The 218004-nt window shown below is 59.4% G+C and carries 258 protein-coding genes, 3 tRNA genes, 1 pseudogene and 1 riboswitch (2 of these 263 only partly in view); of the genes and pseudogenes, 145 read left to right on the forward strand and 117 right to left on the reverse strand.

Features of this window, described 5'->3' with window-relative positions; genetic code table 11:
• On the reverse strand, positions 1-221 hold the start of the coding sequence (locus SynA1562_RS05140) for a hypothetical protein (RefSeq protein ID WP_186495016.1). It extends 436 nt beyond the left edge of the window; 221 of the gene's 657 nt are visible here — the first part of the coding sequence; it begins with the start codon at positions 219-221; the stop codon falls past the left edge of the window.
• Between the two features lie 3 nt (positions 222-224).
• Positions 225-413 (reverse strand): hypothetical protein, encoded by a 189-nt coding sequence (locus tag SynA1562_RS12985; RefSeq protein WP_370593277.1) that lies wholly within the window; start codon positions 411-413, stop codon positions 225-227.
• Here SynA1562_RS12985 and SynA1562_RS12990 point away from each other — a divergent pair.
• Positions 352-486 carry a hypothetical protein gene (locus SynA1562_RS12990; RefSeq protein ID WP_255445807.1) on the forward strand — a complete coding sequence of 45 codons (135 nt, stop codon included), beginning with the start codon at positions 352-354 and terminating at the stop codon, positions 484-486. The genes SynA1562_RS12985 and SynA1562_RS12990 overlap by 62 nt on opposite strands.
• Positions 487-608: 122 nt before the next feature.
• Here SynA1562_RS12990 and rpsU read toward each other — a convergent pair whose 3' ends face one another.
• Positions 609-785, reverse strand: coding sequence for a 30S ribosomal protein S21 (rpsU, locus tag SynA1562_RS05150; RefSeq protein ID WP_009790002.1), 177 nt, complete (start codon positions 783-785; stop codon positions 609-611).
• Positions 786-956: 171 nt separating this feature from the next.
• Here rpsU and SynA1562_RS05155 point away from each other — a divergent pair, with 171 nt between their 5' ends.
• Positions 957-1112: a hypothetical protein gene (locus SynA1562_RS05155; protein ID WP_186495018.1), complete on the forward strand. Its 156-nt coding sequence runs from the start codon at positions 957-959 to the stop codon at positions 1110-1112.
• A 12-nt stretch (positions 1113-1124) separates the two neighbouring features.
• Here the strand turns inward: SynA1562_RS05155 and SynA1562_RS05160 are convergent, their stop codons facing one another.
• The 3 genes from SynA1562_RS05160 to SynA1562_RS05170 form a co-directional block, all read right to left on the reverse strand.
• Entirely contained in the window at positions 1125-1451 is a 327-nt protein-coding gene (locus SynA1562_RS05160) for a hypothetical protein (protein ID WP_255445746.1), read from the reverse strand.
• A gap of 304 nt (positions 1452-1755) precedes the next feature.
• On the reverse strand, positions 1756-2253 hold the full coding sequence (locus tag SynA1562_RS05165) for an early protein (E6) (RefSeq protein ID WP_186495019.1): 498 nt from the start codon (positions 2251-2253) through the stop codon (positions 1756-1758).
• A gap of 3 nt (positions 2254-2256) precedes the next feature.
• Positions 2257-3633, reverse strand: coding sequence for a DUF2130 domain-containing protein (locus tag SynA1562_RS05170; protein ID WP_186495020.1), 1377 nt, complete (start codon positions 3631-3633; stop codon positions 2257-2259).
• 86 nt (positions 3634-3719) lie between these two features.
• Here SynA1562_RS05170 and SynA1562_RS05175 point away from each other — a divergent pair, with 86 nt between their 5' ends.
• Positions 3720-3860 (forward strand): hypothetical protein, encoded by a 141-nt coding sequence (locus SynA1562_RS05175; RefSeq protein WP_186495021.1) that lies wholly within the window; start codon positions 3720-3722, stop codon positions 3858-3860.
• 7 nt (positions 3861-3867) lie between these two features.
• Here SynA1562_RS05175 and SynA1562_RS05180 read toward each other — a convergent pair whose 3' ends face one another.
• Positions 3868-4269 carry a DUF1499 domain-containing protein gene (locus tag SynA1562_RS05180; RefSeq protein WP_186495022.1) on the reverse strand — a complete coding sequence of 134 codons (402 nt, stop codon included), beginning with the start codon at positions 4267-4269 and terminating at the stop codon, positions 3868-3870.
• Entirely contained in the window at positions 4266-4442 is a 177-nt protein-coding gene (locus tag SynA1562_RS05185) for a hypothetical protein (protein WP_186495459.1), read from the reverse strand. The genes SynA1562_RS05180 and SynA1562_RS05185 overlap by 4 nt, the downstream gene beginning before the upstream one ends.
• A gap of 24 nt (positions 4443-4466) precedes the next feature.
• Between SynA1562_RS05185 and SynA1562_RS05190 the strand changes: the two genes are divergently transcribed.
• On the forward strand, positions 4467-4643 hold the full coding sequence (locus tag SynA1562_RS05190) for a hypothetical protein (RefSeq protein ID WP_186495023.1): 177 nt from the start codon (positions 4467-4469) through the stop codon (positions 4641-4643).
• 3 nt (positions 4644-4646) lie between these two features.
• On the opposite strand, the gene SynA1562_RS05195 is transcribed toward SynA1562_RS05190, so the two are convergent.
• Positions 4647-4805, reverse strand: coding sequence for a hypothetical protein (locus tag SynA1562_RS05195; protein WP_186495024.1), 159 nt, complete (start codon positions 4803-4805; stop codon positions 4647-4649).
• 437 nt (positions 4806-5242) lie between these two features.
• Here SynA1562_RS05195 and SynA1562_RS05200 point away from each other — a divergent pair, with 437 nt between their 5' ends.
• Positions 5243-5404 carry a hypothetical protein gene (locus tag SynA1562_RS05200; RefSeq protein ID WP_186495025.1) on the forward strand — a complete coding sequence of 54 codons (162 nt, stop codon included), beginning with the start codon at positions 5243-5245 and terminating at the stop codon, positions 5402-5404.
• Between the two features lie 106 nt (positions 5405-5510).
• Here SynA1562_RS05200 and SynA1562_RS12995 read toward each other — a convergent pair whose 3' ends face one another.
• From SynA1562_RS12995 to SynA1562_RS05210, 3 genes are read right to left on the reverse strand one after another with little or no spacing between them, the layout of a single operon-like run.
• Positions 5511-5633, reverse strand: coding sequence for a hypothetical protein (locus tag SynA1562_RS12995; RefSeq protein WP_255441949.1), 123 nt, complete (start codon positions 5631-5633; stop codon positions 5511-5513).
• Positions 5634-5689: 56 nt separating this feature from the next.
• Entirely contained in the window at positions 5690-7150 is a 1461-nt protein-coding gene (locus tag SynA1562_RS05205) for a glycosyl hydrolase family 57 (RefSeq protein WP_186495026.1), read from the reverse strand.
• Between the two features lie 16 nt (positions 7151-7166).
• Positions 7167-7505, reverse strand: a complete 339-nt coding sequence (locus SynA1562_RS05210; RefSeq protein ID WP_186495027.1) for a hypothetical protein — start codon at positions 7503-7505, stop codon at positions 7167-7169.
• A gap of 157 nt (positions 7506-7662) precedes the next feature.
• Here SynA1562_RS05210 and SynA1562_RS05215 point away from each other — a divergent pair, with 157 nt between their 5' ends.
• The 3 genes from SynA1562_RS05215 to SynA1562_RS05225 are packed head-to-tail and all read left to right on the forward strand — an operon-like array spanning position 7663 to position 9081.
• Positions 7663-8001, forward strand: a complete 339-nt coding sequence (locus SynA1562_RS05215; protein ID WP_038555629.1) for a phenylpyruvate tautomerase MIF-related protein — start codon at positions 7663-7665, stop codon at positions 7999-8001.
• Positions 8002-8038: 37 nt separating this feature from the next.
• Positions 8039-8215, forward strand: coding sequence for a hypothetical protein (locus SynA1562_RS05220; protein WP_255445747.1), 177 nt, complete (start codon positions 8039-8041; stop codon positions 8213-8215).
• Positions 8212-9081 carry a sugar phosphate isomerase/epimerase gene (locus tag SynA1562_RS05225; RefSeq protein WP_186495029.1) on the forward strand — a complete coding sequence of 290 codons (870 nt, stop codon included), beginning with the start codon at positions 8212-8214 and terminating at the stop codon, positions 9079-9081. The genes SynA1562_RS05220 and SynA1562_RS05225 overlap by 4 nt, the downstream gene beginning before the upstream one ends.
• Here SynA1562_RS05225 and SynA1562_RS05230 read toward each other — a convergent pair.
• From SynA1562_RS05230 to speB, 7 genes are read right to left on the reverse strand one after another with little or no spacing between them, the layout of a single operon-like run.
• Entirely contained in the window at positions 9003-10073 is a 1071-nt protein-coding gene (locus tag SynA1562_RS05230; RefSeq protein ID WP_186495030.1) for an aromatic ring-hydroxylating dioxygenase subunit alpha, read from the reverse strand. The genes SynA1562_RS05225 and SynA1562_RS05230 overlap by 79 nt on opposite strands.
• A 22-nt stretch (positions 10074-10095) precedes the next feature.
• On the reverse strand, positions 10096-10851 hold the full coding sequence (locus SynA1562_RS05235; RefSeq protein ID WP_186495031.1) for an ABC transporter ATP-binding protein: 756 nt from the start codon (positions 10849-10851) through the stop codon (positions 10096-10098).
• Between the two features lie 3 nt (positions 10852-10854).
• On the reverse strand, positions 10855-11682 hold the full coding sequence (locus tag SynA1562_RS05240; protein WP_186495032.1) for an ABC transporter permease: 828 nt from the start codon (positions 11680-11682) through the stop codon (positions 10855-10857).
• Positions 11682-12683 (reverse strand): ABC transporter substrate-binding protein, encoded by a 1002-nt coding sequence (locus SynA1562_RS05245; protein WP_186495033.1) that lies wholly within the window; start codon positions 12681-12683, stop codon positions 11682-11684. The genes SynA1562_RS05240 and SynA1562_RS05245 overlap by 1 nt, the downstream gene beginning before the upstream one ends.
• Positions 12684-12721: 38 nt before the next feature.
• A complete protein-coding gene (hypB, locus tag SynA1562_RS05250) occupies positions 12722-13426 on the reverse strand; it encodes a hydrogenase nickel incorporation protein HypB (RefSeq protein WP_186495034.1) in 705 nt (234 codons plus the stop codon).
• Positions 13427-13449: 23 nt separating this feature from the next.
• Positions 13450-13848, reverse strand: a complete 399-nt coding sequence (locus SynA1562_RS05255) for a hydrogenase maturation nickel metallochaperone HypA (RefSeq protein ID WP_186495035.1) — start codon at positions 13846-13848, stop codon at positions 13450-13452.
• Positions 13849-13851: 3 nt separating this feature from the next.
• On the reverse strand, positions 13852-15042 hold the full coding sequence (gene speB / locus SynA1562_RS05260; RefSeq protein WP_186495036.1) for an agmatinase: 1191 nt from the start codon (positions 15040-15042) through the stop codon (positions 13852-13854).
• Positions 15043-15068: 26 nt separating this feature from the next.
• A riboswitch (guanidine-I (ykkC/yxkD leader) is annotated at positions 15069-15169 on the reverse strand.
• 175 nt (positions 15170-15344) lie between these two features.
• On the opposite strand from speB, the gene SynA1562_RS05265 reads away from it, so the two are divergent.
• Entirely contained in the window at positions 15345-15509 is a 165-nt protein-coding gene (locus SynA1562_RS05265) for a hypothetical protein (protein ID WP_186495037.1), read from the forward strand.
• Between the two features lie 135 nt (positions 15510-15644).
• Here SynA1562_RS05265 and SynA1562_RS05270 read toward each other — a convergent pair whose 3' ends face one another.
• Both SynA1562_RS05270 and SynA1562_RS05275 read right to left on the reverse strand, forming a co-directional pair.
• Positions 15645-15809, reverse strand: coding sequence for a hypothetical protein (locus tag SynA1562_RS05270; protein ID WP_170951296.1), 165 nt, complete (start codon positions 15807-15809; stop codon positions 15645-15647).
• Positions 15810-16113: 304 nt separating this feature from the next.
• On the reverse strand, positions 16114-16269 hold the full coding sequence (locus SynA1562_RS05275) for a hypothetical protein (RefSeq protein WP_156783014.1): 156 nt from the start codon (positions 16267-16269) through the stop codon (positions 16114-16116).
• A gap of 98 nt (positions 16270-16367) precedes the next feature.
• Between SynA1562_RS05275 and SynA1562_RS05280 the strand changes: the two genes are divergently transcribed.
• From SynA1562_RS05280 to SynA1562_RS05300, 5 genes are all read left to right on the forward strand, one after another.
• Positions 16368-16694, forward strand: a complete 327-nt coding sequence (locus tag SynA1562_RS05280; protein ID WP_255445749.1) for a hypothetical protein — start codon at positions 16368-16370, stop codon at positions 16692-16694.
• A gap of 482 nt (positions 16695-17176) precedes the next feature.
• On the forward strand, positions 17177-17410 hold the full coding sequence (locus tag SynA1562_RS05285; RefSeq protein ID WP_255445750.1) for a hypothetical protein: 234 nt from the start codon (positions 17177-17179) through the stop codon (positions 17408-17410).
• A gap of 56 nt (positions 17411-17466) precedes the next feature.
• Positions 17467-18132 carry an SDR family oxidoreductase gene (locus SynA1562_RS05290; RefSeq protein ID WP_186495038.1) on the forward strand — a complete coding sequence of 222 codons (666 nt, stop codon included), beginning with the start codon at positions 17467-17469 and terminating at the stop codon, positions 18130-18132.
• A gap of 15 nt (positions 18133-18147) precedes the next feature.
• Entirely contained in the window at positions 18148-18921 is a 774-nt protein-coding gene (locus SynA1562_RS05295; protein ID WP_186495039.1) for a J domain-containing protein, read from the forward strand.
• Between the two features lie 45 nt (positions 18922-18966).
• The gene (locus SynA1562_RS05300) at positions 18967-19122 is read left to right on the forward strand and encodes a hypothetical protein (protein WP_156783015.1); all 156 of its coding nucleotides are present in this window, start codon (positions 18967-18969) and stop codon (positions 19120-19122) included.
• Between the two features lie 54 nt (positions 19123-19176).
• Here the strand turns inward: SynA1562_RS05300 and SynA1562_RS05305 are convergent, their stop codons facing one another.
• On the reverse strand, positions 19177-19281 hold the full coding sequence (locus SynA1562_RS05305; protein WP_186495040.1) for a DUF4278 domain-containing protein: 105 nt from the start codon (positions 19279-19281) through the stop codon (positions 19177-19179).
• A 506-nt stretch (positions 19282-19787) separates the two neighbouring features.
• Between SynA1562_RS05305 and SynA1562_RS05310 the strand changes: the two genes are divergently transcribed.
• From SynA1562_RS05310 to SynA1562_RS05335, 6 genes are all read left to right on the forward strand, one after another.
• Positions 19788-19979, forward strand: a complete 192-nt coding sequence (locus SynA1562_RS05310) for a hypothetical protein (protein WP_244272209.1) — start codon at positions 19788-19790, stop codon at positions 19977-19979.
• 9 nt (positions 19980-19988) lie between these two features.
• Positions 19989-20636: a ParA family protein gene (locus tag SynA1562_RS05315; RefSeq protein ID WP_186495041.1), complete on the forward strand. Its 648-nt coding sequence runs from the start codon at positions 19989-19991 to the stop codon at positions 20634-20636.
• 126 nt (positions 20637-20762) lie between these two features.
• Positions 20763-20969: a hypothetical protein gene (locus SynA1562_RS05320; RefSeq protein WP_186495042.1), complete on the forward strand. Its 207-nt coding sequence runs from the start codon at positions 20763-20765 to the stop codon at positions 20967-20969.
• A 21-nt stretch (positions 20970-20990) separates the two neighbouring features.
• Positions 20991-21143: a hypothetical protein gene (locus tag SynA1562_RS05325; RefSeq protein ID WP_186495043.1), complete on the forward strand. Its 153-nt coding sequence runs from the start codon at positions 20991-20993 to the stop codon at positions 21141-21143.
• The gene (locus tag SynA1562_RS05330) at positions 21136-21345 is read left to right on the forward strand and encodes a hypothetical protein (RefSeq protein WP_186495044.1); all 210 of its coding nucleotides are present in this window, start codon (positions 21136-21138) and stop codon (positions 21343-21345) included. The genes SynA1562_RS05325 and SynA1562_RS05330 overlap by 8 nt, the downstream gene beginning before the upstream one ends.
• A gap of 240 nt (positions 21346-21585) precedes the next feature.
• A complete protein-coding gene (locus SynA1562_RS05335; RefSeq protein WP_186495045.1) occupies positions 21586-23220 on the forward strand; it encodes an FAD-dependent oxidoreductase in 1635 nt (544 codons plus the stop codon).
• A gap of 2 nt (positions 23221-23222) precedes the next feature.
• Here the strand turns inward: SynA1562_RS05335 and SynA1562_RS05340 are convergent, their stop codons facing one another.
• Positions 23223-23405, reverse strand: a complete 183-nt coding sequence (locus SynA1562_RS05340) for a hypothetical protein (protein ID WP_186495046.1) — start codon at positions 23403-23405, stop codon at positions 23223-23225.
• Between the two features lie 867 nt (positions 23406-24272).
• Here SynA1562_RS05340 and SynA1562_RS05345 point away from each other — a divergent pair.
• Positions 24273-24446 (forward strand): hypothetical protein, encoded by a 174-nt coding sequence (locus tag SynA1562_RS05345; RefSeq protein WP_186495047.1) that lies wholly within the window; start codon positions 24273-24275, stop codon positions 24444-24446.
• Positions 24447-24746: 300 nt separating this feature from the next.
• A pseudogene (locus tag SynA1562_RS05350) lies at positions 24747-26405 on the forward strand (iron uptake porin).
• 1618 nt (positions 26406-28023) lie between these two features.
• Here the strand turns inward: SynA1562_RS05350 and SynA1562_RS05355 are convergent.
• Together SynA1562_RS05355 and psbA are read right to left on the reverse strand one after the other, a co-directional pair.
• Complete coding sequence (locus SynA1562_RS05355; protein WP_186495326.1) at positions 28024-28308, reverse strand: DUF1651 domain-containing protein; 285 nt, start codon at positions 28306-28308, stop codon at positions 28024-28026.
• A gap of 423 nt (positions 28309-28731) precedes the next feature.
• Entirely contained in the window at positions 28732-29811 is a 1080-nt protein-coding gene (gene psbA / locus SynA1562_RS05360; protein ID WP_186495048.1) for a photosystem II q(b) protein, read from the reverse strand.
• 288 nt (positions 29812-30099) lie between these two features.
• On the opposite strand from psbA, the gene SynA1562_RS05365 reads away from it, so the two are divergent.
• Positions 30100-31293, forward strand: coding sequence for a DUF4336 domain-containing protein (locus SynA1562_RS05365; protein ID WP_186495049.1), 1194 nt, complete (start codon positions 30100-30102; stop codon positions 31291-31293).
• Here SynA1562_RS05365 and SynA1562_RS05370 read toward each other — a convergent pair.
• The gene (locus tag SynA1562_RS05370) at positions 31283-31636 is read right to left on the reverse strand and encodes a DUF760 domain-containing protein (protein WP_115023423.1); all 354 of its coding nucleotides are present in this window, start codon (positions 31634-31636) and stop codon (positions 31283-31285) included. The two genes, SynA1562_RS05365 and SynA1562_RS05370, sit on opposite strands and share 11 nt — an antisense overlap.
• A 49-nt stretch (positions 31637-31685) precedes the next feature.
• Positions 31686-32276, reverse strand: coding sequence for a signal peptidase I (gene lepB / locus SynA1562_RS05375; RefSeq protein ID WP_186495050.1), 591 nt, complete (start codon positions 32274-32276; stop codon positions 31686-31688).
• A gap of 57 nt (positions 32277-32333) precedes the next feature.
• Here lepB and menD point away from each other — a divergent pair, with 57 nt between their 5' ends.
• The 6 genes from menD to murF are packed head-to-tail and all read left to right on the forward strand — an operon-like array spanning position 32334 to position 39161.
• Positions 32334-34019 carry a 2-succinyl-5-enolpyruvyl-6-hydroxy-3-cyclohexene-1-carboxylic-acid synthase gene (gene menD / locus SynA1562_RS05380; RefSeq protein ID WP_186495051.1) on the forward strand — a complete coding sequence of 562 codons (1686 nt, stop codon included), beginning with the start codon at positions 32334-32336 and terminating at the stop codon, positions 34017-34019.
• A gap of 5 nt (positions 34020-34024) precedes the next feature.
• Complete coding sequence (gene menB, locus SynA1562_RS05385; RefSeq protein ID WP_186495052.1) at positions 34025-34894, forward strand: 1,4-dihydroxy-2-naphthoyl-CoA synthase; 870 nt, start codon at positions 34025-34027, stop codon at positions 34892-34894.
• Positions 34895-34899: 5 nt separating this feature from the next.
• The gene (locus SynA1562_RS05390; RefSeq protein ID WP_186495053.1) at positions 34900-35445 is read left to right on the forward strand and encodes a L,D-transpeptidase; all 546 of its coding nucleotides are present in this window, start codon (positions 34900-34902) and stop codon (positions 35443-35445) included.
• Positions 35446-35500: 55 nt separating this feature from the next.
• Positions 35501-37036: a glycogen synthase GlgA gene (gene glgA, locus SynA1562_RS05395; RefSeq protein WP_186495054.1), complete on the forward strand. Its 1536-nt coding sequence runs from the start codon at positions 35501-35503 to the stop codon at positions 37034-37036.
• Positions 37033-37815 (forward strand): hypothetical protein, encoded by a 783-nt coding sequence (locus tag SynA1562_RS05400; protein ID WP_186495055.1) that lies wholly within the window; start codon positions 37033-37035, stop codon positions 37813-37815. The genes glgA and SynA1562_RS05400 overlap by 4 nt, the downstream gene beginning before the upstream one ends.
• On the forward strand, positions 37812-39161 hold the full coding sequence (murF, locus tag SynA1562_RS05405; RefSeq protein WP_186495056.1) for a UDP-N-acetylmuramoyl-tripeptide--D-alanyl-D-alanine ligase: 1350 nt from the start codon (positions 37812-37814) through the stop codon (positions 39159-39161). The genes SynA1562_RS05400 and murF overlap by 4 nt, the downstream gene beginning before the upstream one ends.
• 10 nt (positions 39162-39171) lie before the next feature.
• Here the strand turns inward: murF and glmU are convergent, their stop codons facing one another.
• The 4 genes from glmU to SynA1562_RS05425 are packed head-to-tail and all read right to left on the reverse strand — an operon-like array spanning position 39172 to position 44389.
• The gene (gene glmU / locus SynA1562_RS05410; RefSeq protein WP_186495057.1) at positions 39172-40524 is read right to left on the reverse strand and encodes a bifunctional UDP-N-acetylglucosamine diphosphorylase/glucosamine-1-phosphate N-acetyltransferase GlmU; all 1353 of its coding nucleotides are present in this window, start codon (positions 40522-40524) and stop codon (positions 39172-39174) included.
• Between the two features lie 36 nt (positions 40525-40560).
• Entirely contained in the window at positions 40561-41496 is a 936-nt protein-coding gene (locus tag SynA1562_RS05415) for a tRNA (5-methylaminomethyl-2-thiouridine)(34)-methyltransferase MnmD (protein WP_186495058.1), read from the reverse strand.
• Entirely contained in the window at positions 41477-42802 is a 1326-nt protein-coding gene (gene aroA, locus SynA1562_RS05420) for a 3-phosphoshikimate 1-carboxyvinyltransferase (RefSeq protein WP_186495059.1), read from the reverse strand. The genes SynA1562_RS05415 and aroA overlap by 20 nt, the downstream gene beginning before the upstream one ends.
• Before the next feature lie 24 nt (positions 42803-42826).
• Positions 42827-44389: a UbiD family decarboxylase gene (locus tag SynA1562_RS05425; RefSeq protein WP_186495060.1), complete on the reverse strand. Its 1563-nt coding sequence runs from the start codon at positions 44387-44389 to the stop codon at positions 42827-42829.
• 63 nt (positions 44390-44452) lie between these two features.
• Here SynA1562_RS05425 and SynA1562_RS05430 point away from each other — a divergent pair, with 63 nt between their 5' ends.
• From SynA1562_RS05430 to sds, 5 genes are read left to right on the forward strand one after another with little or no spacing between them, the layout of a single operon-like run.
• Positions 44453-45184 carry a 2-phosphosulfolactate phosphatase family protein gene (locus tag SynA1562_RS05430; RefSeq protein WP_186495061.1) on the forward strand — a complete coding sequence of 244 codons (732 nt, stop codon included), beginning with the start codon at positions 44453-44455 and terminating at the stop codon, positions 45182-45184.
• Between the two features lie 34 nt (positions 45185-45218).
• The gene (locus SynA1562_RS05435) at positions 45219-46040 is read left to right on the forward strand and encodes a carbon-nitrogen hydrolase family protein (RefSeq protein WP_186495062.1); all 822 of its coding nucleotides are present in this window, start codon (positions 45219-45221) and stop codon (positions 46038-46040) included.
• Between the two features lie 5 nt (positions 46041-46045).
• Positions 46046-47140 (forward strand): N-acetylmuramoyl-L-alanine amidase, encoded by a 1095-nt coding sequence (locus tag SynA1562_RS05440; protein ID WP_011364111.1) that lies wholly within the window; start codon positions 46046-46048, stop codon positions 47138-47140.
• Complete coding sequence (murI, locus tag SynA1562_RS05445; RefSeq protein WP_186495063.1) at positions 47137-47934, forward strand: glutamate racemase; 798 nt, start codon at positions 47137-47139, stop codon at positions 47932-47934. The genes SynA1562_RS05440 and murI overlap by 4 nt, the downstream gene beginning before the upstream one ends.
• Before the next feature lie 37 nt (positions 47935-47971).
• The gene (gene sds / locus SynA1562_RS05450; RefSeq protein WP_186495064.1) at positions 47972-48943 is read left to right on the forward strand and encodes a solanesyl diphosphate synthase; all 972 of its coding nucleotides are present in this window, start codon (positions 47972-47974) and stop codon (positions 48941-48943) included.
• Between the two features lie 9 nt (positions 48944-48952).
• Here sds and SynA1562_RS05455 read toward each other — a convergent pair whose 3' ends face one another.
• Complete coding sequence (locus SynA1562_RS05455) at positions 48953-49603, reverse strand: HAD family phosphatase (protein ID WP_186495065.1); 651 nt, start codon at positions 49601-49603, stop codon at positions 48953-48955.
• Between the two features lie 129 nt (positions 49604-49732).
• Here SynA1562_RS05455 and acs point away from each other — a divergent pair, with 129 nt between their 5' ends.
• Complete coding sequence (gene acs / locus SynA1562_RS05460; protein WP_186495066.1) at positions 49733-51706, forward strand: acetate--CoA ligase; 1974 nt, start codon at positions 49733-49735, stop codon at positions 51704-51706.
• On the opposite strand, the gene SynA1562_RS05465 is transcribed toward acs, so the two are convergent.
• Together SynA1562_RS05465 and SynA1562_RS05470 are read right to left on the reverse strand one after the other, a co-directional pair.
• Positions 51696-52424 (reverse strand): DUF1350 family protein, encoded by a 729-nt coding sequence (locus SynA1562_RS05465; RefSeq protein WP_186495067.1) that lies wholly within the window; start codon positions 52422-52424, stop codon positions 51696-51698. The genes acs and SynA1562_RS05465 overlap by 11 nt on opposite strands.
• Positions 52425-52426: 2 nt before the next feature.
• Positions 52427-52882, reverse strand: a complete 456-nt coding sequence (locus SynA1562_RS05470; RefSeq protein ID WP_186495068.1) for a peroxiredoxin — start codon at positions 52880-52882, stop codon at positions 52427-52429.
• An 85-nt stretch (positions 52883-52967) separates the two neighbouring features.
• On the opposite strand from SynA1562_RS05470, the gene SynA1562_RS05475 reads away from it, so the two are divergent.
• The 5 genes from SynA1562_RS05475 to SynA1562_RS05495 all read left to right on the forward strand — a co-directional run bounded on the left by SynA1562_RS05475 (position 52968) and on the right by SynA1562_RS05495 (position 57163).
• Positions 52968-53810, forward strand: coding sequence for a 3'-5' exonuclease (locus SynA1562_RS05475; RefSeq protein WP_186495069.1), 843 nt, complete (start codon positions 52968-52970; stop codon positions 53808-53810).
• A gap of 79 nt (positions 53811-53889) precedes the next feature.
• Positions 53890-54159 (forward strand): hypothetical protein, encoded by a 270-nt coding sequence (locus SynA1562_RS05480; protein ID WP_186495070.1) that lies wholly within the window; start codon positions 53890-53892, stop codon positions 54157-54159.
• Between the two features lie 23 nt (positions 54160-54182).
• On the forward strand, positions 54183-55187 hold the full coding sequence (pstS, locus tag SynA1562_RS05485) for a phosphate ABC transporter substrate-binding protein PstS (protein ID WP_186495071.1): 1005 nt from the start codon (positions 54183-54185) through the stop codon (positions 55185-55187).
• A gap of 183 nt (positions 55188-55370) precedes the next feature.
• Positions 55371-56345 (forward strand): phosphate ABC transporter substrate-binding protein PstS, encoded by a 975-nt coding sequence (gene pstS, locus SynA1562_RS05490; protein ID WP_186495072.1) that lies wholly within the window; start codon positions 55371-55373, stop codon positions 56343-56345.
• 182 nt (positions 56346-56527) lie between these two features.
• On the forward strand, positions 56528-57163 hold the full coding sequence (locus SynA1562_RS05495) for a Crp/Fnr family transcriptional regulator (protein WP_186495073.1): 636 nt from the start codon (positions 56528-56530) through the stop codon (positions 57161-57163).
• 81 nt (positions 57164-57244) lie between these two features.
• On the opposite strand, the gene SynA1562_RS05500 is transcribed toward SynA1562_RS05495, so the two are convergent.
• From SynA1562_RS05500 to SynA1562_RS05525, 6 genes are all read right to left on the reverse strand, one after another.
• Positions 57245-57318 (reverse strand) — tRNA-Pro (locus SynA1562_RS05500).
• 14 nt (positions 57319-57332) lie between these two features.
• Positions 57333-57668: a hypothetical protein gene (locus tag SynA1562_RS05505; RefSeq protein WP_186495074.1), complete on the reverse strand. Its 336-nt coding sequence runs from the start codon at positions 57666-57668 to the stop codon at positions 57333-57335.
• Positions 57669-57735: 67 nt separating this feature from the next.
• Positions 57736-57900 carry a hypothetical protein gene (locus SynA1562_RS05510; protein ID WP_186495075.1) on the reverse strand — a complete coding sequence of 55 codons (165 nt, stop codon included), beginning with the start codon at positions 57898-57900 and terminating at the stop codon, positions 57736-57738.
• 34 nt (positions 57901-57934) lie between these two features.
• Complete coding sequence (msrA, locus tag SynA1562_RS05515) at positions 57935-58648, reverse strand: peptide-methionine (S)-S-oxide reductase MsrA (RefSeq protein WP_186495076.1); 714 nt, start codon at positions 58646-58648, stop codon at positions 57935-57937.
• 533 nt (positions 58649-59181) lie between these two features.
• The gene (locus SynA1562_RS05520) at positions 59182-59445 is read right to left on the reverse strand and encodes a hypothetical protein (RefSeq protein ID WP_011364125.1); all 264 of its coding nucleotides are present in this window, start codon (positions 59443-59445) and stop codon (positions 59182-59184) included.
• A 67-nt stretch (positions 59446-59512) separates the two neighbouring features.
• On the reverse strand, positions 59513-61276 hold the full coding sequence (locus SynA1562_RS05525) for an ABC transporter ATP-binding protein (RefSeq protein WP_186495077.1): 1764 nt from the start codon (positions 61274-61276) through the stop codon (positions 59513-59515).
• 150 nt (positions 61277-61426) lie between these two features.
• On the opposite strand from SynA1562_RS05525, the gene trpD reads away from it, so the two are divergent.
• The 8 genes from trpD to SynA1562_RS05565 all read left to right on the forward strand — a co-directional run bounded on the left by trpD (position 61427) and on the right by SynA1562_RS05565 (position 71521).
• Positions 61427-62473 (forward strand): anthranilate phosphoribosyltransferase, encoded by a 1047-nt coding sequence (gene trpD / locus SynA1562_RS05530; protein ID WP_186495078.1) that lies wholly within the window; start codon positions 61427-61429, stop codon positions 62471-62473.
• A gap of 7 nt (positions 62474-62480) precedes the next feature.
• Positions 62481-63641 carry a glutamine-hydrolyzing carbamoyl-phosphate synthase small subunit gene (carA, locus tag SynA1562_RS05535; protein WP_186495079.1) on the forward strand — a complete coding sequence of 387 codons (1161 nt, stop codon included), beginning with the start codon at positions 62481-62483 and terminating at the stop codon, positions 63639-63641.
• A 42-nt stretch (positions 63642-63683) separates the two neighbouring features.
• Positions 63684-64073: an STAS domain-containing protein gene (locus tag SynA1562_RS05540; RefSeq protein WP_186495327.1), complete on the forward strand. Its 390-nt coding sequence runs from the start codon at positions 63684-63686 to the stop codon at positions 64071-64073.
• On the forward strand, positions 64070-64480 hold the full coding sequence (locus SynA1562_RS05545) for a Mini-ribonuclease 3 (RefSeq protein WP_186495080.1): 411 nt from the start codon (positions 64070-64072) through the stop codon (positions 64478-64480). Before SynA1562_RS05540 ends, SynA1562_RS05545 begins: the two co-directional genes overlap by 4 nt.
• Positions 64481-64496: 16 nt before the next feature.
• A complete protein-coding gene (gene rlmB / locus SynA1562_RS05550) occupies positions 64497-66125 on the forward strand; it encodes a 23S rRNA (guanosine(2251)-2'-O)-methyltransferase RlmB (RefSeq protein WP_255445751.1) in 1629 nt (542 codons plus the stop codon).
• Positions 66126-66182: 57 nt separating this feature from the next.
• Positions 66183-66428 carry a DUF1816 domain-containing protein gene (locus tag SynA1562_RS05555; protein ID WP_038555362.1) on the forward strand — a complete coding sequence of 82 codons (246 nt, stop codon included), beginning with the start codon at positions 66183-66185 and terminating at the stop codon, positions 66426-66428.
• Between the two features lie 28 nt (positions 66429-66456).
• Positions 66457-67932, forward strand: a complete 1476-nt coding sequence (gene gatA, locus SynA1562_RS05560) for an Asp-tRNA(Asn)/Glu-tRNA(Gln) amidotransferase subunit GatA (RefSeq protein WP_186495081.1) — start codon at positions 66457-66459, stop codon at positions 67930-67932.
• A 70-nt stretch (positions 67933-68002) separates the two neighbouring features.
• Positions 68003-71521 (forward strand): DNA polymerase III subunit alpha, encoded by a 3519-nt coding sequence (locus SynA1562_RS05565; protein WP_186495082.1) that lies wholly within the window; start codon positions 68003-68005, stop codon positions 71519-71521.
• Positions 71522-71557: 36 nt separating this feature from the next.
• Here SynA1562_RS05565 and SynA1562_RS05570 read toward each other — a convergent pair whose 3' ends face one another.
• From SynA1562_RS05570 to ruvA, 3 genes are read right to left on the reverse strand one after another with little or no spacing between them, the layout of a single operon-like run.
• Positions 71558-71971 carry a PAM68 family protein gene (locus tag SynA1562_RS05570; protein ID WP_186495083.1) on the reverse strand — a complete coding sequence of 138 codons (414 nt, stop codon included), beginning with the start codon at positions 71969-71971 and terminating at the stop codon, positions 71558-71560.
• A 12-nt stretch (positions 71972-71983) separates the two neighbouring features.
• Complete coding sequence (gene rpsO / locus SynA1562_RS05575; RefSeq protein WP_186495084.1) at positions 71984-72253, reverse strand: 30S ribosomal protein S15; 270 nt, start codon at positions 72251-72253, stop codon at positions 71984-71986.
• A 56-nt stretch (positions 72254-72309) separates the two neighbouring features.
• Positions 72310-72954 carry a Holliday junction branch migration protein RuvA gene (gene ruvA, locus SynA1562_RS05580; RefSeq protein ID WP_186495085.1) on the reverse strand — a complete coding sequence of 215 codons (645 nt, stop codon included), beginning with the start codon at positions 72952-72954 and terminating at the stop codon, positions 72310-72312.
• A gap of 123 nt (positions 72955-73077) precedes the next feature.
• On the opposite strand from ruvA, the gene SynA1562_RS05585 reads away from it, so the two are divergent.
• The 12 genes from SynA1562_RS05585 (at position 73078) to SynA1562_RS05640 (ending at position 81480) form a co-directional block, all read left to right on the forward strand.
• A complete protein-coding gene (locus SynA1562_RS05585) occupies positions 73078-73419 on the forward strand; it encodes a cation:proton antiporter subunit C (protein WP_186495086.1) in 342 nt (113 codons plus the stop codon).
• 35 nt (positions 73420-73454) lie between these two features.
• A complete protein-coding gene (locus SynA1562_RS05590; RefSeq protein WP_186495087.1) occupies positions 73455-74942 on the forward strand; it encodes a proton-conducting transporter membrane subunit in 1488 nt (495 codons plus the stop codon).
• Positions 74943-75001: 59 nt separating this feature from the next.
• Positions 75002-75379, forward strand: a complete 378-nt coding sequence (locus tag SynA1562_RS05595) for a hypothetical protein (protein WP_186495088.1) — start codon at positions 75002-75004, stop codon at positions 75377-75379.
• Complete coding sequence (locus SynA1562_RS05600) at positions 75376-75654, forward strand: hypothetical protein (RefSeq protein WP_186495089.1); 279 nt, start codon at positions 75376-75378, stop codon at positions 75652-75654. The genes SynA1562_RS05595 and SynA1562_RS05600 overlap by 4 nt, the downstream gene beginning before the upstream one ends.
• A gap of 3 nt (positions 75655-75657) precedes the next feature.
• On the forward strand, positions 75658-75933 hold the full coding sequence (locus SynA1562_RS05605; RefSeq protein WP_186495090.1) for a monovalent cation/H(+) antiporter subunit G: 276 nt from the start codon (positions 75658-75660) through the stop codon (positions 75931-75933).
• The gene (locus SynA1562_RS05610; RefSeq protein ID WP_186495091.1) at positions 75930-76475 is read left to right on the forward strand and encodes a hydrogenase subunit MbhD domain-containing protein; all 546 of its coding nucleotides are present in this window, start codon (positions 75930-75932) and stop codon (positions 76473-76475) included. The genes SynA1562_RS05605 and SynA1562_RS05610 overlap by 4 nt, the downstream gene beginning before the upstream one ends.
• A complete protein-coding gene (locus tag SynA1562_RS05615) occupies positions 76472-77194 on the forward strand; it encodes a Na(+)/H(+) antiporter subunit B (protein ID WP_255445752.1) in 723 nt (240 codons plus the stop codon). Before SynA1562_RS05610 ends, SynA1562_RS05615 begins: the two co-directional genes overlap by 4 nt.
• A gap of 6 nt (positions 77195-77200) precedes the next feature.
• Positions 77201-77956, forward strand: a complete 756-nt coding sequence (locus SynA1562_RS05620; protein ID WP_186495093.1) for a potassium channel family protein — start codon at positions 77201-77203, stop codon at positions 77954-77956.
• A gap of 6 nt (positions 77957-77962) precedes the next feature.
• Complete coding sequence (locus SynA1562_RS05625; RefSeq protein WP_186495094.1) at positions 77963-78697, forward strand: phosphosulfolactate synthase; 735 nt, start codon at positions 77963-77965, stop codon at positions 78695-78697.
• Between the two features lie 101 nt (positions 78698-78798).
• Positions 78799-79650, forward strand: a complete 852-nt coding sequence (locus SynA1562_RS05630; protein WP_186495095.1) for an ABC transporter substrate-binding protein — start codon at positions 78799-78801, stop codon at positions 79648-79650.
• A gap of 2 nt (positions 79651-79652) precedes the next feature.
• Positions 79653-80993 (forward strand): dicarboxylate/amino acid:cation symporter, encoded by a 1341-nt coding sequence (locus SynA1562_RS05635; RefSeq protein ID WP_186495096.1) that lies wholly within the window; start codon positions 79653-79655, stop codon positions 80991-80993.
• A 40-nt stretch (positions 80994-81033) separates the two neighbouring features.
• Entirely contained in the window at positions 81034-81480 is a 447-nt protein-coding gene (locus SynA1562_RS05640; RefSeq protein WP_255445753.1) for a hypothetical protein, read from the forward strand.
• Here the strand turns inward: SynA1562_RS05640 and SynA1562_RS05645 are convergent.
• Positions 81466-82374: a DMT family transporter gene (locus SynA1562_RS05645; protein WP_186495098.1), complete on the reverse strand. Its 909-nt coding sequence runs from the start codon at positions 82372-82374 to the stop codon at positions 81466-81468. The two genes, SynA1562_RS05640 and SynA1562_RS05645, sit on opposite strands and share 15 nt — an antisense overlap.
• A 53-nt stretch (positions 82375-82427) precedes the next feature.
• On the opposite strand from SynA1562_RS05645, the gene dnaG reads away from it, so the two are divergent.
• The 3 genes from dnaG to SynA1562_RS05660 are packed head-to-tail and all read left to right on the forward strand — an operon-like array spanning position 82428 to position 85085.
• Positions 82428-84476, forward strand: a complete 2049-nt coding sequence (dnaG, locus tag SynA1562_RS05650) for a DNA primase (protein WP_186495099.1) — start codon at positions 82428-82430, stop codon at positions 84474-84476.
• A 55-nt stretch (positions 84477-84531) separates the two neighbouring features.
• The gene (locus tag SynA1562_RS05655; protein ID WP_115132806.1) at positions 84532-84789 is read left to right on the forward strand and encodes a hypothetical protein; all 258 of its coding nucleotides are present in this window, start codon (positions 84532-84534) and stop codon (positions 84787-84789) included.
• The gene (locus tag SynA1562_RS05660; protein WP_186495100.1) at positions 84789-85085 is read left to right on the forward strand and encodes a hypothetical protein; all 297 of its coding nucleotides are present in this window, start codon (positions 84789-84791) and stop codon (positions 85083-85085) included. The genes SynA1562_RS05655 and SynA1562_RS05660 overlap by 1 nt, the downstream gene beginning before the upstream one ends.
• A 21-nt stretch (positions 85086-85106) precedes the next feature.
• On the opposite strand, the gene SynA1562_RS05665 is transcribed toward SynA1562_RS05660, so the two are convergent.
• Entirely contained in the window at positions 85107-86381 is a 1275-nt protein-coding gene (locus tag SynA1562_RS05665) for a Y-family DNA polymerase (protein ID WP_186495101.1), read from the reverse strand.
• A gap of 12 nt (positions 86382-86393) precedes the next feature.
• Positions 86394-86825: a LexA family transcriptional regulator gene (locus tag SynA1562_RS05670; RefSeq protein ID WP_186495102.1), complete on the reverse strand. Its 432-nt coding sequence runs from the start codon at positions 86823-86825 to the stop codon at positions 86394-86396.
• 88 nt (positions 86826-86913) lie between these two features.
• Here SynA1562_RS05670 and SynA1562_RS05675 point away from each other — a divergent pair, with 88 nt between their 5' ends.
• Positions 86914-87303 (forward strand): hypothetical protein, encoded by a 390-nt coding sequence (locus tag SynA1562_RS05675; RefSeq protein WP_255445754.1) that lies wholly within the window; start codon positions 86914-86916, stop codon positions 87301-87303.
• Here SynA1562_RS05675 and SynA1562_RS05680 read toward each other — a convergent pair.
• The 5 genes from SynA1562_RS05680 to SynA1562_RS05700 all read right to left on the reverse strand — a co-directional run bounded on the left by SynA1562_RS05680 (position 87272) and on the right by SynA1562_RS05700 (position 90092).
• Positions 87272-87871: a 2OG-Fe(II) oxygenase gene (locus tag SynA1562_RS05680; RefSeq protein ID WP_186495104.1), complete on the reverse strand. Its 600-nt coding sequence runs from the start codon at positions 87869-87871 to the stop codon at positions 87272-87274. The genes SynA1562_RS05675 and SynA1562_RS05680 overlap by 32 nt on opposite strands.
• Before the next feature lie 2 nt (positions 87872-87873).
• Positions 87874-88611, reverse strand: a complete 738-nt coding sequence (locus tag SynA1562_RS05685) for a hypothetical protein (protein ID WP_255445755.1) — start codon at positions 88609-88611, stop codon at positions 87874-87876.
• A 132-nt stretch (positions 88612-88743) separates the two neighbouring features.
• Positions 88744-89178 (reverse strand): 23S rRNA (pseudouridine(1915)-N(3))-methyltransferase RlmH, encoded by a 435-nt coding sequence (locus SynA1562_RS05690; RefSeq protein ID WP_011364159.1) that lies wholly within the window; start codon positions 89176-89178, stop codon positions 88744-88746.
• Entirely contained in the window at positions 89175-89603 is a 429-nt protein-coding gene (locus SynA1562_RS05695) for a hypothetical protein (protein WP_186495106.1), read from the reverse strand. The genes SynA1562_RS05690 and SynA1562_RS05695 overlap by 4 nt, the downstream gene beginning before the upstream one ends.
• A gap of 3 nt (positions 89604-89606) precedes the next feature.
• Positions 89607-90092, reverse strand: a complete 486-nt coding sequence (locus tag SynA1562_RS05700) for a pentapeptide repeat-containing protein (protein ID WP_186495107.1) — start codon at positions 90090-90092, stop codon at positions 89607-89609.
• Positions 90093-90212: 120 nt separating this feature from the next.
• On the opposite strand from SynA1562_RS05700, the gene SynA1562_RS05705 reads away from it, so the two are divergent.
• The 8 genes from SynA1562_RS05705 (at position 90213) to SynA1562_RS05740 (ending at position 96479) form a co-directional block, all read left to right on the forward strand.
• Positions 90213-90533, forward strand: a complete 321-nt coding sequence (locus SynA1562_RS05705) for a YraN family protein (RefSeq protein WP_255445757.1) — start codon at positions 90213-90215, stop codon at positions 90531-90533.
• Between the two features lie 14 nt (positions 90534-90547).
• Positions 90548-91372, forward strand: a complete 825-nt coding sequence (gene rsmA / locus SynA1562_RS05710) for a 16S rRNA (adenine(1518)-N(6)/adenine(1519)-N(6))-dimethyltransferase RsmA (protein ID WP_186495109.1) — start codon at positions 90548-90550, stop codon at positions 91370-91372.
• A 9-nt stretch (positions 91373-91381) separates the two neighbouring features.
• Positions 91382-92305, forward strand: a complete 924-nt coding sequence (gene ispE, locus SynA1562_RS05715) for a 4-(cytidine 5'-diphospho)-2-C-methyl-D-erythritol kinase (RefSeq protein WP_186495110.1) — start codon at positions 91382-91384, stop codon at positions 92303-92305.
• Complete coding sequence (locus SynA1562_RS05720; RefSeq protein WP_011364165.1) at positions 92302-92619, forward strand: DUF3082 domain-containing protein; 318 nt, start codon at positions 92302-92304, stop codon at positions 92617-92619. Before ispE ends, SynA1562_RS05720 begins: the two co-directional genes overlap by 4 nt.
• A gap of 182 nt (positions 92620-92801) precedes the next feature.
• Complete coding sequence (locus SynA1562_RS05725) at positions 92802-93785, forward strand: pyruvate dehydrogenase complex E1 component subunit beta (protein ID WP_186495111.1); 984 nt, start codon at positions 92802-92804, stop codon at positions 93783-93785.
• A 5-nt stretch (positions 93786-93790) separates the two neighbouring features.
• Positions 93791-95272, forward strand: a complete 1482-nt coding sequence (gene secD, locus SynA1562_RS05730) for a protein translocase subunit SecD (RefSeq protein WP_186495112.1) — start codon at positions 93791-93793, stop codon at positions 95270-95272.
• Positions 95273-95275: 3 nt separating this feature from the next.
• Positions 95276-96265: a protein translocase subunit SecF gene (gene secF, locus SynA1562_RS05735; RefSeq protein ID WP_186495113.1), complete on the forward strand. Its 990-nt coding sequence runs from the start codon at positions 95276-95278 to the stop codon at positions 96263-96265.
• Between the two features lie 61 nt (positions 96266-96326).
• On the forward strand, positions 96327-96479 hold the full coding sequence (locus SynA1562_RS05740) for a hypothetical protein (protein ID WP_370593265.1): 153 nt from the start codon (positions 96327-96329) through the stop codon (positions 96477-96479).
• Here SynA1562_RS05740 and SynA1562_RS05745 read toward each other — a convergent pair.
• Positions 96476-96697, reverse strand: coding sequence for a hypothetical protein (locus tag SynA1562_RS05745; protein WP_186495115.1), 222 nt, complete (start codon positions 96695-96697; stop codon positions 96476-96478). The two genes, SynA1562_RS05740 and SynA1562_RS05745, sit on opposite strands and share 4 nt — an antisense overlap.
• 47 nt (positions 96698-96744) lie before the next feature.
• Here SynA1562_RS05745 and SynA1562_RS05750 point away from each other — a divergent pair, with 47 nt between their 5' ends.
• Positions 96745-97005: a hypothetical protein gene (locus tag SynA1562_RS05750; protein WP_186495116.1), complete on the forward strand. Its 261-nt coding sequence runs from the start codon at positions 96745-96747 to the stop codon at positions 97003-97005.
• Positions 97006-97154: 149 nt separating this feature from the next.
• Here the strand turns inward: SynA1562_RS05750 and SynA1562_RS05755 are convergent, their stop codons facing one another.
• The 4 genes from SynA1562_RS05755 to mnmH are packed head-to-tail and all read right to left on the reverse strand — an operon-like array spanning position 97155 to position 100674.
• Entirely contained in the window at positions 97155-98144 is a 990-nt protein-coding gene (locus SynA1562_RS05755; RefSeq protein WP_186495117.1) for an AI-2E family transporter, read from the reverse strand.
• Positions 98141-99220 carry an AI-2E family transporter gene (locus tag SynA1562_RS05760; RefSeq protein ID WP_186495118.1) on the reverse strand — a complete coding sequence of 360 codons (1080 nt, stop codon included), beginning with the start codon at positions 99218-99220 and terminating at the stop codon, positions 98141-98143. Before SynA1562_RS05760 ends, SynA1562_RS05755 begins: the two co-directional genes overlap by 4 nt.
• Positions 99217-99600 (reverse strand): photosystem II reaction center protein Psb28, encoded by a 384-nt coding sequence (gene psb28, locus SynA1562_RS05765; protein WP_186495119.1) that lies wholly within the window; start codon positions 99598-99600, stop codon positions 99217-99219. Before psb28 ends, SynA1562_RS05760 begins: the two co-directional genes overlap by 4 nt.
• Before the next feature lie 30 nt (positions 99601-99630).
• On the reverse strand, positions 99631-100674 hold the full coding sequence (gene mnmH / locus SynA1562_RS05770) for a tRNA 2-selenouridine(34) synthase MnmH (RefSeq protein ID WP_186495329.1): 1044 nt from the start codon (positions 100672-100674) through the stop codon (positions 99631-99633).
• 39 nt (positions 100675-100713) lie between these two features.
• On the opposite strand from mnmH, the gene SynA1562_RS05775 reads away from it, so the two are divergent.
• Positions 100714-101433 carry a GUN4 domain-containing protein gene (locus SynA1562_RS05775; RefSeq protein WP_186495120.1) on the forward strand — a complete coding sequence of 240 codons (720 nt, stop codon included), beginning with the start codon at positions 100714-100716 and terminating at the stop codon, positions 101431-101433.
• 53 nt (positions 101434-101486) lie between these two features.
• Positions 101487-101924, forward strand: a complete 438-nt coding sequence (locus SynA1562_RS05780; protein WP_186495121.1) for an ATP-binding protein — start codon at positions 101487-101489, stop codon at positions 101922-101924.
• Here SynA1562_RS05780 and SynA1562_RS05785 read toward each other — a convergent pair.
• On the reverse strand, positions 101884-102138 hold the full coding sequence (locus tag SynA1562_RS05785; protein WP_186495122.1) for a DUF6439 family protein: 255 nt from the start codon (positions 102136-102138) through the stop codon (positions 101884-101886). The two genes, SynA1562_RS05780 and SynA1562_RS05785, sit on opposite strands and share 41 nt — an antisense overlap.
• Positions 102139-102187: 49 nt before the next feature.
• Between SynA1562_RS05785 and SynA1562_RS05790 the strand changes: the two genes are divergently transcribed.
• A complete protein-coding gene (locus tag SynA1562_RS05790) occupies positions 102188-102457 on the forward strand; it encodes a hypothetical protein (RefSeq protein WP_186495123.1) in 270 nt (89 codons plus the stop codon).
• A gap of 37 nt (positions 102458-102494) precedes the next feature.
• Here SynA1562_RS05790 and SynA1562_RS05795 read toward each other — a convergent pair whose 3' ends face one another.
• The 3 genes from SynA1562_RS05795 to glnA all read right to left on the reverse strand — a co-directional run bounded on the left by SynA1562_RS05795 (position 102495) and on the right by glnA (position 105469).
• A complete protein-coding gene (locus tag SynA1562_RS05795) occupies positions 102495-102785 on the reverse strand; it encodes a copper-binding protein (RefSeq protein ID WP_186495124.1) in 291 nt (96 codons plus the stop codon).
• Positions 102786-102859: 74 nt separating this feature from the next.
• Positions 102860-103933: a class I SAM-dependent methyltransferase gene (locus SynA1562_RS05800; RefSeq protein ID WP_186495125.1), complete on the reverse strand. Its 1074-nt coding sequence runs from the start codon at positions 103931-103933 to the stop codon at positions 102860-102862.
• Between the two features lie 114 nt (positions 103934-104047).
• Positions 104048-105469 (reverse strand): type I glutamate--ammonia ligase, encoded by a 1422-nt coding sequence (gene glnA / locus SynA1562_RS05805; RefSeq protein ID WP_186495126.1) that lies wholly within the window; start codon positions 105467-105469, stop codon positions 104048-104050.
• Between the two features lie 206 nt (positions 105470-105675).
• Between glnA and SynA1562_RS05810 the strand changes: the two genes are divergently transcribed.
• Both SynA1562_RS05810 and SynA1562_RS05815 read left to right on the forward strand, forming a co-directional pair.
• Positions 105676-106200, forward strand: a complete 525-nt coding sequence (locus SynA1562_RS05810; protein WP_186495127.1) for an allophycocyanin subunit beta — start codon at positions 105676-105678, stop codon at positions 106198-106200.
• 96 nt (positions 106201-106296) lie between these two features.
• On the forward strand, positions 106297-107493 hold the full coding sequence (locus SynA1562_RS05815; protein ID WP_186495128.1) for an alanine--glyoxylate aminotransferase family protein: 1197 nt from the start codon (positions 106297-106299) through the stop codon (positions 107491-107493).
• Here the strand turns inward: SynA1562_RS05815 and SynA1562_RS05820 are convergent.
• Positions 107465-107968 carry a nucleoside deaminase gene (locus SynA1562_RS05820; RefSeq protein ID WP_186495330.1) on the reverse strand — a complete coding sequence of 168 codons (504 nt, stop codon included), beginning with the start codon at positions 107966-107968 and terminating at the stop codon, positions 107465-107467. The genes SynA1562_RS05815 and SynA1562_RS05820 overlap by 29 nt on opposite strands.
• A gap of 40 nt (positions 107969-108008) precedes the next feature.
• Between SynA1562_RS05820 and SynA1562_RS05825 the strand changes: the two genes are divergently transcribed.
• Positions 108009-109418 carry an aminotransferase class V-fold PLP-dependent enzyme gene (locus SynA1562_RS05825; protein ID WP_186495129.1) on the forward strand — a complete coding sequence of 470 codons (1410 nt, stop codon included), beginning with the start codon at positions 108009-108011 and terminating at the stop codon, positions 109416-109418.
• 121 nt (positions 109419-109539) lie between these two features.
• On the opposite strand, the gene SynA1562_RS05830 is transcribed toward SynA1562_RS05825, so the two are convergent.
• From SynA1562_RS05830 to SynA1562_RS05840, 3 genes are read right to left on the reverse strand one after another with little or no spacing between them, the layout of a single operon-like run.
• A complete protein-coding gene (locus SynA1562_RS05830) occupies positions 109540-111129 on the reverse strand; it encodes a YcjF family protein (protein ID WP_186495130.1) in 1590 nt (529 codons plus the stop codon).
• A 34-nt stretch (positions 111130-111163) separates the two neighbouring features.
• Positions 111164-111655 carry a signal peptidase II gene (gene lspA / locus SynA1562_RS05835; protein WP_186495131.1) on the reverse strand — a complete coding sequence of 164 codons (492 nt, stop codon included), beginning with the start codon at positions 111653-111655 and terminating at the stop codon, positions 111164-111166.
• Entirely contained in the window at positions 111652-112221 is a 570-nt protein-coding gene (locus SynA1562_RS05840) for a biotin transporter BioY (protein ID WP_186495132.1), read from the reverse strand. Before SynA1562_RS05840 ends, lspA begins: the two co-directional genes overlap by 4 nt.
• Positions 112222-112277: 56 nt before the next feature.
• Here SynA1562_RS05840 and SynA1562_RS05845 point away from each other — a divergent pair, with 56 nt between their 5' ends.
• A complete protein-coding gene (locus SynA1562_RS05845) occupies positions 112278-112505 on the forward strand; it encodes a DUF3148 domain-containing protein (protein ID WP_186495133.1) in 228 nt (75 codons plus the stop codon).
• Here the strand turns inward: SynA1562_RS05845 and SynA1562_RS05850 are convergent.
• Positions 112502-113758 carry a pitrilysin family protein gene (locus tag SynA1562_RS05850; protein WP_186495134.1) on the reverse strand — a complete coding sequence of 419 codons (1257 nt, stop codon included), beginning with the start codon at positions 113756-113758 and terminating at the stop codon, positions 112502-112504. The two genes, SynA1562_RS05845 and SynA1562_RS05850, sit on opposite strands and share 4 nt — an antisense overlap.
• The gene (locus SynA1562_RS05855) at positions 113755-115038 is read right to left on the reverse strand and encodes a pitrilysin family protein (protein ID WP_186495135.1); all 1284 of its coding nucleotides are present in this window, start codon (positions 115036-115038) and stop codon (positions 113755-113757) included. The genes SynA1562_RS05850 and SynA1562_RS05855 overlap by 4 nt, the downstream gene beginning before the upstream one ends.
• Positions 115039-115056: 18 nt before the next feature.
• On the opposite strand from SynA1562_RS05855, the gene SynA1562_RS05860 reads away from it, so the two are divergent.
• From SynA1562_RS05860 to SynA1562_RS05910, 11 genes are all read left to right on the forward strand, one after another.
• Entirely contained in the window at positions 115057-115800 is a 744-nt protein-coding gene (locus tag SynA1562_RS05860) for a phycocyanobilin:ferredoxin oxidoreductase (protein WP_186495136.1), read from the forward strand.
• Positions 115800-116696 (forward strand): HlyD family efflux transporter periplasmic adaptor subunit, encoded by an 897-nt coding sequence (locus tag SynA1562_RS05865; RefSeq protein ID WP_186495137.1) that lies wholly within the window; start codon positions 115800-115802, stop codon positions 116694-116696. Before SynA1562_RS05860 ends, SynA1562_RS05865 begins: the two co-directional genes overlap by 1 nt.
• Positions 116693-117862 (forward strand): ABC transporter permease DevC, encoded by a 1170-nt coding sequence (gene devC, locus SynA1562_RS05870; protein WP_186495138.1) that lies wholly within the window; start codon positions 116693-116695, stop codon positions 117860-117862. Before SynA1562_RS05865 ends, devC begins: the two co-directional genes overlap by 4 nt.
• Positions 117862-118539: a DevA family ABC transporter ATP-binding protein gene (locus SynA1562_RS05875; RefSeq protein WP_186495139.1), complete on the forward strand. Its 678-nt coding sequence runs from the start codon at positions 117862-117864 to the stop codon at positions 118537-118539. Before devC ends, SynA1562_RS05875 begins: the two co-directional genes overlap by 1 nt.
• A gap of 36 nt (positions 118540-118575) precedes the next feature.
• The gene (locus SynA1562_RS05880) at positions 118576-118731 is read left to right on the forward strand and encodes a hypothetical protein (protein ID WP_006850288.1); all 156 of its coding nucleotides are present in this window, start codon (positions 118576-118578) and stop codon (positions 118729-118731) included.
• 89 nt (positions 118732-118820) lie between these two features.
• Positions 118821-119753: a glycosyltransferase family 2 protein gene (locus SynA1562_RS05885; protein WP_186495140.1), complete on the forward strand. Its 933-nt coding sequence runs from the start codon at positions 118821-118823 to the stop codon at positions 119751-119753.
• 130 nt (positions 119754-119883) lie between these two features.
• Entirely contained in the window at positions 119884-120600 is a 717-nt protein-coding gene (gene rpsB, locus SynA1562_RS05890; RefSeq protein ID WP_006850376.1) for a 30S ribosomal protein S2, read from the forward strand.
• 84 nt (positions 120601-120684) lie between these two features.
• Entirely contained in the window at positions 120685-121347 is a 663-nt protein-coding gene (gene tsf / locus SynA1562_RS05895) for a translation elongation factor Ts (RefSeq protein WP_011364197.1), read from the forward strand.
• Positions 121348-121352: 5 nt separating this feature from the next.
• Positions 121353-122474, forward strand: coding sequence for a hypothetical protein (locus SynA1562_RS05900; RefSeq protein ID WP_186495141.1), 1122 nt, complete (start codon positions 121353-121355; stop codon positions 122472-122474).
• A 32-nt stretch (positions 122475-122506) separates the two neighbouring features.
• On the forward strand, positions 122507-124945 hold the full coding sequence (gene recG, locus SynA1562_RS05905; protein ID WP_255445775.1) for an ATP-dependent DNA helicase RecG: 2439 nt from the start codon (positions 122507-122509) through the stop codon (positions 124943-124945).
• A 20-nt stretch (positions 124946-124965) separates the two neighbouring features.
• The gene (locus tag SynA1562_RS05910; protein ID WP_186495143.1) at positions 124966-125667 is read left to right on the forward strand and encodes a M15 family metallopeptidase; all 702 of its coding nucleotides are present in this window, start codon (positions 124966-124968) and stop codon (positions 125665-125667) included.
• On the opposite strand, the gene SynA1562_RS05915 is transcribed toward SynA1562_RS05910, so the two are convergent.
• Entirely contained in the window at positions 125631-127373 is a 1743-nt protein-coding gene (locus SynA1562_RS05915) for an NADPH-dependent assimilatory sulfite reductase hemoprotein subunit (protein ID WP_186495331.1), read from the reverse strand. The two genes, SynA1562_RS05910 and SynA1562_RS05915, sit on opposite strands and share 37 nt — an antisense overlap.
• Before the next feature lie 88 nt (positions 127374-127461).
• Between SynA1562_RS05915 and glyS the strand changes: the two genes are divergently transcribed.
• Both glyS and SynA1562_RS05925 read left to right on the forward strand, forming a co-directional pair.
• Positions 127462-129627: a glycine--tRNA ligase subunit beta gene (glyS, locus tag SynA1562_RS05920; RefSeq protein WP_186495144.1), complete on the forward strand. Its 2166-nt coding sequence runs from the start codon at positions 127462-127464 to the stop codon at positions 129625-129627.
• A 50-nt stretch (positions 129628-129677) separates the two neighbouring features.
• Positions 129678-129902: a hypothetical protein gene (locus tag SynA1562_RS05925; protein WP_255445760.1), complete on the forward strand. Its 225-nt coding sequence runs from the start codon at positions 129678-129680 to the stop codon at positions 129900-129902.
• Between the two features lie 49 nt (positions 129903-129951).
• Here SynA1562_RS05925 and chlP read toward each other — a convergent pair whose 3' ends face one another.
• Positions 129952-131319 (reverse strand): geranylgeranyl reductase, encoded by a 1368-nt coding sequence (gene chlP, locus SynA1562_RS05930; protein ID WP_186495145.1) that lies wholly within the window; start codon positions 131317-131319, stop codon positions 129952-129954.
• A gap of 108 nt (positions 131320-131427) precedes the next feature.
• Between chlP and SynA1562_RS05935 the strand changes: the two genes are divergently transcribed.
• The 8 genes from SynA1562_RS05935 to ccsB are packed head-to-tail and all read left to right on the forward strand — an operon-like array spanning position 131428 to position 140256.
• A complete protein-coding gene (locus SynA1562_RS05935; protein ID WP_186495146.1) occupies positions 131428-132180 on the forward strand; it encodes a M15 family metallopeptidase in 753 nt (250 codons plus the stop codon).
• The gene (locus SynA1562_RS05940; protein ID WP_186495147.1) at positions 132177-134708 is read left to right on the forward strand and encodes a U32 family peptidase; all 2532 of its coding nucleotides are present in this window, start codon (positions 132177-132179) and stop codon (positions 134706-134708) included. Before SynA1562_RS05935 ends, SynA1562_RS05940 begins: the two co-directional genes overlap by 4 nt.
• Positions 134709-134765: 57 nt before the next feature.
• Positions 134766-136574, forward strand: coding sequence for a translational GTPase TypA (gene typA / locus SynA1562_RS05945; protein WP_186495148.1), 1809 nt, complete (start codon positions 134766-134768; stop codon positions 136572-136574).
• Positions 136574-136930, forward strand: a complete 357-nt coding sequence (locus tag SynA1562_RS05950; RefSeq protein ID WP_186495149.1) for a DUF309 domain-containing protein — start codon at positions 136574-136576, stop codon at positions 136928-136930. Before typA ends, SynA1562_RS05950 begins: the two co-directional genes overlap by 1 nt.
• Before the next feature lie 50 nt (positions 136931-136980).
• Positions 136981-137418 (forward strand): LptA/OstA family protein, encoded by a 438-nt coding sequence (locus SynA1562_RS05955; protein ID WP_186495150.1) that lies wholly within the window; start codon positions 136981-136983, stop codon positions 137416-137418.
• Positions 137415-138143, forward strand: a complete 729-nt coding sequence (gene lptB, locus SynA1562_RS05960; protein WP_186495151.1) for an LPS export ABC transporter ATP-binding protein — start codon at positions 137415-137417, stop codon at positions 138141-138143. Before SynA1562_RS05955 ends, lptB begins: the two co-directional genes overlap by 4 nt.
• 29 nt (positions 138144-138172) lie before the next feature.
• The gene (locus SynA1562_RS05965) at positions 138173-139303 is read left to right on the forward strand and encodes an LptF/LptG family permease (RefSeq protein ID WP_186495152.1); all 1131 of its coding nucleotides are present in this window, start codon (positions 138173-138175) and stop codon (positions 139301-139303) included.
• A 38-nt stretch (positions 139304-139341) separates the two neighbouring features.
• A complete protein-coding gene (ccsB, locus tag SynA1562_RS05970) occupies positions 139342-140256 on the forward strand; it encodes a c-type cytochrome biogenesis protein CcsB (protein ID WP_186495153.1) in 915 nt (304 codons plus the stop codon).
• Positions 140257-140285: 29 nt separating this feature from the next.
• Here ccsB and SynA1562_RS05975 read toward each other — a convergent pair whose 3' ends face one another.
• Entirely contained in the window at positions 140286-140588 is a 303-nt protein-coding gene (locus SynA1562_RS05975; protein WP_255445761.1) for a glycine zipper 2TM domain-containing protein, read from the reverse strand.
• A gap of 558 nt (positions 140589-141146) precedes the next feature.
• Here SynA1562_RS05975 and SynA1562_RS05980 point away from each other — a divergent pair.
• Positions 141147-141593, forward strand: a complete 447-nt coding sequence (locus tag SynA1562_RS05980; RefSeq protein ID WP_255445762.1) for a septal ring lytic transglycosylase RlpA family protein — start codon at positions 141147-141149, stop codon at positions 141591-141593.
• A 691-nt stretch (positions 141594-142284) separates the two neighbouring features.
• Here the strand turns inward: SynA1562_RS05980 and SynA1562_RS13000 are convergent.
• Both SynA1562_RS13000 and rpe read right to left on the reverse strand, forming a co-directional pair.
• Positions 142285-142413: a hypothetical protein gene (locus tag SynA1562_RS13000; protein WP_255445763.1), complete on the reverse strand. Its 129-nt coding sequence runs from the start codon at positions 142411-142413 to the stop codon at positions 142285-142287.
• Between the two features lie 154 nt (positions 142414-142567).
• Positions 142568-143251 carry a ribulose-phosphate 3-epimerase gene (gene rpe / locus SynA1562_RS05985; RefSeq protein WP_186495155.1) on the reverse strand — a complete coding sequence of 228 codons (684 nt, stop codon included), beginning with the start codon at positions 143249-143251 and terminating at the stop codon, positions 142568-142570.
• Positions 143252-143401: 150 nt separating this feature from the next.
• Here rpe and glpX point away from each other — a divergent pair, with 150 nt between their 5' ends.
• The 7 genes from glpX to SynA1562_RS06020 all read left to right on the forward strand — a co-directional run bounded on the left by glpX (position 143402) and on the right by SynA1562_RS06020 (position 150341).
• Complete coding sequence (glpX, locus tag SynA1562_RS05990; RefSeq protein WP_186495156.1) at positions 143402-144406, forward strand: class II fructose-bisphosphatase; 1005 nt, start codon at positions 143402-143404, stop codon at positions 144404-144406.
• Positions 144407-144437: 31 nt separating this feature from the next.
• Positions 144438-145736: a glutamyl-tRNA reductase gene (locus tag SynA1562_RS05995; protein ID WP_186495157.1), complete on the forward strand. Its 1299-nt coding sequence runs from the start codon at positions 144438-144440 to the stop codon at positions 145734-145736.
• Between the two features lie 121 nt (positions 145737-145857).
• Positions 145858-147153, forward strand: coding sequence for a glucose-1-phosphate adenylyltransferase (locus SynA1562_RS06000; protein ID WP_186495158.1), 1296 nt, complete (start codon positions 145858-145860; stop codon positions 147151-147153).
• Positions 147154-147283: 130 nt separating this feature from the next.
• Entirely contained in the window at positions 147284-148702 is a 1419-nt protein-coding gene (gene gndA / locus SynA1562_RS06005) for an NADP-dependent phosphogluconate dehydrogenase (protein WP_186495159.1), read from the forward strand.
• Between the two features lie 11 nt (positions 148703-148713).
• Positions 148714-149427, forward strand: coding sequence for a 6-phosphogluconolactonase (gene pgl, locus SynA1562_RS06010; RefSeq protein ID WP_186495160.1), 714 nt, complete (start codon positions 148714-148716; stop codon positions 149425-149427).
• Positions 149408-149968 carry a CIA30 family protein gene (locus SynA1562_RS06015; protein ID WP_186495161.1) on the forward strand — a complete coding sequence of 187 codons (561 nt, stop codon included), beginning with the start codon at positions 149408-149410 and terminating at the stop codon, positions 149966-149968. The genes pgl and SynA1562_RS06015 overlap by 20 nt, the downstream gene beginning before the upstream one ends.
• Positions 149969-149972: 4 nt before the next feature.
• Positions 149973-150341, forward strand: coding sequence for a hypothetical protein (locus SynA1562_RS06020; RefSeq protein WP_186495162.1), 369 nt, complete (start codon positions 149973-149975; stop codon positions 150339-150341).
• An 11-nt stretch (positions 150342-150352) separates the two neighbouring features.
• On the opposite strand, the gene ilvD is transcribed toward SynA1562_RS06020, so the two are convergent.
• From ilvD to SynA1562_RS06035, 3 genes are read right to left on the reverse strand one after another with little or no spacing between them, the layout of a single operon-like run.
• The gene (gene ilvD, locus SynA1562_RS06025; RefSeq protein ID WP_186495163.1) at positions 150353-152026 is read right to left on the reverse strand and encodes a dihydroxy-acid dehydratase; all 1674 of its coding nucleotides are present in this window, start codon (positions 152024-152026) and stop codon (positions 150353-150355) included.
• A 44-nt stretch (positions 152027-152070) separates the two neighbouring features.
• Positions 152071-152349, reverse strand: a complete 279-nt coding sequence (locus SynA1562_RS06030; protein WP_011364235.1) for a hypothetical protein — start codon at positions 152347-152349, stop codon at positions 152071-152073.
• Positions 152350-152385: 36 nt separating this feature from the next.
• Complete coding sequence (locus SynA1562_RS06035) at positions 152386-152991, reverse strand: uracil phosphoribosyltransferase (protein ID WP_186495164.1); 606 nt, start codon at positions 152989-152991, stop codon at positions 152386-152388.
• A 73-nt stretch (positions 152992-153064) separates the two neighbouring features.
• On the opposite strand from SynA1562_RS06035, the gene SynA1562_RS06040 reads away from it, so the two are divergent.
• Positions 153065-153556 (forward strand): pentapeptide repeat-containing protein, encoded by a 492-nt coding sequence (locus SynA1562_RS06040; RefSeq protein WP_370593279.1) that lies wholly within the window; start codon positions 153065-153067, stop codon positions 153554-153556.
• Positions 153557-153561: 5 nt separating this feature from the next.
• Positions 153562-154695, forward strand: a complete 1134-nt coding sequence (gene cobW, locus SynA1562_RS06045; RefSeq protein WP_186495166.1) for a cobalamin biosynthesis protein CobW — start codon at positions 153562-153564, stop codon at positions 154693-154695.
• Here the strand turns inward: cobW and SynA1562_RS06050 are convergent.
• Positions 154632-155498 carry an EamA family transporter gene (locus SynA1562_RS06050; protein WP_186495167.1) on the reverse strand — a complete coding sequence of 289 codons (867 nt, stop codon included), beginning with the start codon at positions 155496-155498 and terminating at the stop codon, positions 154632-154634. The two genes, cobW and SynA1562_RS06050, sit on opposite strands and share 64 nt — an antisense overlap.
• 86 nt (positions 155499-155584) lie before the next feature.
• Between SynA1562_RS06050 and SynA1562_RS06055 the strand changes: the two genes are divergently transcribed.
• On the forward strand, positions 155585-156661 hold the full coding sequence (locus tag SynA1562_RS06055; protein WP_255445764.1) for a DUF389 domain-containing protein: 1077 nt from the start codon (positions 155585-155587) through the stop codon (positions 156659-156661).
• A gap of 10 nt (positions 156662-156671) precedes the next feature.
• On the opposite strand, the gene SynA1562_RS06060 is transcribed toward SynA1562_RS06055, so the two are convergent.
• Both SynA1562_RS06060 and SynA1562_RS06065 read right to left on the reverse strand, forming a co-directional pair.
• Complete coding sequence (locus SynA1562_RS06060) at positions 156672-157643, reverse strand: SDR family NAD(P)-dependent oxidoreductase (RefSeq protein ID WP_186495168.1); 972 nt, start codon at positions 157641-157643, stop codon at positions 156672-156674.
• Positions 157630-158436, reverse strand: a complete 807-nt coding sequence (locus tag SynA1562_RS06065) for an SdiA-regulated domain-containing protein (RefSeq protein ID WP_186495169.1) — start codon at positions 158434-158436, stop codon at positions 157630-157632. Before SynA1562_RS06065 ends, SynA1562_RS06060 begins: the two co-directional genes overlap by 14 nt.
• 92 nt (positions 158437-158528) lie before the next feature.
• Between SynA1562_RS06065 and SynA1562_RS06070 the strand changes: the two genes are divergently transcribed.
• From SynA1562_RS06070 to SynA1562_RS06085, 4 genes are all read left to right on the forward strand, one after another.
• Complete coding sequence (locus SynA1562_RS06070) at positions 158529-159071, forward strand: TIGR00730 family Rossman fold protein (RefSeq protein WP_255445765.1); 543 nt, start codon at positions 158529-158531, stop codon at positions 159069-159071.
• Positions 159071-159766 carry an SDR family NAD(P)-dependent oxidoreductase gene (locus SynA1562_RS06075; protein ID WP_186495171.1) on the forward strand — a complete coding sequence of 232 codons (696 nt, stop codon included), beginning with the start codon at positions 159071-159073 and terminating at the stop codon, positions 159764-159766. The genes SynA1562_RS06070 and SynA1562_RS06075 overlap by 1 nt, the downstream gene beginning before the upstream one ends.
• A 69-nt stretch (positions 159767-159835) precedes the next feature.
• Entirely contained in the window at positions 159836-160123 is a 288-nt protein-coding gene (locus SynA1562_RS06080; protein ID WP_186495335.1) for a hypothetical protein, read from the forward strand.
• Positions 160124-160134: 11 nt separating this feature from the next.
• The gene (locus tag SynA1562_RS06085) at positions 160135-160587 is read left to right on the forward strand and encodes an HIT family protein (protein WP_255445766.1); all 453 of its coding nucleotides are present in this window, start codon (positions 160135-160137) and stop codon (positions 160585-160587) included.
• Here SynA1562_RS06085 and SynA1562_RS06090 read toward each other — a convergent pair.
• Entirely contained in the window at positions 160571-160987 is a 417-nt protein-coding gene (locus SynA1562_RS06090; protein ID WP_370593267.1) for a hypothetical protein, read from the reverse strand. The genes SynA1562_RS06085 and SynA1562_RS06090 overlap by 17 nt on opposite strands.
• A 2-nt stretch (positions 160988-160989) precedes the next feature.
• Complete coding sequence (locus SynA1562_RS06095) at positions 160990-161226, reverse strand: hypothetical protein (protein WP_006850194.1); 237 nt, start codon at positions 161224-161226, stop codon at positions 160990-160992.
• A gap of 322 nt (positions 161227-161548) precedes the next feature.
• Here SynA1562_RS06095 and SynA1562_RS06100 point away from each other — a divergent pair, with 322 nt between their 5' ends.
• On the forward strand, positions 161549-161944 hold the full coding sequence (locus SynA1562_RS06100; RefSeq protein ID WP_186495174.1) for a hypothetical protein: 396 nt from the start codon (positions 161549-161551) through the stop codon (positions 161942-161944).
• Between the two features lie 417 nt (positions 161945-162361).
• Here the strand turns inward: SynA1562_RS06100 and SynA1562_RS06105 are convergent.
• Positions 162362-162448: transfer RNA gene (locus SynA1562_RS06105), tRNA-Ser, on the reverse strand.
• Positions 162449-162506: 58 nt separating this feature from the next.
• On the reverse strand, positions 162507-164837 hold the full coding sequence (nrdJ, locus tag SynA1562_RS06110) for a ribonucleoside-triphosphate reductase, adenosylcobalamin-dependent (RefSeq protein ID WP_186495175.1): 2331 nt from the start codon (positions 164835-164837) through the stop codon (positions 162507-162509).
• A gap of 118 nt (positions 164838-164955) precedes the next feature.
• Here nrdJ and SynA1562_RS06115 point away from each other — a divergent pair, with 118 nt between their 5' ends.
• The 4 genes from SynA1562_RS06115 (at position 164956) to SynA1562_RS06130 (ending at position 168317) form a co-directional block, all read left to right on the forward strand.
• Positions 164956-165636: a trans-aconitate 2-methyltransferase gene (locus SynA1562_RS06115; RefSeq protein ID WP_186495176.1), complete on the forward strand. Its 681-nt coding sequence runs from the start codon at positions 164956-164958 to the stop codon at positions 165634-165636.
• Between the two features lie 6 nt (positions 165637-165642).
• Positions 165643-167289, forward strand: coding sequence for a peptide chain release factor 3 (locus SynA1562_RS06120; protein WP_186495177.1), 1647 nt, complete (start codon positions 165643-165645; stop codon positions 167287-167289).
• 69 nt (positions 167290-167358) lie between these two features.
• The gene (locus tag SynA1562_RS06125) at positions 167359-167580 is read left to right on the forward strand and encodes a hypothetical protein (RefSeq protein ID WP_186495178.1); all 222 of its coding nucleotides are present in this window, start codon (positions 167359-167361) and stop codon (positions 167578-167580) included.
• A 41-nt stretch (positions 167581-167621) separates the two neighbouring features.
• Positions 167622-168317, forward strand: a complete 696-nt coding sequence (locus SynA1562_RS06130) for a CPP1-like family protein (RefSeq protein WP_186495179.1) — start codon at positions 167622-167624, stop codon at positions 168315-168317.
• Positions 168318-168320: 3 nt separating this feature from the next.
• Here the strand turns inward: SynA1562_RS06130 and hslO are convergent, their stop codons facing one another.
• A complete protein-coding gene (gene hslO, locus SynA1562_RS06135) occupies positions 168321-169238 on the reverse strand; it encodes an Hsp33 family molecular chaperone HslO (protein ID WP_186495180.1) in 918 nt (305 codons plus the stop codon).
• Positions 169239-169252: 14 nt separating this feature from the next.
• Positions 169253-169891, reverse strand: a complete 639-nt coding sequence (locus SynA1562_RS06140) for an ABC transporter ATP-binding protein (RefSeq protein WP_186495181.1) — start codon at positions 169889-169891, stop codon at positions 169253-169255.
• 41 nt (positions 169892-169932) lie between these two features.
• Between SynA1562_RS06140 and SynA1562_RS06145 the strand changes: the two genes are divergently transcribed.
• Positions 169933-170382, forward strand: coding sequence for a DUF3531 family protein (locus tag SynA1562_RS06145; protein ID WP_115082235.1), 450 nt, complete (start codon positions 169933-169935; stop codon positions 170380-170382).
• Positions 170342-171106 (forward strand): 16S rRNA (uracil(1498)-N(3))-methyltransferase, encoded by a 765-nt coding sequence (locus tag SynA1562_RS06150; RefSeq protein WP_370593269.1) that lies wholly within the window; start codon positions 170342-170344, stop codon positions 171104-171106. The genes SynA1562_RS06145 and SynA1562_RS06150 overlap by 41 nt, the downstream gene beginning before the upstream one ends.
• On the opposite strand, the gene SynA1562_RS06155 is transcribed toward SynA1562_RS06150, so the two are convergent.
• Positions 171096-171527 carry a hypothetical protein gene (locus SynA1562_RS06155; RefSeq protein WP_186495182.1) on the reverse strand — a complete coding sequence of 144 codons (432 nt, stop codon included), beginning with the start codon at positions 171525-171527 and terminating at the stop codon, positions 171096-171098. The genes SynA1562_RS06150 and SynA1562_RS06155 overlap by 11 nt on opposite strands.
• A gap of 86 nt (positions 171528-171613) precedes the next feature.
• Between SynA1562_RS06155 and SynA1562_RS06160 the strand changes: the two genes are divergently transcribed.
• Positions 171614-172333, forward strand: a complete 720-nt coding sequence (locus SynA1562_RS06160) for a TIGR00297 family protein (protein WP_255445767.1) — start codon at positions 171614-171616, stop codon at positions 172331-172333.
• Here SynA1562_RS06160 and SynA1562_RS06165 read toward each other — a convergent pair whose 3' ends face one another.
• Positions 172334-173089, reverse strand: a complete 756-nt coding sequence (locus SynA1562_RS06165) for a sigma-70 family RNA polymerase sigma factor (protein ID WP_186495184.1) — start codon at positions 173087-173089, stop codon at positions 172334-172336.
• 83 nt (positions 173090-173172) lie between these two features.
• Here SynA1562_RS06165 and SynA1562_RS06170 point away from each other — a divergent pair, with 83 nt between their 5' ends.
• Positions 173173-173337, forward strand: a complete 165-nt coding sequence (locus SynA1562_RS06170) for a PCP reductase family protein (RefSeq protein WP_186495185.1) — start codon at positions 173173-173175, stop codon at positions 173335-173337.
• A gap of 3 nt (positions 173338-173340) precedes the next feature.
• On the opposite strand, the gene SynA1562_RS06175 is transcribed toward SynA1562_RS06170, so the two are convergent.
• Genes SynA1562_RS06175 through SynA1562_RS06200 form a run of 6 tightly spaced genes read right to left on the reverse strand, consistent with a single transcriptional unit; the run spans position 173341 to position 178587 of the window.
• Positions 173341-173508: a hypothetical protein gene (locus tag SynA1562_RS06175; protein ID WP_011364263.1), complete on the reverse strand. Its 168-nt coding sequence runs from the start codon at positions 173506-173508 to the stop codon at positions 173341-173343.
• Between the two features lie 54 nt (positions 173509-173562).
• Positions 173563-174249, reverse strand: coding sequence for a GDSL-type esterase/lipase family protein (locus SynA1562_RS06180; RefSeq protein WP_186495186.1), 687 nt, complete (start codon positions 174247-174249; stop codon positions 173563-173565).
• Positions 174246-175778 carry a phosphonate ABC transporter gene (locus tag SynA1562_RS06185; protein WP_186495187.1) on the reverse strand — a complete coding sequence of 511 codons (1533 nt, stop codon included), beginning with the start codon at positions 175776-175778 and terminating at the stop codon, positions 174246-174248. Before SynA1562_RS06185 ends, SynA1562_RS06180 begins: the two co-directional genes overlap by 4 nt.
• Entirely contained in the window at positions 175757-176461 is a 705-nt protein-coding gene (locus tag SynA1562_RS06190; RefSeq protein ID WP_186495188.1) for an ATP-binding cassette domain-containing protein, read from the reverse strand. Before SynA1562_RS06190 ends, SynA1562_RS06185 begins: the two co-directional genes overlap by 22 nt.
• On the reverse strand, positions 176458-177381 hold the full coding sequence (locus SynA1562_RS06195; RefSeq protein WP_186495189.1) for a putative selenate ABC transporter substrate-binding protein: 924 nt from the start codon (positions 177379-177381) through the stop codon (positions 176458-176460). The genes SynA1562_RS06190 and SynA1562_RS06195 overlap by 4 nt, the downstream gene beginning before the upstream one ends.
• 27 nt (positions 177382-177408) lie before the next feature.
• Positions 177409-178587, reverse strand: coding sequence for a pyridoxal phosphate-dependent aminotransferase (locus SynA1562_RS06200; protein ID WP_186495190.1), 1179 nt, complete (start codon positions 178585-178587; stop codon positions 177409-177411).
• 86 nt (positions 178588-178673) lie between these two features.
• Here SynA1562_RS06200 and SynA1562_RS06205 point away from each other — a divergent pair, with 86 nt between their 5' ends.
• Genes SynA1562_RS06205 through SynA1562_RS06220 form a run of 4 tightly spaced genes read left to right on the forward strand, consistent with a single transcriptional unit; the run spans position 178674 to position 182236 of the window.
• Complete coding sequence (locus SynA1562_RS06205) at positions 178674-179075, forward strand: VOC family protein (RefSeq protein WP_186495191.1); 402 nt, start codon at positions 178674-178676, stop codon at positions 179073-179075.
• Complete coding sequence (locus SynA1562_RS06210; protein WP_186495192.1) at positions 179072-179635, forward strand: uracil-DNA glycosylase; 564 nt, start codon at positions 179072-179074, stop codon at positions 179633-179635. The genes SynA1562_RS06205 and SynA1562_RS06210 overlap by 4 nt, the downstream gene beginning before the upstream one ends.
• A 20-nt stretch (positions 179636-179655) precedes the next feature.
• Positions 179656-180852: a (E)-4-hydroxy-3-methylbut-2-enyl-diphosphate synthase gene (ispG, locus tag SynA1562_RS06215; protein WP_186495193.1), complete on the forward strand. Its 1197-nt coding sequence runs from the start codon at positions 179656-179658 to the stop codon at positions 180850-180852.
• 34 nt (positions 180853-180886) lie between these two features.
• Complete coding sequence (locus SynA1562_RS06220; RefSeq protein ID WP_186495194.1) at positions 180887-182236, forward strand: S41 family peptidase; 1350 nt, start codon at positions 180887-180889, stop codon at positions 182234-182236.
• Between the two features lies 1 nt (position 182237).
• Here the strand turns inward: SynA1562_RS06220 and SynA1562_RS06225 are convergent, their stop codons facing one another.
• Both SynA1562_RS06225 and mfd read right to left on the reverse strand, forming a co-directional pair.
• Positions 182238-182405, reverse strand: coding sequence for a hypothetical protein (locus SynA1562_RS06225; protein ID WP_170950601.1), 168 nt, complete (start codon positions 182403-182405; stop codon positions 182238-182240).
• Positions 182406-182484: 79 nt separating this feature from the next.
• Positions 182485-186063, reverse strand: coding sequence for a transcription-repair coupling factor (gene mfd / locus SynA1562_RS06230; protein ID WP_186495195.1), 3579 nt, complete (start codon positions 186061-186063; stop codon positions 182485-182487).
• 64 nt (positions 186064-186127) lie between these two features.
• Between mfd and SynA1562_RS06235 the strand changes: the two genes are divergently transcribed.
• Complete coding sequence (locus SynA1562_RS06235) at positions 186128-186364, forward strand: hypothetical protein (protein ID WP_186495196.1); 237 nt, start codon at positions 186128-186130, stop codon at positions 186362-186364.
• A 4-nt stretch (positions 186365-186368) separates the two neighbouring features.
• Positions 186369-186539, forward strand: a complete 171-nt coding sequence (locus SynA1562_RS06240) for a hypothetical protein (protein WP_186495460.1) — start codon at positions 186369-186371, stop codon at positions 186537-186539.
• Positions 186540-186567: 28 nt separating this feature from the next.
• On the opposite strand, the gene SynA1562_RS06245 is transcribed toward SynA1562_RS06240, so the two are convergent.
• The gene (locus tag SynA1562_RS06245) at positions 186568-186912 is read right to left on the reverse strand and encodes a hypothetical protein (RefSeq protein WP_255445768.1); all 345 of its coding nucleotides are present in this window, start codon (positions 186910-186912) and stop codon (positions 186568-186570) included.
• 373 nt (positions 186913-187285) lie between these two features.
• Between SynA1562_RS06245 and SynA1562_RS06250 the strand changes: the two genes are divergently transcribed.
• Both SynA1562_RS06250 and SynA1562_RS06255 read left to right on the forward strand, forming a co-directional pair.
• Complete coding sequence (locus tag SynA1562_RS06250; RefSeq protein WP_186495198.1) at positions 187286-187537, forward strand: hypothetical protein; 252 nt, start codon at positions 187286-187288, stop codon at positions 187535-187537.
• Between the two features lie 156 nt (positions 187538-187693).
• Positions 187694-187849 (forward strand): hypothetical protein, encoded by a 156-nt coding sequence (locus tag SynA1562_RS06255; RefSeq protein WP_186495461.1) that lies wholly within the window; start codon positions 187694-187696, stop codon positions 187847-187849.
• Between the two features lie 216 nt (positions 187850-188065).
• On the opposite strand, the gene SynA1562_RS06260 is transcribed toward SynA1562_RS06255, so the two are convergent.
• Complete coding sequence (locus tag SynA1562_RS06260) at positions 188066-188818, reverse strand: hypothetical protein (protein ID WP_186495199.1); 753 nt, start codon at positions 188816-188818, stop codon at positions 188066-188068.
• Positions 188819-188856: 38 nt separating this feature from the next.
• Here SynA1562_RS06260 and SynA1562_RS06265 point away from each other — a divergent pair, with 38 nt between their 5' ends.
• From SynA1562_RS06265 to SynA1562_RS06275, 3 genes are read left to right on the forward strand one after another with little or no spacing between them, the layout of a single operon-like run.
• Positions 188857-189594 (forward strand): DUF475 domain-containing protein, encoded by a 738-nt coding sequence (locus SynA1562_RS06265; RefSeq protein WP_186495200.1) that lies wholly within the window; start codon positions 188857-188859, stop codon positions 189592-189594.
• On the forward strand, positions 189584-189922 hold the full coding sequence (locus SynA1562_RS06270; protein ID WP_186495201.1) for a DUF6464 family protein: 339 nt from the start codon (positions 189584-189586) through the stop codon (positions 189920-189922). Before SynA1562_RS06265 ends, SynA1562_RS06270 begins: the two co-directional genes overlap by 11 nt.
• A gap of 3 nt (positions 189923-189925) precedes the next feature.
• The gene (locus SynA1562_RS06275; protein WP_186495202.1) at positions 189926-190576 is read left to right on the forward strand and encodes a hypothetical protein; all 651 of its coding nucleotides are present in this window, start codon (positions 189926-189928) and stop codon (positions 190574-190576) included.
• A 1-nt stretch (position 190577) separates the two neighbouring features.
• Here the strand turns inward: SynA1562_RS06275 and fmt are convergent, their stop codons facing one another.
• The 11 genes from fmt to SynA1562_RS06330 form a co-directional block, all read right to left on the reverse strand.
• Complete coding sequence (fmt, locus tag SynA1562_RS06280) at positions 190578-191594, reverse strand: methionyl-tRNA formyltransferase (RefSeq protein ID WP_186495203.1); 1017 nt, start codon at positions 191592-191594, stop codon at positions 190578-190580.
• Positions 191595-191596: 2 nt separating this feature from the next.
• On the reverse strand, positions 191597-192967 hold the full coding sequence (locus tag SynA1562_RS06285; protein WP_186495204.1) for a TldD/PmbA family protein: 1371 nt from the start codon (positions 192965-192967) through the stop codon (positions 191597-191599).
• Positions 192967-194376: a TldD/PmbA family protein gene (locus tag SynA1562_RS06290; protein ID WP_186495205.1), complete on the reverse strand. Its 1410-nt coding sequence runs from the start codon at positions 194374-194376 to the stop codon at positions 192967-192969. Before SynA1562_RS06290 ends, SynA1562_RS06285 begins: the two co-directional genes overlap by 1 nt.
• A 32-nt stretch (positions 194377-194408) precedes the next feature.
• Entirely contained in the window at positions 194409-195479 is a 1071-nt protein-coding gene (acsF, locus tag SynA1562_RS06295; RefSeq protein WP_186495206.1) for a magnesium-protoporphyrin IX monomethyl ester (oxidative) cyclase, read from the reverse strand.
• A 66-nt stretch (positions 195480-195545) separates the two neighbouring features.
• Positions 195546-195983, reverse strand: coding sequence for a DUF2996 domain-containing protein (locus tag SynA1562_RS06300; protein ID WP_186495207.1), 438 nt, complete (start codon positions 195981-195983; stop codon positions 195546-195548).
• Between the two features lie 45 nt (positions 195984-196028).
• On the reverse strand, positions 196029-196514 hold the full coding sequence (locus SynA1562_RS06305) for a hypothetical protein (protein WP_186495208.1): 486 nt from the start codon (positions 196512-196514) through the stop codon (positions 196029-196031).
• Positions 196511-197119, reverse strand: coding sequence for a flavin prenyltransferase UbiX (locus SynA1562_RS06310; protein WP_186495209.1), 609 nt, complete (start codon positions 197117-197119; stop codon positions 196511-196513). Before SynA1562_RS06310 ends, SynA1562_RS06305 begins: the two co-directional genes overlap by 4 nt.
• A 3-nt stretch (positions 197120-197122) precedes the next feature.
• The gene (locus SynA1562_RS06315; protein WP_186495210.1) at positions 197123-199444 is read right to left on the reverse strand and encodes an RNB domain-containing ribonuclease; all 2322 of its coding nucleotides are present in this window, start codon (positions 199442-199444) and stop codon (positions 197123-197125) included.
• Between the two features lie 100 nt (positions 199445-199544).
• Positions 199545-199862 (reverse strand): TMEM165/GDT1 family protein, encoded by a 318-nt coding sequence (locus SynA1562_RS06320; protein ID WP_186495211.1) that lies wholly within the window; start codon positions 199860-199862, stop codon positions 199545-199547.
• Positions 199863-199864: 2 nt separating this feature from the next.
• Positions 199865-200197, reverse strand: coding sequence for a TMEM165/GDT1 family protein (locus SynA1562_RS06325; RefSeq protein WP_186495212.1), 333 nt, complete (start codon positions 200195-200197; stop codon positions 199865-199867).
• A complete protein-coding gene (locus tag SynA1562_RS06330) occupies positions 200187-200561 on the reverse strand; it encodes a YkgJ family cysteine cluster protein (RefSeq protein ID WP_186495213.1) in 375 nt (124 codons plus the stop codon). Before SynA1562_RS06330 ends, SynA1562_RS06325 begins: the two co-directional genes overlap by 11 nt.
• 108 nt (positions 200562-200669) lie before the next feature.
• Between SynA1562_RS06330 and psb30 the strand changes: the two genes are divergently transcribed.
• The gene (psb30, locus tag SynA1562_RS06335) at positions 200670-200777 is read left to right on the forward strand and encodes a photosystem II reaction center protein Ycf12/Psb30 (RefSeq protein ID WP_025362280.1); all 108 of its coding nucleotides are present in this window, start codon (positions 200670-200672) and stop codon (positions 200775-200777) included.
• Between the two features lie 10 nt (positions 200778-200787).
• Here psb30 and recJ read toward each other — a convergent pair whose 3' ends face one another.
• Positions 200788-202686: a single-stranded-DNA-specific exonuclease RecJ gene (gene recJ / locus SynA1562_RS06340; protein ID WP_186495214.1), complete on the reverse strand. Its 1899-nt coding sequence runs from the start codon at positions 202684-202686 to the stop codon at positions 200788-200790.
• Between the two features lie 52 nt (positions 202687-202738).
• Between recJ and SynA1562_RS06345 the strand changes: the two genes are divergently transcribed.
• The 3 genes from SynA1562_RS06345 to SynA1562_RS06355 are packed head-to-tail and all read left to right on the forward strand — an operon-like array spanning position 202739 to position 204772.
• Positions 202739-203497 carry an HAD-IA family hydrolase gene (locus tag SynA1562_RS06345; RefSeq protein WP_370593271.1) on the forward strand — a complete coding sequence of 253 codons (759 nt, stop codon included), beginning with the start codon at positions 202739-202741 and terminating at the stop codon, positions 203495-203497.
• Positions 203494-203805, forward strand: a complete 312-nt coding sequence (locus tag SynA1562_RS06350; protein ID WP_186495216.1) for a DUF565 domain-containing protein — start codon at positions 203494-203496, stop codon at positions 203803-203805. Before SynA1562_RS06345 ends, SynA1562_RS06350 begins: the two co-directional genes overlap by 4 nt.
• A complete protein-coding gene (locus SynA1562_RS06355; protein WP_186495217.1) occupies positions 203795-204772 on the forward strand; it encodes a phosphoribulokinase in 978 nt (325 codons plus the stop codon). The genes SynA1562_RS06350 and SynA1562_RS06355 overlap by 11 nt, the downstream gene beginning before the upstream one ends.
• Here the strand turns inward: SynA1562_RS06355 and rpmF are convergent.
• Positions 204736-204912 (reverse strand): 50S ribosomal protein L32, encoded by a 177-nt coding sequence (gene rpmF / locus SynA1562_RS06360; protein ID WP_006851068.1) that lies wholly within the window; start codon positions 204910-204912, stop codon positions 204736-204738. The genes SynA1562_RS06355 and rpmF overlap by 37 nt on opposite strands.
• Before the next feature lie 87 nt (positions 204913-204999).
• Between rpmF and ftsH the strand changes: the two genes are divergently transcribed.
• Both ftsH and SynA1562_RS06370 read left to right on the forward strand, forming a co-directional pair.
• Complete coding sequence (gene ftsH / locus SynA1562_RS06365) at positions 205000-206799, forward strand: ATP-dependent zinc metalloprotease FtsH (RefSeq protein ID WP_186495218.1); 1800 nt, start codon at positions 205000-205002, stop codon at positions 206797-206799.
• A 44-nt stretch (positions 206800-206843) separates the two neighbouring features.
• Entirely contained in the window at positions 206844-209540 is a 2697-nt protein-coding gene (locus tag SynA1562_RS06370) for a UPF0182 family protein (RefSeq protein ID WP_255445776.1), read from the forward strand.
• A 36-nt stretch (positions 209541-209576) separates the two neighbouring features.
• On the opposite strand, the gene SynA1562_RS06375 is transcribed toward SynA1562_RS06370, so the two are convergent.
• The gene (locus tag SynA1562_RS06375; protein WP_038554956.1) at positions 209577-210179 is read right to left on the reverse strand and encodes a peroxiredoxin; all 603 of its coding nucleotides are present in this window, start codon (positions 210177-210179) and stop codon (positions 209577-209579) included.
• A 118-nt stretch (positions 210180-210297) separates the two neighbouring features.
• Between SynA1562_RS06375 and SynA1562_RS06380 the strand changes: the two genes are divergently transcribed.
• Positions 210298-210606, forward strand: a complete 309-nt coding sequence (locus tag SynA1562_RS06380) for a hypothetical protein (protein WP_186495220.1) — start codon at positions 210298-210300, stop codon at positions 210604-210606.
• Between the two features lie 47 nt (positions 210607-210653).
• A tRNA-Met gene (locus SynA1562_RS06385) sits at positions 210654-210727 on the forward strand.
• Between the two features lie 63 nt (positions 210728-210790).
• Here SynA1562_RS06385 and SynA1562_RS06390 read toward each other — a convergent pair.
• The 6 genes from SynA1562_RS06390 to SynA1562_RS06415 all read right to left on the reverse strand — a co-directional run bounded on the left by SynA1562_RS06390 (position 210791) and on the right by SynA1562_RS06415 (position 215246).
• On the reverse strand, positions 210791-211840 hold the full coding sequence (locus SynA1562_RS06390; RefSeq protein WP_186495221.1) for a M23 family metallopeptidase: 1050 nt from the start codon (positions 211838-211840) through the stop codon (positions 210791-210793).
• Between the two features lie 72 nt (positions 211841-211912).
• Positions 211913-212404 carry a tRNA (cytidine(34)-2'-O)-methyltransferase gene (locus SynA1562_RS06395; protein WP_186495222.1) on the reverse strand — a complete coding sequence of 164 codons (492 nt, stop codon included), beginning with the start codon at positions 212402-212404 and terminating at the stop codon, positions 211913-211915.
• Positions 212401-212985 (reverse strand): bifunctional adenosylcobinamide kinase/adenosylcobinamide-phosphate guanylyltransferase, encoded by a 585-nt coding sequence (gene cobU, locus SynA1562_RS06400; protein ID WP_186495223.1) that lies wholly within the window; start codon positions 212983-212985, stop codon positions 212401-212403. The genes SynA1562_RS06395 and cobU overlap by 4 nt, the downstream gene beginning before the upstream one ends.
• Positions 212972-214120, reverse strand: a complete 1149-nt coding sequence (pxcA, locus tag SynA1562_RS06405; protein ID WP_186495224.1) for a proton extrusion protein PcxA — start codon at positions 214118-214120, stop codon at positions 212972-212974. The genes cobU and pxcA overlap by 14 nt, the downstream gene beginning before the upstream one ends.
• Positions 214121-214133: 13 nt before the next feature.
• Positions 214134-214805, reverse strand: coding sequence for a photosystem II repair protein Psb32 (psb32, locus tag SynA1562_RS06410; protein WP_186495225.1), 672 nt, complete (start codon positions 214803-214805; stop codon positions 214134-214136).
• 33 nt (positions 214806-214838) lie between these two features.
• On the reverse strand, positions 214839-215246 hold the full coding sequence (locus SynA1562_RS06415; RefSeq protein ID WP_186495226.1) for a tellurite resistance TerB family protein: 408 nt from the start codon (positions 215244-215246) through the stop codon (positions 214839-214841).
• Between the two features lie 62 nt (positions 215247-215308).
• On the opposite strand from SynA1562_RS06415, the gene SynA1562_RS06420 reads away from it, so the two are divergent.
• Positions 215309-215959, forward strand: coding sequence for a cofactor assembly of complex C subunit B (locus tag SynA1562_RS06420; protein WP_186495227.1), 651 nt, complete (start codon positions 215309-215311; stop codon positions 215957-215959).
• On the opposite strand, the gene lptC is transcribed toward SynA1562_RS06420, so the two are convergent.
• Complete coding sequence (lptC, locus tag SynA1562_RS06425) at positions 215904-217070, reverse strand: LPS export ABC transporter periplasmic protein LptC (RefSeq protein WP_186495228.1); 1167 nt, start codon at positions 217068-217070, stop codon at positions 215904-215906. The two genes, SynA1562_RS06420 and lptC, sit on opposite strands and share 56 nt — an antisense overlap.
• Positions 217057-218004: the 3' portion of a methionine--tRNA ligase gene (locus SynA1562_RS06430; protein WP_186495229.1), read on the reverse strand. Its footprint extends 597 nt past the window's final position; 948 of the gene's 1545 nt are visible here — the last part of the coding sequence; its start codon lies beyond the right edge, outside the window; the stop codon is at positions 217057-217059. The genes lptC and SynA1562_RS06430 overlap by 14 nt, the downstream gene beginning before the upstream one ends.

Below are 218004 nucleotides of genomic sequence, written 5' to 3' on the forward strand. Positions count from 1 at the left end.
ATTTTCAGCGGCTGGCTGGATTCAGAGACTTCAACGGGTGTAAGTCGTGGTTCAGGCCGAAGCAGAACAAAGCTGATCCCCAGCAGAACCAACGACGTGATGGTGCTGCCAAGCCCCAGAGTGCGGCCTTGAAAATTCCAAAGCAGACCACCGCCAGCAAGACCTGAAACCCCGAGGGTTGCTAATGCAAGTCCGCTCAAGAAAGGGAGACGATTGCGCATGACTCAGTTGTTTCGGTTTTGCGTGGCGGCGTAAGCAACGGCTCCGCCTGTGATCACGGTGAGTAGGCCTGTGGTCAGCAGAAAGCCCACCAACATGGCGAATCCAAGAACAGATCCCAGGAGGGACATCTTGATTCGCAGCAATTTCGATTTCATCAACATCACCAACAGCAAGACCACGGTGGTCTTCAAGCCAGCGATTTTCGCCGCGCTGATCGGGCAAAAAGGATTAATCAACACCATCGTCTGGTCTTGGCGTTCTTAAGCGTTTGTGAAGTCTGGCGAAAACAAGAGCGCACCGTGGCGTGGCGACTTGATCCGCTTTGAGCGAGGGACGGGCACAAAAAAACGGGCCCTTGGGCCCGTTTCCTTAATTGACGTGTCAGCTCAGCGACGACGGTTGCGGGAACGCTGCTTCAGCTTGCGCTTGTATTTCTCAACAGGGGTCTCGTGGTGACGGATCCGACGCAGATCAGAAAAGATGCCGGCTTTGGCGACGGAGCGCTTGAAGCGGCGCAACGCGGATTCAATACCTTCGTTTTCGCCGACTGTGACCTGACTCATCCGTTCCCCGAAAGAGAGCAATAAACATCAACTTTACCAGCCACCCCCTACCCCTTTTCCCACCCCCTGCCGGCAGTGGGCTGAGTCTTTTGCATGACGCTTGTTGAAGAGATCGTGGCGCGTCCCAGCTTCTGCTTTGGGATGGGTCCATCACTCCGGTAGGCCCCTGTCTTGACCCTCACGCACTGCCCCCTGTGCATTGGTCTGGCTGTTCTTTCGGCCGTTCGATTCATGGCCCACTGCGTCATGGCCGTTCAGCTCGAACGCAGCACGGCAGGAGCGTCGACCCATCCCGCCATGCTGTTGGGAACTTTGTTCGAGCTCTGAAGGAGTTCCGCTTCAGGGATCCCTGGGATCCACCAGCTGCAGATAGGCCGCGTCGGCGTTCTGCAGGGCTTCATCATCGTGATGAGCTTCAACGCTGTAGATGAGGTGAAGCAGCCGGCCGCGGTCCATCCCACGGTCGGCCACGTCTTTCCAGAGGCGTGAACTGAGCTCCGCATCACGCCATTCGAGCTGGGCCTCGACCAGCGCCCGGGTCATCGTGATGTAGCTCTGCCGGTCGTTGCGCAGCCGGTCTTCGGAGAAGCTGTGTTGAGCAGCCGGCTTGAGCAGATTGCGAATCGTCTGTGAGGCCGCCTTCAGCACCTTTGGCATCGTCGTCATCCGACTCAGTTCAGTCTGATTCGGCCGTCTGGACTGACAACGGAGTGAAATGCCTATGCCTAAACCAGAAATGAGTATTTGAACTCACTCCTGCGGGACGGTAGTGCTGATGACTTTTTGTAAAGTTAAATCCGTTAGTGTCATTACAAATATAAAGAACCCGTGGAAATACTTGTTATGGCGGCCGTTTTTGTGCCCCTTTCTGCTCTCGTGATGAATGCATTTTCCGGTGATTCGGAAGACGATTTCGATTTCCTCTGAATGGAAGCAAAGCTCCTGGCGATGTTGGCCTTTGGTGCCGCAGTTATGACCCTCTGGGCTTGGTTGATGGCGAATCTGCCGCGGATGGCGTCTGACCGGAACAAGCCAGACAACCGCCGTTGATTCGGTACGGCGCTAAGTGTCCACGAAGACAGGTTGTGCCACGGAAGAAGAGTTTTTGCCCTAGTTCGCGCGCGTGGGCATCAGTGAGCGGTAGAGATAGCCAGCGTTCGGGAACCTGACCCTTCAGTTGTGATCTTGCTTCAAGCGCTGACTGGCGGCGTTGTTTTTCTTCGCGATCGTTTTTGCGATACACCCCTTCAATCTGTAATTCGCGGGCACAGGTTTCACAGGCATTCACGGTGGGCTTGCGGCGGGCCGTGTTCAGCGACAACTTGTCGCTGGGAACTTCCCGCTCGGCCCCGCAGCTGCAGCGGCACCACCAGAAGGAGTTTCCTGCTTTGGTTCGCCGTTCGGATGCGCGCACCACGGTGAGTTTGCCGTAAACCTCGCCAATGCGGTTGCGTGGACTGGATGGCATTGGTCAGGCGGATTTCTGATCAGAGGCGTTGTTTAAGTCGGCAAACTTGGCTGCCATCGTTGGATTGCGTCGGGTCAACTTTTTAACGGTCACATCCTGTGCCTTGTCATTGGCAAGCCGCAGGTTTCGATCAGCACCCATCAGTGCATCCTTGGTTTTTTGCAGGTGATCGATCGACTTATCGATTTCATCGATTGCCGTTTGGAAACGTCTGGAGGCGAGGTCGTAGTTGCGGGAAAAGGCCGTTTTGAAGGTTTCCAGGTCGTTCTCGAAGTTGGTGACATCGATGTTCTGGGCTTTTACCAGAGCCAGTTCAGCCTTGTATTCCAGAGATTTCATGGCTGCATTGCGGAGCAATGTGATGAATGGAATGAAGAATTGTGGGCGAATGATATAGGTTTTAGGGAAGCGATGAGATACATCAACGATGCCTGAATTGTAAAGCTCATTTTCAGGCTCCAACAGGGAGACGAGCACTGCATACTCGCAATTTTTTTCGTTCCTGTCCTTGTTTAGCTCTTTGAGGAAGTCTTCATTTTTCTTCTTGGTCGCCGTTGTATCGGCCTCGTTTTTCATCTCAAACATGATCGAGATGATTTCGTTGTTGTGGTCGTCCTGGTCGCGGAAGATGTAGTCACCCTTGCTTCCACTGCGCGCGTCGTTGTCTTTTTCGAAATAGGCCTTCGGAAAAGCGGCTGCACGAATCCTGTTGAATTCGGTTTCGCAGTGTTGTTCGAGGGTTTCCCCCACCATTTTGGTGGAGAGCCGTGCCTTCATGTCGCGCAAGCGTTCAATGGCCTGATCCCGCTCACTGAGCTGGGCTTCGTAGCGATCCTTCAGTGATTGAGATTCCAGCTGATGCTTCAGTTCTGCTTCCTTCAAGCCGCTTTGAAGTGCATCCCGTTGTTTCTCCACGGAATTCACCGCTTCATTCACGGCCAGCTGGCGTTGCATGGCCCCGGCCTGGAGCTGCGCTTGCAAATCTCTCACCTCATTGTCTTTTTGCAGCGTCATCGCCTGCATTTCTTTGGCGAATTTGGTTTCGGCTAGGCGTAGTTCTGTAGCCTGCTGCTCGCGCATTTGCTGGAGTTCAGTGGCAATGCGATCCCGCTGCTTCTCCGCTTTGTTCACGGCATCCTTAATCGCCAGTTCTTGATGCATTGCACTTTGCTTGAGTTGTGCCTCAAGCGTTTGCATTTCCCTGTCTTTTTTGGCAATGGCCAACTCGATGGCGTTTCGTTTGTCCTGTTCCGCCAGGGCGAGCCGCTTGTTCAGTTGCTGCTCGAAATCTCGATCCCTCACCTGTTTGAGGATGTCGGCATACCCGGCTTCATCCACCTTGAAGGCTGTGTTGCAGTGAGGGCAGATGATGTCGTGCATGTCTGACGATTTGTGTTGAACGTACGCGCTACGTGCTGGGATTTTATCGGCTCTGGCTAACACGAGATCAGCTCACGGTTCATGCCATGCCCGATTGGATCGATCCACGTTCACTGCTCGACACACTGATCATCGTCAGCATCGTGGCCCTGGCTGCCGTCGGATTCGTCGTTGGCATAAAGCAGATGATCATTGATCTGAGCAACCTGCGTCGCGCCAAGGTTTAAGCCAGCGTCAGCCTTTCAGCCTGGATTGCAGCGCCGCCAGTCTTGCGGCGTTCACACCAAGATCCGAGTCGCCGAGGCGCGACTCGGATCTTGCCTGGATCCGGTTGTTATCGCGATCAGCAAACAGTTCGAGGTCGTCCACAAAACCAAAGAATGCGCTGCTGGCCTCGGCATGGAGGTAGGTCACGGTTTGATCCATGACAACCGTCCTCGGCGTCTCCTGCACCAACTCACTCAGCCTGTTGAATTCAGCCATCGTGTTGGAGCTTTCCCAGGTTTGGTTGGAACAGTGAGCTGTTGTCGGGCAGTCGCGTAAAGCCCCGTTGCTGACGCCGAGATCCGCTGGAACGGGGCCAGCAAGATGGAACAGCATCAGTACGGGGGCCAGTAGGCCGGCAAGGAAGGTCACTGGTCTCTGTGGGAATGACCTCTCCAGTTGAGCATCCAAAGCCAGATGCCAAAAAGGGTTCCAACCGGTATTGCGATCACCACCAACTGGCTGATCACGAACTGGCGCACCTCAGGATCCACGGTTGTTTTGATACGGGGGGATGCGGGCAAAAGTCGCGTTCCGTCCGCCATCATGGAGCTCATTGCTGGGCAAAGATGACGAATCCGGGGTGGATTGTGCTCGCGTGGATGGTGGTGGCGCTGGCTTCTGGCTTCAAGTTTTGGTCGATCACGCGCCCCTACCGCAACAAAACTGCTCCCTTGCGTGAGCAAACCGTTGACGAAGCACGTCAGCGCCTGGAACGTCGCTGGAGAAGCGACAGCAAGGTGTGAGACTTATTTCTCGGCGATCACCCAGGCTGTTGCAGCTCTCTGACGCACGTAGAGGTCTGCGAGCTCCCGTGCTAGAGCCTTCAACTGGTCGAGATCGTCCGTGTCGTCGATGGACCGCTTGATCGCTTCAGCTTCGAACTGCTGAGGCAAGCTGAGGTTCATGACTCACATGCATGTCAACCAACTGTAACGAAGCGTTATTTCTGGTGTGGGCTTGCTGCTGCCCGTGAGCGGGCAATCTCCTTTTGCCAAGCCAAAAGCAGATCTTTGCTGATCTCCTGGAGCTGTTTGACGTCGGTCATTGAATTGATATCACGACTGCGCTGTTCGATGTCGAACTGTTGGCCAAGTGTCAGAGCGATGGGCTCCATGGTGACGTCGGCAGATTGAATTCAAAGTATTGACTCGAACCTGTGTTGTCGTAACAACGGGCACGGTTCATTGCCGATGTGTGCTGTTGCAAATTTTGTTTTGATGAAAAAGGATCGCCTTTCATTGTTGATGGATTGATCGTCATCCAGAGCCGATCGCTAGATGTTGACATCACAAACAAAATGATTTCGTGTTGCCTAGATTGAAATGGAGACGTTGGGAGAGCTTTGGACGGTTCCGGACAAAACCTTGAGCGCCGTTATCGCCTGGAAATCTGGAGGGAAACTGTGTATTGGATGCAAACGCGATGCAGCGACCTGGAAGACCTTGATCGTGAGCGTGATGCCGCCTCGATCTACACAGAATTTCGCTTGAAGGGCACGGGCTAAGCGTGAAATCAGTTCTGGGACTCAGCGACGGGCAGGGAAATAGCCACCAGGAGGGCAATTCCGATTTCAGTGGCGGCGATCAGCAGTTCAGTAACAATTCCCATGCTCAATTTCGGTTCTCGTCGATGGGTGGCATGTCACTGGGGCGCATCAGGGCAAACACCACAGCAGCTGTCAACACGATGCCGATACCAACCATGGCGATGATTGCCGTTGTGTAATCGCCCATGGAGCGTGCTCGGATAGCTCTACGTTACACGAATGTAACGCTCTGTAAAGCGCTTCTCAGTTTCGGTTGGGCGTGACTGTGTTCCGGTTCAGCGAATCCTCTCCACGTCGATGGATCTCCCTGGCGTATTCGGTCCATGCCCCTTGCCCCCAGTACCGAAAGCAACTGGTTTCCAGCAGCAGCAGATGCAGTAACGACTCCTGATAAGCCAGGGTGCGGGTGGTGGTGGGGTCTGCGGCGACTGATGGGTCGAACCGCGCATGAAACTGAGCGCTGAGTTGATTCATCGGGCCCAGAACATTCGCGTAACCCTCGACCCAGCTCAGGTTGTTGGTCCAGGACGCACCCTCCATGCTGAAGCTGGTGTCGTCAGCCATGAGTTTGCTGATGGTCTCTTCCAGCCCTTCGGTTGAGGTGTTGTCGCCAAGTTCACTCCAAAGGCGGTGTTGTTGCACCGCCTGGATGGCGGGGAAGTGGTGAGGATCCACTCCGTTGCGCTCCAGAGCCTCCAGGTATTCACTTCCGTTGATGGCCGCGGTGCCTTTGGGGTTGTCACGGATGTGGCGATTGGCCTGCCGGAAAGCCTCTGGAAATTCATTCATCATCACCCCACCGTTTTCTCCATCGGCAATCTGGCTCACCAGTGCTGGCACCTCGACGTCACCAAGACGTTGCCGTTCGCAACCCAATGCCTCGTAATAAGGCTGCATCTGCCCCACAAGTTTGGTGTCAGACCCCTGGGTTTTGATCAGTGCCGTGATGCTGATCTCCTCGCCCCGACTGTTCCTGGCCAGAAGTTGATTGGGAACGAAGCATTGGCTGCGCTGCAGTGGGCTCCCGTCCATGCACTCAACGCTGTGCTCCTGCACCAGGAGCCACTGATATCCCGCTTCCTTAAGGGCTTTGATGAATTCGAAAAGGGTGTCGGGATGGTTGGGTAACGCCATCTCCGGTGGAGAGAACCCTTTGACTCGTTCCAGGGCAGCGCTGCCAAAACTGGCCTCGAACTGCTGTTGCCAGGCGCTGATCTGCAATTTCAGGTCTGGGATGGGTGTGGACGGAGCCACGGCATGGCTCCAAAAGGTTCCAAGCCACTCCACATGCCCCTGCATTAAAGGATCACAGGCGAGGTAGTCGAGTGCATCGCCAATGTCGCGGCGCCCCATCTGCTCGATTCCCCAGAGCAGATTGCCCGAGTAATCGAGCATGATTCTTGGGCTGCAGCCCTCATTGATCAGTTCCGGCAGCAGGTCGGCAAGACGCCGATAGCAGTGGGCGAATGGTTCGGCGTTGTGGTTATCACCCTCATTGGGGTGATCCAGCATGTACTGGAGATGGGAGATCAAGCTCTTGTTCGCTCCCGCTGGCACCGTCGGTTGGTGCATGTGGAGAGCGCAAGCAAAGCCGGAATGCAGGTGTTCAAGATCGATCGCACTGTTCGACCAGACCTGCCGTTGTTTCCGCATCACAGCAGCAACGTCGGCTTCTCGTCCGCTGATCGGTGGACAGCCTGTCATTGCACTCCGCTCGTGATCACCAGCCGGCACGCGGTGTTTGGCGCAGCATGCCTTCCCAATGATCGCGCCAGGTGCGCTGATCGCCAATGCCAGCCAAAAGTTCAACCTCAGCAGGGGCCTGATTCAGCCGATGCCTCCAGCGGGTGATGTCTTCGGCTTGATCAAGCCAGGTGCTCATCACGTCGTGACGAATCGCCTCCCCATCCCAGTGGTGCTGGTCGGCTGTGTTTTGCGACCAGCGCATCAATTCATCCAGGCTCAGTGGTCTGAATCCCATGATTGTCAGACCTGTGATTTGCTCGAGTTCAAAGCGACGCAGAACGTCTCCAAGGCCAAAGAAGTGAAGAAGGATCATTGAGTTGATCACTTTTGCGTGAAATTTATGAGCCTTTTTTGTCCGAATTGTTCAGGTTGATGGTCTTTGCTTTTGGAAATATTTCAATTAGATCAACATCCAGGGCTTGGCACTCATGGCTTGAGAGTGCCAAGCTTCTCCCAGCATTCTTGAGCCGATGCCTCTGATCAATGTGCGCACGTCGCTTCCAGCACTGAAAGACGGATCAGCGTTGTTGCAGGAGCTTTCGTCTGAGTTGGCCAATCAGACGGGCAAGCCGGAGGCTTACGTGATGACGCTTCTGGAGACAGGCGTTCCGATGACCTTCGCCGGCAGTCATGAGCCCTGTGCCTATGTCGAGGTGAAATCGATCGGTGCGCTGCGTCCGCCTGCGATGACAGCTGCGTTCTGTGAGCTGATTCAGGCGAGGACGGGAATCCCCGCCAACCGGGTGTACATCGGGTTTGAGGATGTGCAGGCCAGCTGCTGGGGATGGAACGGCAACACCTTTGGCTGATGCTCTCCCATACTGAGGCCGAGATCGCGCTCTGGTGGTGACAAGCTCTCCTCCCGGCACTCCGGGCAACCCACGTCAAACCACGTTGATCGCATCGTTGCGTGAAAGGTTTCGCTTGGCGGAACAGAACCGTGATGCCAAGGCGAAGCAGGCTCTCTTCCGCGAAGCGATCTATCTCGGCATTCAGCCGCAGGTGATTACGGAAATCCATTGAGCAGCCCCAGGTTGCTGCTGTTCAAAACACTGTGGGGCTGGACTGGGTCCCTTGAACAGGCCTGCTCCTCCGCTGAATGCGAGCGCTTTGATGGCCTTGAGGTGAACCTCGATCACCCTTGTCTTAAGGCTCTTCAGCCTGAAGGGATCCGTCGCTGCCTCTCCGATGCAAAACAGCATCTGATTGTTGAAATTGTTACCGGGGGGGATTACACCCCCGATCTCAACTGCTCTCCATCGCAGCATCTGGATCAAGTTCAGCGCGGCTTGGAGCGAGCCATGGCGCTGGCCCCGCTCAAGATCACTTTGATCACCGGCAGCGATAGCTGGCAAGAAGTTGAGCAGCATCGTTTTCTCGACAGACTTTTGGACAAAATTGATGCGTGTTCGATTCCGGTGACGCTCGAGACGCATCGCAGTCGTTCTCTCTTCAACCCATGGCGCATGCCCGCCTGGCTGGCCCGCCATCCACGGCTTCGGCTCACAGCGGATCTCAGTCACTGGTGTGCGGTATCGGAACGGTTAATGACACCTGAACTCCCCCCCATTCAGGCGGTGGCCGCTCGGGTTGATCACATTCATGCCCGAATCGGCCATGCTCAGGGGCCCTCCGTCAGCCACCCTTTCGCACCGGAATGGGCTGAGGCCCTCGAGAGCCATCGCCGCTGTTGGCAGTTGTTTCTCGATCAAAGCGCGAGGCCCGAACGGCCGATCACGATGACGCCTGAGTTTGGCCCCGATGGCTACATGCCGCTTCAGCCATTCACAGCTGCACCCCTTGCGGATGTTCAGCTCCTCAATGCAGAGATGGCCTCATGGCTGCGTTCCTCAATGCTGTTTCCTGCTGATCCCAACCGTTCTCGATAAAGACCCTGCCAATGCAGGATCCTTCGTTCCAGCTGATGCGGAGGCCCTGGCTGGAAATCCTCTTGATATCCGTGTTGGACTGATTCAACCAAAGCCTTGTCTTCGTCCAGAAAGGTGAGCATGTCCCTCAGCCAGGCGTCGGCTGTGGCTGCATCCATGGCGTCTCTGCCTGCGAACAAGTGCAATTGCATCGTGCAGCGGTCGGGTCGTTCGGGCATGAATTCCAGCCATGCCAACCGCCCGTCTGGCCAGACCAGCAGATGGCTCCATGGCGGCAGCCCGAAGGTAAGGAATCGACCCCCGTCCGGGTGGGGTGTCTCTAGAAGGTTGTTGTGTTGGCTGAAGCGATGGCGGTAATCCCTCACCGGCCCTTGTTCGCGGTGCAGCGTTGTCGGATGGGCAATAGCGACGTGGTAGTCGTCAAGTGTGTTGTCGTGGGCAATCTTCCAATTGCAGGCCAGGCTGCTTCGGCTCAGTCGCAGCAGGGTGGATGCAGTGTTCCAGGCTGCTCCGGCTTCGGTATGAACCAGCTGCAGCTGCTCCTCGAGTGTTAGAGCTTTATCGCTGAAAGCGATCCAGATCAGTGGGCCATCGATGCGGCAGGCAAGCTCTTGCAACCCCCATCCCTGCCGGTCAAAGTCCTGCTCAAAATCGGCTTCACGCGCCGCGGCCAGCAGCTCTCCGCGCAGGTTGTAGGTCCAGCCGTGATAAGGACAAACCAGGCGTCGACAGGACTGCCCCGTTCCTCCGCCTTGTCCAAATGCAACACCGCGATGGGGACAGCGGTTGCGAAAAGCACGTGGATGCTCTCCAGTGGGCCAGGTGAGCAGAAGTGGCTGATCCAGCATGGTGATGGCCAGCACCTCTCCCGGTTGGAGATGGCTGATTGGTGCAACCGGATGCCAGTAGTGGTTGGCATAGGTGTGGATGTCCCATTGATGCATCGCGTCGCCGCGGTACAGCGATGCAGGAAGGAACGTCTGATTCAACACGGCTTCACTTAAGACAGTTCAGTCAGGAAAGTGCCGGCTCCAGCTCCCGCATGGTGGCGGAGAGGGAACGACGCATGGAGAGGAAGTCGCTGCTTAGGCGCAGCTGATCGAGATCGGTTTTGTCGAGATCGACATCGAGGGATCGAGTGATTCGCCCTGGATTTGGGGCAAGCACGTGGACGCGCTGGGCCAGCACCAAAGCCTCTTCCACGTCGTGGGTGATCAGCAGAACGGTCAGGCCTGTTCGTTGCCAGAGCTTGAGCAGGAAGTCCTGCATCGATTCCCGGATCTGTAGATCCAGAGCCCCGAAGGGTTCATCCAGCAGCAGGATGCTGGGGTTGGTGGCGAGGGCCCGGGCGATGGCAACCCTCTGTTGCATTCCGCCCGACAGTTCGCGCGGCAATTTTGTGGCGGCGTCACTAAGGCCAACCACTTCGAGGAAATAGGCGGTTCGCTCCTTGATCTCTGCTGCTTTCATCCGCTGAAGTCGCATCCCGAAGGCAACGTTCTCAGCAGCGTTGAGCCATGGATAAAGGCTGTATTTCTGAAACACCATGCCCCGGTCTGGCCCGGGACCGGTGACTGGGTTGCCGTCAACAGTGATGCTGCCGCTGCTCGGTTGATCCAGACCAGCAATCAGCCGCAGAATCGTGCTCTTCCCGGACCCAGAGCTGCCCACAAAGGCCATGAAGTCTCCGGATTTCATGGAAAACGAAAGGTGATCGAGGATCAATTTCTCCCCGAAACGCTTGCTGAGGTTGTTAACGATCAATTCCAAGGCTCACACCGCCCATTTGCAGCTGAGACGCAGCAACAGCCTGAATCCCATGTCGATGGCGAAGCCGATCAAGCCGAGAACGATCAACTCGGCGAAGATCTGATCGGTGCGGAAAAAGCGCTGAGCCAGCTGGATGCGTTTGCCAAGGCCCACTTCCGCGGCCACCAGCTCAGCCACCACCACAAGGTTCCAGGAGGTTGCGATGTTGATTCGCAAGGTGTCGATGATGCTGGGCAGGCTGTAGCGGGCGACGACTTGCACCAGCACCTGCCGGCTGCGACCACCCAGCGTGAGTGTGGTTTCGATGAGTTCTTTGGGAACGAACTTCACCGCATCCATCACCATCAGGATGTTGAAGTTGATCGTGCCGAGAAAAATCAGAGCGATCTTGGGTTCCTCCCCGATGCCGAGGTAGATGATCAGCAGAGGGATGAATGCCGCTGCAGGCATGTAACGCAGCATGGCGATCAGCGGCTCGCAGATTGCGCAGATCGCTGGGTACACCCCCATGCAGATGCCGATCGGCACCGCCAGAAGTGTGGCGAGAAGAAATCCTCCAAACACGCGGGCGGTGCTGGCCACAATGTCTTGGAAAAGGATTCCGCTCTCGGCCATGGAGGCCAGGGAGCGGAACACGGCCTGCGGAGAGGGAAGGAATTTTTCATCCACCAGTCCGAGGGAAGCGATGGCGGTCCAGAGCAGCAGGGGCACCAGCAGTGATGCCACCTGCAGGCCGCCACGCACGGCCTTGGATGGCATGGCACCAAGGGTGAACAGGGAGAGAAGCCCATTGCTTCTCCCCTTGCGAGCAGCGGCGGCCGTGGCAGTCATCAGGAGGCGGCGACCTTCTTGATGAAGCTGTCGTCAAACAGCTTGCTCATGTCTGGTTTCTCAGGGATGAAGCCCACCGAAACCATGAAGTCGGCCATCGACTTAGCGGCGAACGGCATGAACTTCATTCCCTCACCAGTGCTGAAGGCCTCGAGGTTTTCCTCGATGGAGAAGAAACGGGTGCCGTCTTTGTACTGCTCGTATTCCTCAGTGGGAATGCCGGCACGCTTGGCCATGATCGCCTCGGATTTTTCGGGGTTCTTTTCCATGAACTCGCGAACGTCCCACCAGGTCTTCACGATCTTCTGCACATCGTCGGGGCGCTCCTTGATCAGATCACCGCTGACGGTGAGCAGATCAGGAATGGCACCTGGATACTCCTTGGAGCTGGCGATCACCTGGGCACCTTCTCGCTTCATGGCGGTGCCTGTGTAGGGAGGGAAGGCACCAACTGCATCAACTTGACCGGCCGCGAATGCAGTGGCTGCCTGATCGGTGGGCATGCCTTTGATCACCACGTCGTCGCGGCTTAGGCCCGCATCCTTGAGGGCCAGGCTGAGCAGATAGTCATCGACAACGCCTTCCTCAACAGCAACGGTCTTGCCTTTGAGATCGGCGATGGATGTGATGGAGGCATCGGCAATGATCTGGTCATTGCCAGCAGAGTTGTCGTTAACCAGAACCACCACTTCACCGCCGTTCTCACCCGGCAGGAAAGAAATGGTGTCGTTCAAGGTTTGGGAGTTGCCGTCGATCTTGCCAGCGGCGAAGGTTTCCATCGACTGCACGTAGCCGTCGAACCACTTCATCTCCACATTCACGCCGTTCTTCTCGAACAGCTTTTCCTCCACGGCAATCGCCCAGGGCCACCATCCGGCCCAGTTGCTGTAGCCCAAAACGATCGGGGTGCCACCCACCGTCGGTGTGGAGGGCTTGGAGCAAGCGACAGCCAGCACGATGGCGAGGCCGGCGAAGAGAAGGTTGCGCAGTTGTTTTGTCATGGCATGGGCGGGAGGAACAAGACGTTGAATTGATCTGCTCAGGCGGTGGCCAGAGCAGGGGTTGTGGTGGTCCGGCTGGCGAGGGCTTGCCGCACCCAGATGTGCCAGGCATCCAGGCCTTCACCTGTCAGGGCGGAGACCTCGATCACCGTGGCGTTGGGATTGATGCTGTGGATGTTGCGGCGGATCGCTGCCACATCCACAGGCAGGTGGGGCAGAAGATCCACCTTGGTGATCAGCACCACATCCGCGTTGCGGAACATCAGGGGGTACTTGAGCGGCTTGTCATCGCCCTCGGTCACGCTGAGCAACGCCACTTTGTGGTGTTCCCCAACGTCAAATTCCGCAGGGCAGACCAGGTTGCCCACGTTCTCCACGAGCAGTAAATCCAGCGCGGAAGGATCGAGCCGTTGTTGCAGCAACTTCAGGCCACCACTCACCATGGCCGCATCAAGGTGGCAGGCTCTGCCTGTGGTGATGGGCACCACCGGGATGCCAACAGTTTCCAAGCGGTCGGCATCCAGGTGAGTGGTCATGTCGCCTTCCAGCACGGCCATGCTGAGTTCGCGAGCCAAGGCTGGGAGGGACTGTTCGAGCAGGGCGGTTTTCCCTGCGCCTGGGCTGCTCATCAGGTTGAGGCAAAGCAGATCCCAGCTCTGGAAATGCTCGTTGTTGTGTTCGGCCTGATGGTTGTTGGCCGCAAGCAGATTGAGGCCGAGGGTGTCCTCAAGAGGCATATGCATGGCAAAAGAGGGGGGTATTGGTTTCAGCGTTGACGCTGGATTGGAGCGGACTCAAGGGCAGCGGCGGCATCGCTGCGGTAATCGATGCTGCGGATGCGCAATTCCCTACCGCTGACGATCTCCTCAAGCGGGTTATCGCAGCAGGGAGAGCGATAGGCGTTTTCGGGCACAGGGTCGTAGGTGCCGTTGCAGATCAAGCAGCGGCCCACAAAGGGGATTTCCGTGATCGTGAGCCGGGATCCATCCAGCCAGGTGCCCTGCACCGCAGCGTTGTAAGTGGTCACCAGCTGATCGGGTTCAACGCAGGTGAATCGCCCCACATCGAGATGAACGGTTTCGACCATCGCAGAGGTGTCTTCGCGACGGTCGCGCCATTCATTCAGGGAGATCAGCAGGCACTTGGTCATGTCGACTTCATGCATGGCCTATCTCCACTTCTGATCAACGTTCATGTTGCAGGTGTCGCTGATCCACTCCGGCTTCTCTTTGCGGGGCAACTGACCGCTCACCACAAGGTGGGCCATGGTGTCGCAAATCACCCGGGTGGCCATCAGGGAGGTCATGTCACTGATGTCGTAGGGAGGTGAAACCTCAACGATTTCCAAGCCGCAGACGGGAACGTTGCGCACGATCAGCTCGAGCAGCTTGAGCGCTTCTCGCGGCATCAGGCCACCGGGCTCAGGCCAGCCAGTTCCCGGCACGAAGCCGGCATCGATGCAGTCAATGTCGAAGGAGATGTAGACGCAGTCCGTGCCATCGGTGGCTCGTTCAATGGCGTACTGGGCTGCGGCTTCCAGTCCCATTTCAGTGATATCGGTCACCGTGAGCACATTGGTGCCCCGCTCCCTGCAGACCTTGACGCCCTCGCGAGGCACTTGCCAACCACCAATGCCCAGCTGCACCAGGTTTTCTGCCGGGGCGTTGGCCATGTTCGTGGCATGGAACCAAGGGCAGGTGTGCATCCGCTCATCAAGGTCGATCTCCTGGGTGTCGACGTGGCGATCGAAATGGATGATTCCCACTTTTTTGTCGCCGAGATGGCGACACACCCCACGCACCGTGGGGAAACCGATCGAGTGGTCGCCACCGAGGATGATCGGGAAGGCGCCGCTCGAGAAGACGTGGGCGATGCCTTTGGAGATCTGATCGAAACTCTTTTCGTTGTTGGCCGGGATCGTGAAGATGTCACCCACATCGCAGAGGGTGATCTGTTCACGCAGGTCGACCCCCATTTCGTAGTTGTAAGGCGTGTAAAGCGCTGAAATTCGTCGGATCCCCTGGGGGCCGAAGCGCGTTCCGGGCCGGTAGGTGGTGCCGCAGTCGTGGGGTACACCAACGATGGCGACGTCGTAGTTGCCCACCTGGTTCACATCTTCCAAGTAGGGCCCCTTCATGAAGGTGTTGATGCCGGCGAAATGCGGCAGCTCGCCTCTAGAGAAGGTGGAGATGTTGCGGTCAACAATGCTTTCGGCGGCTTCAAGCCCGAAGCGTTTGGCTTGGTCAACTTCTTGCTGCCAGCCAGTGAGTGGAAGCTTGCGTTCCTTCTCGAGTGCCTGCATGCCTTCGCTGGGATGCGAACGCTGGAAGGCCCCTGAAGGGTCCGATGGGGATGACATCAAACAAGGGAGTGTGCGTTGAGGCGGTCTCCCGGGCTTTTGTCCCTCCGTGCAACCGGCAAGGCCGGTGGAAACCTCTTGGACCAGGCATCCCCGTGAAGAGATCGGAACCCTAGGTTTCATCCGCAATTTCACTGTCTGCGGCTTTGATGCTCTGCGGAGTGTGAACCGCTACAAATGATTGGTGTGGCTGATTTTGCAGAAGATGGCTGTTGGGTAACAACAGCTGCTAACAGCAGGTAACAAGCCAATTCGCGTTGTCAATCGTGCTGCTTAGCGTTTGCTCAGCACGAATGATTGCTGTGAGTGAATCCTTCGGTGGTCTGCCTAATAAAGAGTTGAGTTCCGGTGTGTCGCAGTGGTGGCGCGAACGGGTTCAACATCTAATTGATTGCGGCAGGGCTGAGGATGCCCGCTGCCTTTACCTGGAGTTCGGGGAGGACACTGCAGGAACGCTGGGCTTCTGAAAAACCCGCATAAAAAAGGAGGGTTCCCTAGGCCCTCCTGGAGTCGACGCATTACCCCTCACCGGGGTGCATCAAGTGTTACGTGCTGAACACTCAAGCGCTGTAAGTGTTGATACTTATTCCTGGCCCCATCAATCAACTTAAGGATTGTTCCTGACGCCGCAGAATTTCATAGGCTTGCCATAGACCTTCAACGTCAGAGCACACCGCATGTCGGTTGCAGACGCGGTAGCGGCCCTGGCCGATGGCATCAATGGTGGTGCCTTTGGAAGTGGCACAGATGCGACTGATGCTCTCCATGGGATTCGCTCAGTGGATCAATGATCTACAGCCGTGAGGGGGCGGTATGCACATCTGATTTGCAGTTCTAAATCTCTTCTGCGGGAGAAAAGATCCATGGCTAAGTGCTCATCGCCATAAAAAAAACCGGGCCAGGCCCGGTTTTGTTCAGCTTTTGCTGGCGTTTTGAACGCTCAGGCTTTGGAAGGCTTGGTGGTGAGTGCAGCAGACATGGCGGAAGCCAGGAGCACGCATCCGGCGACGGCGAGGAAACCCATGGTTCAGGGGGGAGGGAACGACCTAAGCATCATTCCCACAGTTGGTGTCAGCTTTTGTTGCTGTTGGCACGGAATTCGGAAGAACCTTGTTTCCGACCGGTCTCGGCCGTTTTCAGAGGCATCTCCTGGCGATCGAGACAGGTGGAGCACAGCAGTTTCCCTTTGTTGCGCCAGTACGCCGCCATCGAGCGTTCGATGCGCATGGAGCACCCTTCACAGCGAAATAACGGCATCGACGGCTCCGCGACGCAGCCCTTCTAACGCAACAGTGCGGTTGAACCGGTGTTCTCTGTGACGATGGGTGCGCTTTGCTCGCCCCAGCCTTGTGATGCAGGCCTTTCACGTGTTGCCGCTCATCCTGATGGTGCCTGTCGCTTCTGCCTCAACGGCGTTTCAGCCCTTGGATCGGGTGGAGGGTTGGTTGATCGAGCGACGTCTGGACGACAGCCAAGATCCGATCTGCCGTGCGTCTGTGCCAGGACCTGGCACCTGGTTCTCTGCACGGGTTCATCTGGATCAGGACGACGAGATGGTGGTGCCTGCCGGGCTGCATCGGCCAGACGAAACGGGGCTGAAGGCTGTGCGTGATGCGCTCCAGCGCTGTCGCGCCAGTGTTCTCTATTTGTAGTGGTTAAAGCTTTGTGGCTGGGGGAGCTGCTGCTCTGAAATCGGGCTATGAAATCAGAGTCGGCAGTTGCAAAATCGTCGACTCCTCACACCACCCGAGCCTCCGCCCAGCGCGGGGGCTTTTTTTGACCGATCCCGAAAACCATCTTTTGTTTTTGTGCTCAGCAAAAGTTTTGCGGTTGTGATGTTTTTAACCGCTTGATCTCTGATGTATTGCATCGAGAGGCTTGATCATGGAGGGCAGTGGATCCAAGAGATCTGCTTCAAAACGGAGTTCAAAGCCTTCGTGAACGCCCGCACCAAATCACGCGCCACCTTGAAGACCTACCGCGTGGTGCATGCCACCTGGAATCAGGTGGTCACCGTTGTGCAGGGATCAGCTGAATCCCATTGATCTGCCTTGCTTTGGGTTCATTCTTTCCGTTGTGATCCCGAAGACTTCAAGTCACTTCTGGGGATGCGGAATGTCCTGAGCCATAACCGGTGGCCCAGGCGTCTGTGGGCATGATCCTCACGCGATATCTCAGCAGTGAAGGTTGGGTGGAGGAGTGTTCCCATGCCAACGCTTTTGATGCCTACATCGACGCACGGCGGCGCTGCGTGCTCCGAGGCTGCCCATACCTGCTGGTGGATGCAGAGACCGGCGGTACGGTTTCAGTACTCACTGTGAAACAGTGTTTGCATCAGTACGGCGTCGAGGGGGATTTTTCGGCGTGATCGCGTTAGTGGATCGACGCAAGAGCCGGCAGGATGGCGGTTGCTGAAACCTCCCGATGGCGACGTTTCTGGTCACCGGTGCCAACCGTGGGATCGGCTTGGAATACTGCCGGCAGCTCAAGGCCCGGGGTGATGACGTGGTGGCGGTTTGCCGTCAAACCAGTGATGAACTCGAGGGTTTGGGGGTGCGGGTGGAAGCCGGCCTTGAGTTGAGCGATAGCCAAGCCATTGATGACCTGGTGCAGCGTCTAGATGGTTTGCCCCTCGGTGGCGTCATTCTCAATGCCGGGATTTTGCAGTCGATGGGCCTGATGGATTTGGATCCCACCGGGATTCGACGCCAGTTTGAGGTGAATGCCCTTGCTCCTTTGCTGCTGGCCAGGGCGTTGGTGGATCAGATGCCCAGTGGCGCCAAGTTGGTGCTGATGACCAGCCGCATGGGATCCATCGACGACAACAGCTCGGGAGGTTCCTATGGCTATCGGATGTCGAAGGTGGCCCTCAACATGGCTGGAAAATCGTTGGCGATTGACCTGGAATCGCGGGGCATCGCCGTGGCGATTTTGCATCCCGGATTGGTGCGCACCCGCATGATTCGCTTCAATCCCAGCGGGATCCCCCCCGAGCAGTCGGTGAAGGGTCTGCTGGCACGGATCGATGGCTTAACCATGGCCACCAGCGGCAGCTTCTGGCATGCCAATGGTGAGTTGTTGCCGTGGTGAGACGGGAGACACGCTTTGGGCTTTGATCCGCGGCATTGGTCTGGTGGACGCCCTGAACAACGGGTCACCAGCAATGTTGAGGCGTTGCTGGCGGAGAACGATGCTTTGCGTCGCGAGGTGTTGCGGCTCAACCGTGAGTTGGAGCGATTGCAACGCCAACGCATTCGCACGCAAGCAAGATCCCATCGCCCCTGGAGTGAGCCATCGGCTCAAGCTCCACCACGGATCAGCAGCCAACAGGTGCGGGCATGGGGGCACGCCCTTGCTCAGCAGCAGGGATGGACGGCACTGCGTCAGCGGGGTTTGGAGCTGTTGATTGAGCAGCTCAACCGGAGTGGTTTTCCTGCCCACTTAAGCCTTGAACAGCGGTTGGATCGGTTGGTTCCGGGGCTGGGAACAGATCTCCTGGCGGCGGTGGGTGCCAAGCCGAACAAGCAAACAACGGCAGTTCTGGCGGCGTTTGCCTTGTTTGGGGTTCGCGCCAGTGAATGGCTGGATGAGGATCCACAGCGTGTGGTGGAGCAGCTGCGTCAGCGTCAGGAGCAATCCGGTTCCAGACGGCAGGGGCGCCGCACCCGAACAGACCAGCGTCAAACCGATCGTCCGGAAAATGGCCATGCCCGTGATCCACGCCGTGCAGCTTTAAAGGTGTTGGGCTTGGATGCCAACGCATCCCTGGCGGAGATCAAGCAGGCGCATCGAAAACTGGTGAAGCAGCACCATCCAGATCTCGGTGGTTCTGCTGAGGCGTTTCGACGCGTCAATGAGGCGTATCAGTCGTTGGTTTAGTAACGCCTTGGTTCGATAACGCCGCCTTTGCCGTGTTGATCGGTCTTGTCCGATGATTTGAAGGAGCAACAGGTGGTGTTGATGCCGGTGGAAGTTGGTGTGGTGCTGATTGGTGCTGGCTTTGCCGTGGCTGTGTCCCTCGCCGTCGCCGTTTGGTTTGAACGTTGGAAGGCAAGACAGCCCGATCCTGAAGGCGAATGAGCCATAAAAAAAGCCCCGCTTTGGCGGGGCTTGAAAGAGGTCGTCGTGCTGTTGTCAGCGAGCGACTTTCTGACCGCGGTAAACAAGAACAGGGCGTTGAACATTGGAAGCAGCAGCGTTGCTCTGGTTGTACTTCTGGCCGCGATAGGTCAGGGTCATGATGAGTTCCTCGAAGCAAGCTCAGGTCCCCGTTCCATGGCCTGAGTCGAACTGCGCCTCGCCGAAGACGAGGTGAACGTGATTGCGTAGCAGTTGCTACAGATCCTTTATAGAAGGACTGTCAATGCGCGTGTCGTTCGTGCTGTTACAAAACAGGAATTCTGTTCGGCTCAGGCTGTTTGGTACAGGCCTCCAAGTGGTTCAAGCACGTTTGGGAGGTGTGTGCACAGGGCGTGGCTTGAGTTGGGGTGCTTTTTGCGTCATCACAGGCTGAAGATGAACTAAATCAATTCTGTCGTTGCTGGGATGGTCGGAATGATGGATCGGCTACCGATCTCGAGGTTCCAGATCTAAACCTTCTGGTCCGGACTCAAAGCTTCCATTAATTTGTTGTTCTGCTGAACAGTTCGGCTGCGATTGGGTGATGCTTGATGCTTACTCAATGTGAAGCTGCTGGCGCTCAGAGATGCCATCCGTACGGTATGGACACAACAGTTTTCGCGGTCATGAACAGCTCTCAGAGCAAGGATGATTGGGTGAAGGCGCAGCAGCACAAGTTCCATAAACCCATTGATGTGGACACCTTGATGTGGGTGCGCAATCGCTTGATGCGCTTGGAAGTGGAGGCCCGTTGGGCCGACCGCATCTGTGTGTTTGAAGAGTTCTTCCCCAACGACGCGATCATTCCGCGCATTTAAACCTCCGCCATGTTTTTGACTGTCTTTGGCCAGAAAGGTGGTGTGGCAAAAACCTGCACCAGCATTCATTTGGCTTGTGTTTGGGCTCAGCAGGGCCTGTCGGTGTGTGTTGTTGATGCGGATCGCAACCGCTCAGCCACCGCCTATGCCGCCCGAGGGATGCTTCCGTTTGAGGTGGTGCCTGTGGAGGCTGCAGCAAAGGCCACCCGCCATGCCCAGGTGATCATCACCGATGGGCAGGCCAGCAGCCACGAGGATGAACTCAAGAACCTTTCGGCCGGAGCAGACCTGGTTTTGCTGCCCACCACGCCGCAGGCGAGATCGGTTGAGCTCACCGTTGAGCTCTCCTCAATCCTTAGGCAGATGGACACGAGACATTCCGCGTTGTTGGTGAAGGTGGACAGCCGAAAACAACGGCTTGCCCAGGAAGCACGCCAAATTTTGGAGGGTTTTGATGTGGATGTGATGCAGGCGGAAATCCCCTTGTTGGCGGCGTTTGAAAAAGCAGAGGTGGAGGGTGTTTGTGTCTCGAATGCTGTGGATGATCGTGGTCGTGCCGATCTGCGCCGCATGGGGGGATGGTCGGCCTACTGCCAGGCCGCTGTTCAGATCCGTGATCGCTTGTTGGCAGCACCGCCTGACGCCATCAGTGCTTGATCAAGAACCACCTCACTTCCTGCATCGGTCGCCAATCAGACAGATCTTCAGCGCTGCAGCCGCAATCCTTGGCTCAGCTGATTGAAGGTTGATGGGACGCAGTTCTTGGTTGAAAAATCCCACCCGTTGCTCAGCAGCATCCACCTGGCAGCCCCCAGCCCAATCCGTTTCTTCTGGTCAGGTGACGGTGAAGCCTTCCTCCGCCGCGGTTCTGCTCAAGGCGCCGAGCATCACCAACAAAGCCGCGTGATCGAAGCCGTTGTGATGCTGGCCATCGGTTTGTCGATGGCCAGCGCGGTTCTTGGCAATCTGAACGACAACGAATCCGTCTAGGTTCAAAAGCTCCTGCTTTTGATGACGAACTTGTTGGCCTTCATGCTCGGACAGCTTGAGATCAGCAATCTCACAGCGGCCTTCCTCCTCCTGGTGGCGCTTGTTTTTGTGGGCAGCTTTGCTGTGGTGTCATTACAGACCGGTGAGCTGATCAAACCGCCCAAAAATGACTGACACGTTTGAGCTGAACGACCGGCAGATCCTTTTGAAAGCATCCAGTGATCGTGTCGTCGCTGAACGGGTGGTGCGTCACATCCAACGGCGCCTTGATGAAGACGATTGGCGTCCCTACACCTGCAAGGCCGATGCCGTTCAAGCTTGGTTTCGTCTCGGCGGGATTCGAGCTCAAGTGCTTAGGGCTTTGAACCTGGTCTGATCGCGCCCTGAAGCTCAGAACGATCCCAGCAACTGGGTCATCGCTGCTGCAGCGCCGATGCCACCAAAGAACAGCACCAACGGCAGGAACACAGGCCAGCGGACGGCTGTATCAGAAGCCATAAAACAATTTCATCTTCGGGCGACGCTATTCATTTCTTCTTCTCTGTGGCGATGCCGACCTTTTCCTCTCCAGAGCTGCATGATGTGAGGCCCACCCAAGCCTCTCTCTCTGTGGTCGATGCCTGAGCCATCCAAGGCTGCTAACGCTGACGTTTCCCATGTGATGGTGATCGGTGCTGGCTGGGCTGGCTGGGGTGCAGCCAAAGCCCTCTGTGAAGCCGGTGTTCGCGTCACCCTGGTCGATGGGATGTCGGATCCCACGGGACGGACGCCGATGCGCACCGCCAGCGGTAAACCCTTCGAAGCCGGCACCAGGGGCTTTTGGAGGGATTACCCCAACATCAATGCGCTGACCGATGAGCTTGGGCTCACCGATGTGTTCACTGAATTCACCACCAGCGCCTTCTGGTCTCCCGCCGGTCTGGAGGCCACCGCGCCGGTGTTCGGTGATGGGCTGCAGCTGCCCAGTCCCCTGGGCCAGGCCATGGCAACAATCAAGAACTTCAAGCGACTGCCTGTTGCCGATCGCCTGAGCATTGCCGGCCTTTTGGTGGCGATGCTTGATCTCAACCGCAACGAGGAGACCTTCCGGCGCTACGACGCCATCGATGCGTTGACCCTGTTCCGCCAACTGGGAATCACGGAGCGGATGATCGACGAATTCTTGCGTCCGATTCTTTTGGTGGGGCTGTTCAAGCCACCGGAGGAATTATCGGCAGCCGTCACCATGGAGCTGCTCTACTACTACGCCCTGGCGCATCAAGATTCCTTTGATGTGCGCTGGATTCGTTCCGGCAGCATCGCCGAGCAGCTGATCGCTCCCCTGGCGGAGCGCTTGCTCAACTCTGGTCTGCTCACCGTTCTGGGAGGAACGTTGGCCACGAGCCTGGATCTTGATCAGCCAGGCGAAGCGATGCGGTCGGTGGAGATTCGCTTCCAAGCGACAGGACGCTCGAGCGTTGTTGATGACGTTGATGCGGTTGTGCTGGCGGTGGGTGCCAAGGGCATGCATGCCCTGATGGCGGAGTCGCCACGCTGCAGTGATGTGCTGCCGGAGCTGGCGGCTGCTGGCGGTTTGGGGGCGATTGATGTGGTGTCGGTGCGGTTGTGGCTGGATCGCACCATCGCAGTCGCCGATCCCGCCAATGTCTTCTCGCGCTTTGATGCCTTGCAGGGTGCGGGCGCCACTTTTTTCATGCTCGATCAGCTGCAGAACGCTGATCAAGATGCACTCTGGGGCGGCAGCGAGCCCCGGGGTTCCGTGGTGGCCAGCGACTTCTACAACGCCACGGCGATCGCAGCCTTGAGTGATCAGGAGATCGTCGACACCTTGCTGAATCAGCTGTTGCCCCAGGTGGTGCCAGCCTTTCGGCTTGCCCAGGTGCTGCAGTTTGAGGTGCGGCGTTACCCGGGCTCGGTGTCGTTGTTCTCCCCCGGCAGTTTCAGCCAGAGGCCCCCGCTGCAGACGGCACTTCCTTCTGTGGTCTGCGCTGGCGACTGGGTGCGGATGGGCGAACGCGAGCACGGTGCCAAGGGCCTGTGCCAGGAACGGGCCTACGTCTGCGGTCTTGAGGCGGCCAATGCACTGGTGCGCAGTGGGGTTGTGAGCGGGGCGAATGCGTCAAGCCGCCAAGAGCATCCGGTGCGTCCGATCCGTCCGGAAGAACCCCAGGTGCTGTTGGGCCGGGCCCTCAACAAGCTTGTGATGGATCCCTTGGAGGCTTTCGGGATCCGTTGGCCTTGGCTGGCCTGAGCTCAGAAATTCAGTTGACCTGAAAGCCAGAGTTCCTGCCAAGACCCTGCGGCTGAGGCATTCAGCGCCATCAGGATGGTCGCGCTGATGCCACCCAGGGTGAGCCCCACCCCCATCATGATCAGGGCGGTCAGTCCTTCCGCTTCGGTGAGCGGTTGCTTTTCGAGAAAGCGACGCTTGGCCATGGCTGCTGATCCGATGCACCCGTTCTGCATCGGCCCAAGGGCACTTGGCAACAGGCCGTATCACTCATTCACGCAGAGCTGCGGGGAGATGACTCAGCGTTGCTTAGGTTGCTGGGCTGCGCTTGACGCCGCCCCGATGGGTTTCATCATGCAGCCATGACTGGTTTGATCTGTGGCATGACCGCCCTGTGGCTCCACGCCTGGTGGTGTTGCAGAACAACCAATTCGCCTGCGGTCAAACGCAGTTGGCCCTACCCGCGCTCGTGGAAAAACAGCGCCGATCTGTATGCGAGGCCCTGTCGCCGTCACCGTCATCTCAGGGCACGCATGCAACTCAGCGCACGCAGCCGCCGCCGCATTGACGGTAGAAGTCCTGTCTTGGTAGCGCAAGCTACTGAAAGCGCTTAAGTTGGCTTGTCTAGATTTTTTCGTTGAACGGCAGCCAATCGGTCGAGGCCAGGAGTGAGAAGCGTCGTCAGCAGCTGATGGGACTGTCGTTTGTGTCTGCGGCTGTTGGTGTCCTCACGTTGTTGACGATCCGTCTGGGCACCTGTTGCTCCTGGTTCGGCTCGCACTGACCTTTTCGGGTTGGCGGCTGGAGCTTAGTGGTGTCAAGTGCCTCGGCAAGGCTGAGGCAGCCACCAGATGTGGTGTCATCAGCCCTTGATTGTGGATGCAGGGCCGGTATGTTTCATTTGTTCCCCATCACCTGGCTTCAGCCCATGCGGCTGAGGCTTTTTTTATCGCCTTCTTTCAAGACTTTGTATCAAGGCAGACCAACTTTCGATTGTCTTAAGTGACATCGCCTGGTGGCAACGGCCACATCGACATCACGTTCCTTAAGTTGAAAAGAAACGTCTTCCATTGATGTCTCCTGCTGAATTGTCGAGCATCAAATGGGAGCAAGATGGTGAGATGTCTGCCCAAGACACCTGGACTTTGGTGAAAATGCTCACCAAGGTGGAAGAGCAAGACAAGGCATCAAGCCTGTTGCATCTGTCGTCGAAACACAGCCATTCCAAGCGGTCCAATCGTCGCTGAGCCGGACTTTTTCTTGTGCGGGTTGTTGGCTCGTTCGATCTGTGCGTGGGCTCGACCTCTTTTTTATGCGCTTGATCCCCCAGCTGAGGGAGGGTGAAACCCTTGGATCTCCCTCAATTGAGGGATGGATGCACAGCATTCGCTGGGACACACCTGGCTTCATTGGCGCCGGGGAGGATGGTCTTAACCGATACATAAACGACCCTTTGCTTGCTCTTACCGACACCGTGATTCCGGGCCCATAGCGTGAGGCCGCTGGCATGTCTTGCCGGCACTTTTCTCTTGGTGTGAGAACCCAAAATGAAGCTTTTCCAGCAACTGCTGGTGGCTCCTGCTGCCCTTGGCCTTCTGGCCAGTGGTGCTAACGCCGCCGAGCTGAACATCAACGGCATTTCTGATTACGCGGCTACTGCCAGTGGCAACAGCCTTGATCAGGTCACCAGCGTCACCCAGTTTTCTGACGTTTACCCCACCGACTGGGCCTATCAGGCTCTGGCCAACCTGGTGGAGACCTACGGCTGCGTCGCCGGCTACCCCAACGGCACCTTCCGTGGCAACCGGGCCATGCCATGACCCGCTACGAAGCGGCTGCCCTGCTGAGCGCCTGCCTCGACCGGATCACTGAAGTGACCGACGAGCTGCGTCGCCTGCTCAAGGAATTCGAAACCGAGCTGGCCATCCTCAAGGGTCGCGTTGACGGCCTCGAGGCCCGCGTTGGCGAACTGGAAGCAACCCAGTTCTCACCACCACCAAGCTCAAGGCCAAAACCGTCTGGGTGGCTGGTGCTACCAACGCCATTGGCGATAACTACAAGACCGGTGGTGAGAAGCGTGCGCGCGATGCTTACAACGCTGAGTACGGCGCCTTCTCCTTCAGCTACGACCTGCGTCTTGGCCTGAAGACCTCCTTCAGCGGCAAAGACCTGCTGTACACCCGTCTCCGCGCCGGCAACATGGGCGACAGCAGCGTGTGGGATGGCAACGGCGTTCCAATGAACAAACTCGATACCGCTGCCCCCGGCGGCAACATCGTTGAGATTGATCGCATCTACTATTGCTTCCCCCTCGGCGACAGCTTCACGGTCCAGGTCGGCCCTCTGACCCGGAACACCGAGATGATGGGCTACAAGGCCAGTGCCTACGCCAAGGGCGGTAGCAAGATCCTTGATTTCTTCGGTGGTTCCCTGGGTACCCCCGGCGTGTGGAACAAGGAGACCGGCGGTGGCTTCGGTGCCATCTACAGCAACAAGAAGCAAGTGGAGAAGGGCAACCCCTACTTCACCGTGGCTGCTAACTACGTTGCCGACTCCGGTGAGGCCAATGACAGCAACCCCAACACGGGTGGCTTCATGACCGATAACTCAGAAGGCAACATCACCACTCAGATTGCCTACGGCAACAAGCAGTGGGGCTTGGCCGCCGGTTATCGCTACGGCCAGTGTGGTGCCAAGTTCCCACCGCTACTGAGTATGCCGCTGGCGGTAAGTACGGCACCCCTTGCACCGTCGCTGATGGCGAGCGCAGCAACGCCGACAGCCACAGCTGGTCTGCCCACGCCTTCTGGCGTCCTGAGGAGTCCGGCTGGATGCCTTCCATCAGTGCAGGCGTCGGTAGCTCCTACCTGACCGGCAACGATGCTTGGGATGACAACACCAACAAGCGGTCCATGGCCAGCTGGATGGTGGGTCTGACCTGGAACGATGTCTTCCTGGAAGGCAACGCCCTGGGCTATGCCGTGGGCCAGCCCCAGTTCGTCTACGAGGTCGAAGACGGCTTTGTGGCTGACGGTGGTTACGCCATGGAGCTCTGGTACAGCTTCCAGGTCGCCGACAACATCCAGATCACCCCTGCTGTGTACTGGCTGAGCCGTCCCTTCGGTGACAACACCCAGAACGTCAACGGCGACTACAAGTCTCTCGGCGTTCTCGGTGGCCTGATCCAGACCACCTTCAAGTTCTGATCAACGGGCCCAGCTTCTGTTGGGCCTTCAGAACAACCTTCCTCACACACACATTCCAAGCCCTCCCGTGCGGAGGGCTTTTTTTTGTGGCTGCGACGACTCCCTGCTGTGAACAAGTGTCTCTGTTGAGCTGGCGGCAACCGGCGTGGCGAGTGGTGCTGCTCTGTGCTGGGGGGGGGGTGGTTTGACCCTGGCTTGATCCATTCCTCTGCAGAATCACTGCATTGATGGGGAGCGTGGTGGCTGGAGCTGGTGTGAATCCTGCTGATCAGCGCTGGGGTTTCTGGCCGCTGCTGCCACTTGGGTTCCAGTTACAGGAACAGGCCTGAGGGGCTTGTCCCTGATTTGTCCCTCATTTTTTGTGCCATTGGGCTGAATGATATGCAAGTGGAGCCTTCTATCCGCTGAGCTGATCTCAGCCACACGGATCACCAGGCTTGTTTCGGATGACCGACGACCGGTGGCATTGGATTGGCGAGCTTCCCGCTTCATGGTTCTGGACCATGCACTTGGATGGCCACGCCGTTCCAACAATCGGTCGCTCTGCCTCAGAAGGCAATGAGCAGGACAGCTGATTGCCTGATGCCCCACCGCTCCCGAGAGTGTGTGCATCGAGATCGGAGGAGCCCATGACGGCCGACACTCCACCTGAGCAAATCGCAGAAGCAGCCTGACTTTTCTGGCCCCTGCTCCAACTTTTCAACCCAACCGTGAGCGCCTCGTCTGTGACGACACTGATGTGCGTCTGATCAGTCGATACTCCTCTGCACCGTTCGTCTAGGTGCCCCGTAGGAGTCCCGCTTCACACCTGGTCCAAATGGCCCCAGGGTTGCCACAAGCCAGACGCTTCGACCTTTTTCTTTCAGTCCCATTGCCAAGGAGATCCCCAAAGGCAACACGTACTGACTAGGTCGACTGCAATGCATAAACGAGCGAGTTAGGCCGTCTCTTCCATCTGGGAGGGGCGGCCTCCTCTTTTGTTGAAGTGCAGGTGAGCAGTTCCCTAGGACGCCTTGCCGTTTTTGCACGGGCGTTCACCTCGCTTCAACTTGAGCCACATCGCTTTCTCAAGCGCCGTCAGCTTTGGATCTGTCTCATGCATTGCAGCTTCCGCACGTCGCCTGGCCGCAATGATGAAGCGGTCTGTCTTATCGACTCCGTCGAATCCCATGTCCCTAAAAAGGACGACACTTGCAAGGTAGACATACGAATCGTGCGTGCATCGAATGCCAGTGAGCCCTCACTTCAAGCGATGGCCAGAGCTGACTGGGACTTCAATCGCGCGACCAAATCTTGGCCGTTGCGAATGATTTCTTTCACGCCGATGCCTGTTCAGTCGTGTCATCGAGGACATCTTGCTGAAGCTGCTGAACAGCGCAGAGGGCTTCATGCGCTGGCCATCCATGGACGTCCATCAACTCCTTAACAAGCGCATCAGGGGCCTGAGTGATCGAGGAGCGAATGGCATTGACGACTTTGTTGTCCCTTGCGAGTGCAGACAGCCGTAGAGCCCTAAGTCGCCGTGTGTTCGGCTGTTTCATAACCGCACTCTGGACTACCGCTGGTTTTGCTCCAATTGCCAACGATTTGTAAGCACTTGGTTGCCCAGTTCACTGCCTTACAGAAGTGGACCGGCGCAGCGCCTCCAACCCATTGATTTGAGTGCATTCCATTTTTCCAGCGCCTCTTGTCGTGTCATCAGTTGACTCCCCTGAGGAATCGGGTCGTCAGGTGGTCGCCAATGGAAGCTGCGCATGACGATCGACTCGCCTTGAGAGCCATCCTTGGCAGCGGTGAATTGGTAATAAAGCTGCTGTGGCTCATTGACAAGCCACGCGCCAACCGACTTGTAGGAGAGTTCTTCAGTGATGAGTTCGCCCCATGGGAGAGTAGCCTGATCGATCGATCAGACGGCTTTTTTCGTAGGTGAGCTGGCGGAGCCTTTCGATGTGCTGCTCATGCTCTCCGCTGCTCCAGTGCTGTGGGAAGGCAACCCGGGCTTGAAGCTCCGAGATTTGGTTGTTGAGTTCTCTCGCTGGGTCCTCGGACCGAAGGTCCTCTCCACAGTGGACCATCACCTCCCCCTTCTGGTGAGGGAAAAGTGAATCTCTTGAATCACTACTGATGCGCCTTTCGGGAGAGGTCGTTGACCTAACAGGAAGGTCGGCCCATCTCTTTGGCGGTGATTGGATTAGTCGTTCCAGGCAGTGTTGGCGTTACCTGATCGCGGTTGATCCGACTCCAAGAACTGCCTGCACAACAAAAAGCCCCCTCCGAGGAGGGGGCTTTCCGATTCAGTTGATCTGAATCGTTTGTTGATTCCAGATCAACCGATGGCAGGAGCTTGCAGAGCCACAGGAGTGGACTCAGCAGCAGCCAGGTCGAGGGGGAAGTTGTGAGCGTTGCGCTCGTGCATCACTTCCATGCCGAGGCCGGCACGGTTCAGCACATCAGCCCAGGTGTTCAGGACGCGGCCCTGACCATCAAGGATGGACTGGTTGAAGTTGAAGCCGTTCAGGTTGAAGGCCATGGTTGACACGCCGAGGGCGGTGAACCAGATGCCGACAACAGGCCAGGCAGCCAGGAAGAAGTGAAGGCTACGGCTGTTGTTGAAGGAGGCGTATTGGAAGATCAGGCGACCGAAGTAACCGTGGGCAGCCACGATGTTGTAGGTCTCTTCCTCTTGGCCGAACTTGTAGCCGTAGTTCTGGGACTCGCTCTCGGTGGTTTCACGCACCAGGGAGGAGGTCACCAGGGAGCCGTGCATGGCGGAGAACAGGCTGCCGCCGAAAACACCTGCGACGCCCAGCATGTGGAAGGGGTGCATCAGGATGTTGTGCTCGGCCTGGAACACCAACATGAAGTTGAAGGTGCCGGAGATGCCCAGGGGCATGCCATCAGAGAAGGAACCCTGACCGAAGGGGTAAACCAGGAAAACAGCCATCGCTGCAGACAGCGGAGCGCTGTAGGCGACGCAGATCCAAGGGCGCATGCCCAGGCGGTAGGAGAGTTCCCACTGACGACCCATGTAGGCGGAAATGCCGATCAGGAAGTGGAAGCAAACCAACTGATAAGGGCCGCCGTTGTACAGCCACTCATCGAGGGAAGCAGCTTCCCAGATGGGGTAGAAGTGCAGGCCGATGGCGTTGCTGGAAGGAACAACAGCACCAGAGATGATGTTGTTGCCGTAGATCAGGGAGCCAGCGACAGGCTCGCGGATGCCATCGATATCAACCGGAGGAGCGGCGACGAAAGCGATGACGAAACAGATGGTGGCAGCCAGCAGTGTGGGGATCATCAGCACACCGAACCAACCGACATACAGACGGTTGTTGGTGGAGGTGACCCACTCACAGAAGGCCTGCCAGCTGGAAGCGCCGGAGCGCTGCTGGAGGGTGGTGGTCATGAGAACGGAAAGAAGCCGGTGGGACGAATCCCGGTGGCAGATAAGAAAGGTCGGTTAGCCCGACAGCGTCAATGTAAAGGAAGTTTGCGGCGCCGACACGACACTCAGTCCGAGCACTCCTGATGGGATCGATAGGTCGGGCTTATCAGCTGATCAGCGGTGTGCGTTGGGCAAGGAATCTGAGTGTTCTTTGCACCCGTCTGCTTGCCGTGTGGGCATAGCGATTTGGGATGAAGAAACCGGCCTGAAGAATGGCCTGATTCATTTTTCTGCAGAATCACTGCACTGATGTGGAGTGTGGTGGCTAGAGCTGGTGTGAATCCTGCGGATCAGCGCTGGGGTTTCTGGCCGCTGCTGCCGCTATATCCCTATGGCCGTCGCCGCACGCTGTTCAGTGAGCTGATCCCTGGTCAGCTCTGGAGCCTGGAGCAGCTGCAGGGGGTGTATTACGTGGCCGTGCCGGTGCGGCTCACCGTGGCCAAGGTGCCCGGCGGCTTAATGCTGGTGAACCCTCTTCCGCCCACCGGTGAAGTGCGCCAAGCCATCGCCGGGTTAGAACAACAACACGGCCCCGTGCGCACGATCGTGCTGCCCACCGCCTCTGGGTTGGAGCACAAGCTTCCCCTCGGTCCCTTGGCCCGCGCCTTCCCAGATGCGGACATCTGGGTGTGTCCGGGGCAGTGGAGCTTTCCGGTGCAGTTGCCCCTGGCCTGGCTGGGTGTGCCAGCGCGCCGCACCAAGGTGTTGTTCGACGATGGCCTTCCCCATGGCGATGTTTGTGAGTGGTTCTCCCTAGGACCGCTCGATCTTGGCGTCGGCCGTTTCCAGGAAGTCTCCTGTTTGCATCGCCCGTCAGGGGCTCTGTTGGTGACCGACGCCCTTGTGGGCATCAGTGCTGAAGCTCCGGCCCTGTTCGACCTCGATCCAACGCCGCTGTTGTTCCATGCCCGCGAACGCGGCGATGAGCCCCTCACCGATTCAGCGGAAGCACGCCGCCGCGGCTGGGCCCGGCTGGTGCTGTTTGCCTCCTACCTGAGGCCGGAACCACTTGAGGTGCCTGCGCTGCCGGAGTTGCTGCGGGATGCGTTCAAGCCCGGGCTCCGCTCCCTCAAGGCCCACTTCGGCATCTACCCCTTCCGTTGGAAGGCCGGTTGGCAGGCGGCTGCCGATGGCTTGATCGGCGAAGAAGCGCCCAAGTTGCAGGTGGCCCCAGTGCTTGAGCGGTTGGTGTTGCCCAGAGCTAAGGAGGCTCTGTTGCGATGGCTGCAGGAGTTGAGCGGACGGGCTGAGCTGCGTTGGCTGGTGCCGGCTCACTACAGCGCGCCGGTCACATTCACACCCGAGACAGTGCAACAACTGATCTTGTCGTTGCAACAGCGGGACTGGGCTCCCAGTTCAGAAAACTGGGAGTTTCTGGGATCCATTGATCAGCGTTTGATCGATCTCGGCGTCGTGCCTGATCAGCCAGTGATCAAAGCTTGAGTTCGTCTTCCGGCTCGATTGCCATCTGTTCGTCAGCGAACAGGGTCTCTTCGAGCTCCTTGCGCTGTTCCATCTGGCGCAGGAAATAGCCGGTCATCATTGCCGAGGCCAACATGTTGGCGAGGTTGTCGCGGTTGGCCGTCACCTTTACCTCAAAGTGCTCTCCGGGAAGCATTCCCAGCAGGCCCTGAACGTTGTGGCGAATGATGTCTTGAATATCGTTGCTTGCTGATTTGGCGACCCGCTGCAGGGTGTCAGGCGACTGCTCTTGCAGGTACTGAATCAGGCTGTTCCCCGCTTGACCATCACTGCTGTCAGTTGTCAGAAACTCGGGGTTAAACATTCGCCTGTGATGTTCATCACGGACTTGACCTTAACGCAGGCACTCGTAATCAACCGGCATCGCTGCTGTCGGTGATCCGTAACGGACCGAACCTCTGCAGCGGCCAATACCGCCAGACCGCCGTGCCCAACACATTGTTCTCCGGCAGTGATCCCCAGAGGTGGGAATCGAGGCTGGCATTGCGGTTGTCCCCCATCACCCACAGCTGATCTGCTGGCACGGTGATCGGGGCCATTTCGTAGTTGATCGGTTCCGCCAACCAGGGTTCTGCCGCCGGTTCGCCGTTGCGGAACAGCCTGCTGTCGTGCACGTCCAGCTGATCGCCAGGCAGTCCCACCACCCGTTTGATCAACGCAGCGGAGGCGTCGTAGCCAGCGGCCACGAGCTGCTCGGGCGGGGTGAAGACCACCACATCGCCCCGGTGCAGATGGCTGTGGCGGCTGCGGGCCAGTCGGGGCCTCACTTTCTCCACAAGGATGCGGTCCTGCAGCTGCAGGGTGGGCAGCATCGAGCCGGAGGGAATCCAGCGTGGTTCCACCACCAACCAGCGCAGCAGCAGCGCCAGCAGGGCCCAGAGAATCAGATTGCGCCAGAAGCCCTTGCTGTCTTCTTCTGGAGCGGGTGTCGTGGGTTGGGTCATCGTTGACCGAAGATCACACCAGCCTGGCCTGCTGCACTGACCATCGCTCGCGCCAATTTGCAGGCGGCCCTCACGCTTCTTGAGGCTCTATGTCTTCAGGGGCTGAAGCAGCTGGTGCTCTGCCCTGGCAGCCGTTCCGGTCCTCTGGCAACAGCGGCGGGAGTGCTGGCGAACCAGGCGAAGCTGCAGTTGGTCACGGCCATCGACGAGCGCTCAGCCGCGTTTCTGGCCCTCGGCATGGCGACTGCCCATGGCCGTGCCGTGGCAGTGGTCACCACCTCCGGCACCGCGGTGGCCAACCTGCTATCCGCTGCGGTAGAGGCGGACCGCTCCTGTCAGCCCTTGCTGCTGCTCACGGCGGATCGCCCCCTCCGGCTCAAAAACTGCGGCGCTAACCAGACGGTTAATCAGGAATCTTTTCTGCTCGCGGCCTGCCGCTGGTTCGGCAGTGGAGCGGCAAACGGCATCCACACGCAGGCAAACGACACCCTCAATGCCCTGGCGGCTCAGGCCTGGCAGCAAGCTCAGGGTTCAGGCACTGGGCCGCCAGGAGCGGTTCACCTCAACCTGCCCTTCGAGGAGCCGCTGCACACCACGCTTGAGCAGCAACAACAGCTGGCTTCGGCTGCGCTCCCGCCCACGGCTTGCCCAGAGCCTTCGCCAGGGATCAGGCTTGCGCCTCGCCTCGATCCAGAGCGGCCAGGGGTTGTGATTGCGGGTCCCTGGCGTGGCCTCTCGCCCGCCTTGCAGGCCCATCAACAGGCACTGCATCGCTGGCTCGACCTCAGCGGTTGGCCTCTGCTGGCCGATCCCCTTGCCGCCCTGGCCCCCGATTGCCCCAACCGCATCGAGCACTGGGAGCTGCAGCTCAATCGGCTGAGCCTGCCTGACGATGCGCAGGTGTTGCGGCTGGGACCGATGCCAGCCAGCCGGCGGCTAGAGGCATGGCTTCAGCGCCATCAGGGCCCCCAGCTGTTGATCACTGAAGGAGATCCAAGGCCGCTGGATCCTTTGCAGATGGCCAGCCAATGGTCGGGGGGCATGGCCGCCTGGATCGCTCAACAGCCTGGTCTGAAACAGGCGACCAAACCATCGGTTGGCACCAATGATCTTTCGCCGTGGCTTGAGACCCAGCTGCCCTTGCATGGCGCCGTCAATGAGCCCGCTCTGGCCTACTGGCTCCCCCAGCTTTTGCCGGAGCAGCTGCCGGTGATGCTGGCCGCCAGTTCACCGGTGCGCGACTGGTTGACCTGGGGCGGGCCTGCCTGCGGCCGCCACCGTTGCTTCAGCTTCCGTGGGGCCTCGGGCATCGACGGCACCTTGTCGCTCGCCATGGGTCTGGCGGCGAATCTCGGTCCGTTGGCGCTGGTGACCGGTGATCTGGCCCTGCTGCACGACAGCAACGGTTGGCTGCATGCCTCGTCCGCTGCTGCACCTCCACCTCTGCTGGTGCTGCTGATCGACAATGGCGGTGGCGGCATTTTTCAGCAGCTGCCCATTGCCACACCGGGCTTCGAATCGCTCTTCGCCATGCCCCAGCAGGTGGACCCCCTGGCCCTGGCGGCAGCCCATGGCGTCCCTGGCCGCCAGGTGGCCTGTCTGGAGGATTTGCAGGAGGCCTTGGCCTGGGGCTTGTCGCAGCAACGGCCGGTGTTATTGCGGTTGTGCAGCAACCGCGGCCGTGATGCTGCCTTGCGCCAGCAGTTGCGCGCCGCTGCTCAGAATGAGGGCACTGAGCTCTGAGCCCGATGAGTGACATGCGTCAGGTGCTCCCCGGTGCGTCAACCGCGCAATGGACACCGTGGGGCAGCTACCAGGACATCCTGGTGGACCGTTGCGCGGACGGCCTGGCCCGTGTGGCCATCAACCGCCCCGCCAAGCGCAACGCCTTCCGCCCGCAGACGGTGATGGAGCTCTGTGATGCCTTCACGCGCATCCGGGATGACCGTGACATCGGTGTGGTGCTGTTCACCGGCGTTGGCCCAGCCGCTGATGGTGGCTACGCCTTCTGTTCCGGCGGCGACCAGAGTGTTCGCGGCGACGGCGGTTACGTCGGTGAGGACGGTCTGCCGCGCCTGAACGTGCTCGATCTGCAGCGCATCATCCGCAGCCTGCCCAAGGTGGTGATCGGTTTGGTGGCCGGCTACGCCATGGGCGGTGGCCAGGTGTTGCATCTGCTCTGCGACCTCAGCCTCGCCGCCGACAACGCTGTGTTCGGCCAGACCGGTCCCAAGGTCGGCAGTTTTGATGGCGGCTTCGGTGCGGGCTACCTGGCGCGGGTGGTTGGCCAGCGCAAGGCCCGTGAAATCTGGTTTCTCTGCCGCCGTTATGGCGCCAAGGAGGCTTTGGACATGGGGCTCGTCAACGCCGTGGTGCCGTTGGAGCAGTTGGAGGCGGAGGGGGTGCGCTGGGCCCGCGAGGTGCTGCAGCACAGCCCCACGGCCATCCGTTGCCTCAAGGCCGCATTCAATGCCGAAACCGATGGCCTCGCCGGGCTGCAGGAGCTGGCTGGCAACGCCACCCATCTCTTTTATCGAACCGAAGAAGCCGTGGAAGGTCGCAATGCCTTCCTTGAAAAGCGGTCTCCGGATTTTTCCGAGACAGGCTGGTTACCCTGACGGGGATGCTCCCTCTCCCCCCGCCGGAACCGCTGGCCCTGCTGCAGGCGGCGGCTGAGGATTCCGTGACGGCAGGCCTGGCTTCACTGCCTCAGGATCTGCGTGGCAATAGCAGTCGCCATGTGGTGATGCTGCGCGGCCGTCGCCGTGTGTTTCTGTTCGACAACGGCAGGCTGCGCAACGCCTTTCCGGTGGCCATCGGCATGCCCGGCTGGGAGACCCCCACCGGACGTTTTGAAGTGCTGCAAAAGATTCCCAATCCGGTGTGGGTGCATCCGGTGAGTGGAGAGCGGGTTGAGGAGCAAGGTCCCAATAACCCTTTGGGCAGCCACTGGATCGCTTTCCACCGCGATTGCCTCGGCCGCGATGCCCACGACGGTGATGCCTGGATCACGATCAAGGGATGCACCACCACGGGGTTCCATGGCACCCCCCACCGCTGGACGGTGGGACGGGCCGTTTCCCATGGCTGCGTGCGGCTTTACAACGAGGATGTGCGTGCCCTGTATCGCCAGGTGTCGCTTGGAACTCAGGTGACGGTTCTTCCCTGACGGAACAGATTCCGAAATTCCCCTTAAAGTCGCCGCGCCAACGCCGATCTGAGACATGCGCATCCTCTTCGCTGCAGCGGAATGCGCCCCGATGATCAAGGTTGGAGGAATGGGCGATGTTGTTGGCTCTCTGCCGCCGGCATTGGCCAAGCTCGGCCACGACGTGCGCCTGATCATGCCGGGCTACGCCAAGCTCTGGAGCCGCCTCAACGTGCCGGCGGATCCGATCTGGCGGGCCCAGACGATGGGCACCGAATTTGCCGTCTATGAAACGAAGCATCCTACTAATGGGATGACCATCTACCTGGTGGGTCACCCGGTGTTCGACCCCGAGCGCATCTACGGCGGCGAGGACGAGGACTGGCGTTTCACCTTCTTCGCCAGTGCTGCTGCCGAATTCTCCTGGAACGTCTGGAAGCCCCAGGTGCTGCACTGCCACGACTGGCACACCGGGATGATTCCGGTGTGGATGCATCAGGACCCTGACATCAGCACGGTGTTCACCATTCATAACCTCAAGTACCAGGGTCCCTGGCGCTGGAAGCTCGATCGGATGACCTGGTGCCCCTGGTACATGCAGGGGGATCACACCATGGCCGCTGCGCTGCTCTACGCCGACCGCGTCAATGCGGTGTCGCCCACCTATGCCCAGGAGATCCGAACGGCGGAATACGGCGAAAAGCTGGAGGGTCTACTCAACTTCGTCTCGGGCAAGCTGCGCGGCATCCTCAACGGCATTGATCTGGATGCCTGGGATCCAGCCACCGATCGCTCCCTGCCGGCAAACTTCAGCGCCGACGATCTTTCCGGCAAGGCGGTCTGCAAGAAGGTGCTCCAGGAGCGGATGGGGCTGGAGGTGCGGGAGGACGCCTTCGTCCTCGGCATGGTCAGCCGCCTTGTCGACCAGAAGGGAGTCGATCTGCTGCTGCAGGTGGCTGATCGGCTGCTGGCCTACACCGACACCCAGATCGTTGTGCTGGGAACCGGCGACCGGGGGCTCGAATCCGGACTCTGGCAACTCGCATCCCGTCATCCAGGCAAGTGCGCCGTCTTCCTCACCTACGACGATGACCTGTCGCGGTTGATCTACGGCGGCAGCGATGCCTTCCTGATGCCCAGCCGTTTTGAACCCTGTGGCATCAGCCAGCTCTATGCCATGCGCTACGGCTCAGTGCCCGTTGTTCGCAAGGTGGGTGGTCTCGTTGACACGGTCCCGCCCCACATCCCCGCTGCCGACAGCGGCACAGGTTTCTGCTTCGATCGCTTTGAACCGGTTGACTTCTACACAGCCCTGGTGCGGGCCTGGGAAGCTTTCCGCCACCGGGACAGCTGGGTCGAGCTGCAGAAACGCGGCATGAATCAGGACTACAGCTGGGATCGTTCCGCGGTCGATTACGACCTCATGTACAAGGACGTCTGCGGCATCAAGGAACCCACCCCGGATGCTGCTCTTGTGGAGCAGTTCTCCCAGGGTCAGGCTGCTGACCCCTCCCGTTCTGAGGGGCAGACTGAAGAGGCCAGCGCCCCTGCTGAGGTGACCTCCGCCGGCCGCAACCCCCTGAACCGTCTCTTCGGTCGTCGATCAAGTTGAGTTTGAGCGAGCCCGCCCGATCCGACTCCTCCTCTGAGGCTCGATCTGAGCCCCAGAGCAGCGAGCCATCGGGCAATCTTCCCGCTCCTTACGTCAGTCCCTGGCAGGAATTCGGCCGCAACCTTCAGGCGATGGCCGCTGATGTTCGGCTCAGGGGCCAAGAACTCTGGCGCCGCAATCGGGAGGGCGAGCTTTCGGTTCCAGGCTTCTGGCCCCGGGATCTGGCCCCCAGCTTCTGGCCGCTGCTGCTGGTGTTGCTGCTTCTGCTGCCGCTGGCTGGGATTCGCCTTTGGCAGGACCATTCCCGCCCCGCCCCGCGTCCGGATCCGGCTGAGCTGCAGCGCACGTCTCCCCTTGAGCTCCCCGTGCCGGAGCTGATCCCGGCACCACAGCGCAAGGCGGAGGAGCCATCACCCTTGCCGGAAGCGATGGATGCTGAGCCGGCCGTGGAGCCATCGGAGTCGGAGCAGCCCAACCAACCCCACCTCAGTTTCGATCCTCTCTTCGAGCTGTTTCAGGACACGTCCATCCCCGAAGGTCTGCTCCGTTCGGCCAAGCCCGTACCGGAGCAGGACCGCTTGCTGTTGGAGTTGTCTGTTGGCGTATGGCAGCAGTTGCCGCCTGATCAGCGCCAGACCCTCGCCTCCAGTTGGCTTCAGTCGGCGTTCGAGCTGGATTACGCCAGTCTTCAGTTGGTCAATGAACAGGGCGATCTGCTGGGGAGGTCAGCTCGGGTTGGGGGCGGCATGATCCTGTTTGACCTCGGGTTGGTGGGATGACCCTGACGCTTCGTCAGCTGATGGATGCCTGGGGAGTCCCCCAGGGCGGCAGCTTTGAATCCGAAGCCCTTGTGGGACGGGTCTGCACCGACAGCCGAAAGCTTCAGCCGGGTGATTTTTTTGTCCCCCTCGTGGGCGAGCGCTTCGATGGTCATCAATTTCTCGCCCAACTGCCTGAACACAAGGTCCAGGGTGCTGTTGTGAGCCGCAGCTGGACTGAACCGTTGCCTTCGAGCCTGTTGCATTGGCGCGTGGACGACACTCTGCTGGCCTATCAACAGCTGGCCTTGCTGCACCGCCGTGCCCTCGGCAAGCCTCTGGTGGCGGTGACGGGCTCAGCCGGCAAAACCACAACCCGGGAGTTGATTCGAGCGACATTGGCTCCTCTGGGAGCGATTCAGGCCAGCGAAGGCAACAACAACAACGACGTTGGGGTTCCCCTCACCGTTCTGGGTGCCACCGAAGCTGATGCGGCCCTCGTGATTGAGATGGGCATGCGGGGGCCTGGGGAGATCGAGCGCCTCTCCCGCTGCACCGAGCCGGATCTTGCGGTGATCACCAACATCGGAACGGCTCACATCGGTCGTCTCGGTAGCCGCGAGGCAATTGCAGCGGCCAAATGTGAAATCACGGCTGGGCTGCATCCGCAGGGGACCGTGGTGATTCCCGCCGGTGATCCTCTTCTGGAGTCCGCCTTGTCGGCGGTCTGGTCCGGCCGCGTGCTGCGCGTGCGCCTGGCTGACGATCCCGAGGTCGAATCCGATTTGGTTGGAGACATCAACGGCGACCAGTTGCTGATCGATGCGGATCGTCTCCCGCTTCAGCTGGAGGGGCGCCACAACGCCCGCAACCTGCTCTTGGCCGTTGCGGTTGCTGACCAGTTGGGCGTGTCTCGCAGGGTGTTGCAAGGCATGCAGGTGACGGTGCCGGGCGGACGCAACCGCCGCCTTCAGCAGGGTGGTTTGACACTCCTCGATGAGACCTACAACGCCTCGCCTGAGGCGGTGTTGGCGGCTCTTGAGCTGCTGGCGGCTCAACCGGGGCGACGTTTTGCTGTGCTGGGCACCATGCTGGAACTTGGGGACCGCAGCTTGGAGCTGCATCAAGAGGTTGCCGCCCGCGCCGTACAGCTGGGCCTGGACGGTCTGGTGCTGGTGGATGGCGGTGCGGAGGGCAAGGCGATGGCTGAAGTGGCGGCATCCCTGCCCCATCTGCAGTTGGTTTCGAATCCGGAAGACGCCGCAGCGCCCCTGGCAGCCTGGCTGAACTCTGGTGATGTTCTGCTGCTCAAGGCCAGCCGCGGTGTTGCTCTGGAACAGTTGATTCCGCTGTTGCCACGCCTTTGAAAAGGCTGGATTAAACCTTTCGATCCGCCCAGCCGTCCTTGGTCATTTGTCGGGCACGACCAATGGCTAGGGCGCCATCCGCCACATCCTTCGTAATCGTTGACCCGGCACCGATGGTGGCGCGTTCACCGACGTTGATGGGGGCTACCAGCACTGAATTGGCACCGGTTTTGCTGTTGCTGCCGATCACGGTGCGGTGCTTGTTCACCCCGTCGTAGTTGGCGGTGATCGTTCCGGCTCCCACGTTGACCTTCTCCCCGAGTTGGGCGTCGCCGATGTAGCTGAGGTGGTTCACCTTGGTGCCAGCCCCCAGCTGGCTTTTCTTTACCTCCACAAAGTTGCCGATGCGGCAACCATCGCCGACATCGGCGGCCGGCCGCAGGTGAGCAAAGGGACCGATGGCAACGTCATTGCCGACCTTGGCCTCTCGCACCACGGAGTGCACAACACTGACGTTGGTTCCAACCGACGAATCCTCGATCAGGCTGCCAGGGCCGATCCGGGAGTTGTCGCCGATCACGCAGCGGCCGCGGAAGTGGGTTTGCGGCTCGATCACCACATCGCGGCCGAAGTTGCAGCCTTCACTGAGGGTGCAGCTGTCGGGATCAATGAAGGTGACCCCTTCATCCATCCAGTGGTGGCGCAGCCGTTGCTGCAGCAGGGCTTCGCACTGGGCCAGTTGCCGCCGGTTGTTGATGCCGTTCACCTCATCGGCATCGGCCACCTCCAGGTGCATGGCCTTCGGCAGCATCGCCACCGTGTCGGTGAGATAGAGCTCCCCCTGATCGTTGTCGGTGCTGAGTTTCGGCAGAACGTTGGCCAGGGCCGTCCAGTTGAAGCAGTAGATCCCGGCGTTGGTGAGGTTGTTGCTGCGTTGCTCGTCCGTGCAATCGCGATGCTCAATGATGCTGCTCACCTGGCCGTCGGCATCGGCGAACACACGCCCATAACCCGTGGGATCTTCGAGCCGTGCCGTCAGCAGGGTGACATCGGCACCACTGGCCCGGTGCTGTTGCACCAATGCTTCGACCGTTTCACTTCGCAGCAGCGGCACATCGCCGTTGAGAACGAGCAGCTCGCCCTCAAAGCCCTGAAGTGACGGAATCAGCTGTTGCACTGCATGGCCCGTGCCGTTCTGGGGCTGCTGCAGAACAAATTCCAGGCCGCCGAGCGGAGCCAGCTGCTGCTCCACCCGTTCGGCTTGATGCCCCACGATCAGCAGCCGCCGTTCCGGTTGCAGATTCCCGGCACTGGCGAGCACCCGTTCCACCAGGGTGGCTCCCGCCAGGGGTTGGAGCACTTTCGGGAGTGCGCTCTTCATGCGGGTGCCTTTTCCAGCGGCCAGAACGGCTACGGCGAGCATGCGGAGCGAGGGGAGGACGGGCGGAATCTACCGGGCTCAGGACGGACTGTCCCTGCGCCAGCGTCTCTGCCAGGCATTTGTGGGTTCGTAACCGCAATGCTCCTGTTCAAGGCGGCGGCGCTCAAGGATGCCCTCAGTCGTGGCATTGCTCTGGGGATCGCGAAACGGCACGGCCGCTCGCGTCTGCAGGTGTTCCCACTCCATCGCCGAGAGGGGGCGCCAACCGGGGCCGTTTGGAGGACAACCGGAGTCTGCGGGTGTGGCCAACGTGCCGCTGCTCCACCCCACCCGTTCGCCCGGGGCCGGCAGCAGTGAAAACAAGCTCAAGCCCGCTCGCTTCAGGCTGGCCCTCACTGCGGCCGAACGGCTGTAGGTGAGCAACCGTCCCTGTGGCGCCAAGCGACGCGCTAGGGCTCCCAGGAATTCCTCGCTCCACAGTTCCGGGCAGCGCTGGGGGGAAAAGGCGTCCAACAGCACCAGGTCAAAGCGAACTGACTCAGGTATCTGCTGGAGCATCGATCGGGCATCGCCCCAGAGCTGGATCCCTTGGCTGTTGTTCTCCTGCCAGCTGTTGTTCTCCTGCCAGCCGCCGTGGTCGCGAATGGCTTCAAGCCTCGCCAGCACACGGGCTGACCAGAGGCATTGGAAGCTCGCCTGCTCCAAGGCTTGTTCCAGGGGGCGGCGGTCCAGCTCAAGCCCCCACCACTCGAGCTTCGGCCCAGCCGTCGGCAAGGCCTCCAGCACAGCGGCCGTGTTGTAACCGAGCCCCAGGCACACATCCAGGATCCTTAGGTCAGAGCCGCTGCCGAAGCGCTGCAGCTCCGCGGGTTGCACGAACTTGGCCCGTGCCTCATTCAGGGCCCCGGCAGAATTGTGAAAGGCCTCTCCGAAGTGATCACTGTGCAGGCTGAAGCTGCCATCCGCCGTCGGATAGACGCGGAGCCCACCGAGCTCAGCAGCGGAGCCGTTCAAGTTCGTCCCAGAACGAGGGATACGACACGGCTGCGGCTTCGCTTCTCGCCAGGCTGGAGTTGCCGTCGGAGAGCATGGCTGCCACGCCAAGGCTCATCGCCACCCGGTGATCGGTTTCGCTGTCCAGCACGGCGCCCTTGAGCGGTCGACCGCCGCGGATGGTCATGCCGTCCTCATGTTCGTCAATGTCGGCCCCCATGGCCTTGAGCTGACGTGCCATCACCGCCAGCCGATCGGTTTCCTTCACCCGCAGTTCAGACGCTCCACTGATCCGGCTTTCGCCCTCGCAGAAACAGGCGGCGACGCTGAGGATTGGCACCTCGTCCACAAGGCGGGGCATGATCTCCTCGCCAAAGTTGAAGGGTTTCAACGGCCCGTGGGTCACCCGAAGATCGCCCACCGGTTCGCCCGCCACATCGCGGGGGTTGAGCACCTCGATTTGGGCACCCATCTGCTCCAACACCTCCAGGATTCCGGTGCGTGTCGGGTTCAGCCCCACGTTTTCGATGGTGAGATCGGCGCCTGGGATCAGGGCTCCAGCCACAAGCCAGAAGGCCGCCGAGCTGATGTCGCCGGGGACCACCACGTTCTGGCCATGCAGGGTGGCGCCGGGACGCACGCTGATGTGCCGTCCCATTTCGCCGCCCACGCTCAGGTCGGCGCCAAAGGCCTTCAGCATCCGTTCGCTGTGATCGCGAGACTGGGCCGGTTCGATCACCGTGGTGGGGCTCCCGGCCGTGAGCGCAGCCAGCAGCAGTGCCGATTTCACCTGAGCACTGGCCACCGGAGTGCCGATCACCGTTCCTTTCAACTTGCGCCCTTGCACCGCCAGCGGCGCGAGGTTGCCCCCATCACGGCCCCGCACATCCGCACCCATCGAGGCCAACGGTTGCCCCACCCGACGCATCGGGCGGCGGCGCAGGGAGGCATCGCCATCCAGCACAAAATGGCGACCGTCGCGGCCTGCCAGCAGGCCCAGCATCAGTCGCATCGTCGTGCCTGAGTTGCCGCAGTCGAGCACTTCTGCGGGTTCCTGCAATCCGTCCAGGCCCACGCCTTCCACGGTGACAATGCCGCCATCGGTGATCGGGCTGATTCTGACGCCCATGGCCCGCAGGCAAGCGGCTGTGCTCAGGGGGTCTTCAGCCGGAAGCAGCCCGTCAATCGTTGTCGTTCCCTCCGCGATGGCGCCAAACAGCAGTGATCGGTGCGAGATCGATTTATCGCCCGGGACCTTCACCCGTCCTTGGAGGCTGCCTCCGGCCTTGAGCTCACGGGGGTCGTCGGATTGGCCTGTGCCGCTCAAGGTTGTTTCGTCGTTGGGCTGATCCTATTGGCCGGTCTTCAGGCCCTGAATCAGGCGATCGAGGGCATAGCCGAACAGGCTGGGGTCGGGGTCATCGTTGCCGAGGTCCTCCAGACCCAGTTCGGCCCAGCGGTCGCTGACCCGTTGTTCCAGATCCGCCGGACGGCTGAGGGGTTCACCCCACTCGTGATTTTTCTCGGGTCCCACCTTGGTTGTGGCATCAATGGCCAGGCGTCCCCCGAGGCCCAATTGCTCGCTGGCGAAGTCCAGGGTGTCGAAGGGGGTGTTTTCCAGAGTGAACAGGTCGCGCTGGGGATCCACCTGGGCAGCGATGGCCCAGACCACCTGACGCGGGTCGCGCACGTTGATGTGACTGTCCACCACCACAACAAACTTGGTGTACGTGAATTGCGGCAGGGCACTCCAGAAGGCCATGGCAGCACGTTTTGCCTGCCCCGGATAGGCCTTGTCGATCGAGATCACCGCCAGCTTGTAGCTGAGCGCTTCCATCGGCAGAAAGAAGTCGGTGATCTCTGGAATCTGCTGCCGCAGGATCGGCGTGTAGATCCGGTTCAGCGCGATGGCCAGCATCGCTTCCTCCTTAGGAGGACGTCCGCTGAAGGTGGTGAGAAACACCGGGTCCCGCCGTTGGGTCATGCAGTGGAAGCGCACCAAAGGTGAGTCCTCCACACCGCCGTAAAAGCCCATGTGATCTCCGAAGGGGCCATCCGGCAGCACTTCCCCTGGAGTGATCGTTCCCTCCAGCACCACTTCGCTGTGGCTGGGCACCTGCAGGTCGATGGTTTTGCAGGGGGCTAGACGAACCCCTTCTCCGGCATAGATGCCTGCGAACAGCCACTCGCTCAGCTGCACAGGGATCGGTGTTGCTGCGGCCATCACCAGCAGCGGGTGTACACCGATGGCCACCGCCACCTCCAGCTTCTTTCCCATGGCGGCGGCTTTGCGCAGGTGGCGGGCACCGCCGCGCACGCTCAACCAGTGCACGGTCATCGTGTTCACCGACTGCCTCTGAAGTCGGTAGACGCCCACGTTGGGGACACCGGTTTCAGGGTCTTTGGTGATCACCAGTCCAAGCGTGATCACGCCCCCGGCATCACCGGGCCAGGGCCGGATCAGCGGGATGTTGTTGAGATCGACCTCATCACCACGGAACACCTGCTGCCGGCAGGGGGGTGTGAGGTCTCGGTCGGGCTTGGCCTTGACCAGATCCCAGAAAACCCGGGCGAATTGTTTGGTTTCGTTCAGCCCCTTGGGGGGGCGGGGTTGCTGCAGCAGGGCCAGGCGTGACCCCAGCTCCTCCAGCTGCTCGGCCCGTTCGAGGCCCATGCTCCACACCACCCGTTCGACGGTGCCGAGGGTGTTGACGGCCACTGGCATCGACGAGCCGATCACGTTCTCGAAGAGCAGGGCGGGCCCTCCTTGGCTCAGCACCCGGTCGGCAATGGCTGCCAGCTCAAGGTCGGGGTCCACCGGTGCCGTGATTCGTCGCAGCTGGCCTCGGTCCTCAAGCAGCTTGAGAAAGCCCTGCAGATCTCGGGTGGCCGGACCGGATTGGAACAGGGCCATGGGATGACGGTCTCGGCGCAAGCGGTCTCGGTACTGTGTCGCACGCCGGTGTTCAGCGTGGCCATGCAGATCTCCTACTTTCATGTGCCGGCAGAGATGCCGCAGGACCTTCGCCCTGATGCGGCGGTGGTGATTGACGTGCTGCGGGCTACCACCACCATTGCCTGGGCACTGCACAACGGCGCTGAGGCGGTGCAGGCTTTCGCCAGCCTCGACGACCTGCGCGCTGCGGCAGCGGGGTGGCCTGCCGATTCGCGTCTGCTGCTTGGTGAGCGCGGTGGGCAGATGCTCGAGGGGTTTGATCTGGGTAATTCACCCGTTGCTGTGACGCCGGAGCAGGTGGCTGGTAAGCGCCTGTTCATGAGCACCACCAATGGCACCCGCGCTCTCGATCGTGTCCGCGAGGTTCCCCTGCTGCTAACGGCGGCGTTGCCGAACCGCGAGGCCGTGGCCCAGCGCTTGCTGGCCAAGCAACCCAGCCACGTGGCGATTGTCGGCAGCGGTTGGGAGGGGGCCTACTCCCTCGAGGATTCCCTGGCCGCTGGTGCCTTGGGGCATCGCTTGCTGGAGCTGGATCCCACCGAGAGCAGCGCCGCCAATGACGAACTCACCTCGGCCGTCTCACTCTGGCGTCAGTGGCAATCCGATCCTGAGGCCTGTCTGCGCACGGCGACCCACGGTCAGCGCTTGATTCGCCTTGGCGATCACGACGCTGATTTCCGCTGCTGTGCCGGGCTTGATCAGCTGAGTGTCGTTCCGACACAGGTCGAGCCTGGGGTGCTTCGGGCGGCCTGACCCTCATTAAAATCTGCATATCTGATCAGTGCATGTGAGCGACTTCCTGGCGGCTGCTGTCCAGCTGACGAGCGGTCAGGATCCAGAGCTCAACTTCAATGCGGCTGAAGAGCAGATCGACCTGGCTGCCCGCCGTGGTGCCGAGCTGATCGGCCTGCCGGAGAACTTCGCCTTTATGGGTGAAGACACCCGCCGCCTGGAGTTGGCCCCGACCCTGGCTGAGCAGACCAGTCGCTTTCTGGTGACCATGGCGCGTCGCTATCAGGTGGCGCTGCTCGGCGGAGGCTTTCCCGTGCCGGTGGGTGATGGATCGCGAACCCTGAACCGCGCTGAGCTCGTTGACCGTGACGGCATGCTCCTGGGCCGTTACGACAAAATTCACCTCTTTGATGTCGACCTGCCGGACGGCAACACCTATCGCGAGTCGGCAACGGTGAACCCAGGTAGGGATTTGCCTCCGGTGGTTGAGATTCCCGGTCTCTGCAAGGTGGGGCTGTCCATTTGCTACGACGTGCGGTTTCCTGAGCTCTATCGCCATCTCGTCGGTGCCGGCGCAGACCTGCTGATGATTCCTGCGGCATTCACAGCCTTCACCGGAAAAGACCACTGGCAGGTGCTTCTGCAGGCCAGGGCCATTGAGAACACGGCCTATGTACTGGCTCCGGCCCAGACCGGTGTGCATCACGGTCGGCGGCAAAGCCATGGCCACGCCCTGGTGATTGATCCCTGGGGAACGGTCCTTGCTGATGCAGGTGTGCAGGCTGGAGCTGCCATTGCTCCGGTCAACACGAGTCACCTCGGCCATGTTCGGGGTCAGATGCCGAGCCTTCGGCACCGCCAACCCGCTCTGTTCTGAGCGCCATGGTTCCGGCGTCGTCTCGACGGCTGGCCTGGCTTTTGGCCGCGGCCCTGCAGTGCACTGCCTTCACTCAGGCATTGCCTGCCCGAGCCGCCAGTGCATTGGCCGCCTGGGCTTTCACCGAGCAGGGGGTCCTCAAGCTGCGCACCAGCCGGAATGCTCGTTTGGAGGCGTTTTTTCAGGCCGCCAGCGATGGCCGCGGCACCAGGGTCTGGATTGATATCCCTGGTGAGCTGAGGTTCCCGCGTCGCCTGGCCGGACGGGGTGCAGTCCGTGAGATTCGGTTGGGCAAACCCCGTGCCGGTGCCACCCGTCTGGTGGTGGAATTCCGCCCTGATGTGGATCTCAACCCCAACGATCTGCGCCTGCGTGGAACCGCTCCGGATCGCTGGGAACTGGTGTTCACCGGCCTGCCCACCCGCGGCTTGGATGATTTTGGTGAAGGCGATCTCACCGGTCGTGCCACGGCCTGGCTCCCACCCGGTGGATTCCGTCCCACCCGAACGCCGGTGGATCCTTCCGGGTTGCCAACGGTCGCCCGCAACCGCTATCGCATCGTCATCGACCCCGGCCATGGAGGCCCTGATCCTGGGGCTATAGGCATTCGCGGTCTGCGCGAGACCGACGTGGTTCTGGATGTGTCGCTGCAGGTGGCTGATCTGCTTCGGGCCAGGGGCGTGGACGTGCGCTTGACCCGCACGCGGGAGGTGGATGTGGACCTGCCGCCGCGGGTGTCCCTGGCAAATCGCAGCGGGGCCACGGCTTTCGTGAGCATCCATGCCAATGCCCTGAGCATGAACCGTCCGGATGTGAACGGGATCGAGACGTTCTTCTTCTCGGACCCCCGTTCTGGACGTCTGGCGTCCTATTTGCAGCAGCAGATGATGGATGTGTCCCCCGGAACACCGAATCGCGGCGTCAGACGCGGCCGCTTCTTCGTGATCCGGCGCAGCACCATGCCTTCGGCTCTGGTGGAGATGGGATTTGTCACCGGGGCGATTGACGCGCCGCGGCTGGCCAACGCTGACCATCGCCGCCGCCTGGCCTTGGCCCTGGCGGCCGGCATCCTCAACTATCTGAAGCAGGAGGTGCGATGACGCCGCAACTGCTGGGGTTCTTCGACAGCGGCCTGGGCGGCTTGACGGTGCTGTGCCGGGTGCTCGAACGCCATGGATCGGTGCCCTGCGTCTACCTCGGTGACACAGCCCGGGTTCCCTACGGGAACCGTCAACCGGATGACATTCGGCGCATCGCCGCTGAAGTGGTGGGTTGGTTGCGCGACCAAAAGGTCTCCACGGTGGTGATGGCCTGCAACACCACCAATGCCCTGGCGAGGGATGTGGCCGAGGGGCAGGCCGGGGCCCCGGTGATCGGTCTGATCGGCGCCGCCGCCGCGATGGTGGAAACACGCCGTGTTGGAGTGCTGGCCACACCAGCCACTGTGGCCTCTTCGGCCTACCGAGCCAGCATCGAAGCGCTTCACCCTGGGTCGATGGTGATTGAGCAGGCCTGTCCTGCCTTTGTTCCCCTGATCGAAGCCGGGGATATGAACAGCGATGACCTTCGCCATGCGGCCCAGGCCTATCTCGAACCCTTGCTGGCGGCTTCCGTGGAGTCGATCGTGCTGGGTTGCACCCATTACCCCTTGATGGTTCCACTGTTGCGTCAGCTTCTGCCGGAGTCCGTCCAGATCATTGACCCGGCCATTGGGGTGGCCCGTCAACTGGATGCTGTTTTGGGGGCACCGGGGCCGATTTCGGCTGTCCCACGTCCATTTTCCCTGGAGAGTTGCCGCTTCTGCGTCACCGCTGACCCCGATGGCTTCGCGATGCGTGCCACCCCTTGGCTGGGCCAGCGGCCTGACGTCAGCCTTCAGCTGCTGCAGGACTGAGCGTGGGACCACTAGGATCGCGGCGCCGAGGGGAGTCATGAGCACCGTTACCGAGCTACTCCAACCGGTAGAGACAGATCTTGAAATCCTGCTCGGAGACCTGCGCAGCCTGATTGGAGCTGGACACCCCATTCTTCAGGCTGCTGCGGAACATCTGTTCAGTGCCGGCGGCAAGCGTTTGCGTCCCGGCATTGTTCTTCTGCTGTCGCGGGCCCTCTCAGAGCAAGGAGATCTCTCGCCCCGCCATCGCCGCCTGGCCGAGATCACAGAAATGATCCACACGGCCTCGCTCGTTCACGACGACGTGGTGGATGAGGCTTCCACGCGGCGTGGTGTGGACACGGTCCACAGCCGTTTTGACGCTCGCGTTGCCGTTCTCGCCGGTGACTTTCTCTTTGCCCAGGCCAGCTGGCACCTCGCCAACCTCGATGACCTCGACGTGGTGAAGCTGCTCAGCCGCGTGATCATGGATCTCGCGGATGGGGAGGTGAAGCAGGGCCTCTACCGCTTCGACACGTCCCAAACCTTTGAGACTTACCTCGAAAAGAGCTATTGCAAGACGGCATCCTTGATTGCCAACAGCTGCCGTGCTGCAGGTGTACTCAGCGGTTGCTCGCCGACCCAGCTCGACAGCCTCTACCAATTCGGCCGCCAGCTGGGTCTGGCCTTCCAGGTGGTTGACGACATCCTCGATTTCACCGGAAACGACCAGCAGCTCGGCAAGCCCGCAGCCAGTGATCTCGCCAGCGGCTACCTCACCGCGCCCACCTTCTATGCCCTTGAGGAGCACCCATCGCTGCAGCCGTTGATCGATCGCCAGTTCTCCGAGCCCGGTGATCTGGACAAGGCGCTGGAGATGGTGCGGGCCTCCAAGGCGATTGAACGCACCCGTGAGCTTGCGGAAACCTTTGCCCGCGAATCCCGTGAATCAATCGCCTGGCTGCCGGAATCTGCGGCGCAACGCGCCTTGATGGAACTGCCGGACTTCGTCCTCAGCCGTCTGTACTAAGCCAAAACCTCAAGACAACAGCCTCAACACAACAGACAGGCTGTTGATGGAACAGGGGTTGGTGTTCAGGTTGGCTTGGTCTGATCCCTTGGGGCTCACCAGCCAGACCTGACAGCCGGCGCCATGGGCTGATTTGCAGCCGGCCTGGGAATCCTCCAGGGCCCAGCAGTGGTTGGGGTGGAGGCCTAGGCGTTGGGCGGCAAGCCGGAAGGGTGCAGGGTCGGGTTTGCCCGCATCAAGGTCGGGATCGTCGCCATAGACCCTTTCCTGGATCTGCTCAAGCCAGGGATGGGGGGCTGCTTTGAATTCAACCGCGTCGCGGCTGCTGCTGGTGACAAGCGCCATGGGGATGTCCCGCTTATGGCAATGCGTCACAAGCTCTTGGGCGGCAGGCATCGGGGCAGCATCCGGAAGCAGGGCACGAACGATCGGCTGCTGCACCGCCAACAGGGCATCCATGCCCACAGGTTCGGCCAGCCATGCATCCACCTGGGTCGCACAGTCGAGTCGGCGACGGCCCTTCAACTGCATCAACTGGGCCTCGCTCAGCTGGGTGCCGAAGTGGGCCGCGGCTTCCTTCCAGCCACGGCCATGCAGCGGCTCGGTGTCGAGCAGAAGTCCATCCAGATCGAACAGGCAAGCGGCAGGTGGCAGTTTCATCCCGGATCGGCGATGCCTAGCTCAATCCTTTCGCATCGACTGCATCATCGTCCGACGGATTGATACGGGACCTGGATCAAGCGGGGTCCTGCTCCTTACCCTTCGAGGAGAAGCACTGCGCAGTCTGCTGTGACCGACGCCAACACCACCATCGAAAGCGTGCTGCAGGAGCAGCGGGTGTTCGAGCCGCCAGCAGACACCGCCGCCAAAGCCCGCATCGGCAGCCTCGAGGCTTACCGGTCCATGGCCGATGTCGCCAAAAACGATCCTGATGCGTTCTGGGGTGAGGCCGCCCGGCGAGAACTGCATTGGTTCGAGCCCTTCCACACCGTGCTGGATTGGTCGAACCCCCCGTTCGCGCGTTGGTTTGAGGGCGGCACCACCAACCTCTCCTACAACTGCCTGGACCGTCATCTCGATGGGCCAACAGCACAGAAAACAGCATTGATCTGGGAAGGCGAGCCGGGGGATGTGCGCCGGTTCACCTACCAGGAACTGCATGCCGAGGTATGCAAAGCCGCCAATGGTCTCAAAGCCATGGGCATCGGCAAGGGTGACCTTGTGGCGCTCTACATGCCGATGGTGCCGGAGGCGGCGATCGCCATGCTCGCTTGTGCTCGCATCGGTGCTCCCCATTCAGTTGTGTTCGGTGGCTTTTCCGCAGAAGCACTGAGGGACCGTCTCAACGACGGCGAAGTGAAAGCGGTGATCACCGCTGATGGTGGCTTCCGCAAGGACAAGCCGGTGTCACTCAAGCCCGCGGTGGATGCGGCGCTGGCCAATGGCGCCTGCCCCTCGGTGACGGGCGTGCTTGTGGTGCAGCGCACCAAGCAGGACGTGGAGATGGTTTCTGGTCGCGACCAGTGGTGGCATGACCTGGTGGAGGGTCAGAGTGCCGACTGCCCCGCTGAGCCGATGGCCAGCGAGGACCGCCTGTTCGTGCTTTACACCTCCGGTTCCACCGGCAAGCCCAAGGGCGTGGTGCACACCACCGCCGGCTACAACCTCTGGGCCCACCTCACCTTCCAGTGGATCTTCGACATCCGGGATGAGGATGTCTTCTGGTGTACGGCTGATGTGGGTTGGATCACCGGCCACAGCTACATCGTCTATGGCCCCTTATCGAACGGTGCCACGACCGTGATGTATGAGGGTGCGCCGCGCCCATCCAAGCCCGGTGCCTTCTGGGAATTGATTCAGAAGCACGGGATCACGATCTTCTACACGGCTCCCACCGCCATCCGGGCGTTCATGAAGAGCGGCCGCTCCGTGCCGGATCAGTTCGACATGAGCAGCCTTCGCCTGCTGGGCACCGTTGGCGAACCGATCAATCCGGAGGCCTGGATGTGGTACCGCGACGTGATCGGAGGCAACCGCTGCCCGATCGTCGACACCTGGTGGCAGACCGAAACCGGCGGGGTGATGATCAGCCCCCTGCCGGGAGCAACGCCCACTAAGCCAGGCTCCGCCACCCTGCCCCTGCCCGGCATTCAGGCCGACATCATCGATGCTGAAGGCAACAGCTGTGGTGCCGATGAAGGCGGGTATCTGGCGGTGCGTGCCCCCTGGCCCGGAATGATGCGCACCGTGCATGGCAATCCCCAACGCTTCCGCGAGAGCTATTGGGAGCACATCCGGCCTGCCGATGGCTCCTACCTCTATTTCGCGGGGGATGGTGCCCGGCGGGATGCCGATGGCTACTTCTGGGTAATGGGCCGTGTCGATGACGTGATCAACGTCTCGGGTCACCGTCTCGGCACGATGGAGATCGAATCAGCCCTCGTCAGCCACCCCGCGGTGGCGGAGGCGGCCGTCGTGGGTCGACCCGACGACCTCAAGGGCGAAGGCATCGTGGCCTTCGTCACTCTGGAGGCCGGCCGCGAGGGCGATGACGCCCTGGTGAAGGAGTTGCGAGCCCACGTCGGAACGGAAATTGGTCCGATCGCCAGGCCGGACGAGATCCGTTGCAGTGATGCTCTGCCTAAGACCCGCAGCGGCAAGATCATGCGTCGGATCCTGCGGGCCCTGGCGGCGGGTCAGGAAGTGAGTGGTGACACCAGCACCCTGGAGGATCGCTCCGTTCTGGACCGCCTCAGGGCCTGATCGCCTTGCCGATGGTTCGGCTCAGCTGACGGATGACCGCCACCCGCTTGGGGTCATCCGCCCAGTCTCCGAGGAAGCTGCGCCGCAGCCCGGCACTGGCGGGCGTGAGATGGTCGCCGGGCAGCTCCAGGGTTGAGCTGGCGTCCGAGGGACGTTCTCGCAGGGCCTGGATCAGATCGCCGCTTTGATCCAGTTCATCGCGCCCGAAGCGCACCACCAGATTCCGCTCTTGTTGGTAGTGGCGGCTGATCAAGCGAAGCGTTTCAGCTGGACTGGGGCTGAACTCGGTTTCCACCCCGAGCCGTGGTGCCAGTTCACCCAGCAGGGGAATCGAGCGATCGGCGTTGAAGTTGTTGAAGCTCAGGGCCACAAGGGCCCTGCTGCCGCGACCCCCATCGGGGGCCAGCAAGTGAAGCTTGCAACCCAGGCTGTGGCCAAGCCGCAGCGGAGCTGCAAGGGCCCCGCAGCGCTCTTCAAGTTGGCGACGCGCTGAGCGAAAGGCACTCCAGGCATCGCGGGCCTGGCGTTGATGATCGAAACCAGGCACATAGGCCCAGGCATGCACGGCCAAACCATCCGCCGCCAGGTCTTCCAGCAACCTGCGGTAGCTGATCTGGGGGGTGGCCGCCAGATAACTGCCGCCGATGAATTCGATCAATCCCGTGGGTTCGGCCGGCCGCAGTTGCCAGATCGCACCCAGCTGACGCCAGTTAGCCATGCTCAACCGCGCAGCTGATTCAGCACCTGCTGTGCTTCACGCACGTGGGCCGGGCCATCCAGGAGGTTGCTGAAGGTGTGACGGATCACCCCCTCGCTATCAACGATGTAAGTGACGCGACCGGGCAGCAGACCAAGGGCTTTGGGCACACCCATCTCGCGGCGCAGGGCGTTGTTGCGATCGCAGAGCAGAGGAAACGTGAGGTTGTGGCGGGTGGCGAAACGGCGGTGGCTGACGGCGTCATCACCGCTGATGCCCCAAACCTCTGCATCGAGGGCAGCAAAGCTCTCTGCGTTGTCACGGAAGCTGCAGGCTTCAGCTGTGCAGCCGGGGGTGTCGTCCTTGGGATAGAAGAAGAGCACCAGCCAGCGGCCCTTCACCGAAGCGGGAGTGCGAAGGTCACCGTTCTGATCCTCCAGGCTGAAGGAGGGGAGCCGGTCGCCGATCCCGAGGGCCATCACATTGAAATGAAGAGGCTGAACCCTAGGCAGCAGGCACCTTGCCCGGGGCGGGAGAATCAGGGGCGGGAGGAGACACTGCGCCATGCCTGAACAGCTCGATTTGCTTGCGGGGTTTTCAAGGCCTCAGGCGGAGCCCCAAGCAGCCGCATCGCCGATGCCTGCTTCGCCAGCTGCTGAACCCGAGGCCAAGGCTGATCAGCCCGAGGATGCGCCAAAGGCCTCCCCCACCACCCTGCTGATCATTGACACCGAGACCTCCGGTTTGGATCCGCAGCAGGACCAATGCCTTGAGCTGGGCAGCATTTTGTTTGATGTGCCGAGTCGTTCGGTGCTGGCTCAGCAATCGTTTCTTCTGCCGGTGGACTCCAACGCAGCAGAACCGATCAACCGGATCCCCGCCGCCGTCACCCGCCGCCCCCAGCCCTGGCGGGAAGCGTTGGTGTGGTTTGAGCATCTGCTGGACGCTGCCGATCTGCTGGTGGCCCACAACGCGGCCTTCGATCGCCAGTGGTTCGGTCTGGGTGTGGTGCCGGCCACCGCAACACCGTGGCTTTGCACCATGGACGACATCCGCTGGCCGGCGGAGCGCCAGTTGCGTTCGCGGCCGTCGGTGCGGGACTTGGCACTGGCCTACGGCGTCCCGGTCTGGGCGGCCCACCGTGCCCTCAGCGATTGCATCTACATCGCGGAGGTTTTCGCCCGCTGTGACGACCTGGAGCAGTTGTTGGAGCGGGGCCTGGAACCCCGCCAATTGATGCGTGCCCGGGTGTCGTTCGATGAACGCCATCTGGCGAAAGCAGCGGGGTTCCGTTGGAACGATCCGATCAAGGGGGCCTGGACCCGGCGTTTGAGTGCCCGTGAGGTGGCGGAGCTGGAGTTTCCGGTTGCGCCTGTTGAGCTCGAAGCCGATCGCCTCAGCGCCTGAGCCTGCGCATTTGCTTCAGCACTCCGAAGCGTCTGGGTGGTTTTGCAGAGAGTGCTGCTGAACGCAGCAGGCTGAAGCCATGACGGCTTTTCTGCATCCCCATCAACGCCCCATCCGCTCCCGCCTGCGTCAATGGCAGCAGGTGCGCACCTGGGCGCGTTTGATTCGTGAAGCCGAAGCGCTTTGGCATGTGGATGTGCGTGCCATCCGACGCATGGGGGCTGATGAACTCAGCCAGTTGATTGAGGAGGTCCCCACCCCCCACCGCAAACGGGTGAACCGCTGGCTGCGCTGTTACTCAGTGGCAACACGGCTCACCGTCGCATCCACCGTTGTGCCCACCACCTGAACGCTGGCCCACGACGCGGGAGGATGGACCAAATCACACAAACGGTTTTGGAACATCGTTCCCTGGTTGTTTCCAGCCTGAGCGTCCTCGCTATTGGCCTTGCCGCCTGTGGTGGCAGTTCCAGTGTGTCCAGCCTCAATGCGGCTGGGGCCTCCTTCCCCGCCAAGGTGTATCAAAGCTGGTTCGCCGATCTCGCCGGCTCCGGCGGAATCAAGGTGAACTACCAGGCGGTGGGGTCCGGGTCCGGCCGCAAAGCTTTCATTGATGGCACCGTTGATTTCGCCGCTTCAGACGACCCGATCAAGGAGGCTGACCGCAAGCAGGTGAGCCAAGGGGTAGTTCAGATCCCGATGGTGGGGGGAACGATCGCCTTCGGATACAACAAGCCTGGCTGCGAGCTTCAACTCACCCAGCAACAGGCTGTGGAGGTGGCCACCGGCGCCATCAGCGATTGGAAGGATCTCGGCTGCGAAGCGGGCACGATCACCTGGGTGCATCGCTCGGATGGCTCCGGCACCACCAAGGCCTTCACCAACTCGCTGCAGACCTTTTCACCGGATTGGACTCTCGGCAGCGGTAAATCGGTGAAGTGGCCGGTGGGCGTGGGTGCCAAAGGCAACTCGGGCGTTGCCGGGGTGATCGACAACCGGGTTGGCGCGATCGGCTACGTGAATCAGTCGTACATCAAGGGGAATGTGCAGGCTGCTGCGTTGCAGAACAAATCCGGGGAATTCCTCAAGCCCTCCGTGGAGGCTGGTGCCAAAGCCCTGAACGGCATTGAGCTTGATCAGCACCTGGCGGGCAGCAACCCCAACCCCTCCGCTGCTGGTGCCTACCCCATCGCAACCCTCACCTGGGTGTTGGCTTATGCCGAGGGCAATGGTGCCAAAGCTGAAGCTGTGAGGAAGGTCTTCAACTACATGCTGGACGACGCCACTCAGGAGGGTGCTGCGGCCTTGGGCTTTGTGCCTCTCCGGGGCAGCATCCTTGAAAAATCCCGCAGTGCGGTGGCAGGGATTCAGCCTTGAATGCGAACCCTTGATTGGCATGAACGACATGCCCCGGCTTGGATGGCCAAGCCGGGGTTTTTTGATGCTTTAAACAGGGTTTTATGGTTCCTTAACCATCGTTAATGGGTGCATAACGACAGGTGGTTTGAGTCCCGATTAGGTCTTGGTTGCTACAGCCTCGTTCCTCTTTCGGTTGTCGTGATGCGCATTGCACAAAAGGCCCTTCTCGCCTCGTCCCTGCTTGTCCTTGGGGCAGGCATGTCAGCTTCGGCAGCTCCCAAGCTGAACGGCGCTGGCGCCTCCTTCCCGGCCAAGATCTACCAGCGTTGGTTCGCTGACCTGGCCAAGGCTGGCGGCCCTCAGGTCAATTACCAGGCCGTGGGTTCCGGTTCCGGCCGTAAAGCTTTCATCGACCAGACCGTGAACTTCGGTGCATCGGATGATCCGATGAAGAAGAAGGACATGGCCAAGGTCAGCCGTGGTGTGGTCCAGATCCCGATGGTGGGTGGCACCATCGCCTTCGGTTACAACAAGCCCGGTTGCAACCTGAAGCTCACCCAGGAGCAGGCCGTCAAGGTCGCCATGGGCATGATCAAGGATTGGAAGCAGCTCGGCTGCAAGCCCGGCACCCTCACCTGGGTGCACCGTTCCGATGGCTCTGGCACCACCAAGGCCTTCACCAACTCCATGCAGGCCTTCTCCACGACCTGGACCCTCGGCACCGGTAAATCGGTGAAGTGGCCCGCTGGTGTGGGCGCCAAAGGCAACTCCGGTGTGGCCGGCCTGATTCAGAACCGTGAAGGCGCGATCGGTTACGTGAACCAGTCGTACATCAAGGGCAAGGTGGTTGCCGCCGCTCTCCAGAACAAGTCTGGTGAGTTCCTCAAGCCTTCTGTGGCTGCAGGTGCCAAGGCCCTCAATGGCATCAGCCTTGATAAAGACCTGGCTGGCAAGAACCCCAACCCCACCGCCAAAGGCGCTTACCCCATCGCCACCCTCACTTGGGTTCTGGCTTACAAAACCGGCAACGGTGACAAAGCCAAGGTGGTGCAGGACGCCTTCAACTACATGCTGAGCAACGCTGCTCAGAACAAAGCTCCGTCCCTGGGCTTCGTTCCCCTCAAGGGCGACATCCTGGCCAAGTCCAAGGCCGCTGTGAACAAGATCGGCAAGTGATCTTGGCTTGAATTGGTTTTTCAAAACCAAACATCAAAGGGCCCCTCGGGGCCCTTTTTTTTGGGGCTAAATGAGTCGAATTGCGATCAGTGTTAGAGCCTTCTTAACCGAATCTCTCCCAGCTCTTTGTTGGGAATCGATGTTGTCCTGAATACAGTTTACGTGGATTCACGGGATTCCAAATGCTTGCCACTCCGTCGGCTGATCTGAGTTCAACAGCTCTTGGTTTCAAGGCATTTCTTGAAAACAGCTACGACAATCGCAATGTTGTTCATTTTACCGCGGGAAGTTTTGTTCCTCTGCTGAAGAACAGCGTTTGGTTTGTGGTTCGCGGCATGGTGAAGCTGGGGGCGTTGTCGGTGCATGGCGATGAGCTTGTGCTGGGCCTGGTGGGTCCCAATGAACCTTTCGGTGCCGCATTCACCAATGTGGAGGCCTATGAGGCTGTAGCGCTCACCGATTGCGATCTGTTCTGCTGCAATCTGGCCGAGCTGGAGCAGTCTCCCGAATTGGCGCTTGGTCTGGCCAAGGCCATGGCCGCCCGCTACCGCCAGGCGGAGTCGCTCCTGGCCCTGCTCGGGCTACGTCGCGTTGAAGAGCGGGTGCGTGGCTTTCTGGAGCTGCTCGCCAAGGACTTTGGCGAACCCTGTGAGGCCGGGTTGCGGCTCAACCTTCGCCTGACCCATCAGGAGATCGCCAGTGCCCTGAGCACCACACGGGTCACCGTGACCCGCGTGTTGGGGCAGTTGCGGGATGAAGGCTGGTTGCAGATTGATGCCTCCAGGCATCTGGTGGTGAGCGGCACCGGCCGCCGCTGAAGGCATAAAAAAAGAGCCGGCGAAATTGCCGGCTCAAATCCTGAAGTGGTGATGTTCAGGTGGGGAAACAAGACGGTTGAATCGGAGCGGCGGGATTTGAACCCACGACCCCCACTACCCCAAAGTGGTGCGCTACCAAGCTGCGCCACGCCCCGTCAGATTTAAGTTATCACAGTGCATCCCGGCGTCTGAGTCGCCTGAGCAACCGAGTGGTGAGCTGGTCTCTCGTTGCGGATCCGTACTGGTACATCCGCAGTTCTGAAGCGGCCTGACGAAGCTCAGCCAGGGTCATCGCCGCTAAACGCAGTTCGGGCAGGGTGCGCCATGCTCTCGAACGCATCGGGAGTGAGGCAGAGCCTTTGGCCTGGCCCAGATTCAAGGTTCCATCCGCCAGCCATTCGGGGATGAGCACCACCAGAACGGCGATCAAGCCATAGAGCTCAACCAGCCCCCTCGGCAGGGGATGCAGTTGTCGCTGTTCGGATGGATCAGGCCGTTCACTCACTGCAGAACGGAGGGGTCCTTCTCCATCCACGATCGCACCAAGAAGAGGAGTGCCAGTTGGCGGGTGGTCAGATTGCCAATGGTGTTGTTTTGGATGGAGGCGTGTCCCGCCAAAGCATCGGAGCCTGCTGCTTTCGGTTGTGGGACACACTGCCGAGGACCAGGCCCAGCACCAGGATCAAAGTGAGGGCGATGGCCAGGATCACCTGCCGATCACTCCAGGGCTCGGGCATGACATGGTTCGGGCTCTTCCCCATCCTGGCCGAATCAGCCCAGCGTGATTGGGCTGTTGTCGGATCGAAGCACGCAGTGGCTGATGGACCAGTCGTATTTGTCCCACACCTGCTTGGGGAGTTTGTAGTTCGATCCTTCGAATTCCTCGAGCAGCGTTTGGGTCGGCATGGCGGAGCAATAGGGGCGGCTGCCTGGTTTGGCCAGGTACTGCTGGTGGTAGTCCTCCGCGAAATAAAAGGTTTGGTCCGCCAGGATTTCGGTGGTAATGGCTCCGTAGCCCTTGGCCGAAAGAGCGGCCTGATAAGCGTCCCGACTGGCCAGGGCCAGTTGTAGATGCTCCGGATTGAACGTGTAAATGGCCGATCGGTATTGGCTGCCGGTGTCGTTGCCCTGCCGGTTGCCCTGGGTGGGGTCGTGGCACTCCCAGAACAGTTTCAGCAGGTCGCTGAAGTCGAGAGCGGGTCGGCTCCACACCACGCGCACCACTTCCGTGTGTCCCGTTATGCCAGAGCAGACCTGGTTGTAGGTCGGTTGCTCGGTTTGGCCGCCCGCGTAGCCCACGGCAGTGCTCACCACCCCTGGGAGTCGCCAAAACCCTTTTTCAGCGCCCCAGAAGCACCCACAGGCAAAGATTGCTTCCTCCTGATCGGCCATCAGTGGGGCCTTCAGCGGCGTTCCCAACACGGCGTGTGTTGCCGGTGCAGATGATTCGGCGCCGCCGCGGGGAGACAGCCAGGAAGGAAGCATGTTGATTGCGTCGATCTACTGAGCTTAGGCAGCTGATTCAATGCAGTGATGCTGCCGTGTGGATGGCAAACAGTGATCGTCCATGTGATTGCTCTGCAAATAAGGAATGCAAGCAATGGCTCAAAAGTTCGTTTTGAGGAGAGGTCCTTTTTTGAGCAATGTCGTTCAGGTTGGGGTCAATTCTTTTGTCTGTAGTTTTCGGCATGAATCGTGCTGTGGCTGAGACGTCTCCAGGCGAGTCGGAGCTTCAGCCATGTTTGGCTGCTGAAGCCATGGAGAACGCCATCAGGGTTTGAGGAGATTGTGCTGTTGGCTGGAAATGTCCACCCAGCAAGATAAACGTGATGGATCAATGAATCACGAGCCATTGATTGATGGCTTGTTGATTCAAAAAGGTGTTTCCCCGAGAAAAAATAGTCTGTTCTTTCTGTTGAATTAGAAGGCCCGCAGCAGACATTTCTGCTGCGGGCCGATCAAGGAACAGTGGCCTCGTCCTGCGGAATCATCTTGGGGTGGCCGTGGCGCAGGGGGGCCTAAGACGCGTTGGCTTCACCCTCAACGGGGTTGAGCTGAATGTGATTCAGCAGCGTTGTGACGAAGGCGAAAAGCAGAAACGGCAGGCTGAGCACCAAGATCAGCCCCACGCCCACCAGCGCAAACACTGGTCGCGACGAGCCCATCAGGGCAAGTCCCGCAGCAAGGCTCACAAAAATGACGGCCATCCAGGCCAGCACCTGTCCGTAGATATCGCCAAAGGTGAGCGTGCAGCGCACCGCAAAGGGGGATCCGCTGGTCATAGGCAAGGAGTTGCCTTCACAGCTAAGCCACGGACGTTGCTGTTGTCAGAAACCGCCCGGGGATTCTTCAGGAAGCCAACGCATCCAGCCGTTGCGAAGCCTGCTGACGCTCCCAGAGACGTTTGTAGACACCCGGCTGCTGAATCAAGGCGTTGTGGTGTCCCTGTTGAACGATCCGTCCGTTTTCCATCACCAGGATGCGATCACAGGCCGCTGCTGCTGATAGTTGATGGCTGATCATCACGATGGTCCGATCATCCTGAGCACGGATCGAATCCAGAATCGCCGCTGCTGTGTTGTTGTCGACGCTGGCCAAGGCGTCGTCGAGAACCAACACCGGCGCCGACATCAGCAAGGCCCGGCCCAGGGCTGTGCGTTGCCGCTGACCACCACTCAACGTGATGCCGCGTTCCCCAACGATGGTTCCGAAACCATCGGGGAAGCCCTTCACGTCGTCAGCCAGGCGGGCTTGGCCGGCCGCCAACTCAACCCGCTGATCACTGGCCTCAGGCTCGCCATAGCGAAGGTTGTCCGCCAGGGTGCTGGTGAACAGAAAGCCCTCCTGGGGAACGATCGCCACATCACGGCGCAACGTCTTCAAGGGCATCTGGGTGACATCCATGCCATCCAGGAACAGCTGTCCGGCTTCCAGTGGAACCATGCGACCAAACGCCCGAGCCAGCGTCGTCTTGCCGCAACCCACAGCCCCCACCACGGCCACCAACTCCCCTGGCTCGATGCAGAAGCTCAAGCCATTCAGGGTGTTCCGTTCAGCACCCTCGTAATGCACCGTCAGGCCGCGGGCTTCAAAACGCCCACGGCGTTCGGACGGTGGATGGGGCTGAACATCAGAGGGATCCGGGTCTTTGATCTTTGGTTCCCGTTTCAGCAACTCCTCCACCCGCTCGAGGCTCACCTGGCCGGTCTGGAAGGTGTTGAGCGTGAATCCCAGCAGAGCTGTTGGGAAGACGAGCTGCTCCACGTAGAGGATCAGGGCCACCAGTGCCCCAATGCTCAGACGACCGGCTTCGAGCTGGCCGCTACCGATGGCCAGCAGCAAAAGAACAGAAAGGGAGGAAATGCCCTGCAGCAGCGGAAACAGGGTGCTTTGGGTTTTTGCCAGCCGAATGGCGCTGTCGCGGTAGCGGCGGTTGCGTGTGGCGAAGGCCTCTTGTTCCGCTCCCTCCTGGCCGTAGATCTTGATGGCCCCGATTCCCGAGAGATCCTCCTGAATCAGGTTGCTGAGGGCGGAGAGTTCTTCCTGTTGCTCACGCTTCTGACGCATCATGCGCCCGCCGAACAGGCGCACTGAGCTGAGCATCACGGGGTAGAGACCGACGGCGGCCAGGGTCAGCCACGGATCGATCGCCAACATCGCCGGCAGCGTCAGCGCATAGGCCAGCAGAGTGTTTGTGAGGCTGAGAATCGCGAAGCCAAGCAGGCGCCGGATGTTTTCCACATCGCTGGTGGCGCGACTGATCACTTCACCGCTGCCCTTGCTCTGAATCCAATCGGGTTCCTGGCGCAGCATGTGCTCGAACAGGCGCTGACGCAGATCCACTTCCACCTGGCGACCCACGCCGAAGATGAGTTGTCGCGAGGCCAGCCGGATCACACCCATGGTGCTGGCAAGCAGCACAACCCATCCCGCCTGGCGAAGCACGCCGGCGTAACTGAATCCCTCCTGCAGCTCGTCCACAACGCTGCGCACTTCCATCGGGATCGTGACCCGTAGAACGTTGACCACCACCAAGGCGATGGCGCCCAGCAGCACCGTTCGGCGGTGGGGACGCAGATAGCGGCCGATCAGGTCGAGACGAAGGGCGGCCATGCGAGCTCGTGGGTCCCGTTGGCAGGCCAACCTAGGCATCCGGCTTCAACGGCTGGTCGTTCGCCGCTGATCTGAGTGATAGTGGGGCTGTCCCCATCACCTGGCCCGGCGTGCCTTGCACCCCGGGTTTTTTACTGCCAGCTCCCCTCAATGTCCTCAGACCCCCGTTCCTGGTCCGGTTGCTTGGAGCATCTGCTGCAGGGCAACAACCTCAGCTCCGACGAGGCCAATGCCCTGATGCATGCCTGGCTGGCTGAACAGCTCGAGCCTGTGCAGACCGGGGCGTTCCTGGCTGGTCTGAGGGCCAAGGGGATGGTGGCCGATGAGCTGGCTGCAATGGCTGCTGTCCTTCGCGAGGCCTGCCCCCTTCCCTGCGCCCGGCCCGATCTGGCCATGGTCGACACCTGCGGCACCGGTGGTGATGGTGCAGACACCTTCAACATCTCCACGGCTGTCGCCTTCACCGCCGCGGCTTGCGGGGTCAACGTGGCCAAACACGGCAACCGCAGCGCCAGCGGCAAAGTCGGCTCAGCCGATGTGCTTGATGGGCTCGGTCTCAACCTCAAGGCTCCGTTGAACAAGGTGGTGGAGGCTTTGCCGGGCACCGGTGTCACCTTCCTGTTCGCTCCCGCCTGGCACCCAGCTCTTGTGAATTTGGCGCCGCTGCGACGCAGCCTGGGGGTGCGCACGGTGTTCAATCTGCTCGGGCCCCTGGTCAATCCGCTCCAGCCCCAGGCGCAAGTTCTTGGCGTGGCCCGACCGGAGCTTCTCGATCCCATGGCGGGAGCTCTGCAGCAATTGGGCTTGAGCCGTGCGGTTGTGGTTCATGGTGCTGGGGGCCTCGATGAGGCTTCCTTGGCGGGTCCCAATGCCTTGCGGCTGATCGAATCCGGGGGCATCACCACAAAAGAGGTGTCTCCTGAAGACCTGGGACTGACCTGTGCCGGTCTCGATCAGCTGCGTGGTGGTGACTGCGCTGTGAACCAGCAGATCCTTCAGAACGTTTTGCAGGGACAGGGTTCTCAGGCGCAAACAGAGGTGGTGGCCTTCAACACAGCACTGGTGCTCTGGGCTGCCGGGCTGCAAGTCGAGCTGCCGGCTGCTGTTGCTCAGGCTCTGGCTGTTCTCAGCCAGGGCAAGGCCTGGGACAAGCTTGTCGCCTTGCGGGAGGCCCTGTCCGACGGAGATGGAGAATGAATGACTGATGACCTGCGGCGGCCCTTCGATGCCCGATTCCCCATCAGACAAGGCTTATCTCGTCCTTGCCGATGGCACGGTTCTCACCGGTGTCGGCTTCGGCCATCGCGGCACCACCATCGGTGAGGTGGTGTTCAACACCGGCATGACCGGATATCAGGAGGTGCTCACAGACCCCTCCTACGCCGGGCAGCTGGTGAGCTTCACCTATCCCGAACTCGGCAACACCGGCGTGAATGCTGACGACCAGGAAGCTGACCGCCCCCACGCCTGTGGCGTGATTGCCCGCCAGCTGGCCCCATTGCCCAGCAACTGGCGCTGTGAACAGACCCTTGAGAGCTGGATGCAGACCCATCAGCTGGTGGGCATCAGCGGTTTGGACACCCGCGCTTTGGTGCGGCACCTGCGTGAAGTGGGGGCGATGAATGGTGTGATCAGCAGTGACGGCCAGACCCCGGCGCAGTTGCTGGAGCTCCTGAAGCAGGCCCCGTCGATGCAGGGTCTGAACCTGGCGGACCGCGTCACCACCAAGCAGCCTTACCAGTGGAACCAAGCCTGTACTGTGGGCTTCGATCAACGCTTGCAGCGCCGCAGCGACGCTCCCTTCCGCGTTGTCGCCATCGATTTCGGCATCAAGCGCGCCATTCTCGATCGCCTCGTTGCCCACGGCTGTGACGTCACGGTTCTTCCTGCAAACACGGATCTGGCCACGGTTCGCTCCCATCGCCCGGATGGTGTCTTCCTGTCCAACGGCCCTGGCGACCCAGCGGCGGTGAGCCAGGGCATTGCTCTGGCCAAGTCATTGCTGGACGAGCCCGATCTGCCGCTGTTCGGGATCTGTCTGGGGCATCAGATTCTTGGTTTGGCCCTCGGTGGCGAGACCTTCAAGCTCCCCTATGGCCATCGTGGTTTGAATCACCCCTGTGGCACCACAGGCCAGGTTGAGATCACCAGTCAGAACCACGGTTTTGCCCTGTCCGCCGACTCCCTGGACCAAGGCGTCGTCGACGTCACCCATTTCAATCTGAACGACCGCACCGTGGCGGCGATTGCCCATCGTCAGAAGCCTGTTTTCGGGGTGCAATACCACCCGGAAGCCAGTCCGGGCCCCCATGATGCGGATCATCATTTCGGCCGCTTTGTGACGCTGATGGCCGATCGCCGTTGATCAGGTGGTAGCCCACGCTCAGCATCACTACACTTCGTGCCGATGATGCCTGGGGGGCTTGATCCCATCAGCGAACTGCAACGACTGACCGTCTCTCTCCGGGGCGGATTCGAACAGAAAGATGGCTGTTTGGTGTTTCATTTCACCGGTCAGTTGGATGCGTACTCCGAGAAGCAGTTCACGGAGTACGTGGCTGATGTCTTGAAAGCCAACAAGCTTCCGGCTGTTCTTGACCTCAGCAAGATCGATTTCCTGGATTCATCCGGTCTTGGTGCCCTGGTGCAGCTGGCCAAGCAATGCACGGATTCAAAGCGGTCTTTCCTGCTGGTGGGGAACACCAGGGTGTCGCAGACCGTGAAGTTGGTGCGTCTTGAGGAGTTTCTCCATCTAGTGGAGGATCTTCCGACAGCTCTGAACCAGCTGGCCGCTTGAGCGACTGGATACGCAACCAGGGTCCCAGCGGCATCAACGAACCGTTGGGACCATTGCAACTGGCTTGGATTGGCGATGCCGTCTGGGAGCTGCACCAACGGCTGCGCCATGGAGCAAAGCCTGGACGCTCTGATCAATTGCACCGGGCTGTGGTGGCCGATGTCCGTGCTGATGCCCAGTCCCGCCTGCTGAGCTGGTTGGAAGACCGTGAACTTCTCAGTTCAGAAGAACTCGACTTGGTGCGTCGGGGCCGCAACAGTGCCGGTCGGGGTCCACGGCGTGCAGACGCTGCGGCTTATGGAAGGGCCACAGGATTTGAGACAATGGTGGGCTGGCTGTTTCTGAACAATCCAGCCCGGCTTGCGGAGCTCTTCGATCACCTGGAGCAAGCCGGATCCAACCCATAACGTTGCCTCGCACACCATGAGCCCTCGCTTTGAACGCCGCTCCAGCGGCCCATCCCGCGATGGCCGTTCGGGGCCAGGGGGAGGTGGGGGCGGTCGACCACCAGGAGGAAGGCCGGCGAGTGGACGAGCATCTGCTGGCCGTTCCTCGATGGGGCGATCAGATAGCGGTCGCCCCATGCCCAGTAACCGTCGTTTCGATGGTGGTCGTTCTCCCTATGCCAAACCTGGGCGTGATGGCGGCGGTTATCGCGAACGACGCGTTCCACGGGATGGAGAGTGGGACCAGTCCCGAGGTGGTGACCGGCCCGGTAACCGCTTTGCTGAGCGTTCCGGTGATCGACCCGGTTATCGGTTCAAGGAGCGGTCTGGGGATCGTTTCGGTGATCGACCAGGTGATCGATCCGGAGAACGCTTCGGTGATCGTCCGAAAGAGCGGTTCGGCAACCGTTCCCGTTCCTTCGACCGAGATCAGAACGCCTCCCGTGCAGACGCTCAGAACGAACGCTCTGGGCCTGGACGTTTTCGCGATCGCAACGATCGTTATGGCGACCGCCGTCGTTCAGGCGATGAACGACGCCAACCGTCCCAGCGCTCCAGATCCCGCTACGACGAGGGCCGTTCCCAGCGCCCGGATCCAGCACCGGAGGCCGCAGCGGCCACACCCCCGGCGGACGATCTGATTTGGGGGCGTCATGCCACCCAGGCCGCTTTGGAAGCGGGACGCCCCATCCATCGCATCTGGTGCACTGCGGAGATGCGCAGTGCCTCCAAATTTCTTCAGCTCCTGCGCGATGCCAAGGCTTCGGGGGTTCTCGTGGAAGAGGTGACCTGGGCCAGGCTCGGCCAGATCACAGGTGGATCCGTTCACCAGGGCATCGCCCTGCAGACGGCGGCGGCGGAGACCCTTGATCTCGACAGCCTCATCGATGGCTGCTCGGATCTGGGGGAACCCCCCCTGTTGGTGGCCTTGGACGGTGTCACCGACCCCCACAACCTCGGGGCGGTTGTTCGTTCCGCTGAGGCCATGGGAGCCCACGGTGTGGTGATTCCCCAGCGCCGCAGTGCTGGCTTGACCGGTTCCGCTGCCAAGGTGGCGGCCGGAGCCCTGGAACACCTGCCGGTGGCCCGCGTCGTCAACCTCAATCGTTCTTTGGAGAAGCTCAAAGACGCCGGCTACAGGGTGGTGGGTCTTGCCGCTGAAGGTGATGTGACCCTCACCGATGTTGACCTCAGTGGGCCGATGGTGCTGGTCACCGGATCCGAGGACCAAGGCTTGTCGCTGATGACCCGGCGTCATTGCGACCAGTTGGTTCGCATCCCGCTGAGGGGCATCACACCGAGCCTCAATGCCTCCGTCGCCACAGCCCTTTGCGTGTACGAGGTGGCCCGGCGCAACTGGATGAAGGACATTCACGGCCAGTCACCGTCTCCGCCGATCCGGCGGCCGAAGCTTGCGGGTGCTGAATCGCCCGTTGATGCAACTGAGGCGTCAGAGATTGCTGCACTGCCTAAACAGTCTGCTGTCTCTGAACAGCCTGAAGCTCCTGTGGAGAAGGCTCCGGAACATCGGATTGATCTCGATCTGAACCCATCGCAGCCGGATGCTGCCTTGTCGTTCGATCAGAACATCCAGCTATCTCCCTGAAAACAGCGCTTTTTACCAGGATCTCGGGGCACAATGCCCCAAGGTCCTGTTCCTCCCATGAGTCCCCTGATTCGGCCGCTGCGCAGCCTGGCCAATGGCTTTGGAGTCGCTTGGTGGGCGCGTGTTCAGACCTCAGGCCCTGATGTGACCTATTGGTTCGGTCCTTTCATTACCCGCAAGGGGCTGGAGAGCGAGCTCAGCTCCTTCCTGGACGACGTCAAGTCGGAGCAACCCCAGTCGATCAGCCATTCCCTGCTGCGGACCCGGCGCTCCGAGCCCCTCACCATCTCCGCTGAGGGCTGATCCTGCGGCTGATAGCGTCCTTGCTGCAATGGATCGCAGGGACATGACGATCAGCGCGTGGCGTCAGCAACTGCAGAGCGGCGAGATTTCCTCCCGCGAGCTCGTTGATCAGCACCTCAAGCGGCTCGAAAGTTCTGAGCCTTCGCTGAACGCTTTTGTTGAAGTCACGGCCGATCAGGCCCGTGCTGAAGCGTCCCGCATTGATGAAGCCCGGGCCGCCGGAGAGGCCCTTGGCCCCCTGGCTGGATTGCCGCTGGCGATCAAGGACAACCTCTGCACCAAAGGTGTTCGCACCACCTGTTCCAGCCGCATGCTCGAGCAGTTCGTGCCGCCCTACGAATCCACGGTCACCGAGCGGCTCTGGCAGGCCGGAGGTGTGTTGGTGGGCAAGACAAATCTGGATGAGTTCGCCATGGGTGGCTCAACCGAAACGTCCGCGTTCGGTGCCACACAGAACCCCTGGAATACCGCCCATGTGCCGGGTGGAAGCTCCGGTGGCAGCGCAGCGGCTGTCGCCGCCGGCAGTTGCGTCGCTTCCCTTGGTTCCGACACCGGTGGTTCCATCCGCCAACCGGCATCCTTCTGTGGAGTGGTGGGCCTCAAGCCCACCTATGGACGCGTCAGCCGTTGGGGTCTGGTGGCCTTTGCCAGTTCCCTCGATCAGGTGGGTCCATTCGCCGGCAGCGTTGCTGATGTGGCCGAACTGCTCCAGGTAATCGCCGGGCCCGACCCCCGCGATTCCACTTGTCTTGATGCGGCTGTTCCTGATTTCAGCGCTGGCCTCAGCCAGTCCATTAGGGGCCTCAAGGTGGGGGTGATCAAGGAGTGCTTCGACGCCGAAGGCCTCGATCCTGAGGTGAAAGCATCGGTGCAGGCCTCTGCTGCCCAGCTTGAGGCTCTTGGGGCTGAACTGGTGGAGGTGAGCTGCCCCCGGTTCAACGACGGCATCGCCACTTACTACGTGATCGCCCCATCGGAGGCGTCCGCCAATCTGGCGCGATACGACGGTGTCAAATATGGCTTCCGTGCCGAAGACGCCGAGAGCCTTGCCGCGATGACGGCGCGAAGCCGAGCTGAAGGGTTTGGCGCTGAGGTGCAACGACGAATCCTGATCGGCACCTACGCCCTGTCCGCCGGATACGTCGATGCTTACTACAAAAAGGCGCAGCAGGTGCGCACCCTGATCCGGCGGGACTTCGATGCTGCCTTCAAGAGTGTGGATGTGCTGCTCACGCCAACAGCGCCCTCCACGGCCTTCAAGGCTGGCGCCCACGCCGACGACCCTCTGGCGATGTATCTGGCTGACCTGCTGACGATTCCGGTCAACCTGGCTGGACTTCCGGCCATCAGTGTTCCCTGTGGATTCAGTGCGGCGGGTCTGCCCATCGGGATGCAACTGATTGGCAACGTGTTGGATGAACCGCGTTTGCTTCAGGTGGCCCATCAGTACGAGCAGGCTGCGCAGGTGTTTGCATCACGCCCGGAAGCTGCGCTGGTTCCCTGAGTTGCGCCACATGTGGGGGCTTGTGTTCTCCCTGAACGCTGGATCTTGCGTCAGGTCCTAACCTGACCCTATGGCTTTTGTTCCTCTCCACAACCACAGCGACTACAGCCTTCTCGATGGCGCGTCGCAGCTGCCGGCCATGGTTGAGCGGGCAAAACAGCTGGGCATGCCTGCCATCGCCCTGACAGATCACGGCGTGATGTACGGCGCGATTGAGCTGCTGAAGCTCTGTCAGGGAACTGATCTCAAGCCGATCATCGGCAACGAGATGTATGTGATCAACGGGTCCATTGACGATCCGCAACCCAAGAAAGAGAAGCGATATCACCTGGTGGTGCTGGCCAAAAATGCCACCGGCTACCGCAATCTGGTGAAGCTCACCAGCATCAGCCACCTGCGGGGGATGAGGGGACGCGGGATCTTCTCCCGTGCCTGCATCGACAAGGAGCTGCTGAAGCAACACAGCGAGGGCCTGATCATCGCCACGGCCTGTCTCGGTGGCGAGATTGCTCAGGCGATTCTTCGGGGGCGCCCCGATGTGGCATGCAAGGTGGCGGCTTGGTATCAGGAGGTTTTCGGCGACGACTACTACCTCGAGATCCAGGACCATGGATCTCCTGAGGATCGGATCGTCAACGTCGAGATCGTCAAAATTGCCAAGGAACTCGGCATCCAGATCGTTGCGACCAACGATGCCCACTACCTGAGCAAGCAGGACGTTGAAGCCCACGATGCCTTGCTCTGCGTGCTCACCGGCAAGCTGATCACCGATGAGAAGCGGCTGCGTTACACCGGCACCGAATACATCAAAACCGAAGAGGAGATGGGCCTTCTCTTCGGGGATCACCTCGAGCCTGAGGTGGTTCAGGAAGCGATCGCCAACACCGTCAAGGTGGCCGAGAAGGTGGAGCCTTACGACATCCTTGGCCGCTATCAAATGCCCCGCTTCCCCATCCCCGAGGGCCACACCCCCGTCAGCTACCTGCGGGAGGTGACGGAGCAGGGATTGCGGGATCGGCTCGAGCTGAGTCCTGAGGCTTCCTTGCCCGACGACTATGCCGAGCGCATGGCCCATGAGCTCAAGATCATGGAGCAGATGGGATTCCCCACCTACTTCCTGGTGGTCTGGGATTACATCCGTTTCGCCCGGGAACAGAACATTCCCGTCGGTCCGGGTCGTGGCTCCGCCGCAGGGTCGCTTGTCGCGTACTGCCTGGGAATCACCAACATTGATCCGATCACCAACTGCCTGTTGTTCGAGCGCTTCCTTAATCCGGAACGCAAGTCGATGCCTGATATCGACACCGACTTCTGCATCGAGCGTCGTGGTGAGGTGATCGACTACGTCACAGAGCGCTATGGCGAGGACAAGGTGGCCCAGATCATCACCTTCAACCGGATGACGTCAAAGGCGGTTTTGAAGGATGTGGCCAGGGTGCTCGACATCCCCTACGGCGATGCCGACCGTCTGGCGAAGCTGATCCCGGTGGTTCGTGGCAAGCCCGCGAAGCTCAAGGCGATGATCGGCGAGGAATCCCCCAACCCCGAGTTTCGCGAGAAATACGAGGCGGATCCAACGGTGAAGCGTTGGGTGGACATGGCGATGCGGATTGAAGGCACCAACAAAACCTTCGGTGTTCACGCAGCTGGTGTGGTCATCGCTGCTGACCCTCTCGATGAACTGGTGCCGCTGCAGCGCAACAACGATGGTCAGGTGATCACGCAGTACTTCATGGAAGACGTGGAATCCATGGGTCTGTTGAAGATGGATTTCCTGGGGTTGAAGAACCTCACGATGATCGAAAAGACCCTCGAACTGGTGGAGGTCAGCAGTGGCACCCGTGTCGATCCCGACAAACTGCCGCCCCAGGATGAAGAGACCTTTGCACTTCTGGCGAGAGGTGATCTGGAGGGGATCTTCCAGTTGGAATCCAGCGGAATGCGGCAGATCGTGCGTGATCTCAAGCCGTCATCCCTGGAAGACATCTCCTCGATTCTTGCCCTCTACAGACCGGGTCCCCTCGATGCTGGCCTGATTCCCAAATTCATCAACCGCAAGCACGGCCGGGAGGCGATCGACTTCGCCCACGCGATTCTTGAGCCGATCCTGTCCGAGACCTACGGAATCATGGTGTATCAGGAACAGATCATGCGGATAGCGCAGGATCTGGCCGGCTATTCTCTGGGTCAGGCCGACCTGCTTCGGCGTGCGATGGGCAAGAAAAAAGTATCCGAGATGCAGAAGCACCGCGGCATTTTCGTTCAGGGTGCTGGAGAGCGCGGCGTTGATGAAAAGGTCGCCGACGAACTGTTCGATCAGATGGTTCTCTTCGCTGAATACTGCTTCAACAAGAGCCATTCCACGGCCTATGGAGCCGTCACGTATCAGACGGCTTACCTGAAGGCGCATTACCCGGTCGCTTACATGGCGGCCCTGCTCACGGTGAATGCTGGAGCTGCCGACAAGGTGCAGCGCTACATCTCCAATTGCAATGCAATGGGCATTGAGGTGATGCCTCCGGATGTGAATGCCTCACTCACCGATTTCACCCCCAATGGCGATCGGATCCTGTTCGGACTCTCCGCCGTTCGCAACCTTGGTGATGGCGCGATCCGTCAATTGATTGCCGCCCGCGATAGCGATGGTCCCTTCCGCTCTCTGGCGGATCTGTGCGACCGGATTCCGTCCTCGGTGCTCAACCGTCGTGGTCTGGAGTCGTTGGTTCACTGCGGTGCCCTGGATGCCATGGATCCGCAGGCCAACCGTGCTCAGTTGATGGCTGATCTGGATCTGCTGCTCGACTGGGCCTCCTCACGGGCCAAAGACCGAGACAGCGGCCAGGGCAACCTCTTTGATCTGATGGCTCCTGCCGCCGATGCTGATGGGCCGGCGGATCTCAGCCATGCACCCAAGGCGGCACCGGTGCCGGACTATCCCCCAACGGAGAAGCTTCGTCTCGAAAAAGATCTGGTGGGCTTCTACCTTTCTGATCACCCGCTCAAACAGCTCACACCCTCGTCGAAGTTGCTGGCGCCCATCGGTCTGGGCTCTCTTGAAGAACAGCCAGACAAAGCCAAGGTGAGTGCCATTGCGATGGTGGCTGAAATGCGCCAGGTCACCACACGCAAGGGCGATCGCATGGCGATCCTGCAGCTCGAGGATCTCACCGGAAGTTGCGAGGCTGTGGTGTTTCCCAAGAGCTACGCCCGCCTTGCGGATCACCTGATGGCTGAGGCCCGCCTTTTGGTGTGGGCTGGCGTCGATCGGCGTGACGAGCGCGTGCAGCTGATCATCGACGACTGCCGCGCCGTTGATGAGCTCAATCTGTTGCTGGTTCAGCTCCCCTCTGATCAGGCCAGCGACATCGCTATCCAGCACAAGCTGAGGGAATGCCTCAACCAACACCGCCCTGAGCGGGATGAGCTGGGCGTGAAGGTGCCTGTCGTCGCCGAGGTTTGTCACGGCGATAGCGTTCGCTATGTGCGACTCGGCTCCCAGTTCTGCGTCAAGGACGTGGATGCAGCGATTGCTTCACTGCGCACTCAATCCTTTGAAGCTCGAAGCAGCGACCGTCTGGTGCTCTCCTGATCCTCTGATCAGGTGTGGCTGATCAACAAAGCTTGATCAGGACTTTGACTGCTTTTGCTGCTGCTTCTGGGCCCGGATCGACTCCTTCATCCGCTGGATGTTGGGCTTGAAGTTTTCGAAGCCCAGCAGAGAACCCGGTTCGGGATCCCAGCTGGCGGTCAACACGCCAACGCTGAGGCCCACCAGTCCCAAGAGGAAAAACAGTCCGGATCCCGTCAGGGTCAGACCAGGGGCAATGTCGGCAATGCCACGGGTGACAAGGAAATAACTGCCAACAAAAACTCCCATCCCAGCGAGGGACGGGAGTCCTGCGAAGACAGCAACCCTGCGAGCCATCCGATCAGCCACGTAGCGAGGAATGGCTTCCTGCCGAGGCGTTCCCGAGACTGGCTTACTTCCCTTCCCAGACCCTTTGGGCTCGAAGGGAAGGGCATTGCGTTGCTCAGGCATGAGGCAGGTTGATCAGCCGCGAATGCCCAGTTTGGCGATCGTGTCGGCGTACCGTTGCTCGCTCTTGCTGCGCATGTAGTTCAGCAGGCGCTTGCGGCGGCCAATCATTTTGAGCAGCCCCTGGCGAGAGGAGAAGTCATGGATGTTGTTCTGCAGATGGCTGCTGAGACGGTTGATCCGCTCACTCAGCATGGCCACCTGGACCTCGGCCGAACCAGTGTCGGTGCCGTGGGTCTGGTGGGTGTTGATCAGCTGTTGCTTCTCGGTGGTATCAAGCGACATGCGCGGGGTGCAGCCCTGTCAGTGCAAACAGCAATCTTACCTTCGCGGGGGTCAGTTCAGGCCGAATCGCGGCTTAACCACTGAAGACAGCCTCGCAGCCACGCGTCTTGATCGTCTCCAGGGGGTGGGGGACCGTCGGAACCCTCGGCGATGGCACGAATGGCGCGACGAATTTCGAGATCGTCATACCCAAGCATTGAGAGGGTCGCTTCGACGTCAGCCCCGCTCTCTGGCATTTGTTCCGAGCTGACTCCCTCCGCGAGTGAAGGGGCTGGGTCCATTCCGGCAAATACCGCAATGGAGGCCCGGAGCTCCACCGCCAGACGCTCAGCGGTACGTTTGCCAATGCCTTGGGCCTTGCAGAGTCGGCGTAGATCGCCGTTGCTGATCGCTTCGACAAGTTCTTGAGGCTTGCATTCCTGCATCAGTGCCATCCCTGCTTGCGGGCCAACCCCGTTGACACTGATTAATTCTCTGAAAATGTCTCGTTCTTGCGTTGATTTGAAACCGAAAAATTGCCAATTATCCGGGCTGATGGTTTGGTGAATCCAAAGTTGAATTGTTTGATCGTTTTCTAGGGTTAACCATTCACGTTGTGTTATTTGAACTTCGTAGCCAACACCATTGCAGCTCAGAGTGATCTGACTTCGATTTCCTCGCTGTTGTTTGTAAACGATTAGACCCTCGAGCCAGCCGATCATGAATACATACCAGTCCCCATATCTTAGTTGAGACGCAGGCTGTACTGCAAGCTGCAAATTCGCATCATTTGCTTGACGAAAAAAAGTATCTCGTTAGCATGAAAATGCTATTAACTTCTTATGGTGCTGACGCCCGAGAAAATAAGGTTGTTCCCGATCGTCTTGCTGATGATCATTGGTTGCTTTGGTTTACTTAATTCAAAATCAATTTTACGTTCGCTTCTTTCGCTTGATGTGATTGATACGGCCACCATCACTATTTTTGTATTCTTTGCTGCATCCTCTGGTTATCAGACGCCCATTGTTTCCGCACAGCGATACAGCGCTTATTCAGATCCATATCCGCAAGCCATCATTTTGACTGCAATTGTTATCGGCTTTGCCACCCAAGCTTTGCTTTGTTCGGTAGCACTTCGCCTCGGTAGGAAATCGCCAATGCTTCGCTATAGAGATCTTGAAAAATAATGGATTTACAGATTGTTTTCCCCGCACTTATATTCTTGCCTGCATTTTTGGGTTTTATAGGTTGCGTTTTCCCGAGAATTGTTTTCCCTTTTGGCGTTTTGAGTCTGCTTGGCTTTGCTGCATCAAGCTTTGCTGCACTTCAAGGTGATTTTGCCTATGCATTCACGCTGGTCGGTGAGGGAGGGATTCAATTTTCTGTTGATTCTTATTCATTTCCTCTGATATTTGGTAGCTGTATCACTCTACTTATCGTATTTGGTCTATTCGCGAATCGGTTTACTCATTATTTTTACCAAATATGTTTGGTTCTGCTCACCGCGTTGTTTATTTCCTTCAGTGCCGTTGACCTGGTTAGCTTGTTTATTTCATTAGAGTTACTTGGGTTTTGCGCTTTTCTGCTGGTTGCAGACCGTAATGATAAAAAGTCTTTGTTTAATTCTTTCCAGTATTTGATTGGAGGTGGATTGGCAATGCTCATCTATTTGATTGGCGTTGTGCAAGCTTTCACATTTACAGGTAGTTTCTTGTTAAAGGATTTGGTGAATGCTCCTGATACAGCGCTTTGCCTAATCATTGCTGGTTTACTGACTAAATCTGGAGTCTTTCTTTGTGGTTTGTGGGTCCCCAACATTTATTCCCACACCAACTGTCAGTCTTCCGCAATACTTTCAGGTTGTGTGACCTGTGCTGGCATCGCTCCGATCGCACGGATGAGTCAGATTCTGACTCCAATTAGCGATTCCATGATTGTTATTGGTGTGATCAGTGCTGTTGTTGCAGCCATCTATGCGGTTTTTGAGCGAGAGAGTGGGAGAGCACTCGGCTGGAGCTCTGTCTCTCAATTGGGTATCGCCATCCTATCTCCTGCCTATGGCTGCATTTATGCAATGCAGCATGGTATCTGCAAGGCATTACTATTTTCTACTCTGCACGATGATAACGATCATTCAAATAGTCTCACTAACTTCGATTCAACGTATTTCAATAATCGAAATTCACCGCAAGAACTTTTAAGAGTAATCGTTTTTGTTGTTGCCAGCCTATCCATTATGGGATTTCCATTTCTAGCAGGTTTTATCACAAAAACCTGGATTAAATACGATATTCCATTCGAAGCAAGGCTTATTTATACAACAGCCTCATTGCTCACTTCAACTGTTTACGCACGTTTGATTTTCGACAGAGTAAGTATCTTTATCAAAAGACAAAATTTGAACCAAGCGACGTCTTTTGATTTGGCATCTGCTTTAAATGACTTATTTTCAAAGCCGAAAAATTATATACTTATGTTGTCTATAATCTTACTGGTGTGTTCGTCCCTACTTTTCCCTGAACTGTTAACACTAGGTTCGATTCAGTCAGCAGTTGTTTCTGCAGTCTTGGGTGGCATTCTATTTGTCTCAGTGGTTGGTATACAAGCCGATGACTTTGTCAAGCCGGTGACACGCACACTGGATTTGGTTGGTGCACCTTTTCTAGTCGCTGCTCTATTACTTGCAAATCTCCTTTATCTGAAAATCTAATGACAAATTTCATAAGGCTATCCTTAATTCTTTCGTTCCGGCTTTCGTTGTGGTGTTTGGTGACTGCAAGTTTTCAATCAAATAATATTCTAATAGGTTTAGTTGTTTGTCTATTCATACCATTTGGCGATTTCAGAAAGCTGAAATTATCTCCATTGATGTCTGAAATCTTGCTTACCTTACGACTGCCATTCGATATGATTAAAGAAAGCATTCAGTTGATCTTAATTTCAGATCCTGTCGATGATTTTTCTGAACAGAGTCTTTCCAGGCGGGCATTAAATGGATCTAGGTATTCAAAGTTTCTCGATCTTTTTCGAATGACATTTACCCCAATGACACTGGTGACTCGCCTTGAGAAAAGTGATACTTGGAGGGTGCACAATGTCATATCTGCTTCCAGCCTGGATTCTCCTCAGGAGGTATCAAAGCAATGACTCAATTCAATCCTGTTCGTCCTGAAGTTCTTGAATATATCATTATATATCTTATGTTATTAATTAGCTTAATCCCCGTATTTGCTATTTCTAGGTCTAAAGACACGCCAGAGCGTATTGCCTATGCCTCTAGCTTTGGGCATAAGCTTGCGATGATGATACTTTTTTTTGGTGTTTTTAGAGGTGATTGGATGATTGGTTGTATTGGTGCTTTCATTCTTATTGTTGGGGATGCCGGCATGCTCATTCTTTCTTTGCTTGAGATGAGGATTTAAGTCATGACACTTTCTATACTTTCATACGCATTTCTATTTGTTGGCTTGTTCTTTTGGACGTGGGGAACTTTTCCTATTCTGAATCGTGAGCATTCCATCTTCTATAAATTGCACACTCTTACTGTTTCAGACAGTGTTGGTTCACTTTTAATTCTTCTTAGTTTAATAATTCGTTTCCCACAATATTGGCCCTTGTTAATTGTAACTGCTCTCTCTTTGTCGTTATGGAATACGATTTCCAGTTATATTCTTGGAAATATTTCTGATCGAAAACTATGAATAGCGCCATTACCAGCACCGCTTTAATTTTCCCATTTGAACTTCTTCTTCCGGTTCTGGGAATTCTTCTCATACGTTCCCAATCACCAATCAATAGCCTTATTTATCGCTCATTCCTGGGAAGTATATCCGCACTTATTTATGCTCTTGTTGGTGCTCCTGATGTTGCATTGACTGAAGTCATGGTTGGTACCCTTTTGTCCTCATTGCTTTATATTGTAACCATTCGTTCTTGTTATTCAATTGTTTTAATCCATGATAAGGGTTCATCTGTTCCTGATTCATTGAGATTAAAGTTAAAAACATTATTTGATGAGTTACATCTAAATATTGTTTATCAACCTGAGGATTTATATGTTGACAATGTCTCCATTCTTGATTGCTTGTCTTCCTCTAAATATTCAGGCTCGCCCCATGCGATCATGCATGAGTCAATAATTTATTTTGAGGCAAAAAGCCTTCTATTGGATGTGCAAAATACAGTCAGTTTTGATGATCTGAAACTTGACCTTACTTTCTCCACGACCTCATCATTAGCATGACTTTACCATCCAAAACAACAGACTCAAGGCTCTTTCCTCCTTCAAGCCAATCCTTGAAGTCACTTGTTTACTTGTTGGCCATCACATCAGTAATGTTCATGGCCTTGTTCTCTCGAGATGAAACTCTTGGTAGAGACACACAGGCAATTGTTGACTATCTTTCTGCTTATACACAAATACCTAATTCGGTTACATCAGTTATACTGGTAACACGTCTTTTCGATACTGTTGGTGAGGTTAGTGTATTTACAATCGCCGGCCTTGGCGTAAAAATCTTGCTGCATGAGGAGGATTCTGAAGAGAGATTTGTTGGGGTTAATGATGAGGCTGTTCGCCTTCTTCTTGATATCGCGGCATTATTGAGTTTTTTCCTGGCGATTGATCTTGCCCTCAAAGGGCATTTAACGCCCGGTGGTGGCTTTGCATCAGGAGTTGCAGGAGCCACCTCCATCACTCTACTGATGATCACTGGAAGGCTTCAAAAAGTTGAAGACTTTTATTTCAAAGCAAATGCACCTGCAATTGAAAAATTTGCTGTTGCTTGCTTCATATTATTAGCGTTGGCTACTTTGTCTTCTTTTTTATATCCTGCTTCAATATTTTCAAGTCTTTCACCGGTTTTTTATATCCCAGCTTTGAATATTATCGCCGCTTTGAAAGTTACCTTTGGTGCCTGGTCTATTTTACGTTTATTTGTCATCAAGAGAGGCGTGCTCTGATTCCATATGAAATATCCAGGCAAGGATCCGTGGTATTTCGGGGATTATCTGGGTGGCCTCCCTGGCAATAACTATTCTTTGCTACTGAATTGCATAATCATACTGCTTTTAGCGCAAATCGCCTTGAGTACCGAACCATCATTAGACACGAAGGTTGGTCATTTTTATCTTGACTTTGCATTGAATTTGATTGAGGTTTTCTTTATCACTGATTATGTTGGTAAATTAGCTAATACATGGTCTTTATCCGATTATTCTATTTCGGGTCTTGTTGCCTCTTTCTTCCAGAGAGGCGCTCTCATTGATCTTGGCATCGTCTTGATCTTGGTAACCGAAGTTTTCCCTAACGACTCATTTGTTGTGATTGGAATATATATTTTGAAATCTTTGCTGTCTATATATTACTCGGGATTTCAACGTGTCTTAAAGCGTGTTCAGTTTATCTTGACTGATTCTCCAGGTTATACATTCTTCCCCTTGGTTTTGCTTGCCATTGTGACTTACGTCATGGCTTTCTGTATCTATCTGCTCGAGCGGGATTTTGATTCAGAGCATTTTGGCTCAATCACCCGAGCCCTATGGTTTTCCATTGTCACGTCTACCACGATCGGTTATGGCGATGTAACCCCTTCAACAACCCTTGGTAAGTTTGTCGCAATCGGTTTTGGTATTGTAGGAATCGTTTGTGTTGCTCTTTTAACTGCTAATATTCTTGAGTCTAATTCAAGATTCAACGAACTTGAAGAGCCTTCTGACGCTTAAGTTTAAATGACTGATAATTCAATCTTAACTTTTGAATCGCTCAACCATGTTCTCGATGTTGGTACGCCTTTCCCTCTTTTTGAATCCTACTTAAATTCATACTCAACCTATATTGATTTTTTGAAGTTTGGTTGGGGAAGTGCACTTGTAGACCCCGATTTTTCGCGAAAGTCAAATCTTTGCAAACAGCTCAATGTTCGTCCTATCCTTGGTGGAACTTTCTTTGAGTATATGATTCATCGTCATAGCTTTGACGAATTTTTACGCCGAATAGAATCCTTTGGTCTTGATTGCGTTGAGCTTAGTCGTGGAACTATTGACCTTGATGACGCAACCTATTGCTCATACATCAGAAAACTTTCCTCAAATTTCTTTGTGATGAGTGAGGTGGGTCGTAAATCATCTGACCCGGAATTTGAATTAACTGCTCAGCAATGGATTGATCATTGCGAAATTTCAGCCCAATCGGGTGCTTCTCTTATCATTCTTGAATCCAGGGAATCTGGCCGTTCTGGCTATGTTTCAGATGGTGGTCAAGTGGATAGTGTTTTGCTTGAGTCAATTACTGCAAGGCTTCCAATTGGTTGCTTTCTGTTTGAAGCTCCCATCAAATCAGTACAGACCTATCTGATTAAGCGTTACGGACCGAACGTGAACATGGGCAATATCTCTCTTGATGACCTCGTGGCTGTCGAATCTCTCCGTAAAGGATTACGCTCAGACACGTTATTGGCTGTGTAACGTCTACTTGTTTTCCATTTGCTGATTCGCCCTTGTTTTAATGCTAGCTTAAACGAATGTGTCTATAATATTTGCATGGGTTCTTTGGCTTTTTTTGTTGCGTGTTTAATTCTTTTCTTAGATTAATTGTTGCATTCGCATGCGCATCTTTGCTTCTACTTTCTCCTCTCGAGGCCAACGCAGCCAATGACTTTGTGGATGCTATTCAAGCGAGAGGCTACCTCAAAGTAGGCTTGCCCCCTTACAACACTCCTCCTGCTTACTTCCTTGAAGAGAACTCAGATGAGCTCCAAGGGTACGATGTTGATTTTGCAAGAACTCTAGCGAGCAAACTCGGCGTAGAAATCCAATTTGATCGCTCGTCCAAGAGTTTCAATAATCTGGTTGAACGTGTGGGTAATGGTGATTTTGATATCGCAATTGGCAAACTTGGTCTTACATACAATCGGCTTTTTGATGCTTTCCCGATTCAATATCTGAGTTTTCGCCATGCTTTCCTTGCTAATCGAGAATTTGTTGCTTCACTGGGTGTCGATCCAGATGACCCTAAGTTTGGCGAGATACTGAAGAATTCAACCATAAGGATTGGTTCGATCAAAAACTCAACCTGGGAGACTGAGGCAAAAGCTAATTTTCCAAATGCTACGTTTGTAGGGTTTAAGAATTGGCCAGCGGCCAAAAAAGCATTGTTTGAAAAAGACTCTGTGATTGATGCAATCTACCGTGATACCACTGAGATTAAGCCAATTGTTTATTCTCAACCTGATTTGTCGCTTGAGTATGTACCGATCCTCTTCGATGAGTTGATTGATCGAAAGTCCATCTACTTGTCCCAAGATGGAAGGCTTGGTCTTAAAGACTTTATCGACATGGCATTGCGCCGAGAATGGGGAGGAATCAAGACTGATATCAACATTCTGGACGAGTTCCAATCCTTCTATCTTCCCTCTTGATCATGCGTATCAACTCCTCACTTGTTCAATCTCTATTTTCCTCCGTCTTCACCTTCCTGCCAAGGTTGCGAAAACCGCGCAACTTTTTCCTCTACATCTTGCCTTTTTCAATTGTTTTAGGCAGATTTATTCCACCTTCCTACTCATCCACGTTAAACGAAATCGGTGTTTCGTTGGTTCAGCTTATTGCCTTTCCAGCGATTCCACTGGTTTTATCCGCTGTGATGATTTCCATTGCCAATATCTTTGGCTCTGAAACCCGAAGCAACAGCGATCGTATTCGATTCGGTACAAGGTTTGTTGTTTCATTGTTGGTGGCAATCTTATTTGCATCATCCCTAGCTTTGTTGCTTTCGCTTTATCAAAGCCCAGGTATTCTTTCCCCGAGCGCAAAGTTGTCGATTGGACGGTTCATGCTCGATGTTACCGACATTCGCATTGGTGCTGTTTCTACTGTCGCCCAAGTGAATGATATTTGGTTTTCGAGGCTCATACCTAGCAACATTTTTGCTGATGCCTCTGATGGCCAAACATTGAAAGTCATCACTGGATCTGTCATTGCTGGTTTGGCAATTGCACGTCTCAGATCAGATAGCACGCAACCCCTTCTTACTTTGCTTCGAAGCGTTAATACAACTTCAGTTCAAGTTTTAAGCATAGTACTGAATCTCGCTCCTCTGGTTCTTATATGCCTTATTTCTGCTGCGATTTCCACGATCAATGCTGAAATCGTTGTCGCCCTTCTTAATTTCACGATTTGCGTTTTCCTTACTGCAATCGCATCTCTGGGCATCTCTAGACTCGTCTTCCGTCGTTTTACGTCTACGTCAGAACGCTCAGGCATTTCCGTGAATCCAGTGGATTCTGTTTTTCTGCTGAGCTTGTCCACAGGAAGCAGCATGACCGCTTACCCCTTGCTTTTTGACACTCTCACTGGCATGGGTCGTGATGAATCTGAAGTTGAGGCTTCGGCTTCACTGAGTTTGCTAATTGCCAGGCTTGGGAATGTTTCTTATAACGTGATCGCCATTTTATTCGCTCTAAACCTTTATGACGTGAGCATCACTCCCGTAAGGGTTGTTGAAGTTATTGCCCTGGGTGCCATCACCGGGATTTCAGCAGCTGGGCTCACAGGGGTAGCGACTGTCCCCACCATCACTGTGGCGCTTCTTTATTTTCAAGTTCCTGCACCTCCGATTCTCGTTCTTCTTTTAGCGATTGATCCAATTTTGACCCTCCCTCGAGCTGCAACCACCGGAGTTTTAGCGATGGCCATTGCCGTGGTTTCTTCTTACAAATCCCCTTCCCAGAAGGATTTGAAAGCTGCTGCATCAGCCGTCTGACTTTTCTCAAAGAATGTTTCTCTCTCGATATCGAAACCTGTTGCATTCGCTTTCTGTGCGCATCCGGACTGCTGCACTAAATATTCTCTGCGTTCTCCTTCTTGGCTTCGCATCAACGTCGTGCTCCTTTAATTATGAACCGCCGAGAAGTCTTGTTATAGAGGCTCTGCAGGCGCAAATTGCTGTTACCCAATCATCGATCTCCGAGAGCCTTGGTCTGAATCCATCGATTAAGGTCCCCGAGGTTAGCCGTGTGCGTGTCGATCATCAAGAAACACTCAAAGTGGATGGTCAAAGCTTCATTCATCTCGAAGGAAGCTTTGATTGGCAACTCCCCCAAGATCCTGTGCGGGTTGATAGCTCTTTTGAGCTTTTCCTCCTAAAGGGGCAGCGCGGTGAGGGTTGGACCCTTGCACGGCCTGTTGCTGGCGAGGCGGGTGATCTTCAGCGTTGGCTCCTGTACCCCCTTGGGTTACCTCAAGCTTGATCTCTTTTCACGTGCTGAGAGGCTGATCAGGGTGGCGGCCAGTACCAGCATCCCGCCACCTACTTGCCAGGCATTGATTGATTCAGCAAACCAAATCCACCCCCAGCCAGCGGCAAAGACCACCTGCACGTAGTTGATCGATGTGGCTCGGGCGGCGGGCAGGCAGCGCAGGCCCTCGGTCACCCAGATCTGGCCCAGCTGGGTCATCACCCCGACCCCCAGGAGCCAGAACCATTCGATGCCTTGGGGCCAGACCCCTTGCTGCAGCACCCAGGGCAGGGTCAGGGGAACCGAGATCATCGGGAAATAGAGGATGATCACCAAGGGGTCCTCGGTTTTCGACAGACGCCGCACACTCACGTAGGCCAGGGCGGTCATCAGAGCGCCACCAATGCCGATCAGGGAAGGGATCAGTTGCGCAGTTTGCGCTGTTCCCGTGAGCCACTGCGGTTGCACCACCAGCGTGACTCCGATCCAGCCCAGCAGAACTGCTGCACCGATGCGTCGGCGCAGGGGCTCGCCCAATAGCAACAGCGCTGCCACGGCGGTGAAGGTCGGGTAGGTGTACTGGAGCACCGTCGCTGAAGCGAGCGGCAGCTGGTCAATCGCTTCGAAGAAGCAGAGCAGGGCCAAGCTGCCCAGCACCCCCCGCGCCACCAACAGCCCCCGCCGTTGGCCCCACGGGGAGACCCCGGCCAGGCGCAGGCCCACAGCGGTCAGAACAATGCTGATCAGGGCCCGGCACAGCACGATTTCCGCCACCGGAAGCCGACTGTTCAGTTGCTTGACGCAGACCGTCATCAGGCTGAAGGCCAGTGAGCTCAGGATCAGGGCACGGCTGCCCCGCACCGAGTCCCGGTTCCACCAGGGCTGTGGGGTCTGCGGTTCGGCCATGGCTGTTCTGATGACGGGGTGCACGGAACCCTGCGACTTCGCAGAATGGACCGATGGTGAACGCCCGCCTGCACCCAAGAACGATCGAGGCCGTCAAGGAACGGGCCGACATCGTTGATGTGGTGGGCGAGCACGTGGTGCTCAAGAAGAAGGGACGGGAATTCGTCGGGATCTGTCCGTTCCATGACGACAGCAAACCGTCGATGACGGTGTCGCCCGCCAAGCAGTTCTACTACTGCTTCTCCTGTGGTGCTGGCGGCAACTCCATCAAGTTCCTGATGGAGTTCCAGCGCCAGAGTTTCAGCGATGTTGTGCTGGATCTGGCGCGGCGTTATCAGCTGCCGATCGAGACGGTGGATGGTCCGCAGCAGGAACGGCTGCGGCAACAGTTGTCTCGCAGGGACAAGCTGCAGCGGGCACTGGCTTTGGCTGCCGGTTGGTTTCGCAGCCAGTTGATGGCGCCTGCTGGCGCAGATGCCCTCAAGTACCTCAGTGATGGCAGAGGGTTGAGCCCCGCCACCCAGGAGAACTTCCAACTCGGCTATGCGCCGGATCAGTGGGATGGTCTGCTCAACCATCTTCAACAAGTTGAGGGGCTAGCGCCTGAGCTTCTCGAGGCTGCTGGGCTGGTGGTTCCCCGCAAGGGCGGCAACGGGTTCTATGACCGTTTTCGCCATCGGGTCATGGTCCCCATCCATGACCGTCAGGGCCGGGTGATCGGTTTCGGGGGACGCAGCCTTGATGGCAGCGAACCGAAATACCTCAACTCCCCCGAGACCGAAGTGTTCGAGAAGGGGAAGCATCTGTTTGGTCTCGATAAGGCCTCCAATGCCATCCGCAAGGACGACAGGGCGGTGGTGGTGGAGGGCTATTTCGATGTGATTGCCCTGCATGCCGCCGGCATCACCAACGCGGTGGCCTCCCTCGGCACGGCTCTGAGCAGTCAGCAGATCACCCAGTTGTGCCGCGTCAGCGACAGCAAGAGGATCGTTCTGAATTTCGACGCCGACGGTGCCGGTGTCCGTGCAGCCAATCGGGCCATCGGCGAGGTGGAGCAGCTGGCGATGCAGGGCCAGCTGGAGCTTCGGGTTCTGCACCTTCCTTCAGGCAAGGACCCCGATGAGTTCCTCAAACAGAACGGGGCCGGCGATTACCGAGCTCTGCTCGATCAGGCCCCCCTCTGGCTGGATTGGCAAATCGAGCAGGTGCTGGAGGAGCGCGATCTCAGCCGGGCCGACCAGTTCCAACAGGCGGTCACGGCCCTGGTGGGGCTGCTGGGCAAACTGCCCCAGTCCGCTGTGCGCACCCACTACCTCCAACGGGTGGCGGAGCGCCTCAGTGGTGGCCAGGGACGCCTGGCCCTTCAGCTCGAGGACGACCTGCGGCAGCAGGTGAAGGGCCAGCGATGGCATGGGCGCTCCAGCCGTCACGAGCAGCCCGGTGAATCCGGGCAGCGGGAGCGCTGTGAGGCCGATCTGCTGCGGCTGTATCTGCATTGCCCCCGGCATCGGGCCACGATTCGCCAGGAACTGCGCAAACGCGAACTGGAGGATTTCGCCATTCCCCATCACCGCCATCTCTGGGCGGCCATCACGGATCTCGAGGAGACCAACCTGGGTGAGGGGCGCTTGGAGTCGATCAGCCGTTGCGACGACGACGGCGAGGGTCTGGATCTCATCGATCTGCCCCGCTTGCTCACCGATCAGCTTCTGCTGGAGAGCAGTGCGCTGGTGTCCCGCCTGACGCCCCTTTTGGAGCCAGGTGAATTGCAGCGTGTTGCCCTGGCGGAGCCCCTGGAGCAGCTGCGGGGCATTGCTGCCCTGCTGGAGCGTCAGAAAAGCTTGAAGCGCTGCCGGCACCTGTTGGAGGCCTGGGGCGGCCAGCGTCTGCAAACCCTCGAATCTTGCATCGCTGTTCTGATTGATCAGGAGGCTTCGTCAGATCAGGCCTCCGTGGACATGGAGGTGCGGATTCAGGCCCTCTTCGATGACCTCAACCGTGATGCGCTGCGCTACCAGGAGCTGTATTACACCGAGCGAAAACACATCGGCCATCTGGATCAGCAACGTTGCGCCAGTTACACCGTTCCCCCGGCCGCCTGAGCCATGGGCCGGTGGTCTGGGCAAACTGCATCAGGATCTGTTCCTCGAGCTGAAGATGTCTGAATTCTTCGAAGCGATCTGGCACGGCGAGGGCGTCGGCGATGGCGGTGATCTGGAGGAAGCGCTGCAGGCCTACGTCGCGGTGAAGCCGGAGGAGGGGGATTGGGTTGAGGCTTGCGCCGCCGAGGGGGCCGACCCCGTGATCGAGCGCTTCGCTTCCTTTGACGCCTACCTCGACAATGCTGATCCGCTTGAGCGCATTGCCGTCACCCCGCAGATGATCAGCGAAGCCCTTGCGTTGTTGCCGTCCTGATGACTGATTCGCAGCTGGATTTCGCCGCGCTCGATCCGGTCAACCACCTCTGGCCGGCCTTCGTGGAGCGTCTGGGCTCCGACAAAGCCCAGCGGGCTGTCCGACAGGCGTTGGATCTGCAGGGCATGCAGGGGCATCAAGGCACCCTGCCGGTGCTGTTCACCGAAACCGGCGGCTTGGCGCTGGCCAGCACCGATCTGGTGCGGGAGCAGACAGGGCTTAACGCCCACGGTGAGCGAATGGTGTTGCTGCTCAGCACCCGTGAACAGGTCATCCAGTTGCTGCAGGAGGTCTGAGGCCTGGCTCAAAGCTGTGGCTCAGGCCTTCACCACCGGTAGATCCTGCAGACGGGTGGTGGCGGCGCGGCTGAGTTGCTCACGCCGCATCAACCAGCTGGGCTGCAGTCCGCAACCGGCCCATTGCAGGGTTCCACGCCCGTAACGCCGATTGATCCGGTCGATGGTCTGCATCAGGCACTCCCGTTTCTGCTGCTGCTCCTCACTCATCGGCACCATCAGATGGGTCTGCAGGATGTCGTGGCTCTGCAGGTGCTGCATCAGCACGCCGGCCTTGGCCAGTGGACGGTGGGGCCGGAAGATCCGTGCCACCAAGGGGCGTGCCGCTTGCAGCAGCACAGCTGTGTCATTGCTCGGCAGGTCCAGCTGCGTGCTGGCCGCTTGGCTGTAAAACCCAGGAGCAAACGGGCTGGTGCGGGTGTAGATGGTGAGAGCCGCTGCCCGTTGCCGTTGCTTGCGCAATTTCTCGGCGGCGCGCACCACGTAGGTGGCGATGGCCTGGTGCAGCTCCTCCTGGCTGGTGATGGGGCGGCTGAAACTGCGGCTCACGCAGGTTTCCTGCTTCGGTGCTGGTGCCAGCTCCAGCGGCAGGCAGGCATGGCCTCGCAGCTCCCGTTGCAGCCGCAGACCCACCACGCCGCATTTGGCGCGCAGTTCACCGCTCGGCATGTCCCGGAGATGTCGTGCGTTGCTGATGCCCCGCAGGCGGCACCAATGGGCCAATTGGCGACCGATTCCCCAGACATCTTCGATCGCAATGGTTTCCAGCCAGCGATCGGGGTTGTCGCACTGGCCGAGGTCGAACATTCCGGCATGGTCCGGGGTCTGTTTGGCCAGGCGATTGGCCAGCTTGGCCTGCGCCTTGCTGGCCCCTAGGCCGATGGCGATCGGAAGGCCGAGGTTCTGCCGTGCCCGTGCCCGCAGCTGGCGTGCCCAACCCTGCAGGTCGCCATTGCGGGGACGACGAATCCTCCCGAAGGCCTCGTCAATCGAATACACCTCCAGCTCTTCACAGTGGGCCTCCAGCAGGCTCATCATCCGCTGGCTCATGTCGGCATAGAGGGCGTAGTTCGAACTGCGCACCACCACGTTGTGCCGTTCAAGTTCCCGGCGTGCCTTGAAGTACGGCGTTCCCATGCGGATGCCGAGGGCACGGGCTTCGGCACTGCGCGCAACGATGCAGCCGTCGTTGTTGGACAGCACCACCACGGGCTGACCGATCAGAGCCGGATCCAGGCTCTGTTCGCAGGAGGCATAGAAGTTGTTTCCATCGATCAGGGCCGTGGCCTGAGGCATGGCGATGTCGCTTCAGAGCGGATGGATCACGTGGATTGCGACGCCCCAGATCTGCACTTCGCCGCAGCGGTGAAGCTCCAGCGGCGGATAGTCCGGATGGGCGGCTTCCAGGCGCAACCGGCCGCGATGACGCATCAGGCGTTTGAGGGTGAAGGCACCGTCGAGCACAGCCACAACCACCTGGCCCGGGCGCGGGTCGAGGCTGCGATCGACCACCAGAAGATCGCCGTCATGGATGCCGGCGTCGGTCATCGATTCGCCGCTCACATGCAGGAAAAAGGTGCTGGTGGGATGCCGGATCAGCTGGTCATTGAGGTCGATCCCCACGTCGACGTAGTCATCGGCTGGGGACGGGAAGCCAGCGGCGACGCGTTCCCCAGCCAGGGGCAGCGTGAGCCGACTGCGCTTGGGCTGCAGGGGAAGCGGTCTGTGTTGGAGCTCCACGGCAGCAGCGACAACTGGCTAAATAGTACGCATGTGCTGCTTGCTGTGGGGAGGGTTCGGTGAGGATGGTGGCCTTCGACATCTGGTGTTGGCTGACTCCCCTTACCTCGTGGCCATGGCGCTGATCGATCAGCAGGGCCAGCGCGCCCTGCCCCTGGGGGGACGGTCTCAGAAAGAGGTGGCTCCGCAGGGTGAGGCTCCGGAGGCGTTGGGTCATGCTCTGGTGCTGGAGCTGCTGCTGCGGGTGTGGCAGCGCAGTGATCAGGGTGTGCTGCAGCGTGCGGCTGGAGTCGACAGCCTGCTGCTGGTGGAGCTGCCGATGGAACGGCTGCCGGAGGACGTGCCCAGGCTCAAGGCGGACTGGTTGAACACGGGAGATACGGCTGCGTTCAAGGGGGGATTGCAGGCTTTCTCTCCGCGGGCCTGGACGGTTTCGATCGAAAAATTCAAGCCTGTGGCTCTGCAGCCGTTGTGGTGAGGGGCGCTTGCTCCCAGATGTTCACGGCCACGGAATAGCGCTCGCCTTCGAAGGGATTGATCCGATGCAGGATGCCGGGGGAGAACAGCACCAGGCGGTTCACCACCGGTGGGATCGAGATCACCGAGCGGAATGTGGGTAACGGCCCCTGGTATCCGTTCTCGATCGGAGGGTTGTCGGCCAGCAGCAGTTCGCCGCCAGCGCAGCTCACGTGGGGGTAGAACACGGTGGACAGCAAGGGCAGCAGGAAACGGCCGCTGCGTTGGCCTTCCAGCTCGTCCTTGTCGATGTGCCAGTCGAGATCGTTGTTGGTGTTGCACCACCACTCGACTCCGGCCCGTTGGGGGGCAAATGGTGTTGCCAGAGGGAGCAGGGCCTCGTCGAGGTAGCGATCGACGACGGCTTGCTGAGCGGCTGCGTGAATCGAGCGGGGAGAACCGGTTTCAGGGCGCCAGCTGAATTGAGCATCACCATCGTGTTGCTCCTTGAGCCGCCCGTGGATGTCACAGAGGTCGCGCAGGTCCTGGAGGGCGCTGGCGGGCAGAAGGTTGTCGATGACGTGCAGCACGGTCAGGCCTCCTCTGCGGCTTGTGCCTGCAGATGCATCAAGTGCTGAAACGCTTCGCTGTCCGTATCACGACCGATTTTTTTGATACCGAACTGATCGCCTTTTTGAAGCAGTCGATCGATCGCTTTGCGGGGTACTTTTTTTTCTTTTGGTACGTCAATAAGAGGGCGCTGAAAGACGGCGTCCTGGCCTTCTAGAAAATGAAGAATGCTGGGAATCGCGATTTCGGTGACTGGCCAGACGCGTTGGGGTTTCTTCTTGAAGTAATCATCTTTGAAGTAATGGTTGTAGATGACGCCGAAGAGCTGGAAGACAGGCCAAGGCATAAAGGCACCGCAGACTCGTCCGCTTCGCAGTTTTGAAACGTCTCCATCCAACATCTCTTGGGTGAATCGTTGGATTCGACGATCTGCTTTGGCTTTTTCTGTCCATTTCCAACGGACATTGCTGAACTTGAACAAGTTGTTCCCGCAGCCAATGCGGTGGTTTTGGAGCTGATCTTTTGCTTTGCCTGAAACCAGGAGGTCTGTATCGGTGTGAATCAGAACCTTGTCGTGGATGTGCTGATCGGCGAGTGCCGTTTTGATCAGTTCACACAGGGCGTAGGCCGTGCAAACTCGCCAAGTGGGTTGCTGCCGTTGTGTGAACACGATGCTGTGCCCCTCCCGTTCGGCGAAGGCGGTGAGTTCGGATTGGAGATCAGGGTGACTCTCCAGAGACACGTGGAAGTAATGACGCAACTCAAAGGGCGCAAGAAAGACCCTGTAGTTCTCCAGTTGTCGGGCGATGTGATCAATCGACTGGCCGTGGATCGGGGACAGCAGAGCCAGACGCATGGTCGAGGGGGAAAGATCAGCGGCCATCCGTGAACCCTAGGCGCGGTGATAGGGGCTGCCTTGGACAATCGCCTGGGCCCGGAACAGTTGTTCCACAAGCATCAGCCGCGCCAGTTCGTGGGGGAAGGTCATCGGGGAGAGGCTCAGTCGCCATTGGGCCTGCGCCTTGAGCTCAGCGGTGAGACCGTCGGCTCCACCAATCACAAAGGCCAGCCGCTGGTTGCCGAATTGTTCGAGTCGTTGTGCGAAGGGAACCGACGCCAAGGTGTCGCCCTGCTCCATCAGCGCAATCAGGGTTTCATCGGGCCGCAGGGCTGCCCTGATGGCATCGGCTTCCTTGTCTGGGTTGCTGTCGCGCAGTTCGCTGATGGTCAACCCAGGCAGGCGTTTCAGGTAGAGGTCAATGCCATCCTGAATCCAGCCACGACGCACTTTCCCCACCGCAAGAATCCGGCAACGGGCCGGGTTCAAATGTCGTCTCCTTCGTCCTCGAGCAGCAGCTGCCCGAAAGCCACGTAGAGGCTTTCCTCCTCGCTGCCCGGGTCCACCTTCGGCCGTTTTGGCTGGGTGTTTTTTCCCGGTCCTGGCTGGCTGCGCACTGGTGGGGCAAGGGCTGGGGAGTCGTGGTTGCTGTTGAACGACGATGGTGGAGCCGATGGTTTGCGTTGGGCCTCCAGCTGTTTGAGGCGGTCCATCAGGTGCTCAGGAACGGTGCCGTCCTGGCTGGCCTTCATCAGTTCCCGGAAGAGCTCCTCGGGGTTCTTCTCGGTTTCAACGCGATGGCGCACCTGGCTGGCTTTGGGCGCTGCCGCAGGCTTCTCCGGTTCCGGCAGGCGTGCGGGGAGTTGGCGCCCCAACTCGCGCAGGCGCTCGAGGCTGCGGGGATCAAAACTCATGGTTCAAGCGCAACCGAGACTCTCGCGGGTGCTGCGGCCCGTGACGGAATTCGTTCCGTCGGCAACGGCGCAGAGGCTTTTGAGTTGGTCCCCGCGCATGGGAACGTCGGTGAAGTCGGCTCCCGTGATCAACACATCACTGAAGCGGGTGTTGAAGGCAAAGGCCCCTTCCAGCACGGCATCTTCAAGGTTGGTGCCTGTCATCACGGCGGCGTCCAGGGTGGCTTCGCGCAGGTCGGTGCCGCTGAGGTCGGCATCCTGCAGCTTCGCGCCGTAAAGGCTGGCTCCCCGCAGATCCGATCCGGAGAGGTTGGCTTCGCGCAGGTTGCTGAGGTTGAAGGTGGCCCCCCGCAGGTCCTTGTTCGAGTAGTCGGCACCGATCAGCACCTGTTTGGCCACATCCATCGCGGCGTGGGCTGGAGCCGCCAACAGCCACTGGCATGAGAACACCACCAGAGAGATCAGTACGGCCGTGAAGCGTCTGCGCATGATCGAAACCATCACCGCTGAACCCTAGAACTGTTCCAGGGGGGAATGGTTTGAACCAGGACGTGATGGTTCAAGCCAGTGGGGTGTCAATGCAGCGGTGGCTGGGCAGAGCAGCAGGCCTTGCAGCAGCTGGAAGCGCAGGGATGGCGCTTGCTGGACCGCAATTGGCACTGCCGTTGGGGCGAGCTCGATCTGGTGCTGGAGCAGCAGCAGCAGCTGCTGGTGGTGGAGGTGAAGGGGCGTCGTACGGGGCATCACGACCGCCATGGCCTTGATGCCTTTCATTCCGCCAAACGGCGCCGCATGGCTCGCGCGATCAGTTGCTGGAGAGCGGTGCATCCGGCGTCAGCTGAGCAGCTGCTTCGGGTCAAGCTGGCCCTTGTTCCCCTAACAGCACCCTGTCGAACGATTCGCTGGATTGATGTGGAACGGCTGTGCTGATGCACAGTTGACCCATGGGTTTCTCCGGACATCACGCCCGCAAGCGTTTCGGTCAGCACTGGTTGCGGGACGAATCCGTGCTGCAACTAATCATCGAAGCAGCTGATCTGCAGTCCACCGATCGGGTGCTTGAGGTGGGGCCCGGTCGCGGGGCGTTGACCGAGCGTCTGCTGGCCGCGGGGCTGAAGGCGGTGCATGCGATTGAGCTCGACCGCGATCTGGTGCAAGGCCTTCGGGAGCGTTTTGAGGTTCAGCCTGGGTTCAGCCTCCATCAAGGCGATGTTCTTGATGCCCCACTGGAATTAAGTGATGGCCGCATCGCCGACAAGGTGGTGGCGAACATCCCTTACAACATCACTGGCCCACTGCTGGAGCGGTTGGTGGGCCGACTGGACCGGCCGGTCTATCCGCCCTACCAACGGCTTGTGTTGCTGGTGCAGAAAGAGGTGGCTGAGCGGATTCGTGCCCGGCCGGGCCACAGCAGCTTCAGCGCCCTGAGTGTTCGCATGCAGTTGCTGGCTCGGTGCCATTCGGTGTGTCCGGTGCCGCCGCGCTGTTTCCAGCCGCCACCAAAGGTGCAATCGGAAGTGATCTGCCTGGAGCCCTTGCCGGCCTCGGAGCGGGTGGAGCCGGCCCTGGCCGCCCGGGTGGAATCGCTGCTGAAGCAGGCGTTTCTGGCGCGGCGCAAGATGTTGCGCAACACCCTGGCGGGTGTGGCTGAGCCAAACCGCTTGAAGGATTTGGCGGCCTCTGCGGGTTTCAGCCTGCAGCAACGCCCCCAGGAACTCGCGCCCGCCACCTGGGTCGCCCTGGCCAGGGGTTTGAATCGGGGCGACTGAACAACCACCATGATCACGGTGTCGGCCCCGGCCAAAGTCAACCTGCACCTGGAGGTCCTGGGGCTGCGTTCGGACGGTTTCCATGAGCTGGCCATGGTGATGCAGAGCATCGACTTGGCGGATCGCCTGAGCTTTCAGAACACCGCCGATGCACAACTCAGCCTCACCTGCGATGACGCCAGCCTCAGCGTCGGCGACGACAACCTGATCCTCCGGGCCGCCCAGTTGCTGCGGGACCGTTCGGGTTTCAGTGAATTGGGGGCGTCAATTCATCTGGAGAAGCGCATCCCCATCGGTGCTGGCCTGGCTGGTGGCTCCAGCGACGGCGCCGCGGCACTGGTTGGTCTGAATGCTCTGTGGGGCTTGGGCCACAGCCCCGCGGATCTGGAGCGAATGGCCGCTGAGCTCGGTTCCGACATGCCTTTCTGTGTGGCCGGAGGATGTCAGCTCTGCTTCGGGCGAGGTGAACAACTGGAAGCCGTGCCGCCAACGCCCCAACCCCTGGCGGTGCTCTTGGTCAAAGACCCCACGGTGAGCGTCTCAACGCCCTGGGCTTACAAGCGTTGCCGCGAACTCAAGCAATCCCACTACCTCGCTGATGAGGCGGCTTTTGAACAACGCCGGCAAGCGTTGCGCAGCGTTGATTGGCTCCAGCCATTGCGTAGAGATCTGCCACCTCCTTTGCGCAATGACCTGCAGGACGTGGTGGCGCCCGAAACAGCTGCAGTGCGTTCGGCGCTCGATCTGTTGAACAGCGTTCCCCAAAGCTTGGCGGTGGCCATGAGCGGTTCTGGACCCAGTTGCTTCGGGCTGTTCTCCGATCTGGCGTCGTGCCGCCAGGCACAGGATCAGCTTGCTCCTCAGCTGGAGCGCGCCGGCCTGAAGGCCTGGTCTTGCGCCCTCCGCAGCGATGGCGTGAGGATCGAGGCATGACTGATGTCCCCACACCAGAGAGCCCCGAACCACGGGATCCGCGCAAAGGTCCGCTCAGTTTTCTCTCTGGAGCCCTGACGGCTGGGCTTTTGGCCTGGCTGGCCCTGGGGTTGAGTCGGCGGATGGTGGTGTACTTCGCCGTTCATCCCCCGCACTACAGCTCGCCGATTGCCCAAAACATCGCCGTCACCCTCAAGACCCTGCTGGTGGGTTTGTCCTTCCTGGCCACCTTCAGCACCGCTTTTGTGGCCCTCGGCCTGACCCTGGTGTTTCTTCGCAGTCTCTTTACGGCTCGCGATCAGAACCCTGCCTAGCGTCCGCTCATTGCCAGGGTTCGGATGACGCCCCACGACCTCGGCCAGCTGGCGTTGCTGCTGTCTCCGGCCATGCTCCTTTCAGTGCTGTTGCTGTTCACTTTCGCGGCCGGCGGTTGACCCTGCGCTGACTGAGATAGCTTGGCCTCACCACCCGGACAGGCCGGGATCACTGTGACGCCGTGGCAGGAACACTTCTCTTCAACGCCCTTCGGGAAGCCATCGACGAGGAGATGGGCAGAGACCCCCACGTCTGCGTGATGGGGGAGGACGTCGGTCATTACGGCGGCAGCTACAAGGTCACCAAGGATCTGGCGGAGAAATACGGCGATCTCAGGGTGCTCGACACACCAATTGCTGAGAACGGCTTCACCGGAATGGCGGTTGGTGCGGCGATGACCGGTCTCCGGCCGATCGTTGAGGGCATGAACATGGGCTTCCTGCTCCTGGCCTTCAACCAGATCTCCAACAACATGGGGATGCTCCGCTACACCAGCGGGGGCAACTTCACCATTCCCACCGTGGTGCGCGGTCCAGGCGGTGTTGGTCGTCAGCTAGGCGCTGAGCACAGCCAACGGCTTGAGGCCTACTTCCATGCCGTTCCCGGCATCAAGATCGTGGCCTGCAGCACGCCCACCAATGCCAAAGGCCTGATGAAGGCCGCGATTCGCGATAACAATCCTGTGCTCTTCTTCGAGCACGTTCTGCTGTACAACCTCAGCGAGGAGCTCCCCGAAGGCGACTACACCTGTGCCCTCGACCAGGCGGATCTGGTGAAGGAAGGCACCGATGTGACGATCCTCACCTACTCCCGGATGCGTCATCACTGCCTCAAGGCTGTGGAGCAACTGGAGGCAGAGGGTGTGAGCGTTGAACTGATCGATCTGATCAGCCTCAAGCCCTTCGACATGGAGACAATCAGCCGCTCCATCCGCAAGACCAACAAGGTCATCGTGGTGGAGGAATGCATGAAGACCGGCGGCATCGGGGCTGAGTTGATTGCGCTGATCACCGAGCAGTGCTTCGACGACCTGGATGCCCGGCCTGTGCGTCTTTCCAGTCAGGACATCCCCACCCCCTACAACGGTTCCCTGGAGAACCTCACGATCATTCAGCCGCATCAGATCGTTGAGGCGGCTAATGCGTTGGTCAACAAGGGCATCTGACGTTGATGGCGCGTTATCAGGGTTGGTTTGCCCTTGTTCTTGCCCTGGCGATCGCCGCCGGGATGTTTTTGGTTCGTACGCCGCTGGAACTGGGCCTCGATCTACGGGGCGGCAGTCAGCTCACCGTTGAAGTGAAGCCAGCCGGCGAGATCACCCGGGTTGGCGCCGAAGAGATGGAAGCGGTGAAAGCCGTGCTCGATCGTCGGGTCAACGGTCTTGGTGTGGCTGAGTCCACCCTGCAGACGGTGGGTGAGTCGCAGCTGGTGTTGCAGCTCCCCGGCGAGCAGGATCCCACCGCCGCCGCGCGGGTTCTGGGTGATACGGCCCTGCTCGAGTTTCGTGCCCAAAAGGCCGACACCGAGGCTGAGTTCCGTGGGCTGAGACAGCTCCGTTCCCAGGTGGAAGCGATCCTCAGGTTGCGTGAGGATCAGATCCGCCGTGGTGAGACCCCGGAGCCTCTGGATCTGGATCAGCTGAAGTCAACCCAGCAGACCCTGGGTCTTGATGGCCAGGCCAGCTCAGAGGAGGAGCAGCTGCGTCAGCTTCTGAACAAAGTTGATTCCGATCTGCTCACGATGCTTGAGCCGGCAGCGCTGACGGGCAAGCAGCTGGTGACAGCAGGCCGCCAACCGCTCCAGAACAATCCGAACAACTGGGAGGTGACCCTCAATTTCGATGGTGAGGGTGCTGAGGCCTTCGCTGATCTCACCAAATCGATTGCCGGTACCGACCGGTTGCTGGCCATCACCTTGGACGATCAGCTAATCAGTGCAGCCAGCGTTGGCCCCCAATTCAAAAGCGCAGGAATCTCAGGTGGAGCAGCCACCATCAGTGGCAATTTCAGCGCCGAAACGGCCCGTGAGCTGGAGGTGAAGCTGCGGGGCGGCTCCCTGCCCCTCCCGGTTGAAGTGATCGAGGTCCGCACCATCGGGCCCACGCTGGGAGCAGAGAACATCCGCCGCAGCCTGGTGGCTTCCCTCTCGGGTCTGGCTCTGGTTGCGGTGTTCATGGTGGTGGCCTATCGCCTGCCGGGGGCGGTGGCCGTGATGGCCCTGAGCCTTTATGCCCTGTTCAACCTGGCGGTGTACGCCTTGATTCCGGTCACCCTCACGTTGCCGGGAATCGCTGGTTTCATTCTCTCGATCGGCATGGCCGTGGATGCCAATGTTCTGATTTTTGAGCGGATCAAGGATGAATTACGGCGGGGCAACACCTTGATCCGGTCGATCGATACAGGCTTCTCTGAAGCCTTCTCATCGATCGTTGATGGTCACCTGACCACGTTGATCAGCTGCGCAGCTCTGTTCTTCCTCGGCACCGGCCTGGTCAAGGGCTTTGCCGCGACCCTGGGCATTGGTGTTCTGCTGAGTTTGTTCACGGCCCTGACGTGCACCCGCACCCTGCTTCGTTTCCTGATGGGCTACGCCGGTCTGCGTCGTGCCAGCAATTTTCTGCCCACCGGGCAACTTTCTTCCCCCACCGCCTGAACCATGACTGAAGCTTCGTCATCGGCACAAGCGGCCACGGTCCTCAGCCTGCGCTGGTCCCTCAGCAGCATGCGCCGCAAGGTGTGGCTGATCTCTGGTCTGGTGGTTCTGATCAGCCTGTTGGGCTTGTTGCTTAGTTGGTTGGACCCTGCGATTCGTGCTCCCCTCCGTCCAGGTCTGGATTTCACCGGCGGCACACAGATCCAACTGGAACGCCGTTGTGATGACGCCTGCGCTGAGCTCAAGGCGATTGATGTCTCGGATGTGATCCGCAGCCTGGAGCTGCCTCAGGAGGAGGGCCAACCTCTCCCCAACCTGGGCGCTCCCCGGGTGCAGCTTCTGGATGGCGGTCAGTCATTGTTGCTGCGCCTGCCAACGTTGTCGGCTGCCCAGGGCCAAGCGGTGATTGAGGCGGTTGAACCCGTTGCAGGGCCGTTCCTCTCCGGTGGTCAATCAGTAGACACGATCGGGCCGAGCCTGGGCAAGCAACTGCTGCGCAGCAGCCTGATCTCTCTGTTGGTGGCGTTTGGCGGTATTGCGGCCTACATCAGCTTCCGCTACGACCGCCGCTACGCCTTTCTTGCTCTGGTGGCGCTGGCCCATGACGTGGCGATCGTCTGTGGTGTCTTTGCCTGGCTCGGAGTTGTGCTTCAGCTGGAGGTGGACAGCCTGTTTGCGGTTTCACTGCTGACGATTGCTGGGTATTCGGTAAACGACACGGTGGTGGTCTTCGATCGCATCCGCGAACGCAGCAAGGACGCCGCCGATCTGCCGCTCTCACTGCAGGTGGATCAAGCGGTTTCCGCCACATTGACCCGCACGCTCTACACCAGCGGAACCACCTTGCTGCCTCTCTTGGCGCTCGTGTTTTTCGGTGGAGCAACGCTCTATTGGTTTGCGATCGCCCTCGCCCTCGGGGTTGTCGTTGGTTCCTGGTCGAGCATTGCCCTGGCACCGTCGCTGCTCACGCTTTGGGACCGCTCCCGTGACTAATGCCAGTGGTGAATCAGAACGGAGACGCCGTGCTGTCCCAGCTCGTTGGTTCCCGATTCTGTTGATCCTGCTGGCTCTCGCTGATCTGCGCACCGAAGTCCTGCTGCTCAGTGATCAGTTCACCCTCACAGGTCTTGGTTATGCCATTCGGCATCATCAGCTTGCTGTGGTGGTCTTGCTTGGTTCCGGCTCTCTCTGGCGTCGTTTCGGTTAGCGCTTTGGGCTGTTGCCGAATTCATGCCAGATCGAATCCCAGGTGCGTTGTTTGACCTCCGCATTCCACTGACCCTGGCTGTGGGTGGAGGCCCACCACGATTCGAACAGGTCGTGGGCTTCCTCGTGCAACAACTCAGGATCCAGATTCTCGCGAACCAACTGCATCACAGCCTGCCTCAGTTCCTCGTAACGGGAGAAATTGAAGATGACGTCCAAGCCTGTTCGTCTCAAGATCTCTTGGACACACTATTGGATTGAAGGGCTTGGAGGTGGTTTTTCGGTATCGCGATGAACGTCAGTTCTTGGGAAGCCTGAGCTACGACACCTTTGGTTGCTCAGGTTCCATGGAGTTGAATCCTGGTCTCAGCGAGGTGGTCTTCGGCTTGCGTGCTGAGGTGGAAGCTCTGAAGACGCGCTTGAACAAAATTGAGCGTGGTCAAGAGGTGGCGGTCTCTGCGGCCTATTGGCAGGCTGTTGAGCGGGAGCGTGATTCGAGCGAAAAAAAGAAACGTCACCTGCTCTGATGCGGTCGAAAAAAATGGGACCCTCTCTCAAGAGTCCCAAGGCTCGACGCGTCGTTCTCACGACCCAGTAAAAATACTCACACAGTGCGGGTCTCAGGTGTGACCCCTGCTACAGTATGTTCCGTGGGTTACATCTTTCGAGGGCATTGTCAGGCCCAGCGGTCCATGATCTGCTGCACCACCACCCGCTGCATTAACACCTGAAGCACCACCACCAAAGGAAGGGCCAGCAGCACGCCCGGGAGCCCCAGGAGGGCACCAAGGCTGAGCTGGGCCGTTAAGGCCACCGTGGGCAGCAAATTTACGGTTTTGCGCAGCAGCAGTGGTGTGAGCAGAAAAGCCTCCAGGTTCTGCAGCACCAGCCGGAACACCAGCACCGACACCATCAATTGCGGCGACTGCAACAGGGCCAATCCCGTGGGAAGCAACGTTGCCGCCGTAGGACCAATGGTCGGCACGAACGTGAGCAGGCCACAGACCAGGGCACTCAACAGGGCCAGGGGGGCCTTCATCAGTAAAAGGCCTCCCCAGGTGAGCAGAAACACGGTGGTGGCGGAGAGGGTCATGCCACTGAGCCAACCCCCCAAGGCTTGCCGGCATTCATCCAGCAGATGTTCCATCTGCTCCCGGGCGGGTCGGGGCGTCATGGCCACCACCATGCGCCGATGGGCGTTTGGATCCAAGGCCAGCAGGATCGCGAGCAGCACCATCAAGAACAATTGAATCAGCGAATTGGCTGCACCTCCTGCGAACCCCAGCAACGGCTGAAGTCCTTTCAGGTTGAGGCCCTCACCCACTGCGTCATTCAGTTGCGCCAGGCGAGGCTCATTGCTCAGCAGGTCGGACACCTTGTTGACCAACTGCGGGAGATCCCGACCCAGTTGCTGGAACTGGTTGATCAGTTCCGGCACCAGCAGCTGCCCCAGCAGTCCACCGGTCAAGATCAAAATCCCCAGCACGGCCGCCAGGGCCTGGGGGCGCTTCAGTGGGGTTCGCTTCTGAACCTGCGCAATCAGCACATCCAGGGCTACGGCCACCACCACGGCGCCGAAGAGCACCAGCAGCACCCAACGCAGGTGCCAGAGCAACAGCACCAGCACCACCAAGGTGAGTGCAACAAGAAAGGTGCCGGCTGTCATTGAACCGGCTCCAGGCGTTTCCAACGATCCAAGACATCGTGGATCAGCACTTCACGAATGATCACCTGCAGAACCACCGCCAACGGCAGCGCCATCAGCAGGCCGAGGGGACCAAACAGGAGTGTGAAAAGGAATTGAGCTGCAAGAGTCAATCCGGGCAGCAGCTTCACCTGGTGGTGCATCACCGATGGTGTGATCACGTAACTCTCGATGTTCTGGATCACCACGTAGGCACCCAGCACCGCAGCTGCCTTCCAGGGGGCATCCAACAGGGCCACCGCCATCGGGAAGATCGTGCTCATGGTGGGTCCCACATTGGGGATCACGTTCAACAGCCCTGCAAGGAGTGCATTGGCAAGAACGAGCTTCACGCCCAACAGCGTTAACGCAATGCTGCAAAGCACAAATACGGCCAGGGAGCTGATCAAAACACCCACCATCCAGCTGCTCAAGGCAGCACCGCACTGATCCAGGATCCGACGCCCTCGGCGTCGGTAGAAGGAGGGAATCAACTGCAGACCAACATTTCGATAGGCCTGGGGCTGAATGCTGATCATCAGAGCCACCGCCAGCACGAACAACAGGCGCAAAACGCCGTTGCCGAGGTTGCCGGCCAAACCGAGCAGGCCCAGCACCCCACTGCCCAGGCCAGCGGCGAGTGATGAACCGTCGGGCACGAGTTGGCGTGGACCGTTCAGTCCCAGGTCATCGAGGTCGGGGAATGCATCAGCGCCGTAAATGGCCTCAGTGATGTTGTCGATCCAACCGAGGCCAAGTCGCATCAGGGTCTGCCCCGCTTCGGGCAGCTTCTGCATCAGCAGTGCAAATTCCTCGAGGAACGGGGGGACAACAACACCAGCTGCACCCGCTACAAGCAACAACAACCCAACGATGCAGAGAAACAGTGCGAGAGGCCTTTGCATTGGCCGCCGCTCGCGAAGGATGCCGACCAGCGTGCACAGAGCCATGGCCAGAACCACTGCTGCAAAGATCAGCAGCAGCAGCTCACGCAGCGACCACAACAGGAAGATGGCTGCAACGAACGCTGTCATTAGCAGCCACTGGGGCAGTCTCAAGCTTGTTGGTCGTTGGCCCCTTCAGTCTGATCGGAATCCTGGCTTTGTGAATAACCCAAGCCATTGGCATCGGCGTAGCGCTGGGCGAAACGCATGAACCGTTCGAAGTCCTGTTCGGATTTCCATGAGTAAACGGCTTCAAGGGCACTGGCGGTGCCGTTCACGAATTTGCCATTCACTTCCCGGGTGACCATTTCGCCTTCTTCATCCACCATCCACATTCCGGTGATGTCACCCATGGTTTCGGGCGCAATCGCAGCTGGCTGTTCGAAACGGAAGGTGGCTTGCCCTGTGCGGCCGTCACGGCTGCGGGTCAGACGGATGTCAGGCACCACAGGCTCGTTGACTCCCCGAAAGAACTGAATCGCTGCTTTGCTCACGTCGTTCTCGAACCATCGATGAGGGCGATCTTAATCGGGGATTTCAACGAACCCTCGGTTGATCAAGGTCTCGGCGGCTTGATCAGCGCTGAGCCCTGAGAGATCGATCGCGTTGCGTCTGGGCGATCGCGCCAGTTCATGGTCGTAACAGCGGTCGTAGTAATCGAGCGTTGCGCGGCAGGCGCTGGCCCAGTCTTCCCTGGCAATGGCTTCGAGGGCTTCCTTGGTGCGCTGGGGGCCCAGGCGTCGACTGATCCGTTCGGTCGCCTCAGCCAGGGCGTCTCCCCCTTGGTGGCCGTACACCTGCACCAATTGGTTCACCCGTTCTGTCAGGTCGCGCTGAATCTCCAGCACAGGCGCCTCTTGCATCTGATCGAACAGGGGCTTGGGAATGCGGCAGCGGCCCACCTGGATGCTTTCCGCTTCCAACCAGATCGCCGTGGCGCCACGGCGTTGGTGTTGATCCAGAACCTCAGCCAGTTGGTTCTCGTAGTGCTCGGTACTGGGCTGATCCGGAAGGCCCAACCCGCCGAAACTGCTGCCGCGATGGTTGGCCAGCCCTTCCAGATCCACCACGGCTGCACCGCGAGTCGCCATGGCCAACAGCAGATCGGTTTTCCCTGTGCCCGTGCGTCCGCCCATCACCCGAAGAGGCCAGGCTTGCTCAAAGCGGCTCTGTGCCCAGCGCCGATAGCTCTTGTAGCCCCCCTGAAGGAGCCTGGGCTTGAGATCGATCTGCTGGGCCAGCCAGGCCACGCTGGCCGAACGCATTCCGCCCCGCCAGCAGTAAATCCGTGGATCCCCCTGGTAGCGAAGGCTTTCCAGTTGACCGGCCAGGCTGCTCAGCTTGGGTCCGGTGAGTTCAAGCCCCAGGTGCATTGCTGGAGTGCGCCCCTGCTGCTTGTAGGCGGTGCCGACTGCGGCACGTTCCTCATCGTCGAAAAGAGGCACGTTGATGGCCCCAGGCCAGTGGCCTTTCGCGAATTCACCGGGGCTGCGAACGTCCACCAGCGGACCCTTCAGCTCGCGAAGCTGCTGAATCTCGATTGAACCTGTTTCGCCCATGCCTGACATAGTGGCCAACACCGAGCCAGTTGGGGCCGGTTGCGACTCATGCTCTCCGGTTCCACACCCGCTACCAAACTCAGCGTTGATCAGCTGCTGGATCGTTTCGCGAAGGGAACACCTCGCCAGCGACGTCCGCTGATCAAGCAGATCGAAACCCGCGCCGTGGAGTTGGCTGGGGTGGGCCCGGACCTTCTCTCTGGTTTCGACCCCGCCGGTGATGACTGGGCTGCAGGTTGGATCTTGCAGGTGTTGCAGAGCCACCAGCCCGATGCAGTCACCGCGCTCATCGCTTCGACCGATCAAGGCTGGTTGACCACTGATTCCGGGGTTGGCCTGGATTACGGACCGCTGCAGCAGGAGCTGCTCGAACAGAACTTTGAAGAGGCGGATCGCATCACCAGCCAGTGTCTGCGCGAATTGGCCGGTGATGCCGCCGTGAAACGCGGGTACGTCTACTTCACAGAAGTTGCGCCGATGTCAGGCGTTGATCTGGTCAGTCTTGATCGGCTCTGGACGGTGTATTCCCAAGGTCGCTTCGGCTTTACAGCCCAGTCCCAGTTGCTGTCAGCCCTTGATGGGCGTTACGAACGCCTTTGGCCCCGGATTGGTTGGAAATGCGATGGCGTCTGGACGCGTTATCCCGGTGCCTTCACCTGGTCCATCGAGGCTCCAGAGGGACACATGCCGTTGATCAATCAGCTCCGTGGCGTTCGCCTGATGGATTCCCTGTTGAATCATCCGGCGCTTGTGGCCCGCAGATCCTGACGGGGCTTCCCATCAACGGTAAGTTCGAAAGACCGACGTCAACGGGCCCCACTGTGCCGTCCAAGAGGTTTCGCTGGGCTGAGTTCACCTTGCCGTCGACCCTGCAGCTGGCTCCTCTGCTGGAGCTGCTGACTGAGCCCGTCGGTTGTGTGCTCACCAGTCAGCGGATTGAGCTGGGATTGCATGAAGCCCTGGTCAATGCCGTTCGCCATGGCAACGCTGAGAACCCCGCCAAGAAGCTTCGTGTTCGCCGCATCCTTACACCCAATTGGATGGTCTGGCAGGTTCAGGATGAGGGTTGCGGCCTTCCACAACAGTCCCGAACAGCAACCCTGCCGCCGTCCCTCGATGCTCCCAGCGGCCGTGGGTTGTTCCTGATCCATCAATGTTTTGATGATGTGCGCTGGAGCCGCCGGGGGAATCGCCTGCAGCTGGCCTGCCGTCGGCCCGTCAGTGACGCGGACAGCCCGGATCCTTCAGCTCTCCTTTGAACCACCCGAGCGCCTGTTGGGTCAGGTTCTCCACGTCGGCGCTGTTTCCTTGACTGAGCAGTTGCACCATTGCTGCTGCCAGTAATTCAGCTCCACGGCGCTGTCGGTTGCTCTTGAGCTGATGCCAGTCGCGATCGCCGATGCGGAGCAACTGGTGCAGTTCTTCCGCCTTGGCTGTGGCGGAGTCGGGCCATGGGGCGTCGGATGAAGTCATCCCTGAATCAGCAGATCGATCTAGTTTCGGGTGATGTGGGTGCAACGGCGTGGAACAGCGCAAAGGCCAACGACGCGTTCGTGAACTGCGTTGGTTGCACCATGCTTCACGGTTGGTGTTGCAAGGGCAATGTCAGGCCCATGTCCTATCGGGTGTTGCGGCGCGGCGATGGGTGCAGCGCCGCAAACTTGCTGCAAATCTGATCAGTCAATGGCCCGTGGGTTGGGCCAGCTCACCAGTGTCTGGAGAGCGCTTCTGGAGAGCATTGCGTTTCGGTGGAGCAGGCTTTGCTTTGGCCTGGTTGCTGGCGCAGCTTTGAACGCAATAGAAGATCAGGCCACCCGTTGACGATGGGCCTAGCCCACCACCACCAGAGAATTGGAAGCCGGTGCGTCCTCCTTCGTCGGTGAAACCCCTGTGGGCTGTGCCATGTCCTGACCGCGAAGCCAGGCATTGTGCAGGGCTCGCCTGCGTCGATCTTCAGACAACACCAAACGATCGGCAGCTGAATGGGGACTTTCCCCCGGCATCACGGCCGTGCGCAGGCAGATACCGAAACCATGGGCTTCGACCTGCACATGGCCTTCCATCAGCACCACCTGGAATGTCCAGCCCTGAAGCCAACGCAGCCGGAAGGGATTGGTCATGAAGTTCCCTTCGAGATCCTGCATACCCTATGGCTCGCAGCCGTTCACGCAAGGGACGTTGTCAGGGAATCCTCTCAGCTGGCCTCCGCGATCGGTTTGCGTGCCGACCAAACCCGCGTCATGAAATGGGTTTCCGCGGTGATGCCTTCGAACCCTGAAGCTGCGAGGCGGGCGTCGATGTCGTCGCCGATGTAGTCGCGGTAATAGGGCTCATGGAAGACCCGCCGGAAGTTCTCCATCACGGAGGCGAATTTGGCTGAATCAGCCATTTGCACAGAGTCGGCAAGCACGAAAACACCGCCGGGTTCGAGCACGCGCCAGGCCTCGTTCAGCACGTTCTGGCGGGCCTCCGCCGGCAGTTCATGCAGCAGGAACACACTGGTGACAGCTTGAACCGATCCATCGGCCAAGGGCAGGGATTCGCCATTGGCACGGATTAGCTGAACCAGCGATGCATCGCCGTCATTCAGCCAGCGATTGGCTTGACGCAGGTACGACTCGGAGAGATCGGTTCCGATCAGCTGCGCATGTGGCACAGCAGCGCGGATCTGCTGCAGGGTCCGACCGGTGCCGGTGGCCACATCGAGAATTTTGAGGGAACCCGGAGCACGGTCTGCGAAGTGCTTCAAGCCGCGTTTCAGCGGAGCCAAAACCCTGCGTCGCATGGCATCGGCGGTGCCATTGAAGAGGATCTCCACCTGCAGGTCGTAAAGACCAGCCGAGTGGTCACTCAGGTAGCCGTCGGTTTGATGGTGAAAATTCTGGAGGTAGTACTCGGGGTAGAGCGCTTTGTCGGTCTGCTTGGGCAGATCCCGCACATTTCGTTCGCGACGACGATCCCAGGTGGAGGGCAGGTCCATCCAGACCTGGGGGTAGCGGCTGACCCAGTCGAGCCAAGGTGCATCGAACAACAACTGCTCGGGGTAGATCCCCTGTTCGGCGTCTTGCCAGTCCTGTTCTTGCAGCTTGTTCATGTCGAGCCGGAGCTCTCCAAGAACTTCGGCGGACACGGGCTCTGTTTTCGGCACCGCATCCGGCGCCAACAGCTCCATCAGCTTGGTGCTCAGCTCCTTGTGGGCCAGGCCCGCGATGCTTTTGCCTTGCTGAAGCGTTTGGTACGCAAGCTTGCTCAGGGGCGATGACGCCATCGCAGATTCAGACAACAGCACCATTCCAACGAATGAGGCGCGCAATCGCGTGGCCAGCAGTCCACAAAAAAACCCGCCTCCAAAGAGGCGGGTCTTGGGATGTACGGGCGCTGATCAGGCGTCGTAGTACATGGTGAATTCGTGGGGGTGCGGCCGCTGGCGCAGCTGCTGCACCTCCTCGTACTTCAGGTCGATCCAGTTGTCGATGAAGTCGTCGCTGAACACGCCGCCAGCGGTGAGGAAGCCGCGATCAGCATTCAGCGCTTCCAGGGCACCGTTGAGTGATGCAGGAACCGTTGCGATCTTCGAGAGCTCTTCAGCCGGAAGTTCAAACAGGTCGCGGTCTTCGCCATCGCCTGGATCGATCTGGTTCTTGATTCCGTCCAGACCGGCCATCATCATGGCGCTGAAGGCCAGATAGGGGTTGGCGAGGGCGTCGCCGGAACGGAACTCGAGGCGCTTGGCCTTCGGGCTCGGGCCAGTGAGCGGGATCCGCACGGCGGCCGAGCGGTTGCCCTCGGAGTAGACGAGGTTCACCGGGGCTTCGAAGCCGGGCACCAGACGCTTGTAGCTGTTTGTGGTGGGGTTGGTGAAGGCCAGGAAGGCGGGGGCGTGCTTGAGAATGCCGCCGATGTACCAGCGGGCCGTCTGCGAAAGGTTCGCGTAGGTGCCTTCGCCGAAGAACAGGGGCTGTCCGCCCTTCCAGAGGCTCTGGTGCACGTGCATACCGGTGCCGTTGTCGTTGAAGACCGGCTTGGGCATGAAGGTGGCTGTCTTGCCGTATTTCTTGGCCACGTTGCGCACGACGTACTTGTACGTCATCACGTTGTCGGCGGCCTGGATCAGCTCAGCAAATTTCATGCCGAGTTCGTGCTGGCCCGCGCCGGCCACCTCGTGGTGGTGCTTCTCCGTGGGGATGCCCAGCTGACCCATCAGTAGGAGCATCTCGGAGCGGATGTCCTGAGCGGTGTCGTTGGGAGCTACGGGGAAGTAGCCCTCCTTCTCTTGAATCTTGTAAGCGAGGTTGCCGCCTTCCTCGATCCGTCCGGTGTTCCAGGCTGCTTCGATGGTGTCAACGCTGTAGAAGGAGCCACCTTCAGCCGAGTTGTAGCGGACGTCGTCGAAGAGGAAGAACTCGGGCTCAGGGCCAAAGAAGGCCATGTCGGCCAGACCGGTGCTGGCCAGGTGATTCAGAGCCCGCTGGGCCAGGGCACGGGGGCAGCGCTCGTAGGGCTGGCCAGTGCGTGGCTCCTGAATCGAGCAGATCATGCTCAGGGTTTTGTGCCGGTAGAAGGGATCCACCCAGGCCGTATTTGCGTCCGGCACCATGGCCATGTCGGAGGCCTGGATGCCCTTCCAGCCGCGGATGGATGAGCCGTCAAAAGCAAGGCCCTCAGTGAAGGATTCTTCCTCCAGAAGATCGGTGCAGACCGTCAGGTGCTGCCACTTGCCGTGCAGATCGGTGAATTTGAGGTCGATCAGTTCGATGCCTTCGTCCTTGATTTGGCGCAGGACGTCCTGGGGGGATTTCGACATAAGAAAGGACTGCTCGACTGAATTGTGCAGTGATGTGACCGTATATAGCCACAAGACACCATTTTGTATCAAGAGGTACGTTTCAGGCGCCAGAGGGTGGCTGCGTAACCGTTTCTGTCAACTTGGCTGAAATGCAGGCATGCCAAAGGATCTGCCCGCCTCAACGGTGTTAGCTTCCGCTGGGGATCCTCTGGAGATTCAGGGACATGCGCGATGCAATCAGCGGTCTGATCGGTCGCTACGACCAACTGGGTCGTTATTTCGATCGTCCGGCGATCGACAGCATCAATGCGTATCTGGATGAATCCACGCTGCGGATTCAGGCCGTTGAGCTGATCAACGGTTCCTCCGCCGAGATTGTGCGTGAGGCCAGCCAGCGCCTGTTCCGGGATGAACCCGACCTGCTGCTGCCCGGTGGCAACGCCTACACAACCCGCCGGCTCGCCGCCTGCCTGCGGGATATGGACTATTTCCTGCGTTACGCCAGCTACGCCCTGGTGGCCGGTGACTCCACGATCCTCAATGAGCGTGTGCTGAACGGGCTCGACGACACCTACAAGAGCCTCGGGGTTCCCACCGGCCCAACGGTCCGCAGCATCGTTCTGCTCGGAGAAGTTGTTGCCGAGATGCTTATGGCCAACGGCGCTGCGTCCGATCAGCTCGCCACCGTTCTTCAGCCGTTTGACCACCTGGCCAAGGGGCTCGGCGAAACCAACGTGCGTCAGCGCTGAGCCTGAAGGTTGAGCGCAGGATTTGAACAGATTGCAATCGACCCATTCCCACCCCTCCAATGGGGCGTGACTGCGTAGGCTCAACACTTCGAACCAATGATCAGGGCTTTGGCGACGACGAACTCACTCCTTCCCGTTGACGATCGTCACCGCAAAGCCTTTGCACCGATCGGCACACCCGACCGCCTCCTGCTTGGACCAGGCCCCTCCAACGCCCATCCAACGGTTCTGAAGGCTCTGTCGAGAACTCCGATTGGTCACCTTGATCCTCTCTATGTGGATCTGATGGGTGAGGTGCAGGAACTGCTGCGTTACGCCTGGCAGACCGACAACCGCCTCACACTTCCTATGAGCGGCACCGGCAGTGCTGCCATGGAGGCAACCATCGCCAACACCGTCGAGCCTGGAGACACCGTTCTGGTGGCGGTGAAGGGGTACTTCGGTCTGCGTCTGGCTGACATGGCCGGCCGCTACCGCGCTGAGGTGAAAACCATTGAGAAGCCCTGGGGTGAGTGGTTTTCTCTCGATGAGCTGGAAGCTGCCCTGATTGAGCACAAACCGGCCATCCTGGCGATGGTTCATGCCGAAACCTCAACGGGTGTCTGTCAACCCGTGGAGGGCATCGGCGACCTCTGCCGGAAGCATGATTGCCTTCTGCTGCTCGACACCGTCACCTCTCTGGGGGGTGTGCCGCTCTACATCGATGAGTGGAAAGTCGATCTCGCCTACAGCTGCAGCCAGAAGGGCCTGAGCTGCCCTCCAGGTCTCGGACCCTTCACCATGGGTCCCCGTGCCGAAGCCAAGATGACAGCGCGTCAGGGCAAGGTTCCCAACTGGTATCTGGACGTCTCCTTGCTGAACCAGTACTGGGGCAGTGACCGCGTCTACCACCACACCGCGCCGGTTAACATGAACTTCGGCATGCGTGAGGCCCTGCGGCTGTTGGCTGAAGAAGGTCTCGACCAGGCCTGGGCACGCCATCGCAGCAATGCTGAGATGCTCTGGAACGGGCTAGAAAGTCTGGGCCTTTCGATGCACGTGCCGGCCGAGCGCCGACTCCCCACCCTCACCACGGTTCGCATTCCTGACGGTGTGGATGGCAAGGCCTTCAGCCAGCACCTGCTCAACAACCACGGCATTGAAGTAGGTGGTGGACTCGGCACCCTGGCCGGCAAAATCTGGCGGATTGGCCTGATGGGATACAACTCCAGCCCTGAAAACGTGAACCGTCTGCTCAACCTGTTTGAGACAGAGCTGCCTCGCTTCAGCGGTTCCGTCGCCGCCGCTGCCTGAACCAGCGCTCCAGCTGCTCCCTCGCCTCCGGCCCGCGCACGCCCTGAATCACCTTCATGTGGTGATGGGCACTGGCATGGGTGGAGAGATCAAGGCTCCCCCCCAGACCACCGCGCTTGGGATCTGACGCCGCAAACACCACTGTTCCCATACGGGCCTGCACCAAGGCACCCGCACACATGGGGCAGGGTTCGAGGGTGACGATCAGGGTGCAGTTGTTGAATCTCCAGTCGTTCTGAACGATCGCTGCCTGTTGCAAGGCCACCAGTTCGGCATGCCCGAGGGGATCCCTGTTGTTCTGGCGACGGTTGCGTCCATGGCCGATGGCTCGCCCCTGTCCATCCAGGATCACAGCGGCCACCGGCACCTCTCCTTCCAATCCAGCCTCCTCCGCACGCTGGAGCAGGACGTCCATCCAGCGCGTGATCTCAACCCGCTGATCCACCGCTGTCCAACGTTGTCCTTTGAGCACCATCCCACGAGACGCGAAGATCACTGCAGTTCACGGGTCTCCGTTGCAAGCCTGTTCCGAGTCTCAGCACCCACCGGATCGGCTTGCTCCGTTCGCCATCCCCTCGGCTACAGACCCGGTGCTGATGGACTTCCTGCATCGCAGTTCAGATCTGCTCTGCCGTTGGATCGGCTCCGCTGATCGATCAAGCCCGGTCCCCGTCATGCGCCCCTTGCCTGACGTGGCCCCGGGGGCTCAGGGGGCCAGCGTTGAATCGCTGCTTAGCGACCTTCAGCAGGTGATGGACGGGGCGTATCAGCCGTCCCATCCCGGTGCTCTGGCCCATCTTGATCCGCCCCCGCTTACAGCGTCCATCGCGGCGGAATTGGTCTGTGCAGGTCTCAACAACAACCTTCTTGCCGAGGAGCTTTCGCCTGGTCTGACCGGCCTGGAACATGACCTCTGCCGTTGGTTCTGCCACAGGATTGGCTTGCCCTCCGGTTCCGGAGGGGTGCTGGCCAGCGGCGGGACCCTGAGCAATCTCATGGCCTTGGTGGCGGCACGGGCGGCGTTGGGGTCCACCCATCGGGATCCTGTGCTGCTGTGCAGTCAAGACGCCCACGTCTCGATCAACAAGGCCGCAAAGGTGATGGGGCTGGCGGACGATGCGCTCCAGACGCTTCCCGTGGCCACAGACGGAGGCCTTTGCCTCGAGGCTTTGGCCGAGCGTTTGAGGTCCCTGGAAGCGGAGGGGCGGCCGTGTCTGGCGGTGGTGGCCACGGCCGGCACCACGGTGCGCGGAGCCATCGATCCTCTCTCGGATCTGGCAACCCTCTGCCGTGATGCCGAGGTCTGGCTGCATGTAGATGCCGCCATCGGAGGTGTTTTCGCACTGAGTTCCACCCACTCTTCGCTGATGGATGGCATGGAACTGGCCGATTCGATCACGCTGAATCCTCAGAAATTGCTGGGCATCACCAAGGCGTCATCCCTGCTGTTGCTGCGGGATCGAACCCGTCTCCGTCAGGCCTTTTCCACAGGATTGCCCTACATGGAGGCGCCCAAGGGGATGGATCACGGCGGGGAGATCGGCTTGCAGGGCACCCGACCTGCGGAGATCCTCAAGCTTTGGCTGGGTCTGCGTCAGTTGGGCGAGGCAGGCATCGATGCGACGCTCAGCAGCGCGTTGCAACGGCGAACCGCCTTCGCAGCCCACTTGGATCCAGAGAAGTTCACTTTGTTGGCGGGTGACCTGCACCTGCTGGCCTTCCATCCCAGACACGGGGAGGTTGCTGCAGCCGGCCGTTGGAGTGAAGACACCCGGCAAATGCTGCTGTCTCACGGCTACATGCTGTCGCGACCCTTCTACGGGGATCGTTTCTGCCTCAAGGCGGTTTTTGGAAACCCCCACACCACGGCTCAGCACCTCAGCGACTTGTCGGAACGACTGAATCAATCGTTGGTTCCAGCCTGATCGTTCAAAATCGCCATCGTTTGAGACGCTCCCATGCCGGAACAGCAGCAGGGTTCACGCTGGGTTGCCATCGTCACCGGGGCGATCTCCGTGGCGATTGGTGTGCTCTATCTGCTCCTGATCACCGTTCTGGATGCCCGGGGGCCGATGCTTCCCCCTCCTGCTGAGGCTCTGGCTGGGGTGGAAGACGTCCCGCCGCCGAATGCTGAAGCGGTTCAACCACTTGCCGCATGGCACTGGCCAGAAACCGCTGCAGGGAGAGTTCCCGTCGGTTGAGCTCAAAGGCCTGTTGCACCACGGTCTGCATGCCGCCGTCACCCCAGTCCTGGTCCTGCTCGAAGTAGCGCATGAAACTGCTTCCGGCGATGCGGGTGAGCCATGCGGTCACCACCCCCTGGAGCACCTGCCCCAGCACCAAAGTGGGCAAGCTCAGGCTCAGGCTGGTGCCCAGCAAGCTCATCGCTCCTTTGACGATGCCCAGCTTGCCCAAGGTTTGTCCAAGGGACAGGGCTAAATCCTTGGCGCGATCACGGGACATCTCAACCCCGTAGATCTTGGCCATCTCCAGGATCATCTGGGCATTCACCGCTGCGGTGCTCAACAGATCCACCCCTGGCAGCGGGTTGGCAGCGACAATCCCCGCCCCCATCCAGCTGTAGCGGTCAATGCAGCGTTTGGCTTCCCGAGACCGCTGCTCGTTCAACAGGTCGCGCCCACGGTTGTCGAGGGATCGGCACTGCAAAAGGATGTTGTCGGCAATCAATTCCTCCCCCTCGGCGTGCAGTACAACGGCGAGGCGCTGCAGCAGATCGCTGACGTCAGGCAGCGGCTGCAGCGGGCGACGCCCGGGTTGAGGAATCGATTGAGGGGAGGCACTGCAGGCCACCACATCAGCAGGGTTGAGCTGTCCCTGGCAACGGGAGCGAAGCACCTGCAGGAGCCTTTTCTCCTCCTCGACCCCGCGTAAATCCCGCTTGTTCAGCACCAGGAGCAGCCGTTTGCCGAGCCCGGCGAGCGACGTCACGACGGCGTATTCCGAGGCTCGGAGGTCTCCGTCCACCACCACGATCAACAGATCGGCGCGAACCGCCCGACGACGGGCTGTTTCCTCCCGGCTGAGGCCTTCGTCTCCGGCTTCCAAGATTCCTGGGGTGTCCACGAGCTGAAGTCCACGCTCCAGACCTTTCAAACGCAGGCGGTAGGCGCGGCTGGTTTTGGTCACGCCCATGGGCGCTCCCACATCGCCGACCATTTCTTTGAGCAAGGCGCGGATCAGCGATGTCTTGCCGCTGGATCCAGTGCCGAACACCACAACCACCAGATCGCCTCGCTTCAGCTCCTCAGCGACCCGGTCACGTTCCTTCTGAAGGCTGCGGCGACTGATGTCGTCCTGGATGCGTTCGATCAGACGATCCACGTGGCCAAGGCTGGTGGACGCAGCATCCCGGCGATTCCGGGGAGCGGCGGTGGGTTGAGGTTGGCGTTGGGCGGGGCGCGATTTCAGACGTTTCCACATCGGCCAACCCACCTGCACCGCAACAGTGGCCAACAGCACGAGCCCCAGCAGCAGCACCGGCGTGAGCAACCAGGGAGGCAGGAAGTAACTCAGATCCCAAAGCAGGCTGCGGATGGTCTGAACGGCAACGCCGATCAGCACGAGAGCCATAAAGGCAACGGCGAGACCGATGACCAACCGGGTTTGGCGTTTCATGCCTGCGTCACACCAGCCTCAGGGCAATTTTGGTTCAGCCACGGCTGTTGTCACGAAGGCTGCTGTCATCCCGGCGGGTCCATAGGTCGATGGCAAAGCAGAGCACTGCGAGATTGATGGCGACGTCCGCAGCGTTGAAGATCGGGAAATCGATCGGTTCGAGCGCAAGAAAATCCACCACATGACCCAGGCGCCAACGGTCAATCCCATTGCCCACGGTGCCGCCCAGAAGCGCAGCAGCGGCGAGGGCCTGCCAGAAGGGCAGCACCCGCTCACGCCAGATCCACAGGATCAGCCCGATGCCCACCCCCAAGCTGAGCAGCCCAAGCAGTGCAGTGGAGCCCTGCAGAACACTGAAGGCTGCGCCGGTGTTGTGAACCAATTGCAGCGACAGCAGATGAGGCAGCAGGGGCAGGGATTGGCCCCTTTGCAAAGCACTGGAGGCCGCCGCCTTGCTCAGCTGATCCACCACCACGATGAGCAGGGCAATCAGCAGGGTTGAGCGACGCGGAAGTGGTCTCGTCATGGCTCGATGATCAACAACCGGCGCAACACCACCGAGAGAAAACCAGCACCGATGCAGAGCAACATCTGAGCCGGCAGCGGACCGAACGAAAATTGCATCAGCAGCTCGGGGAAGCCAAGGTTCCATCGCCCCAGAAGTGCCCCGAGGGCGAGATTCAGCACTCCGCAGATCTGGAGAAGGAACAGTCCTCCAAGGGCGCAGAGCGACTGTCTGGGCAGGTCATCCATGCCGTCCTGCTGTGCCAGACGACCGGTGAGCCAGGCCGCGGGCACGAAGCCCGCCAGATAGCCGAAACCCGGTTCCAGCACGTAGCTCAGCCCGCCACCGCCATGGAACACCGGCAGACTGAACAAACCCAGGCTCAGATAGCCAACAGCGGCCATCACGCCGGCGCGCGGGCCACTGACCATGGCGCAGAGAAGCAGCGCTGGCACCTGCCAGGTGACCGGCAGGGGGAGAAGGACCGGCTCGGGTGCAGGCAGGAGCAAAGCGGCCGGCACCAGGCCACCGATGAGGATGGCCAGCAGACCCGCCAGGGCACCACACCAGTAGGCGAGAGCCCTCACAGCATTCGCTCAACTCGGTCCATCCTGCTCGAGAATGCAGATCCTGCCCAGTTCAGATGACGGTATCGATTGGTGATCAGCTGCGCCTGTCGCAGCAGCTTCCTTACCTCAAGTCGGCGGATCCGATGCCGATGCTGCGACCACCGGATCTGGTGGCGGCCGGTGAAGTGGGCGAGGTGGTTGCGCTTCATCCAATGGAGACGGTTGCCGTGCGTTTTCGCCGGGGTACGTTCCTGATCCCCCTCGACCGGCTGGATCCGGTTGATGCCGCTGAGGCGGACTAAGCAGTGGCGCGGCGCCGCCAGCGCCGGCCGAGCTGCTCCAGTGCGGCGGAGGTTCCGCACAGGCTGAGTTGTGGTTCCCCCAGCCAACGTTGGGCGGCCTGGCGCACATCCGTGGGTGTCAGACCCGCGAGAGCCTCCACACAGCGTTGGTCATGATCGTCGGGCAGACCCTGGGCCTTCAGCTGAACCCGTCGCTCCGCCCGTTGGGAGCAGGTCTGCAGCCCCTGCGCGAGCTGGCCGATGTACTTGGCCCGTGCGAGCTCGAGAGCGGCTTCACTGAGAGGTTGCTCACTCAGCTCATCCCAGATGTTCAGCAGCAACTCAAGAGCGAGCTCTGAGCGCTCCTCCACACTGGAGGCCATCAGCACAAACGGCGCTGGCCCCGCCAAGGCAGGGAAGTGCGCGGCCACGTCGTAGGCCACGCCATGGTCTTCCCGCAGGCGTTGGAACAGCAGGCTCGACATGCCCACCCCCAGGTGGCACTGCAACAGACGCAGCGCCAGTTCATCCGGGTGGCCATGCCCCAGCGTCGCCTGCCCAAGCATCAGAACCACCTGTTCGGTGTCCATCGGTTCAAGTTGGATCGTCTCGGTCCCAACCGCTTCGGCATAGGGGCGGCGTCCTGAGGGATCGTTGCTGCTCCCCTGAGGCCAGTCGCAAAAGTCCTCAAGCGAGCCAATCGTCTCGATGATTTGTGGCGGGACGCTGCCCGCCAGGGCGAGAATGCTCGATGCCCGCGGGAGCCGTTCGGCCAGCGGGCGCAGTGCGTTCCGATCCAGATCAACCAGCTCCTCAGCGATGCCCATGGGGTCGTGGCCGTAGCCCCCGTTGCCGTAGACCAGTTGTCTCCAACCGGTCGTGGCGCAATGGAAGGGGTCCTCTCGTTGGCGTTGCAAGGCCTGAATCGTGAGCGAACGCTCAAGGGTCACCTGGCCAGGCTCAAGTTGGGGAGAACGAACCATCTGTGCCAACAGGGGCAGGAGCTGCCCTGCGTCTTCCACCGTGCAGCGCAGGCTCAGCACAAGGGCGTCCTCCTGGGCATCGCAGCGCAGACCAGCTCCGCATCCCTCAACAAGGTCCGCCAGGTCCACGTGGTTGTGTTGTCCACAGCCGCGGCTGAGCAGGGATGCCAGCAGGTCATGGGCGCCCCGTGTTCCGGCAGGGTCGTCGGCGCTGCCGAAGGGAAGCAGCAGTTTCGCGGCCAGAATCCCCGGGCTGGAGACCGGTTCGATCAGCAGTTCGGGGTTGCTCATCCGTTTTTCGTCTTGGCTTGGGCGGTCAGCACAAATGCCTGTTCGGGTTGAAGCCTTGGAAACAGGTCTGAGCGAAGCCGCTCGGCCGTCCATGGCAACAGGAAGGCCAGGGGGTGGAGCAGATCCTGCTGTCGATCCCAGAGGGTCTGGCTGGCGCTGAGCCCAGACACCTGGCCCGTCGATTCCAAGGCATAGCGCAGTCCGTTGCTCACCAGCTGCTGGCCCCGTTTCAGCTCCTGATCGCTGACCAGCTCATCTGCCATGGCATGCAGCTGCCGGTTCACCTCGTCTTCCACCGCCTCCAGATGCTCGTCGGGGCAGATCACCTCCAGAGTGATCAGGCTTCCCTGCTCCAGAACCGAAAGGTCCATCGACACACTTTCAACGATCTGCAGTTCCTCCCTCAAGCGGTTCACGAGACGGCTGCGTCGCCCTTCCCCCAGAAGGGTTGTGGCGAGATCAGCTGCCATCACGCCTGCCTGATCCTTGGCTGGGGGTGCTTCCCAGAGCATCAGCAGTCGGGCGGATTCGAGCCGGTCCACAACAACGCTCTCGCGTCCAGGACGCACGCTCAGGGGTAATGACGCTGAAGACGGATCTGTGGCATCCAGGAGGCCCGCCAGAGCCGAGGACCCCGGGGCACTGCGCAGCTCAGTGGATGGCGGGCCCGCTATCGCCAGGCAGCAGTTGGAACCGCGGTACTGCCGCTGATGAAACGCCCGCATGGCCTCGGGCGTCATGCTCTTCAGGCTGCGGGGTGTCCCCAGGATGGGTCGGCCGTAGGGGTGCTGGTCACAGCCCTTGCTCAACAGCAGTTGCAGCACCTGCTCATTGGGTTGATCGGCGTATTGGGCGATCTCTTCAAGCACCACCCCACGTTCCGTGTGGAACCCGTCAGCCTCGAGGCTTGGTTGTAACACCAGTTCCAACAACAGATCCAACGCTTCGCGGGCTCGATCCGGTGGTGCCAATACGTGGAAGTGAACGTCATCAAAGCCAGTGGCGGCATTGCTGCTGCCCCCCAGAGCTTCGATGGCCTCGTCGAACGCCCCAGCCTCCAGATGCTCACTTCCCTTGAACACCATGTGTTCGAGGAAATGGGCCATGCCCTCTTCCCCTGGCTGCTCACTGGCACTGCCGGCACGGCACCACAGATCAAGACAGGTCAGGGGTGCATCCGGCATGTCGGCCGTCACGCAGAGCACTCCGTTGGGGAGGGTCCAATGGTCGAGTGGGGGACCGGAGAACGGAAGGTTCAGAACTGCGTGGCAAAGTTCCATTCTGTGCCTGCCCGTTCGATGCAGCCCAAGCCACTGGCGCCCCCGCCAGGACAGCATCCCCTCGTGCAGGCCTTGGCGGCGTCGATCCGTAGTGCCTGGGCGGGATTGCCCGGATTGGAGATCCTCCCCTGCGATGAGGATTTGCGCTTCATCCAGGGGCAACTCGATGGCGAAGGCCTGTCGATCGGCAACGAGCTTTTTCGTTGCATCGGTCTTCGCAAGCTTCATTTGGAGGTTGCGCGACTCGGCAACGGTCTGCAGATCCTCCACAGCGTCTGGTTTCCCGACCCCCACTACGACCTGCCGATCTTCGGGGCCGACATCGTGGCCGGCCCTGCGGGCATCTCCGCCGCGATCGTCGATCTCTCCCCCACATCTGATGCCCTGCCGGAACAGCTGATCCAACGGCTTGAGGCCAGGCCATGGCCGGTGTTCCGTCAGGTTCGGGAGCTGCCGGCCTGGGGCTCCGCCATCTTCTCGAACAAGGTGTGCTTCATCCGCCCAGATGGTGCTGACGAGGAAGCAGCCTTTCAGCAGCTGGTGAGCCACTACCTGCAGGTGATGGCCACCAGCGTGATCGAGGCGACTCCCGAACCGTCAACGGCTCTCACTACAGTCCGCCGGTACGAGGGTCAGTTGAACTATTGCCTTCAGCAGAAACGCAACGACAAGACCCGCCGCGTGCTCGAAAAGGCCTTCGATTCAGCCTGGGCCGATCGCTACATCGACATGCTTCTGTTCGACAACCCACCGGAACTCTGATGACCCCCAAGCGCTGGTCTGTTCTGGCTGGAAGTTTGGTCATTGCGGTCATCGGCGGATGGTTGCTGCGGCCGACGCCCGAACCCAAGCCGGTTGAACCAGCGCCTGCTCGCACGGTTCGTCCCGAAGCGGTTGCTGCCCTGGGGCAGCTGGAGCCCGCCGGGGACATCCGCAATCTGGCGGCTCCCAATGCGGGGATGGCAGGCACACCGCGGGTGTCAGCCCTCAATGTGAATGAGGGTGATTTGATCAAGCGGGGCCAGGTGTTGGCGTCCTTCGATCACCGGGATGGCCTGCTCGCTGATCTGGAGCGCGTCGATGCGCAGCTGCGCAGCCTCGACCAGGAGATACAGCTTCAGGCCCTTGAGGTGGAGCGCTTCAGCAAAGCCGCCTATTGGGGTGCGGCCGAATTGACTCTGGTGGACAACAAGCGTGAAGAGCTGGTGCGTCTTCAGGGAAAGCGGGATCAGGCCCTGGCGGAGCGCAAAGGGCTGCAGGCCGACATCGTGCTTAGTCAGCTGATCTCGCCCCTTGATGGTGTTGTGCTCAAGCTGCATGCCCGTGCAGGCGAGCGCCCCGGTGCAGAGGGGGTGATGGATGTGGGGGCCAATCAGGCGATGCAGGCCAGCATCGAGGTCTACGAATCCGATATCTCCCTGATCCGCCTCGACCAGTCCGTGCGCCTCATCAGCGAGAACGGTGGTTTCCGGGGTGAACTCGTCGGACGCGTCCTGCGCATCAGCCCGCAGGTGGAACAACGGTCTGTTCTCTCCACCGATCCCACCGGCGATGCCGACGCCCGCGTTGTGGCGGTTGATGTGGTGCTCAACCCTGAAGATGCCGCCAAGGTCAGCCGTCTGGCTGGTTTGAAGGTGATCGCCCGCTTCGATCCATGAACCGGTTCTGGCGGGGCCGTCGGATTCCCCTCTCCTGGCTGTTGCTGACGCGCCAGCCCGTGCGGTTGCTGGTGGCACTCGCCGGCATCAGCTTCGCGGGAATCCTGATGTTCATGCAGCTCGGATTCCGTGATGGCCTTTTTGATGCCAGCGTCACGGCGCACCGGCTGTTCGATGCCGATGTCGTTCTGATCAGTCCCCGCTCCGCCAGCTCCGTGAGCATGGAAGCCTTTCCAAGGCGGAGGCTGGTTCAGACCCTGGCTGATCCAGCTGTCGATGGGGTGACCCCGGTGCACTGGGGGCTGATGCTCTGGCGGAACCCTGAAACGCGGCGCAACCGGTCGATCCTCGCCTTGGGCTTCAACCCTGACGACCCCTTCTTCGTCGACCCCTCCCTGGCTGAAAAAACTGACGCTCTCAAGCAGAAAGGGCGGATCCTGTTCGATCAGCTGTCACGCCCTGAATTCGGACCCATTGCCGATTGGTATCGCGATGGCCGAGTGGTGGAGACCGAGATCGCTGGCAACCGCGTCCGGGTGGCGGGTTTGGTGAGCCTGGGCACCAGCTTCGGTGCTGACGGCAATCTGCTCACGAGCACCGAGACGTTTCTCGATCTGATGCCTCAGAAGCCGCCTGGGGCGATCGAAGTGGGTCTAGTGCGCTTAAAGCCAGGAGCGGATCCTGAGCAGGTGGTGTCCCGATTAAGCCAGCGGCTGCCCAAGGATGTTTCGGTGCTGACCAAGCAGGGCTTCATCGATTTCGAGCAGAACTACTGGAAGAGCAGCACTTCCATCGGTTTCATCTTCAGCCTCGGTGCTGCCATGGGCTTCGTGGTGGGCTGCGTGATCGTGTACCAGGTGCTCTACACCGATGTGAGTGATCACCTGCCGGAGTACGCCACCTTGATGGCCATGGGCTATCGCCTCAGCCACCTCTTGGGAGTGGTGGTTCGTGAGGGCTTCTATTTGGCGGCGATGGGGTACGTCCCCGCCTACCTGGCTGGTCAGGGGCTGTACTGGTTCGTTCGTGACGCCACCAAGCTGCCCGTCGGCATGGATTTGTCCCGGGCGTTGACCGTTCTGGTGATGATCCTGGTGATGTGCATGTTGTCGTCGTTCCTGGCCATGCGTCGTCTCATTGATGCAGACCCTGCGGAGATCTTCTGATGGCCGCTGTTGTTGTCGACAACCTCTTCCATGCCTTCGGTCAAGGGGAGATGCGCCGCGAGGTTCTTCAGAACATCAGCTTCAGCATCGAGCCGGGCGAAGTGGTGTTGCTCACCGGTCCCTCCGGCTGTGGCAAGACAACGCTGCTCACATTGATCGGCGCCTTGCGGACGGTTCAGCAGGGCCAGGTGTCTGTGCTTGGTCAATCCCTGGATGGAGCTGGTCGTCGTCGTCGCCAGCAGCTGCGCCGGCGCATTGGAATGATTTTTCAGGGGCACAACCTCCTGCGCTGCCTCACGGCTGAACAGAACGTGCAGATGGGAGCTGATCTTCTGCCTGATCTCAGCTACAGGGCCCGTCGGGATGAGGCCCGTCAGTGGCTCCGTGCCGTCGGCCTGGAGGACCACATGGCCAAAGTCCCCCATGACCTGTCCGGAGGACAAAAGCAACGGGTCGCCATTGCCCGTGCCCTTGCCGCCAACCCCCGTCTTCTTCTTGCTGATGAACCCACCGCTGCCTTGGACAGCCGTACGGGCCGGGAGGTGGTGGAGCTGCTTCGCCGACTGGCCCGTGAACAATCCTGCGCGGTGCTGATGGTGACCCATGACCCGCGCATCGTTGATGTTGCCGATCGCTTGCTCCAGATGGAGGACGGGCGATTAAAGAATGCTGTTTAGTAAGATGAATGTTGATATCAGAGCCCGCAGTTCCGCATGGCCAAGCGCAGAAACCTGAAGAAAGAAAAGCAGGAGCGGAACCGCGCCTACGCGCGCAAGTTCAAGAAGCGCAAGATGCGGAACGATGGCCGTGGTGAAGGCGCAGGTAACGGTGTGACCGGAACCGCCAACAACGGTGGTGCCGCCGACTGATCAGCGGTTCAAATCATCCATAAAAGGGGGCCTGAGGGCCCCTTTTTTGTTGTTCGTAGGGTGGGTGGCCATCTGCATCGGCTGTCGCGATGTTCGTCAGCGTCGTTATTCCGACCTACAACCGACGCCCGATCCTTGAGAAATGCCTCTCGGCACTGGAAGATCAGCAGCTTGCTGGAGCTCTTCAGGACTACGAGGTTGTTGTGGTCGACGACGGGTCCACCGATGGAACGCCGTCATGGCTGAGTGAGCAGGCCCATCGTTTTCCCCATGTACGCCTGTTTGAGCAGGAGCACGGTGGCCCTGCGGAGGGCCGGAACCGAGGCGTGGATCACGCCCGTGGCGATGTGATCGTCTTCATAGACAGCGACCTGGTGGTCACAGAAACCTTCCTGGCCACCCATGCACGGGCGTTGAAGCAGTGCTGGCAACGGCGGGGTGATCAGCTCTGCTTCACCTATGGCGCGGTCATCAACACCGCCAACTTCGAAGCACCCTGCTCGGAACGCCACAAATTACGTGACTTGTCCTGGGCTTATTTCGCCACCGGCAATGTGGCCATCGATCGGGAGGTGCTGGAGCGCTCAGGCTTGTTTGACACCGGTTTCCGCCTTTATGGCTGGGAAGACTTGGAACTCGGTGAGCGTCTGCGGCGGATGGGGGTTGAGTTGGTCAAGTGTCCGGACGCTGTCGGGTACCACTGGCACCCAGCCCTGAGTCTCGACCAGATCCCCCGTCTTGTGGAAGTGGAGGGAGAACGGGCGCGTATGGGGCTTGTCTTTTACCGCAAGCATCCAACCAGGCGGGTGCGCTTGATCATTCAGTTCACCTGGTTCCATCGCATCCTTTGGGAAGTGCTCACCCTCTGTGGGCTGATCAATCCCTCCAGCATTCGCCCACTGCTCCGCTGGCTGATTCGGCACGGCTATCCGGGAACGGCGATGGAGCTGCTTCGTTTGCCCCTCAATCGCATCGGTGTGCGTGCCCTGTTCCGCGAGGCCAGAGCAGCCGGACTTCGCTGATCAACGTTTTGATACCTTCTATAGGTCCTTTCACTCCGCACACCTGCCCGTTTCGGGTGCACCGTGAGACCAGCTCTGGCTGGTTGTTCAGGTCCCTGGCAGGTGGAGGCGAACCCGAAACCCTCAAGCCATGGCTGTCGTCACCCTCGCCGAGATGATGGAAGCTGGCGCCCACTTTGGGCACCAGACCCGTCGTTGGAACCCCAAGATGTCGCGCTACATCTATTGCGCGCGCAACGGCGTTCACATCATCGACCTCGTGCAGACTGCCGTCTGCATGAACAACGCTTACAAGTGGACCCGTTCTGCTGCCCGCAGCGGCAAGCGTTTCCTCTTCGTTGGTACCAAGAAGCAAGCCTCTGAAGTGGTGGCGCTTGAAGCCGCCCGCTGCGGAGCCTCCTATGTGAACCAGCGCTGGTTGGGCGGCATGCTCACCAACTGGACCACCATGAAGGCCCGGATCGACCGCCTCAAGGATCTGGAGCGGATGGAGTCCAGTGGTGCCATCGCCATGCGCCCCAAGAAAGAGGGTGCGGTGCTGCGTCGCGAACTCGAGCGTCTCCAGAAGTACCTGGGTGGTCTCAAGAACATGCGTCGCCTGCCCGACGTTGTGGTTCTGGTGGACCAGCGTCGTGAGTCGAATGCCGTGCTCGAAGCCCGCAAGCTCGACATTCCCCTGGTCTCCATGCTGGACACCAACTGCGATCCAGACCTCTGTGAGGTGCCGATTCCCTGCAACGACGACGCCGTTCGTTCTGTTCAACTGATTCTGGGCCGTTTGGCCGATGCGATCAATGAGGGCCGTCACGGTTCCAACGATCAGCGTGGTGGCGACAGCGAAGGCTGATCTCCTCTCACCGCTAAGTTCACGCCGCTGATTCCAAACAGGGAATCGGCGGCGATTCAATTTCCCTTCTCACTGCTCCGACCGATGGCTGCTGCCGTATCCGCCAAGCTTGTCAAAGAACTGCGCGACAAGACTGGCGCGGGGATGATGGATTGCAAAAAGGCCCTGGCCGCCACGGAAGGCGATGCCAACAAGGCCGTTGAGTGGCTTCGCCAGAAAGGCATCGCCAGCGCTGAAAAGAAATCCGGTCGCACCGCCGCCGAGGGTGCCATCGGCAGCTACATCCACACCGGTGCCCGCGTCGGTGTTCTGGTTGAGGTGAACTGCGAAACCGACTTCGTGGCCCGGGGCGACATGTTCCAGTCGCTTCTGCGTGATGTCTCCATGCAGGTGGCGGCATGCCCCAACGTGGAGTACGTCACCACCGACGAGATCCCCAACGAGATCCGTGAGCGGGAAAAGGCGATCGAGATGGGCCGTGACGATCTCGAGGGCAAGCCGGAGCAGATGAAGGAAAAGATCGTTGAAGGTCGCATTGGCAAGCGCCTCAAGGAACTCGCTCTCATGGAGCAACCTTTCATCAAGGACAGCTCCATCACCGTTGCTGACCTCGTGAAGCAAACCGCCGGCAAAATCGGCGAGAACGTGAAAGTTCGTCGCTTCACCCGTTACACCCTGGGCGAGGGCATCGAGGTGGAAGAGAACGATTTCGCTGCTGAAGTGGCGTCCATGCAGAACGCCGGCTGATTCCCTTGTCCGACCCGGACGTCAGGCCTGCTTACGACCCGTCAGAACAGCTGGCACGCCTTCAAAGGTTGTGCCGGCTGCGGGCCATCGCCCTGTACAGAGAGCAGGCTCTCTATCTCCAGGTGCTGCGGGAACTGCTGGAAGGAGCAACCCGTCAGGCTTTGTTCAATCTTCTCGGTGAGGTTGATCCCTCCCGTTTCAGTCGGCTTCCGGAGTCGACCCGTCAAAACTTCCACGCATCGGTCAAAGACTTGACCGATCGCTGCAGCGTCCTGCTCACGGTGGAGCAGCTGATGCAACTGGTGCGGCAGATGCAGGAGGAGCAACGGCGCCAGCAGGCCCATGCCAGCAGAAGCATGTTGCAGAAGCTCAGTCGCCAGACCCAGGACAGTGCGCCTGAACCCGAGCCACCCACGTCTGAGCTGCCGCGGGAGGAACCCAGTGGATCTATTCAGCTGAGCTTGGCCTCACCGCTTGAATCCCCCCAGATGACCTCTGCTCAGGATCCCATCAAAGAACCGGTTCCTGAACCAGCAGACAGCAATTCCTCGGGAGATTTGGATGTGCTCCGCTCACTGTTCGAGCTGGCCGGTGACGCGATGCAGCAGGCCCACCAGCCCCTTGAGCCCGGTGCTGCCCATGACCCATCGCTGGAAGAAAACCAACACTTTCTCCCGAATGAACCGGATGCGTTGTTGAACTGGATCCACGCCATGGATCAGGCGCTTGAGCGACGCCTGCGCAACCTGTCCCATGCGGTAAATGTGCAGATGCTGCGGTCAGGACTGGCCCAGACCCTTCTGCCCATAAGCCTGCTGGATGCTGTCTTAAAGGGACAGGTCGAAACGCAGCCAACGGCCACGAATGTGCTTCGCCTCCGCCTCCCTCTGGCTGTCGGCGAGCTCGACCAGGGAATGGATGTGCTCTGTGTGCTCTTACGCAGCAACGATCTGGAGTTCGACAGCCCACGTCTGCGTCAGTGCCGCAAACGATTGCGCGCTCACCACCATGCTCTGCTCACAATGGTGCGGCAGCAGCGTCATTGGCAGCGTCGCTCCCTGGATCGTGAGGCCCGGACCCATTGGCAGACCCCATCCGATTCAACGCAGCAGCTGAGCGGGGACTGACCAGCGAGCAGCTTTCGCTGCTTCTGGCCTGGATGCTTCCCATTCAGCGTTCGCTGGGGTTGGAGGCTGATCGTGGTTTTCAGAATCTGCAGGGTCGCCAGCAGCGCTTTCACGCTTTTCTGCAACAGCAACTCGCAGCGCCACCGGCCTTGCCCTTTCCCCAGGGGGTCAGTGAGCGCATGTCCAAGCTCAGCTCAGGTTTTGCTGATTATCCAAACCTCGCTGATCCCGCCCGCCGTCGCCTGGTCACCGATGCCCGGCAGTGGCTGCATGAACTGCGCCATCGCTTGGAACCCTCGGCTCCCATGGCACCGCCACGCCTGAAGGTTCAGGCGTCTCCCCAGCAGCGGACCAGCTCACCACTGCAGCTCGACAGTCCCATCACCCAGATCCGTGGTGTGGGCCCGAAATTCGCGGCTCGACTGGCCTCGATCGGCCTGCTTCTGGTGCGTGATCTGCTCCGTTATTACCCCCGCGACCATGTCGATTACTCAGCGATGCGCCGCATTGAGGCGCTGGTGTCGGGTAAAACGGCCACGATCGTCGCCACGATTCGCCGGTGCAACGGATTCGTCAGCGCGAGGAACACCAACCTCGCCATCATCGAGCTCCAGCTGCAGGATCCGACCGGGCGCCTGAAGGTGAGCCGCTTCCTGGCGGGCAAACGCTTCAGCTCTCCGGCCTACCTCAAAGGCCAGCAGCGCCTCTACCCCGTTGGTGCAACTGTGGCTGTGAGTGGTCTGGTGAAAGATGGGCCCTATGGCATCACCTTTCAGGATCCATTGATCGAGGTGCTGGATAGCCCCTCGTCTCCGGTCAAATCCCCCAGCATCGGTCGGCTTCTCCCCGTGTATCCCCTCACCGAAGGAGTCGGAGCGGACCGTTTCCGCAGCCTGATCGATCAGGTTTTGCCCCTGGCGGCATCGTGGCCTGATCCGCTTCCCGCCCTGCTGCAGCGGCAATTCCAGCTGCCGGCACTGTCGGATGCCCTGCAGGCCCTGCATGCGCCCAGGGACCGCGAAAGCCTCGATCAGGGACGCCGCCGGCTGGTGTTCGATGAGTTTCTGCTCCTGCAGCTCGGTCTGTTGCGCCGACGCCAGGCCCTGCGCTCCCGGACGGGACCGCAGCTGGATCTCCAGTCCAGCTCCAGCGGGCTTGTGGGGGAGTTCATGGATCTGCTGCCCTTCCGCTTCACCGCAGCTCAGCAACGGGTGTTTCAGGAGATCGAAGTTGATCTGGCGCGCAGCGAACCCATGGCCCGGTTGGTGCAGGGGGACGTCGGCTCGGGAAAGACGGTGGTGGCCATTGCAGCGTTGCTCAGCACCATTGCCTCGGGCTGGCAGGGGGCCCTGATGGCCCCCACGGAGGTGTTGGCCGAGCAGCATTACCGCAACCTCTGCCAGTGGCTGCCGCAGCTCCATGTCAGCGTCGCGTTGCTGACGGGATCCACGCTGCGGCCTCGCCGTCGGGAGCTGCTGGATGACCTGGCCAACGGTTCGCTGAAGGTGCTGGTGGGTACCCATGCCTTGCTAGAGGATCCGGTTTTTTTCAACCGCCTGGGGCTTGTGGTGGTGGATGAACAGCACCGTTTCGGTGTGCATCAACGGGATCGCCTGCTCAACAAGGGCTTGCAGCCCCATCTGCTCACCATGACGGCAACACCGATCCCACGGACCCTGGCGCTCTCGATGCATGGGGATTTGGATGTCAGCCAGATCGATGAATTGCCGCCAGGGCGAACGCCGATTCGCACCCGCATGCTCACGGCTGCGAAGCGGGAGAAGGCCTATGAGTTGATCCGTGAGGAGGTGAAGCTGGGCCAGCGGGCCTATGTCGTTCTGCCTCTGGTGGACGAGTCGGAAAAGCTCGAGCTTCGCTCGGCCGTGGAAGTTCACGCTGAATTGGCCTCGGAGGTCTTTCCTGATATGGCCGTTGGTTTGCTGCACGGGCGTCTCTCCAGTGCCGACAAGCAGGCGGTGCTGACCGACTTCGCTGCTGGCAAGACCCAGGTTCTGGTTTCAACCACGGTGGTGGAAGTGGGGGTGGATGTGCCTGAAGCCAGCGTGATGGTGATCGACCATGCCGAACGCTTCGGTCTGGCGCAGCTGCATCAGTTGCGGGGGCGGGTCGGCCGAGGTGCTGCTGCCTCCCACTGCCTGTTGATCAATGGCAGCTCCAACCCCCTGGCCCGCCAGCGTCTCGATGTGCTGGTGCGCTCCACCGATGGTTTCGAGATCGCCGAGATGGATCTGCGCCTGCGCGGACCTGGACAGGTGCTGGGGACCCGTCAGTCGGGCCTGCCTGATCTGGCTCTGGCCAGCCTCGCCGATGATGGTGCTGTTCTGGAGGATGCACGAACAGCCGCCCAGGAGCTGTTGAAGAGCGATCCTGAGCTCGAGCAGCACCCGTTGCTGCGCGAGACCCTGGATGCACAGCAGCGTCGTCTTAGCGGCGGCACCCCCTTGAACTGATCCCATCTGTTGCCGCCTCGATGCGTCCCTGGAGCCCGATTCCCATCGCAGAGTGCGGCGAGCCGATGCAAGAGCTGCCTCCAGCTTTGTTGCGGATGGAGCCTCATCCGTACATGGCGCTTGGGGCGCCCTATGGGGCATCGGGGACTCCCTTCAAACTGCGCCTGGGGGTGGTTCAGCGCCTGCTTGACGCCCAGCAGCAGCTGGTTGAGCACGATCCCAGTCTGCGCCTGAGCATTTTTGATGCTTGGAGGCCGATTGCCGTGCAGGCCTTCATGGTGGATCACAGCATTGCCGAACTCTGCCGTGAACGTGGTGTTGAACTGCCCTCGGGGGACGCCTTTGATCAGGTGGTGGCCGATGTGGGGCGGTTCTGGGCAGCTCCCAGTCGGGACCCCATGACACCGCCACCCCACAGCACCGGTGCTGCTGTCGACCTCACCCTCAGCAGCAGCGATGGAACGCCTTTGGCCATGGGGGGAGAGATTGATGCCATTGGTGCGGTGTCTGAACCGCAGCACTACGCCGGTCGGGAGGACTCGAATGCTCGGCGCTGGCATCAACGCCGGCAGTTGCTGGCTGAAGTGATGGGAGCAGCGGGGTTTGCCCAGCATCCGAACGAGTGGTGGCACTACTCGTTCGGAGATCAGCTCTGGGCCTGGCGAAGGGGTGCCGCTGTGGCGATCTACGCCGAGGCCGTCAACAGCTCGCTCACTTCCTGATCACCCAGCTTCTCGATGTGGTCCCCGAAACTGCGACGTCCACCGGCGGCTTTCCAGCTGAGCAGAAGCGGTTCAAGGGTTTTTTCCAGATCATCTAGGGGGAGTTTTTCCATGTAAGGGCGCGCCAGACGCTGGAGGTTGGGGGTGCCGCCGAGCCAGAGCTGGTACTGGTTGACCCCGTTGCCCACCAAACCCAGCTCGGCCATGTAGGGGCGGGCGCAGCCGTTGGGGCAGCCGGTCATCCTCACCAGCAGGGACTTCTCAATCTCAAGCCGCCGCAGCTGGGCATCGAGGCGATCGAGAACATCCGGAAGGATGCGCTCTGATTCGGTGATGGCGAGCCCGCAGGTGGGTAGAGCTGGACAAGCGATCGCATGCCTGGCCAGAGGTGCTGGGGCTTCAGGCACCTCAAATCCGAGGGCTTCCAGCTGGGTGCGGATGCTGGCCCGCTGGGAGGTGCCGATGTTGCACAGCAGCAGGTCTTGATTGGCGGTGAGGCGAATCTCCAACTGATACGTCTCCACGAGCTGCCTGAGGCCGGCCTTGAGATCTCCATTCAGGCGACCGCAGAGCAGGGGCAACCCCACGAACCACATCCCTGCCTTCTGGCGATGCCAGCCGAGGTAGTCCAAAAGTTTGGCCTTGGGCTCATTGCGCAGCCCCTTGAGGTCTCCCTTGAAGTAGGTCGCGCACAGGGTGTCGCGGAACCATTGGATTCCCTTGTCGTGCAGCAGGTACTTCATGCGGGAGTGCTTGCGCATCTCCCGATCACCGTGGTCCCGTTGCAGCGCCAGTATCGCCTGAACCACATCCAGAACGTCGGCGGCATCGACGTAACCCAATGGATCCGCCGTGCGGGCGAAGGTCTCCTCCTTGTTGTGGGTGCGGCCCATGCCACCGCCCACGTAAACGTTGCAGCCCCGCAGATCGCCGGAGGGGTCGGTGAAGGCCACCAGGCCGATGTCCTGGGTGAGCAGGTCAACGGAGTTGTCCCCGGGCACGGTGACGGCCACCTTGAATTTCCGGGGTAAGTAGGTGTCTCCATAGAGAGGTTCCTCAGTGCTGCCGGAAAACACGCCGCCTTCGCTCTGGCGCTTTCTGGCCTTCTGAACGGCTCGGCTGGGCTTGAAGCGATAACTCAGGTCACCATCCACCCAGAGGTCGAGATAGGCCCCTTCGGCCGCCTCGGGGCTGAGCAGATCGGCAATTTCATCGGCCAGACGCCGTGCCACGGGATAGCCGCCTTTCTCAAAAGGAGCTGGTGGTGCCATCACATTGCGGTTGATGTCCCCGCAGGCCGCCAGGGTCGAGCCCATGTTGCGAACGATGGTGCCAATCACCTCTTTCAAGTCGGCCTTGGCGATGCCGTGCATCTGGAAGGCCTGACGGGTGGTAGCCCGCAGGGTTCCGTCCCCAAGGCGGTTGGAGAGGTTATCGAGGGCGAGGAACAGCCGGGCAGGGATGCGTCCGCCCGGACTGCGCAGCCGCAGCATCATTTGCCAGCTGCGGATCTTGTCCGTTTTGCGCAGTTCGCGGTGGTGCTGTTGGTAGCTGCCGTGAAACTTCAGCAGTTGAACGGCATCTTCCGTGAAGCGCACATCGTCGTTGCTGAGCTCGCTCAACAACGGGTCGCGAAGATGGTCGCTGTCCAGCTTGCGCTGCTCCGCCTTGGACAGCGATTGAGTTCCTGTTTCCGCCACTGCCAAGGAGCCTTCCCCCACCCCGAAAAGGATTTCTTGATTTGAACGTAGCGAAACGGCTTCCAATACAGTCGCTTCCGGCTTTGACCTTGGCGTGACGGCAACCTTTCTTCTGGAAATCGGCACCGAGGAGCTTCCTGCTGATTTCGTCCGGCAAGCGCTTGACCAACTGCAGCAGCGGGTCAGTCGTGACCTGCGTGAGGCAAGGCTGGGCCATGGAGTGGTGTCGGTGTTCGGCACCCCCCGGCGATTGGTGGTCTCCGTCGCTGAGTTGGAGGACCGCCAACCCGATCTTCAGGAAGAACGCAAGGGCCCTCCCGTGGCTCAGGCCTTCAAGGACGGTGTCCCAGGGCCAGCGGCGATCGGTTTCGCCAAGCGCTGCGGTGTTGACCCCTCAGATCTTGAGCAGCGTGACACTCCGAAGGGGCCTTGCGTCTTCGCAACCGTTCTCACCCCGGGGCAAGCCAGTGTTGAACTGCTCCAGGGGCTGATTCCTCAATGGATTGATGCTCTTCAGGGTCGGCGGTTCATGCGCTGGGGCACTGGAGCCCAGCGCTTCAGCCGCCCCATCCGCTGGCTGCTGGCGCTCAAGGGTTCTGAGCTGATCCCTGTGGTCCTCGATGGTGCTGACCCCGAGGTCCGCAGCGATCGTTTCAGCCGAGCCCACCGTCTCCATGGTGACGAGCCACTGCCCATTGCATCAGCGGAGCAGTTTGGAGAAACCCTCGCAGCCGCCGGTGTTGTTGTTGATCGTGCGGAGCGGGCCAAACGGATCCGCACCAGCCTTGATCAGTCGGCTCAGGCCGCCAACGGAACACCCGACTGCCCGGCGTCGCTGTTCGAAGAACTGGTGGACCTGGTTGAAGACCCGAGGATTCTCGAGGGGACCATCGCTGAGCGGTTCCTGCAGCTTCCCCCGGAGGTGATCAGCACGGTGATGCAGGCCCATCAGCGTTATGTGCCGCTGCAGGTGCCTGGTCTGGAGGCAGACCCCCTGCGACTCACTGCTGAGGCTGTGCTTCGTCCCCAGTTCCTGTTGGTGGGTAACGGATTAGCCCCTGCGTCGTCCTTGATCGTTCGCGGGAATGAACGCGTGCTTGGAGCGCGCCTGGCGGACGCCGAATTTTTCCTCGATGTCGACCGGCGGCAGTCCAGCGCCTCCCGGCGTGAAGCCCTCGACCGTGTCACCTTCGCCGAGGGCCTGGGCAGTCTTCTGGACCGCTCCGAGCGAATCGAGCGGCTCACGGGCCTGCTGTTGAAGCAACTCGGCCTTGATCAGAGCGTGGCGGATGCGGCCCAGCGTGCCTCTCATTTCAGCAAGAACGACCTGGTCAGCCAGATGGTGGGGGAGTTCCCTGAACTTCAGGGCCTGATGGGTGGCAAATACCTCCTGGAGGAGGGAGAAACCCGTGAAGTCGCTCTCGCTGTGGTGGAACACTATTTGCCCCGGGGAGCCGGTGATGCTCTGCCCGCAACCCCCGCGGGAGCAGTTGTGGCCTTGGCGGAACGGCTCGAGCTGCTGCTCAGCATCTTTGCTAAGGGAGAGCGACCAACCGGATCTTCCGACCCCTATGCCCTGCGGCGGGCCGGTAATGGTGTGGTGCAGATTCTCTGGGGCATGGCCTGGCGCCTAGACCTCATGGCGTTCCTGAGCAAGGCCGTGGAGGAGTGGGCTGCTCTGTTCCCGGCCTTTGCGGTGGATGCCAGCCAACTGCACAACGACCTCTGTCAGCTGATGCGGCAGCGGATCGTGTCTCAACTGGAAGACGACGGCTTTGCGCCTGATCTGGTGCAGGCTGTGGCTGGTGATGCCGTCTCCAGCCAGCGTCTGCTCAGTGATCCCCTGGATGTGAAACAGCGGATTCAACTGTTGCGTGACCTTCGGGACAGTGGTCAGCTGGATGCTGTTCAGGCGGTGGTGCAGCGGGCCGCGAAGCTTGCTGAAAAAGGTGATCTGGCACGGGATCAGCTTGTGGCCAGCGATGTGGTTGAGCCCGAACGCTTCGAGTCCGCCAGTGAGAAGGATCTGTTCGCAGCTCTCGAGCAGCTGCAGCCACTGGCTCAGCAGCGGTCGTATCAGGCCCTTGCCGATGCGCTTGTTGCGGCAACCCCGGCTCTCCAGGCTTTCTTTGATGGAGAGACCAGTGTGATGGTGATGGTCGACGATTCCGCGCTGCGGCTCAATCGCCTCAACCTGTTGGCGGTCCTGCGCAATCAAGCCTCGGTGTTGGCCGAATTTGAATCGATTCAATCCAAATGAAGGTAGCCCTGGCCTCTGCGGCTAAGCAGGGGCCAGTCCATGCAGCCTCAATGTCTGATCAAGAGACGAACACCACCCAGCAGCCTGTGCTGATCCGCCAGGGAGGCAATGGTCTGGGAACCGTGCTTGCAGCCTTGATCATTGCTGGCGCTGGTATTTACGCCATCAACGTCTGGTCGACGACCAAAAAAGAAACATCCCCCGCCAAGAACATTGAGCAGGGGATTGAGCGGATCAAGGATGCCGCTGGCAAAGCGATCGAGTCGCGCAACTAACCAGCAGCTTCAACACAGATGTTGGAGTGATGTTGTGGGCCGGCCTCCGTCAGGAGACGCCGGCCTTTTCCTTCGACTCGGAACCTTTGGATTCGCCAGCCTGTGCCTTGATCTGCTGGGCAGCTTCCTCCGCCAGGAAATCGCCGTCGGAACGGCCAACGGCCGAAGGAACAGGGTTGTAATCGGACGGAGCTAGGGCCTCGCCCCGGATCAGGCTGCCCAGGGTGCGGAGGGTGAGCTTGATCTGCTGCCAGGGGTTCATCATCACCACCCGCTTGTACAGATAGCTGTCGAAGGTCAGCTTCTGCACGTCCTTGTCGTCGCACATTTCGACGAAGGCTTCCCGGGCAGCGTCGTTGCGGTAGAAGATTCGCTGCAGGATGTCGAGAACCGCATAAGTGGCGCCGTATTTGCGGTCCCAGCGTTTGAGGTAGGTCGACTTGATCTGCTTCTCAGTGGGGATGGAAGCACCGTTGTTGGAGATTTCCACAATCGCTTCGGCACACATCCGGCCGCTCTTGGCTGCGAAGTAGATGCCTTCACCGGAGCTCTTGGTGACGTAGCCGGCGGCATCGCCCACCAGCGCCATGCGGCCCACGACGCGTCGGGGACGGGGGTGCTCAGGAATTGGGTGGGCTTCCACCTTGATCACTTCACCCTGGAACAGACGCTTGTTGGCCCGCTCCCGGATGCCCCTTTGCAGACCCTTGATCAGGCTCTGGTTTTGCTGCATGGTTCCCGTTCCAACGGCCACGTGGTCGTATTTGGGGAACACCCAGGCGTAGAAGTCAGGTGAGACGTCTGTTCCGACGTACATCTCAGCCAGATCTTCGTAGTAAGTCATCTCCTCAGCAGGAAGCTTGATCCGCTCTTGGAAGGCGATGGCCACGTTGTAATCGCCGGCGTCCATGGCTTTCGCCACCCGGGAGTTGGCGCCATCGGCACCAATGATCAGATCCACAGCCAAGGTCTTCTGCTCACCGGTTGGGCCACCGCCGCTGTAGTCGGCGTAATGGATGGTGTAGGGGCCCTGACGGTCTGCGCCGGTGTCGATCTTTTGCACCAGGCCATTGATCAGGGTTGTGCCCAGATCGGCAGCCCGGTTGCGCAGGAAGGCATCGAACACCTCACGACGGCACATGCCGATGTAGGCGTTTTCGTCGTAGCCGAGGGGATCGAGCTTGATGTCCACCTCCCTGTTGGAAGGGGAAATCATCTTCATGTTGCGGACCTTGCGGTCGATGATTTCGTCGGGCAGGTCGAACTCCTCGACCATGCAGAGCGGAATGGCCCCACCACAGGGTTTGGCGTTGTCGAGTTTGCGCTCGAACAGCCAAGTCTCAATTCCCGCCTTGGCCAGAATTTCGGCAGCACAGGAGCCACTGGGGCCACCACCGATCACCGCAACTCGCAACATCTCAGCCCGTCTCCGCTGGATTGTTTTTTGAAGCTATCACTGTCACAACAACCATTGTGGGTTGACCTGGCTGTTGCCTTTACGATCGAAACAACACGCATCAGCGCCTTGGTTCGGGCCTCCTCTGCGCGACGCACCGAGCGGGAGGACATTCCGGTCGCCCGTCGAACACGACAGCCGCGACAACGCAAGGGAAACAGCGCGGCTGGTCTGCTGTTCGGGCTTGTTCTTGTCTGTGCCGGAAGCCTTGCTGTGGTGATGCTGGTTCCCACCCTGCTGTCACGGCGCCAGCCCACGCAGAGCCTCGAGATTTCAGGCTTTCGCGAACGTCCCGATGCCGATGGCCGTCTTCTGGGTCACTTCCCCTATGACGAAGCGGATGCCGATCAACTCATCGTCTTTGAGCCAGGGATTGAGCTGAATGTGGAGGCCGCCGATGCCCTCGACACGATGATGCGATCCGCCTCGGCAGACGGGGTTGATCTGCGTCTGCTCAGCGGATTTCGCTCCCTGGCCCTCCAGGAATCGATCTTTTTTGACGTGGCCTCCGAACGGAACCAAACCGCCGAAGAACGAGCTCAGGTTTCGGCTCCACCCGGCTACTCCGAACACAGCACCGGTTATGCCGTGGATCTCGGCGATGGCCGTTTTCCTGAGACCAACCTCTCCCAGAGCTTTCAAGACACCGCAGCCTTTCGCTGGTTGCAGGACCATGCGGCCCGGTATCACTTCGTGTTGTCCTTCCCCGAAGGCAACAAACAGGGTGTGATGTACGAACCCTGGCATTGGCGCTACCAGGGCAATGCGGATGCACTGCGATTGTTCGAGCCGGCCAGCCGGTTCTCCAGGCGCGACCCTTGAACGTCCCCGAACTGCTATCTCCCGCCGGCGACTGGGCTGCGATGAAGGCGGCTGCTGCCTCCGGTGCCGATGCGGTCTATTTCGGTGTTGATGCTTTCAACGCCCGCCAGCGGGCTGAAAATTTCCGACTGCAAGACCTTTCTGAGCTGATGCAGTGGCTGCATCAGCGGGGTTTGAAGGGATTCCTCACCTTCAACGTGTTGGTGTTCAGCGATGAATTGGAGGCAGCAGCTCAGCTGCTGATTGCTGCAGATCGAGCCGGCGTGGATGCGGTGATCGTCCAGGACGTGGGTCTCTGTCGCCTGGCCCAGCGGCTGGTGCCGAATCTCTGTGTGCACGGTTCAACCCAGATGTCGATCACCAGTGCAGCGGGCATCGCCCAGGCTGCTGCACTCGGTTGTCAGCGGGTGGTGCTGGCCCGGGAGCTGGCTTTGCGTGATCTTGAGCGCCTGCAGACACAACTCGTCCAGCGGAACCTTGCGATGCCGTTGGAGGTGTTCGTGCACGGCGCCCTTTGCGTTGCCTATTCCGGTCAATGCCTGACCAGTGAGTCGCTTGGGCAGCGCAGTGCCAATCGAGGTGAGTGTGCCCAGGCCTGTCGCCTGCCCTATGAAATGGTGGTAGATGGTCAAGCTCACCCGCTTGATGACCAGCGATACCTCCTCTCGCCCCAGGATCTGGCGGCCTGGGAGCTGCTGCCGGAGTTGCAGCGCATCGGCGTAGCCAGCCTCAAGATCGAAGGCCGCCTGAAGGATGCTGCCTACGTGGCTGCCGTCACCGACGCCTATCGGCAGCGCCTGGATCAGACCCCCGCTGCGGCGCCGCAGGTGCATCGCCAACTTGAGCTGGCATTTTCCCGAGGCCTGTCCACCGGTTGGCTGGAAGGGGTGAACCACCGCCGTCTGGTGCATGGCCGCTGGAGCAAGAAACGCGGCCCCCTGGTGGGGCAGTTGCTGCGGGTGGAACGGGGTGGTTGGTTGCATTTGCGCAGCCGGGACCAGCTGCAAGCTGGTCAGGGCCTTGTGCTGGAACAGCTGTCGTCCGACCCCCTGCAGCCGCCTCGGGAGATCGGTGGCCGGATCATGGTGTGTGAGCGGCTGGGCGACGAACGCTGGAAGCTGCGCCTTGGGCCCGAGCGCGTGGATGGCTCAGGCTTGAGACCTGGCACCTCGGTCTGGCTCACCAGTGACCCTGACTGGCAGTCCCGTTGGCAGCGTGCTGCCCGCCGCACGGTGGAGGCCCGGTCTCGGGATCTGTCGCTGCGGGTGTCCGGTCGGCTGGATGCACCGCTGGAGTTGCACCTCCTGGCGCCTCCGGGGCTGGATCTGAAGGTCAGCAGCTCCATGCCGCTGCAGAGTGCTTCGCAGCGCCCTCTAGATAGGGGTCGCCTAGAGCAGCAACTGGGACGCCTGGGGGGAACCGGCTGGTCGCTCCAGCATCTTGAGGTCCAGCTGGAGGGCGATCTCTTTCTGCCGGTGGCGGAACTAAACCGCATGCGCAGGGTGCTGCTGGAGCGGTTGGAGGCCTCGCTGCATGGGAGCAGTGATTCAGGTCCTGTCCCTGGAGCCACCAAAACAGCAGACCCCACAGAGTTGCTGGCTCAGATGTGCCCAACAGTTGTCGCTCCCCTCAGCGAGACCAAGCCAGGCTTGGTGGTGCTGGTGCGCAGCCTGGAGCAGCTGCAGGCCTTGGTCCATCTATCCGGCACGGACCTGCCGATTCGCTCGGTGGTGGCTGATCTTGAGCAGCCGCGGGATTTGCGGGAAGCGGTGGCGATCGGTAGAGGTTGCTGGCCGGAGGGTGTTTGGCTGGCTGGGGCACGGATCACACGGCCTGATGAACGCTGGACGCTTGAGCCACTGATTCGTGCTCGCCCCGACGGTTTCCTGGTGCGAAATGCCGATCAGCTGGAGGTGCTGACGCCGCTGGCCCCTTGCATTGGCGACTTTTCCCTCAACACCGCCAACCCCCTGAGCTTCCATTGGTATCGCGACCACTGGAAGCTGCAGCGACTCACGGCCAGTTACGACCTGAACCTTCAGCAACTGCTGGATCTGGCCGCCGCCGTTAATCCGGCGCTGCTGGAGGTCACCCTGCATCAGCACATGCCGTTGTTCCACATGGAGCATTGCCTGTTCTGTGCGTTCCTCTCAAACGGCAAGGACCACACTGATTGCGGTCGTCCCTGTGAGAAGCACCACGTCACCCTGCGAGATCGCAGCGGCGTTGAACATCCCCTGCGGGCTGATCTGGGGTGTCGCAACACTCTTTTCAATGGCACGGCCCAATCGGGCGTGGAGGCGCTTCCGTCTCTGCTGCGGGCTGGTGTGCGCCGGGTCCGGCTTGAACTTCTTGATGAGGATGCCGCTGCGACGCACCGGCGCGTCAGCCTTTATGCCGAGGCTCTGGCGGGTCGGATGGCCACCCAGGAGGTCTGGTCCCAGGAGCAAATCCACCACCAGCTGGGCGTCACCCGCGGCAGCCTGCGCAGCAAGGGTCCGGAGCGCACCAGTCGATTCTCACGTTGAGATAACCTGTCGCACTGCGCCTTTGGCGTTCTTCACAAATACTTACGGTCAGCCCGCATGAGCGCCAACAACAAGGCGATCCGCAACATCGCGATCATCGCCCACGTTGACCACGGCAAGACGACTCTGGTCGATTCGCTGTTGGCGCAGTCAGGAATTTTCCGCGACAACGAGGCCGTCCCCACCTGTGTGATGGACTCCAACGACCTGGAGCGTGAGCGGGGCATCACGATCCTGTCGAAAAACACGGCTGTCACCTACAAGGACACCCGGATCAACATCGTTGACACCCCTGGGCACGCCGATTTCGGTGGTGAAGTGGAGCGGGTGCTGGGCATGGTCGACGGTTGCCTGCTGATCGTTGATGCCAACGAGGGGCCGATGCCCCAAACCCGCTTTGTGTTGAAGAAAGCCCTAGAGCAGGGTCTGCGCCCGATCGTGTTCGTCAACAAGATCGACCGTGCCCGGGTGGACCCCGAGACCGCCGTCGACAAGGTGCTCGACCTGTTCATTGAACTCGGCGCTGACGATGATCAGTGCGATTTCCCCTACCTGTTCGGCAGCGGTCTTGGAGGCTTCGCCAAGCCCGACATGAAGACCGACAGCGACAACATGCGTCCGCTGTTCGATGCCATCTTGCGCCACGTTCCGCCCCCGGTTGGTGATCCGGAAAAGCCCCTTCAGCTGCAAATCACAACCCTTGATTATTCAGACTTCCTGGGTCGGATCATCATTGGCCGCGTTCATAACGGAAAAATCAAACAGGGTCAGAACGCTGCGCTGATCAAGGACGACGGCAGCATCAAGAAGGGCCGCATCAGCAAGCTTCTTGGCTTCGAGGGGCTGCAGCGCGTTGAGATCGAAGAGGCTTCCGCCGGTGATCTGGTGGCCGTTGCTGGTTTCGACGACGTCAACATCGGTGAAACCATCGCCTGCCCGGATGAGCCCACCGCTCTGCCGCTGATCAAGGTGGATGAGCCCACCCTGCAGATGACCTTCGTCGTCAACGATTCACCCTTCGCTGGCAAGGAAGGCAAGTTCGTCACCAGCCGTCAGGTGCGTGACCGCCTTCAGCGTGAGTTGCTCACCAACGTGGCCTTGCGTGTGGAAGACACCGATTCACCAGATCGTTTTGCGGTGAGTGGTCGCGGTGAGCTGCACCTCGGCATCCTGATCGAGACCATGCGCCGTGAGGGCTATGAGTTCCAGGTGTCCCAGCCGCAGGTGATCTACCGCACCATCGATGGCACCCCTTGTGAGCCCGTGGAAACCCTGGTGATGGATGTCCCTGAACCTGCCGTGGGCAGCTGCATCGAAAAACTGGGCACCCGCAAGGGTGAGATGCAGAACATGGAAACCAGTGCTGATGGCCGCACCCAGCTGGAGTTCATCGTTCCCTCCCGCGGTCTGATCGGTTTCCGCGGTGAATTCATCCGGGCCACCCGCGGCGAAGGAATCATGAGCCATTCCTTCTATGAGTACCGGCCGATGATGGGTGAATTCGACACCCGCCGGAACGGTGTACTGATCGCCTTCGAAGAGGGAACGGCCACGTTCTATGCCCTCAAGAACGCTGAGGATCGCGGCCAGTTTTTCATCAGCCCCGGCACCAAGGTTTACAAGGGAATGATCATCGGTGAATACAACCGGCCTCAAGACCTTGAAATCAACGTCTGTAAGACCAAGCAGCTCACCAACATGCGTTCCGCTGGCGCTGAGGAACTGGACACGCTGCAAGCACCGGTTCAGATGACGCTGGAGCGCGCGTTGGAATACATCGGCCCCGACGAGATGCTCGAAGTCACGCCCGAGTCGATCCGTCTGCGCAAACTTCCCGGGAAGAAGCCGGCCAAGTCCAAGCGCTGATGCCTCAGGCGGATCCTCGCTTTCAACAGGGAGTGGAGCTCTTCAATGCGGGTGAGTGGTACGCCGCTCATGATCTGTTTGAGGAGCTCTGGCATGAAACAGCTGATCCGGAACGGCGCAGCCTGCAGGGGATCCTGCAGGTGGCCGTAGCGCAGTTGCATTTGCAACGGGGCAACCGGCGGGGGGCCACGATTCTCTTTGGTGAAGCTCTGGGTCGTCTTAAACGTCCTGGAACCCCAGATCTGGGCCTGGACCTCGCGTCTCTGTGCCGTGCTGCGCATCAGCGGCTCGAGGCGCTTCAGCAGGATGGGGATCCCGAGTCATGCACTGTCCCTGTTCTTGAGTCCAAGCGCTGAAGCGCCGGTAATCTCAACAAACTTAAGCGAGTTGCGTGGCGGTTAAAGCGATGCTCCGTACCGGGGGCTTTTGTTTAGCTCTCCCCCTTCTGGCCATCTTTTGGCCCCTGGTGTCGGCCCAGGCTCAGCAAACGGCTGACGCAGGCGTCATCACGATTGAGTCCGATCTTCAATCGGCCGACAACGGCACGGGTGTGATCACTGCCAGCGGCAATGTTCGTCTGGTGCATGCCGGTCGTGGCTTGGTGGCCACCAGCCGACAGGCCCAGTACTTCACGGAGGAAGACCGGATTGTGCTGAGTGGTGATGTGGATGTGATTCAGGCCGACGGCAACCAGCTCCGCGCTGATCGCTTCACTTATCTGCTGGAGGAAGGTCGCGCGATCGCCAGCCCCGTTCCGGGCCAGCAGGTGTTCAGTCAGTGGTCGCTCACTCCCAGCCAACCCATGCTCGACGTTCAGGCCGAGACAACCACGGTGACTCGATGAGCCTGGAACTGTCGAATGTCTCCATCACCCTTGGGGGTCGCCAGTTGCTGAAGGGCTTGGATCTGAAGCTTTCCCCCGGTGAGGTGGTCGGCCTGCTCGGTCCTAACGGAGCTGGAAAAACTACCACCTTCAATCTGGTGATCGGTCTGCTCTCCCCTGATCAGGGTGATGTGACCGTGGACGGTGCGCGTGTCACCGACCTCCCCATGCCGGAGCGAGCAAGGCTTGGCGTGGGTTATCTGCCCCAGGAACCCAGTGTTTTTCGCAACCTCACGGTGCGTGAAAACCTGGATATCGCTCTTGAACAGACCGATCTCAGTTCCGAGCAGCGACGGGAGCGGCGCCAGCAGCTGATTGAAGACTTTCACCTCACCGCGTTCATCAACCGGCTTGGCTTCCAACTTTCCGGGGGGGAACGTCGCCGTTGCGAAGTGGCCCGGGCGCTGGCATCGGGTGCCAACGGACCGACGTATCTGCTTTTGGATGAACCCTTCGCCGGTGTTGACCCCCTCGCGGTGGCAGACCTGCAGTTGCTGATCGAGGGGTTGCGGTCCCGGGGCATGGGGATTCTGATCACCGATCACAACGTGCGGGAAACCCTGGCCACCACTGATCGGGCTTACATCCTCAACGATGGTGCGGTGTTGGCTGCAGGACGGTCCGAGGAGGTGGCGGCTGATCCACAGGTGCGTCGTTACTACCTCGGGGAGGGATTCCAGCTGTGATTGTGGATCGTCTCAAAAGGTCCACCTGGATGCGGCTGGATCTCCTGGATCGTTGGTTGCTCAAGGAGCTTCTGGGTCCGCTGCTGTTCTTCATCGCTCTCTTCACCCTGCTGCTGCTCACCGGTGGCGTGATGTTTGAACTGGTGCGGCAGATGGTCGATAAGAACCTGCCGATCACGATCGCGGTTCAGGTTCTGTTGTTCAGCATTCCCCGTTGGTTGGCCTTTTCTGTGCCGATCGGAACGTTGATGGCGTCGCTGTTCGTGTTCACCCGCCTTTCGGCGAACAGTGAACTCACTGCACTGCGAAGCCTTGGGATCACCACAGTGAGGATGATCAGCGCGGCCCTCGCCCTCTCCATGGTGATGACGCTGTTCACCTTCGTCCTCAACGACGTGGTGGTGCCTCGCAGCCAACGCTATGCAGAGGTCACCCTCAAGCGTTCATTGGGGCGTTCCCTCGCCAGTGAGACAGGACGCGACATCATTTATCCCCGTTTCGGGACCCGCTTCGACTCCGACGGCGAAGAAGACGGCAAGGGACTGAATCAACTCTTCTATTCGAGGAAGTTTCAGGACGGGGAAATGGTGGACGTGACGGTTCTGGATTTCACCCGATCCGGCTTCACCCAGATGTTGCGTGCGGATCGGGCGATCTGGAATGAGGACCAGGCCAGCTGGGACTTTCTCGATGGCCAGATTCTGACCCTGGCTGCCAACGGCAGCTCAACCAAGGCTGATTTCGATCGTTACGTCTATCCCCTTGGGTCAGGACCGGTGCGCCTGGCAGGAATTGAGAAGGATGCCGTCAACATGACCGTTGCTGAAGCTTTGCAGGCCCAGAGGCTGTATGAAGAGGCCGGCAGCATCAAGGAGGCCCGCAAGATTCGTGTGCGGATCCAGGAGAAGTTCACGGTTCCCATGGCTTGTCTGGTGTTTGGCTTGTTTGGAGCCACCCTTGGCGCTCAGCCCAGTTACCGAAGCAGCCGAAGCTTCTCGTTCGTGCTCACCCTCGGGATCATCGCTGTTTATTACGTGATCGGTTTCAGCTTCAGTTCCCTTGGGGTGAAGGGAACCCTTCCACCGATCCTGGCGGCATGGCTGCCGGTGATGTTGTTTCTCGGGGCGGGTGGTCTGTTACTGAAACAGGCCAGTCGCTGATTGACCGAGGCAGAATCGCCGTGTCTTTGGGAAATGGTGTGTTGAACACGCCTTTTGAGCTGGTCACCAGTCTTGGTTTTGCAGGCTTCGTGTTGCTGCTGCTGGCCATGCCTCTGGCTTTCTGGGCGGTGTCCAGCCAATCCCGAGCTGGCTTGGTTCGGCTTCTAGTGGCCGTCGCCAACCTTCTGTTCACAGCTCAGCTGATTTTGCGCTGGTGGCAATCAGGCCACTTCCCGATCAGCAACCTCTACGAATCCCTTTGCTTCCTTGCCTGGGCTTGCACCCTCACCCAGTTGTTGGTGGAACGGGCCTGGCCGTCTCCCATCGTTGCGGCAGCAGCCACCCCCATGGGCCTGGGTTGCATTGCCTTCGCCAGCTTCGCGTTGCCCGATCAATTGCAGTCAGCGGCTCCTCTGGTTCCTGCCCTGCGCTCCAGCTGGTTGGTGATGCATGTGAGCGTGATCATGGTGAGTTATGCCGCCTTGCTGGTGGGATCCCTGCTCTCCTTGGCGGTCTTGGTCACCGATCGCGACCAATCCCTGGAACTCAGGAGCAGTTCCATTGGCAGTGGTGGATTTCGTCAGGCGGCCTCACTTACCAACGGTGGTTCTGTTCAGCTGAAATCGGTTCAGCTGAGCACCAATGAACAACTCGACAGCCTCAGTTACCGCACGATCACGGTTGGTTTCCTGATGCTCACGGTGGGCATCGTGAGTGGTGCTGTTTGGGCGAATGAAGCCTGGGGCAGCTATTGGAGCTGGGACCCCAAGGAAACCTGGGCCTTGATCTGCTGGCTGGTCTACGCCGCTTATCTGCACACCCGCCTCAGCCGCGGTTGGCAGGGCCGACGCCCAGCTCTTGTTGCGGTGGTGGGTCTTGTGGTGATCGCTGTTTGCTACATCGGCGTGAATCTGCTGGGAATTGGCTTGCACAGTTACGGCTGGTTTTTCTGACCAGCTGCCTGCGTGTTCTCGATCAGGGCTCAACCACCATCGATCTGACATCCGACCAGGGCACCGCCAACGGCTCCAGCGGGAATGGACCAGATCCAGTTGTCCTTTTTGGCAAGCGCGCCTCCCAAGGCTCCACCAAGAACACCACCAGCGAGACTTCCCTCCAAACAGGAATTGTTGTCCTCAGCAGCAGGGGCCTCGACGACGGTTTTTCCGCTTGACGTTGTTGGTGGATGATCTGGATGGTTGTGGGCGCGGTGCCCCTGCTGGTGCTTATGGCTTTTGCCCCCATGGAAATGCAGGGTCTTGGGACAAGGGCGTTCGGCCCTCACCTCTCGACTGCTGACGTACCCAGGCTTGTCCCGCGTTCCGGGATGGTAAGTCTCAACGTATTGATTCTGATAGCAAGTCTTCGCCCTGGAGTAAGTGCTGTTGGCTAGGGATGGTTGATTCACAACTGTCGTCATCACGACTCCCGCAATAAGTCCAGAAAAAATATTCTTCATGACGGAGGAGTTGGTTTGTTGATTCATTCTGCATTCCAGAACGAGCAAGGGTCTGACAGCCTCAGTTGGATCTGTGACAGGATGCATCTGGACGTGAACTTATTGCTTTTTTGTTGTATTCATCGTAATCATTTTATTCTCTTGGATAATCCCCCAGATGAGGGATTTATTCCTTACGCTCATATCCCCCATTTCAGGGATGGTGTACGCCGGTTCAGTTTGTAAAGCCAGTACACCAACAGTGGAAGAGATTCTTGAGCTGCATGCCTGCAGCTGTGGCTGAACTGCATGGTGGAGATGTGGGTCTGGCAGCGAAAGCGGCCGCCACAAGGGGATCGAGGCCTTACGGACTCTCCCCACCACTCAGGGGGGATCGAGGTCCACATGGACTCTCCCCCCAAACTCTTCACAACTCCGATGAGAATCACTCTTTCGTTGGTGTCCCCTGTCGTCGGGCTTGTGTTGCTGGTCGCTGCAGGCTGTTCCCGCAACAAGGTCGAGAACACCCAGCCCAACCACGATGTTTCACCTGCAACGGAGAAGACTGTCGTTGGTCGGGCCACTTGGTATGGGCCTGGTTTCTATGGAAATAAAACCGCTAGTGGTGAGATCCTTCAGAGGAACACCCTGACTGCTGCTCACGGCCAGTTGCCTTTTGGGACGAAGGTGAAAGTCACGCGTGAAGACACCAATGAAAGTGTGACTGTGGTGATCAACGATCGAAAACCCTTCAAGGAGGGCACAGTCATCGATCTTGCCCATGGAGCTGCAGATCAGTTAGGGATCGATGAAGACGGTGAAGCCCGAGTAAGCCTCGAGGTTCTCGATTGAACCCAATGGCCAAACCGATCCATGAGGGAAGAGACCTCCTGGTTTCGGTGTCGCTTCCCACCCTGTCTTGAAGCGTTTAAGCCCTATTGAGATGAGTGCTCGCTGAGCACTGACGTTGATGTTTCGGACTCTTCTGCTTGTGAGCGGAGATAACGCTTCCGCTGCGCCGATTCCAGACCAGACAGCAGGGCCGCACGTCTGGTCGGAATGACCGTTTGAGGCCGGTCAAGACCTCGAAGAAGTGGATGAATTCCTCGTCTGCTCATGCCGTTTTTTCGGATATGCGTGAATCTCGCGTCGTGACCTGTGGTCCATCGCGTTATTAAATGATTTCATAATCGTCAATCTTGTTTTGTGATCCACGTCACTGATTGGCGTAATGGTCTTCCTGCGGTGGTTGTCCTCTCAGGACAAGCATCAGACCAGCGGGCAAAAAGGAAGGCCACCCCGCAGAGGGATGGCCTGAACCTTGTTGGCGTTCTTTGAAGCTGAACGAAGCGTCTGGCTGTTTGGCTTGTCAGGCCAGTCAGGCAGCTTCTAGATCTTGCTCAGTTGGACTGTCGTCACGCATTGGACGCCTCCGACTTCGACAATCCCAGCATCGCTCAAAGCAGATGCTCGCATCATCCGTATTTCAACTCAGCGGCAGGGAGAAAAAGCGGAGCAAGCTCGATCCTTAAAGTCAACAGAACTATTGAGCCAAATGTTGAAGAACGGCACCGATATTCATGCTCCCTTTGAGATAACCTGCAAAAGCCAATGCGATCACGCCTGCATTAAGCGCCAGAAATGCAGTAACCAGTTTGACGTCATCATTCATGTATTCATTATCGGAGGCTCGTTGGAGTTACTGTGGCCACAAAATCTTTGGAGATGATGAAACTTCTCAAACGCTTCGTTCTTTCTTGAAGGGATCACAAAAAAAGCCCGGCATGGGCTGCCGGGCTGGTGGTGTTCAGTTCATGGCTTGCTGATCAGGCAAGAACGGCTTCCTTGCTGCTGCTGTTGCGGATGCCTTTGATCGCTTCGGCGTAATCGGGTTGGTTGAACACGCCGGAGCCAGACACAATCGCGTTGGCACCTGCTTCGATCACCTTCCAGGCATTGCCGGCTTTGATGCCGCCATCCACTTCGATCCAGGGATCGAGACCCCTCTCATCGCACATGCGGCGCAAGTCGCGGATTTTCTGAACCTGGTTTTCGATGAAGCTTTGGCCGCCGAAACCGGGGTTGACGCTCATGACCAGCACCAGATCGCAGAGCTCGAGGCAGTACTCGAGGGTGTCGATTGGAGTTGAGGGATTCAGGACTGCACCTGCTTTTTTGCCCAGGTCTTTGATCTGAGCCAGGTTCCGGTGCAGGTGCGGGCAGGCCTCAACCTGCACAGAAATGATGTCGGCACCGGCCTTGGCGAAGTCAGGGACGTACTTCTCCGGCTCAACGATCATCAGGTGAACGTCCAGGGGCTTCTGGGTCACCGGACGCAGCGCTTCAACAATCAGCGGTCCAATGGTGATGTTCGGAACAAAGCGGCCGTCCATCACATCCACATGGATCCAATCCGCACCGGCTTCGTCCACGGCTTTCACTTCTTCGCCGAGGCGTGCGAAGTCAGCCGACAGGATCGACGGCGAGATCACCAGGGGCTTGGTGCTCATGGATGAGGAGCGCGAAGTGCCGGGAGATTTTAGGGACTCCTGCAACCACTGATACAGTGAGCCGCGCTCAGACGTCGAGATCCACTGCGGCGACGGCCAACTGCCCGTCCAGAAGATCTCGCCAACCCGTCCCACCTCATCCGGAGTCCCGTGGATCAGACCCTCATTCAGGAAATTCTCGAGATCGTCGAGCAGGCCGCCATCGCTTCCGCCTCGCTCTCCGGCAAAGGCCTGAAGGATGAAGCCGATGCATTGGCCGTTGATGCCATGCGCAAGCGCATGAATCAGATCCAGATGCAGGGCCGCATCGTGATCGGCGAGGGGGAACGTGATGAAGCCCCGATGCTCTACATCGGAGAAGAGGTCGGCACCGGCACTGGCCCTGGTGTTGACTTTGCTGTCGACCCCTGCGAAGGCACCAACCTCTGCGCCTTCAACCAACGCGGCTCCATGGCTGTTCTCGCCGCTTCCGATCGGGGCGGTCTGTTCAACGCCCCCGACTTCTACATGAAGAAGCTGGCTGCTCCTCCGGCAGCAAAGGGCAAGGTGGACATCCGCAAATCAGCCACTGAAAACATCAAGATCCTCAGCGAGTGCTTGGGTCTCCCCGTTGACGAGCTGAACATCGTTGTGATGGATCGCGCCCGTCACAAGGACTTGATCGCTGAGATCCGTGCCACCGGCGCTCGCATCCAGCCGATATCTGATGGAGACGTTCAGGCCGCCATCGCCTGCGGTTTCGCCGGCACAGGAACCCACTGCCTGATGGGCATCGGCGCTGCCCCTGAGGGTGTGATTTCAGCCGCTGCCATGCGCGCTCTTGGTGGCCACTTCCAGGGCCAACTGGTGTACGACCCCGCGATTGCTCAGACCTCCGAATGGGCTGATATGACCAAAGAGGGCAACCTTGCGCGTCTCGCTGAGATGGGCATCGCTGATCCCGACAAGGTCTACGAAGCCGAGGAGCTGGCCTGCGGCGAGCATGTTTGTTTCGCTGGCAGCGGCATCACGGATGGTCTGCTCTTCAGTGGCGTTAAGTTCGAAAAGGACTGCACCCGCACAAGCAGCCTGGTGATCAGCAATCTGGATAACACCTGCCGCTTCACCAACACCGTGCACATCAAAGACGGCGCCCAGAGCATTGCTCTGAGCTGATCGTCACCCATTGGTTGAGAGGAACGCCTTCATGCATATCTCCGTCGTCGGCCTCAGTCATCGCACGGCACCGGTGGAGATCCGGGAACGGCTCAGCATTCCTGAGCAGACCATGGAGACGTCCCTTCAATCGCTCCGCGGTAATGAGCAGGTGCTCGAGGCATCCATCCTCAGCACCTGCAACCGGCTTGAGATTTACACCCTGGTCCGCAATCCGGACCTCGGAGTGTCTGCTGTCAGCGACTTTCTCAGCAGCCACTCCGGTCTTGAAACGGGCGAGCTGACGCCTCACCTGTTCAGTTACCACCACGAAGACGCTGTCGATCACCTCATGCGGGTGGCGGCGGGTCTCGACAGCCTTGTGCTGGGTGAGGGACAAATCCTGTCCCAGGTGAAGAAAATGATGCGGCTCGGTCAGGAGCACAAATCTCTGGGACCGATTCTGAATCGATTGCTCACCCAGGCTGTTACCACCGGCAAACGCGTCCGCAGCGAAACCAATCTTGGAACAGGGGCTGTGTCGATCAGCTCTGCTGCAGTTGAGCTTGCTCAGCTCAAGCTCGGCCAATCCCGGGGACTGGACCAACTGGTCACCCTGGAAAGCGAGCAGATCGCTGTTGTAGGTGCCGGGCGCATGAGCCGTCTGTTGCTTCAGCATTTGCAGGCCAAGGGTGCCTCCGGTGTTGTTCTGCTGAACCGCACTGTTGAGCGGGCCGAGCAGCTTTCGGCCGATTTCCCCGATCTTCCTGTTCAGTGCAGGCCGCTCACGGATCTCGATCAGTACCTGAGCACCTGCTCGCTGATGTTCACCAGCACCGCCGCTGATGATCCGATCATTGATGCTGCACGTCTGGCTCCTCTGAACCGTCGCAGCAAGCTGCGCCTGATCGACATCGGTGTGCCGCGAAACATTGCTGCCGATGCTGCCGACGTGAACGGCGTTGAATCCCACGATGTTGACGACCTTCAAGAGGTCGTTGCCCGTAACCAGGAAGCCCGTCAGGCCATGGCTCGGGAGGCAGAGCAGTTGCTTCAGCAGGAAGCGCAGCAGTTCCTCGAGTGGTGGGACAGCCTTGAGGCCGTGCCGACCATCAACCAGCTGCGTTCCTCGATGGAGTCGATCCGTACGGAGGAACTCCAGAAAGCCCTCAGCCGAATGGGCCCTGACTTCTCAGCTCGGGAACGCAAGGTTGTCGAGGCTCTGAGCAAGGGCATCGTCAACAAAATTCTCCACACGCCGGTCACCCAGCTGCGGGCTCCCCAGACCCGTCAGGATCGCCAACAGGCTCTTCGAATTGTCGAAAGACTGTTCGATTTGGAAGCATCTTGAGCTCTTGAGCGATTCAGTCGCGATCTGAATCCCAGTAATCTCGACTGATTCTTTCCAAAGTCGGTTGCGAAGCCAAAAACTCCGGTAAGTTCTTGCGGCAACGCCGATTTGGGATAGCGGCATGAAGCGGGTCTTGGCCATCATTCTGGGCGGGGGTGCAGGCACTCGCCTGTATCCGCTCACAAAAATGCGCGCCAAGCCGGCCGTTCCTCTGGCAGGCAAATACCGACTGATTGATATTCCGATTAGCAACTGCATCAACTCCGACATCAACAAGATGTATGTGATGACGCAGTTCAACAGTGCGTCACTGAACCGCCACCTCAGTCAGACCTACAACCTCAGCAACTCCTTCGGTGGTGGTTTTGTTGAGGTGCTTGCAGCCCAGCAAACCCCTGATAGCCCCACCTGGTTTGAGGGCACCGCAGACGCTGTACGCAAATACCAGTGGTTGTTCCAGGAATGGGACGTTGATGAATACCTGATTCTTTCCGGCGACCAGCTCTACCGGATGGATTACAGCCTCTTCATCGAGCACCACCGCCGCACTGGCGCTGATCTCACCGTTGCTGCTCTTCCCGTTGATCCCCAGCAGGCGGAGGCTTTCGGTTTGATGCGGACTGACGAAAACGGCTCGATCAAGGAATTCCGCGAAAAGCCCAAGGGTGATTCGCTGCTGGAGATGGCTGTCGACACCTCTCGCTTCGGCCTGAGTGCTGAATCAGCCAAGGAAAGGCCCTATCTGGCCTCGATGGGCATTTACGTCTTTAGCCGTAAGACCTTGTTCGATCTGCTCGACAAGCATCCTGGCCACAAGGATTTCGGTAAGGAAATCATTCCCGAGGCTCTCGCCAGGGGCGACAAGCTCCAGAGCTACGTCTTCGACGACTACTGGGAAGACATCGGTACCATCGGTGCGTTCTATGAAGCCAACCTTGCGCTGACCCAACAACCCACGCCCCCTTTCAGCTTCTACGACGAGAAGTTCCCTATCTACACTCGTCCTCGCTATCTGCCCCCCAGCAAGCTGGTCGACGCCCAGATCACCAATTCGATTGTTGGTGAAGGCTCGATCTTGAAGTCCTGCAGCATCCACCACTGCGTCCTGGGTGTGCGCAGCCGCATTGAAAGTGACTGCGTGCTTCAAGACACGCTGGTGATGGGAGCCGACTTCTTTGAATCACCCGACGAACGTGCCGTCTTGAAGGAGCGTGGAGGCATTCCACTTGGCGTTGGCAAGGGCACCACGGTGAAACGCGCCATCCTCGATAAGAACACCCGCATTGGTTCGGGTGTCTCGATCATCAACAAGGACAACGTGGAAGAAGCCGACCGTTCGGATCAGGGCTTCTACATCCGCAACGGCATTGTGGTCGTTCAGAAAAACGCCACCATTGCCGATGGAACGGTGATCTGAGCGCTTGTAGAGCTCCCAGGAATGAGTCGACGACAGTCGATGGTTCATTCCTGACAATTATTGGTTGATTTGCGGTCGAGACCAGCCGAGATCAACACACTGAGAGCAGTCGTTAGTGGTCCTTTAGGCCATGTCCAAGTCTCACTTCGGCCTTATCGGTCTTGGCGTGATGGGCGAGAACCTCGTCCTCAATGCGGAGCGCAACGGTTTTTCCAGCGTTGTCTACAACCGCACCTACGCCAAAACCGAAGACTTCCTCGAGGGGCGTGGCAAGGGCAAGAACATTCAAGGCGCCACTGACCTCGAAGATTTCGTCGGCAAGCTTGAACGCCCCCGCCGGATTTTGATGATGGTGAAGGCGGGGCCCGCCGTCGATGCCGTTGTTGATCAGCTCTCTCCCTATCTCGAGGAAGGCGATCTGCTGATTGATGGAGGCAACTCCGATTATCACGACACTGAACGTCGGGTGAAGCAACTCGAAAGCAAGAGTTTTGGCTTCATCGGTATGGGTGTGTCCGGTGGCGCCAAAGGTGCCCTGGAGGGTCCGAGCATGATGCCCGGTGGAACCAAGACTTCCTACGAGGCCATCGAGGGCCTCGTGAACAAGATGGCGGCCCAGGTCGAAGACGGCCCTTGCGTGACCTACATCGGTCCAGGCGGATCAGGACACCTGGTTAAAACCGTCCACAACGGGATCGAATACGGCATCGAGCAGATCCTTGCCGAGGGCTACGACCTGATGAAGCGGGTCAAGGGAATGAGCGGTGTGCAGATGGCCGACGTTCTCGGGCAATGGAACGCCACAGAAGAGTTGTCGTCGTATCTGGTGGAAATCACCGAGGTGTGTCTTCGCACCAAGGATCCCGTTGATGGCACGGACCTGGTGGAAAAAATCACCGATCAGGCTGGCCAGAAGGGCACGGGACTCTGGACTGTGGTGACGGCGCTGCAGATGGGTGCCTCCGTGCCCACCATCTATGCCTCCCTTAATGCGCGGGTGATGAGCTCGATGAAGCCCCAACGCATGGCGGCTGAATCGATCCTTAAAGGTCCTGCGATCAAGGACTTTGACCTGGGAACACCTGACGACGCCATGGCTCCGTTGATGGATGCCACGGTGCTGAGCTGCATCGCCAGTTATGCCCAGGGAATGGAGCTTCTGCGCATCGCCTCGCAGGATCTCGATTATGAGCTTCACATGCCGTCCATCGCTCAGATCTGGAAGGGAGGTTGCATCATTCGGGCCCGTCTGCTGAAGCGCATTCAGGATGCTTTCCACGCGGATCCCCAGCTGCCCAACCTGATGGTGGATCCCTGGTTTGCTGAGCAGATCAACCGACGTCTCCCCGGACTGGCTCAAGTGGTGGCGGGTGCCGCCGAAGCCGGCATTCCCGTTCCCTGCTTCAGCAGCACCCTCGACTACATCAACAGCTACCGCTCCGATCGCCTTCCTCAGAACCTGGTTCAGGCGATGCGCGATTGCTTCGGCTCCCACACCTACCAAAGGGTCGACAAAGAGGGCACGTTCCACACCGAATGGCTCAGCTGAGTGATTGAGCGATGACCAACTACCGCATCGAGCGGGCGAAGGATGCTCAGGACCTCGCCCGCCAGGCCTGTGAAACTGTTGCCGCCCAAATTGATCTGGCCTTGGATCAACGGGACCGCTGCCAGATCGCTCTGTCCGGTGGGAGCACGCCCGCCAGCGCCTATTCCCTGCTCGGTCAGGAACGGTTGCCCTGGGATCGGGTTGATGTCGTCCTGGGTGACGAGCGCTGGGTGGCTGCCGACGATGCGTCCAGCAACGCCGGCATGCTGCGTCGCACCCTGCTCGCACCCGGGCCAGGAGCTTCAGCCGCTTTTCATCCTGTGCCCACCGTGGAACTGGAGAGTCCTGAGGCCAGTGCCCAGGCCTTTGCTGACCAGCTCTCTCAGCTGTGCCCAGGAGCACCACCGGTGTTCGATGTGATGCTGCTGGGCCTGGGGGATGACGGCCACACCGCGTCCCTTTTCCCCGGCACTGAGGCTCCAGCGGTGCTGGATCGCTGGACGACCATTGGTCGCGGCAAGGGGTTGGATCGCATCACCTTGACGGCTCCTGTGCTCAGTGCCGCCCGTCAGGTGATCTTCCTCGTCAGTGGGGCTGGAAAACAGGAGGCCCTCAGGCGACTGGTGGATCCCTCTGAATCCTCTGATCGCACCCCCGCTCGGCTGGTTCAACCTGCTAGTGATGTGCTGGTCCTTGCCGATCAGGATGCAGCCGCCGGCCTCTGAGCAGATTCTTTTCCAGGGCAGCGACTTTGCTGACTGGGCCAGCCTGAACGACACAATCATGGGCGGCCGTTCCCGTGCCGGTTGTCGCATGAGCCCCGACGGACTCGTGCTGGAGGGGGAGCTGGTGGAGACCGGCGGTGGCTTTGTGAGCTGCCGTTCCCCCCGCCTGCTGCCTCCGCTCGATCTGTCCCCTTATTCGGCGCTTCAGCTGGATGTGGAGGGCGAGGGACGCACCCTGAAGATTGCCCTTGGTTGCCGTGATGGAGCCATGGGGCTCACCGAACTGATTCCCGGTGGTCTCCGCTGGGTGGTGGATGTTCCGACTCAACCGTCTGGCGTGACCCCTGTTGTGGTGCCATTCGCCGACCTCAGACCCACGGTGCGTGCCAAGCCCGTTGGCTTACCGCTGCGCTTCGATCCCAGTGGCATCACCCGCATTCAGGTGCTGCACTCGAAATTCGGCGATGCTGGAGATCTCAATCCTGGTTTTCGCGCTGGCTCCATCCGGGTGGTGATCCGCTCAATTCGCGCCTTGCCTTGAGTCGATGGACCTTCTGGTGTTGATTGCCAAGGCGGCTGACGTCTGCCTCAAGCCCTGGAGCCATGCTGTTGTTCTGATCGATCCTGCGGCTCCAGAACAAATCGACGATCTGCACGTGCGGATTGAATGCCGCGATGGCGACGGCCAGCGTTGCTCCGATCAGGACCTTGAGCTGGAGATCTACCGGAGTGGCGACGAGATCAATCTGATGCTGAGCTGGTGGGACCAACCGGAACGACCGATGCTTTGGCACGGGCGCCATCCGGTCTGGATGGATGGCGCTTCAGGTCAGCGTTGCTCTGCTCCGCAGGATGCCGCCCCGCTTGAAGCATTGGGTCGGCGCCTACGGGCTCTGGTGCAACCGGCGTCTTGATTCCACCGAATTCAGTCGGCGTGGTCGGTGGTTGCACCCCGGCTTGAGCTGGAGACGAGCCGCGCGTACTTGCCGAGAATTCCGTTGCGGTAACGCGGTTCCGGCTTGCTCCATCCCGCACGACGGCGATCCAGTTCCACTTGATCCACGTTGAGTTGGAGCAGCAGCTGATCAGCATCAACCGTGATGCTGTCGCCTTCTTGCACCAGGCCGATCGTTCCACCGATAGCACCTTCAGGAGCCACGTGACCCACCACCAGGCCATAGGTGCCGCCGCTGAAGCGGCCATCGGTGATCAGGGCGACCTTGTCCCCCAGGCCCTGACCAACAATCGCTGAGGTTGGAGCCAGCATTTCCCGCATTCCCGGGCCACCGACGGGACCCTCGTTGCGGACCACCACCACATCCCCGGCCTGGATCTTTTTGTCGAGGATGGCGGCAAGGCAGTCTTCCTCGCTTTCAAACACCCGCGCAGGGCCAGTGAGCACAGGGGTTTTCACACCGCTGATCTTGGCCACGCTTCCTTCGCTGGCGAGGTTGCCCTTAAGGATGGCGAGGTGCCCTTTGGCGTACAGCGGATTGCTGAGGGTGCGGATCACGTCCTGCCCGGCGGGCGGCTCCGCCGGCACATCGGTCAGCAACTCCTTTAGGCTTTTGCCCTCCACCGTTCGGCAGTCGCCGTGCAGCAAGCCGGCATCCAGCAGCAGCTTCATCACCTGGGGAATGCCGCCGGCATTGTGCAGATCAACGGTCACGTAGCGGCCGCTGGGCTTGAGATCACAGATCACCGGCACCCGCTGACGAATCCGTTCGAAGTCATCGATGCTCAGGTCGACGCCGGCGGTACGGGCAATGGCCAGCAGGTGCAGCACCGCATTGGTGGAGCCACCCACCGCCATGATCACGCTGATGGCGTTCTCAAAGGCTTCCTTGGTGAGGAGGTCCAGAGGCCGGATATTGGCTTTCACGGCCTCCACCAGCACCTCAGCGGAGCGAGCGGCACTGTCGGCCTTTTCCTCGTCCTCGGCAGCCATCGTGGAGCTGTAGGGGAGGCTGAGCCCCATCGTCTCGATGGCGGCACTCATGGTGTTGGCGGTGAACATGCCGCCGCAACTGCCAGCCCCAGGGCAGGCATTTTTCTCAACTGCGGTGAGCTGCGCTTCGTCGATCTTGCCGCTGGTGAGTTGCCCCACCGCCTCAAAAGCGCTCACCACCGTGAGATCACAGCCCCCGAGCTTGCCCGGTTTGATCGTGCCGCCGTAGACGAACACCGAAGGAATGTTCATCCGAGCCATGGCCAGCATGGCGCCGGGCATGTTCTTGTCGCATCCACCAACGGCCAGCACCCCATCCATGCTCTGACCGTTGCAGGCCGTTTCGATGGCGTCAGCAATCACTTCACGGCTCACCAGGGAGTACTTCATCCCTTCGGTGCCCATGGAGATTCCATCACTCACGGTGATGGTTCCAAACATCTGGGGCATGCCTCCGGCCTGGCGGGCTGCTTCCTCAGCCCGTTTGGCCAGGTCGTTCAGCCCGATATTGCAGGGGGTGATGGTGCTGTAGCCGTTGGCGATGCCCAGGATGGGCTTGCCGAAATCGCTGTCTCCAAAGCCCACGGCCCGCAACATGGCGCGGTTGGGAGACCGCTGGATCCCCTTGGTGACGGCGTCGGAGCGAAGCATGGAACGGAGCGGACCAGTGGCAATCAAGCCAACCTACCGAGCGCTCAACCTTCGTTTCCGAGTCCCTCGAGCTGGGCTCGAACGCGGGCAATCTCCGCATTGAGTTTTTCCACCCGCTCCTCAAGGTGCCCGTTGGCTGAACTGTCCATCACTTCGGAACCGTCCTGCATCCGCGGTGCGTGCAGCATCGACTTCTGCGCGCCGTAACGCCTGCGCCTATCGGCTTCATTGAGAAGCCACCAGGCCAGGCCTGCAGCACCGAGCACTGCTCCGGTGACCAGAGTTGCCAGGGTTCCTGAGCCCGTGTCGTGCTGCTGGGCCATGGGTGCAATCAACCTGCCTGAAGGTTAGTCACGCCCTCAGGATCGGAGGTTCAGCCGTCGCACAGGATCACCGATTCCCGGGCGAATCTCGCCCTGCTCTCCCAGGTCTTCGTCGATGCAGGCGGTATGCAGCGTTAGATCCGGAATCGCTTCACCCAACAGCTTCAGTCCAGGACTGGCGCACAGGGCAGTGATCAGCCGCAGCCGCCGTCCATCCACACCCTTGCTCTGGAGCTCCCGCAGGAGCTTGAGGGTGGCCTCGCCATCGCTGATCTGATCAACAAACAGAATCACCCCGGCGTTGGCTTCAATCTCCTCTGGGCACGGCCCCAGGCAGAGGGATGCATCGGGAAGGACGGATCGTCCTCCCTGCCAAAGCTCTAGGCCCGCAGGCAGCACTGGCATGGCGATCAGCGGTACTGATGCCTCAACGAGGGTGCCTTCGCTGTCTCCATGGATTCCGGGCACCATCTCCCGGCGATGGGGCAGCCAGTCCCGTAGGGCTTCGTAGGTGAGCCACCGGCCCAGCTCCTGCAGAGCGGTGGCGTAGAGGGCAGCAGGGGTTTCCCGGTGCCGCAGCATCGTCAGCCAATGACCGATCAGGGGATGGGGTGGAACCACCACCCGCAAGCTCATGGCCATATCGACTCGCTCCGCTGACAGTTGCCATAACGTGATTGCTCAAATTACCGGTCTCATGGGCGCCCTTCGACGTATGGCCTCGCTGCTGGCGGTGATCACGCTGGCGTTCAGCACCGTTGTCTGGGCTGAACCAGTGCAGGCCATCACCGCTCCCGAGTTGCGTGGTCAATTCGCGGTACAGGAGATCAGCGCCGACATGCACGGCCTCGATCTCAAGGAAAAAGAGTTCCTCAAGGCCGATTTACGGGAGGTGAATCTCAGCGGTACGGACCTGCGCGGTGCTGTGATCAACACCTCGCAACTGCAGGGGGCCGATCTTCGCGATGCCGATCTTTCCGATGTTGTGGGCTTTGCCAGCCATTTCGAAGGCGCCGATCTGCGGGGGGCCAACTTCACCAACGCGATGATGATGCAGAGCCGTTTCACGGACGCTCAGATCGATGGTGCTGATTTCACCAACGCTGTGATCGATTTGCCGCAACAGCGCGCCCTTTGCGCTCGGGCGGATGGATCCAATCCGATTAGTGGTGTCTCAACCCGTGAGAGCCTGGGTTGCCGCCCTTAATCGTCATGGCTAAGCGTCTGCCGGTGACCGTGATCACCGGGTTTCTTGGGGCCGGCAAGACCACGGTGCTCCGCCATCTGCTGACCCGCGGAGGTCAGCGGTTGGCCGTGATGGTCAACGAATTCGGCAGCGTTGGGCTTGATGGTGATCTGATTCGCAGCTGTGGCTTCTGTCCCGAGGAGGACGTTGACGCGCGGTTGGTTGAGCTGAACAACGGTTGCCTCTGTTGCACGGTTCAGGACGACTTCCTTCCGACCATGGAGACGCTGCTGGAACGGGCGGATCAGCTGGATGGGATCGTCGTCGAAACCAGCGGTCTTGCTTTGCCTCGGCCTTTGCTCCAGGCCTTGGATTGGCCGGCCATCCGCAGCCGTGTGCATGTGAATGGTGTGGTGACGCTGGTGGATGGCGAAGCCTTGGCTGCAGGCAGCCCAGTGGCTGATGCTGAAGCGCTTGAGCGGCAACGGGCCGAGGATCCCAGCCTCGATCACCTCACAGCGATCGACGAGTTGTTTGAGGATCAACTCCAGGCCGCAGACCTGGTCTTGATCAGCAGGGCTGATTGCCTGGATGCATCAGCGTTGGCTGATGTGCAGGGACGGATCCAGGGCAAAGTGCTTCCGGGTACCGCTCTGCTTCCTGTGTCTCAGGGACAGGTGGAGACATCCGTTGTGCTGGGACTGGAGCACAAGCCAACTCCCAAAGCCCATGCCCATCACGACCACGACGACCACGACCACGACCACAATCACGACCACGACGACCACAGCCATCACGACCACAGCCATGTCGCCATGGTCGGCAGCAATGTTCGCGTTGAAGGTGCATTGGATCGTCAGGCCCTCGAGCAGCTGCTGCCCAGCCTCGTGAGCAATCACCAGGTGGTTCGACTCAAGGGTCGTGTCTGGTTGCCCAGCAAAGCGCTTCCGCTTCAGATCCAGATGGTGGGTCCGCGCTTGAACAGCTGGTTTGAAGCAGCTCCCAGCCATGCCTGGCGTCCCGATCAGGGCTGTGGTGCTGATCTGGTGGTGCTGGCCTTGAACGAAGCCGCTGCTCCGGCACTGGAATCCGGCCTTCAGAGGCTGGTGCAGGCCACACCGGCCAAGGCCAGCCCCGCGGCAGCCACGCCGGAGAGCTGAATCGGGTCTCCCTCCATTCGTCCCACAAAAAGAGCCATCACTGGCGCCGTGGCCATCAGCGTCACCCCTTCTCCAACGGGCATCGTTTGCAGCACCACCTGTTGCAACAGGATTCCGCCGTTGGTTCCGACCACAGTGGCGAGCACAAGTTTCCATTGCTCCCGTCGCTTCAGCTTGGTTTGTCTCCAGATCCCGCTGAGGAAGGGGAGCAGACCAAGCCAACCGCCCAGCAGCCGGATGGATGCCGTCTGCAATGGGGTGAGGTCGCTGCTGATCAGCACATGACGGGCCAGAAAGGCTCCGCTCAACCCGCAGATCACGGCTGCGAGAGCCAACAGCAACCCTGGGCTGTGCTCAGCAGCGATGGCAGCCCGGCTCCGTTGGCTTGTCTCTTTCGCCTGCATGGCAATGAGAACCACCGCGCTTGAAACCAAAAGCGCACCGACAGCGTTCCTCACTCCCACGCTGTCACCCATCACCAGCACCCCAGCGATGCTGGCCAGCACCGGTCCGCTGGCTTCCACGGTGAGGGTCCGTCGGGTGCCGAGCCGCCGCAACGCCCCGAGATAGAAACTGTCGCCGGCCGCAATGCCGATCAAGCCGCTGATCAACAGCAGCAGAACGGCATGGGCTTCGGTGTGGTGCGGAAGTGTGAGCAGAACCGGCAGAAACAGCAGGCTGGCCAAGCCGTTTTTCATGGCGTTAAGCCGGATCGCCGACATCCGCCCCGATAGCGACCTCCAAAGTGCACTGGCTCCCGTCCAGGCCATGGCCGCTCCCAGGGCCGCCAGTACACCCGTCATGTTGTGGTGGTGATCGTCGTGCAGTCTGCTGCGCTGTTTAGAACTCTGTGCACAATTCAGGAATGTGAGGCCTGGAGACGTGCACAGTGCTGGGGCAATTGCTGGAGAGCCTGTCGGGACATTTGGCGGTTCATCTTGAAAGTCGTGTTCCGTGCACGGAGCTGTACGAAGCGCGGATCGCCTCATCCAAGCCGTCACTTGGTTTTTTCATCCTTCTGATCAGTTCTGCGGTGATCGCCACCCTGGGGCTGATTTCCAACAGCACGGCAGTTGTGATCGGGGCCATGATCGTCGCCCCGCTGATGGATCCCATCCTCAGCCTGGCCTTTGGTTTGGCGGTCAGTGACGGAAGATTGATCCGCCGTTCCGCCGTCACCGTTGGTTTTGGCGTATTGGCGGTCGTCGGAACCGCATCGTTGATCAGTTGGGGGCTTGGCGTCAGCTATGTGCAGTCGGAGATCACTGGCCGCACGTCTCCGAACCTGATCGATCTCGGTATCGCCATTGCGGCCGCTGTTGCCGGGTCGTTTTCGATGACCCGCAAACAATTGTCGAATTCGATTGCCGGGGTGGCGATTGCTGTTGCCCTGGTGCCACCGCTGTGTGTCAGCGGCATCGGCCTCACCCTCGGCTCGGAAATGGTGGCTGTGTTTGGTCGTGGAACGGTGGCAGGTCTCACCAATCAGATCGCGGAAGGTTCGTTTCTGCTTTTTCTGGCAAACCTGATCGGCATCACCGTCACCAGCCTTATGGTGTTTTTGGTGCAGCGTTACGGCTCATTGCGCACTTGTTGGCGCAACCTTCTGGTTTGGCTGGGATTGCTCAGCATGCCGCTGTCATCGGCATTGCATGATTTCAGTGTGCGGCAGCAGATGGATGCCGTGTTTGCTCATGTCAAATCTGGGCGACTCAAACGTGTTGCCATCGCCCAAGGAAACCCGAGATTGTGGTCAAGGGTTCGTCTGACGTACAGCAACGTCAGCGTTGTTGATAACAAAGCAACGCTTGATCTCGTCCTAAATGCGCCCGAAGACTTCTTGAATCAGTCCGTGATGAATTCTCTTAATCAACAGATGTTGAATCGTGCTAAAGAATTTGGCGTCGATGATCTTGATATGAACATCAGTGTGATCCCCAATCGTGTGTATAAGTTTGACAATTAGTAATTCAGCCTTACTGCCCATGCTGCGGTTGGTTTGATGGGCCCAGTGATGCGTTGATTAGATCGTTCGACAACATCCAGAGCATCGTCGATTTGTCGCTGTCAATTGCTTCCTCGGAGGGTTCCGTTGGTTTGAATTGATGCCGGCCAGGGCCCAGCAGCGCATTGGTCCAGTAACTGAATCCCGGCTGGTGTAGCTGTTCATCGATGAGCTGCACCAGCAGTGCCCCAGCCTGCTCAACGCTTTCCGTCAATCGCAAAAGATCCCGGGCGATCAATCCAAACAAGGCCTGTCCCAGGGGATTGGCCTGGCGACTGTTTCTGAAAAATCCCCCTGTCGTCCGTGGAATTACAAGCCCTGGACTCCAGGCCAAGACAGGCAGCTCAGGACGTTGTCGGTGGATCTGCAGGGCCATCAGCAGATTGCAGAGTTTACTGTCTTTGTAGGCCTTGTCTGCATTGAACGGACTTTCTCCGTCCACCATGGGGGCCCCGGGACCCTGGCGCAGTCCCTTCAGCATGCCCAGGCCGGCAGGCTTCCCAACCCGTCCTCCGCCCGTGGTTGGGTTGTGCACCTCAGAGGCGGTGATCAAGAGGGCACGGGTGTGCTCTTTCAGTCCTTCAGCCAACAGTTGATGGGCCAGGTGGTTCACCGCAAAGGTGAGTTCAATGCCCTGTGCGCTCCAGCGGGGGGAGTCATGGCCGGCGTATTGCAACCCAGCATTCAGCACCAGTGCATCGAATGGCGTCCCGTCACAGCGAAGTTCTTCAATCGCCCTGGCGACGGACGCAAGGTCTGCCAGATCGGCAATACAAGTCTCCACGGAATCCGACAGAGCCGTGCGGGTCAGCTCTGCCCGTTCTGCATTGCGGCAAACAACGATGAGTGCATCACCACGGGCCAGCAGGATCTTTGCCGCTTCAAGGCCAATACCGCTGCTGGCACCGGTGATCAGAACGCGGCGCTGTTCAGCCGTCGTCATGGAGCCTGAACACATAGAGATCCCCGTCACGATCGCTCACTACGTACAACCTGTTTCGATCAGGATCGAAGGCAACACCCTCCGGTTTTCGGATCCGTTTTGGCTTGTCTCCCGTGCTGATGGTGAGATCGAGGCGCTGGAGCACAGTGTCGCGTGCCCAGTCGTATTGGAACAGGCACCGGCCCTTGTCGCTCACGATCCAGAGGGTGTCGCTGCTGCTGTCGTAGCTCAGGCCCGAGAAATCCAGCTTTTCGGCCTTCAGTTCGGGATGGATGAACCCTTGGCTGGGCTGCAGCACGCGTGTGGAGAGGATTGTCGTGAGCGAGGAATCCAGTTCAATCAGCAGACCGGGGTGGTGTTCTTTCACCACAACCACATGGTCGTTCCTGGTGTTAACAGTGATGCCCTCCAATCCGTTGTTGTCTGGCGGGTTCGGAAAGTGGTGCGCAATCGTGTCGTAGTTGGTCATGGCTGACAGGGGGCGTCGAGAGCGTTCCCTTCGGGTGTTCAGATCCACCACCACCACAGAATTGCTTCCCTCCTGCACCACGAGCAGCTCGCTGTCATCGCCACGGATTGCAATGCCCTCCAAGTCGTCGAGGCCGATGAAGAACGAGTCGCTCACCGACACTCTGCCTTTGAGATCCAGACGAAAAATCGCCTTGGTGTCATCGCTGACGGTGTAGAGCGCTGAGCCATCTCCGTTCAACGTCAGCCCGGATGGTTCATTCAGGCCGAGGCCTGGGTCTCGAATCCGGTGACGGTGCAGCAGCTCGAGGCGCATCGAGGTCATCCTCACAGGGACCCATTCCCGGTGATTCTTGATGTTTGGCTCGTTTTTGCCAGCCATCGCAGGTGAGGATGAAGGGATCACGGCCAGGCGCCATGCATCGGATCGCTGTGTATTGCGGCTCCTCGAGCGGCGACTCGAGCCTGTTCAAACGTGCTGCCACTGAGCTGGGTGCCCTGATTGCCTCCCAGGGCATGGCCCTGGTTTACGGCGGAGCTCGCATTGGCCTAATGGGCGCTGTTGCTGATGCAGCTTTGGCCTCTGGAGGGGAGGTGATCGGGGTGATTCCCGAGGCACTAACGCAGGATGAAGTGGTGCACACCGGTCTGACCCATCTCGAGGTTGTGGCATCGATGCACGAGCGCAAAGCGCGGATGCTCGATCTGGCCGATGCAGCCGTTGCCATGCCCGGAGGCCTGGGAACGTTCGACGAGTTGTTTGAAGCATTGACCTGGGCTCAGCTTCGTTTTCATGCCAAGCCGATCGGCATGCTCAACATCGATGGCTACTTCGATGCGCTGCTTGGCTTTCTCGATCACAGCGTTGCGACGGGATTTCTTTCGGAGCGGAATCGCCAGCTCCTCCTGGATGCAACAACGCCAGAATTGCTCATCGATCGACTCCTCAACGCGTGCTGATGCAACGCACGGTTTTGCTCACCGGAGCCAGTCGTGGCATCGGACGTTCCATCGCCAGACGGTTGCTCAAGGATGGTCACCGCCTCAGCCTTGGGCTGCGGGATCCAGAGGCTCTTAGGGGAACAGATCTAGATGGCGAGACGGTGTTGCTTCACACCTACGACGCCAGCGATCCAGGCAGTGCTGAAACCTGGGTCAGTGCCACCGATCGTCACTGGGGTGGCATCGACACTGTGATTCATTGCGCAGGAATTCTGCATCGAACACCGCTGTTGTTTGCCGATGGCGAAGAGCAGCAGCTTGATGAACTCTGGGCAATCAACGTGAAGGGGCCCTGGTGGCTTACCCGCGCAGCCTGGTCACACCTGGTGGCCAGTGGCCATGGACGAATCCAGGTGCTGGTGTCGATGAGTGGCAAGCGAGTTAAAGGTCGAATGGCGGGCTACCCCGTCAGCAAATTCGCCTTGATGGGGCTTTGTCAGAGTATGCGCAATGAAGGTTGGGACAGGGGGATTCGGGTGACCGCCATCTGTCCCAGTTGGGTCAACACCGATATGGCTCGTGCGGTGACGGCCGTTGAATCTGCCGCGATGACCCAACCCGAGGATCTTGCGTCTCTCTCGAGCAGCCTGTTGTCGATGCCCAACGCCGCCGTTCCGTTCGAGTTGGCGATGAATTGCTCGCTCGAAACCTGAATCTTCCAGTGAGGACGATGTCGCCTTCAGATGATGTCGCTATGGATGACTCAGCGTCCGTGCCTTGCGATGTGTCTTCTGGCGGCGATTGGCCTGCTGGCTCCACGCCTGGTTTTGGTGTTGATGTGGCTGATCAACAGCAGCTTCGTGCTGCAACCTTTCAGTGCAACCAATGTACCTAATCCGGTGCTGCCGGTTCTTGGACTCCTGTTTCTCCCCACCACAACCCTCGGCTATTGCTGGGCTGTGTCCTCGTTCGGAGGTGTCTCGTCGTTCAGTGGCCTGTTGGTGGTGTTGATCGGACTGATCATTGACTTCGGCTTGATCGGTAATGGCCGTGGTGCTGTTCGTCGTTGAAGATCAACCCCGTGGATACCTGCGCCATCTGTCAGCTGCATCTCGACCCACAAGCGCAAGAGCGGTATGAGATTCAGCGTTCTGAACTCTGGGTCTTGCGCCATCACCCCGACCCAGCACCTCTGCCTGGCTGGCTTCTGTTGGATTCACTGAGGCACTGTTCCGGGCCCATGGATTTCACGGAGGCCGAGGCTTCCGGTTGGGGCAGCGCAATGCGCGATGCCAGTGATCTCGTGAAACAGATCACCGGATGCGAACGCGTGTATGCCATTGCCTTCGGTGAGGGAGCCCAGCACCTTCATCTGCATCTCATTCCGCGCCATCTGAATGATCCGGCCTCGAAGGCCTGGGCGGTTGCAGACTTGTACCGGGCGATGGATCGTGGGGATCGAGCCGCTGCCGATCCTGATGCTGTGGCCGCGATGGTTCAACGCTGCCGTGCGTTGATCAGCGTTCCGGATTGAAACGTTTGTGTGTCTTGGTGCTGTTGGCGCCTTGCTTGAAATTGCCCAAGGGCCAGCCGAGGTGCCTGAGATGCTTCACCGTGTTCTGCGATGCGGTGAAGCAGTTTTCGCTGTAACTGCTGGCAATTCCGATCTCTTTGAGGGTGAGCAGCAGCAACCTTTGCTCCCGGCGTGTGCCCCGCCGGCTCGCGAGCAGCACGAAGTCGCGTTCGTGAAGTTGTTCGGTGATCGAATCGATGTTGTCGGAATAACCCAAGGAGAGGGTCTGATCAATGGCGCGATAGGCGGTGTAAATCCGTCCCTCAGGATTGGTCTCAAGGGTTTGAACCCTTTCGCTCAGGGCGATTACGGCGTCCATCACCGGTGCTTGAAGCGCCTGCTCGATCTGTTCAAGCTGCACGATCACAACCCTCCCACGGCCAAACGTTCATCACAGGCAGCCTCGTAGGCGCGGATGGCTGCGCTTGGAATAGAGCCATTGCTCTTGAGTTGGCGCACCGAGAGCTCCACGCACTGGAGCACAACACTGGTGAGCTCACGACCTTCACACAGGGCCCAGCCGCGAAGCAACACATGAAGGCTCGGGGGTACGGAGACCGTGAGCTTGACCTGGGTCTCGCGGGTTGAAGTTTTGATCATGGCCCGTTTGCTGCCAGAGCATCTCCAAAGTAGCTCACTGGCTACTGCTAGGCAACTGCTGAGTAGCTGCTGAGTGTCTTAGGGGCTTCTTCGTGGTTGCTTGGCAGTGGTTCTGCGCATTGCTGAGTGCTGGATCAGTGAGCCCTGTTGATTCGGTCGCGGTTGTTATGTCTTTGTGTCGTCAATCCAGCCATTCATGGAATGCCACGTCTTGCTCTCTAGGTGATTCGAGGTGGTGAGGTTTCTCTGCCTGGCTGCAGAGCCTTTGATGCAGATATTGCATGAATATGGATAAAATGGAGCCATAGAAACATCGGCTTCGATGGGTACTGCTTCTGTTCAGGCTGACAAGGTGGTCAACGTCAGAATGTCTGAATCGGAGCACACTCTGTTGAAGGCCTATTGCGCTTCGTTGAACCGCAGCATGCAAGATGTGCTTCGTGATTTCGCGTTAATGCAAATCCAAAAGCAACGCTTTTGTTGCCGGCTTGTGCGCTCCCTGATGGATGAGCATGGGATCGAACAAGACCCCAGAGTTGGCAAGCCTTGCTTTGGTTATTCCTGTTATTACTGCCGCCATGCAGAGGCATGCACGGCTGGAGAGACTGATCTGCTTTATGTCCCCCGCCAGGAGATCCGTGAACTGGTTGCTGAGGAGTCGTCCTACATTTTCGACTTCGATGGCAGCAGTATCGAGCCCCCGAACCAAGCTGGTTGATCGAGTTTCGACCCGCCAATCACTTCACCTACTGAGGAACGAGCCTTCGAGTCAGGGGTTCGATTGAGGCGCTCCTGGAAGGAATCACTTCGAGTCTTGGTTGCAATTTGTGGAAGTCGAGAAATCTGACCACTACCCCTTCAAAAATCCGGACGATTCGGCTCATAGTGATCTTGCCAAGTCGCTAATCGGGCTTGGAAGCCGGACAGAGCGATGTCCGGCGCCTTGGTGTTTGACTCCTGCCCAAGCAGGAGTCAAATCCATTTCTTTCTTAAGAAATCTGGTTGTGTATCCTCTTGAACGGATTCGTGCGTCAATGTATCGACGTGGTCGAATCGCTCCGGTGATGCATCACCGTCGGCCACACAACATTCCCTGATTTCAAGACGAACGACCGTCAAGTTCGTAGGTTTAAAACGGAGAGGGTGGGATTCGAACCCACGGTGCCCGTTAAGACACGCTGGTTTTCAAGACCAGAGCCATAAACCACTCGACCACCTCTCCAGAGGGTGTCAGGTGTCCCGCAGGACACCCAACAACTGTATCGGGACGTGCTCCCAGTTCAGTTTTCCGGCTTAGCCAGAGGCAGCAGGCACTTATCGGAATCACAACCAGCGGGGCCGGCTTCCGTCAGCTCACCCTGGTCGTAACGCTGCAGTGCTTCGAAGAAATCACTGCTGACGCGACGCTTCACCACAGCCGATTGCAGCTCCTCATAGGTGGCTGCATCGATCGGCTCAAAGGGCAGGCGCGGGAAGGTGGCGTTGGCATCGAAGCGGGCCAGAAGTGCCGCTGAGATGTAGCCCTCGCCCTTCTCCATGGCCTGATGCAGAGCATCAGCCAAGGGTTCGATTTCGTGCTCGCGGAATTCGATGGTGGCTGAGGTGTTGTGGGCGGTGTAATGCCGCTGAACCTGCATGTAGAAATCGAATTGCGCCATTGCACTGAAGCCGTTGATGTCAACGGCATCAGCTCCGGGCAGGTTGGCCCAGCTCACCTCGGTGGGAATCTCAACCAGCCATTCGGTGCAGCGGGGATCGAAGGGGTCATTCAGCAGACGACCTTCCTCATCCTTGTCGGACTGGGAGGGAACGATGGTGTAGCCGTAGTCCATGCAGGCCATGGCCACGGGGTCGTTCTTGCGGAAGGTGATCCGGCGAATGAAGCGCTGAGCTTTCGGCGGATGCCAGCCGGGGGCAGCTCCGGTGAGCAGGCTCTTAGTGCCTGCAGGCTGCACGGTTGTGCAGCGGTTGGGACGACGCAGGCCATGGCGGTCGCAGTAGTCCCAGACCGTTTGATTGACGATCTCCTTCCAACGGCTCAGGTAAGCGGCTTCCTGCTCCTTGAAGCGCAGGCCTTCCTCGGTGTCAGGCCGGCCGGCCTCCCACCAGCTCAGCCATTCCGTACCGAAGGCATGGACGAAGAAGTCGAACAAACCGGTGAAGCTGACGCCCACGATCGGATCCCACTCACGGCTCTGGCGGTAGCGCTCAACCTCGAAGCGATGGTTGAGCAGACAAGCAACCGAGAGAGCACCTGCTCGGAATGCATCGGCCTGGCCTTCCTCGTCGCTGGGGTCGATCTGGTTGAGGTGCACCTCGGCCAGATTGCAGTGGAAGTCGGCACCCAGGATCTCGCCGCAGGGATTCAAGCCATAACGGCTGAGGCGATGCTCCAGCTCATCAGCTCCGATGGGGCCATGGTTGTCGGACAACCAACGACCTGCTTCCTCACGCCCCTGATCGCAGTAGATCTCAATGAATTCCGTTCGCAGCTCAGGGGTGGTGAGCAGATCGGCATTGGAGCGAGCGATCGCTTCGGGAGCGAACTGAATGGCACCTTCACCGGAGTGGAACTGCTTGGTCACCGCTGCGTGCACAACGTCCTTGCTGGGACGGGTGTGATACACGCGGGTGTGGTTGGCCATCCGCAGCGCATCACGCTCAGGGTCGATCCTCCAGTTGCCCTCCTCGTCTTGTTGCCAGAGGTTGTCCTTGGAGGATGCAGCAGCCTGGTCGTCCGAAGCGAACTGGCGCATGCCGGCGCTACGACGGATGTTTCCGGCCACGATCGTGACGGCGGCTTCGTCGATCAGCAGGCAGCACTCCACTGAGGTGAGCCGACGCCCCTGGGCCTTGTTCAGCAGTCGAGCAACGCGCCCGTAGAGATCCTTCAGTTTGACGGGGTTGGCCATGCCACCGAAACCCTTCAGCGTTTCCCCAACGGGACGCACATCGCTTAGGTCTACTTCGATCTGAATGGGACCGCCGTTGAACCGTTCATCGCTGCTGAGCTCGAGCATCAGCTGGTAGCTGTCCACCCAGCCACGGCGGGTGTCACCCACCTTGATGGTCACCTTGTTGCCATCAATGCTGTGGGTGCAGTCGTCCTGGCGCTCAGCCGCAGGAGTAATGCCGATTTCGCTGACGCTGAGAACTTCAAAGCTGTTGCGCACCACCGGAAGCCGGTCGATCAGGTGCGGCTCGATGATGGCCCCGGTGCCGCAGCCCATCATCGCCAGGTCCATCATCAGACCGAAAGCCTGCCAATCCACCAGGTTGGTGGACGTGCAGTTGTAGGAGCCCGAGAAATTTTCGGGCTGTTCGATCCAGCGGGTGCCACCGATCCAGAGCCAGCGGCCTGAGGGGAGAGCTTTTTTCTCGGCCTGCATGCGAGCCAGCAGGGCTACTTCCGCATCGCTCAGGTTGCCCAACTGACGCAGGCCTTCCAGGTTCCGCGCACTCACCTGACTCCAGCTCTCACGGCCACTGGGGGTTTTGCGGCTGTAGGTGCGATAGAAGACCGGGTTGGCAGCAGGAGCGGTTGCGGGGAAGTCGCCGAACCCGGCGACAGCTCCCGCAGAGGTCTCCACACGATTTGGAGTAAGGGTCACGTGCGGTGCTGGGGCAAAGGACAAGTATCGAAACCCTAACGCCACAGATGGGGGTAGCAAGGTCTCTTTACCACCATCAACAGTGTCCCGTTCAAACTGAGCCCTGAATTGGCAGCGAATGATGCAGCGGCGGCTGGAGCCTGAGTTGATGAACGGCGATGCACAGGTGCAGGCCTATGCCGCTGCCGACTTCAGTGCCGGCGATCAAGCCACCCTTGAGGCGATCCAGCAGCTTCTCTTCACCACATCACCGTTGCCGGCCGATCCACTGCTGGTGGATCTGGGTTGTGGGCCGGGAAACATCACGCTTCGGCTGGCCGAACTCTTCCCCAGGGCTCGAATCATCGGCATCGACGGTGCCGAATCGATGCTGGCTCTGGCCCGGGGGCGAGCGCAGCAACAGCAACTGGAGATCTCATTCCTCTGTCAGACCCTTCAGGAGGTTCTGGAAGGTCCTCTTCTTGGCCAGGCCGATCTGATCGTCAGCAACAGCCTGTTGCATCACCTTCACCAACCCGATCTGCTCTGGACGGTCAGCCGAGCCCTGGCAGCACCTGGGTGTCGCGCCTTGCATCGGGATCTGCGGCGTCCGGCCTCCGACGCTGAGCTTGAACAGCTGCGTCTCAAACACCTGCCATCGGCGCCAGAGGTGTTGCAGCACGACTTCGCTGCCTCGCTGGCGGCGGCCTTTGAGCCTCATGAGGTGACTGCCGAGCTCCACAGGCTTGGGCTCAACCAATTGAGGGTGTCGGCGGAAGACGACCGTTATCTGGTGGTGTCAGGCTTGGTGAAGTCCTGAAATCCGATGAGCGGCAGTCAAGCGACCACTGATGGTGATCTAGCCCAGGTTCTGGCCTCTGAGGTGGATCGCCGTCGCAACTTTGCGATCATTTCCCACCCCGACGCGGGAAAGACGACACTCACCGAGAAGTTGCTGCTTTACGGGGGTGCTATTCAGCAGGCCGGTGCGGTGAAAGCCCGCGGTGAGCAGCGCAAGGTGACCTCCGACTGGATGGAGCTTGAGAAGCAGCGAGGCATTTCGATCACCTCAACGGTGCTGCAGTTCGATTACGACGCCACCACGATCAATCTCCTGGACACACCAGGGCACCAGGATTTTTCCGAAGACACCTATCGAACGCTGGCAGCTGCGGACAACGCCGTGATGCTGGAAGACGCTGCTAAGGGATTGGAGCCTCAGACCCGGAAGCTGTTCGAGGTCTGCCGCATGCGCCAGATCCCGATTTTCACCTTCATCAACAAGATGGACCGCCCGGGGCGGGAACCGCTCACCCTGCTCGATGAAATCGAGTCGGAGCTCGGCCTCACCCCCTGGGCTGTGAACTGGCCGATCGGCAGTGGCGAGCAATTCCGCGGCGTGATCGACCGTCGTAGCAAGGAAGTGGTTCTGTTCAGCCGTGCAGAACGCGGAAAGCAGGCCAGTGAGCAACGCCTCTCCCTGGACGACCCTGCCCTGCGGGAGTTGGTGGAAGAGGACCTTCTGGATCTGGCCGTTGAAGAAATGGAGTTTCTGGAGGCTGCTGGCGCCGAGCTGGACATCGAGATGGTTCATGCCGGTGAGCTCACCCCGGTGTTCTTCGGCTCGGCGATGACCAACTTCGGGGTGCGTCCCTTCCTTGATGCCTTCCTTGAGATGGCGCAACGGCCGATCGCCCGATCCAGCAGCGAAGGTCTGGTGGACCCGTTGCGTGAAGGGTTCAGCGGCTTCGTGTTCAAGCTTCAGGCCAACATGGATCCCCGGCACCGCGACCGGGTGGCCTTCGTCCGTGTCTGCAGCGGCCGCTTTGAAAAAGACATGACGGTGAAGCACGCCCGCACCGGCAAAGCAATCCGTCTTTCCCGTCCTCAAAAGCTGTTCGGTCAAGACCGAGCCGTGGTGGAAGACGCCTATCCCGGTGATGTGATCGGTCTCAACAACCCCGGCATGTTTTCCATTGGCGACACGCTTTATGTGGGTTCGAAAGTGGAATACGAAGGCATTCCCTGTTTCAGTCCAGAGATTTTCAGTTGGCTGCGCAACCCCAACCCTTCAGCGTTCAAGAACTTCCGCAAAGGGGTGAACGAGCTGCGGGAAGAGGGGGCTGTGCAGATCCTTTATGACACTGACGAGAGCAAGCGGGATCCAATTCTTGCGGCCGTTGGGCAACTCCAGCTTGAGGTGGTGCAGCACCGGCTTGAAAACGAATATGGCGTTGAAACCCGCCTTGAGCCAATGGGTTTCCAGGTTGCCCGTTGGATCAGCGGCGGCTGGGCTGATCTTGAGAAGGTCGGCCGGATCTTCAATTGCAAAACCGTGCGTGATGCCTGGAATCGGCCTGTGCTGTTGTTCAAAAACGAGTGGAATCTCAACCAGCTTCGGGAGGACCACCCCGACCTTGAACTCAGCAGTGTTGCCCCGGTGGTGAGTGGAGTGGAGCCGATCAGTCTCTGAACCGGGCGGATCACCCCATCCACACCTCCACGGCTGTCTCGCCAGAATCCTGTGGAGCCTCCAACTTCCGTGAGTACGTTCTGGCTGCTGAGGAACAACGCTGACGGCGGCACCGAATACGTGTGCTTCCGCGGCGATGATGAATCAGTGGAAATGCTGGAGGGTTACCACCTTCCTCCGCAGATGCCGTTGATCAAACGGCGCTCGTGGATGAACCGGGTGGATGCCATCAGCTGCCGCAGCCGGCTTGAGCGGAGCGAGGGTTTTCGTCACGGTGCACCCCTCTTCTGAACAGGCCCCGATACGCTCTTCAAAGGAACCCGATCGACGCAATGGCAGCCCTGGGTGAATCTGGTCCCGATGCAAACGCAGATGATCCATTTGACCGTCTCGGACTAAGCCGCGACGCCGGCTTCGAGCAGGTTCAGGCGGCCAAGGCACGTTGTCTCGCCGAGGTTTCCGGTGATGATCAGGCCAGAGCCAAGATCGAAGCGGCCTACGACGCCGTCCTGATGGCGCGTCTTCGGGACCGGCAACAGGGTCAGGTGAGTGCTGCTGCAGCGACAGCGTCCGAGCGGGAGGCGATGGCGGGTTCGATGCCTGCTCCGCCAGCTCAGGCACCGATGGGCAATGTGTTGTCGAACCTCCGCAACAAGCTGCCCGACCCCTCCCAGTCCCTCTCCGGGCTGAAGCCGGATTGGGCCCTGGTGGAAGGGCAAGGGCGTTCCGTGCGCCTCATTGCCGGGATCATCGGCATTGCTCTTTTGCTGATCTCCGCCGGCAGCATCCAATTGGTGCTGGCCCTTGCAACCATTGGTGTTTTTCTCAGTCAGGTTCGCCGTGGTCGCCGCCCACTGGCATCCCTGGGGTGGACGTTGTTGGTGCTCAGTGTTGGTTTGGCGGCAGGCTCTTTGCTGAACCTTGCGCTTTCCCCCACTGCTGTTGAGCAGCTGGCTCTCAGTTCGCTGCAGATTCAAGCCCTGCCAGCCGCTCTTCTGCTGTGGGCTGCAGCTCTGTTCCTGGCCTGAACTTCAGGCCGCCGCCGGTAGACCGTCAATCAGCTCCTGGAGCTCCGCAGCGCTCACGTCATAACGGTTGTTGCAGAAGTGGCAGGTCAGTTCTGCCCCGCCATCTTTGTCCCGCATGTCAGTGAGTTCGTCTCTGCCCAGCAGGACCAGGGCTGCTTTGCTGCGCTCATGGCTGCAAGGGCAGAAAAAACGCAGCTCCTGACTGGCCTCGGCATCGTCGAGGGGTTTGGGATCAAGGTCGGGGAAGACGTCTAGAAGCAGATCCTCTAGCTGGTCTCCACTTGCCGCCAGCCGCTGACTGAATCCAGTGATCTCGCGGCAACGCTGTTCAATCAGCTCCACCAGGGCCGGCTCTTCCGCCGCTTTGGGAAGAATTTGAACCAGCAGGCCACCACTGGCGTGGATGCCGGCGCTGTTCACCTGCTCACCCACAAACACTGCGGAAGGGGTTTGTTCAGAGTGGAGCAGATAGGAGGCAACATCCTCACCAATGCCTCCGCTAACGAGCTCAACGGTGCTGTTGAAGGGCTCGCCCTTGCCGTCATCACGCATCACGTGGAGGTAACCGGTTCCAGCCGCCTCCTTGAAGTTGAAGCTGAAATGGCCTGCTTCGTCCTGAATCGGGTCGAGTTCGAGGGCCGGCTCGCCGACGTAGCCGCGCACAGTTCCGTTGCGGCCGGCATCCACCATCAGGTTCTTGATCGGACCATCGGAGCCCAGACGCAGATTCACTCGGCCGTGGCTCACCTTCATCGAACTGGCGAGCATCAGTCCCGCCGTCATGGCCCGTCCCAGCATCACGCTGGTGAGGAACGACAGCCCATGGCGCTCCCTTGCCTCACGCACGATGTTTGTTGTCGATACCGCCACCAATCGGATGCCACCTGCAGCGGCTGTTGCGCGAACCAGCCGGTCGGCCATATCCCCTCGGAATCTCAGGGCAATGTAGTCATCGGTTCGAGCCGCCCGCTCTGCAAACGCAGGCGTTCGCAGTCCCAGTCTTGAAACAGCTCGGGTTCATGGGTGACCACGATCAACACCTGTTCACGGGCCAGGCCGGCAAGTAGACCAAGCACGTCGCGTCTCACCGACCAATCCAAACCAGCAGTGGGTTCATCCAGGAGGAGCACTTCAGCGCCGCGAAGCATCTGCACCGCGAGGGCAAGCCGCCTTTGCTGCCCGCCGCTGAGCCGTTCTGGTGCCGTTGTTGAGGCGATGGTGTCGAGGCCAACCCGTTCGAGCACGCTCTGTTCGCGCTCATGACCGAGCCGCCGATGGCCCAGCCGCAGTTCCTGCGCCACGCTCAGACCGAGGAAATGGCGCTCGGGAAACTGGAAAACGATGCCGCACAGCCAGCGCAGCTGCCGTCGTTTCATCACGCTTCCGTTCCAGCGGATGCTGCCGGATGTGGCTGACGCCAAGCCGCTGATGATCTCCAGCAGCGATGTCTTTCCGGATCCACTGGCGCCAGCGATCAGCAGCGGCCGTCCTTTCTGTGCGTGAAAAGCGACGCCGTCGAGGATGGGTGCACCGGCCGTTGCAGGTGCATAGGTGATTCCGGAGAGCTCGAGCATGCGATCAGCTTGAACGATGATGAAAGCGTCGAGATGGCCCCATGGACATTCGTTTTCGTGAAGTCGATCCCTTTAATTGCTGGTTATGGATTCGTTTTTCGGAACCTCCTAGCCAGGGGGAGCGGAATTACGTCGATGGAGTCTTCGACAGCTGGTACGTGATCGGGCGTTTGGGCGGCTTCAACGCAGAAAACCTGCAGGTGCATGACGCAGGTTCTGATCTCAGTTGGATGACCTACGACAACGATGGGGCGGAGTCGGCGATGCCCGCCCTGATGCACAACATGGGGCAGCTCGAATACCAGAACGACTGGGGACGGTGCTGGGTGGATCTCGGTACGTCGGATGGTGTTGCCATCGATGTTCTGATCAATGCCCTGCGTCAACTTGACTCCGACGTGGTTCAGATCGAAGAGCTGGTGGTTGGTGGGGTCAATGAAAATTGGCCGGTTGAAGATCATCCCGACAGCGTTTTCCCTGCCGGTGGCTGAACGCCGGCGCTTGCTTCTGTCGCCGGATCGCCTGGAGCAGGGTGGATCGGTTCTGCTCAACACCGAAGAGCAGCACTACCTGCGGAGAGTGTTGCGTCTGCGCTGTGGCGAGCAGGTGGATGTGATCGATGGCTGCGGCCGCCTCACTCGCGCAACCCTGATGGAGCCGCAGTTGCTTGGGCTCGACAGTTCAGTGCAGAACATTGAACCCTCGCCAAAACCTCAGCTGGGCCTGGCCGTGGCCTTGATGCGGCGGGGGATGGATGAGGTGGTCCGAATGGCCTGTGAGCTTGGGATTGATCGGATCCAGCCCCTGCGCTGCGATCACTGTGTTCCCCAGGCCGACCACCGACCCGAGCGCTGGGCCACGATCATTCGTGAGGCGGTGGAGCAGTGCGAGCGGTTATGGATACCGCAGCTGCATGAGGTGAACGGTTTATCCGAATGGATTGGAGAACAGGACGGTCTGCGTCTTGTAGGGGTCACACGCGAGTCGGCCGCTCCATCGTTGGATCAATGTTTGCGCCAACAGGGGAATGCAAGCAAGACCACTTGGGTGGTGACCGGTCCTGAGGGGGGATGGACTTCAGCAGAGCAGAGTCTCTTTGCCCAAGCGGGGGTCCGGCCTGTGCGGATGGGAGCAACCATCCTGCGCAGTTCGACAGCAGCGGTGGCAGGCGCGGTGGAACTGGTGCGTTGGCGCGATGACCTGATCAGCTCTTGAACAGATCCTGAGACATTCCGCGGAAGGATTTCAGAGCTGCACCGGGTCGACGGCTGCGCTGACGCAGGCCGCCACCAGGCATCAGGTTGCTGGGAGCAAAGGTGGAATAGGTCACGGCCGGGCGGGCTGCCTCCGCTGCAGCCAGTTCAGCGGCGATGGCTTCTGCAGTGGTGAGTGAGGTTGCGGGCTGGGAGCTGGGCTCAGCGTTGACTTCGGAAACGGCCTCTGAGGCAGAAGGCTTGGCTGCAGCTGAAGGCTCGGAAGGTGCCTCAGGTGTTGCAACAGCGTTTGCGGCGACGACAACTGCCTCAACCGGCGCTTCTTCGCTTGCTGGAGCCTCCTGTTGAGGCAGCTCAAGGGTGGCCGGAGCGGCGGAGTCATCCAGGGTGAGGAAAAAACCCTTGTTGCTGTTGAACACCATCCGGTCGACCAGAGAACGAACGCCCCCGATTCTCCCTCTGCAATGGCCGCAGGCAGGAGATGCTTAGGGCACTGCAACACGGTGTGATGTCCCCACTCTGGATTCAGGCCCTGCTGGTGAATTCGGTTTTGATTGCAATGGCGCAGCGCACAACCGTGCTCACCCGCAGTGGATGGGTCCATGCGGCTGCATTGGGCACGATTCTTTGGGGTTGCTTGGGGTGGTCGGGCTGGTTGGCCGTGGTCGCCTACCTCTGCCTGGGAAGTCTGGTCACCAAGATCGGCTTTCAGAACAAGCAGAGCCGCGGTCTTGCCGAGGGCCGCGGTGGGCAGCGGGGCCCAGAAAACGTCTGGGGTTCCGCTGCTGTTGGAGCCTTCCTGGCACTGCTCATCGGTGCCGGCGTCGAGCCCCATCAGCTGTTGTTGGTTGGTTTTGCTGCGAGTTTCGCCGCCAAGTTGGCCGACACCTTCGGCAGTGAGATCGGCAAGCGTTTCGGTCGAACCACTGTGTTGATCACCAGCCTGCGGGTGGTCCCGCCAGGCACCGAGGGGGCCATCAGCCTCGAGGGAACCCTGGCCAGTGCCGCTGGCAGTATCGCCATGACCCTGGTGATGCTGACCCTGCAGCTGGTTCCCTCATGGCCTGTGGCGGGGCTGGTGATGCTGGTTGGTCTGGTGGCAACCCTTGCCGAAAGCCTGCTTGGCGCTCTTGTGCAGGATCGCGTGGCCTGGTTGAGCAATGAGCTAGTCAATGCTCTTCAGACCCTCTTGGCCGCAGTTTTGGCGATGCTGCTGATGGCGCTTTAATCAGCTGCTCTGGATTGGGATCAGACCATCGCGTTGGGCCCATTGCCGCAGCAGTCGAAGGCCCTCATCGAGATGAAGACGCAGGCTTGAGCGGCTGCAATTCAGGACTTGAGCCAGATCCTTGAGGCTCTGGCCTTCGATCAAGTGGCCTTTCAGCACCGTGCCGGCCAGGCCATCCACCTGATGCAGCACGCTCTTCAGCCAGTCCAGGTGTTCGTCAACCTCACAAGCTTGTGTTGGTTCCAGAGGGCTGGCACTCAGGTCGACGACCTGGCTGACCCCATGGCTCCTCACGGCCTCGGCCCACCGCTCCGGACGAACCAAGAGAGTGTCAGCAAGCTCCTGATCGCTGAGGCTCGGTTGCTGGTTTTGTTCGCGTTCGCGCTGAATCTTCATCCCGGCTGCGTAGAGATCACGCAGCCTCCAGGGAATTCGAACCATGCGTGATCGATCGCGTCGGTAGTGAAGGATTTGACCGGTAGCCCGCGACAGCAGATAGCTGCTGGGTTTCACCCGTCGCTGCGGATCCAACCGATCCACGCCTCGGATCAATCCAACCCGGGACTCCTGCAGCAGATCGTCGAACTCCTCAGGCCCGCGTTGCTGTTGGCGACGGGCCGCGCAGTGGGCCAGACCTAGGTGTTTGAGAGCCTGCTGATTGCGTCGTGCAATGCAGGGCGGCAGTCCGCGACGAGACTCGTGCCGCAGGTGGCGTTGAGAAATCAAGGGATCAGTGCAACTGATCCAACGGTTCAACGCTCAGCCCCGAAGCGGTTGCCCCTTTAGTGCCGCAGATCGGCACTTTCGTGCCGGATCATGGGTGCAACAGTTTTGGATTGATGGACTGGCAACCAGAGGCCCTGGCAGCACTCAAGAAAGATGTTCCGTTCTTCGTTCGGCCTGCTGTGCGTAAACGGGTTGAGGCGATGGCGGATTCAGATGGACGGTCCGACATTGACCTGGATTTCTACAAAACCGCCAAGCAGGCCATGGCCCCGAGCTAACCCTCAGGAGGGGTCGAGATCGCAGCGCTGCAATTCCGGCTGGGTCAAACGGTCAACGATGCGTGCCATATCGAGGGCGGTCAGTTCACCGTTTTCATCCCACTTGAGCGTGGTTTTGCGCTGGGCAGGGGGGTGGCCGGCAGCGCGTTGTGCAGAGCGGTCAGGTCCCAAGTCTGATCACCAATGTCAGGAGAGCCACACATTAGTCGCCGCTGCGGGTCTCGTTTACATGCTGATAGGAGTTGATGTGTTAAGTGGAGCAAGTCCGGCCCACTCCCGCAGAGGCGCCCACTGATCCAAGCGCTGGTCCAGCCAGCGGTGGCCGTCTGCATTGAGATGGATTCCGTCGGGTTCCATCCAGGTCAACCAGTCGGGCTCCTCCTGCATCTCCTGATGCATGGGCAGGAAGGGCACATCAGCCTCACGGCACTGTTCGGCCATCACGGCCTCCGTTGCCGCGATCTGCCTGTTGCCGTACCAGAGGCAACCGGCAAAGGGCATCACGTGCTCATCCACCGCTGTGAGGCCCAGCACAAACACCTGCACTTCCTGGGTCAACTCCTTGAGAAGTTGTCCCAGGCCGAACGAAAAGGCCTCTACATCCAGTTGGGGTCTGCCGTCGATTCGACCAACGCGGGCGGTGTCATTCAGCCCGACACTGAGCAGCAGCCCGCCAGGTGTTTGGCGACGCAGTTCGCCGCGGCAGCTCCACTCGCTGCGCCAGCGGGCGGCCACGCGTTCCAGGCCATCGCCGCGCACACCAAGCGGGTACACCACCGGTGCGTTCGGCAGGTTCATCCAGCGCAGGCGCAGCCGTTGGCACCAACCACCTGCTTCACGGTCACCCCAGCCATGCACGCCACTGTCCCCGAGCACGATCAGCTGACGGGGGACCTCGTTCGCACCGCTCATAAAGCCATCGCCCGGCTGTTCCAGCTCCCCTGAAGTTGTTCCCCCAGGCTCTCACCCAACAGTGTGAGCACCGCGGAAATCAGCACGATCCAGAGCACCAACCACCAATGAAACGAGCTGAGGGCTTCCATCAGCTGCCAGCCAAGACCGGCTCCCCCAACCATTCCGATGATCGCGGTGTCGCGCAGGATCACATCCAATCGGTAGCTCGCATAGGTGAGGTAGGCGCGACTCACATCCGCCAGCGGGCCGTAAAGCCAGCTCACCCGAGGGGAGGCGCCGCAGGCCTTCATGGTCTGGGCGGAACGTAATCCCGTGCTGCGGATGTCGTCGATCAACACCCGACCCATCACACCCCCGTGGTGCAGCCCTAGGGCCAGCCCCGCCAGGGCCAGGCTTGGTTTGGCCAGCATCAGAAGCAGCAGTGCGGTGAGAGGAGCCGGGATCAGTCGCAACGCTCCCCACACCACTCCCTGCAGACGCAGGCTGGCCTGGCTGGGCCAAACCAGCAGCAGCAGTGGTGGAAGGCCGGTAGCAACACAACCGGCGATCAGGGTGATCAACACCGTGGCGCCAATCACCCCGGGCCAGGAGATCTCAATGGCAGCATTGAATCCCTGGGATCCGTCGATGAGGTTGCCCATAACCATCGACCACTCCGCCACTGGCCAGGTCAGCTGCAGATCCAGCTGTGTTCCCCAGCCGAGGGCGACCCAGGGGCTGCCCATGGCCACCAGGAGAATCAGCATGCGCGACCAGCTGCGCAGCGTTCGAAGCAATCGGTCGAGCACCACCATGGCGATGGCCAGCAACCACAGGCCACTCCACAGTTCCTGAAATTGAAGTGAGCGCAGGCTGAGGCTGAGGTCTGTCCCCAGCCCACCAAGACCGAAAACGCCCAGAATCAAGGCTGAACGAAGCGCGCAATCAAGGCGGTGGCCGATGTGGTCGCTGATCGGCTCTGCCAGCGGAGGGACAAGCCCGGTGAGCATCACGGCCCATGGCGTGGCGCCGGCTCCCTTGAGGACGGGGATGGCCGGCGAAACGTGGCAGTCCACCTGATCGGCGATCACCCTTGCCATCAGAACCGTGTATGGGATCGCAATGGCACAGATCGCAACCCAGCCATTCAGTCCGAACACCTGAAGCAGCAACAACCCCCAGATCAGTTCATGTACTGCGCGTAGGGGTGCCAGCCAACGGCGCAAGATCAAGGCAGGCCAACGCACGTCCGCCAGGATTTCCCAGAAGGTGCTTGAGCTCAGCAGGCCGAGACCCACGCCGAGAACACTGCTGATGCCCCAGGACATCACGGCAATCACCAGGGTGATCTGAAGTCCGTTGAGCAAGCTGCCCAGAACGATGGGATCGATGCAGGGCTGCACGGCCCCAGCAACGAACCGTTGCAGCAGAGACAGTCCCCCGCCGTGCCCATCGCGCAACAGCACCACGAGAACGCCAACCAGGCTGAGGCCCGGCAGCAATGGGATCAGCGGCAGGGCTGGCTTCAGGCCGATGCGTAGAGCCATTCCAATTGATCCCGGTGAATGGTCTCTGGAGCCGCATCGATCACCAGGGCACCACCACGGAGCCCCAGAACCCGATCAAAGCGGTGTATCAGATCCGGTCGATGCAGGCTGATCAGACAGCCCGGCAAGAGAAGAAGGGTGTTGAGAACGTCTTCGGCAAGGCTGGGATCAAGGGCGGAGAGGGGTTCGTCCGCCAGCACGAGTTCAGGCTGCTGATGCAGCAAACGGCCCAGAGCCACCCGTTGGCGCTGCCCTCCGGAGAGTTCACGCACGGGCTGTTCAAGCAACTCGGCCTCCAGTTTCACCTGGTGCATCAGTGCCAGGCAGGTTGTCTGGTCCAGGGGACCCAGCAGGTTTCGAATCGCCCAGAGCAGCCCATGGCGTCCCAGGGCGCCGCTGTTGATGTTCTGGATAACGCTCAGTTCCTCCACCAGGCGCAGGTCCTGCCAGAGCGTGCCGATCTGACGCCGTTGCCGGCGGGACAGCTGCTGATGGGGACGACCACACCAGTGCACCAATCCTGCATCGGGGCTTAGGGCCCCGTTGCAGAGCTTCAGCAACGTGGTTTTGCCAGCGCCACTGGCACCGAGCAAAACCACACGCTGGTCCGCACGAAGGGTGAGGGTGATCGGTTGGAGCCGTTGCCCCAGGCAGGCCTGGTGCAGCTCCAGCAGCGCCGTCAACGGATCTTTCCGAGTTGGCGACCCACCGTTTCAATCATCACGTAGTCCTCGTCCTTGACGGGGATGAAGCGTTCGGCACCGAACAGCTCAAGAATCGTGGCGCCGTTCTCTGTGTCTGCCGACAGGTCCAGCAAGGCGGTCTGGAGCTTGTCGGTGAAACCATCGCCAAAGCGCTCATCCAGCCCAGGCCTTACAACCCAGTGGTAATCAACGTAGGGCGGTGTCCTCCAGATCACCGACACCTTGCCTGGATCCACGCGGCCGTCCGCCAAATTGCTGCGCCAGACCTGCTCGTTCAAGGCGCCCACCTCGTAGGCACCGCTCTGCACCACAGCAATGGTGGCGTCGTGGCTTCCGCTGAAGCCAGGTCCGCCCCCCGCCAGATCCTCAGGTTTCACGCCGTTTTTCCCCATGAAGAACTGGGGCATCAGGCGGCCGGAGGTGGAACTCTCCGAACCGAAGGCCAGTCGGCGTCCCTTCAGTTCAACCAGTTGGTCGGCACTGGTGAAGGGGCGCAAACCACTGGCGCCATTGGCGATGAACACACTGGTAAATTCTGCATCGATGTCCCGTTGCGCCAGAACCCGGGCTCCAGGCGTCTGCAGCCTGGCCTGCACACCGGTGAGTCCCCCGAACCAGACCAGATCAAGGCTGCCGGTGCGAAAGGCACTGACCGCCGCCGTGTAATTGCTCACTGGCGCATACCGCACAGGAACATCCAGCTTTTCGCTGAGTTCCGAAGAGAGCGTGCCGTAGAGGCGATTGAGTTTCTCGGGGTTCTGGTCGGGGATAGCACCGATCTGCAGAACAGCCTGTTTGGTGTCGTTTTGGGGTGCGCCGCAACTAGAAACACTGGCCGTGAGTGCGAGGCCGGCAATCAAACCGGTGGCCACCACGGCCCTGCGTTCTCGTACAGACATTCAGAAATAGGAAGTCATCGAATCGGATCAGAAGGAACGAAGCAGCCGCTTCAGTCGCATCAGTCCATCGTTGATCGTCTCATCCGCTACGGCACAGGAGAGTCGAATGCAGCGGTCATTGCCGAAGGCCAAGCCCGGAATCATGGCCAGACCTTCCTGTTCCAGGGCTTGCCGGCAGAACTCCATCGAATCGGCAACGCCGTCCGGCAGGCGGGGGAAGGCGTAGAAGGCCCCTTGAGGGGGCGTCAGGGTGATGCCCTCCAGAGCCTGCAGCCGTTCAGTGAGCAGAGTTCGGCGGCGGTTGTAGCTGATTGCCATCTCGCGCACGCAATCACGGGGCCCTTCGATCGCCGCCAGGGCACCCCGTTGAGCAAAGCTGCACACATTGCTGGTGCTCTGGCTCTGCAGGGCTGAAGCAGCCTTGATCACGGCAGCATCTCCAGCCAGATAACCGAGGCGCCAGCCGGTCATCGCCCAGCCTTTGGCAAAGCCGTTCACGGTGAAGCAGCGCTCACGGATCCCATCGGCAATGGCCGCAAAGCTGCAGTGCTGCTGACCATCGGCCAGAAGATATTCATAGATCTCATCGCTCATCACCATCAGCTGGGGGTGACGGACCACCAGCGAGGCCAGGGCCTCCAGTTCGGCCCGTGTCATCACCTGGCCGCTGGGGTTTCCCGGGGAATTGATCACCAACAGTCGGCTGCGGGGGGTGATCTGCTGCTCCAGCAGGTCGAGGTCAAGGCGGAAGCCTTCCTCCGCTTTGGTGGGAATGATCCTGGTGCTCGCCCCGGCCAGGGCGGCCATCTCGGGATAGCTCAGCCAGTAAGGCGCCGGCAGCAGCACTTCGTCGCCGGGATTGAGCAGCACCTGGAACAGGTTGTAGATGGCTTGCTTGCCACCGTTGGTGACCAGCACCTGCTCCGGCTGGGTTGGAATTCCGTTTTCGACGCTCAGTTTGTGGGCCAGAGCAGCACGTAGATCGGGGTCCCCCGCGGCGGGGCCATAGCGGGTGAAGCCGGATCCCAGAGCACGCTGAGCCGCTTCAACGATGAATGGTGGCGTCGCAAAGTCCGGTTCGCCGGCACTGAGGCTGCAGATGTCCTTGCCGCTGTCGCGCAGTGCTTTGGCCTTGGCGCTGATCTCCAGCGTCAGAGACGGTTTGAGGGCGACAGCCCGGTCGGAAAGTTCTGGCGGGCGCGGCATCGGCAACGCACCTCCCCGCGGTGCGTTTAAAACGTCATCATCCTGCCGCAGATGGTGTCGCAGACAACCTTGATTTCTCAGCGCCCATGAATGCGATACAGATCAGCTGGGTCTTGGCTGCGGAAGACAGCGCCCGGTTGGCGACCTTCTACAGCGAGCTGTTTCAAGCCACGTTGAAGCCTGGAGTGGCGGAGCACCACTGCATCGTTCAATTCAGCGATGGAACCCAGCTGGAGATCTATCAGCCCTCACGCCGGCGCCCTTTCCCTGACCGGGGCAAAGCGCTGGCTCCCTGTTTGAGGCTCTCCCCTTCTCAGGAGCCCCTTCCTCAACTTCAGTGGTTGCTCAGCAACGCTCTGCAGCGTGGTGGATCGCTTCTCGAGGAGGCGCGGCTTGAGCCCTTTGGTGCTGAGGCCTGGATCCACGATCCGGAAGGCAATGCTCTGTTGCTTTTGGTTCCGCTGGCCTCTACCGCATCGGTGTCATGACCCTCTCCACCCTGGAGGCCTGCAGTGCCTGCACAGCCTGTGACCTCGCCAGTTCGCGCCAGACCGTCGTAATCAGCCGCGGCAATCCCAAAGCGGATCTGATGCTGATCGGTGAAGCACCAGGTGCTCAGGAAGATGCTCAGGGCGTCCCGTTCGTCGGCCGTTCAGGACGTGCTCTCGATCAACTGCTGCGGGATGTGGATCTGGATCCCGAGCATGACCTTTACATCTGCAATGCGATCAAATGCAGGCCTCCAAACAACCGACGACCGAAAAAAACTGAGTTGGCCGCCTGTCGGGCCTGGCTTGACCTGCAACTGGAGGCCGTTGGCCCCAAGGTGATCGTGCTGACGGGAGCCACCGCTGTGGAGGCCATCCTTGGCATCAAGGGGGGCATGACCCAGCTTCGTGGTGAGTGGCAGAGCTGGAATGGACGGCAGGTGATGCCGATTTTTCACCCCTCCTATCTGCTGCGCAATCCCTCCAAAGCAGCCGGCGCGCCCCTGGATCTGACACGGCAGGACCTCTCCGCAGTGCGGCGCAGGCTGTGCGAACGTTGACGCGCTTCACCACCGCCCCCATGACTGCCCTGGATCGGCGCTACGACACCCAGATCCACCGCCGTGTGACCCGCACTGTGATGGTGGGTGTTGTGCCAGTAGGCAGCGAGCACCCGATCGTGGTGCAGTCGATGATCAACGAGGACACCCTCGATATCGAGGCTGCTGTAGCCGGCATCATCCGCCTTGCCGAAGCCGGCAGTGAGATCGTGCGGGTGACGACGCCCTCGATGGCCCACGCCAAGGCGATGGGACAGATTCGTCAGGAGCTTCGTCAGCGCGGCTGCAGCGTTCCCCTGGTGGCGGATGTCCACCACAACGGCATCAAAATCGCCCTGGAGGTCGCCAAGCATGTCGACAAAGTTCGGATCAATCCCGGGCTATTTGTTTTCGACAAGCCCGATCCCGATCGGCAGGAGTTCAGCAAAGAAGAATTTGCCGCCATCGGCCAGCGCATCCGTGAGACGTTCGAGCCTTTGGTGACCCTGCTGCGGGATCAGAACAAGGCGCTGCGAATTGGTGTGAACCACGGCTCCCTGGCGGAGCGGATGCTGTTCACCTACGGCGACACCCCGGAGGGGATGGTCGAGTCAGCGATGGAATTTGTGCGGATCTGCCACGAGCTTGATTTCCACAACATCGTGATTTCGATGAAGGCCTCGCGTGCACCGGTGATGCTTGCGGCCTACCGCCTGATGGCGGACACCATGGACAAGGAAGGCTTCAATTACCCCCTGCACTTGGGCGTGACCGAAGCCGGTGACGGTGATTACGGCCGCATCAAGAGCACCGCAGGCATTGCCACCCTGTTGGCCGATGGATTGGGAGACACTCTCCGGGTCTCCCTGACGGAGGCTCCTGAAAAGGAAATCCCCGTCTGCTACTCGATTCTTCAATCCCTGGGTCTGCGCAAGACCATGGTCGAGTACGTCGCCTGCCCCAGCTGCGGTCGCACCCTGTTCAATCTCGAAGAGGTGCTGCATAAGGTGCGCGATGCCACATCCCACCTCACGGGTCTGGACATCGCCGTGATGGGATGCATCGTCAATGGCCCTGGCGAGATGGCCGACGCTGATTACGGCTACGTCGGCAAAACCCCTGGCGTGATTTCGCTGTATCGCGGTCGTGATGAAATCCGCAAGGTGCCTGAAGCTGAGGGCGTTGAAGCCCTGATCCAGTTGATCAAAGAGGACGGTCGCTGGGTGGAGCCCGCCTGATCTCGTTAGTCTGAAGAATCAGTCCTGAAGGGCCATGGTTCGGAGTCAGCGCCTGCGTTCTTTGGTTCGTTCGACTCCGTTGCTGTTGATGCTCGGCGTCGGCGGTGTGGTCACCGCCATGGGCATCAGCTCACCAGGCCTCTCCCTTCCATCGGCATCCGGGGGATCGATACACGACAGCCCTAAGGAGGTGATTGATCAGGTCTGGCAGATCGTTTATCGCGATTACCTCGATTCGACGGGCTCCTACGACGAAGCGACCTGGCGCCAATTGCGGAGCAATCTGCTGAGCAAGTCTTATGGAGGCAGCGCCGAGTCCTACGAGGCGATCCGGGGCATGCTGGCCAGCCTCGATGACCCTTACACGCGTTTCCTTGATCCGAAGGAGTTCAAGGAGATGCAGATCGACACCTCCGGTGAGTTGATGGGCGTGGGGATTCAGCTCAGTCTCGACAAAGACACGAAGGAGCTGATTGTTGTCTCCCCGATTGAGGGCACCCCTGCTTCCCGTGCGGGCGTTCAGCCCAAGGATGTGATCGTTTCCATCGATGGTGCCTCCACCAAAGGCATGACCACCGAGGACGCCGTCAAGTTGATTCGTGGCCCGGAGGGCACCGATGTGGTGCTGGGACTCAGGCGCCAGGGTCAGGTGCTGAATGTGCCGCTGAAACGGGCCCGGATTGAGATCCATGCAGTGAAGGCCATGCTCAACACGGCGCCCAACGGCCGCAAGGTGGGCTACATCCGTCTCAAGCAATTCAATGCCAACGCCACGCGTGAAATGCGTGCTGCCATCAAGGATCTGGAATCTCAGGCTGCTGAGGGCTATGTGCTGGATCTGCGCAGCAATCCAGGCGGCCTGCTCGAGGCCAGTGTGGACATCGCCCGCCAATGGCTTAATGAAGGCACCATCGTCAGCACCCGAACCCGCGAGGGCATTCGCGATGTAAGGCGCGCCACGGGCAGTGCAATCACCGACAAACCCCTGGTGGTGTTGATTGACCAGGGATCCGCCAGTGCCAGCGAAATTCTTTCAGGGGCACTCCAAGACAACTCCCGTGCCCAACTCGTTGGACAGAAGACCTTCGGCAAGGGACTTGTCCAGGCCGTTCGCGGATTGGCTGATGGATCCGGTCTGACGGTCACGATCGCCAAGTATCTGACCCCGAAGGGAACTGATATTCACAAGAACGGAATCCAACCGGACATCGAAGCAGCGATGTCGAAAAAAGAGATCAAGAATTTCTCGGTTGAAGACCTGGGAACCCAGAAAGACAGTCAATACAAGACCGCTGAGGGGACCCTATTGAACCAATTGAAGAGAAGTCAGGCAGGGATGACCTATCAACCTGGCCGAGCCAACCTCAGCTACGCGCTGCAGTAACTCAGGAAATCGGCTGCATCAATCCGCCGCCGCCGCCGCCGTTGGAATCGTCGTCATCAGAGGCGCCGGGTTGGAAGAGGACGTACACACCGAGAGCCGTGGCACAGAAAACGCCGCTGATCAGTTCCAGAGAAACGCCACCAGCACCGATCTCGACGAATTCACCCATGTCCAACGGATTTCGCTGAGAACAATGTAACGAAGAATTGCGTGGTTGGTAACGTTTTTCTCAGAATTGGGTTCAGGCTTCAGACCTGAACCACCTCTGCGTTCTTGGCGCGAAGCTCCTCCTGCCGCTGTGCCTCGGTTTTGCCGTCGGCGTCGGGAATTTGGGCTGCCATCAGACGCAGCCATTCCATCAGTTGTTCCAGTTGCTTCTCCATGGGGAGAACACCGAGACCGCGGGCCATCACCTTGTGCTGGATACCGCTGCCGGCCTGATACACCAAACGGCCATGCAGATGCTGGGGCAATCCCTGGCGCAGCAAACGGAACGCCGGTTCCTCCATGGGAGTTTCAAGCACGATGTTGGGCTTCTCCGGCTTGATCCTTGAAAAGCCGCACCGCTTCGCCAGAAGTTTGAGTTCCATCAGCTGCAGAAGCGACACCACGGCAGCGGGCAGCGCTCCGTAGCGATCGGCCCATCCCGCAGCCAGCTCCACCAGGGCCTCGGCGGTGAGACAGTCGGCTGCAGCTCTGTAGGCCGCGATCTTTTCATCGGGGTCAGTGATCCAGTCCGCAGGCACGAAGGCTGTGACGGGGATGTCCACCTGGGTGTCTTCAACGCTGGGGATGTCTTGACCCTGAATTTCAGCCAGGGATTCCTGCAGCATTTCCATGTAGAGGTCAAAGCCGATGGTTTCCATCTGGCCGCTTTGCTGCACGCCGAGAAGATTGCCGACCCCACGGATCTCCATATCCCGCATGGCGAGCTGATAACCACTGCCCAATTGGGCGAACTCCTGGATAGCGCGGAGCCGCTGACGGGCGGTGTCGCTCAGTGATGCGTTGCCGGGATAGAACAACCAGGCGTGGGCCTGAATCCCGCTGCGGCCGACCCGTCCCCGCAATTGGTACAGCTGGGCCAGGCCAAAACGGTGGGCGTCCTCAATCAGGATCGTGTTGACGCGTGGGATGTCCAGGCCGCTTTCCACAATCGTGGTGCACAGCATCACGTCGGCTTCGCCGGCGTTGAACGCCACCATGGCGTTCTCCAGCTCGCCCTCGGCCATCTGACCGTGAGCCACCAAAAGCTTCAGGCCTGGCAGCATCTCCCGTAGCCCTGCGGCCACCTCCTCAATTCCCTCGACCCGGGGAACCACGTAGAACACCTGGCCCCCACGATCCAGTTCCTGGCGGATGGCGCTCCGCACCGCCTCCGGATCCAACGAAGCCAGGTGCGTCTTGATCGGACGGCGCAGCGGCGGTGGTGTGGTGATCAGACTCATCTCTCGCACCCCCGAAAGGCTCATGTAGAGCGTTCTGGGAATCGGCGTTGCCGACAGGGTGAGGACGTCCACGTCCTTCCGCAGCACTTTGATCTTTTCCTTCTGGTTCACACCGAAGCGCTGTTCTTCATCCACCACCAACAGACCAAGCTCTTGGAATGACGCTCCTTTGCTGAGCAACTGGTGGGTTCCCACCACGGCGTCGATGGTTCCCTGCTTCAGGCCATCGAGAATGGATTTGCGTTCCGACGCTGTTCGGAACCGATTGAGCAGAGCCACCTTGATCGGATACGGCGCGAAGCGTTCCGAGAGCGTGCGCCAGTGCTGCTGAGCCAACACGGTTGTAGGAGCCAGCATCGCCACCTGCTTCCCAGCGGTGATGGCTTTAAAGATCGCGCGGATCGCAACTTCGGTCTTGCCGAAGCCAACGTCCCCGCACACCAGACGGTCCATTGGTTCCTGCCGTTCCATGTCCCGTTTCACGTCGGCCGTGGCCTTCAGTTGATCTGGCGTCGGGTCATAGGGGAACGACTCCTCCATTTCCACCTGCCAGGGGCCGTCGGTGGGGAAGGCAAAGCCAGCAGCCTGTTGCCGTTCCGCGTACAGCTTCACCAGATCAAGGGCAACCTTGCGAACCGCCTTCTTGGCCCTCTCCTTGGCCTTGTTCCAGGCCGTACCACCCATGCGGTTGAGCTGCGGAGGTGTTTCGCTCGTGGCGCGATAACGGCCCAGGCTGCCGAGTTGATCGGCAGCAACCCGAAGGATTCCATCGGCGTACTGCACAACGAGGTAGTCCCGGATGTCGCCTGAGATCGCGAGTTTTTCCATGGCTTTGAAGCGGCCGATGCCATGGTTCCGATGCACCACGAAATCGCCCGGCCGCATCTTGTTGGGATCAACCGTGCGGCTGGCGGCCTTGCGGCGACGGCGCACATAACCACTGGAGCTCAGGCTCTGCTGGCCAAAGAATTCACGGTCGGTGACCAGGGCAATCCGCCAGGCCGGAAGCTGCAAACCCTCAAGTTCGGCCGTGCCCCTCACCTTCAACGCGACGGGGGTGTTCTGCTCAATCAGACGAGAAATGGCATTGCTGTCTCCCGCGTTCGGCACAAACCGACTGATGCAGTCGTGCTCCTCCAGCAGAGCAACAGCTCGGCTGGGTTGTGCAGACACCAACCAAACCGCCGTGCGCTCAGTTTGAAATCCCTTGATCAGTTCCCCGAGTTTTCCGAATTGGTTGGGGTAGGCCGCAACAGGGCGGCTGGCGAGGTCGAAGCTGTTGGGGTGCTGGTCAACTTCCAGCAGTTCTGCCATGTCAAAGCCATGGAAAACCTCCGTCAGGGCGTAGGCGGCTTCAATCTCTCTGTGCAGAACCGCTGGCCAGAGCCGATCACGATCTCCATCGTCCAGGCCCGCCTCAGCAGCCATGTCGTGGTGATGTTCCTCCACATGGCTGAGCCACTGTTGTCCGTGTGCCAAGCCCTGGCGTCGCTCATCGATCACCACCGTTGTGGTGTCCGGCAGGTAGTCGAGAAGCGAGGAGGGTTGCCCCCAGGCGAGACCCATCAGCCGGCGCATACCCTCCGGTGTCCCCCCGTTCAGAAGCTGCTCCGTGCCCGCAGCACCAAGCAATGGCTCCAGTCCATCGGGCATCGTCTCCCTGAGCTGGTCCGCGATCAGAGGCCCAAATCCTGTTGGTGTGAGTCGGAGCGCATCGACGGGGTCCAGGGAGCGTTGGCTGGCTGGATCGAATTCCCGCAGCTTGTCGAGCTCCTCTCCGAAAAATTCGAGTCGAACAGGCAGCTCACTGCTCACAGGGAAGATGTCGACGATGTCGCCGCGACGGCTCCAACTCCCCTCCTGCTCAATGGTGGTGACCCGCTCGTAGCCAAGTTGAGCGAGCGTCTCACCCAATGCCTCCAAATCAACTTGATCCCCTTTGCGCAAGATGCGCGTCTTCGTTTTCAGAACGTCCGGTGGGGGGAGATGGGGCTGCAAACAACGTTCCGTGGCCACGATCGCCCAGCTCGAAGCATCCGGGTCTCCAAGCAGGTCACTCAGAACCTGAAGTTGCCCCCAGGTGATCTCACTTGTGGGATCGAAGGGTTCATAGGGAGAGCCTTCGCTGGTGGGGTACAGGCTGGCCTGGCTCCACCCCATCAATTCCAACAGCGCCGTCCAGCGTCCCGCTTCCTCAAGTGTTGGCACCACAACAAGCAGAGGTGCGCCGCGTCGTTGTGCCAGCGCGCTGGCCACCAGAGCTCGGCTGCACCGACCTGCTCCGCGCATTAACAAGCGTTGGGCGCGGCTTGAGCGCTCATCAAGCTCACCGGTGAGTGCAGTTCCCTGCAACTTGGTCACCAGGGAACGGAGCGGCATGGAGCAGACCTCGGCAATCCATGATCCTCGCAATAAGGTGCCAGCAGCTGCGTTTCACCGGTCGATGCCGCGCTACCGCTGCCCTTCCTGCTGTTGCGGCCCGGCCTTGGTGTTGCATCCACCCAAGGGGGTTATTCCGCTCTGCTCCAGCTGCGCGACACCGTTGCAGCGTCAGCCCCCGGTCCGGCCCATTCCCCTGCTGGTGTTGCTGACTGTGGGCGGCGTGCTGGTTGCTTCCTCGATCCCCATCCTGTTCACCCCCGAACCAGCTCCCAGCTCAAGGCGCGAAAAACTGGCCTAAGGCGGTGTTTTCGTTTCAATACGTCGGTATTGGTGCCTTCATGACCCTCGGCCGTTTTCTGATTTTCTTTGTGATTGGGCTGGTGCTCGCATTCACCATCCCTCAATTGAGCTGGTTGCTTTGGCCTCTGGCTGCTTCAGCGCTTGTGGTTCTTGTCCAACTCATTCGTGCTTGATCGGATGTGCTTGAGGCTGAACAGGACCTCAGGACAACCAGCAGGCATCCACTGAAAAGGTGAGCACGTCGTGGGCATCACGATGGTCGCCGGACGTGATGGCAACACAGGCCAATTGCCCATCCGCAAAACAGGTTTTTGACTTGAGCACAAATTTTGCGGCGTCACTGTGGGACCAGACCGCTAGACCCTGCTGTTGGGCTTCGTCGTTGTAAGTGTCCCAGAGTTCAGCGAAGCGTTCCGCCTCAGCCCCCTGCAGGAATTCGTCCAACGCTTCATCAGCACCAACTTCACGGAAGCGCTGCAAAAAAGAGCGCATTAAGGGATCATCGATCACATTGCTGGTGGCAATGGCACCGGTGATGCCACGCACGGACGTTCGAATAACCCGGTTGGGGTCAGTTCGGGCGTCAATAATCACGACGGGGCATTGAAGATCCCAAGCGCTTCGATTCCTGAGTTCACGGCCTGCTTCGGACATATCATCCCGAAGTTCACTGATCAGTTGCCGTACAACAAGAGTGGGATCGCCCATGCCTGAACCTATCGCGAAAACAGTTCAGGAATTTGGCAGGTTAAAGATTCAAAACGCTGAGCCTTGAAGGCCACTCTTGTGGCGAATAACGTTCTTAAATCAGCCTCCTTGAGGCCGCGAGACCACCGTCCTAGTCGAACCGCAGTCCAATCCATCTCCTTCAATGCTTTCCGAGACTTTGTTGAGGCGTTCTTGTGCTGGGCTTGCCGGTTTGACCCTGCTGCTTTGTGGTGAAGCTACCCGAGTGCAAGCTGGTGCTTGTCAAAGCTATGAGGCAGCATTCAATCTTGAAGCGGGAATGCGGGATGGATTAACCCTGAAACAGGCCAAAGCAAGCATTTTTGAAGATGGCTACACAGATGGCTCGGCTGCCTGCTTTGCAGCCATCAAGAATGAAATCAACCAAATGCCCTATGCCTTTCCACTCGTGAATCAAGCTCTCTACAAAAGAACGCGCCGCTAGAGAGCACATATAAGTGAGCTTTCTATTGGAAAAGCATGCTGTACAATTATCGCAGCGGAAGCGAAGTCCATCACAACGGCAATATCTTCAAAGGCAGCTAATCAAAAATCTCATCATCTGGCGAAAGCTGCTGAGTACTACTCACGAGCCAAGCAATTGATCGAAGATGATCAAGACTGGCAGGCTTCAGGCTCAATGATCCTCAGAGCACTTGCCGAAGAGAGGAAGTCCGAAAACACCGGTTTGCAGGTGATGAACGTAATCAAGTATCAAAAGCCCAAAACCAAGCTGGAGTTCAATTTCCGCAGCTGAGTTAGGAGCTCTGCAACCCTTCACCTCTGGGCTGACCTGACCTCGCTACTGCCCCATAGGGGCCATTTCCCCCTTCAGAAAGACGCGGAGGAAATGACCGGTCTGCGCAGAGTGTGTAGACGATTCACTCTGCCGCAATCGGCATGGACGCCGTATCAGTCCCTGCCGCAAGAATGTTGTAAACCATCCTTTGGGCCCATTCCTGAGTGTTCGTACTTATTTGGCAAGGCTCAGTGTTTGCTCCTCTAGCAGCATGTTGAACTGCAGCAGTTGTTCATCGCTCAGCTGCTGACGACTGGTCGCCCCCAATTGCTGTTGGAGGAAAGCCCTTGCTTGATCGGAGCTCCAGCCCAGCTGCTTCAACATGACGTCTCCCTGCTGCAGCAGGTCACCACGTCGGATCGGCGCTGGTGCTGTGGACGCATCGTCGTTGGCTTGAATCAACTTCAGCTGACGCAAATAGGCCACGAGATCGGCATAGCGGGTGAGCTTGTGGCGGCTTCCAAGCCCGAAGGCTCGGGTCAAATAGGCCTGCTCTTGTTCCCGGGACCAACCGATACGTCTGATTTCCATATCGATGGCGGTCAGCTCATCACTCCAATCGTCTGGATCCGTTGGGGTTTCGGAGGGGACGTTGTCATCAGCTGTGACGGGAGGTTGTTGGATGACAGGGGGTTCTGGAGCTGAAGGGGGCTCGCTTTGATCAATCTTTCTGGGTCGCTCGACGGTCTGCCGTTGTGGGTCCTGTTGATTCGACTTGGATTCAGAGCGAGCCGAACTCTGTGTGTGTTCTGGTCGCCCAGTGGTATCGAGCCTCGTGTGCAACCGTTGCAACGCCCTTTCCTCAGCTTCTTCAGCAGTCGCGGCTTCACCGAGGGCGCTGCCCTGCAGAGAACCGTCGTGCCAGGCCTCAACCCGCACGATGCATCTCAGGGTGTCGACGTGACACAACTCGGCCCGGATCTGCATCGCAATGGAACAGCGCTTGCACTTTCTAGGCTGCCGCGATGGACATCACTTCGCTTCCTTCACTGTCGGATTTCTTCGAAGGTGCCGATCAATGGGGAGAGGTCTTGGCACTGCTGCCTGTTCTGGTGCTGCTGGAGCTGATCCTGTCGGCTGACAATGCCGTGGCCCTTGCGGCCATCGCCCGCAGCAGCCGCCAACCGGAGCAGGAAAAATTAGCCCTCAATCTGGGCATTGGCATTGCCCTGGTCTTGCGGATTGCCTTGATCATTGTGGCCCAGTGGGTGTTGCAAAACGCTTGGGTACAACTCCTGGCGGCCGCTTATCTGGTTTGGCTGGTGGTTGATCACTTCAACAATCGATCAGTCGCAGAAGCGGAGTCCATCGAGGGCAATGAATCCAGCGGTCTGTCCCGCCCCTTTCTGAACACGGTTCTGTTGCTGGCTTTCACAGATCTGGCGTTCTCCATCGATAGCGTGGCCGCAGCCGTGGCCATCAGTGATCAGATTGTGTTGATCAGTACGGGTGCCTTCATCGGCATCGTGGCGCTGCGTTTTACATCCGCCCTGTTCATCCGCTGGCTTGATCTGTATCCACGGCTGGAAACAGCCGGATTTCTCGCTGTTGCTTTTGTGGCGCTGCGCTTGATAGTTCACGTTGTCCTCCCAAGCCTCAATCAACCCGACTGGCTCACCCTGTTGGTGGTGCTGATGCTGTTTGCCTGGGGAATGTCGATCCGCAGCAACGATCTCGATCAGGACGAAAGCCATGCTTGTTGAATTGCGCCATATCAGTGGTGATCGTTTGATCCATCGTGTTGACCTTGAGGATCCACCACAACCGGGGCGTTGGTTTGTTGTTGAAGAGCAGTCTTTTCTTGTGATCCAACGTCGTCATCGTTATGCGCTTCGCAACGGTCGCTATGTGATGGCTTCGGTGGCCTTGTTGGTGAAACCCCAGGCTCGCCCTGCGGATGCAACACCCTGGCGACACGGCTGGGTGATCGGCGACCCGAACTGTCGTTTCAATGCCCGCAGCCCTTTGCTCCGCTGTGCCGTATGGCCAGAAGGGCCCTGCGACAGCTGCAGCCACCGTGAACCTCGCTGAGCCATGAACCCTGAATGGCTCACAGGGCGTCTCTGCGCTGGCCATGGAGTGGCCTCCGGCACAAGCAAGGAATCTCCATACCCAGATGGAACGATTCGAATGCAGTTCCCTGTGTTCAAGGGCTTAGGGCTTGATCTCTCGAGCTGTTATTTCGGCACGCTGAATCTCGATTTTGCGCCGCTCGAGGTTTCGCTCACGAATCCAGACCACCTGTTCGAAAAGGTGCAATGGACCGAACTCCACCCCCCTGAAACATTTTCGTTCTGGCGAGTGGAGATCAAGACCACTGAAATCGAGGTTGTGAGTGGTTGGATCTACTATCCCCACCCAGAGACCAAGGAACGTCATTGGCAACCTCCAACAACAGTGGAGTTGCTTGCACCACATCTAAGTGGGGTTGATCCAGGCTGCACCATTTCTCTCCGCGATCAACGCAGACGGATCAAACTTGTGGACACGATTCGCCTGCGTGCAAGGCTGCTTGAATTTCTGAAGTTCAGAGTGCTGGCCTCACAGCAAACATTTTTTGAAGCCGACGCCCTGATGAATCGCCGACAATGGCTGTCGACAATGTTCCCGGAAGCCCTACAACTCTCCGAACTGGATCTCGATCTGGTCTGGACTCAAGCGCGTTCGTTGTACACGGAATCCTGAATCAACCCTCGCCCAACCGATCTCCTGGAGTGGCGTTGAGTTGCTGCAACAGAACGGGGGCTGTGCTGCGTGCTTTTCCTTCCAGCTGCGCCTCCCGGATCAGAAGGGGACAACCTGAACTGCTCACCACAAGCCCCAGATCCTCGATCACTGCAAGGATCGTCCCTGGGCGATGCCCGCCGGTGGGCCATTGGCCCACGAGGGTGCGCCCCTCAGCGCTGAGTTGATCCTGCAGGCGCTCGATCAACGGCTCCGTGCGCAACACCTTCAGGCGTTTGCCCTGCCAGTGGGTGAACGCTCCGGGATGAAGCCCCATCACCTTGCGATGAATGCTGAGGGCAGGGGCTGACCAATCCAATTGGAAATCCTGTTTCTCCAGCATGCGGGCATAGGTCGACCCTTCGGCCTGAACCCGCACGTTGAGCCTGGCCAATCTCTCGTCTTCTGGACCCGTACCCGTCGATTCAATCAGCGGCATGGCCTGCACCATCAGCTCTGCAGTGAGAGCACTGAGCCGTTCGGCCAAGGCGATGGAGGTATCCAGGAGCTCGATCGAGGTGCGTTGTTCGAGCAGCACAGGGCCGGTATCGAGCCCTTCTTCCATGGCCATGATCCCCACACCTGTTTCCTGATCCCCTTCGAGCAGAGCCCACTGGATGGGACCAGCACCGCGCCAACGCGGTAGAAGTGATCCGTGGCCGTTCCAGCAGCCCAGAGGCGCCTGCTCCAAAACATCCTTGGGCAGGATCTGTCCAAAGGCCACAACCACCGAAGCATCAGCACCGAGGGCAGCAAGCTTGGCTTTGCAATCGTCATCCCGCCGGATCCGTTCAGGGGTGAACACCGGTAGACCGAGTTCCTCGGCTCTCGCCTTCACCGGTGATGGAACCAGCTGTTTGCCTCGACCCCGCCGCCGATCGGGCTGCGTCACCACTCCAACGACGGTGTGACCTGCCCCATGCAATGCATCAAGGGTCGGCACCGCATAGGCCGGTGTTCCCCAGAACAGAATCTTCAACGTCAGGCTTCGCCGGTGATGGAGAGACCATCCACCCAAACATGGGGGCAAACCCCACGGTGGGTAACTTCTGAATCAGTTTCCAGATGAGCGATGCCGTTGAGAACAGAGCGGATGTCGCCGGCAACCGTTGCTGCTTCAACCGAAATCCGTTCTCCGTTGTTCACCAACCAACCATCGAAGGGCAAGGAGAAGGAACCTTGGGTGGCCTTTACTCCGGCATGAAGCGCTGATAGATCCTCAATCAGCACGAAAGGGCCAGACTCGGTGCGGTGGTCGAGGCTGTTGCCACTGCTGACCTGCGGGTTGGAACCAACCACGAACCAGTCTGGACCCACCGAAACCTTGGCTCCAAGCCCAGCATGGCCGGTGGGTTGAACACCGAAGGCTCGGGCCGTGGCTTCCGAGTGAAGGAAATTCCGCAGTGTTCCGCCCTCAATCAATGAGAGGCGCCGGGTTGGTGTTCCCTCGCCATCAAAGGCTGCCGCACTGATGTGTCCCGGGTGGAGGCCGTCATCGTGGAGATTGAAGAAGGGAACCGCCAGATCGGATCCAATCGAATCCCGCTGGCTCAAGCTCACCCCATCGAGCACGGAACGAGCATTGAACATGCTGCTAAAAGCACCGAGCAGAGAGAGAAAAGCCTCAGGGGTGAAACAGACCCGATAGGTCCCTGTTTCGATCGGTTGATAGTCCAGATGGCTGACGGTGCGGTCAACCGCTTCGCTGATGCAGCCCTGAACATCCAGTTCGCTGCTGCCAAGGCCCAGACGAACTGCACCGCCACTGCGGGGCTTGCGACCTGTTTCTTCCGCCCTTGCGTAGAGATAGAGGCTGGCTTGGGTGCGCTCCATCTGGCGCAGTGCCCCATCACTGTTGAGATAGAGGCTTTGAGACAGGGATTCCGCCAGTCCGTTGTAGGGGACTGTTTGGATTGCGGGGTGACGTCCGAGCAGATCGGCTTCTGCTTCCCGCAGGGTGTCCAGAAGTGGGAGGATTCCCTGGCGTGGTTGAAGCGGTCGATCGAGCTCTGGGAGTGGGGCTGTCGAGAGTGGTGAGAACTGAGGGATTTCCTCTGGATTGCCGAAACGACTGGCCGCATGCGCCCCAACCAGAGCTTGTTCCAAGCCGCTGTCGGAGAGGTCGGTGGTGCTGGTGATGCCCACCAGGCCATCGCTGTTCCAAACCCGGACGGTGATTGAGCTGCGCTGTGAGGCCTTGAGTTGTTTGGCTTCACCGCGATCCACCTGAACGGAGCAGTCGTCACTGCATGCGGCACCAAGGTCCCAACGACGAATCCCTTCGCGTGAAGCAAGGGTCTGAAGGCGATCCCTGAGATCTTTGGCGTTAAGGCTGTTGTTGCTGCTCATCATCAACGGCCCCCAACCGTGATCGAATCAACCTTGATGTGGGGTTGCCCCACGGTGACGAACACACTTCCACTTACGGATCCGCAAAACCCGGCAGCCAGTTCCAGATCGTTGGCGCACATGGAAATGCGAGGCATCACCTCCTTGGCATCACCGATCAACGTGGCGCCTTTCACGGGTTTGGTGAGTTTGCCGTTTTCAATCAGATACCCCTCTTCAACGGAAAAATTGAACTGACCCGTCGGGCCCACACTTCCCCCACCCATGGCCTTGCAATACAGGCCTTGGTCGACGGATTCAATCAACTGCTCTGGAGTATGTGATCCCGCGTCGATGAAGGTGTTGCGCATCCGGCTCGCTGCGGCGAAGGCATGGCTCTGACGCCGGCCGCTTCCGGTGCGTTTGTGGCCTGTGCGCAGTTCACCGGCCCGATCACTGATGAACCGTTGGAGCACCCCGTCTTTGATCAGAACGGTGCGCTCCGGTGCCATTCCCTCGTCATCCATCGAAAGGGAGCCGAAAGAGCCACCACTCAGCCCTTCATCGATGGCGGTGACAGCAGGGTGAGCGATCAGTTCACCAACGCGGTCAGCGAAGGGAGTGGTGCCCCGTTCAATCTGGGTTGTTTCGAGCAGATGGCCACAGGCCTCGTGGAAAATCACGCCACCGAAGCGGTTGGCAAGAACAGCCGGCATCTGTCCTGCATCCACGTAGTCGGCCCGCAACATCGTTCCAGCGCTGTTGCACACTTCAGCTGCACTGGCCTCGGAATCCCAGTCCCGAAGATCGTCCGGACGATCGGAGCTTCCGTAGCGTCGGCCAATGCTGGATCGGTGATCTCCGTCGGCAGCGAGAACGGAGAGACCGGTTGATTGATGCAGGCGAATGTCGCGGGCGAACGTGCCATCGGATGCAGCCACCAGCACTTCCTGCCAGTCACGGGCGTAACTGCCCCGCCGCACCTGAAGGTGCTGACCAAGACGATTGAGATGGGCTGTGCCCTGAAGCAGGCACTGGCTCGCCTGATCGAGAGATGGACAACGTTCCAGCCAGTCGGCTTTTGTCACTCCGTGGTCGGTCAGCTGCTTCAACCCTTCAAAAGCTGAAGGGGAAGTGAGCTGTTGCGCCTCCAGACCGAGCATGGCCATGGCCTGGTCAAGGGCACGCTTGAGGCCAGCTTCGCTCAGATCGTTGGTACTGACGAAGCCATCTCGGCCATCACGAAACACCCTCAGGCCAGCGCCACGGGCAAAGGACGGGTTGACACTAGTGATCTGATCCTGTTCAGCAAGCAAACCGATGTGGTCGGTGCGCTCGAGAAACACCTCCACCAGGTCGGCTCCTGCGGAGCTACCACGGTGCAGCAAGGACTCCAAGAGTCCTTGCCACTGATTCGAAAAGGCGTTGGTCAAGAAATCTCCTCGATTGGGCTGGGGGAGTCCCCTCAGCGCACAGCTGGCTGGAAACGATCGCTGTCGATCGCGGGCATCAGGAACAGCTTGGCCATCTCGGCACCGTTACCGATCCAGAAGGGCAGCTTCCGCAGCAACTTCACAGGAGCGATGGCATCGCTGGCATCAGCCTTGTCCAGAGCGGCATTGTTGGCAACCAGGCGTTCGAGGCGCGTCCAGAACTTGTCGTTGTTGACATCAAGAACAACAGGGAAAACGCGCGCAGACGTCTCATTGGTTTTCTCAATCACCATCTTGTCGTAGGTGCGAGCGTCCAATCCGAGAGCCTCGTAGAACTCCTTGCGGGCTACGTCGCGCACGTACATGGTGGCGAACACCGCCAGCAGGAAGAAGCGGCACCAGAGTTTGGCGATCGGGCCACGAACCGTATCCGGTTGAGCCTTCATCAGGGCATCAAAGAAATCGCCATGACGGTTTTCGTCCTGACACCAGTTCTCGAAGAAGTTGAAGATCGGGAAGATCTTGCTGTCAGGGTTCTTTTCGAGGTGGCGATAAATGGCGATGTAACGCCAGTAGCCGATCTTTTCAGACAGGTAGGTGGCGTAGAAGATGAATTTCGGCTTGAAGAAGGTGTAGTCCTTGTTGGCTGTCAGGAAGCCGAGATCCAGCTGCATGCCGAAATCACTCATCGACTTGTTGAGGAAGCCAGCGTGGCGAGCTTCGTCACGAGCCATGTGAGCAAAGCACTCGGCCAGAAGAGGGTTTTTGGCCTTGATCCGGCGGCTCAGCTCTTTGTAGAGCAAGAATCCTGAAAATTCCGATGTGCAGCTCTGCTCAAGGAATTCGATGAACACCTTGCGGGTTTCAGGATCCAGCTTGTCGGCAGCACCCTCAAACTCCTCGTTACGAACGAAGTGGTGGCGGTTGTAATCCTTCCGGAACTCCTCACAGATGGCTTCCAGTTCAGCCTCATTGGGCCGAAGATCCATCGCCGCCATCGCTTCGAAATCCGTGGTGTAGAAGCGAGGGGTCAGGATTGTGTCCTTGACAGGATCCTTGATGGCTACAGCGCTGCCTTCGGCCACGGCGGTGGGAGGGACCATCAGTTGCGTTTCACGATCCTGCCAATGTAGGCGTGTCAGCCCGACCCCTGAGGCCAATGCGGGCGGTTAGTTACCTCCCAGCCACTTTTGGCCGTTGAGACGTTGCAACAGGCGGGAGACGAGAAGAGGCAAAGACATCCGCTTCTCATCGATCAGAAAGCTCTCCAGCAGCGTCGGCTCACTGCCTGCATCAGCCAGGGCAATCACCTTGGAGCTGTTGATGTCGGCCTTGGAGAAACAAACCCAGAAGCGGCGGCCCCCAGGAAGTTCACCGACCACCATCGGACATTCACCGCCGACGACGGGACGCTGCCCCTCGACGCGCTCGAGCCGATCAGCTGTGATGTTGTGTTCGGCGAGCTGTTTGGCGACAGCCGGCAGAAACAGTGTGTCGATGAATTCAGGGAAGGGCTTGTCCTCCGGCTTGGGCGGCTTGGCTTTCGGCGCTGGTTTGGCAGGGGCCTCTTGACCTGAAGACTGCTTCTCGACTGGGGTTTCGCTCACCGATCCAGCATTGCTGGGGCAACTGTAAGCAGCTTGGTGCGTTGCTTACCAGTTCGCCTCCGGATCATCTCCCCAATCACTGATCTCCTGTGCAGGAGAGCCCACAGCTGAAGCGCCTGATGAAGCGTCTGACGGCGGGGGGACTGATGAAGGGCGTTGAATCACGCGGTAAGCCACAGAGACCGTTGGAGCCGGTTCCCTCACATCTCTTTCTGGACCTGGGTTTGCACTGGATCTGGGTGCCGGTTCGTTGGCAGGGTTATCTCTCTCATCAAATTCCGGTTGAAGGTGAGAACGTCTTTGGCGACGCAGGGGACGTTCAGCAGGCGAGACCAAAACCGCTGCGACGGCGGCTCCGGCTGCACCACCCACGCCAGCAAGCGCTGTCCATGCCCCAACGGGGAGCGGAGGTGTTGTCCACACCAGCAGACGAATTCTGGTTTTCTCGCCAACGTTGCTGGCCGACAGCACCAGCAGCACCAGCAGTGGTGCCAGGCAGGGAATGAGCATCAGCCGCTGAAACATGCTCATTCCAGGGGGCCGTTCCAGCGGTTCAGGGGTGCGAGTTCGTCCTCCAAGCCATCGAACAGTCGCACCACCAGAAAGTCCACCATCTCCTCCAAGGAATCGGGCCTGGTGTACCAGGCCGGAATGGGAGCGGCAATGGTGGCTCCAGCTTCAGCGAGGCCGGTGAGATTGCGGAGGTGAATCAGGTTGAAGGGCATCTCCCGGGGCGCAATCACCAGGGGACGACGCTCCTTGAGGTGCACATCCGCGCAGCGTTCGATCAGATCAGCGGCAATGCCGGCATGGATCCGACCGACGGTTCCCATGCTGCAGGGAACGATGACCATCGCCCGGGTTCGGTAACTACCACTGGCGATGCAGGCGGCTTGATCATTCCAGCGATGGCAGGTGAGTTCGCCGCTCTCGACCCCAAGCCTCTCCCTCCAGAACTCGCGTTGCTTCAGAGGATCCACGGGGATCGATAGCCCCTGTTCCGCACGAAACACCTCATGGGCGCCATGGCTGAGCACGAGATGAACAGCGCGCCCGCGCTGCAAGAGCAGCTGGAGGGCACGCTCGGCCAGGGGTTGGGCGGATGCACCGGTGACCGCAAGAACGTAGGGATGCATCACTCAGCGCTCGCTGAGGGCAACAGGCAGCGGCTCCGATGATTCAGGCTCGCTGGAGGCATCGGATCCCTGGCTGATGACCTCAAGGTCGATCTGATTGCGCAGAACATCCACATTGATCACGCGCACCTGAACGGCATCACCGAGTTGATAGGTCTGACGGTTCTTGCGACCGACCAGGCGATTCTGGCGTGATCTGTACTCGTACCAGTCATCGTTGAGGGAGCTCACATGAACGAGCCCCTCAACGCGACTCTCCCCGACTTCCACGAAAAAGCCATAGCTCTGCACACCGCTGATGCGCCCCTCCACTTGTTCGCCGATCAGGGGCTGGGCTGAACGGGCCTGGATCATCGACAGCAGATCCTTCTCCAGTTCCAACACCTGGCGCCGACGGGTGTTGAGCCGTTGCACCGTGCGCTCACTCACCAATCCGTTCAGCTTCTCGTCCTGTGATGCCGTGAACAGGGGCCATGTGAGATCAGCACCGGCACCCTTGAGCCCAAGCTTCAGACGCGTCTTGTGACGCACGGTTGGACGATCCTTTGCATCGGTGAGCAGCGCAACGATCACCTGTTGGTTCACCAGGTGGGCGTAGTGCTGAGTTGCACAGGTCCAGGGGGTCAGTGAAGTGTTCGGGCGGATTGGAGCAGCATCTTCCCCATCGGGATCTGCTGCCGCTGAGGTGGCGTCTGTGGATGCCACAAGGCTGAGCGGTGGCAGAGCATGACTGAGCTGCTGTTCAAGCACGCGGCGTTGACTGCTGTCCTTGAACACCTGAATCAGTTCCGAAGCTGATGGGCAACCGTCGTCATCCAGTTCCAGTGGAAGATCTAAGGCAATGGCCGTCTTCGCCACATCGGTCAGCACGCTGCCATCGGGTTCATCCGCCTCGATGGTGATTCCAGGCAATTGGAGATCGAGTCGTTGTGCGGTCCATGCACGGTCGGCAGCCCTCAACAGAGGCTGAAGGAACGCATGGGGGTCCACCGGGTTGAACGCATCAACCCAGCGATGCCGCAAACCGGATGGATCTGCGCTGCGCAGGTCACCAAGGGCTTCCAGCTGTGGAGGGCAGAGATCGAGTTGTACAACTCCGCTGCTGCTCTCATGCTCCAACAGCAGGGTGTTGCAGAACCGCAGGGTCTCTAGCTGACCGAGCTGGTCTTTGATCGGTTTGAGAGCCACAGGAATGCTGCGTGCCTTGGGTTTGCGTTCCGCAAGGGCGGTCAACTGATCGGCGCTCACGTCGGCGACGGGGCGCACCGAACTCAGCATGAACTCCCAATCGGTCGCCTCACCGTTGGCTGCAATATCGATCCGAACGCTGATGGCGTCAGCCTCGGAACCGGCTGAGAAGCTGGTGACCTTATTAAGGGATGGAGTCAGCAGGGGTTGCCAGACCTCACCGAGGCAAAGCGCTTCGCCGCGATCACGCAGGCATGCATCAAGGCTGTTGCCTATCCCGATCCGCTCGCCCACGCTGGGTGCATGGACCCAGAGGCGACATCCGCCGTCCTTGGGTTCAACGTGCACGGCAGGCAACCCCGGCGCGTCCTGCTGACTCCATCCTTTGAGAAGCAGCGAAGGCTGGTCGGTGAGATCAACCCGACCCTTGGCCGCAGGTGTTTTGCCAGAGCTTCGGGGTGCTGCAGGTCGGTCCTGAAGCCCAGTCTTGGTCAGCAGCAGGTCTCGATCTGCCACCGGTCCGCCATTGAGCGGGAGAGATCGAACAACATGGCCGGCCGCAGCATGCTGAGCCACGGGATAGCGGTCGATCCGTACCTCAACAACGCTGGAGACCTCATCGCCGGGCAGGTGCTTCGCATCCTCTGCTGGCAATTCAATGCCAGCAAGCACCCGGTCATCCAAAGGTGAGGCCAGCAGCTGTTCAGTCTGCTGCTCCACCTGCGCCAGGAGCGATTGCGTGGCCCGTTCCAGGATGCATTGAACGCCACCTTCTGGAGAACGGCGGCGGCCGCCCTCCCGCGTCACCCGCACCAGCACTCGATCACCGTTCCAGGCGTGGTTCAGCTGATGGTCACGGATGTAAATGTCCTCACCGCCGTCATCGCGAATGGCAAAGCAGAAGCCTTTGCTGCTGCAGCGCAGGCGAGCATCAATCAGATCACTCTCTGGGGGCCGTGTAAGTCCACCCTCACTCGTCTGCTCGATCACACCGATTTTCATCAGTGATGAAACCGCAAGTTCAAGCGCCGCTTTGTCCGTCTTGTTGCTGAGCTTGAGGATCTTGGCCAGTTGGTCTGGCTCAGAGGGATGCTCTGTCGAGAGCTGATCCAGCAGATCGGCAACCGTAAATTTCATCGTGGCGTACGCAGAAACCGACCATCAGGGCCGGGAGAGACGGAAGGGGTGGCCGACGCTGTTCAGCAGGCCGTGCGGAGTCAGCCCTTCAAAACCCACCTTAAGACTCAGGAGTTTGATCCCGCTCTGTGGTGGGTTCCGCATCACGGAAGAGAGGAACCAGCAAGCGGCCACCGATCACGAGAAAACCCAAAGAGGCCAACAGCTGCAGCAGGTCGCTGGGAATGACTGTCGCGACGGAACCACCGGCAAAGGCCCCCAGCAAACTGGCAAGAACCAAAGCGGATGATGAACCGAGGAACACGGCCAGGGGGCGATTGGACGTCCCACTGATCGCCACTGTGGCGAGTTGGGTCTTGTCACCGAGTTCAGCCAGAAACACGGTGAGGAAGGTGGAAATCAGGAGCGGAAAATCCATCGTCAGCTCGCGGCATTGAGCCAAAGGGAACGGGTAGCCTGGAGACCCAGCCAGATGCCAAGCGCCACCATCAGCACTCCGGCCATCAGTTCAAGACGCTCAGGTGGCAGGGTTTTGGCCAACCATTGACCAACGAGAACGCCCACAAGGCTGGAAGCAATCAACGCCAGTGCGGCACCGATGAACACCAGAACAGGTGAGCCGGACTGGGCAGAGAGCAACAGCGTCGCCAACTGTGTTTTGTCGCCAAGTTCAGCCACAAAAACAGTGGTGAACGTGCTGAAAAGCACTGCAGCAAAGCTGCGCGACTCGGGGCTGGTTTGCTCACTTGTCAACAGAACCTCCCGCGTTCTGAGCGCGATTGAACCTACGCATCACCCCACTGCGACCGCCGTAGGTGCTGCGAATCTGCTGATGGCAACAAGCGATGGCGAAGGCGTCGAACTGATCGTCGGGAACGTCAAAAAGACGGCCCAACCCACTGACACGACAGAAGTCAGGACGCTCGTCATAGATCCTGCAGCGCTGACTGCCCGTGTCGTAGTGAATGCACCATCCGTCGGGTCCAACCATGGCCAGATAGGTCCGTTGTTGCTCTTCGCTCAAGGCCTCTAGGGCATCAGCCCGTTCCTCCGGAGCCAGTCGGCAACAGGCTCCGCAGTGTTTGATGCAGGTCCATTGCGGCGTGTCACGACTCATGACTGAGGCTGTGACAAGCCATCACAGAGATCAGAACAAATCCGTCGCTCTCGGGACAGAGCCCCGTAGCCTGGGAGGCGTAACGATTTCGGACAGCGCTGCAACGCCATGGGCTTTGACATTCACCTGATCGCCAACTTTGCCGCCCTGGCGATGATCACCATTGCTGGTCCTGCTGTCATCTTCATCCTCTTCTACCGTCGCGGCGCGCTCTGATCGCCCCGTTTCAGGGACGAAGTCCTAAGCCCAAACAGGCTTCCTCCAGCAACTGAATCACCCGCTGATCCCTTGCCAGGTCGTTGTCACTGGTGAGGGATTCTTCTTGTTTGATGCTCGCCTGCAGGGTCTCACCATCGCCATTGGTAAGCGTCAGCCCTGAGCTTTGCGTCCACCGGGCGGTGTACTGGCGTGTGCCTCGGTCGATCAAGACCAACTCGGAGTGGGCGCGGATGGCTTTGAGCTCCAGTTGGAGTCGCTGTTCTCCCTGCCAGCGGTTGATCGAAATGCTGTAGGCCACGTCACAGCATTCGGGAACAGCTGCAGATGAATCCCATCGCCAGGCGATGGCGCGACGCTCACTCTCCCCTTGGCGCAGCGTCAGCGCCAGATGCCCTCCCTTGAGGTCTCGCCGATCCCCAACGCTCACCCCCCTCGACCAGAACAGAGGTTTGGGATGACCGATCCCGAAGGGTGCCAGGGATTGCAGGTGGCGCCACAGATCCCAGTTCACATCCTTCAACTGCAGCAGAGCGTCGGGTTGCACGGGACGCCCCTGGGCCTGGGTCATCAGCCAGCTGTCGGCCTCGGCACAGAGACGCTCATGCAGGGCATGCACAAGCTCCGCTCTCACTGTGAACCCCCCTGCAGCGGGATGGCCGCCAAAACGGGTCAGCAAATCACTGCAACTGGAGAGAGCGCGATCCACAGCGAAGCCGATCGGTCCCCGCACCGAAGCCCGCAGGCTTCCATCCCCCTCACCGGCCAGAAGAGCGGTGGGACGGTGGTAACGCTCCATCAGCCGAGCAGCAACAATGCCGATCACCCCGTGGTGCCAGTGACTTTGTGCCAGGAGCAGAAAGGACGGAAGTGCTTCATCGCTCTCCGCTTCCACCAGAGCCACGGCCTCCGCTTCGATCGCGTCGCAGAGATCCCTCCGCTGACGGTTGTAATCATCACAACGTCTTGCCAGGGCCATCGCTGAATCAGGATCCTCAGCTGTGAGCAGATCCACCACAAGCCTCGGTTCGCCGAGGCGACCGACGGCATTGATGCGTGGTGCAAGCTGAAACCCGATGTCCTCGGCCGTCAGCGGCCGTTCACCCAATCCGGCCAGGCGCTGAAGTGCTTGCAAGCCCTTGCACTCGGAGCGGTGCAGCTGGTTGAGCCCCTCGAGCAACCAACTGCGGTTGGCCCCCACCAGTGGTGCCATATCGGCCACCGTGCCGATGCAGAAAAGATCCAGTGCAACACGGATGGCTTCTGGTTTTTTCAGCGCCTCGGCAACGGCATGGGCCACCACATAGGCGAGCCCGACACCGGCCAGACCGCGGTAGGGCGAGCCCTCCGGCGTGGTGGCCGGGTGAATCAGTGCGGTCATCGGCGGCCGCTCCATCGGGATGGTGTGGTGATCGGTCACGATCACCTGCATGGTCAAACTTGCGGCAAGTTCAAGCGCTTCCCTCGCAGCAACTCCGTTATCAACGGTGACCAGGAGCCGCACTCCATCGTCGTAGAGCCGCTGCACCATGGCGGGATTGAGGCCATATCCCTCTTCCATCCGCGACGGAATGGCGGGTTCCGGCTCTGCACCCAGCGGGGCCAATGCCCGCAACAGCAGCGCTGTGCTCGTCATCCCATCGGCGTCGTAATCACCACAGATGGCGACACGTTCACGGGAGCGACAGGCCGCTACCAGACGAGCACAGGCCTGCTCAAGATCGGGGAAATGATCGCGGGTGGATGGCAGATCACCAGGGGAGAGAAAGCTCTCGGCTTCGGATGTGGAGCTGAATCCGCGGCGCCGCAGCACACAGCGCAGCGCCAGCGGCAAATCAAGCCCGCGCAACGGCGATGGTTCCACCACGGCCGGAAGGGACCAGGACCAGTGGAGCGGAACAGCCGGCAAGGGAACACAACAGGCGGTGATGTCCCAGCATTGTGCCGTTGCTGCTCCTCAAGTGAACAGGCTTTCAGCGGTCTTTTGGGATGTGGATGGCACCTTGGCCGACACGGAAATGGACGGTCATCGACCGGCCTTCAACATGGCTTTCAAGGAGCTGGATCTCCCCTTCGTTTGGGATGAAGCGCTGTACAACCGGCTGCTGGCGATTCCCGGTGGACTCCGCAGGGTGAAGCTTCACGCTGAAGCCTGTGGTGTGGCCCTCAGTCAGCACCAGCTGGCCCAGGTACGAGATCGAAAACGCTTCCATTACCTGGAACGGGTTCGCCAAGGGCATGTGCAGCTCCGCCCTGGTGTGAAAAGGCTTTTGAAGGAGTTGAGTCACTCAGGCGTGCAGCAGTGGATCGTCACCTCCAGCGGATCAGCGTCGGTGATGGCTCTGCTGGAACAGTTACAGCAGCAGATCCCCTGCTTCGATGGGGTGGTGACGTCGGATGACGTTGCTGCGGGCAAGCCAGCGCCGGACGGCTACCTGCTCGCCCTCAAACGCAGTGGGGCCAACAGTGCTGCCAGCCTTGCCGTCGAGGATTCTGCGGCGGGGCTTTCGGCAGCCAGAGCCGCAGGTCTGCGTTGTCTGCTGACCCCATCCCCCTGGGATGCCGAAGCCCTGCGCGATTCCAGTGGCGAGGCCGCTGCAGTGCTGGATCACCTGGGGGACCCGGGAGAGCCAGCAACGGTGCTTTCCGGCGCCTCTTGCCAGGAGGAGGCAGTGACGCTGAAGTATCTGGAGACTCTGTTGTCGGTACCGGATCGATGAGCTCAATCCAGCGCACACGACTGGCTGGGCTGCAGAACAAGTGGGGGGACGGAATTCGTCGGTCTTGGTCTGGACCCTGGTGGCGCCGCAGTGCTTCGTTGTTGCTGCTTCTGCTTGGGTTTTTCATCGGCAGCAACCTCCCCATCTACATCCTGAACGCCGTCGAACTCAGGACTCACTTAGCGCTCTATGCCCTGATCGCCTGTGAATTGATGGTGGTTGGGCGTCGTCGTCTCCCCTGGCTCGACAACATCCGGATCGGATTTGTCTATGCCGTTGTTTTGGAGGCATTCAAAGTTGGATCCTGAGGCTCAACGCCTGATTTCAATCACGGACCAGCGCCGGTTGCTTCAGTATCTCGAGCTGGGTGATGTGGAGCGTTGGTTGGCTCAACAGCACAAGTCCGGGCGTTACCGGATCGCCCTTGATCACTGGCATCCCCAGGCGGCCCCGGATTGGCTGTGGTCTGTTGGCCTGCCCCTCCTGAGCCTGGCTGAAAAATGGAGCGGAAAACGCCGTCTGATCGGATTCAGCGCCCTGCCCGGATGCGGGAAAACCACACTGGGGCAATGGATTGAAGCCGCAGCGAAAGCACTTGACCTCTCCGTACAGGTGGTTTCGCTGGATGATTTTTATTTCGAGGCCAAACGCCTGGATGAAGCGATGCGCGGCAACCCCTGGGGTGTGCCCCGTGCGCTTCCCGGCAGCCATGATCTGGGACTGCTGCAGGAGTGTCTCGAGACATGGCGACAGGGTGAGAACGTCCTGCTGCCCTGCTTCGACAAAGCCAAACGACATGGACGTGGAGATCGGAGCGGTTGGCGTCGTTGCGCTGCCGACCTGCTGATTTTTGAGGGTTGGTTTGTGGGCTGCAGACCAAATGCCGACTTAACGACGGATGAGCCCCATCTCGAGAGCCCCCTAACGCCGCAGGAGATGGAGTGGCGCCTGAAGCTGCAACCTGTGCTCGCCCACTACGAACCCACCTGGAATTGTTTCGATCAACTCTGGCAACTGCGAGCGACTGACTTCAACGCGCCTTGGCGATGGAAGCGGCAACAGGAAGCCACCCTTGAGGCGGAGCGGGGTGTGTCGCTATCGAATGCCGACTTGGATCGTTTCATCCGCATGATTCTGTGCTCGCTGCCATCGAGCAGTTTTCACACCATGCGAGCAGATGTTGTTGTGGAGGTGGATCCGGATCGAACCCTGCGGCGAATCCACCTCCCGAGTTCCACTCAGGATTCGCCGTCTTCGGACTCACTCACCGGATAAACAAAACCCTGGGCGCGGCCACTCAGAACAGACTTGCCGATGGACATGGCGCGCTGGGCGGCAACGGCTGCCTTGGCCTTCCAGGTAGCGCTGCGCTGGTTGCGCTTGGCCTTGGATGTTTTCTTCTTCGGGACGGCCATTTCGCCTGGTGGATTTCCAAACCGAGATTGTCTCGTTTGGAACCCCCTTGCGTCAAATCGCTAGGCTCCGTGCAGCGCAGCGTTGACGTGGCACCAGGTTCGGACGACTCCAGTGTTTCCGCGGCCCCTCAGAAGGCTCAACCTTCTTCGATTCAGGGTTTTTGGACGAAGCAGGACACGGTGAGTTACTCCACCCTGCTGAAAGATATCGATGCGAAAGAGATCAAACAGTTGGATCTTGTGCCCGGTCAACGGGAGGTAAGAGTCCAATACAACGATGGCCGACGGATCATCGTTCCCGTTTTCGCCAACGACAACCAAATCCTTCGGGCTGCCGAGAGTTCCGGCACGCCGCTGACGGTCGTTGACATACGCCGCGAACAGGCAGGACGCGAACTGGCGGGAACCCTGATGTTGGTTCTGCTGGTGGTGGTCGGCTTGTCGTTTCTGCTGAAGCGTTCGGCTCAAATGGCGAACAGAGCTCTTGGGTTTGGGCGCAGTCAACCTCGCTTGAAACCCCAGGAAGACCTTCAGCTCCGTTTTGAGGATGTTGCCGGCATTAACGATGCGCGGCTTGAACTTGAGGAGGTGGTCACGTTTCTCAAACAGCCCGAGGCCTTCATCCGCCTCGGCGCCAAGATCCCTCGGGGCGTGCTGCTTGTGGGCCCCCCTGGTACCGGGAAAACGCTTCTTGCCAAGGCGATTGCAGGAGAGGCGGGTGTGCCGTTCTTCTCCATCGCTGCCTCTGAGTTTGTTGAGCTGTTCGTGGGTGTTGGTGCGAGCAGGGTTCGCGATCTGTTCCGCCAGGCCAAGGAAAAGTCCCCCTGCATCGTTTTCATCGACGAGATCGATGCCGTCGGTCGTCAACGCGGGGCTGGCATCGGCGGCGGCAACGATGAACGGGAGCAAACCCTCAACCAACTCCTGACGGAGATGGACGGTTTTGAGGAGAACTCCGGTGTGATCCTCCTGGCGGCTACCAATCGCGCCGACGTGCTCGACGCCGCACTGTTGCGTCCAGGACGCTTCGATCGCCGCATTGATGTGGGCCTTCCCGATCGCCGAGGTCGCGAGGCCATTCTCGCCGTGCATGCGAGAACTCGTCCCCTCGATGACGCAGTTTCGCTGTCGGATTGGGCGAGCCGCACTCCGGGGTTTTCAGGGGCTGACCTCGCCAATCTGCTTAACGAAGCAGCCATCCTCACGGCCCGCCAGAACATGCTCCGCATCGGTGAATTTCAGCTGGAGGGAGCCCTGGAGCGGATCACCATGGGCCTGAGCAATCGCCCCTTGCAGGACAGCGCCAAGAAACGGCTGATCGCTTATCACGAGGTTGGTCATGCTCTGGTGGCAAGTTTGCTGCCGGCTGCCAACGCAGTGGACAAAGTCACGATTCTTCCCCGTGGGGGTGCCGGTGGTTACACCCGCTTCATGCCCGACGAGGAGGTGCTGGATTCCGGGTTGATCACGCGGTCGTCTTGTCTGGCTGACCTGGTTGTCGCCCTTGGTGGGCGGGCCGCTGAGCAGGTGGTGTTTGGATCGCTTGAAATCACCCAGGGCGCCAGTGGCGATCTCCAGATGGTGGCGCAACTCGCACGGGAAATGGTGACCCGTTTTGGCTTTTCCAACCTCGGCCCCATGGCACTGGAGGGACCAGGCACGGAGGTGTTTCTGGGGCGCGATTGGTTCAATCAGCGGCCGGGCTATGCCGAATCCACAGGTCAAGCCATTGATTCTCAAGTACGCCAGCTCGCCAAAAACGCTCTTGCACAAGCCATTGCCCTTCTGGAGCCTCGCCGCGAGTTGATGGATCAACTGGTGGACGTTTTGATCGCTGAGGAAACAATCGACGGTGATCGGTTCCGAGACATCGCTGGCCTCCCATGAGACGCCTCCTCCTTCTGCTGCCGCTGGTTGTTGTTGCAGCGCGGATGCAGATCGAGTGGCTCTGGTTCGATCAGTTCAATTTGGCCAATGTGCTTTTAGAGCGCTGGCTTCTTCAGCTTTTGTTGGCGGGGGTGGCAATGCTGCCGTTGCTTGCAGCCCGGGCCTGGTCCAGACAATTCAGACAACAGAGGCTGACGTCCTCCCAGGGGATCAGCCTTCGTGGATGGCCGTACGGAATCGCCCTGCTGATCTGCGCTGGTGTGGTGCTGATCAGTGCACTGCTGACGCTGGATCTTTTGGCGTTGGCCATCCGTGATCCATTTCAACTCGGGGATTGGCAGTCAAACGTATGGCCTCACAACCGAATCGGCTCAGTTGTGAAGCTCGTCCAAGTTGGGGGGATTGGCCTGGCGATGGCCTGGCTGCGTTTGAGGCCTTGGTTGGGCCGGATTGTTGCTGCGTCGTGGGTTGTTGTCGTCAGCCGCGCCTGGGGAATCTGGTCGCTGGCTCTCTGGATTCCTGATGAATCCACGAAAGACCCCTTGCTCGGAACGGATTTGAGCTTCGGCTTGGGGCGTTTTGCCGGAGTGCATCTGGCCCTGGACCTGCTGCTCTTGGGCGCCGCGTTCACCCTCGTGTTTGAGCTCTGGCGGGTTCTGGCGAGTTCACAAGCCATCTCTGACTGGGCCAGTCCGGCCTTTTCACCGCGACAGATTCGGTTGATCCGGTTGCTTTCGGCGCTTCTGCTGCTCGGAGCAGCAGGACTGGTGTGGTTATCGAGGCACCAGCTCCTGTGGACTCAACACGGCCTGGTGGCAGGGGCTGGATGGTTGCAGGCCCACATGACCCTTCCGTTGCGTGGTTTCGCCACACTGCTGCTGGTGCTGATGGGGTTGGCGCTTCTGTTGCCCTGTCAGCGACGGCTGCGTCAATTCCTTGCACTGGCCTTGGCGACGCTCGTCCTGCTGGAGACGGTGGCAACACCGCTGACGCGCTGGCTCGTAGTGCGTCCCAGGGAGTTTGCTTTACAAGAGCGCTATCTAAAAAATGCCATTGAGGCCACGCAATGGGGCTTCCAGTTGGATCAAATCAAGAGTCAAGTCGATGACCCCTCAAGGTTCAGTCCGACTGATCGTGAGGAAGGAGCCAGCACGCTTGAAAATGTCCGCATCTGGGACAGCGGTCCCCTGCTGGAAGCAAACCGTCAGCTGCAACAGCTGAGGGTCTACTACCGCTTTTCCAACGCAGCCGTTGACCGCTATCCGTTGAATCAAGACAGCGATTCATCCCAGCAGGTGATTGTCTCGGCCCGCGAGTTGGATCAATCCGCATTGCCACGTCGTTCCAAAACCTGGCAAAACCGCCATTTCATCTTCACCCACGGCTACGGCTTCACCGTCAGTCCGGTGAATGAACGCAGAGACGATGGTCTCCCCTCCTATTTCATCAAAGGGCTTGGCACAGAAACAAAAATCGCTGGAAATCCAGCGCTGGGTATTGAACGATCGGAGGTTGAGGAAGAAATTCCCGTCGGTGACGCAGCGCTCTATTACGGGATGCTTCCTTCCCCCTATGCCATTGCTCCAACAGATATAGCGGAATTCGATTACCCCGAAGGCGACATCAATGTGATGACGCATTATCAGGGATCGGGCGGCGTGCCGATTGGAACCTGGCTTCAACGTTGCTCAGCAGCCTTTTATCTTCGTGAACCTCGATTGCTGTTTACAAACGCGATCAATGCTGATTCCAAACTGCTGATCCGGCGTGATGTGCGCAGTCGCGTTAAAGCGATCGCACCCTTCATTGATTTTCGCGGTGAACCTTACTTGATCTCAATTCCCGATGCTCAGCAGGGTTCCATTAATACGATCAACCAGAATTCAAATCAACGCCAGCAACATCAGTATTGGGTCGTTGAGGGTTACACCCACAGCCCAACTCTGGCCTATAGCGCAGCAGTCTCGCCAGACGATTCTGATCGATATTTAAGAAACTCGGTAAAAGCCATCGTCGATGCCTACAACGGCAGCATTCGTTTTTTCATATCAGAGCCTGAGGATCCGATTGTGAATGCCTGGATTCGCGGCTTCCCCGATTTATTTGAACCAATGCAGACGATGCCACGTCTTGTTCGTGATCACCGCAGAGTTCCTGAAGATTTCTTCAATGTTCAGGTGAATCAGCTCAAGCGGTATCACGTAGACGATCCTCAAATCTTCTACAACGGGGATGATGTTTGGCAGGTTCCCAGTGAAATCTATGGGGGGCAAAAAATTAACGTTGAGCCATATCACATCACAGCCCAAGTCCAAGGCAACGACAGCTCAGAATTTCTTCTGCTCCAACCGCTGACCCCCCTGGCTCGTCCGAATCTCACAGCCTGGTTGGTGGCTCGAAACGACGGCGACCACTACGGTGAATTAGAACTTATCGATTTTCCTAAAGACAAAATCATCCTTGGCCCGGAGCAAGTTCAGGCGCTGATTCATCAGGATCCAGACGTGAGCGAGCAGTTTGGCCTTTGGGATCAGGACGACCTCGAGCTCGTGCAAGGCAATCTTCTTGTGCTTCCCGTTGGTTCAGGACTGCTGTATGTGGAACCGGTGTATCTGCGCACCAGGAAGGTTGGGCTGCCCTCGCTGGCCAGGATTGTTGTGAGTGACGGTCGGTTGGTCGCCATGGACCAGGACCTCAATCTCGCTTTGGATCAACTCATGAAAAAAGCCCCACCCGTTTGACGGGCAGGGCAAAAACTGAATGATTTGATCGAACGATCAGCCGATGGCGGAGAAGTATTCCTTTGAACCCTTGGGATCAGGCTTCATGGTCTTTTCACCAGGAGTCCAGTTGGCCGGGCAAACCTCATCGGGGTTGGACTGCACGTACTGGAAGGCCTGCAGAACCCGCAGGGTCTCATCCACGTTGCGGCCAACAGGCAGGTTGTTGATGGTGGCATGCATGATCACACCATCGGGGTCGATGATGAACAGACCACGAAGGGCAACACCCTCAGCGTCATCGAGAACATTGTAGGCCGTGGAAATTTCCTTCTTCAGGTCGGCAACGAGGGGATAGTTGATATCGCCCAGGCCACCCTGATTCCGAGGGGTCTGGATCCAAGCCAGGTGACTGAACTGGCTGTCCACCGAAACGCCGAGAACCTCGGTGTTCTTGCTGGAGAAATCAGCGTAGCGGTCGCTGAAAGCCGTGATTTCAGTCGGGCAAACGAAGGTGAAATCCAGTGGATAGAAGAACAGCACCACGTACTTGCCCCGATACTGGGACAGGGTGACTTCCTTGAACTCCTGGTCCACCACTGCGGTGGCTGTGAAATCAGGGGCCTGCTGGCCCACACGCAAGCAACCGGTGTCGGTCATGTTCGGGAGGTGAATGAGTGAGCTGAATGCCGCCGACTTAACACGTAGTCGATCCGACTTCCAGTATCAGGATTGAACCTATCACGACCATAGCCATCCGTCGCCATAAACTCAGTTGATGACTGACCAACTCACGAGCTGGGATCCTGCGCTCCTGCGCAAGTTCAGTTCAACAGGACATTTCCGTCTGCTGAACCAACTGAAAGGAGATCTGCGCAAGAAACCCCTGGACCGAGACCAGCGCACTGGCCAGCTGAGGAGCCTGGGTGGGAATCGCGGCGCTACCCGGCGTTCGATGCCAACGAGGCACGTCGAGCCGGCACCGCAACCCGCACCGGCAGTGGTTGTTGAGACCTTGGTTCAGCCCACCAATGAAGAACAGCCGAAATCCTTCCGAGACCGCCTCAATGCCATCGACATGCGCTGAGGCTGAACCCTTGAGATGTATGATGAGCACTGGCCTGAAGGGCCTGCGTCAGAGTAGCTCAGCTGGTTAGAGCACAGGATTCATAACCCTGAGGTCGGGAGTTCAAGTCTCCCCTCTGACATTCATTGTTCCGAGTTGTCGAACAAACAGCTCGCGACTGGTTTGGTCAAGAAAAACGATTTATTCAGGCCTTTCGTGCCGGCAGCTTGACCAAGGGATTGAGTGCGGCGCCACCAGCGCGACGGATTTCGAAGTGAAGGTGAGGTCCGGTACTACGTCCGGTGCTTCCCATCAGTGAAATGCGAGCCCCGCGAGGAACAACCTGTCCTTTTTTGACGAGAAGGCGGCTGTTGTGGGCATAACGCGTGGATTCACCATCACTGTGAGCAATTTCAACCAGGTAGCCGTAGGCACCGCTCCAGCCGGAATAGGAGACGATCCCATCTCGTGCTGCAACGACAGGAGTTCCGGTGTTGTTGGCGATATCAATGCCCTTGTGCATACGGCCCCAACGCCATCCGTAACCAGAGGTGAAAACACCCTTGGTTGGCCACTGGTAACCCACGATCGGTGGTTTGAGGCTGTCGGGTTGATCCGCCATCGGGAGAAGCGTGTGCTCAGGCCAAGCAGCACCTCCACTCAGGAGCGGACGAACAGCAAGCAGGGACTGGCCGGAAGAAGCCTGGGCAACCTGAAGTTCCCGACCAACCGTCAGAGCACTGACTTCAAGCCCTGGGTTCCAGGTCTTGAGCTGCTCTTGGGTGACGCCGTGGCGCTTGAGGAAGGCAGCCAGGGAATCACCTTTCTGGATCTTCGCAAGGGTGCCAACCGGTGGAGGGGCGGCAACTGGAAGCGTCTGACGCTCACTGCTCAGCTTGAGTGACGACAACGTCACAGCAACAACCCGGGCAGAACGAGGCAGGGAGAGCCAACTCTCTTTCTCGAAAACGTGGGAAGAAGGCACGTTGTTCAACGCGGCCAGCTCCTCTCGATCGAGTTTGAACAGTTCGGCAAAACGCCTCAGCGACGTTTCGCGAACAACCTTGAACCAAACCGGATTTGTAGGTTCGGCTTTGCTTACAACAGTGTTGGTTTTCGAAGGATCGAGAGCTGGGAGCGGGGGCAGCTCAGCAAGCTCAAAGGTGGCGTTATCGGCAATTCCGGGCAAAGAGGCCCACAAACCCAAGGACAGCACAGGGCTTATAGCAGCTGCTAGAGCAAGCGGTGCGCGCATGAAAACCCTTAGACGCGTTGAAGGTAACGAGCCGAACATCCCGGCGCAAGGGGGATTGGAGCAGTGATGGGATCACCACAACCGCAACTGCTGACCAGCCACGTAGGTGACCAGAGCGCAGGCCACGGAAAGGTTGAGGCTGCGTACGCCACCCTGGCCAGCGTCATCAGCTGCTCCAGGCATGGGGATCGTGAGAATGCTGTCGCAGGCATCACGTACCGGTTCCGGAAGCCCCGTGTCTTCCCGGCCAAACAGCAGCACATCGCCGCGTTGGAACGTGAACGAAGTCAGCGAGGAACCACCGCGACGGCTGCAGCCGATCAACCTCTGCTCTGGACGCAGCCTGGCTTGAAACTCAGGGAAGTTCGAAGCAATCGAGAGCTGCACATGGGGCCAGTAATCAAGGCCGGCACGGCGCACGCTGCGATCATCCACCTTGAAGCCAAGGGGCTCAATCAGGGTCAACGGAATCCTGAAGGCCGCCGAGGTGCGAGCGATATTGCCGGTGTTCGGTGGAATCTGGGGCTCGAACAGGGCGATCCGCAGGGGTGAGATCTCAGTCATGGCACCTCATGGCCAAGGCCATGAAGGTCCAGAGCGCGACCTTGGAGAACGAGCCAGGCGCCGTCGGCGACGCGATCAAGCGCTTGGGCCAAACTTCCGAGACGATCCCGGAACAATCCACCAATGCGTGTTGGGGGAACAACCCCCCACCCTGTCTCTTCGATCACCAGAACGAACGTGCAGTGGGATGACCTGATCGTGGCGATCAGTCGTTCACAGAGCTGATACCACTCCGATGCAGTGAGTTCCAGGTGGTGGGCAACAAAGCCACCGAGTGCATCAATCAGGACAGATTGCCCCGGAGCCAGGTTGTCGATGACGTTCACCAGCTCGTCTCCGGATTCAGCCACACTCCAGTGGTCGGGTCGACGCTTCCGGTGGGCCTCCAGTCGGATCTGCCAATCACGGTCATCCGGCCGGGTGGCGGCCGTGGCGATGTAGGTCACAACGGGGTGGTGATGCAAGAGATGCTCAGCCCACCGGCTCTTTCCACTGCGGGCCGGTCCACTCACGAGAATCAAGCGGCTGGTCTGGCCTGCAACGGCGGGCTCCAAATGGAACGTGGAATCACCCACCACCATTCATCCCCTTCAGCGTTGCGACGGACGATGGAGACACACGGTTGAGATATCTGAAAATCCAGTACTTGAAAATCGTCGCCAACACCACGGGGAATGTTGCGATGAAGAGATTGACGAAGCTCTGGCTGGAGGGAAGGCCGAAATGGTCAGCAACCCCATCCAGCAGCACCGACCAACCTTCGGGGCTGTGGTAACCCACAAAGATGTCTGTGAACAAGATGATGGCGAAGGCCTTGGCGGAATCACTCAGCCCATAGACAGCCTCATCCACAAATCCTCGAAGAACCCTTAGTTCATCACGGCTCATCAAACAGACCACAGCAAAGGCGATCAGGCCGGCCAAATCGGCAAAGACGTTTTTGATTGCTTTGAGACTTTCCTCATCGGCATCGTGCTTGAGCTCGGTCGCTTTTTCCGTGAGTTTGTTGCGCAGTTCTGCATCATCGAGGGGCTCCACACCCTTGAGAAAGGCATCGAACTCAAGCTCCTGTTTGTATAAACGAAGCTTCTTTGCTGCTTTTTCTTCCAGTTGCGGCTTGGGGTAACTCAAGAAAGGCAATTCGGGTGAGAACTGATTCACCGCAGGGGAAATCAGATAAGTCCCCGAAATTTGCGACACCAACAAAGGGACCAGTACCAGAAGCAACAACACCCTCAGTGAGATCAGCGTTGTGTCACGCCGGCGTCGAAAACCGGCGACGACGCTGTCTTCGGTGGAGGGGTCAAGCTGAAGTCGAATGCTGTCAAAGACACCCAGGAGTGAGCGGGGCAAGGCATCCGGTGAACGGCTGATCGAAGGCGAACTGGTGGATCGTCTGGATCCATAGCGGCTGACGATGGATTCAATCAGTTGGAGTTGACGCAGCTCCTGAGAATCCAGCTGACCTCTCTGATCTGAGAGTTTGGCTGCTGAACTGCGGCAGATCGACAGAGCGGTTTTGAAGCGGCGCAGAATCGTTGCCTGCACCGAGCGAGGAACCGAGAGTTTGAGCTCCGGACGGATCTGTCGGTCGCCGTAATACTCGAGTTCAAGGCTTTGAATCAGCAGAGCCGCGTCGTAACCACGCTCAAGATCACCAGACAGTTCAACGGATTGACTGGTGCTGAACAGGTTGATCCAGTTACGGCGGCTCATCGCAGTCGTTCAATCAGCGGGAGAACACCCACCAGGTGGCCATCGGAATGATGGTGCCAAGCACCAGCAGAATGATCACCCACTTGGTGGCATCGCTTTCAGCCGTTTCAGCCTTGGTGGGGATGTTTGTGGGAAGAGTGACCCGTTCGATCTCCTTCGGAGGGCCGGGATCTTCCCCACCCGAAAGGACGGTTGAAAGGCGGGTCAGCCCATCAACAGAGGCCTGGCGGTAACGATCTCCCTCCCGAAGAGGCACAGTCATCGTTGTGCGAGCTGTGCTTTTGAGCAGGCTGGACGGCAGCTGTGCTTCGAGCTCCTGATTGGCAACCACAGCGGATCGCTTGTTGGAGGTCTCGATCAGCATCAACAACAAAGGATTACCGCTGGGGGAGCTCCAGGTCTCGAGGAGATCCTCGCCGAAGCTGTTCAAGCTGATGCCGTAATCCAAACGCCGCAGCGTGATCAATCGGGCATCCACCCGTTGATCCTCAAAACTGCGCAATTTCGCTTCCAATTCACCACGGCTGGCGCGGCTGAGCACGTCTGCATCGTCGATCACCAGTGCATCCGGCAGGCTTCCACCCAGAGCAGCAGGGGAGATCGCCAGGCTGGCAGGGGCCCAGAGAAGAAGGCAGATCCCGAAACTGAACAGGCTGGCCAACAGGCGTCGGACGGAACGGGACATCCCTTCAAGCGTTATGACCACCTCAGTCTGCCGTCAGCTGTCCAGCATGTCGCGGTTTAACGCAGCAATTGCCTCGACAACCATGCGGGCATCGTTGTCGGGCATCGTCATCTGACGGGTGAGCTGGTCCAGTAGGTCGGTTTCCTCCGCTGTGATCTTGCGGTCGGCATGCACAAGATGTGCTGCCACCGCCAGGGCCGACTGCTGCTGGTTTTGATTGAGTTGCGGCAAGGCGGAGCTGATCAAGCCTTGAACACCCTGCTCCCGCAACAGTTGCAGCAAACGATCGAATAATTCACCCATCGCTGCTTCAGAGCTGTCGTTGTAAAGCGATCGGTACTCCAGCTGACAGCGCAGGGCATGGGCTTCATCCCGCCCCAGCTTTCCGTCACAAGCAACGGCAGCAAGGGCAATGGCGGCAAAAGCCTCGGGGGTCGTCATGGCAGGGACGCACATGTCCGTATTTGAGCAGGATGATTGCGTTCTGACAGCACCCTTTGTTGATGCCAGGTCCCGCCCGTGCCGTTCTGATCTGCGCGCTCCTGCTGCTGGGTCTAACCGTGACCAATGCGGGCGTGGCGGAGACCGTAACTCCCGAGCTGCAAAGGGCAGAGGTTGTGGCAGGGATGGCATCAGTCGGGCTCATGCTTGTCGCGGTGCTCTGGACACGAGCCAATCCCAGATCAGCGGAGAAGGTTCCGTTGAAGGGAGACCAGGGACTCGTGATGACGGATCAGTTCAACGCGGTTCAGAAACAGGAGCTAGCCTGGGGCAGCCACATGCTGCTGACAGCGACGCCAGCGGCTTCCGTGCTGGTGCTCTGGCGGGATCAGATTGTGCTGCGTCGCGGCTTGATCAGTCAGGAACTGTTCGAGCCAGGGGCGATCACCAAGCGGGCCATGGAGCGTGAGCAAACCATCTCCCTTGTGAACACCACACTCTTTCCGGGACGGGCGGAATTCGACGCGATCTTGCCGTCACTTCCTGCCGTTGTTGTATGCCCCATGGGAAACGAGGGGGCCGTGATCGTGGGGGGCTGGTCGCCCCGATGTTTCACCCGCTCAGATGAACGATGGCTGGAGGGCTGGACCCAGCGCCTTAGAACGACACTCGCGGACGACGCGCTTTCTCCTGTGCCGCCGGACTCAATTTGATCGTGGATTCAACCCGTGCTCCGGATTGGCCGAAGCGAATCTCACCGTCCTCAGAGATCTTGGCTTCCATGCGTGAAGCCCGTGTGATCTGCTCGGGGTTCGTCCGCCGAAGAACCACATCCCCATCGGCCACAACCCGTTCACGGCGCCAGTTCCAGGCACAGCGCCGGGCTGCCAGAGTTTCCGTCTTCTGCTGCATTCGGCAGCCACTGGAAATAATCACAGTGCCAGTGCGCTCATCAAGCTTGAACCCTGTGCCCTGCACTTTGCTGTTTTTCAGATCGGCCTCAACGGGTTGATCGGATTGCAGTTGCTTCTCTGAAAACAACCAGCGCGTCCGACCGGCAGTGATACGGCCGCGGTCTCCTTCGAGCTCAAGCGTGACCGGTTGTTGTAAGTCGAGGTACCCCTCGCGGGTGTTGCCACTTAGCCCAGAAGCGCTGAGTGTGCGGCCATCAGTGCGGGAGGCCTCCACCGGCCCAGGCGCCTGCATCAAACCGCTCTTTAGATTCCAGCTCCCGCTGCCACCCCGCACCACAGTGGAAGCAGCACTTGTTTGATCAACACGGTTCAGCTGGGTTGGGCCGCTGAATACAAGCAACTCGCTGTCCTGTTGAAACGTCAGCTCGCGAGAGCGAATTTGCGTCTGGCCATCATTGGCCTTGGGCCGTTGATTGATCACCATCCGCGATTGCGATGGCGTCCAAATAAGGTTGTCTCCCTCGATCGTCAGCCCCCGTTGGTTTAACTGCCGCAGCTGAACCGACCCTTCCAGCACAACGAGCTCACCATCCCGCAACACCGTGGCGAGATCGGCCGTAATTTTGTATCTGGGTTGATCGTTTTGATAAAGGAGGCCTTCGGGACGTCGCGCACGGATGGTTCGACTGCTGAGGTCGTAACGCGCCTCGGGGCTGGTTAGATCCCAGTCGCGATCTCCGTTGTCGGCACGCTGACTCAGATCCAGCGATCGGAACACGAAGGACGGCGTCGGTGCAACTGCCATCGGTCTGCGGGGACTGCAAGCAGCCATCAATGCACTCGCCACAAGGGCTGCTGTCAGACCACAACGCGACAAGCGACCCAGCATGCTTTGTTCAGAGCGGTTCATCCAGTTCCAACCGCTGCATTACCGGAGTTGGCTTGGGCAGGGCAGAACCGCTGCACAGCCTGCCCCAATTCAGCTGATTCGACCAGTTGTTTGGATCCAAATTCTCCCCGAGTTGGGACAGGATCCGCTCGCTGAGATCGGGAAGCAGCGGGGCAAGCAGGAGCCCAACGATGCGGGTGGTTTCCAGCACAGCGAACAAATCCTCGGCCACGCCTGCCTCTTGGCCGGGTTCCTTCATGCGACTCCAGGGAGCCGTGTCATTGAGATGACCGTTCGCCGCAATGGCTAGCTGAAGAATCGATTCGGCCGCGGTCTTGAACGCGAGCTGATGCATCGCCTCCATCACCATGCTGACAGTTTCCGCAGCCTTGAGGGCCAGCGGATGGTCAGCCCCTGAGGCTGCTCCTGCGGGGGGAACGCCGTCATCGAACCACTTGCGGGCCATGGACGAGGTGCGGTTCAGCAGGTTGCCGATGGTGTTGGCCAGGTCGTTGTTGACCAGATCCACAAAGCGTTGTTGCTGGAAATCTCCGTCGTCTCCGAATTGGATGTCGCGCAGGAGATACCAACGAACGGCATCGGTGCCGCATCGCTCCAGCAACAGCTCCGGATCGAGCACATTGCCCAGGGACTTACCCATTTTCTGCCCCTCCCGGGTCAGGAAGCCATGGCCGAACACCTTTTGCGGCACCGGTAGTCCTGCAGACATGCACATGGCCGGCCAGAACACGGCATGGAAGCGAAGAATGTCCTTGCCGATCACATGCACGGAGGCAGGCCAGCCACAGGAGGCAAGCCGATCCAGCGATACCGCTTCACCGTCATCCAGAAGTGCTGTGAGATAGCCCAGCAGGGCATCAAACCAGACGTAGAAGGTGTGCCCGGGATGGTCGGGAACAGGAAGTCCCCAGGACACATTCACCCGTGAAATGGA

Source organism: Synechococcus sp. A15-62, assembly GCF_014280075.1.
Lineage (GTDB): Bacteria > Cyanobacteriota > Cyanobacteriia > PCC-6307 > Cyanobiaceae > Parasynechococcus.

Bases quoted from the DNA above. Each gene is read 5' to 3' on its own strand.
- rpsU (WP_009790002.1), bottom strand. From the start codon at position 785: ATGAGTCAGGTCACAGTCGGCGAAAACGAAGGTATTGAATCCGCGTTG.
- SynA1562_RS05160 (WP_255445746.1), bottom strand. From the start codon at position 1,451: ATGACGACGATGCCAAAGGTGCTGAAGGCGGCCTCACAGACGATTCGC.
- SynA1562_RS05165 (WP_186495019.1), bottom strand. From the start codon at position 2,253: ATGCCATCCAGTCCACGCAACCGCATTGGCGAGGTTTACGGCAAACTC.
- SynA1562_RS05170 (WP_186495020.1), bottom strand. From the start codon at position 3,633: ATGCACGACATCATCTGCCCTCACTGCAACACAGCCTTCAAGGTGGAT.
- SynA1562_RS05175 (WP_186495021.1), top strand. From the start codon at position 3,720: ATGCCCGATTGGATCGATCCACGTTCACTGCTCGACACACTGATCATC.
- SynA1562_RS05185 (WP_186495459.1), bottom strand. From the start codon at position 4,442: ATGGCGGACGGAACGCGACTTTTGCCCGCATCCCCCCGTATCAAAACA.
- SynA1562_RS05190 (WP_186495023.1), top strand. From the start codon at position 4,467: ATGACGAATCCGGGGTGGATTGTGCTCGCGTGGATGGTGGTGGCGCTG.
- SynA1562_RS05195 (WP_186495024.1), bottom strand. From the start codon at position 4,805: ATGAACCTCAGCTTGCCTCAGCAGTTCGAAGCTGAAGCGATCAAGCGG.
- SynA1562_RS12995 (WP_255441949.1), bottom strand. From the start codon at position 5,633: ATGGGCGATTACACAACGGCAATCATCGCCATGGTTGGTATCGGCATC.
- SynA1562_RS05205 (WP_186495026.1), bottom strand. From the start codon at position 7,150: ATGACAGGCTGTCCACCGATCAGCGGACGAGAAGCCGACGTTGCTGCT.
- SynA1562_RS05210 (WP_186495027.1), bottom strand. From the start codon at position 7,505: ATGATCCTTCTTCACTTCTTTGGCCTTGGAGACGTTCTGCGTCGCTTT.
- SynA1562_RS05215 (WP_038555629.1), top strand. From the start codon at position 7,663: ATGCCTCTGATCAATGTGCGCACGTCGCTTCCAGCACTGAAAGACGGA.
- SynA1562_RS05240 (WP_186495032.1), bottom strand. From the start codon at position 11,682: ATGACTGCCACGGCCGCCGCTGCTCGCAAGGGGAGAAGCAATGGGCTT.
- SynA1562_RS05245 (WP_186495033.1), bottom strand. From the start codon at position 12,683: ATGACAAAACAACTGCGCAACCTTCTCTTCGCCGGCCTCGCCATCGTG.
- hypB (WP_186495034.1), bottom strand. From the start codon at position 13,426: ATGCATATGCCTCTTGAGGACACCCTCGGCCTCAATCTGCTTGCGGCC.
- SynA1562_RS05255 (WP_186495035.1), bottom strand. From the start codon at position 13,848: ATGCATGAAGTCGACATGACCAAGTGCCTGCTGATCTCCCTGAATGAA.
- speB (WP_186495036.1), bottom strand. From the start codon at position 15,042: ATGTCATCCCCATCGGACCCTTCAGGGGCCTTCCAGCGTTCGCATCCC.
- SynA1562_RS05270 (WP_170951296.1), bottom strand. From the start codon at position 15,809: ATGGAGAGCATCAGTCGCATCTGTGCCACTTCCAAAGGCACCACCATT.
- SynA1562_RS05275 (WP_156783014.1), bottom strand. From the start codon at position 16,269: ATGCGCATCGAACGCTCGATGGCGGCGTACTGGCGCAACAAAGGGAAA.
- SynA1562_RS05290 (WP_186495038.1), top strand. From the start codon at position 17,467: ATGGCGACGTTTCTGGTCACCGGTGCCAACCGTGGGATCGGCTTGGAA.
- SynA1562_RS05305 (WP_186495040.1), bottom strand. From the start codon at position 19,281: ATGACCCTGACCTATCGCGGCCAGAAGTACAACCAGAGCAACGCTGCT.
- SynA1562_RS05310 (WP_244272209.1), top strand. From the start codon at position 19,788: ATGAACAGCTCTCAGAGCAAGGATGATTGGGTGAAGGCGCAGCAGCAC.
- SynA1562_RS05315 (WP_186495041.1), top strand. From the start codon at position 19,989: ATGTTTTTGACTGTCTTTGGCCAGAAAGGTGGTGTGGCAAAAACCTGC.
- SynA1562_RS05325 (WP_186495043.1), top strand. From the start codon at position 20,991: ATGACGAACTTGTTGGCCTTCATGCTCGGACAGCTTGAGATCAGCAAT.
- SynA1562_RS05330 (WP_186495044.1), top strand. From the start codon at position 21,136: ATGACTGACACGTTTGAGCTGAACGACCGGCAGATCCTTTTGAAAGCA.
- SynA1562_RS05335 (WP_186495045.1), top strand. From the start codon at position 21,586: ATGCCTGAGCCATCCAAGGCTGCTAACGCTGACGTTTCCCATGTGATG.
- SynA1562_RS05340 (WP_186495046.1), bottom strand. From the start codon at position 23,405: ATGGCCAAGCGTCGCTTTCTCGAAAAGCAACCGCTCACCGAAGCGGAA.
- SynA1562_RS05345 (WP_186495047.1), top strand. From the start codon at position 24,273: ATGTCTCCTGCTGAATTGTCGAGCATCAAATGGGAGCAAGATGGTGAG.
- psbA (WP_186495048.1), bottom strand. From the start codon at position 29,811: ATGACCACCACCCTCCAGCAGCGCTCCGGCGCTTCCAGCTGGCAGGCC.
- SynA1562_RS05365 (WP_186495049.1), top strand. From the start codon at position 30,100: ATGTGGAGTGTGGTGGCTAGAGCTGGTGTGAATCCTGCGGATCAGCGC.
- SynA1562_RS05370 (WP_115023423.1), bottom strand. From the start codon at position 31,636: ATGTTTAACCCCGAGTTTCTGACAACTGACAGCAGTGATGGTCAAGCG.
- lepB (WP_186495050.1), bottom strand. From the start codon at position 32,276: ATGACCCAACCCACGACACCCGCTCCAGAAGAAGACAGCAAGGGCTTC.
- menB (WP_186495052.1), top strand. From the start codon at position 34,025: ATGAGTGACATGCGTCAGGTGCTCCCCGGTGCGTCAACCGCGCAATGG.
- SynA1562_RS05390 (WP_186495053.1), top strand. From the start codon at position 34,900: ATGCTCCCTCTCCCCCCGCCGGAACCGCTGGCCCTGCTGCAGGCGGCG.
- glgA (WP_186495054.1), top strand. From the start codon at position 35,501: ATGCGCATCCTCTTCGCTGCAGCGGAATGCGCCCCGATGATCAAGGTT.
- murF (WP_186495056.1), top strand. From the start codon at position 37,812: ATGACCCTGACGCTTCGTCAGCTGATGGATGCCTGGGGAGTCCCCCAG.
- glmU (WP_186495057.1), bottom strand. From the start codon at position 40,524: ATGCTCGCCGTAGCCGTTCTGGCCGCTGGAAAAGGCACCCGCATGAAG.
- SynA1562_RS05425 (WP_186495060.1), bottom strand. From the start codon at position 44,389: ATGGCCCTGTTCCAATCCGGTCCGGCCACCCGAGATCTGCAGGGCTTT.
- SynA1562_RS05430 (WP_186495061.1), top strand. From the start codon at position 44,453: ATGCAGATCTCCTACTTTCATGTGCCGGCAGAGATGCCGCAGGACCTT.
- SynA1562_RS05440 (WP_011364111.1), top strand. From the start codon at position 46,046: ATGGTTCCGGCGTCGTCTCGACGGCTGGCCTGGCTTTTGGCCGCGGCC.
- murI (WP_186495063.1), top strand. From the start codon at position 47,137: ATGACGCCGCAACTGCTGGGGTTCTTCGACAGCGGCCTGGGCGGCTTG.
- sds (WP_186495064.1), top strand. From the start codon at position 47,972: ATGAGCACCGTTACCGAGCTACTCCAACCGGTAGAGACAGATCTTGAA.
- SynA1562_RS05455 (WP_186495065.1), bottom strand. From the start codon at position 49,603: ATGAAACTGCCACCTGCCGCTTGCCTGTTCGATCTGGATGGACTTCTG.
- SynA1562_RS05465 (WP_186495067.1), bottom strand. From the start codon at position 52,424: ATGGCTAACTGGCGTCAGCTGGGTGCGATCTGGCAACTGCGGCCGGCC.
- SynA1562_RS05470 (WP_186495068.1), bottom strand. From the start codon at position 52,882: ATGGCCCTCGGGATCGGCGACCGGCTCCCCTCCTTCAGCCTGGAGGAT.
- SynA1562_RS05475 (WP_186495069.1), top strand. From the start codon at position 52,968: ATGCCTGAACAGCTCGATTTGCTTGCGGGGTTTTCAAGGCCTCAGGCG.
- SynA1562_RS05480 (WP_186495070.1), top strand. From the start codon at position 53,890: ATGACGGCTTTTCTGCATCCCCATCAACGCCCCATCCGCTCCCGCCTG.
- pstS (WP_186495071.1), top strand. From the start codon at position 54,183: ATGGACCAAATCACACAAACGGTTTTGGAACATCGTTCCCTGGTTGTT.
- pstS (WP_186495072.1), top strand. From the start codon at position 55,371: ATGCGCATTGCACAAAAGGCCCTTCTCGCCTCGTCCCTGCTTGTCCTT.
- SynA1562_RS05495 (WP_186495073.1), top strand. From the start codon at position 56,528: ATGCTTGCCACTCCGTCGGCTGATCTGAGTTCAACAGCTCTTGGTTTC.
- SynA1562_RS05510 (WP_186495075.1), bottom strand. From the start codon at position 57,900: ATGCCCGAGCCCTGGAGTGATCGGCAGGTGATCCTGGCCATCGCCCTC.
- msrA (WP_186495076.1), bottom strand. From the start codon at position 58,648: ATGCTTCCTTCCTGGCTGTCTCCCCGCGGCGGCGCCGAATCATCTGCA.
- SynA1562_RS05520 (WP_011364125.1), bottom strand. From the start codon at position 59,445: ATGACCAGCGGATCCCCCTTTGCGGTGCGCTGCACGCTCACCTTTGGC.
- SynA1562_RS05525 (WP_186495077.1), bottom strand. From the start codon at position 61,276: ATGGCCGCCCTTCGTCTCGACCTGATCGGCCGCTATCTGCGTCCCCAC.
- trpD (WP_186495078.1), top strand. From the start codon at position 61,427: ATGTCCTCAGACCCCCGTTCCTGGTCCGGTTGCTTGGAGCATCTGCTG.
- carA (WP_186495079.1), top strand. From the start codon at position 62,481: ATGACCTGCGGCGGCCCTTCGATGCCCGATTCCCCATCAGACAAGGCT.
- SynA1562_RS05540 (WP_186495327.1), top strand. From the start codon at position 63,684: ATGATGCCTGGGGGGCTTGATCCCATCAGCGAACTGCAACGACTGACC.
- rlmB (WP_255445751.1), top strand. From the start codon at position 64,497: ATGAGCCCTCGCTTTGAACGCCGCTCCAGCGGCCCATCCCGCGATGGC.
- SynA1562_RS05555 (WP_038555362.1), top strand. From the start codon at position 66,183: ATGAGTCCCCTGATTCGGCCGCTGCGCAGCCTGGCCAATGGCTTTGGA.
- gatA (WP_186495081.1), top strand. From the start codon at position 66,457: ATGGATCGCAGGGACATGACGATCAGCGCGTGGCGTCAGCAACTGCAG.
- SynA1562_RS05565 (WP_186495082.1), top strand. From the start codon at position 68,003: ATGGCTTTTGTTCCTCTCCACAACCACAGCGACTACAGCCTTCTCGAT.
- SynA1562_RS05570 (WP_186495083.1), bottom strand. From the start codon at position 71,971: ATGCCTGAGCAACGCAATGCCCTTCCCTTCGAGCCCAAAGGGTCTGGG.
- rpsO (WP_186495084.1), bottom strand. From the start codon at position 72,253: ATGTCGCTTGATACCACCGAGAAGCAACAGCTGATCAACACCCACCAG.
- ruvA (WP_186495085.1), bottom strand. From the start codon at position 72,954: ATGATCGGCTGGCTCGAGGGTCTAATCGTTTACAAACAACAGCGAGGA.
- SynA1562_RS05600 (WP_186495089.1), top strand. From the start codon at position 75,376: ATGACTCAATTCAATCCTGTTCGTCCTGAAGTTCTTGAATATATCATT.
- SynA1562_RS05605 (WP_186495090.1), top strand. From the start codon at position 75,658: ATGACACTTTCTATACTTTCATACGCATTTCTATTTGTTGGCTTGTTC.
- SynA1562_RS05610 (WP_186495091.1), top strand. From the start codon at position 75,930: ATGAATAGCGCCATTACCAGCACCGCTTTAATTTTCCCATTTGAACTT.
- SynA1562_RS05615 (WP_255445752.1), top strand. From the start codon at position 76,472: ATGACTTTACCATCCAAAACAACAGACTCAAGGCTCTTTCCTCCTTCA.
- SynA1562_RS05620 (WP_186495093.1), top strand. From the start codon at position 77,201: ATGAAATATCCAGGCAAGGATCCGTGGTATTTCGGGGATTATCTGGGT.
- SynA1562_RS05625 (WP_186495094.1), top strand. From the start codon at position 77,963: ATGACTGATAATTCAATCTTAACTTTTGAATCGCTCAACCATGTTCTC.
- SynA1562_RS05635 (WP_186495096.1), top strand. From the start codon at position 79,653: ATGCGTATCAACTCCTCACTTGTTCAATCTCTATTTTCCTCCGTCTTC.
- SynA1562_RS05645 (WP_186495098.1), bottom strand. From the start codon at position 82,374: ATGGCCGAACCGCAGACCCCACAGCCCTGGTGGAACCGGGACTCGGTG.
- dnaG (WP_186495099.1), top strand. From the start codon at position 82,428: ATGGTGAACGCCCGCCTGCACCCAAGAACGATCGAGGCCGTCAAGGAA.
- SynA1562_RS05655 (WP_115132806.1), top strand. From the start codon at position 84,532: ATGTCTGAATTCTTCGAAGCGATCTGGCACGGCGAGGGCGTCGGCGAT.
- SynA1562_RS05660 (WP_186495100.1), top strand. From the start codon at position 84,789: ATGACTGATTCGCAGCTGGATTTCGCCGCGCTCGATCCGGTCAACCAC.
- SynA1562_RS05665 (WP_186495101.1), bottom strand. From the start codon at position 86,381: ATGCCTCAGGCCACGGCCCTGATCGATGGAAACAACTTCTATGCCTCC.
- SynA1562_RS05695 (WP_186495106.1), bottom strand. From the start codon at position 89,603: ATGAGTTTTGATCCCCGCAGCCTCGAGCGCCTGCGCGAGTTGGGGCGC.
- SynA1562_RS05700 (WP_186495107.1), bottom strand. From the start codon at position 90,092: ATGCGCAGACGCTTCACGGCCGTACTGATCTCTCTGGTGGTGTTCTCA.
- rsmA (WP_186495109.1), top strand. From the start codon at position 90,548: ATGGGTTTCTCCGGACATCACGCCCGCAAGCGTTTCGGTCAGCACTGG.
- ispE (WP_186495110.1), top strand. From the start codon at position 91,382: ATGATCACGGTGTCGGCCCCGGCCAAAGTCAACCTGCACCTGGAGGTC.
- SynA1562_RS05720 (WP_011364165.1), top strand. From the start codon at position 92,302: ATGACTGATGTCCCCACACCAGAGAGCCCCGAACCACGGGATCCGCGC.
- secD (WP_186495112.1), top strand. From the start codon at position 93,791: ATGGCGCGTTATCAGGGTTGGTTTGCCCTTGTTCTTGCCCTGGCGATC.
- secF (WP_186495113.1), top strand. From the start codon at position 95,276: ATGACTGAAGCTTCGTCATCGGCACAAGCGGCCACGGTCCTCAGCCTG.
- SynA1562_RS05755 (WP_186495117.1), bottom strand. From the start codon at position 98,144: ATGACAGCCGGCACCTTTCTTGTTGCACTCACCTTGGTGGTGCTGGTG.
- mnmH (WP_186495329.1), bottom strand. From the start codon at position 100,674: ATGTCAGGCATGGGCGAAACAGGTTCAATCGAGATTCAGCAGCTTCGC.
- SynA1562_RS05775 (WP_186495120.1), top strand. From the start codon at position 100,714: ATGCTCTCCGGTTCCACACCCGCTACCAAACTCAGCGTTGATCAGCTG.
- SynA1562_RS05785 (WP_186495122.1), bottom strand. From the start codon at position 102,138: ATGACTTCATCCGACGCCCCATGGCCCGACTCCGCCACAGCCAAGGCG.
- SynA1562_RS05795 (WP_186495124.1), bottom strand. From the start codon at position 102,785: ATGACCAATCCCTTCCGGCTGCGTTGGCTTCAGGGCTGGACATTCCAG.
- SynA1562_RS05800 (WP_186495125.1), bottom strand. From the start codon at position 103,933: ATGGCGTCATCGCCCCTGAGCAAGCTTGCGTACCAAACGCTTCAGCAA.
- glnA (WP_186495126.1), bottom strand. From the start codon at position 105,469: ATGTCGAAATCCCCCCAGGACGTCCTGCGCCAAATCAAGGACGAAGGC.
- SynA1562_RS05810 (WP_186495127.1), top strand. From the start codon at position 105,676: ATGCGCGATGCAATCAGCGGTCTGATCGGTCGCTACGACCAACTGGGT.
- SynA1562_RS05815 (WP_186495128.1), top strand. From the start codon at position 106,297: ATGATCAGGGCTTTGGCGACGACGAACTCACTCCTTCCCGTTGACGAT.
- SynA1562_RS05820 (WP_186495330.1), bottom strand. From the start codon at position 107,968: ATGGTGCTCAAAGGACAACGTTGGACAGCGGTGGATCAGCGGGTTGAG.
- SynA1562_RS05830 (WP_186495130.1), bottom strand. From the start codon at position 111,129: ATGAAACGCCAAACCCGGTTGGTCATCGGTCTCGCCGTTGCCTTTATG.
- lspA (WP_186495131.1), bottom strand. From the start codon at position 111,655: ATGACGAGACCACTTCCGCGTCGCTCAACCCTGCTGATTGCCCTGCTC.
- SynA1562_RS05845 (WP_186495133.1), top strand. From the start codon at position 112,278: ATGACGGTATCGATTGGTGATCAGCTGCGCCTGTCGCAGCAGCTTCCT.
- SynA1562_RS05850 (WP_186495134.1), bottom strand. From the start codon at position 113,758: ATGAGCAACCCCGAACTGCTGATCGAACCGGTCTCCAGCCCGGGGATT.
- SynA1562_RS05855 (WP_186495135.1), bottom strand. From the start codon at position 115,038: ATGGAACTTTGCCACGCAGTTCTGAACCTTCCGTTCTCCGGTCCCCCA.
- SynA1562_RS05860 (WP_186495136.1), top strand. From the start codon at position 115,057: ATGCAGCCCAAGCCACTGGCGCCCCCGCCAGGACAGCATCCCCTCGTG.
- SynA1562_RS05865 (WP_186495137.1), top strand. From the start codon at position 115,800: ATGACCCCCAAGCGCTGGTCTGTTCTGGCTGGAAGTTTGGTCATTGCG.
- devC (WP_186495138.1), top strand. From the start codon at position 116,693: ATGAACCGGTTCTGGCGGGGCCGTCGGATTCCCCTCTCCTGGCTGTTG.
- SynA1562_RS05875 (WP_186495139.1), top strand. From the start codon at position 117,862: ATGGCCGCTGTTGTTGTCGACAACCTCTTCCATGCCTTCGGTCAAGGG.
- SynA1562_RS05880 (WP_006850288.1), top strand. From the start codon at position 118,576: ATGGCCAAGCGCAGAAACCTGAAGAAAGAAAAGCAGGAGCGGAACCGC.
- SynA1562_RS05885 (WP_186495140.1), top strand. From the start codon at position 118,821: ATGTTCGTCAGCGTCGTTATTCCGACCTACAACCGACGCCCGATCCTT.
- rpsB (WP_006850376.1), top strand. From the start codon at position 119,884: ATGGCTGTCGTCACCCTCGCCGAGATGATGGAAGCTGGCGCCCACTTT.
- tsf (WP_011364197.1), top strand. From the start codon at position 120,685: ATGGCTGCTGCCGTATCCGCCAAGCTTGTCAAAGAACTGCGCGACAAG.
- recG (WP_255445775.1), top strand. From the start codon at position 122,507: ATGCTTCCCATTCAGCGTTCGCTGGGGTTGGAGGCTGATCGTGGTTTT.
- SynA1562_RS05910 (WP_186495143.1), top strand. From the start codon at position 124,966: ATGCGTCCCTGGAGCCCGATTCCCATCGCAGAGTGCGGCGAGCCGATG.
- SynA1562_RS05925 (WP_255445760.1), top strand. From the start codon at position 129,678: ATGTCTGATCAAGAGACGAACACCACCCAGCAGCCTGTGCTGATCCGC.
- chlP (WP_186495145.1), bottom strand. From the start codon at position 131,319: ATGTTGCGAGTTGCGGTGATCGGTGGTGGCCCCAGTGGCTCCTGTGCT.
- typA (WP_186495148.1), top strand. From the start codon at position 134,766: ATGAGCGCCAACAACAAGGCGATCCGCAACATCGCGATCATCGCCCAC.
- SynA1562_RS05950 (WP_186495149.1), top strand. From the start codon at position 136,574: ATGCCTCAGGCGGATCCTCGCTTTCAACAGGGAGTGGAGCTCTTCAAT.
- SynA1562_RS05955 (WP_186495150.1), top strand. From the start codon at position 136,981: ATGCTCCGTACCGGGGGCTTTTGTTTAGCTCTCCCCCTTCTGGCCATC.
- lptB (WP_186495151.1), top strand. From the start codon at position 137,415: ATGAGCCTGGAACTGTCGAATGTCTCCATCACCCTTGGGGGTCGCCAG.
- SynA1562_RS05965 (WP_186495152.1), top strand. From the start codon at position 138,173: ATGCGGCTGGATCTCCTGGATCGTTGGTTGCTCAAGGAGCTTCTGGGT.
- SynA1562_RS05980 (WP_255445762.1), top strand. From the start codon at position 141,147: ATGGACTCTCCCCCCAAACTCTTCACAACTCCGATGAGAATCACTCTT.
- SynA1562_RS13000 (WP_255445763.1), bottom strand. From the start codon at position 142,413: ATGAATGATGACGTCAAACTGGTTACTGCATTTCTGGCGCTTAATGCA.
- rpe (WP_186495155.1), bottom strand. From the start codon at position 143,251: ATGAGCACCAAGCCCCTGGTGATCTCGCCGTCGATCCTGTCGGCTGAC.
- SynA1562_RS05995 (WP_186495157.1), top strand. From the start codon at position 144,438: ATGCATATCTCCGTCGTCGGCCTCAGTCATCGCACGGCACCGGTGGAG.
- SynA1562_RS06000 (WP_186495158.1), top strand. From the start codon at position 145,858: ATGAAGCGGGTCTTGGCCATCATTCTGGGCGGGGGTGCAGGCACTCGC.
- gndA (WP_186495159.1), top strand. From the start codon at position 147,284: ATGTCCAAGTCTCACTTCGGCCTTATCGGTCTTGGCGTGATGGGCGAG.
- pgl (WP_186495160.1), top strand. From the start codon at position 148,714: ATGACCAACTACCGCATCGAGCGGGCGAAGGATGCTCAGGACCTCGCC.
- SynA1562_RS06015 (WP_186495161.1), top strand. From the start codon at position 149,408: ATGCAGCCGCCGGCCTCTGAGCAGATTCTTTTCCAGGGCAGCGACTTT.
- SynA1562_RS06020 (WP_186495162.1), top strand. From the start codon at position 149,973: ATGGACCTTCTGGTGTTGATTGCCAAGGCGGCTGACGTCTGCCTCAAG.
- ilvD (WP_186495163.1), bottom strand. From the start codon at position 152,026: ATGCTTCGCTCCGACGCCGTCACCAAGGGGATCCAGCGGTCTCCCAAC.
- SynA1562_RS06030 (WP_011364235.1), bottom strand. From the start codon at position 152,349: ATGGCCCAGCAGCACGACACGGGCTCAGGAACCCTGGCAACTCTGGTC.
- SynA1562_RS06035 (WP_186495164.1), bottom strand. From the start codon at position 152,991: ATGGCCATGAGCTTGCGGGTGGTGGTTCCACCCCATCCCCTGATCGGT.
- SynA1562_RS06040 (WP_370593279.1), top strand. From the start codon at position 153,065: ATGGCCTCGCTGCTGGCGGTGATCACGCTGGCGTTCAGCACCGTTGTC.
- cobW (WP_186495166.1), top strand. From the start codon at position 153,562: ATGGCTAAGCGTCTGCCGGTGACCGTGATCACCGGGTTTCTTGGGGCC.
- SynA1562_RS06050 (WP_186495167.1), bottom strand. From the start codon at position 155,498: ATGACGGGTGTACTGGCGGCCCTGGGAGCGGCCATGGCCTGGACGGGA.
- SynA1562_RS06060 (WP_186495168.1), bottom strand. From the start codon at position 157,643: ATGACGACGGCTGAACAGCGCCGCGTTCTGATCACCGGTGCCAGCAGC.
- SynA1562_RS06065 (WP_186495169.1), bottom strand. From the start codon at position 158,436: ATGACCTCGATGCGCCTCGAGCTGCTGCACCGTCACCGGATTCGAGAC.
- SynA1562_RS06070 (WP_255445765.1), top strand. From the start codon at position 158,529: ATGCATCGGATCGCTGTGTATTGCGGCTCCTCGAGCGGCGACTCGAGC.
- SynA1562_RS06075 (WP_186495171.1), top strand. From the start codon at position 159,071: ATGCAACGCACGGTTTTGCTCACCGGAGCCAGTCGTGGCATCGGACGT.
- SynA1562_RS06080 (WP_186495335.1), top strand. From the start codon at position 159,836: ATGTGTCTTCTGGCGGCGATTGGCCTGCTGGCTCCACGCCTGGTTTTG.
- SynA1562_RS06095 (WP_006850194.1), bottom strand. From the start codon at position 161,226: ATGATCAAAACTTCAACCCGCGAGACCCAGGTCAAGCTCACGGTCTCC.
- SynA1562_RS06100 (WP_186495174.1), top strand. From the start codon at position 161,549: ATGGGTACTGCTTCTGTTCAGGCTGACAAGGTGGTCAACGTCAGAATG.
- SynA1562_RS06115 (WP_186495176.1), top strand. From the start codon at position 164,956: ATGATGCAGCGGCGGCTGGAGCCTGAGTTGATGAACGGCGATGCACAG.
- SynA1562_RS06120 (WP_186495177.1), top strand. From the start codon at position 165,643: ATGAGCGGCAGTCAAGCGACCACTGATGGTGATCTAGCCCAGGTTCTG.
- SynA1562_RS06130 (WP_186495179.1), top strand. From the start codon at position 167,622: ATGGCAGCCCTGGGTGAATCTGGTCCCGATGCAAACGCAGATGATCCA.
- hslO (WP_186495180.1), bottom strand. From the start codon at position 169,238: ATGGCCGACCGGCTGGTTCGCGCAACAGCCGCTGCAGGTGGCATCCGA.
- SynA1562_RS06140 (WP_186495181.1), bottom strand. From the start codon at position 169,891: ATGCTCGAGCTCTCCGGAATCACCTATGCACCTGCAACGGCCGGTGCA.
- SynA1562_RS06145 (WP_115082235.1), top strand. From the start codon at position 169,933: ATGGACATTCGTTTTCGTGAAGTCGATCCCTTTAATTGCTGGTTATGG.
- SynA1562_RS06155 (WP_186495182.1), bottom strand. From the start codon at position 171,527: ATGGTGTTCAACAGCAACAAGGGTTTTTTCCTCACCCTGGATGACTCC.
- SynA1562_RS06160 (WP_255445767.1), top strand. From the start codon at position 171,614: ATGTCCCCACTCTGGATTCAGGCCCTGCTGGTGAATTCGGTTTTGATT.
- SynA1562_RS06170 (WP_186495185.1), top strand. From the start codon at position 173,173: ATGGACTGGCAACCAGAGGCCCTGGCAGCACTCAAGAAAGATGTTCCG.
- SynA1562_RS06180 (WP_186495186.1), bottom strand. From the start codon at position 174,249: ATGAGCGGTGCGAACGAGGTCCCCCGTCAGCTGATCGTGCTCGGGGAC.
- SynA1562_RS06185 (WP_186495187.1), bottom strand. From the start codon at position 175,778: ATGGCTCTACGCATCGGCCTGAAGCCAGCCCTGCCGCTGATCCCATTG.
- SynA1562_RS06195 (WP_186495189.1), bottom strand. From the start codon at position 177,381: ATGTCTGTACGAGAACGCAGGGCCGTGGTGGCCACCGGTTTGATTGCC.
- SynA1562_RS06200 (WP_186495190.1), bottom strand. From the start codon at position 178,587: ATGCCGCGCCCGCCAGAACTTTCCGACCGGGCTGTCGCCCTCAAACCG.
- SynA1562_RS06205 (WP_186495191.1), top strand. From the start codon at position 178,674: ATGAATGCGATACAGATCAGCTGGGTCTTGGCTGCGGAAGACAGCGCC.
- SynA1562_RS06210 (WP_186495192.1), top strand. From the start codon at position 179,072: ATGACCCTCTCCACCCTGGAGGCCTGCAGTGCCTGCACAGCCTGTGAC.
- ispG (WP_186495193.1), top strand. From the start codon at position 179,656: ATGACTGCCCTGGATCGGCGCTACGACACCCAGATCCACCGCCGTGTG.
- SynA1562_RS06220 (WP_186495194.1), top strand. From the start codon at position 180,887: ATGGTTCGGAGTCAGCGCCTGCGTTCTTTGGTTCGTTCGACTCCGTTG.
- SynA1562_RS06225 (WP_170950601.1), bottom strand. From the start codon at position 182,405: ATGGGTGAATTCGTCGAGATCGGTGCTGGTGGCGTTTCTCTGGAACTG.
- mfd (WP_186495195.1), bottom strand. From the start codon at position 186,063: ATGCCGCTCCGTTCCCTGGTGACCAAGTTGCAGGGAACTGCACTCACC.
- SynA1562_RS06235 (WP_186495196.1), top strand. From the start codon at position 186,128: ATGCCGCGCTACCGCTGCCCTTCCTGCTGTTGCGGCCCGGCCTTGGTG.
- SynA1562_RS06260 (WP_186495199.1), bottom strand. From the start codon at position 188,818: ATGCAGATCCGGGCCGAGTTGTGTCACGTCGACACCCTGAGATGCATC.
- SynA1562_RS06265 (WP_186495200.1), top strand. From the start codon at position 188,857: ATGGACATCACTTCGCTTCCTTCACTGTCGGATTTCTTCGAAGGTGCC.
- SynA1562_RS06270 (WP_186495201.1), top strand. From the start codon at position 189,584: ATGCTTGTTGAATTGCGCCATATCAGTGGTGATCGTTTGATCCATCGT.
- SynA1562_RS06275 (WP_186495202.1), top strand. From the start codon at position 189,926: ATGAACCCTGAATGGCTCACAGGGCGTCTCTGCGCTGGCCATGGAGTG.
- SynA1562_RS06285 (WP_186495204.1), bottom strand. From the start codon at position 192,967: ATGATGAGCAGCAACAACAGCCTTAACGCCAAAGATCTCAGGGATCGC.
- acsF (WP_186495206.1), bottom strand. From the start codon at position 195,479: ATGGTCCCTCCCACCGCCGTGGCCGAAGGCAGCGCTGTAGCCATCAAG.
- SynA1562_RS06305 (WP_186495208.1), bottom strand. From the start codon at position 196,514: ATGAGCATGTTTCAGCGGCTGATGCTCATTCCCTGCCTGGCACCACTG.
- SynA1562_RS06310 (WP_186495209.1), bottom strand. From the start codon at position 197,119: ATGCATCCCTACGTTCTTGCGGTCACCGGTGCATCCGCCCAACCCCTG.
- SynA1562_RS06315 (WP_186495210.1), bottom strand. From the start codon at position 199,444: ATGAAATTTACGGTTGCCGATCTGCTGGATCAGCTCTCGACAGAGCAT.
- SynA1562_RS06320 (WP_186495211.1), bottom strand. From the start codon at position 199,862: ATGGATTTTCCGCTCCTGATTTCCACCTTCCTCACCGTGTTTCTGGCT.
- SynA1562_RS06330 (WP_186495213.1), bottom strand. From the start codon at position 200,561: ATGAGTCGTGACACGCCGCAATGGACCTGCATCAAACACTGCGGAGCC.
- psb30 (WP_025362280.1), top strand. From the start codon at position 200,670: ATGGGCTTTGACATTCACCTGATCGCCAACTTTGCCGCCCTGGCGATG.
- SynA1562_RS06350 (WP_186495216.1), top strand. From the start codon at position 203,494: ATGAGCTCAATCCAGCGCACACGACTGGCTGGGCTGCAGAACAAGTGG.
- rpmF (WP_006851068.1), bottom strand. From the start codon at position 204,912: ATGGCCGTCCCGAAGAAGAAAACATCCAAGGCCAAGCGCAACCAGCGC.
- SynA1562_RS06370 (WP_255445776.1), top strand. From the start codon at position 206,844: ATGCAGATCGAGTGGCTCTGGTTCGATCAGTTCAATTTGGCCAATGTG.
- SynA1562_RS06375 (WP_038554956.1), bottom strand. From the start codon at position 210,179: ATGACCGACACCGGTTGCTTGCGTGTGGGCCAGCAGGCCCCTGATTTC.
- SynA1562_RS06380 (WP_186495220.1), top strand. From the start codon at position 210,298: ATGACTGACCAACTCACGAGCTGGGATCCTGCGCTCCTGCGCAAGTTC.
- SynA1562_RS06390 (WP_186495221.1), bottom strand. From the start codon at position 211,840: ATGCGCGCACCGCTTGCTCTAGCAGCTGCTATAAGCCCTGTGCTGTCC.
- SynA1562_RS06395 (WP_186495222.1), bottom strand. From the start codon at position 212,404: ATGACTGAGATCTCACCCCTGCGGATCGCCCTGTTCGAGCCCCAGATT.
- cobU (WP_186495223.1), bottom strand. From the start codon at position 212,985: ATGGTGGTGGGTGATTCCACGTTCCATTTGGAGCCCGCCGTTGCAGGC.
- pxcA (WP_186495224.1), bottom strand. From the start codon at position 214,120: ATGAGCCGCCGTAACTGGATCAACCTGTTCAGCACCAGTCAATCCGTT.
- psb32 (WP_186495225.1), bottom strand. From the start codon at position 214,805: ATGTCCCGTTCCGTCCGACGCCTGTTGGCCAGCCTGTTCAGTTTCGGG.
- SynA1562_RS06415 (WP_186495226.1), bottom strand. From the start codon at position 215,246: ATGACGACCCCCGAGGCTTTTGCCGCCATTGCCCTTGCTGCCGTTGCT.
- SynA1562_RS06420 (WP_186495227.1), top strand. From the start codon at position 215,309: ATGCCAGGTCCCGCCCGTGCCGTTCTGATCTGCGCGCTCCTGCTGCTG.
- lptC (WP_186495228.1), bottom strand. From the start codon at position 217,070: ATGAACCGCTCTGAACAAAGCATGCTGGGTCGCTTGTCGCGTTGTGGT.